Source organism: Achromobacter xylosoxidans, from assembly GCF_001457475.1.
Taxonomy (GTDB): domain Bacteria; phylum Pseudomonadota; class Gammaproteobacteria; order Burkholderiales; family Burkholderiaceae_B; genus Achromobacter; species Achromobacter xylosoxidans.
This window is the reverse complement of the sequence record NZ_LN831029.1, coordinates 3,127,295-3,350,678: the sequence shown is the minus strand read 5'-3', so window position 1 is coordinate 3,350,678 and position 223,384 is coordinate 3,127,295. Positions and strand designations below refer to the sequence as shown.

At 69.2% G+C, this 223,384-nt stretch carries 213 protein-coding genes and 1 pseudogene (2 of these 214 cut by a window edge); 124 read left to right on the top strand and 90 right to left on the bottom strand.

From position 1 onward, the window contains the following. The 5 genes from AT699_RS15135 to ubiT all read left to right on the top strand — a co-directional run. Positions 1–1,428, top strand: the 3' portion of a protein-coding gene (locus AT699_RS15135; protein ID WP_024068970.1) for a type IV pili methyl-accepting chemotaxis transducer N-terminal domain-containing protein. 510 nt of this gene lie to the left of the window's left edge; the window shows 1,428 of its 1,938 coding nt (coding positions 511–1,938); the start codon falls outside the window, past its left edge; the stop codon is at positions 1,426–1,428. 13 nt (positions 1,429–1,441) lie between these two features. Further along, a complete protein-coding gene (locus AT699_RS15130; protein WP_006386087.1) occupies positions 1,442–2,113 on the top strand; it encodes a response regulator in 672 nt (223 codons plus the stop codon). Positions 2,114–2,196: 83 nt separating this feature from the next. Next, on the top strand, positions 2,197–3,213 hold the full coding sequence (gene ubiU, locus AT699_RS15125) for a ubiquinone anaerobic biosynthesis protein UbiU (RefSeq protein WP_024068969.1): 1,017 nt from the start codon (positions 2,197–2,199) through the stop codon (positions 3,211–3,213). After that, positions 3,210–4,100 carry a U32 family peptidase gene (locus AT699_RS15120; RefSeq protein ID WP_045953553.1) on the top strand — a complete coding sequence of 297 codons (891 nt, stop codon included), beginning with the start codon at positions 3,210–3,212 and terminating at the stop codon, positions 4,098–4,100. The genes ubiU and AT699_RS15120 overlap by 4 nt, the downstream gene beginning before the upstream one ends. Continuing rightward, a complete protein-coding gene (ubiT, locus tag AT699_RS15115; protein WP_024068968.1) occupies positions 4,097–4,531 on the top strand; it encodes a ubiquinone anaerobic biosynthesis accessory factor UbiT in 435 nt (144 codons plus the stop codon). Before AT699_RS15120 ends, ubiT begins: the two co-directional genes overlap by 4 nt. Positions 4,532–4,572: 41 nt before the next feature. On the opposite strand, the gene AT699_RS15110 is transcribed toward ubiT, so the two are convergent. Together AT699_RS15110 and AT699_RS15105 are read right to left on the bottom strand one after the other, a co-directional pair. Beyond that, positions 4,573–6,726 (bottom strand): ABC transporter permease subunit, encoded by a 2,154-nt coding sequence (locus AT699_RS15110; protein ID WP_024068967.1) that lies wholly within the window; start codon positions 6,724–6,726, stop codon positions 4,573–4,575. 95 nt (positions 6,727–6,821) lie between these two features. After that, positions 6,822–7,847: an amino acid ABC transporter substrate-binding protein gene (locus AT699_RS15105; RefSeq protein ID WP_024068966.1), complete on the bottom strand. Its 1,026-nt coding sequence runs from the start codon at positions 7,845–7,847 to the stop codon at positions 6,822–6,824. Positions 7,848–8,016: 169 nt separating this feature from the next. On the opposite strand from AT699_RS15105, the gene AT699_RS15100 reads away from it, so the two are divergent. From AT699_RS15100 to AT699_RS15090, 3 genes are read left to right on the top strand one after another with little or no spacing between them, the layout of a single operon-like run. Then, positions 8,017–9,156: an aminotransferase class V-fold PLP-dependent enzyme gene (locus tag AT699_RS15100; RefSeq protein WP_054438020.1), complete on the top strand. Its 1,140-nt coding sequence runs from the start codon at positions 8,017–8,019 to the stop codon at positions 9,154–9,156. A gap of 35 nt (positions 9,157–9,191) precedes the next feature. After that, a complete protein-coding gene (locus tag AT699_RS15095) occupies positions 9,192–10,487 on the top strand; it encodes an O-acetylhomoserine aminocarboxypropyltransferase/cysteine synthase family protein (RefSeq protein ID WP_024068964.1) in 1,296 nt (431 codons plus the stop codon). Positions 10,488–10,492: 5 nt separating this feature from the next. Continuing rightward, on the top strand, positions 10,493–11,311 hold the full coding sequence (locus AT699_RS15090; RefSeq protein WP_024068963.1) for an alpha/beta fold hydrolase: 819 nt from the start codon (positions 10,493–10,495) through the stop codon (positions 11,309–11,311). Positions 11,312–11,338: 27 nt separating this feature from the next. Here the strand turns inward: AT699_RS15090 and AT699_RS15085 are convergent, their stop codons facing one another. After that, the gene (locus AT699_RS15085) at positions 11,339–12,262 is read right to left on the bottom strand and encodes an AraC family transcriptional regulator (protein WP_024068962.1); all 924 of its coding nucleotides are present in this window, start codon (positions 12,260–12,262) and stop codon (positions 11,339–11,341) included. 203 nt (positions 12,263–12,465) lie between these two features. Between AT699_RS15085 and AT699_RS15080 the strand changes: the two genes are divergently transcribed. Genes AT699_RS15080 through AT699_RS15060 form a run of 5 tightly spaced genes read left to right on the top strand, consistent with a single transcriptional unit; the run spans position 12,466 to position 16,942 of the window. Then, positions 12,466–13,023 carry a carboxymuconolactone decarboxylase family protein gene (locus tag AT699_RS15080; protein WP_006395222.1) on the top strand — a complete coding sequence of 186 codons (558 nt, stop codon included), beginning with the start codon at positions 12,466–12,468 and terminating at the stop codon, positions 13,021–13,023. Continuing rightward, positions 13,020–14,132, top strand: a complete 1,113-nt coding sequence (locus AT699_RS15075; RefSeq protein WP_020927829.1) for an acyl-CoA dehydrogenase family protein — start codon at positions 13,020–13,022, stop codon at positions 14,130–14,132. The genes AT699_RS15080 and AT699_RS15075 overlap by 4 nt, the downstream gene beginning before the upstream one ends. Continuing rightward, positions 14,129–14,941: an ABC transporter ATP-binding protein gene (locus AT699_RS15070; RefSeq protein ID WP_024068961.1), complete on the top strand. Its 813-nt coding sequence runs from the start codon at positions 14,129–14,131 to the stop codon at positions 14,939–14,941. The genes AT699_RS15075 and AT699_RS15070 overlap by 4 nt, the downstream gene beginning before the upstream one ends. After that, entirely contained in the window at positions 14,931–16,121 is a 1,191-nt protein-coding gene (locus AT699_RS15065; RefSeq protein WP_020927827.1) for an ABC transporter substrate-binding protein, read from the top strand. The genes AT699_RS15070 and AT699_RS15065 overlap by 11 nt, the downstream gene beginning before the upstream one ends. Beyond that, positions 16,118–16,942, top strand: coding sequence for an ABC transporter permease (locus AT699_RS15060; RefSeq protein WP_024068960.1), 825 nt, complete (start codon positions 16,118–16,120; stop codon positions 16,940–16,942). The genes AT699_RS15065 and AT699_RS15060 overlap by 4 nt, the downstream gene beginning before the upstream one ends. 77 nt (positions 16,943–17,019) lie before the next feature. On the opposite strand, the gene AT699_RS15055 is transcribed toward AT699_RS15060, so the two are convergent. Then, positions 17,020–17,607 carry a surface-adhesin E family protein gene (locus tag AT699_RS15055; protein ID WP_024068959.1) on the bottom strand — a complete coding sequence of 196 codons (588 nt, stop codon included), beginning with the start codon at positions 17,605–17,607 and terminating at the stop codon, positions 17,020–17,022. Positions 17,608–17,775: 168 nt separating this feature from the next. Between AT699_RS15055 and AT699_RS15050 the strand changes: the two genes are divergently transcribed. Continuing rightward, positions 17,776–19,149: a hypothetical protein gene (locus AT699_RS15050; protein WP_024068958.1), complete on the top strand. Its 1,374-nt coding sequence runs from the start codon at positions 17,776–17,778 to the stop codon at positions 19,147–19,149. On the opposite strand, the gene AT699_RS15045 is transcribed toward AT699_RS15050, so the two are convergent. Further along, on the bottom strand, positions 19,134–19,835 hold the full coding sequence (locus AT699_RS15045) for a GntR family transcriptional regulator (protein WP_006385337.1): 702 nt from the start codon (positions 19,833–19,835) through the stop codon (positions 19,134–19,136). The two genes, AT699_RS15050 and AT699_RS15045, sit on opposite strands and share 16 nt — an antisense overlap. 194 nt (positions 19,836–20,029) lie before the next feature. Between AT699_RS15045 and araD the strand changes: the two genes are divergently transcribed. The 3 genes from araD (at position 20,030) to AT699_RS15030 (ending at position 23,572) form a co-directional block, all read left to right on the top strand. Then, on the top strand, positions 20,030–21,760 hold the full coding sequence (gene araD, locus AT699_RS15040; RefSeq protein ID WP_006385339.1) for an L-arabinonate dehydratase: 1,731 nt from the start codon (positions 20,030–20,032) through the stop codon (positions 21,758–21,760). Between the two features lie 47 nt (positions 21,761–21,807). Then, on the top strand, positions 21,808–22,518 hold the full coding sequence (locus AT699_RS15035; RefSeq protein WP_054443338.1) for a ribonuclease activity regulator RraA: 711 nt from the start codon (positions 21,808–21,810) through the stop codon (positions 22,516–22,518). A 64-nt stretch (positions 22,519–22,582) separates the two neighbouring features. Then, on the top strand, positions 22,583–23,572 hold the full coding sequence (locus AT699_RS15030) for a Bug family tripartite tricarboxylate transporter substrate binding protein (protein ID WP_024068956.1): 990 nt from the start codon (positions 22,583–22,585) through the stop codon (positions 23,570–23,572). Positions 23,573–24,006: 434 nt separating this feature from the next. Here the strand turns inward: AT699_RS15030 and AT699_RS15020 are convergent, their stop codons facing one another. Together AT699_RS15020 and AT699_RS15015 are read right to left on the bottom strand one after the other, a co-directional pair. Beyond that, entirely contained in the window at positions 24,007–24,981 is a 975-nt protein-coding gene (locus tag AT699_RS15020; protein WP_024068955.1) for a tripartite tricarboxylate transporter substrate binding protein, read from the bottom strand. A 13-nt stretch (positions 24,982–24,994) separates the two neighbouring features. Continuing rightward, positions 24,995–25,897 carry a dihydrodipicolinate synthase family protein gene (locus AT699_RS15015; protein WP_006385344.1) on the bottom strand — a complete coding sequence of 301 codons (903 nt, stop codon included), beginning with the start codon at positions 25,895–25,897 and terminating at the stop codon, positions 24,995–24,997. Positions 25,898–26,174: 277 nt separating this feature from the next. Between AT699_RS15015 and AT699_RS15010 the strand changes: the two genes are divergently transcribed. Then, entirely contained in the window at positions 26,175–26,897 is a 723-nt protein-coding gene (locus AT699_RS15010) for a GntR family transcriptional regulator (RefSeq protein WP_020927817.1), read from the top strand. 93 nt (positions 26,898–26,990) lie between these two features. Here the strand turns inward: AT699_RS15010 and AT699_RS15005 are convergent, their stop codons facing one another. Then, a complete protein-coding gene (locus AT699_RS15005) occupies positions 26,991–27,977 on the bottom strand; it encodes a Bug family tripartite tricarboxylate transporter substrate binding protein (protein WP_024068954.1) in 987 nt (328 codons plus the stop codon). A gap of 82 nt (positions 27,978–28,059) precedes the next feature. Continuing rightward, positions 28,060–29,184, bottom strand: a complete 1,125-nt coding sequence (locus AT699_RS15000) for a muconate/chloromuconate family cycloisomerase (protein ID WP_006385347.1) — start codon at positions 29,182–29,184, stop codon at positions 28,060–28,062. A gap of 106 nt (positions 29,185–29,290) precedes the next feature. Here AT699_RS15000 and AT699_RS14995 point away from each other — a divergent pair, with 106 nt between their 5' ends. Together AT699_RS14995 and AT699_RS14990 are read left to right on the top strand one after the other, a co-directional pair. Further along, positions 29,291–30,175 (top strand): LysR family transcriptional regulator, encoded by an 885-nt coding sequence (locus tag AT699_RS14995; protein WP_024068953.1) that lies wholly within the window; start codon positions 29,291–29,293, stop codon positions 30,173–30,175. 99 nt (positions 30,176–30,274) lie between these two features. Next, entirely contained in the window at positions 30,275–30,772 is a 498-nt protein-coding gene (locus AT699_RS14990) for a hypothetical protein (RefSeq protein ID WP_006385349.1), read from the top strand. Between the two features lie 19 nt (positions 30,773–30,791). Here the strand turns inward: AT699_RS14990 and AT699_RS14985 are convergent, their stop codons facing one another. Then, the gene (locus tag AT699_RS14985; protein ID WP_006385350.1) at positions 30,792–31,460 is read right to left on the bottom strand and encodes a class I SAM-dependent methyltransferase; all 669 of its coding nucleotides are present in this window, start codon (positions 31,458–31,460) and stop codon (positions 30,792–30,794) included. A gap of 101 nt (positions 31,461–31,561) precedes the next feature. Next, the gene (locus tag AT699_RS14980; protein ID WP_024068952.1) at positions 31,562–32,719 is read right to left on the bottom strand and encodes a putative lipoprotein; all 1,158 of its coding nucleotides are present in this window, start codon (positions 32,717–32,719) and stop codon (positions 31,562–31,564) included. Between the two features lie 303 nt (positions 32,720–33,022). Between AT699_RS14980 and AT699_RS14975 the strand changes: the two genes are divergently transcribed. Next, positions 33,023–33,631 carry a class I SAM-dependent DNA methyltransferase gene (locus AT699_RS14975; protein WP_024068951.1) on the top strand — a complete coding sequence of 203 codons (609 nt, stop codon included), beginning with the start codon at positions 33,023–33,025 and terminating at the stop codon, positions 33,629–33,631. 26 nt (positions 33,632–33,657) lie between these two features. Here the strand turns inward: AT699_RS14975 and AT699_RS14970 are convergent, their stop codons facing one another. Then, complete coding sequence (locus AT699_RS14970) at positions 33,658–34,233, bottom strand: hypothetical protein (RefSeq protein ID WP_024068950.1); 576 nt, start codon at positions 34,231–34,233, stop codon at positions 33,658–33,660. Positions 34,234–34,551: 318 nt separating this feature from the next. Beyond that, a complete protein-coding gene (locus AT699_RS14965) occupies positions 34,552–35,490 on the bottom strand; it encodes a LysR family transcriptional regulator (RefSeq protein WP_024068949.1) in 939 nt (312 codons plus the stop codon). A 139-nt stretch (positions 35,491–35,629) separates the two neighbouring features. On the opposite strand from AT699_RS14965, the gene AT699_RS14960 reads away from it, so the two are divergent. Then, positions 35,630–36,028 carry a RidA family protein gene (locus tag AT699_RS14960; RefSeq protein WP_024068948.1) on the top strand — a complete coding sequence of 133 codons (399 nt, stop codon included), beginning with the start codon at positions 35,630–35,632 and terminating at the stop codon, positions 36,026–36,028. 81 nt (positions 36,029–36,109) lie between these two features. Here AT699_RS14960 and AT699_RS14955 read toward each other — a convergent pair whose 3' ends face one another. Continuing rightward, positions 36,110–37,651 carry a hypothetical protein gene (locus AT699_RS14955; protein ID WP_024068947.1) on the bottom strand — a complete coding sequence of 514 codons (1,542 nt, stop codon included), beginning with the start codon at positions 37,649–37,651 and terminating at the stop codon, positions 36,110–36,112. A gap of 250 nt (positions 37,652–37,901) precedes the next feature. Beyond that, entirely contained in the window at positions 37,902–38,468 is a 567-nt protein-coding gene (locus AT699_RS14950) for a hypothetical protein (RefSeq protein WP_006385357.1), read from the bottom strand. A 304-nt stretch (positions 38,469–38,772) separates the two neighbouring features. Between AT699_RS14950 and AT699_RS14945 the strand changes: the two genes are divergently transcribed. After that, the gene (locus AT699_RS14945; protein WP_006385358.1) at positions 38,773–39,606 is read left to right on the top strand and encodes a DUF4189 domain-containing protein; all 834 of its coding nucleotides are present in this window, start codon (positions 38,773–38,775) and stop codon (positions 39,604–39,606) included. An 83-nt stretch (positions 39,607–39,689) separates the two neighbouring features. On the opposite strand, the gene AT699_RS14940 is transcribed toward AT699_RS14945, so the two are convergent. Further along, positions 39,690–40,616 carry a LysR family transcriptional regulator gene (locus AT699_RS14940; protein ID WP_024068946.1) on the bottom strand — a complete coding sequence of 309 codons (927 nt, stop codon included), beginning with the start codon at positions 40,614–40,616 and terminating at the stop codon, positions 39,690–39,692. Between the two features lie 93 nt (positions 40,617–40,709). On the opposite strand from AT699_RS14940, the gene pcp reads away from it, so the two are divergent. The 14 genes from pcp to AT699_RS14870 all read left to right on the top strand — a co-directional run bounded on the left by pcp (position 40,710) and on the right by AT699_RS14870 (position 54,608). Next, the gene (gene pcp, locus AT699_RS14935) at positions 40,710–41,357 is read left to right on the top strand and encodes a pyroglutamyl-peptidase I (protein WP_024068945.1); all 648 of its coding nucleotides are present in this window, start codon (positions 40,710–40,712) and stop codon (positions 41,355–41,357) included. Positions 41,358–41,370: 13 nt separating this feature from the next. Then, entirely contained in the window at positions 41,371–42,258 is an 888-nt protein-coding gene (locus tag AT699_RS14930) for an alpha/beta fold hydrolase (RefSeq protein ID WP_024068944.1), read from the top strand. A 150-nt stretch (positions 42,259–42,408) separates the two neighbouring features. After that, positions 42,409–43,434 carry a Bug family tripartite tricarboxylate transporter substrate binding protein gene (locus AT699_RS14925; protein ID WP_024068943.1) on the top strand — a complete coding sequence of 342 codons (1,026 nt, stop codon included), beginning with the start codon at positions 42,409–42,411 and terminating at the stop codon, positions 43,432–43,434. A gap of 105 nt (positions 43,435–43,539) precedes the next feature. Then, a complete protein-coding gene (locus tag AT699_RS14920; RefSeq protein ID WP_024068942.1) occupies positions 43,540–44,379 on the top strand; it encodes a transporter substrate-binding domain-containing protein in 840 nt (279 codons plus the stop codon). A 31-nt stretch (positions 44,380–44,410) separates the two neighbouring features. Next, on the top strand, positions 44,411–45,271 hold the full coding sequence (locus tag AT699_RS14915) for a transporter substrate-binding domain-containing protein (RefSeq protein ID WP_006385364.1): 861 nt from the start codon (positions 44,411–44,413) through the stop codon (positions 45,269–45,271). 61 nt (positions 45,272–45,332) lie between these two features. Then, entirely contained in the window at positions 45,333–46,577 is a 1,245-nt protein-coding gene (locus AT699_RS14910) for an aminotransferase class I/II-fold pyridoxal phosphate-dependent enzyme (RefSeq protein WP_024068941.1), read from the top strand. Next, the gene (locus AT699_RS14905) at positions 46,574–47,311 is read left to right on the top strand and encodes an amino acid ABC transporter permease (protein WP_024068940.1); all 738 of its coding nucleotides are present in this window, start codon (positions 46,574–46,576) and stop codon (positions 47,309–47,311) included. The genes AT699_RS14910 and AT699_RS14905 overlap by 4 nt, the downstream gene beginning before the upstream one ends. Beyond that, positions 47,301–48,119 (top strand): amino acid ABC transporter permease, encoded by an 819-nt coding sequence (locus tag AT699_RS14900; protein WP_024068939.1) that lies wholly within the window; start codon positions 47,301–47,303, stop codon positions 48,117–48,119. The genes AT699_RS14905 and AT699_RS14900 overlap by 11 nt, the downstream gene beginning before the upstream one ends. Further along, positions 48,106–48,954, top strand: coding sequence for an amino acid ABC transporter ATP-binding protein (locus tag AT699_RS14895; protein WP_024068938.1), 849 nt, complete (start codon positions 48,106–48,108; stop codon positions 48,952–48,954). The genes AT699_RS14900 and AT699_RS14895 overlap by 14 nt, the downstream gene beginning before the upstream one ends. 26 nt (positions 48,955–48,980) lie before the next feature. Beyond that, positions 48,981–49,607, top strand: a complete 627-nt coding sequence (locus AT699_RS14890; RefSeq protein WP_024068937.1) for a cysteine dioxygenase family protein — start codon at positions 48,981–48,983, stop codon at positions 49,605–49,607. Beyond that, a complete protein-coding gene (gene metC, locus AT699_RS14885) occupies positions 49,604–50,809 on the top strand; it encodes a cystathionine beta-lyase (RefSeq protein WP_024068936.1) in 1,206 nt (401 codons plus the stop codon). The genes AT699_RS14890 and metC (AT699_RS14885) overlap by 4 nt, the downstream gene beginning before the upstream one ends. 122 nt (positions 50,810–50,931) lie before the next feature. Beyond that, entirely contained in the window at positions 50,932–51,279 is a 348-nt protein-coding gene (locus AT699_RS14880; RefSeq protein ID WP_006385371.1) for a VOC family protein, read from the top strand. Positions 51,280–51,292: 13 nt separating this feature from the next. Further along, complete coding sequence (locus tag AT699_RS14875; RefSeq protein ID WP_006385372.1) at positions 51,293–52,222, top strand: CysB family HTH-type transcriptional regulator; 930 nt, start codon at positions 51,293–51,295, stop codon at positions 52,220–52,222. Positions 52,223–52,400: 178 nt separating this feature from the next. Continuing rightward, positions 52,401–54,608, top strand: coding sequence for a rhodanese-like domain-containing protein (locus tag AT699_RS14870; RefSeq protein WP_024068935.1), 2,208 nt, complete (start codon positions 52,401–52,403; stop codon positions 54,606–54,608). Between the two features lie 256 nt (positions 54,609–54,864). On the opposite strand, the gene AT699_RS14865 is transcribed toward AT699_RS14870, so the two are convergent. Next, positions 54,865–56,055, bottom strand: a complete 1,191-nt coding sequence (locus AT699_RS14865) for a TolB-like translocation protein (protein WP_232254229.1) — start codon at positions 56,053–56,055, stop codon at positions 54,865–54,867. 179 nt (positions 56,056–56,234) lie between these two features. Here AT699_RS14865 and AT699_RS14860 point away from each other — a divergent pair, with 179 nt between their 5' ends. Then, positions 56,235–57,515 carry a TolB-like translocation protein gene (locus AT699_RS14860; protein WP_233639494.1) on the top strand — a complete coding sequence of 427 codons (1,281 nt, stop codon included), beginning with the start codon at positions 56,235–56,237 and terminating at the stop codon, positions 57,513–57,515. Between the two features lie 150 nt (positions 57,516–57,665). Continuing rightward, positions 57,666–59,009 (top strand): hypothetical protein, encoded by a 1,344-nt coding sequence (locus AT699_RS14855; RefSeq protein ID WP_155523067.1) that lies wholly within the window; start codon positions 57,666–57,668, stop codon positions 59,007–59,009. A gap of 19 nt (positions 59,010–59,028) precedes the next feature. On the opposite strand, the gene AT699_RS14850 is transcribed toward AT699_RS14855, so the two are convergent. From AT699_RS14850 to AT699_RS14830, 5 genes are all read right to left on the bottom strand, one after another. Beyond that, positions 59,029–59,517 (bottom strand): GlcG/HbpS family heme-binding protein, encoded by a 489-nt coding sequence (locus tag AT699_RS14850; RefSeq protein ID WP_006385378.1) that lies wholly within the window; start codon positions 59,515–59,517, stop codon positions 59,029–59,031. A gap of 122 nt (positions 59,518–59,639) precedes the next feature. Then, entirely contained in the window at positions 59,640–60,254 is a 615-nt protein-coding gene (locus AT699_RS14845) for a response regulator transcription factor (protein ID WP_020927790.1), read from the bottom strand. Further along, the gene (locus AT699_RS14840; protein WP_058207319.1) at positions 60,251–61,690 is read right to left on the bottom strand and encodes a sensor histidine kinase; all 1,440 of its coding nucleotides are present in this window, start codon (positions 61,688–61,690) and stop codon (positions 60,251–60,253) included. Before AT699_RS14840 ends, AT699_RS14845 begins: the two co-directional genes overlap by 4 nt. Positions 61,691–61,758: 68 nt before the next feature. Then, positions 61,759–62,925, bottom strand: coding sequence for an HPP family protein (locus AT699_RS14835; RefSeq protein ID WP_024068932.1), 1,167 nt, complete (start codon positions 62,923–62,925; stop codon positions 61,759–61,761). A gap of 106 nt (positions 62,926–63,031) precedes the next feature. Then, a complete protein-coding gene (locus tag AT699_RS14830) occupies positions 63,032–63,484 on the bottom strand; it encodes a MarR family winged helix-turn-helix transcriptional regulator (protein WP_024068931.1) in 453 nt (150 codons plus the stop codon). Positions 63,485–63,581: 97 nt separating this feature from the next. Between AT699_RS14830 and AT699_RS14825 the strand changes: the two genes are divergently transcribed. Next, on the top strand, positions 63,582–65,366 hold the full coding sequence (locus AT699_RS14825) for a chloride channel protein (RefSeq protein ID WP_020927787.1): 1,785 nt from the start codon (positions 63,582–63,584) through the stop codon (positions 65,364–65,366). Positions 65,367–65,439: 73 nt separating this feature from the next. Here AT699_RS14825 and AT699_RS14820 read toward each other — a convergent pair whose 3' ends face one another. Continuing rightward, complete coding sequence (locus AT699_RS14820) at positions 65,440–66,336, bottom strand: LysR family transcriptional regulator (RefSeq protein ID WP_006384459.1); 897 nt, start codon at positions 66,334–66,336, stop codon at positions 65,440–65,442. Positions 66,337–66,469: 133 nt separating this feature from the next. On the opposite strand from AT699_RS14820, the gene argC reads away from it, so the two are divergent. Beyond that, entirely contained in the window at positions 66,470–67,414 is a 945-nt protein-coding gene (gene argC / locus AT699_RS14815; protein ID WP_058207596.1) for an N-acetyl-gamma-glutamyl-phosphate reductase, read from the top strand. 75 nt (positions 67,415–67,489) lie between these two features. Here argC and AT699_RS14810 read toward each other — a convergent pair whose 3' ends face one another. Both AT699_RS14810 and AT699_RS14805 read right to left on the bottom strand, forming a co-directional pair. Next, positions 67,490–68,371 (bottom strand): MBL fold metallo-hydrolase, encoded by an 882-nt coding sequence (locus AT699_RS14810; RefSeq protein ID WP_006384461.1) that lies wholly within the window; start codon positions 68,369–68,371, stop codon positions 67,490–67,492. A 96-nt stretch (positions 68,372–68,467) separates the two neighbouring features. After that, positions 68,468–69,391: a LysR family transcriptional regulator gene (locus AT699_RS14805; RefSeq protein WP_024068929.1), complete on the bottom strand. Its 924-nt coding sequence runs from the start codon at positions 69,389–69,391 to the stop codon at positions 68,468–68,470. 138 nt (positions 69,392–69,529) lie between these two features. On the opposite strand from AT699_RS14805, the gene AT699_RS14800 reads away from it, so the two are divergent. Genes AT699_RS14800 through AT699_RS14785 form a run of 4 tightly spaced genes read left to right on the top strand, consistent with a single transcriptional unit; the run spans position 69,530 to position 73,937 of the window. After that, the gene (locus AT699_RS14800) at positions 69,530–71,113 is read left to right on the top strand and encodes an ATP-dependent acyl-CoA ligase (RefSeq protein WP_024068928.1); all 1,584 of its coding nucleotides are present in this window, start codon (positions 69,530–69,532) and stop codon (positions 71,111–71,113) included. Between the two features lie 33 nt (positions 71,114–71,146). Next, positions 71,147–72,460 carry an MFS transporter gene (locus AT699_RS14795; protein ID WP_006384464.1) on the top strand — a complete coding sequence of 438 codons (1,314 nt, stop codon included), beginning with the start codon at positions 71,147–71,149 and terminating at the stop codon, positions 72,458–72,460. After that, positions 72,457–73,599 (top strand): thiolase family protein, encoded by a 1,143-nt coding sequence (locus tag AT699_RS14790; RefSeq protein WP_024068927.1) that lies wholly within the window; start codon positions 72,457–72,459, stop codon positions 73,597–73,599. The genes AT699_RS14795 and AT699_RS14790 overlap by 4 nt, the downstream gene beginning before the upstream one ends. Further along, complete coding sequence (locus AT699_RS14785) at positions 73,596–73,937, top strand: PhlB family protein (RefSeq protein ID WP_020927779.1); 342 nt, start codon at positions 73,596–73,598, stop codon at positions 73,935–73,937. Before AT699_RS14790 ends, AT699_RS14785 begins: the two co-directional genes overlap by 4 nt. 51 nt (positions 73,938–73,988) lie before the next feature. Here AT699_RS14785 and AT699_RS14780 read toward each other — a convergent pair whose 3' ends face one another. Next, the gene (locus tag AT699_RS14780) at positions 73,989–74,813 is read right to left on the bottom strand and encodes a TlpA family protein disulfide reductase (protein WP_024068925.1); all 825 of its coding nucleotides are present in this window, start codon (positions 74,811–74,813) and stop codon (positions 73,989–73,991) included. A 142-nt stretch (positions 74,814–74,955) separates the two neighbouring features. Here AT699_RS14780 and AT699_RS14775 point away from each other — a divergent pair, with 142 nt between their 5' ends. The 4 genes from AT699_RS14775 to AT699_RS14760 all read left to right on the top strand — a co-directional run bounded on the left by AT699_RS14775 (position 74,956) and on the right by AT699_RS14760 (position 78,751). Continuing rightward, positions 74,956–76,029, top strand: coding sequence for an NAD(P)H-dependent flavin oxidoreductase (locus AT699_RS14775; protein WP_024068924.1), 1,074 nt, complete (start codon positions 74,956–74,958; stop codon positions 76,027–76,029). Positions 76,030–76,411: 382 nt separating this feature from the next. Next, complete coding sequence (locus AT699_RS14770; protein ID WP_006384525.1) at positions 76,412–77,203, top strand: amino acid ABC transporter substrate-binding protein; 792 nt, start codon at positions 76,412–76,414, stop codon at positions 77,201–77,203. 116 nt (positions 77,204–77,319) lie between these two features. After that, positions 77,320–77,973: an amino acid ABC transporter permease gene (locus tag AT699_RS14765; protein ID WP_006395143.1), complete on the top strand. Its 654-nt coding sequence runs from the start codon at positions 77,320–77,322 to the stop codon at positions 77,971–77,973. Positions 77,974–77,998: 25 nt separating this feature from the next. Continuing rightward, on the top strand, positions 77,999–78,751 hold the full coding sequence (locus tag AT699_RS14760; RefSeq protein WP_020927775.1) for an amino acid ABC transporter ATP-binding protein: 753 nt from the start codon (positions 77,999–78,001) through the stop codon (positions 78,749–78,751). A gap of 73 nt (positions 78,752–78,824) precedes the next feature. Here the strand turns inward: AT699_RS14760 and AT699_RS14755 are convergent, their stop codons facing one another. The 12 genes from AT699_RS14755 to AT699_RS14700 form a co-directional block, all read right to left on the bottom strand. Continuing rightward, complete coding sequence (locus tag AT699_RS14755; protein WP_024068922.1) at positions 78,825–79,649, bottom strand: ABC transporter ATP-binding protein; 825 nt, start codon at positions 79,647–79,649, stop codon at positions 78,825–78,827. Then, positions 79,628–80,683, bottom strand: a complete 1,056-nt coding sequence (locus tag AT699_RS14750) for a FecCD family ABC transporter permease (RefSeq protein WP_024068921.1) — start codon at positions 80,681–80,683, stop codon at positions 79,628–79,630. Before AT699_RS14750 ends, AT699_RS14755 begins: the two co-directional genes overlap by 22 nt. After that, positions 80,680–81,720: a FecCD family ABC transporter permease gene (locus tag AT699_RS14745; protein ID WP_024068920.1), complete on the bottom strand. Its 1,041-nt coding sequence runs from the start codon at positions 81,718–81,720 to the stop codon at positions 80,680–80,682. Before AT699_RS14745 ends, AT699_RS14750 begins: the two co-directional genes overlap by 4 nt. Continuing rightward, positions 81,720–82,844 carry an ABC transporter substrate-binding protein gene (locus AT699_RS14740; protein ID WP_024068919.1) on the bottom strand — a complete coding sequence of 375 codons (1,125 nt, stop codon included), beginning with the start codon at positions 82,842–82,844 and terminating at the stop codon, positions 81,720–81,722. The genes AT699_RS14745 and AT699_RS14740 overlap by 1 nt, the downstream gene beginning before the upstream one ends. A gap of 43 nt (positions 82,845–82,887) precedes the next feature. Continuing rightward, on the bottom strand, positions 82,888–85,092 hold the full coding sequence (gene fauA, locus AT699_RS14735) for a TonB-dependent alcaligin siderophore receptor FauA (RefSeq protein ID WP_053498112.1): 2,205 nt from the start codon (positions 85,090–85,092) through the stop codon (positions 82,888–82,890). Positions 85,093–85,259: 167 nt separating this feature from the next. Next, complete coding sequence (locus AT699_RS14730) at positions 85,260–86,489, bottom strand: multidrug effflux MFS transporter (RefSeq protein WP_054445010.1); 1,230 nt, start codon at positions 86,487–86,489, stop codon at positions 85,260–85,262. A 130-nt stretch (positions 86,490–86,619) separates the two neighbouring features. Next, positions 86,620–87,534 (bottom strand): helix-turn-helix transcriptional regulator, encoded by a 915-nt coding sequence (locus AT699_RS14725; protein WP_020927768.1) that lies wholly within the window; start codon positions 87,532–87,534, stop codon positions 86,620–86,622. Between the two features lie 203 nt (positions 87,535–87,737). Continuing rightward, entirely contained in the window at positions 87,738–88,904 is a 1,167-nt protein-coding gene (locus tag AT699_RS14720) for an aromatic ring-hydroxylating oxygenase subunit alpha (protein ID WP_024068915.1), read from the bottom strand. A 39-nt stretch (positions 88,905–88,943) separates the two neighbouring features. Next, positions 88,944–89,693, bottom strand: coding sequence for a siderophore ferric iron reductase (locus AT699_RS14715; RefSeq protein WP_020927767.1), 750 nt, complete (start codon positions 89,691–89,693; stop codon positions 88,944–88,946). Beyond that, on the bottom strand, positions 89,690–91,537 hold the full coding sequence (locus AT699_RS14710; RefSeq protein WP_024068914.1) for an IucA/IucC family protein: 1,848 nt from the start codon (positions 91,535–91,537) through the stop codon (positions 89,690–89,692). Before AT699_RS14710 ends, AT699_RS14715 begins: the two co-directional genes overlap by 4 nt. Further along, complete coding sequence (locus tag AT699_RS14705; protein ID WP_024068913.1) at positions 91,534–92,139, bottom strand: GNAT family N-acetyltransferase; 606 nt, start codon at positions 92,137–92,139, stop codon at positions 91,534–91,536. Before AT699_RS14705 ends, AT699_RS14710 begins: the two co-directional genes overlap by 4 nt. Positions 92,140–92,156: 17 nt before the next feature. Further along, the gene (locus AT699_RS14700) at positions 92,157–93,554 is read right to left on the bottom strand and encodes a lysine N(6)-hydroxylase/L-ornithine N(5)-oxygenase family protein (protein WP_024068912.1); all 1,398 of its coding nucleotides are present in this window, start codon (positions 93,552–93,554) and stop codon (positions 92,157–92,159) included. 392 nt (positions 93,555–93,946) lie between these two features. Between AT699_RS14700 and AT699_RS14695 the strand changes: the two genes are divergently transcribed. From AT699_RS14695 to AT699_RS14685, 3 genes are all read left to right on the top strand, one after another. After that, positions 93,947–94,561: an ABC transporter ATP-binding protein gene (locus tag AT699_RS14695; protein ID WP_223821407.1), complete on the top strand. Its 615-nt coding sequence runs from the start codon at positions 93,947–93,949 to the stop codon at positions 94,559–94,561. After that, a complete protein-coding gene (locus AT699_RS14690; RefSeq protein WP_006384182.1) occupies positions 94,552–95,352 on the top strand; it encodes an ABC transporter permease in 801 nt (266 codons plus the stop codon). Before AT699_RS14695 ends, AT699_RS14690 begins: the two co-directional genes overlap by 10 nt. A 133-nt stretch (positions 95,353–95,485) precedes the next feature. After that, positions 95,486–96,127 (top strand): VTT domain-containing protein, encoded by a 642-nt coding sequence (locus AT699_RS14685; RefSeq protein WP_058207318.1) that lies wholly within the window; start codon positions 95,486–95,488, stop codon positions 96,125–96,127. Between the two features lie 152 nt (positions 96,128–96,279). On the opposite strand, the gene AT699_RS14680 is transcribed toward AT699_RS14685, so the two are convergent. Continuing rightward, positions 96,280–98,508: an NADP-dependent isocitrate dehydrogenase gene (locus AT699_RS14680; RefSeq protein WP_020927763.1), complete on the bottom strand. Its 2,229-nt coding sequence runs from the start codon at positions 98,506–98,508 to the stop codon at positions 96,280–96,282. A 445-nt stretch (positions 98,509–98,953) separates the two neighbouring features. Between AT699_RS14680 and AT699_RS14675 the strand changes: the two genes are divergently transcribed. Together AT699_RS14675 and ilvA are read left to right on the top strand one after the other, a co-directional pair. Continuing rightward, on the top strand, positions 98,954–100,495 hold the full coding sequence (locus AT699_RS14675; RefSeq protein WP_024068909.1) for a winged helix-turn-helix domain-containing protein: 1,542 nt from the start codon (positions 98,954–98,956) through the stop codon (positions 100,493–100,495). A 195-nt stretch (positions 100,496–100,690) separates the two neighbouring features. After that, positions 100,691–102,268 carry a threonine ammonia-lyase, biosynthetic gene (ilvA, locus tag AT699_RS14670; protein ID WP_020927761.1) on the top strand — a complete coding sequence of 526 codons (1,578 nt, stop codon included), beginning with the start codon at positions 100,691–100,693 and terminating at the stop codon, positions 102,266–102,268. Here ilvA and AT699_RS14665 read toward each other — a convergent pair. Genes AT699_RS14665 through AT699_RS14650 form a run of 4 tightly spaced genes read right to left on the bottom strand, consistent with a single transcriptional unit; the run spans position 102,265 to position 105,794 of the window. Further along, positions 102,265–103,092 carry an ABC transporter ATP-binding protein gene (locus AT699_RS14665; protein WP_024068908.1) on the bottom strand — a complete coding sequence of 276 codons (828 nt, stop codon included), beginning with the start codon at positions 103,090–103,092 and terminating at the stop codon, positions 102,265–102,267. The two genes, ilvA and AT699_RS14665, sit on opposite strands and share 4 nt — an antisense overlap. Positions 103,093–103,096: 4 nt before the next feature. Next, positions 103,097–103,555 carry an azurin gene (azu, locus tag AT699_RS14660; protein WP_006384188.1) on the bottom strand — a complete coding sequence of 153 codons (459 nt, stop codon included), beginning with the start codon at positions 103,553–103,555 and terminating at the stop codon, positions 103,097–103,099. A 28-nt stretch (positions 103,556–103,583) separates the two neighbouring features. After that, on the bottom strand, positions 103,584–104,660 hold the full coding sequence (locus tag AT699_RS14655) for a FecCD family ABC transporter permease (protein WP_024068907.1): 1,077 nt from the start codon (positions 104,658–104,660) through the stop codon (positions 103,584–103,586). A 12-nt stretch (positions 104,661–104,672) separates the two neighbouring features. Then, positions 104,673–105,794 carry an ABC transporter substrate-binding protein gene (locus AT699_RS14650; protein WP_024068906.1) on the bottom strand — a complete coding sequence of 374 codons (1,122 nt, stop codon included), beginning with the start codon at positions 105,792–105,794 and terminating at the stop codon, positions 104,673–104,675. 193 nt (positions 105,795–105,987) lie between these two features. Between AT699_RS14650 and AT699_RS14645 the strand changes: the two genes are divergently transcribed. Next, positions 105,988–106,671, top strand: coding sequence for a response regulator transcription factor (locus AT699_RS14645; RefSeq protein ID WP_024068905.1), 684 nt, complete (start codon positions 105,988–105,990; stop codon positions 106,669–106,671). Further along, a complete protein-coding gene (locus AT699_RS14640; RefSeq protein ID WP_024068904.1) occupies positions 106,664–108,034 on the top strand; it encodes a sensor histidine kinase in 1,371 nt (456 codons plus the stop codon). The genes AT699_RS14645 and AT699_RS14640 overlap by 8 nt, the downstream gene beginning before the upstream one ends. A 64-nt stretch (positions 108,035–108,098) precedes the next feature. Here the strand turns inward: AT699_RS14640 and AT699_RS14635 are convergent, their stop codons facing one another. Both AT699_RS14635 and kdgD read right to left on the bottom strand, forming a co-directional pair. Then, on the bottom strand, positions 108,099–109,679 hold the full coding sequence (locus tag AT699_RS14635) for an aldehyde dehydrogenase (NADP(+)) (RefSeq protein WP_024068903.1): 1,581 nt from the start codon (positions 109,677–109,679) through the stop codon (positions 108,099–108,101). 59 nt (positions 109,680–109,738) lie between these two features. Next, complete coding sequence (kdgD, locus tag AT699_RS14630; RefSeq protein WP_024068902.1) at positions 109,739–110,653, bottom strand: 5-dehydro-4-deoxyglucarate dehydratase; 915 nt, start codon at positions 110,651–110,653, stop codon at positions 109,739–109,741. A 250-nt stretch (positions 110,654–110,903) separates the two neighbouring features. Here kdgD and garD point away from each other — a divergent pair, with 250 nt between their 5' ends. The 3 genes from garD to AT699_RS14615 are packed head-to-tail and all read left to right on the top strand — an operon-like array spanning position 110,904 to position 114,585. Further along, positions 110,904–112,478, top strand: a complete 1,575-nt coding sequence (gene garD / locus AT699_RS14625) for a galactarate dehydratase (RefSeq protein ID WP_024068901.1) — start codon at positions 110,904–110,906, stop codon at positions 112,476–112,478. A 58-nt stretch (positions 112,479–112,536) separates the two neighbouring features. Then, positions 112,537–113,583 carry an SMP-30/gluconolactonase/LRE family protein gene (locus tag AT699_RS14620; RefSeq protein ID WP_024068900.1) on the top strand — a complete coding sequence of 349 codons (1,047 nt, stop codon included), beginning with the start codon at positions 112,537–112,539 and terminating at the stop codon, positions 113,581–113,583. Between the two features lie 24 nt (positions 113,584–113,607). Then, positions 113,608–114,585: a Bug family tripartite tricarboxylate transporter substrate binding protein gene (locus AT699_RS14615; protein WP_024068899.1), complete on the top strand. Its 978-nt coding sequence runs from the start codon at positions 113,608–113,610 to the stop codon at positions 114,583–114,585. A gap of 90 nt (positions 114,586–114,675) precedes the next feature. Here the strand turns inward: AT699_RS14615 and AT699_RS14610 are convergent, their stop codons facing one another. Beyond that, positions 114,676–115,377, bottom strand: coding sequence for a ProQ/FinO family protein (locus AT699_RS14610; RefSeq protein WP_035199870.1), 702 nt, complete (start codon positions 115,375–115,377; stop codon positions 114,676–114,678). A gap of 109 nt (positions 115,378–115,486) precedes the next feature. Between AT699_RS14610 and AT699_RS14605 the strand changes: the two genes are divergently transcribed. The 3 genes from AT699_RS14605 (at position 115,487) to copD (ending at position 117,357) form a co-directional block, all read left to right on the top strand. Beyond that, entirely contained in the window at positions 115,487–115,945 is a 459-nt protein-coding gene (locus AT699_RS14605) for a DUF2946 family protein (RefSeq protein ID WP_024068897.1), read from the top strand. A gap of 166 nt (positions 115,946–116,111) precedes the next feature. Beyond that, positions 116,112–116,468, top strand: a complete 357-nt coding sequence (gene copC, locus AT699_RS14600) for a copper homeostasis periplasmic binding protein CopC (protein WP_024068896.1) — start codon at positions 116,112–116,114, stop codon at positions 116,466–116,468. 1 nt (position 116,469) lies between these two features. After that, positions 116,470–117,357, top strand: a complete 888-nt coding sequence (copD, locus tag AT699_RS14595; RefSeq protein ID WP_024068895.1) for a copper homeostasis membrane protein CopD — start codon at positions 116,470–116,472, stop codon at positions 117,355–117,357. Between the two features lie 57 nt (positions 117,358–117,414). Here the strand turns inward: copD and AT699_RS14590 are convergent, their stop codons facing one another. The 11 genes from AT699_RS14590 to AT699_RS14540 form a co-directional block, all read right to left on the bottom strand. Then, the gene (locus AT699_RS14590; protein ID WP_024068894.1) at positions 117,415–118,890 is read right to left on the bottom strand and encodes a hypothetical protein; all 1,476 of its coding nucleotides are present in this window, start codon (positions 118,888–118,890) and stop codon (positions 117,415–117,417) included. A 68-nt stretch (positions 118,891–118,958) separates the two neighbouring features. Continuing rightward, positions 118,959–119,642: a glutamine amidotransferase gene (locus AT699_RS14585; protein WP_024068893.1), complete on the bottom strand. Its 684-nt coding sequence runs from the start codon at positions 119,640–119,642 to the stop codon at positions 118,959–118,961. Positions 119,643–119,857: 215 nt separating this feature from the next. Further along, the gene (locus AT699_RS14580) at positions 119,858–121,234 is read right to left on the bottom strand and encodes an LLM class flavin-dependent oxidoreductase (RefSeq protein WP_024068892.1); all 1,377 of its coding nucleotides are present in this window, start codon (positions 121,232–121,234) and stop codon (positions 119,858–119,860) included. Positions 121,235–121,292: 58 nt separating this feature from the next. Continuing rightward, entirely contained in the window at positions 121,293–122,159 is an 867-nt protein-coding gene (locus AT699_RS14575) for an ABC transporter ATP-binding protein (protein ID WP_020927742.1), read from the bottom strand. 18 nt (positions 122,160–122,177) lie between these two features. Next, positions 122,178–123,002 carry an ABC transporter permease gene (locus AT699_RS14570; RefSeq protein WP_006384349.1) on the bottom strand — a complete coding sequence of 275 codons (825 nt, stop codon included), beginning with the start codon at positions 123,000–123,002 and terminating at the stop codon, positions 122,178–122,180. Further along, positions 122,999–123,829: an ABC transporter permease gene (locus tag AT699_RS14565; RefSeq protein ID WP_024068891.1), complete on the bottom strand. Its 831-nt coding sequence runs from the start codon at positions 123,827–123,829 to the stop codon at positions 122,999–123,001. Before AT699_RS14565 ends, AT699_RS14570 begins: the two co-directional genes overlap by 4 nt. Positions 123,830–123,842: 13 nt before the next feature. Continuing rightward, positions 123,843–124,937 carry an ABC transporter substrate-binding protein gene (locus AT699_RS14560; protein ID WP_024068890.1) on the bottom strand — a complete coding sequence of 365 codons (1,095 nt, stop codon included), beginning with the start codon at positions 124,935–124,937 and terminating at the stop codon, positions 123,843–123,845. 81 nt (positions 124,938–125,018) lie between these two features. Further along, positions 125,019–126,539: an amidohydrolase family protein gene (locus AT699_RS14555; protein ID WP_024068889.1), complete on the bottom strand. Its 1,521-nt coding sequence runs from the start codon at positions 126,537–126,539 to the stop codon at positions 125,019–125,021. Positions 126,540–126,681: 142 nt separating this feature from the next. Then, positions 126,682–128,823, bottom strand: coding sequence for a LamG-like jellyroll fold domain-containing protein (locus AT699_RS14550; protein ID WP_024068888.1), 2,142 nt, complete (start codon positions 128,821–128,823; stop codon positions 126,682–126,684). Positions 128,824–128,943: 120 nt separating this feature from the next. Further along, on the bottom strand, positions 128,944–129,624 hold the full coding sequence (locus AT699_RS14545; protein ID WP_006384344.1) for a hydrolase: 681 nt from the start codon (positions 129,622–129,624) through the stop codon (positions 128,944–128,946). Positions 129,625–129,753: 129 nt separating this feature from the next. After that, complete coding sequence (locus AT699_RS14540) at positions 129,754–130,698, bottom strand: LysR family transcriptional regulator (protein WP_020927735.1); 945 nt, start codon at positions 130,696–130,698, stop codon at positions 129,754–129,756. 181 nt (positions 130,699–130,879) lie between these two features. On the opposite strand from AT699_RS14540, the gene AT699_RS14535 reads away from it, so the two are divergent. From AT699_RS14535 to AT699_RS14500, 8 genes are all read left to right on the top strand, one after another. Next, positions 130,880–132,085, top strand: coding sequence for an aminotransferase class V-fold PLP-dependent enzyme (locus AT699_RS14535; protein WP_006384342.1), 1,206 nt, complete (start codon positions 130,880–130,882; stop codon positions 132,083–132,085). 44 nt (positions 132,086–132,129) lie between these two features. After that, the gene (locus AT699_RS14530; RefSeq protein WP_049050828.1) at positions 132,130–133,683 is read left to right on the top strand and encodes an ABC transporter substrate-binding protein; all 1,554 of its coding nucleotides are present in this window, start codon (positions 132,130–132,132) and stop codon (positions 133,681–133,683) included. 10 nt (positions 133,684–133,693) lie between these two features. Further along, complete coding sequence (locus AT699_RS14525; RefSeq protein WP_020927733.1) at positions 133,694–134,650, top strand: ABC transporter permease; 957 nt, start codon at positions 133,694–133,696, stop codon at positions 134,648–134,650. Further along, positions 134,647–135,477, top strand: coding sequence for an ABC transporter permease (locus tag AT699_RS14520; RefSeq protein ID WP_006384146.1), 831 nt, complete (start codon positions 134,647–134,649; stop codon positions 135,475–135,477). The genes AT699_RS14525 and AT699_RS14520 overlap by 4 nt, the downstream gene beginning before the upstream one ends. Beyond that, positions 135,474–136,340, top strand: coding sequence for an ABC transporter ATP-binding protein (locus AT699_RS14515; protein ID WP_024068886.1), 867 nt, complete (start codon positions 135,474–135,476; stop codon positions 136,338–136,340). Before AT699_RS14520 ends, AT699_RS14515 begins: the two co-directional genes overlap by 4 nt. Beyond that, positions 136,337–137,176, top strand: coding sequence for an ABC transporter ATP-binding protein (locus AT699_RS14510; protein ID WP_020927730.1), 840 nt, complete (start codon positions 136,337–136,339; stop codon positions 137,174–137,176). Before AT699_RS14515 ends, AT699_RS14510 begins: the two co-directional genes overlap by 4 nt. Before the next feature lie 122 nt (positions 137,177–137,298). After that, positions 137,299–137,697, top strand: coding sequence for a DUF2946 family protein (locus AT699_RS14505; RefSeq protein ID WP_024068885.1), 399 nt, complete (start codon positions 137,299–137,301; stop codon positions 137,695–137,697). Positions 137,698–137,784: 87 nt separating this feature from the next. Beyond that, positions 137,785–139,854 carry a TonB-dependent copper receptor gene (locus tag AT699_RS14500; protein WP_006384142.1) on the top strand — a complete coding sequence of 690 codons (2,070 nt, stop codon included), beginning with the start codon at positions 137,785–137,787 and terminating at the stop codon, positions 139,852–139,854. On the opposite strand, the gene AT699_RS14495 is transcribed toward AT699_RS14500, so the two are convergent. Beyond that, entirely contained in the window at positions 139,844–140,758 is a 915-nt protein-coding gene (locus AT699_RS14495; protein ID WP_006384141.1) for a LysR substrate-binding domain-containing protein, read from the bottom strand. The two genes, AT699_RS14500 and AT699_RS14495, sit on opposite strands and share 11 nt — an antisense overlap. Positions 140,759–140,866: 108 nt before the next feature. Here AT699_RS14495 and metC (AT699_RS14490) point away from each other — a divergent pair, with 108 nt between their 5' ends. The 15 genes from metC (AT699_RS14490) (at position 140,867) to arsH (ending at position 157,264) form a co-directional block, all read left to right on the top strand. After that, the gene (metC, locus tag AT699_RS14490) at positions 140,867–142,015 is read left to right on the top strand and encodes a cystathionine beta-lyase (RefSeq protein ID WP_024068884.1); all 1,149 of its coding nucleotides are present in this window, start codon (positions 140,867–140,869) and stop codon (positions 142,013–142,015) included. 133 nt (positions 142,016–142,148) lie between these two features. After that, the gene (locus AT699_RS14485) at positions 142,149–143,270 is read left to right on the top strand and encodes an amino acid ABC transporter substrate-binding protein (RefSeq protein ID WP_020927727.1); all 1,122 of its coding nucleotides are present in this window, start codon (positions 142,149–142,151) and stop codon (positions 143,268–143,270) included. Between the two features lie 19 nt (positions 143,271–143,289). Further along, positions 143,290–144,438: an amino acid ABC transporter permease gene (locus AT699_RS14480; protein ID WP_024068883.1), complete on the top strand. Its 1,149-nt coding sequence runs from the start codon at positions 143,290–143,292 to the stop codon at positions 144,436–144,438. After that, positions 144,435–145,532 (top strand): amino acid ABC transporter permease, encoded by a 1,098-nt coding sequence (locus AT699_RS14475; RefSeq protein ID WP_024068882.1) that lies wholly within the window; start codon positions 144,435–144,437, stop codon positions 145,530–145,532. The genes AT699_RS14480 and AT699_RS14475 overlap by 4 nt, the downstream gene beginning before the upstream one ends. Next, positions 145,529–146,284, top strand: coding sequence for an amino acid ABC transporter ATP-binding protein (locus AT699_RS14470; protein WP_024068881.1), 756 nt, complete (start codon positions 145,529–145,531; stop codon positions 146,282–146,284). Before AT699_RS14475 ends, AT699_RS14470 begins: the two co-directional genes overlap by 4 nt. A gap of 88 nt (positions 146,285–146,372) precedes the next feature. After that, on the top strand, positions 146,373–146,876 hold the full coding sequence (locus AT699_RS14465) for a sigma-70 family RNA polymerase sigma factor (RefSeq protein ID WP_020927720.1): 504 nt from the start codon (positions 146,373–146,375) through the stop codon (positions 146,874–146,876). Next, complete coding sequence (locus tag AT699_RS14460) at positions 146,863–147,861, top strand: FecR family protein (RefSeq protein ID WP_024068880.1); 999 nt, start codon at positions 146,863–146,865, stop codon at positions 147,859–147,861. The genes AT699_RS14465 and AT699_RS14460 overlap by 14 nt, the downstream gene beginning before the upstream one ends. A 162-nt stretch (positions 147,862–148,023) precedes the next feature. Next, on the top strand, positions 148,024–150,405 hold the full coding sequence (locus tag AT699_RS14455) for a TonB-dependent receptor (protein WP_110134462.1): 2,382 nt from the start codon (positions 148,024–148,026) through the stop codon (positions 150,403–150,405). 89 nt (positions 150,406–150,494) lie between these two features. Then, positions 150,495–152,168, top strand: a complete 1,674-nt coding sequence (locus AT699_RS14450) for an NAD(P)/FAD-dependent oxidoreductase (RefSeq protein ID WP_006384126.1) — start codon at positions 150,495–150,497, stop codon at positions 152,166–152,168. A gap of 295 nt (positions 152,169–152,463) precedes the next feature. Continuing rightward, entirely contained in the window at positions 152,464–153,054 is a 591-nt protein-coding gene (locus AT699_RS14445; protein ID WP_024068878.1) for a YceI family protein, read from the top strand. Between the two features lie 253 nt (positions 153,055–153,307). Further along, a complete protein-coding gene (locus AT699_RS14440) occupies positions 153,308–153,634 on the top strand; it encodes an ArsR/SmtB family transcription factor (protein ID WP_035181149.1) in 327 nt (108 codons plus the stop codon). A gap of 44 nt (positions 153,635–153,678) precedes the next feature. Beyond that, a complete protein-coding gene (locus AT699_RS14435) occupies positions 153,679–154,179 on the top strand; it encodes an arsenate reductase ArsC (RefSeq protein ID WP_006384123.1) in 501 nt (166 codons plus the stop codon). A 3-nt stretch (positions 154,180–154,182) separates the two neighbouring features. Then, positions 154,183–155,265 (top strand): ACR3 family arsenite efflux transporter, encoded by a 1,083-nt coding sequence (gene arsB / locus AT699_RS14430; protein WP_006384122.1) that lies wholly within the window; start codon positions 154,183–154,185, stop codon positions 155,263–155,265. Between the two features lie 3 nt (positions 155,266–155,268). Further along, positions 155,269–156,468, top strand: a complete 1,200-nt coding sequence (locus AT699_RS14425) for an MFS transporter (RefSeq protein ID WP_024068876.1) — start codon at positions 155,269–155,271, stop codon at positions 156,466–156,468. A gap of 31 nt (positions 156,469–156,499) precedes the next feature. Next, positions 156,500–157,264: an arsenical resistance protein ArsH gene (gene arsH, locus AT699_RS14420; protein WP_024068875.1), complete on the top strand. Its 765-nt coding sequence runs from the start codon at positions 156,500–156,502 to the stop codon at positions 157,262–157,264. Positions 157,265–157,294: 30 nt separating this feature from the next. Here arsH and AT699_RS14415 read toward each other — a convergent pair whose 3' ends face one another. The 4 genes from AT699_RS14415 to AT699_RS14400 form a co-directional block, all read right to left on the bottom strand. Continuing rightward, a complete protein-coding gene (locus AT699_RS14415; protein ID WP_020927687.1) occupies positions 157,295–157,600 on the bottom strand; it encodes a hypothetical protein in 306 nt (101 codons plus the stop codon). Between the two features lie 68 nt (positions 157,601–157,668). Then, positions 157,669–158,895 (bottom strand): hypothetical protein, encoded by a 1,227-nt coding sequence (locus tag AT699_RS14410; protein ID WP_024068873.1) that lies wholly within the window; start codon positions 158,893–158,895, stop codon positions 157,669–157,671. Between the two features lie 106 nt (positions 158,896–159,001). Next, on the bottom strand, positions 159,002–159,631 hold the full coding sequence (locus tag AT699_RS14405; RefSeq protein WP_024068872.1) for a glutathione S-transferase family protein: 630 nt from the start codon (positions 159,629–159,631) through the stop codon (positions 159,002–159,004). A gap of 52 nt (positions 159,632–159,683) precedes the next feature. Continuing rightward, the gene (locus AT699_RS14400) at positions 159,684–160,301 is read right to left on the bottom strand and encodes a TetR/AcrR family transcriptional regulator (RefSeq protein ID WP_020927684.1); all 618 of its coding nucleotides are present in this window, start codon (positions 160,299–160,301) and stop codon (positions 159,684–159,686) included. A gap of 136 nt (positions 160,302–160,437) precedes the next feature. Here AT699_RS14400 and AT699_RS14395 point away from each other — a divergent pair, with 136 nt between their 5' ends. From AT699_RS14395 to AT699_RS14365, 7 genes are all read left to right on the top strand, one after another. After that, a complete protein-coding gene (locus tag AT699_RS14395; RefSeq protein WP_024068871.1) occupies positions 160,438–161,532 on the top strand; it encodes an MBL fold metallo-hydrolase in 1,095 nt (364 codons plus the stop codon). 449 nt (positions 161,533–161,981) lie between these two features. Then, the gene (gene mqo / locus AT699_RS14390) at positions 161,982–163,682 is read left to right on the top strand and encodes a malate dehydrogenase (quinone) (protein ID WP_024068870.1); all 1,701 of its coding nucleotides are present in this window, start codon (positions 161,982–161,984) and stop codon (positions 163,680–163,682) included. A 160-nt stretch (positions 163,683–163,842) separates the two neighbouring features. Next, positions 163,843–164,808, top strand: a complete 966-nt coding sequence (locus tag AT699_RS14385; protein WP_054470235.1) for a hypothetical protein — start codon at positions 163,843–163,845, stop codon at positions 164,806–164,808. A gap of 249 nt (positions 164,809–165,057) precedes the next feature. Next, a complete protein-coding gene (locus AT699_RS14380) occupies positions 165,058–166,383 on the top strand; it encodes an MFS transporter (protein ID WP_035181302.1) in 1,326 nt (441 codons plus the stop codon). Further along, on the top strand, positions 166,380–167,399 hold the full coding sequence (locus AT699_RS14375; RefSeq protein ID WP_024068868.1) for a histone deacetylase family protein: 1,020 nt from the start codon (positions 166,380–166,382) through the stop codon (positions 167,397–167,399). Before AT699_RS14380 ends, AT699_RS14375 begins: the two co-directional genes overlap by 4 nt. Positions 167,400–167,463: 64 nt before the next feature. Next, positions 167,464–168,435: a LysR family transcriptional regulator gene (locus tag AT699_RS14370; RefSeq protein WP_058207314.1), complete on the top strand. Its 972-nt coding sequence runs from the start codon at positions 167,464–167,466 to the stop codon at positions 168,433–168,435. Positions 168,436–168,610: 175 nt separating this feature from the next. Beyond that, positions 168,611–169,237, top strand: coding sequence for a glutathione S-transferase family protein (locus AT699_RS14365; protein ID WP_006384363.1), 627 nt, complete (start codon positions 168,611–168,613; stop codon positions 169,235–169,237). A 95-nt stretch (positions 169,238–169,332) separates the two neighbouring features. Here AT699_RS14365 and AT699_RS14360 read toward each other — a convergent pair whose 3' ends face one another. Next, positions 169,333–169,800 (bottom strand): DUF6389 family protein, encoded by a 468-nt coding sequence (locus AT699_RS14360; RefSeq protein WP_024068866.1) that lies wholly within the window; start codon positions 169,798–169,800, stop codon positions 169,333–169,335. Positions 169,801–169,878: 78 nt separating this feature from the next. Here AT699_RS14360 and AT699_RS14355 point away from each other — a divergent pair, with 78 nt between their 5' ends. From AT699_RS14355 to AT699_RS14345, 3 genes are all read left to right on the top strand, one after another. Beyond that, positions 169,879–170,409 (top strand): GbsR/MarR family transcriptional regulator, encoded by a 531-nt coding sequence (locus AT699_RS14355; protein WP_006384361.1) that lies wholly within the window; start codon positions 169,879–169,881, stop codon positions 170,407–170,409. 111 nt (positions 170,410–170,520) lie between these two features. Next, a complete protein-coding gene (locus AT699_RS14350; RefSeq protein ID WP_024068865.1) occupies positions 170,521–171,777 on the top strand; it encodes an SDR family oxidoreductase in 1,257 nt (418 codons plus the stop codon). After that, positions 171,774–172,247, top strand: coding sequence for a DUF2269 family protein (locus AT699_RS14345; RefSeq protein ID WP_006384359.1), 474 nt, complete (start codon positions 171,774–171,776; stop codon positions 172,245–172,247). Before AT699_RS14350 ends, AT699_RS14345 begins: the two co-directional genes overlap by 4 nt. 71 nt (positions 172,248–172,318) lie before the next feature. Here the strand turns inward: AT699_RS14345 and AT699_RS14340 are convergent, their stop codons facing one another. From AT699_RS14340 to AT699_RS14295, 10 genes are all read right to left on the bottom strand, one after another. Beyond that, a complete protein-coding gene (locus AT699_RS14340) occupies positions 172,319–173,299 on the bottom strand; it encodes a Bug family tripartite tricarboxylate transporter substrate binding protein (protein ID WP_006384358.1) in 981 nt (326 codons plus the stop codon). A 101-nt stretch (positions 173,300–173,400) separates the two neighbouring features. Beyond that, positions 173,401–174,201, bottom strand: a complete 801-nt coding sequence (gene hpaH, locus AT699_RS14335; RefSeq protein WP_006384357.1) for a 2-oxo-hept-4-ene-1,7-dioate hydratase — start codon at positions 174,199–174,201, stop codon at positions 173,401–173,403. Between the two features lie 49 nt (positions 174,202–174,250). Further along, entirely contained in the window at positions 174,251–174,658 is a 408-nt protein-coding gene (locus AT699_RS14330) for a nuclear transport factor 2 family protein (protein WP_024068864.1), read from the bottom strand. 18 nt (positions 174,659–174,676) lie between these two features. Continuing rightward, positions 174,677–175,903 carry an NAD(P)/FAD-dependent oxidoreductase gene (locus tag AT699_RS14325; protein ID WP_024068863.1) on the bottom strand — a complete coding sequence of 409 codons (1,227 nt, stop codon included), beginning with the start codon at positions 175,901–175,903 and terminating at the stop codon, positions 174,677–174,679. Beyond that, positions 175,900–176,220 (bottom strand): non-heme iron oxygenase ferredoxin subunit, encoded by a 321-nt coding sequence (locus AT699_RS14320; RefSeq protein WP_053501412.1) that lies wholly within the window; start codon positions 176,218–176,220, stop codon positions 175,900–175,902. Before AT699_RS14320 ends, AT699_RS14325 begins: the two co-directional genes overlap by 4 nt. 2 nt (positions 176,221–176,222) lie before the next feature. Next, positions 176,223–177,491: an aromatic ring-hydroxylating dioxygenase subunit alpha gene (locus AT699_RS14315; RefSeq protein WP_024068861.1), complete on the bottom strand. Its 1,269-nt coding sequence runs from the start codon at positions 177,489–177,491 to the stop codon at positions 176,223–176,225. 22 nt (positions 177,492–177,513) lie between these two features. Beyond that, a complete protein-coding gene (locus tag AT699_RS14310; RefSeq protein WP_006384216.1) occupies positions 177,514–178,005 on the bottom strand; it encodes an aromatic-ring-hydroxylating dioxygenase subunit beta in 492 nt (163 codons plus the stop codon). Between the two features lie 28 nt (positions 178,006–178,033). Continuing rightward, positions 178,034–179,134, bottom strand: coding sequence for a cupin domain-containing protein (locus AT699_RS14305; RefSeq protein ID WP_024068860.1), 1,101 nt, complete (start codon positions 179,132–179,134; stop codon positions 178,034–178,036). Between the two features lie 67 nt (positions 179,135–179,201). After that, positions 179,202–180,200 carry an ornithine cyclodeaminase family protein gene (locus AT699_RS14300; RefSeq protein WP_024068859.1) on the bottom strand — a complete coding sequence of 333 codons (999 nt, stop codon included), beginning with the start codon at positions 180,198–180,200 and terminating at the stop codon, positions 179,202–179,204. A 16-nt stretch (positions 180,201–180,216) separates the two neighbouring features. Further along, complete coding sequence (locus AT699_RS14295) at positions 180,217–181,068, bottom strand: fumarylacetoacetate hydrolase family protein (RefSeq protein ID WP_024068858.1); 852 nt, start codon at positions 181,066–181,068, stop codon at positions 180,217–180,219. Positions 181,069–181,286: 218 nt separating this feature from the next. Between AT699_RS14295 and AT699_RS14290 the strand changes: the two genes are divergently transcribed. Next, positions 181,287–182,021 carry a GntR family transcriptional regulator gene (locus tag AT699_RS14290; protein ID WP_006384220.1) on the top strand — a complete coding sequence of 245 codons (735 nt, stop codon included), beginning with the start codon at positions 181,287–181,289 and terminating at the stop codon, positions 182,019–182,021. A gap of 113 nt (positions 182,022–182,134) precedes the next feature. Here AT699_RS14290 and AT699_RS14285 read toward each other — a convergent pair whose 3' ends face one another. Continuing rightward, complete coding sequence (locus AT699_RS14285; protein WP_006384221.1) at positions 182,135–182,482, bottom strand: hypothetical protein; 348 nt, start codon at positions 182,480–182,482, stop codon at positions 182,135–182,137. 119 nt (positions 182,483–182,601) lie between these two features. Here AT699_RS14285 and AT699_RS14280 point away from each other — a divergent pair, with 119 nt between their 5' ends. The 12 genes from AT699_RS14280 (at position 182,602) to AT699_RS14225 (ending at position 196,022) form a co-directional block, all read left to right on the top strand. Then, positions 182,602–183,747 (top strand): NAD(P)/FAD-dependent oxidoreductase, encoded by a 1,146-nt coding sequence (locus tag AT699_RS14280; RefSeq protein ID WP_006384222.1) that lies wholly within the window; start codon positions 182,602–182,604, stop codon positions 183,745–183,747. A gap of 11 nt (positions 183,748–183,758) precedes the next feature. After that, the gene (locus AT699_RS14275) at positions 183,759–184,136 is read left to right on the top strand and encodes a RidA family protein (RefSeq protein ID WP_006384223.1); all 378 of its coding nucleotides are present in this window, start codon (positions 183,759–183,761) and stop codon (positions 184,134–184,136) included. A 28-nt stretch (positions 184,137–184,164) separates the two neighbouring features. Continuing rightward, the gene (locus AT699_RS14270; protein WP_024068855.1) at positions 184,165–185,610 is read left to right on the top strand and encodes a M81 family metallopeptidase; all 1,446 of its coding nucleotides are present in this window, start codon (positions 184,165–184,167) and stop codon (positions 185,608–185,610) included. A 50-nt stretch (positions 185,611–185,660) separates the two neighbouring features. Further along, positions 185,661–187,238, top strand: a complete 1,578-nt coding sequence (locus AT699_RS14265) for an ABC transporter substrate-binding protein (protein ID WP_165601176.1) — start codon at positions 185,661–185,663, stop codon at positions 187,236–187,238. 106 nt (positions 187,239–187,344) lie between these two features. Continuing rightward, entirely contained in the window at positions 187,345–188,280 is a 936-nt protein-coding gene (locus AT699_RS14260; RefSeq protein ID WP_024068853.1) for an ABC transporter permease, read from the top strand. Between the two features lie 13 nt (positions 188,281–188,293). After that, entirely contained in the window at positions 188,294–189,169 is an 876-nt protein-coding gene (locus AT699_RS14255) for an ABC transporter permease (protein ID WP_024068852.1), read from the top strand. 10 nt (positions 189,170–189,179) lie between these two features. Beyond that, entirely contained in the window at positions 189,180–190,193 is a 1,014-nt protein-coding gene (locus AT699_RS14250; protein WP_024068851.1) for an ABC transporter ATP-binding protein, read from the top strand. Beyond that, a complete protein-coding gene (locus AT699_RS14245; RefSeq protein ID WP_006384229.1) occupies positions 190,190–191,182 on the top strand; it encodes an ABC transporter ATP-binding protein in 993 nt (330 codons plus the stop codon). The genes AT699_RS14250 and AT699_RS14245 overlap by 4 nt, the downstream gene beginning before the upstream one ends. A 31-nt stretch (positions 191,183–191,213) precedes the next feature. After that, positions 191,214–192,668, top strand: coding sequence for an N-acyl-D-amino-acid deacylase family protein (locus AT699_RS14240; protein WP_020927667.1), 1,455 nt, complete (start codon positions 191,214–191,216; stop codon positions 192,666–192,668). A 78-nt stretch (positions 192,669–192,746) separates the two neighbouring features. Then, positions 192,747–193,397 carry a helix-turn-helix domain-containing protein gene (locus tag AT699_RS14235; protein ID WP_035181226.1) on the top strand — a complete coding sequence of 217 codons (651 nt, stop codon included), beginning with the start codon at positions 192,747–192,749 and terminating at the stop codon, positions 193,395–193,397. Positions 193,398–193,809: 412 nt separating this feature from the next. Beyond that, on the top strand, positions 193,810–195,111 hold the full coding sequence (locus AT699_RS14230) for an APC family permease (protein ID WP_058207593.1): 1,302 nt from the start codon (positions 193,810–193,812) through the stop codon (positions 195,109–195,111). A 56-nt stretch (positions 195,112–195,167) separates the two neighbouring features. After that, a complete protein-coding gene (locus AT699_RS14225) occupies positions 195,168–196,022 on the top strand; it encodes an SAM-dependent methyltransferase (protein WP_006384233.1) in 855 nt (284 codons plus the stop codon). 29 nt (positions 196,023–196,051) lie between these two features. Here AT699_RS14225 and AT699_RS14220 read toward each other — a convergent pair whose 3' ends face one another. The 5 genes from AT699_RS14220 to AT699_RS14200 form a co-directional block, all read right to left on the bottom strand. After that, the gene (locus tag AT699_RS14220) at positions 196,052–197,200 is read right to left on the bottom strand and encodes a zinc-binding metallopeptidase family protein (protein WP_024068848.1); all 1,149 of its coding nucleotides are present in this window, start codon (positions 197,198–197,200) and stop codon (positions 196,052–196,054) included. A gap of 29 nt (positions 197,201–197,229) precedes the next feature. Continuing rightward, positions 197,230–198,168: a S66 peptidase family protein gene (locus tag AT699_RS14215; RefSeq protein WP_058207592.1), complete on the bottom strand. Its 939-nt coding sequence runs from the start codon at positions 198,166–198,168 to the stop codon at positions 197,230–197,232. A 409-nt stretch (positions 198,169–198,577) separates the two neighbouring features. Next, positions 198,578–199,303 carry an RNA pseudouridine synthase gene (locus tag AT699_RS14210; protein ID WP_024068846.1) on the bottom strand — a complete coding sequence of 242 codons (726 nt, stop codon included), beginning with the start codon at positions 199,301–199,303 and terminating at the stop codon, positions 198,578–198,580. A gap of 193 nt (positions 199,304–199,496) precedes the next feature. Next, positions 199,497–200,603 (bottom strand): AI-2E family transporter YdiK, encoded by a 1,107-nt coding sequence (gene ydiK, locus AT699_RS14205; protein WP_020927659.1) that lies wholly within the window; start codon positions 200,601–200,603, stop codon positions 199,497–199,499. A 72-nt stretch (positions 200,604–200,675) separates the two neighbouring features. Next, positions 200,676–201,746 (bottom strand): DNA-binding protein, encoded by a 1,071-nt coding sequence (locus tag AT699_RS14200; RefSeq protein ID WP_020927658.1) that lies wholly within the window; start codon positions 201,744–201,746, stop codon positions 200,676–200,678. Between the two features lie 380 nt (positions 201,747–202,126). On the opposite strand from AT699_RS14200, the gene AT699_RS14195 reads away from it, so the two are divergent. The 5 genes from AT699_RS14195 (at position 202,127) to AT699_RS14175 (ending at position 206,683) form a co-directional block, all read left to right on the top strand. Continuing rightward, positions 202,127–202,495 (top strand): Rap1a/Tai family immunity protein, encoded by a 369-nt coding sequence (locus AT699_RS14195; RefSeq protein WP_024068845.1) that lies wholly within the window; start codon positions 202,127–202,129, stop codon positions 202,493–202,495. Then, on the top strand, positions 202,492–202,980 hold the full coding sequence (locus AT699_RS14190; RefSeq protein ID WP_006384911.1) for a hypothetical protein: 489 nt from the start codon (positions 202,492–202,494) through the stop codon (positions 202,978–202,980). Before AT699_RS14195 ends, AT699_RS14190 begins: the two co-directional genes overlap by 4 nt. 70 nt (positions 202,981–203,050) lie before the next feature. Then, on the top strand, positions 203,051–204,451 hold the full coding sequence (locus tag AT699_RS14185; protein WP_024068844.1) for a S41 family peptidase: 1,401 nt from the start codon (positions 203,051–203,053) through the stop codon (positions 204,449–204,451). 39 nt (positions 204,452–204,490) lie between these two features. Further along, entirely contained in the window at positions 204,491–205,117 is a 627-nt protein-coding gene (locus tag AT699_RS14180; RefSeq protein WP_024068843.1) for a DUF6985 domain-containing protein, read from the top strand. A 192-nt stretch (positions 205,118–205,309) separates the two neighbouring features. Further along, complete coding sequence (locus AT699_RS14175) at positions 205,310–206,683, top strand: SEL1-like repeat protein (protein WP_024068842.1); 1,374 nt, start codon at positions 205,310–205,312, stop codon at positions 206,681–206,683. Here AT699_RS14175 and AT699_RS32375 read toward each other — a convergent pair. From AT699_RS32375 to AT699_RS14170, 3 genes and pseudogenes are all read right to left on the bottom strand, one after another. Next, positions 206,678–206,806, bottom strand: a complete 129-nt coding sequence (locus AT699_RS32375) for a hypothetical protein (protein WP_020927652.1) — start codon at positions 206,804–206,806, stop codon at positions 206,678–206,680. The genes AT699_RS14175 and AT699_RS32375 overlap by 6 nt on opposite strands. Positions 206,807–206,870: 64 nt before the next feature. Continuing rightward, positions 206,871–207,023, bottom strand: a pseudogene (locus tag AT699_RS31535) (tripartite tricarboxylate transporter substrate binding protein); the annotation flags it as partial. After that, on the bottom strand, positions 207,005–208,021 hold the full coding sequence (locus AT699_RS14170; RefSeq protein WP_049054106.1) for a threo-3-hydroxy-L-aspartate ammonia-lyase: 1,017 nt from the start codon (positions 208,019–208,021) through the stop codon (positions 207,005–207,007). The pseudogene AT699_RS31535 and the gene AT699_RS14170, both read right to left, overlap by 19 nt. Positions 208,022–208,238: 217 nt before the next feature. On the opposite strand from AT699_RS14170, the gene AT699_RS14165 reads away from it, so the two are divergent. The 4 genes from AT699_RS14165 (at position 208,239) to AT699_RS14150 (ending at position 212,321) form a co-directional block, all read left to right on the top strand. After that, positions 208,239–209,252 carry an ABC transporter substrate-binding protein gene (locus AT699_RS14165; protein ID WP_024068839.1) on the top strand — a complete coding sequence of 338 codons (1,014 nt, stop codon included), beginning with the start codon at positions 208,239–208,241 and terminating at the stop codon, positions 209,250–209,252. A 5-nt stretch (positions 209,253–209,257) separates the two neighbouring features. Then, entirely contained in the window at positions 209,258–210,031 is a 774-nt protein-coding gene (locus AT699_RS14160; RefSeq protein ID WP_020927649.1) for an ABC transporter permease, read from the top strand. Further along, a complete protein-coding gene (locus AT699_RS14155; RefSeq protein WP_024068838.1) occupies positions 210,028–210,837 on the top strand; it encodes an ABC transporter ATP-binding protein in 810 nt (269 codons plus the stop codon). The genes AT699_RS14160 and AT699_RS14155 overlap by 4 nt, the downstream gene beginning before the upstream one ends. Before the next feature lie 74 nt (positions 210,838–210,911). Beyond that, a complete protein-coding gene (locus AT699_RS14150) occupies positions 210,912–212,321 on the top strand; it encodes a serine/threonine-protein kinase (RefSeq protein WP_024068837.1) in 1,410 nt (469 codons plus the stop codon). Positions 212,322–212,366: 45 nt separating this feature from the next. Here the strand turns inward: AT699_RS14150 and AT699_RS14145 are convergent, their stop codons facing one another. From AT699_RS14145 to AT699_RS14135, 3 genes are all read right to left on the bottom strand, one after another. After that, positions 212,367–212,825 (bottom strand): DoxX family membrane protein, encoded by a 459-nt coding sequence (locus AT699_RS14145; protein ID WP_020927646.1) that lies wholly within the window; start codon positions 212,823–212,825, stop codon positions 212,367–212,369. Positions 212,826–213,002: 177 nt separating this feature from the next. Next, positions 213,003–213,314 carry a hypothetical protein gene (locus AT699_RS14140; RefSeq protein ID WP_020927645.1) on the bottom strand — a complete coding sequence of 104 codons (312 nt, stop codon included), beginning with the start codon at positions 213,312–213,314 and terminating at the stop codon, positions 213,003–213,005. Then, a complete protein-coding gene (locus AT699_RS14135; RefSeq protein ID WP_006384458.1) occupies positions 213,311–214,105 on the bottom strand; it encodes a DUF899 domain-containing protein in 795 nt (264 codons plus the stop codon). The genes AT699_RS14140 and AT699_RS14135 overlap by 4 nt, the downstream gene beginning before the upstream one ends. Before the next feature lie 297 nt (positions 214,106–214,402). On the opposite strand from AT699_RS14135, the gene AT699_RS14130 reads away from it, so the two are divergent. Continuing rightward, positions 214,403–215,422 (top strand): tyrosine-type recombinase/integrase, encoded by a 1,020-nt coding sequence (locus tag AT699_RS14130; protein ID WP_054443552.1) that lies wholly within the window; start codon positions 214,403–214,405, stop codon positions 215,420–215,422. A 90-nt stretch (positions 215,423–215,512) separates the two neighbouring features. Continuing rightward, positions 215,513–217,066, top strand: coding sequence for a sensor domain-containing diguanylate cyclase (locus tag AT699_RS14125; protein ID WP_024068835.1), 1,554 nt, complete (start codon positions 215,513–215,515; stop codon positions 217,064–217,066). Here AT699_RS14125 and AT699_RS14120 read toward each other — a convergent pair. Next, entirely contained in the window at positions 217,063–217,470 is a 408-nt protein-coding gene (locus AT699_RS14120; RefSeq protein ID WP_006384455.1) for a DoxX family protein, read from the bottom strand. The genes AT699_RS14125 and AT699_RS14120 overlap by 4 nt on opposite strands. 127 nt (positions 217,471–217,597) lie before the next feature. On the opposite strand from AT699_RS14120, the gene soxR reads away from it, so the two are divergent. Both soxR and AT699_RS14110 read left to right on the top strand, forming a co-directional pair. Beyond that, the gene (soxR, locus tag AT699_RS14115) at positions 217,598–218,062 is read left to right on the top strand and encodes a redox-sensitive transcriptional activator SoxR (protein ID WP_006384454.1); all 465 of its coding nucleotides are present in this window, start codon (positions 217,598–217,600) and stop codon (positions 218,060–218,062) included. A 186-nt stretch (positions 218,063–218,248) separates the two neighbouring features. Continuing rightward, positions 218,249–220,012 (top strand): GGDEF domain-containing protein, encoded by a 1,764-nt coding sequence (locus AT699_RS14110; RefSeq protein WP_006384453.1) that lies wholly within the window; start codon positions 218,249–218,251, stop codon positions 220,010–220,012. A 96-nt stretch (positions 220,013–220,108) separates the two neighbouring features. Here AT699_RS14110 and AT699_RS31975 read toward each other — a convergent pair whose 3' ends face one another. Next, positions 220,109–220,258 carry a hypothetical protein gene (locus tag AT699_RS31975; RefSeq protein ID WP_020927639.1) on the bottom strand — a complete coding sequence of 50 codons (150 nt, stop codon included), beginning with the start codon at positions 220,256–220,258 and terminating at the stop codon, positions 220,109–220,111. 387 nt (positions 220,259–220,645) lie between these two features. Here AT699_RS31975 and AT699_RS31530 point away from each other — a divergent pair, with 387 nt between their 5' ends. Beyond that, positions 220,646–220,822, top strand: a complete 177-nt coding sequence (locus AT699_RS31530) for a hypothetical protein (RefSeq protein WP_024068834.1) — start codon at positions 220,646–220,648, stop codon at positions 220,820–220,822. Here AT699_RS31530 and AT699_RS14105 read toward each other — a convergent pair whose 3' ends face one another. Continuing rightward, on the bottom strand, positions 220,823–221,080 hold the full coding sequence (locus AT699_RS14105; RefSeq protein ID WP_024068833.1) for a DUF1488 family protein: 258 nt from the start codon (positions 221,078–221,080) through the stop codon (positions 220,823–220,825). Positions 221,081–221,227: 147 nt separating this feature from the next. On the opposite strand from AT699_RS14105, the gene AT699_RS14100 reads away from it, so the two are divergent. Next, the gene (locus AT699_RS14100; RefSeq protein ID WP_024068832.1) at positions 221,228–221,806 is read left to right on the top strand and encodes a TetR/AcrR family transcriptional regulator; all 579 of its coding nucleotides are present in this window, start codon (positions 221,228–221,230) and stop codon (positions 221,804–221,806) included. Positions 221,807–221,882: 76 nt separating this feature from the next. Beyond that, positions 221,883–222,362, top strand: a complete 480-nt coding sequence (locus tag AT699_RS14095; protein ID WP_006384449.1) for a nuclear transport factor 2 family protein — start codon at positions 221,883–221,885, stop codon at positions 222,360–222,362. A 20-nt stretch (positions 222,363–222,382) separates the two neighbouring features. Here AT699_RS14095 and AT699_RS14090 read toward each other — a convergent pair whose 3' ends face one another. Together AT699_RS14090 and AT699_RS14085 are read right to left on the bottom strand one after the other, a co-directional pair. After that, on the bottom strand, positions 222,383–222,823 hold the full coding sequence (locus AT699_RS14090; RefSeq protein ID WP_024068831.1) for a type II secretion system protein N: 441 nt from the start codon (positions 222,821–222,823) through the stop codon (positions 222,383–222,385). Positions 222,824–222,978: 155 nt separating this feature from the next. Further along, positions 222,979–223,384: the 3' portion of a PulJ/GspJ family protein gene (locus tag AT699_RS14085; RefSeq protein ID WP_020927635.1), read on the bottom strand. The gene runs 257 nt beyond the window's last position; 406 of the gene's 663 nt are visible here — the last part of the coding sequence; its start codon lies off the right edge, out of view — the gene reads right to left on this strand; it ends in the stop codon at positions 222,979–222,981.

The following is a 223,384-nucleotide window of genomic DNA, read 5'->3' as shown; positions in this document are numbered from 1 at the left end:
AAGACCACCTCGCTGCGGCTGTCGCAGGGCGTGCTGGCGGCCATCGCCAGCGCCGGCACCCTGGCCATGATCTACCTGCTGTACCTGTGGATCATCGCGCCCGTGCTGCGCCTGCGCGACGGCCTGCAGCGCATGGCGGCGCGCGAGTTCAGCACCCGCCTGCCGGTCGAGAGCCAGGATGAATTCGGCGTGCTGGCGCGCGGCTTCAACCGCATGGCCGACGAATTGCAGAGCCTGTACACCGGCCTGGAACAGCGGGTGGGCGAAAAGACCGCCCAGCTCGCGGCGCAGAACCGCGACATCGGCGCGCTGTACGACATGGCGGCGTTCCTGAACCAGCCCAACGAGATCGAGGCAATGTGCCAGGGCTTCCTGCGCCGCGTCATGCTGCAGTTCGACGCCGAGGGCGGCAGCATCCGCGCGCTCGACCCGAACAACGAAAAGCTCAACCTGGTGGTGTCGGTGGGCCTGTCCGAGGAACTGGTCGAATCCGAGCACTGCATGCGGGTCGACGACTGCTATTGCGGCGTGGCCACGCGCCAGGCCGGCGTCGTCGTGATCCAGGATTTTCGCCAGGCGCCACCGCAGATGGACCTGAACTGCCAGCGCGACGGCTTCGCCAGCGTGGCGGTGTTCCGCATCGTCACGCGCGACGAGGTGCTGGGCTCGTACTCGCTGCATTTCCGCAGCCAGCGCAAGCTGGCGCCGTCCGACTCGCAACTGCTCGAAACCCTGGGGCAGCACCTGGGCGTGGCGCTGGACAACCGCCGCCTGGGCGCCCAGGCGCGCCAGCTGGCGGTGGTGCAGGAGCGCGGCCTGGTGGCGCAGGGGCTGCACGACAGCCTGGCGCAGGGCTTGAACTTCCTGAACCTGCAATTGCAGCTGCTGGACGCGGCCGTCAAGCGCGGCGACCAGGCCGAGGTCGAGGAAATCCTGCCGCTGCTGCGCACCGGCGTGGACGAAAGCTACAAGGACGTGCGCGAGCTGCTCACCAACTTCCGCGACAAGCTGGGCCAGGGCGACCTGAAGGCCGCCATCCAGGACACAGTCGAACGTTTCCGCCGCCAGACCGGCATGGCCACCGAGCTGGCCTTCAGCCAGGGCGTCGGCGCGCCGCTGGCCCCGGAGCAGCAATTGCAGGTGCTGTTCATCCTGCAGGAAGCGCTGTCGAATGTGCGCAAGCATTCCGAGGCCGACCGGGTCGACGTGGTGGTGCGCAACGACCGCGATTTCAACCTGCTGATCGCCGACAACGGCCAGGGCTACGATCCGGACGAAGTGGCGCAGCGCGGCGAGGCCCACGTCGGCCTGCACATCATGCGCGAACGCGCCGCCCGGATGCATGCCTTGATTACAATGAAATCCCGGCCCGGCGGCGGCACGCGCATTGCCTTGACGTTGCCCGACGCCGAACGCCAGGCCGCCTGACCCTTTCAAGACCATGCCCATCCGTATCCTGCTCGTCGATGACCACACCCTGTTCCGTTCGGGCATGCGCCTGCTGTTGCAGCGCCAGCCCGATTTCGAGATCGTGGCCGAGGCCGGCGATGGCGTCGAAGGCCTGAAGCGTGCCAAGGAACTCAAGCCCGACGTGGTGCTGCTGGACCTGAACATGCCGGGCCTGTCGGGGCTGGAGACGCTGCAACTGCTGACGCAGGATCTGCCTTCCTGTGCGGTGATCATCCTCACTGTGTCGGAAGAAGCCGACGAACTGGGCCAGGCGCTGCGCGACGGCGCCCGCGGCTATCTGCTCAAGAACATCGACGCCGAGGCCCTGACGTCGGCCATCCGCCGCGCCGCGGCCGGCGAACCCGTCATCGCCGAGAGCATGACGGCCAAGCTGGTCGAACAATTCCGCGGCCAGGCCAGCCTGGCCGCGCAGGCGCCGGCCGGCCAGGCCGAACGCCATCGCCTGACGGCGCGTGAACGCCAGATCGTGCAGTGCCTGGCGCGCGGCGCCAGCAACAAGGTCATCGCGCGCGAACTCGACGTCAGCGAAAGCACGGTCAAGATCCACGTGCAGAACGTGTTGAAGAAGCTGAACCTCACCAGCCGCGTGCAGGTCGCGGTCTACGCCGTCGAGCACGGCCTGCACGGCGACGATCCGGCCTGAAATCGCGCGGCGTGGCGCGCCGCCGCGGGACGGTTTGATCTGCGACAAGGCCACCCGCCGCGCCGGCCCCTAGACTGGCCGGCATGCAAACCCGAACCTCCCCCCTGGAACTCGTTGCGCCGGCCGGCAGCCTGGCCGCGCTGAAGGCGGCGATCGAGGCAGGCGCAGACACCGTCTACCTGGGCCTGAAGAACGCCACCAACGCCCGCAACTTCGCCGGGCTCAATTTCACCGAAAGCGACATCCGCGCCGGCGTCGAACTGGCGCACAGCCGGCAACGCAAGGTGCTGTTCGCCATCAACACCTTCGTGCAGGCCGGCCGCGGCCATGAATGGCGCGAGGCGGTCGATGCCGCGCACGGGCTGGGCGCGGATGCGGTCATCATGGCCGATGCCGGCCTGCTGGCGTACGCCCGCGACCGCTATCCCGACCTGCGCCTGCACCTGTCGGTGCAGGGCTCGGCCACCCACACCGACGCCATCGAACTCATGAAGGAGCAATTCGGCATCCACCGGGTGGTGCTGCCGCGCGTGCTGACGCTGGCCGAGATCGCCCGCATCTGCGCCAACGTCAGCGTCGAGGTCGAGGTGTTCGGCTTCGGCAGCCTGTGCGTCATGGCCGAAGGGCGCTGCCTGTTGTCGTCGTACGCCACGGGCGATTCGCCCAACAACAAGGGCGTCTGTTCGCCCGCCAGCGCGGTGCGCTGGGTCGAGCAGGACGGCCGCCTGGATGCGCGCCTGAACGGTATCCTGATCGACCGCTATGGGCCTGGCGAGGCCGCCGCCTATCCGACGCTGTGCAAGGGGCGCTTCGAGGTCGACGGCCATGCCGACCATGCGCTGGAGGAACCGACCAGCCTGAACGCCATCGGCCTCTTGCCCAAACTGGCCGAGATGGGCGTGGCGGCGATCAAGATAGAAGGGCGCCAGCGCAGCCCGGCCTACGTCACGCAGGTGGTGTCCACGCTGCGCGCCGCGCTCGACAGCGCGCACGCCGATCCCAACCGCTACTCCCCACGTCCCGAATGGAACGCCATGCTGGCGCGCCATGCCGAGGGATCCCAAGTCACGCAAGGCGCATTCGAACGTCCATGGAAATGAAACCCAAGGCTTTCCGCATCTCGGTCGGACCGTTGCTGTACTACTGGCCGCGCCAGCGCACGCTGGAGTTCTACGCGGCGCTGGCCGACAGCCCGGCCGACATCCTCTACATCGGCGAAACCGTCTGTAGCCGGCGCCATGAACTGCGCGCCGACGACTGGCTCGACCTGGCGCGCGACCTCGCCGCGACCGGCAAGGAAGTGGTGTTGTCCGGCCGCACCCTGATCGAGACCGGCGCCGAGGCCTCGGCGCTGAGACGCCTGTGCGAGCAGCAGGATTTCATGGTCGAGGCCGGCGAGGCCGGCGCCATGCGCCACCTGGGCGGCCGCCCGTTCGTGGCAGGTCCGCACATGAATGCCTACCACGGCGGCACGCTGGAATGGCTGGCCGCGCGCGGCGCGACCCGCTTCGTGGCGCCGCTGGAAATGCACGTCAATGCGCTGGCGCGGCTGCTGGCCGAGCGGCCGGCCGGGTTGCAGGCCGAGATCATGGTGTGGGGCCGCATGGCGCTGGCGTTCTCGGCGCGCTGCTTCACCGCGCGCCACTTCCGGTTGAAGAAGGACGAGTGCGGCTTCCGCTGCATCGAGCATCCCGATGGGCTGGACATGCGCACGCGTGAATCGCGCGAGTTCCTGGCGATCAACGGCATCCAGGTGCAGTCGGCCGCCTGTCTCGACCTGCTGGACCAGGCCGCGTACCTGGCCGACATGGGCGCCGACGTGCTGCGCGTCAGCCCGCAGTCGGCCGGCACGCTCGAAGCCATCGCGGCGCTGGACGCCGCGCGCGGCGGCCGCGCGCCGGAAACGGTGCAGCCGCCGGCCGGCATCGGCCGCTGCAATGGCTATTTCCATGGCCAGTCGGGGATCGCCTGGCAGGAGGGGCTATGAGCGACAGCCGATTCGCCGTGCCGGGCCTGGTCGCGCGCCTGGGGCGGCGGTTGCCCGCGCCGCTGGTGTCGCTGCACTTCGTCGCCGGGCTGGAGTTGGCGCGGCGCCTGAACTGGCTCAGCCCGCCACCGGAACTGGAGGGCCGCAGCTTCGCCATCACCATCGAGGACCTGGGCCTGTGCAGCCGCTTCACCGTGCGCGGCGGCGCCTTTCGCCCGATGTGGAACCGCGAGCCTTGCGAACTGGAACTGGGCGCGGGCGTTGGGGAACTGCTGGCGTTGATGCGCGGCGAGACTGATGCGGACACTTTGTTCTTCCAGCGTCGGCTGCGTATCTCCGGCGACACCGAACTGGGGTTGATCGTCAAGAACTGGCTGGATGCGGCGCCGCGTCCGGCGTGGCTGGAACGGCTGGGCGCAGGGGGCCAATAGGCTTGGCCGCGAAGGCGGCACCGCGCGCGTCGGCGAGGATATCAGGAAACCGCTCCTTCCATGCGCCGCGCCACGCGCGCCAACGCCAGGCTGGCGCTGAAGTACAGCAGCGCCACCGCCAGGTAGACCTCGACATGGTAGGCACGCCAGTCAGTGCCGGCGACCACCGCCTTGGCCGCGCCCAGCACGTCGAACACGCCGATGATGCTGACCAGCGAGGTGTCCTTGACCGCGCCGACGAACACGCCCAGCGCGGCCGGCGCCGCGATGCGGCGCGCCTGCGGCCAGATCACCGTCCAGTAGGCGACGGCGGGGCGCATGCCGAGCGCGCGCGCCGCCATCATTTGGCCAGGCGGAATTGCCTGCAGCGCGCCGCGCAGCACTTCGGCCAGCAGGCAGGCGGTGTGCAGCGTCAGCGCGGCCAGGGCCATGCCGAACTTGGACACGCCGCCGCCCAGCAGCAGCGGCAGCACGAACGACGCGAACAGCAATTGCGTCACCAGCGGCACGCCGCGCACGGCCTCGATCAGCGCTGCGGCGGCGAGCGACCCGCCGGGGCTGGCGGAACGGCGCAACAGCGCCAGGCCGAAGGCCAGCGGCAGCGCGGCCAGTAGCGCGGAGATCGCCAGGATCAGCGTCACCAACAGGCCGCTCCAGCGCGACGGGCCGATGGCGCCGCCACCCCAGGGCCAACCGGCCAGCGCGGCCAGCGTGACGGCAATCATCAGCGCGATCCACGCCAGGCGTGGCCGCGCCGCGAGCCGACCCACCCCCAGCGCGACCGCCACGCCGGCGAGCAGGGCGGCGCAGGCGACCAGCGCCTGCGCGCGGTCGGCGGGCGCCATGGCGCCGAACAGCAGCAATGGCAGGTTCTCGCCCACGGCGGCCCAGCAGGCGCCCGCGGCGGCGCAGGCGGCGGGGCTGCCGCTCCAGACGGCGCGCAGCAGCGCCCAATCGAGCAAGGCCCAGCCGGCGGCGCCCAGCAGCAATGCCATCAGCGCCGATCCGAACCAGCCGCCGATGCCGCGCTTGTCGTCGTCCAGCAGGCGCAACGCGGGGCGCTCGCCCAGGCGGGCGCCGTGGCTGTCGCCGGGGCCGTGGCGGGCATGGCGCGCGTTCCAGGCGGACAGCGCGCCGCCCAGCGCCAACGCCAGCCCCAGGTAGACGGCCACGGCCAGGGTGATGCCTTCCAGCGCCAGCCCGGTCTGGGTGATGGCGGTATTGATGACGGCCATCAGCTCCTGGTAGCCGATGGCGATGGCCAGGGTGCTGTTCTTGACCAGTGCCAGGCACTGGTTGGCATACGGCGGCAGCGCCACGCGCGCGGCGTAGGGCGCGACGACGTGGCGCAGCACGCCCCAGGGGGTCAATGCCATGGCCTGGCCGGCTTCCACCAGGCCCACCGGCACCGCCCGCACGGCGGCGCGCACGATGTCGGCGATGTAGGCCGCATGGAACACCACCAGCCCGATCACCAGCGCGGCGAATTCGATGCTGGGCTGCCAGCCGCCTTGCAGGCCCAAGCCGCGCTTGACGGGCAGATCAATGGTGACGCCGGGCAACAACGCCCAGGCCAGCGCCGTGGCCGCCAGCGCGGCCCAGGGCGCGGCGCGGCCGAGGCGATGACGCAGGCGCCAGCCGAGCAGCAGGGCGCCCGCCGCCGCCACCGCATAGGGCAGCCAGCCGTGCAGCGCCGGCAATGCCAACCCGCGGTTCGACAGCAGCACGGACGGCAGCGGAGACCACGCCTGGCGCGCGTCCGGCAGGCGCAGCAAAAGGCCGTACCAGACGAACAATTGCAGCAGTACCGGGGTATTGCGCAAGGGCGCGATGACGAGCGCGGCGGCGCGCGATGCCAGCGGCCGCGACGACAGCCGCAGCAGGCCCAGGCCGATACCCAGCAGGGTGGCGAGCGGAATTGCCACCAGCGCGACCGTCAGCGTGTTCACCAGCCCGGCGGCGAGCGACATCCAGTAGGGATCGTCGGGCGTCACCGGCAGCAGGCTTTCCGAAATGCGGAAGCCCGCCGGCTGGAACAGGAAGCCGAAGCCGCCGCGGATGCCGCGGGCCGCCTGCGTGGCTTCGATGTGCAGCAGCAGTAGCGCCGCCAGGGCGGCAAGCCCCAGGGTCCAGGCGGCGGCTGGCCACCAGCGCCGCAGCGCGGCGTTCCAGGGCGAGGAGTGAAGGGCGATCATGTCTGTCCTGGCCTGCGCCGGAAGGGGTCGGCGGCTTCTCAAAAAGCGCGCAGGCGGGCCGTCGGCCCGCCTGCCGGCAGCGCGTGCGTGAAGGTTTATTGGAACGGCGGCGAATACAGCAGGCCGCCCTGGTTCCATTGCCGGTTCAGGCCGCGATCGAGCTTGAGCGGCGTGGCCACGCCCAGGTTGCGGTCCCACACCTCGCCATAGTTGCCGACGGCCCTGATCACGTTGCGGGCCCAGCCTTCGTCCAGCCCGAAGCCCTTGCCGATGCCGGGGTCCAGACCCAATAGGCGGCGCACCTGGGCGTCGCTGCTTTGCGCCTGGCTGTCCACGTTCCTGGAGGTGATGCCCAGTTCCTCGGCGGCCACCAGCGCGTTGACGGTCCAGCGCACGATGGCGGTCCAGTTGGGATCGTCCTGGCGCACGAAGGGGCCGAGCGGCGACTTGTTGATGCGTTCGGGCAGGATGACGAAGTCGTCCGGATTGGCGGCGCGCGCGGCGCGGCTGGCGGCCAGCGTCGAGGCATCCGACAGGTAGACGTCGCAGCGCCCGGCGTAGAAGGCTTGTTCCAGCTCGACCAGGTTCTCGATCACCACCGGCCGATAGTTGAGCTTGTGCTTCTTGAAGTAATCGACCAGGTTCTGTTCGTTGACGGTGCCGGGCTGCACGCAGACCTGCGCGCCGTCCAGTTCGGTGGCGCTTTTCACGCCCAGCTTCTTCGGCACCAGGAAGCCCTGGCCGTCGTAGAACACGATGCCGGCCGAGACGATGCCCAGGCCCGCGTCGCGGCTGGAGGTGATGGTGGTGTTGCGGTTGAGCACGTCGATCTCGCCGCCTTGCAGGGCGGGAAAGCGCTGCTGCGAACTGAGCGGCACGAAGCGCGTCTTCTCGGGATCGCCCAGCACGGCGGCCGCCAGCGCGCGGCACAGGTCGGCGTCCAGGCCGGTCCAGCGGCCCTGTTTGTCGGCGATCGACAGCCCGGCCGAGCCCTGGCTCACGCCGCACACCAATTCGCCGCGCTTCTTGATGGCGTCGACCGTGACGCCCGCCATGGACGCGCCAGCGCAAGCCAGCGCCGCCGCCGCCCCGGCGGCCTTGAGTAGAGAGATCAACCGCATGCCGTTCCCGTATTCGATGTATGCAAGAAAGGCATGAATTCTATGGTCGCGCGTCGCAATCGTGAGCGACTGTATCGTCATATGGTTATGAGAACTTAGCCTTATCCAAATTCGCGTCATATACCTAGAATCCGTCCATACCAAGTTGCATGATTGAAGAAGGTTGCGCATGAGCTGGCAGGACGAATTCCGGGAATGGTTTCCCATCACTCGCGACAAGGCATACGCCAACATCGCTTACACCAGCCCGCTGGCGCCCAAGGTGGCCGATGGCGTGGCCGCCTTCTTCGACGGCATCACCCATGCCCGCAGCGACAAGCCGCAATGGCTGCGCGATGCCGGCGCGCTGCGCGCGCGGCTGGCCCGGCTGATCGGCGGCGACGCGCGCCGGCTGGCCTTCACCAAGAACACCACCGAGGGCCTGAACACCGTGGCGCAGGGCCTGGCCTGGCAGGAAGGCGACAACCTGGTGGTCGACGACCAGGAACATCCCACCAACGCCTTGCCCTGGCTCAACCTGCGCCGTCGCGGCGTGCAGGTGCGGGTGCCGTCGGCACGCGCGCACCGCTATACGGTCGATGACCTGTGGCAGCACGTCGACGCGCGCACGCGGCTGATCGCGGTGTCGTGGGTGCAATACGGCACGGGCCTGCGCACCGACATCGCCGAGCTGGGCCGGCGCTGCGCCGAGCGCGGCATCTGGCTGGTGGTCGATGGCATCCAGGGCGCGGGCCTGTTGCGCGCCGAGGTCGATGCGTGGGGCGTGGACGCTTTCGCCAGCGGCGCCCACAAGGGCATGCTGGGGCCGCTGGGCGTGGGCCTGCTGCACGTGTCGCCGCGCCTGCTCGACGCGCTGGATCCGCTGTACGTCGGCCCGTCGGAAATCACCACGCTCGACAAGACCGGCCTGCAATGGCAGGTGGGGGTGTCCGACGCGGGCGACGCCCGCCGCCTGGAAACCGGCAACCTGAACTATCCCGGCATCGCCGGCTGGGCCGCGGCGCTGGACCTGATCGAATGGGCGCGGCCCGAACGCATCGAGCCATGGGTACTGGAGCTATCCGCTGCATTGAGCGACGGTTTGCGCGCCCAGGGCCTGCAGGTGGTATCGCCGGCCGACGCGGCGCTGCGCAGCACCACCACCGCATTGCGCGTGGCCGATCCGGCCGCGGCGCTGGCGCACCTGGCCCGCGAAGGCGTGGTGGCCAGCATCGTGGAGTATGGTTACGTGCGCCTGTCCGTCGGCGCCTATAACAATCATGGGGACGTCGACCGCATCCTGCGCGCCGCGCGCGGGTTCGCCGCCTGATCCTATTACCGATAACGCATTTCGAGGAGCACCACATGACCGAACCGAAGAAGCCCGAGTGGCGCCTGGAAACCATTGCCGTGCATGGCGGCTACAAGCCCGACCCGACCACGCGCGCCGTGGCCGTGCCGATCTACCAGACCGTGGCCTACGCCTTTGACGACACCCAGCACGGCGCCGACCTGTTCGACCTGAAAGTGGCGGGCAACATCTACACCCGCATCATGAACCCGACCACCGACGTGCTGGAACAGCGCGTGGCGGCGCTGGAAGGCGGCATCGCCGCGCTGGCGCTGGCTTCGGGCCAGGCCGCGGTGACCTACGCCATCCTGACGATTGCCGAGGCGGGCGACAACATCGTCTCGTCCAGCACGCTGTACGGCGGCACCTACAATCTGTTCGCCCACACGCTGCCGCAATACGGTATCACCACGCGCTTCGCCAACCCGAGCGACCTGGCCGCCTTCGAGGCGCAGATCGACGAGCGCACCAAGGCCATCTTCGCCGAGTCGGTCGGCAACCCGCTGGGCAACATCACCGACATCGCCGCGCTGGCCGAGCTGGCCCACCGCCACGGCCTGCCGCTGATCGTCGACAACACCGTGCCCTCGCCGTACCTGCTGCGTCCGATCGAGCACGGCGCCGACATCGTGGTGCAGTCGCTGACCAAGTACCTGGGCGGCCACGGCACCAGCCTGGGCGGCGCCATCATCGACTCGGGCAAGTTTCCCTGGGCCGAGCACAAGGCCCGCTTCAAGCGCCTGAACGAACCCGACGTCAGCTACCACGGCGTGGTCTACACCGAAGCCTTCGGCCCGGCCGCCTACATCGGCCGCGCCCGGGTGGTGCCGCTGCGCAACACCGGCGCGGCGATCTCGCCGTTCAATGCGTTCCAGATCCTGCAGGGCATCGAGACGCTGGCGCTGCGGGTGGACCGCATCGTCGAGAACGCGGTCAAGGTGGCCGGCTACCTGCGCGAGCACCCCAAGGTCGAGTGGGTCAATTACGCGGGCCTGCCGGATCACCCCGACCACGCGCTGGTGCGCAAGTACCTGGGCGGCAAGGCGCCGGGCCTGTTCACCTTTGGCGTCAAGGGCGGCCGCGAAGCCGGCGCGCGCTTCCAGGACGCGCTGCAACTGTTCACGCGCCTGGTCAACATCGGCGATGCCAAGTCGCTGGCCACGCATCCGGCGTCCACCACCCATCGCCAGCTCAATCCCGAAGAGCTGCAGAAGGCGGGCGTGCGCGAGGAAACGGTGCGCCTGTCGATCGGCATCGAGCATATCGACGATCTGCTGGCCGACCTGGACCAGGCCCTGGCACAGGTGTAAGCGGCATGAGCATGATTTCCCGCAGGACCTTGTTGCAACTGGCGGCGGGGCTGCCCGCCCTGGCGGCTGCGCCGGCCATCGCGGCCAAGCCGGCCGCCGGCCGCGCCAAGACCTACGTGCTGGCGCACGGCTCCTGGCACGGCGGCTGGTGCTGGCGGCCGGTGGCCGACCGGCTGCAGGCCGCCGGCCATCGCGTCTACGCGCCCAGCTTCACTGGCATGGGCGACCGCGCCCACCTGCTGCACAAGGGCATCACCATCGACACCTTCGTCGAGGACCTGGTCCAGGTGATCCAGAGTGAAGAGCTGAACGACGTGATCCTGGTGGGCCACAGCTTCGGCGGCATTCCGATCTCGGGCGTGGCCGACCGCATTCCGGAGCGGCTGGCGCACCTGGTGTACTTCGATTCCATCGTGCTGCAGAACGGCCAGGATGCGTTCTCGGTGTACCCCAAGGCCGACGCCGACGCGCGCATCGCGGCCGCGTCCAAGGCCACCAACGGCCTGGCCGTGCCGATCCCCGAGCCGTTGCCGGCGGCCTGGGGCTTCAAGCCGGGCAGCGCCGACGAGGCCTGGGTCAAGCGCCGCCTGACGCCGCACCCGCTGGCCAGCTACACCACGCCGCTGACGCTCAAGCACCCGATCGGCAACGGTCGCCCGCGCACGTACATCCATTGCACCCAGCCCGAACTGCCGGTGCTGGAGCAGTCGCGTCAGCTGGTGAAATCGCAGCCGGGCTGGAACTGGGTCGACATCGCCGCCCCGCACGAAGCCCACATCACCCATCCGCAGTTGCTGGCGGAGTTGTTGCTGGGCCTGTCCTGAGGCGCGGCCTGCCTGGGCGCGATCCGCTCAGGCGCCGCCGCGCCGCCAGGCCGAGGGCGCCACGCCCTCGATGCGCTGGAACACCCGGCTGAAGGCCGCCTGCGAGCGATAGCCGACCCGTTCGGCGGCGTCCGCGATGGCGGCGCCCTGCGCCAGCAGGCGCCGCGCCACACGCATGCGCAGCAATTGCAGCAACTGCGCCGGCGTGGTGCCGCTTTGCAGCGTGAAGCGGCGGTGGAAGGTGGCCTTGGACATGTGCACGTGGCGCGCCATGTCGTCCATGCTCCAGGGGTCCGCCGGCCGCGCCAGGATCGCCTGCAGCAAGCCCGCCATGGCCGGGTCGCGCGCCAGCACGAACAGGCCGTGGGCCTGGCGGTCGTGGATCGCCAGGTGGCGCAGCATGAAAAAGACCAGCATGTCGGTGAGCCGTTCCAGCACTACCGTCGAGGCGCCGCCGTCGCGCCGGGTTTCGCCCAGTATCAGGTCGAACACGCCGCGCGCGCTGGCGTAGCGGGCATCGTCGGCGCGCAGCACCAGCACGTCGGGCAGCGTATCGGCCAGCAGATCGGCCAGGCCGGGGCGGAACTGGAAGAAGCCGCAGGCCAGCCCGGTGCCGTCGGGCTGGCGCGGCGTGAGCGGCCGCATCTCGCGACACACCGGCGCCGCCGATCCGAGCGGATCCAGCGGCGTCAGCGCGTGCGGCAGGTCGCGCAGGAAGAACACGCCGTCGCCGGCCGCCAGCGTCAGCGGCGCCTGGCCCGGCCCCAGGTCGACGCGGCAACGGCCGTGCAGGATCAGGTGGAAACTGGCGCGGGCCCGGCCGCTGGTGCTGGCCGACCAATTGCCGCAGTACTGCCCCAGGTGATACAAGCTGGACTGCACCTCCAGGCTCGACAACAGCAGGGCGTCGACGGCGGCTTGATCGGCGTTCGGGGCGGGCGAGGGCGGCATGGCAAGGGCAGGCGAGTGGCGGCCGCGCTGGTATGGCGGAACGACCGGATCAGTTTGGCGCGATGATGGCGATCGCGCCTGGTTATAAGCGCATAGCTGAAAGTCGATAGGATCGAGCATCAGCTTGCGACCCCCGTGCATTGTCGCCCGGGGCGGGGCGCCCGCACAATCGAGTTTTCGTTGACAGTCTTCTGGAGACCTTCATGGCCCGTCTGCCCGTCCATACCGCGCAAAGCGCCCCCGAACCCACCCGCGCCGCGCTGGCCGCCGCCGAACAGGGCGCGGGCTACCTGTCCAACCTGCTGGGCGTGCTGGCCAACGCGCCGGTGGCGCTGGAAGCGTACCAGACGCTGTCGCAGATCAACGCGCGCGCCGGGCTGACGCTGCAGGAACGCGAGGTGGTGCAACTGGTGGCCGGCACCCGCCACGGCTGCACCTTCTGCGTGGCCGGCCACACCGCGCTGGCGCGCAACAAGGCCAAGCTCTCGCCCGAAGTGGTGGATGCGCTGCGCGCGCAAGGCACGCTGCCCGACGCCCGCCTGCAGGCGCTGGCCGCGTTCACCGAAGCCGTGATCCGTACCCGCGGCCGCGTCAGCGACGCCGAGCTGCAGGCCTTGCGCGAGGCCGGCTACAGCGACGGCAACGCGCTCGAAGTGATCGTCGGCGTGGGGTTGGCGACCATCTGCAATTTCGGCAACAACCTGGCGCAGACGCCGCTGAACGAGCAGTTGGGCGCCTACGCCTGGAGCGGCGCGCAATGACGGCGCGGCAACCGGACCCGCGCCTGTCGCCCGGGCTGGCCGCCTGGCTCGACGCCCATGCCGGCGCGCTGGACGACGGCAGCCATGACGCCGCCGAGGTCCTGCCGCGATTGGCCGAGGCGGGCGTGTTCCGCCTGGGCGTGCCGGCTGAGCAGGGCGGCGCGCCGGGCACCGACATCGGCGACGCCATCGAGGCGGTGTCGCAGGTGGCCGAGCATTCCGTGGCCGCGGCCTTCGTGGCCTGGGGCCAGCGCGTTTTCATCGAATACCTGCTGCGCAGCCCCAACGCGGCCTTGTCGCGGGCGTGGCTGGCGCCCTTGCTGGCGGGCGAAACGGCCGGCGCCACGGCGCTGTCGAACGCCATGAAGTTCCTCAGCGGCATCGAATCGCTGCAGATCGGCGCGCGCCAGGACGGCACGGATTGGCGGCTGGACGGCCGCATGCCGTGGGTGACCAACCTGCGCAAGCAGGGCTTCCTGGTGGCCGCGGCCGTCTCGTCGCCGGACGGCACGCCGGCGGTGGTGGCCTTGCCGCACGACATCGACGGACTGACGCGCAGCGCCGACCTGAACCTGCTGGCGCTGCAGTCCAGCAACACGGCGGCGCTGGACGTGCGCGATGTACGCATCGGGCCCGAATGGCTGATCCATCCGGACGCGCGCCAGTATCTGCCGCGAGCGCGGCCGGCCTTCGCCGGGCTGCAGTGCGGCCTGTCCATCGGCCTGGCGCGGCGCGCCTTGCGCGCGGCTGGCGAGGCCGGGCAGGGCCAGGCCTCGCGCGGCATCCTCGCCGAACCCCTGCAGGCGCTGGCGCGGCAGCTCGACGAAGTGACCGCGCGCCTGGTAGCCGGCGTGCGCAGCGAACGCTTCGTGGCCGAACCGTGGCTGCTGTTCGAGAGCCGCATCGCCCTGGCCGAGATCGCCAGCCAGGCAGTGCAGCTGGAACTGCAGGCCAGCGGCGGCGCGGCCTACCTGAGACCGGCTGGCGACGGTTTTGCGCGCCGCTGGCGCGAGGCGGCCTTCCTGCCCATCGTCACCCCCAGCCTGGTGCAGCTCAAGACCGAGCTGGCCAAGCGCCAGGCCCGGCTCGCGGCCGAGGGCGCCGCATGAGCGCGCCGCCGCGCCCCGTGTTGCAGGCCAGCGCGCTGGCGCTGCGCTACCCCGGCGCGTCCATGGACGTGTTCCGGGACGTGGACCTGGCGCTGGATCGGTGCGAGGTGGTGGCGGTGCTGGGCGCCAGCGGCGCCGGCAAGTCCAGCCTGTTGCGGGTGCTGGCGGGGTTGCAGCCGGCCAGCGCCGGCACGCTGTTGATGGAGGGCGCGCCGTTGACCGGCGTGCATCCGCGCGTGGCGGTGGCGTTCCAGGATCCCAGCCTGTTGCCGTGGCTGTCGCTGGAGCGCAATGTCGCGTTCGGCCTGGATTTCGTCCACCAGCCCGTGCTGGACGCGGCCGAACGGCGCCTGCGGATCGACCAGGCCATCGACGAGGTCGGCCTGTCGCATGCGCGCCACCTGCGGCCGACGCAACTGTCCGGTGGCATGGCGCAGCGCACCGCGCTGGCGCGCTGCCTGGCGCGCCAGCCGGCGGTGCTGCTGCTGGACGAACCCTTCGGCGCGCTCGACGAGGTCACGCGCGGCGACATGCAGGCGCTGCTGCGCAAGGTGGTGGCCGACTTCCATACCGCCGCCGTCCTCATCACCCACGATATCGACGAAGCGCTGCTGCTGGCCGACCGCATCGTGCTGCTGGGCGGCGCGCCCGGACGCATCCTGGGCGTGTGGTCGGTGGACCTGCCGCAGCCGCGCGCCGATCTCTTGCCTGAAATGGGCGCGCTGCGCCTGGAAATCCTGACCCGCCTGCGCGATGCGCTGCGGGTCGCACGCGGCCAAGCCGCCAAGGAGTCTATCGATGTGCCTTGAACACATGTCGCGTCGCGACTGGTTGAAACTCTCGGCCCTGCTGACGGTGGGCGGCGCCGCGCCGCTGCTGTCGGCGTTCAACGCGCGGGCGCAGAGCGAGCCCGACGCCCCGGTGCGCATCGGCTACCTGCCGATCACCGACGCGGCGCCATTGCTGGTAGCGCATAACAACGGCCTGTTCGACAAGGCCGGGGTGAAGGCCGAAAAGCCGACGCTGCTGCGCAGTTGGGCGCAGGTGATCGAGGCGTTCATTTCGGGGCAGGTCAACGTGGTGCACCTGCTGTCGCCGATGACGGTGTGGGCGCGCTTCGGCAGCCAGGTGCCGGCCAAGGTGGTGGCCTGGAACCACGTCGGCGGCTCGGGCCTGACGGTGGCGCCGGCCATCAACGACGTCAAGCAGCTGGGCGGCAAGACCGTGGCGATCCCGTTCTGGTATTCCATCCACAACGTGGTGCTGCAATACCTGCTGCGCGAGAACGGCCTGGAGCCCGTGTCGCGCAAGGACGGCGCGCCGGCCGCCAACGAAGTCAACCTGGTGGTGATGGCGCCGGCCGACATGCCGCCGGCGCTGGCGCAAAACCGCATCGCAGGCTACATCGTGGCCGAACCCTTCAATGCCGTGGCCGAGACGCTGGGCGTGGGCAAGGTGCTGCGCTTTACCGGCGACGTCTGGCGCAACCACGCCTGCTGCGTGGTGTTCATGCACGAGCGCGACCTGCAGCAGCGCCCCGAGTGGTCGCAGAAGGTGGTCGACGCCATCGTCCAGGCGCAGCTGTGGATCCGCGACAACCGCGAAGAGACCGCCAGGCTGCTGTCCAAGGAAGGCATCAACCGCTACACCCCGCACGGCCTGCCGGCCTTGAGCAAGGTGCTGGCGCCGCCGCCGTCCGACCGCGAGCAATACCTGGCCAGCGGCGCGATCCGCCACGCCGACTGGGATGAGCGCCGCATCGACTTCCAGCCATACCCGTTCCCCAGCTATACCGAGGAACTGGTGCGGCGCCTGCGCGACACCGTGATCGAGGCCGATCGCGGCTTTCTGGCGAACCTGGATCCGGCGCGGGCGGCCGCCGAGCTGGTCGACGACCGCTACGTCAGGCGCGCCATCGAGGCGGCGGGCGGATTGGGACGCTTCGGCTTTCCCGAGTCGTACAGCCGGGCCGAGATGGTGCGGGCGTGACGGCGCGTCAGTCGCTGGCCGCGGGCGGCGCGCAGCCCGTCGCCGTGCCTGCGCGCACCCGCGCGCGGCGCGACGGCCCGGCCGCGCGCGCCGTGCTTGGGCTGGCCGGCCTGGCGGCGCTGCTGGCGCTGTGGTGGCTGGGTACCGAGGTACTGGCGCCCGCCGGCGGCATGGCGCGGCGCTTTGCGCCCGCCGCCACCTTCGCCAGCCTGTGGCAACTGCTGACCGGCTCGGATCTGCCGCTGCACGTGCTGGTGAGCCTGCGGCGCGTGGCCGTGGGCCTGGGGCTGGCGCTGGCCATCGGCGTGCCGCTCGGGCTGGCCATCGGCAGCTACCGGCGCCTGGAGGCGGCGTTGTCGCCGGCCATGCAGTTCCTGCGCATGATCTCGCCGCTGTCGTGGATGCCGATAGCGGTGATGGTGTTCGGCGTGGGCGACGACCCGGTGTATTTCCTGCTGGCCTTTGCCGCGGTGTGGCCCATCGTGCTGAATACGGCCGCAGGCGTGCAGCAGCTGGACGCGCGCTGGCTGCAGCTGGCGCAAAGCATGGCCGCGACCCGCTGGGAAACCCTGCGCCACGTGATCCTGCCTGGCGTCCTGGGCCACATCCTGACCGGGGCGCGGCTGGCCATCGGCATTCTCTGGATCGTGCTGGTGCCGTGCGAAATGCTGGGCGTATCGGCGGGGATGGGCTATTTCATCCTGGACACGCGCGACCGGCTGGCCTATTCGGAACTGATGGCCATGGTGCTGCTGATCGGGGCGCTCGGCTTCGCGCTGGACGCCGCGGCGCGCGCGCTCTACCGCTATTGGCGCGGCTAGGCCCTGTCCATGCAACAGGCGCCTCGCATGGACATCCGGACGCGTGACCAGGACGCGCGGCGCGGTCGCGGCAGGCCCTAGTCCTTGCCCGCCGCCGTGCCCTGGGGCGGCGCGCGGCGGCCGTCGGCCGGGCAGATCACGGTGCGCAGCGAGCGTTGCACCGGGTCGCGCACCACCGGCGCGCTCGACATGCCTGCCACGGGCAGCGATTCCACCAGGCTGCCGGTGGCGTTGGGGCCGGCGTAATGCTGGGTCTCGGTGACGGTGTAGGTATTGTTGCTGCAGTTCATGATCACGGCCTGCGTCACCGACCCATAGGGCTGGCCATTGGTTTCGGAGACCCGTGGCTGGGCGTAGAACCAGGCCACCGTGGCCAGCATCACCACCGGCCGTTCGGACAGCTGCGTGATGGAGGCGCCGTCATAGAACACCCCCGGCATGCTTTGCGGGGCCAGCGGCTGCCAGTCCGAGCCAGGGCTTGGCGCCAGACCGGTATTGTCCGCCTCGCGCGGCACGCTGGCGCCCGCGCAGGCGTCGGCCTGCGCTGCTTTGCCGCCACGCTGCGCCGCGGCGCAGGCGTCCGCCGCCGTGGCGGCCGGCTCGGCCCAGGCCGATCCCGCCAGCATGGCCAGGATCAGTATGTGTAGCGCTTGCCTTGCTGTCATGAGGGCGTTTCCCGAGCGGCGTCCGTGTGAGTGGCCCCAGTATAGAGAAAGATCCGGTCACAGCCGGAGCGCGGCGCGGTGTGCGGCGCGGAGGTATAGTCTCGTCCGTCCGGATGGCGCCCATGGCGACGTCTGGCGCTGTCCCGCATCGCAGGAGTGACAAGCACGATGAATATCAGGGGGTTCGCGGGTGTGGCCGCGATTGCCGCGACCGGCCTGCTGGCCTATGGCCTGCACCAGCTGGTGCCGGAAGGCCAGCCGTTGACGCGCAGCGAGGTCATCGGCGAACTCGACGGCCCGCCGCTGGCCGGCTATTCGCGCACGCGCCTGTACCGCTATGGCGATCACCAGTACCTGACCGGTCAATTGATCTCGGGCGAGCGCGACCTGGCCGGGTTGGGCCGCGCGCCGGTGCTGGACGCGCTGCTGCCCGCCGTGGCCGAGCGCCATGAACCCCGGCGCGCGTCGGCGCAGGGGACCGCGCCGGCATTGGCCGCCGGTCAGGCCGACCTGGCGCTGGATCTGTTGCGCGCTGGCGCGGCCTCGCGCGAGGTCCGCAACCTGGTCTATGGCGGCCGCGACAACGGCCGCTACGCGCTGCTGGGTTCGATTGGCGGCGACACCGGCGTGACGCTCATCGGCACGCCGGGCCAGACTCTGTATCTGGTGACCAGCACCTTGCGCCGTCCGGGCGACGGCGACCAACCGGCCGCGCGGGACGTCCTGCGTTCCGACGACCAGGGCGCCACGTGGCGCTACGATCCGGAGGTCGCGCTGGGCGCGCCGCAACGGCACACCATGTTCCTGAGCGAGGCGCGCGCCGTGGCGCTGGAGGACGGCGCGGACGGCGAGCGCCTTTTGGTGAGCGAAGACGGCGCCCGGCGCTGGTCGGCGCTGCGGTTGCGCGAACAGGTCTGGCCCGATGCCGGCAGCTACGCCAAGGCCTTTCATGAGCAGGCGGGCGCGGGCGAGCAACTGGCCTACGGCTGGTCGCTGTACCCGGCGGCGGCCGACCGCGCGGTGGGCTGGAGCTGGCGCGAAGGCGTCACCGCCGATGGCGGCGCGCGGCGCATCGAGACGCGGCGCTTCGAGGTGCGGTTCCAGAGCGGCGCGTCGCCGGCATTCCGCATCACCCATGACGTGGCGCCGGTGCCGGCGCAGGACCCGCTATCGCGCCCGGTGCTGGGCCAGCCGGTGTATGCCACCCATGGCAACCGCATCTTTCGCCTGGAGCCGGACCAGGGCAACTGGCACGAACTGGCCGCCACACCCGACGTGCGGGGCCGGCCCACCTGGATCGGGCAGGCCTGGTTCGGCCGCAACGGCTGGGTGATCCAGACCTACGCCGACCACCTGTTTTCGTTTGGCGAATACACCCGCACGTATTTCCACACCCGCGACCAGGGGCGCAGTTGGCGGCCGTTCCAGCTGTCGCCCGACCAGGAGCGCGGGCTGCTCGGGCTGGACGCGGCGGGCGAGGGCCTGCTGGTGCATGCCGATCGCGACGGCAGGACCCTCATCGTGCGTTATGCGTTGGAGTAGGGCGCCAGCACGTAGTCCGGATAGCGCTTGCAGATCTCGGCCACCTGGCTGAGGGTGCCCGACAGGTGCTCGCGCAGCGCCTGCTGCGCCCGCGGCGCATCGCCGGCGGCGATGGCGTCCAGCACCCGCTGGTGGTCGTCCATGATGCGTTCGGCCTTGCCGGCTTCCGGCAGGTGCAGGCGGCGCAGGCGGTCGACGTGGCCGCTGTAGCGCTGCTCCATGTCCCACAGCGCCGTGACGCCGGCGGCCGTGTGCATGTCGCGATGGAAGGCCTGGTCGGCTTCCATGAACTGCTGGTATTGGCCGGCGGCGTGGCAGACGCGCTGGCGGTCGATGCTGGCCTGCAGACGCTGGACCAGCAGGGGATCGGGTTTCTGCGCCAAAAGGTGCACGATTTCCAGTTCGATCGAACGCCGCAGGAAATGCGCCTGGCGCGCCGCGGCGATGTCGATGCGGCTGACCACGGTGGTGTGCTGCGGATAGATCTCGACCAGCGCTTCCTCTGCCAGCTTCATGAGCGCGTCGCGGATCGGCGTCTGGCTCAGGCCGTAGGCCTCGGCCAGCTCCACGCGCGACAGCGGCGCGCCCGGCGCCAGCGCCAGCGACATGATCTGTTCGCGCAGATGTTCGAAGACCTGGGGCGCGGCATGCCGCGAGCGGTCCAGTCTGAGCTTGGGGCTGGGCATCGGAGCGGAATCCGGGAAATTCTCGGTAGGTCGGTCGGAAGCGTCGGTCGTCAAGGTCGATCGCAAGGGGCAGTCGTGGAAGCGGAGTGTAGCGGGTTTTCACCTAGCTGACGCACTAATGTATTAGTGTTTAAATGGTCCGGTCAACGATTTCTTCTCTTTCTCTTTTCGCATCCCTGGACCCGCACCCGCCTATGAAACGCACCTACGAAAGCCTGCGCAGCGCCGCCTGGATGGCCAAGGACGACCTGCGCTCGTTCGGCCATCGTTCCCGCATGATGCAGATGGGCTATGGCCCCGACGACTGGGCCGGTCGCCCGATCATCGCCATCATCAACACCTGGTCCGACCTGAACCCCTGCCACAGCCACTTCAAGCAGCGCGTCGAGGACGTCAAGCGCGGCGTGTTCCAGGCCGGCGGCTTCCCGGTGGAACTGCCGGCCATCTCGGTGTCCGAATCGTTCGTCAAGCCCACCACCATGCTGTACCGGAACATGCTGGCGATGGAGGCCGAGGAACTGCTGCGCAGCCACCCGGTGGACGGCGCGGTGCTGCTGGGCGGCTGCGACAAGACCACGCCGGGCCTCTTGATGGGCGCCATCAGCGCCGGGCTGCCCTGTGTCTACGTGCCCGCCGGCCCGATGCTGCGCGGCAACTGGAAGGGCAAGATCCTGGGCTCCGGCTCGGATGCCTGGAAGCTGTGGGACGAGCGCCGCGCCGGCAAGATCACGCAGGAACAATGGACCGAGGTCGAAGGCGGCATCGCCCGCAGCTACGGCACCTGCATGACGATGGGCACGGCCAGCACCATGACCGCCATCGCCGAGGCCATCGGCATGACGCTGCCGGGGGCCTCGTCGATCCCGGCGGCCGACGTCAACCACATGCGCATGTCGGCCGAATGCGGCCGCCGCGTGGTCGAGATGGTGTGGGACGACCTGACGCCGCAGCGCATCCTGACGCTGGCCTCGTTCAAGAACGCCATCAACGTGGCCATGGCCATGGGCTGCTCCACCAACGCCATCATCCACCTGGTGGCCATGTCGCGTCGCGCCGGCCATCCTGTGGGCCTGGACGACTTCGACGCCGCCAGCCGCAAGGTGCCGGTCATCGCCAATATCCGGCCCAGCGGCGACAAGTACCTGATGGAAGACTTCTTCTACGCCGGCGGCCTGCCGGCGCTGATGTCGCGCCTGGAAGGCCACCTGGACCTGTCCGCCATGACCGTCACCGGCAAGACGCTGGGCGAGAACATCGCCGGCGCCGAGGTCTACAACGACGACGTCATCCGCAAGCTCGACACCGCCATCTACGACGAGGGCGCGCTGGCGGTCCTGCGCGGCAACATCGCGCCGGACGGCTGCGTCATCAAGCCCAGCGCCTGCGCCCCGCAGTACCTGCGACACACCGGCCCGGCGCTGGTGTTCGACGACTATCCCAGCATGAAAGCCGCGGTCGACGACGAGAACCTGGACGTCACCGCCGACCACATCATGATCCTGCGCAACGCCGGCCCGCAGGGCGGACCCGGCATGCCGGAGTGGGGCATGCTGCCGATCCCCACCAAGCTGGTCAAGCAGGGCGTGCGCGACATGCTGCGCCTGTCCGACGCGCGCATGAGCGGCACCAGCTACGGCGCCTGCATCCTGCACGCGGCGCCCGAAGCCTACATCGGCGGCCCGCTGGCGCTGGTCAAGACCGGCGACCTGATCACCGTCGACGTGCCGGCCCGCAGCATCCACCTGAACGTCAGCGACGAGGAACTGGCCGCGCGCCGCGCCGCCTGGACGCCGCCGCCCAAGCGCTACGAGCGCGGCTACGGCTGGATGTACTCGCAACACATCCTGCAGGCCGACGAGGGCTGCGACTTCGACTTCCTCGAGACCAGCTTCGGCGCGCCCGTGCCGGAACCGGAAATCTTCTGAACCCGCCATCCCCTGAATCGCTTTCCCTGGAGTTTTCCGTGTCAGACATGAATCCCGCCACCCGCGCCAAGCTGGCCGGCATCAGCACCGCCACGCTGTGCACCGCCTTGTTCAAGCGCGGCCTGCGCAACCAGTTCATCCAGGACGTGCGGCCGCTGAACGCGACGCTGCCCAACATGGTCGGCCCGGCCTTCACGCTGCGCTACATCCCGGCGCGCGAGGACCTGAACACCATCAAGGTGTTCGAGGACCGCGCCCATCCGCAGCGCGCCGCGGTCGAGACCTGCCCGCCCGGCGCGGTGCTGGTGATGGACAGCCGCAAGGACCCGCGCGCCGCCTCGGCCGGCTCGATCCTGGTGACCCGCCTGATGAAGCGCGGCGTGGCCGGCGTGGTCACCGACGGCGGTTTTCGCGACTCGCCCGAGATCGCCGAACTCGGCTTTCCCGCGTACCACAACCGGCCGTCCGCGCCGACCAACCTGACGCTGCACCAGGCGCTGGATATCAATGCGCCCATCGGCTGCGGCGACGTGGCCGTGTTTCCCGGCGACATCGTCGTGGGCGACCGCGAGGGCGTGGTGGTGATCCCCGCGCACCTGGCCGACGAGATCGCGGACGAAGCGGTGGAGATGACCGCGTTCGAGGACTTCGTCACCAGCCAGGTGCAGGCCGGCGCCTCGATCCTGGGCCTGTATCCGCCCACCGACCCGGCCACCAAGGACAAGTTCGCCGCCTGGCGCAAAGAACTGGGCCGTTGAGCCCTGGCGCCGGCCGTCCGGCCGGCGACCCATGCCTATAAAACACAGAGGGCAGGAGACAAGCATGAACAAGCAACGTCGCAGCGCGCTGGCCGCGCTGCTGGCAGGACCGCTGCTGGGCGCGTGGGCGCTGCCGGCCACGGCCGCCGAGTGGCCGGCGCAGAAGCCGATTTCCTACGTGGTGCCGTTCACCGTGGGCGGCTCCACCGACGTGGTCGGCCGCGTGCTGGCGCAGAAGCTGGGCGACCGGCTGCACCAGAACGTCATCGTCGAGAACAAGCCCGGCGCCGCCGGCGGCATCGGCGCCACCTACGTGGCCAAGGCCGCGCCCGACGGCTACACGCTGTTCGGCGGCACCATCAGCACTCACGCCATCAACGCCAGCCTCTACAAGAACCTGAAGTACGACCCGGTCAAGGACTTCGAGCCGGTCTCGCTGATCGCCTATCTGCCGAACGTGCTGCTGGTCGACCCGAACCTGGGCGTGAACTCGGTGGCCGACCTGATCGCGCTGCTCAAGAAGGATCCGTCCAAGCGCACCTTCGCGTCGTCCGGCGCCGGCACCTCCACCCACCTGGCCGGCGAACTGTTCTCCGGCATGATCGGCGTGCCGCTCACGCACGTGCCCTACAAGGGCACGCCGCCCGCCATGGTCGATGTGTCCTCGGGCGCGGTCACCTTCATGTTCGACCAGATGACCGCCGCCTTGCCGCTCTTGCAGACCGGCAAGCTCAAGCTGCTGGCCGTCACCACCAAGGACCGCATCTCGCTGGCCCCGGACGTGCCGACCATGCAGGAGGCCGGCGTGCCCGGCTTCCAGATGGCGTCGTGGCAGGCGGTGTATGCGCCCAAGGGCACGCCCAAGCCCATCCTCGACAAGCTCGCCGCCGAGATCGCCGTGATCCTGAAGGAACCCGACGTGCAGGAAAAGCTCGGCAAGACCATGGGCATGGAGCTGGTCGGCAGCACGCCCGATGAACTGCGCGCCCTGATGGCCACGGAGATCCCGCGCTGGGCGGAGGTGGTGAAGAAATCGGGGGCGACGGTGGAGTAGCGTCGTCGCAATGGTTGGCCACTCCCCGGGGAACGTTGGATGCGAGTCCCCGGGATGGTTTCAGTGGGGCAGAATCAGGAACCGCCGCCGTCGGCGCCCCGAACGCATGATCGCAGGCAGCGTGACATTTTCGCGGGCGGATCGGTCCACCAGCGTTGCCAGTTTGTCCAGCGAATGGATCGGATGCGTATGCGCCTGTTGCTGATGAGCGTATCAATCAGAATGGGCCGGTACGGCAGCGTGTGGGGCATGTCGCAGAAGCGCGCAAAAGACGGACCGATCGTCCTTTGACCGCGCGGATTCCAAGAGTCTAGAATAGCGACTAGGTTGGTGATGGCTGCCAATGGGCGCAAGCCTACGCCCCATCATGTAAGACCTGATTCCCACCCCGGCCTGGAGCCGGGGTTTTGTTTTCCACGTCCGGATTCGCCGCGTCAGGGTTTCAGGTTCAGCTTCGGCACCAGCGCGTTGAAGGCCTGTTCCTGCCGCGCCACGTCGGCCGCGAATTGCGGTTGGTCGGCGTATGACGGCGTCAGGTTCTGCTTGCGCATCAGCGCCTGGAAGTCCTGCGACTGCGCCACCTGGCGCGCGGCGTTGCGCCATTTCTCGATGGCGTCGGCCGGGGCCGACTTCGGCAGGCCGATGCCGCGCCAGACGCTGAACTGCAGGTCGGCGCCGCGTTCCTTCATGGTCGGCACGTCCGGCAGGTTGTCGAGCCGTTTCGGCGCCATCACGGCCAGGGTGCGCAGCTTGCCGGTGTCCACGTGCTGCTGCAGTTCGGCATAGGCCACCGTGGTGGCCTGCACGTCGCCCGCCAGCAGGCCCATGATGGCCGGCGCCGATCCCTGGTAGGGCACGTGCACGAACTTCACGCCGGTCTGCTCGCCCAGCGCCGCGGCCGCCATGTGCGGCACGGTGCCGATGCCGGCGTTGGACACCGCCACCCGCTCGGGATTCTTTCGGGCGTAGTCCAGGAATTCCTCCACCGTCTTCCACGGCGCGTCGGCCCGCACCGTGACCGACGACGGATCATCGGTGAAGCGGGCAATCGGCTGGAAGTCCTTGACCGTGGTCTTGCCGATGCCCATCAGCGGCACCACCAGCATCTCGGGCGTCATCAGCACCAGCCTGTAGCCGTCGGGCTGCGCGTTGGCCACATACGACCAGCCGATCGAACCGCTGGCGCCGGGCTTGTTGATCACCACGGTGGGCTGCGCCAGCAGCGGCGGGCGCACCGCTTCGGCGATGGCGCGGGCGGTGTTGTCGCTGCCGCCGCCGGGCTGGTAGGCGACCACCAGTTCCATCGAGCGGCTGGGATAGTCGGCCGCCATCGCGGCGGGAGCGGCGGTGGCGCAGGCCAGGAAGGACAGGGCGCTGAAGGCCAGCGCGGGCAGGCGGGTGCGGGTCATGGTGGCTCCGGTATCAGTAGCCCAGGGCTGAAAGATCCGCCAATGTCTGGCGGGTGATGGCAAGGGTGCGTTCGCGTTCGGCGCCGGCCAGGTCCAGGCGCGGCGGCTTGACGGTTTCGGCGCTGCCGGTGATCAGGTGCTCGGCCAGCTTGATGTGCTGCACCAGCTTGACCACGGTGTCCAGGTGGAACAGCGGCGTGAGCGCCGCGTACAGCGTGCGGGCGCGCTTGAAGTCGCCTTCGACCGCCAGCCGCAGCAGGTCCACCGACGCTTTCGGCACGGCGTTGGCCATGCCCGAGACCCAGGCGGTCACGCCCAGCGCGGCGCTTTCCAGCACCAGGTCGTCGACGCCGCAGACCACCGCTAGGCGGTCGCCGAAGCGCGTGATCAGGTCGGTCACGCGGGTGGTGTCGTAGGATTCCTCCTTGATGGCGACGATGGTCGGTTCCTCCAGCAACTGCGCCACCAGGTCCGGCGTCAGGTCGACGCCGTAGCCGCGCGGGTTGTTGTACAGCAGGATGGGCAGGGGACTGGCCTGCGCCACGCCGCGGTAGAACGCCACCGTTTCGCGCTCGTCCGACTTGTACGTCAGGCCGGGAAACACCATCAGCCCATCGACGCCGATCTGCGCCGCCTGGCGCGCGAATGCCGCCGCGCGCGCGGTGCCGGTCTCGGCCACGCCCGACACCACCGGCACGCGGCCGCGCACGGTCTCGACCGCGATGCGCAGCACCTCCAGCTTTTCCTCGGGCGCGAGCTGGGCGTTTTCGCCCACCATGCCCATCATCACCACGCCGCCCACGCCATTGGCGATCAGGCGCTCCAGGCCCTGGCGGATGGCGTCCGCGTCCAGCGAGAAATCGGGCTTCAGTTTGGTGGTGACCGCGGGAAATACGCCTTGCCATTGAATGCTCATGCTGCCGCTCCTGTTGCGTGATCCGCCCGGCTTGTACTGTCGGGCTATTGATTGGATATTGGATCCAAAATAAAAGTGCCAGAAAAACGAGGCGCGCGGCCTCGAACCATCGCCCCGGCAAGGGCGTCGATTTTTGTTGGATCATGGATCCAATATACTCACATTAAACGGGTTCCAGACACCGGCTGTCTCTCGGGGTTTTCCTGGGCGTGGGGCAGGTGGAACGGATCCGCTGCCGTCCGGCGTCCGCCGGGCGGAATCTTCCACCGGATGTGACGTGTCCCAGAATTCCTCTCCCGCCAGCGCCACCCAACCCCGCGTCGCCGCCGGATCCACCGGTCGCCTGGTGCGCAAGACCGCCGTCGACCTGGTGGTCGACGAACTGCGCGACCGCATCCTGTCTGGCGCGATCGCGCCGGGCTCCGCCCTGCGCCAGGAACTGCTGGCCGAGGAACTGGGGGTGAGCCGGCTGCCGGTGCGCGAGGCGATCCGCCAGCTCAGCGCCGAAGGGTTGGTGGACATGATCGCGCACCGCGGCGCCTACGTCTCGATGCTGTCGCGCGCCGAAGTGCAGGAATTCTTCGACATCCGCCTGCGGCTCGAACCCTGGCTGCTGCGCCTGGCGGTGTCGCAGCACACGCCCGAGGAACTGGACGAGGCGGCGCGCATCGTGGCGCGGATGGACAGCGCCGAACCGCAGCAGTGGGGCCGGCTCAATTGGCAGTTGCACGAACTGCTGTACCGCGCCGCGCAGCGGCCAGCGGCGCTGGCCATGGTGCGCGCGCTGCATGAAAAATCCGAACGCTATTTCCGCTTCCAGATCGTCAACGCGCCGATCCGCCAGCAGGCCCACGACGAGCACAGCGCGCTGATCGCGTTCTGTCGCCAGGGCCGCGCCGGCGAGGCCGAGGCGGCCCTGGAACACCACATTGCCGAGGCCGCCGAGCAGATCCTGGCGATTGTCGATCACCTGCTCGATACGACCGCGGCGCCGGCGTAGCGGCACAGCCGACGCAAAAACGCCGGCCGGGGAAACTCCCTCGGCCGGCGCGCAGCGGGCGCGTGTCGCGCCCGCGCCGAGTCCGCGCGTGACTCAGTTGATCTTGATGTTGCGTTCCTTCACCAGCACCTTCCACTGCGCGGTTTCCTTGGCCAGGTAGTCGCGCAGTTCGTCGGGCGTGCCGCCTATGGATTCGGCGCCGATCGAATCCAGCGTCGCCTTGACCTTGGGCTCGTTCAGGGCCTGGCGCATGGCCGCGTTCAGTTTGGCCACGACCTCGGGCGGCGTGCCGGCCGGCGCGAAGGCGGCGAACCACGGCATCAGTTCGTAGCCGGGCAGGCCGCTTTCGGCCACGGTGGGCACGTTGGGCAGCGCCGCCGAGCGCTTGGCGGTGGTCACCGCCAATGCGCGCAGTTTGCCGGCCTCGATGTGCGGCTTGGCCGACGTTACGCTGTCGAACATGTAGTCCACCTGGCCGCCCAGCAGGTCGGCGATGGCCGGGCCGCTGCCCTTGTAGGGCACGTGCAGCATGTCGATCTTGGCCATGGAGACGAACAGCTCGCCCGCCAGGTGGATCGAGGTGCCGACGCCGGCCGAGGCGTAGGTGTAGTGGTTGGGCTGCGCCTTGGCCTTGGCTATCACTTCGTCCACGCTCTTCACATCGTTGCGCGCGGGGTTGGTGACCAGCACGTTCGGCACCACCGCCAGCAGCGAGATCGGCGCGAAGTCCTTGATCGGGTCGTAGTTCAGGTCGGCGTACAGCGCCGGGTTCACGGCCATGCCGTTGGCCACGATCAGGATGGTGTAGCCGTCCGGCTTGGAACGCGCCACGCTGGCCGCGCCGATGTTGCCGCCGGCGCCGGCGCGGTTCTCGACGATGAACGAGGTGTTCAGTTGCTTGCCCATCGACTCGCCCAGGGTGCGGGCGATGCTGTCCATGGCGCCGCCCGGCGGGAACGGCACGATCCACTTGACCGGCCGGTCGGGGTAGCCGTCGGCCATCGCGCCGCTGGCGGCGCCGAGCAGGGCCAGGCCCATGCAGGCCCGGGCGAGGTGTTTGAATGCGTGGCGCAAAACCATGTCGTGTCTCCGTGTGCTTGAATTATTTTTCCGCGCGCCGATGCGTGGCCGGCGCGCGGGAACAACCGTGGGGCAGGGCGCGTCAGCGGTCCCTGCGGTAGAAAGCCAGTTTGTCTTCGTCCAGTTCCAGGCCCAGGCCCGGGCCGGTGGGGATCTCCATCTCGAAATCGGCGTAGCGCGGCGGGTTGGCGACGATGTCGTCCTTGAGCAGCAGCGGGCCGAACAGTTCGGTGCCCCACGACAGCCGCGGCAGGCAGGCGAAGCCGTGCGCCGAGGCGATCGAGCCGACCGAGCCTTCCAGCATGGTGCCGCCGTACAGCGACATGCCGGCGGCGTCGCCGACCGCGGCGGTGCGCAGCATTTCGTGGATGCCGCCCGACTTGGCGATCTTCAGCGCCAGCACGTCGGCCGCGCCCAGGCGGGCGATGGCCAGCGCGTCCTCGGGGCCATTGATGGCTTCGTCGGCCATGATGGGCACCACGAAGCGCGCCGCCAGCCGCGCCATGCCGGCCAGGTTGGCGCGCGGGATGGGTTGTTCGATCAGGTCGACGCCGGCCGCTTCCAGGCGCGCGATGGCGCCGGCCGCGTCGGCCTCGTTCCAGGCCTGGTTGACGTCCACGGTGACGCGGGCGCGCTCGCCCAGCGCCTGCTTGATGCGCGACACGTGGGCCACGTCGTCGGCCACGGCGCGGCGGCCGACCTTGAGCTTGAAGGTGTTGTGGCGGCGGCTGGCGAGCAGCGACTCGGCTTCCTCGATGTCGCGCGCGGTATCGCCGCTGGCCAGGGTCCACAGCACCGGCAGGCTGGCGCGCACGGCGCCGCCCAGCAGGGTCGAGACCGACACGCCCAGGCGCTTGCCCTGGGCATCGAGCAGCGCGCTTTCCAGCGCCGACTTGGCGAAGCGGTTGCCGCGCGCCACGGTTTCCAGGCGCCGCATGGCGGCGTGGATGTTGGCCGCGTCCAGGCCGGCCAGCGCTGGCGCCAGGTAGGTGTCGATGGCCAGCTTGATGCCTTCCGGGCTTTCCTCGCCATACGACAGGCCGCCGATGGTGGTGGCTTCGCCGATGCCCTCGATGCCGTCGCTGCAGCGCAGGCGCACGATCACCAGCGTCTGGCGCTGCATCACGGCCATGGCCAGCTGGTGGGCGCGGATGGTCGGCAGATCCACCAGGATCGCCTCGACCGAGTTTATCGTTACCGGATTCATACTTTCCAAAGCAAGTTCTTCAGGGCAAGCGCAGTATCGCTTGCGTTACACGGCCAAGTCCAAGACTATATGGGTCTCCATTTATACCTATAGGGTTTGGATAGCCATGGAACTCAGGCACCTGCGGTATTTCCAGGCGGTGGCGCGCGAGGGCAGCTTCACCCGCGCCGCCGAAGCGCTGCACATGGCGCAGCCGCCGCTCAGCCGCCAGATCCGCCAGATGGAAGAGGAACTGGGCGTGGCGCTGTTCGAGCGCACCACCCGCGCGCTGCGCCTGACCGAGGCCGGGCGGTTCCTGCTGGAGCAGTCGCGCCTGCTGACCACAAGGCTGGACGAAGTGCTGGAGGGCACGCGCCGGCTGGGCCAGGCGCGGCGCCGCTGGTTCGGCATCGGCTTCGTGCCGTCGACGCTGTATGGCTTCGTGCCCGAGCTGATCCGGCAATTGCGCGGCGCCGACGCGCAGGTCGAGGTCGGCTTGCTGGAGATGACCACGCTGCCGCAACTGGAGGCGCTCAAGGCCGGCCGCATCGACCTGGGCATCGGCCGCATCCTGCTGGACGATCCGGCGATCGAGCGCCGCGTGCTGATGACCGAGCCGCTGATGGCCGCCGTGCCGCTGCGGCATCCGCTGGCCGGCTGCGACAGCGTGTCGGTCGACCGGCTGGCGCAGGAGCCGTTCCTGCTGTATCCGGCCCGGCCGCGGCCCAACTTCGCCGACCACGTGCTGGACCTGTTCCGCGCCGCCGGCCATGCGCCTCAGGTGGCGCAGGAGGCCAACGAATTGCAGACCGCCATCGGCCTGGTGGCGGCCGGACTGGGCGTGACGGTGGTGCCGGCCTCGGTGCAGCGCCTGCAACGGCGCGACGTGGCCCACGTGCGCATCGACGCCGAGGCCTTCGTGTCGCCGGTGATCGCCAGTTATCGCAAGGACGACGCCTCGCCGTTCCTGGCGCAGGCGCTGGCCCTGGCGCAGCAATTGGCCAAGGGGTAACAAAGCGTAGGCGCGGCGGTTGCGGCGGGTCGGCTTGCGGCACACTACGCGCTTGCCAATCCCGTGCTTCCAATAACAACCGTCATAGGGACCCTAGCAATGCTGATCGTCAACATCCAGAACAAGGCCAAATGGCTGTTTTCCCAACTGGGACAACTGGTCATCGCCGTGGGCCTGCTGTCGCTGGTCTTCAACTACGCCTACCGCTACACCGTCGATCGTGATATCAACTCGCCGGGCTTCTACCTGGCCACCGTGGCGCTGGCGCTGGTCGTGTTCCTGGCGGTCCGCAAGGACTACGTGCTCGTGAACCGCTATGCCTTCAGCGAAACCGAGATCGTGGTCAGCACGTTGCTGGGTGTGAAAAAGACCTACCCCACGTCGCAATATGAATTCGTGCCGTCGCTGCACAAGGCGGTGAACGTGCCCGAGCAGAAGGCCTCGCTGTCTTTCTACGTGCGCGATGCGCAGAGCAAGAAGCACATCCGCAACTACTCCTGGGCCGGCTTCTCGCCCGAGGATTTCCAGGCGGTTTCACGCCTGTATGGCTATCGCGGCGATACCGATTTCAAGCAGAAGGATTTCGGCCGCGGCTGATCCGGCGCCGCGCGTGCCGTCAGGCCTTGCGGCAGACCCAGCCCTTGAACGTCAGCGCGGCGTAGAACAGCTCGATATCGGTAAAGCCGGCGTCGCGCAGGATGGCCTCGTCTGCCTGCGGATCCAGCACGGGCAGCTTGTCGCGCATCGCTTGCATGCCGTCGCGCGCCTGCGCGGCCGGCACGCCGGCGGCGGTGATGAAGGCGGCATTGCGTGCCAGCCACGCATCGCGCCGTTGCAGCGGAAAACTGTGGTGGGCGACGATGAACGGGGCGCCGGGGCGCAGGCGGCGGCTCAATTCACGCACCGTGCGCAGGCGTTCCTGGGGCGCCAGGAAGTGCAGCGTCAGCAGGCAGGTCGCGCCGTCGTAGGGGCCTTCGGGGGCATCGTCGATATAGCCTTGGCGCAAAGTGGCGCGCGGCGCCAGCTCGCCCAGCGTGGCGCGGGCCTGGCGCAGCATGTCCGCGGAGGGATCGACGCCGTCCAGGCGCCAGCGCGGGCCGCTTTCGGCCAGTGCTTTCAGTTCCAGGCCGCCGCCGGCGCCCAGCACCAGGAGATGGCCGTCGGCGGGCGTCTGCTCGGCCATCAGCACGCCGATCATGCGGTGCAGGTCGCGCAGGCCCGGCACATGGCGGGCGACGCGGTCGGCATAGTCGTCCGAGGCGCCGGGGGTTTGGGCAAAGGTCATGCGCGGCTCCGCGAGAACACTCGGAACAGGGTGTGTTTCATGAAACATATGATGTTTCATGAAACGCCGCGCGTCAAGCGATGCGCCGGCGTGATGCGGGGTCAGGCCGCGAAGGACCGTGACACCGCGGGGCGGGGAAAGTCAGGCAGCACGATATCGCTGTGGCCAGGACGCACCCAGCGCACCCGTTCGCGGGTGGCGTCGATGCAGCCGCCCTCGGCGTAGACGCCCTGCGGATCGCGGATCCGCATCATGCGCGCCAGGACGGCAGCGGTGGCCTCGGGGTCGGCCAGCGTCCGGTGCACATGTTCCTTGACGATGGCTTCGTCGATGAAGGGCTTGCCGGCCGCGTCGGCGCGCAGGCCATGGCGCCAGTGGAAGATCTCGACGCACTTGGAGGCCAGCGTGTAGGGCGCGCCGCGTTCCCAGAAATTGTTGAACAGGCCCCCGCCCAGGTAGAACACCCAGGAGCCTTCGTAGCCCTCGACGTCGGAGGACGCGGCGTCGGGATTGCGGAACCAGAGCCGGTCGCCCGGCACGTAGAAGCGCTGCGGCAGCGGCGCGTCCAGCGCGCCGTATTCCTGCAGGAAGGTCTCGTGAAAGCTGCCGGACATGACCGCGCGCGTTTCCCACTGGCGTTGCAGGCGCTGGCCCAATTCGGGATTGGCATCGCGCAGTTCCTGCGCGATGCCGAGCACGGTGACGTATTCGGTGGCGCGATAGCACGAGAAGGCGTACAGCTGGCCCGAAGCCTCGGGTTGCGTGGCCTTGCGCAGGCCGTCGATCAGCGAGCGGCCCGGCAGCACCGTGAAGCCGCGCGCCTCGTCGTAGGTCCAGTAGTCTTCGGGCCGCTCGGCGTGTTCGGTGTCGAAGGCCAGCGCCGTTTTGGCGGCGGCGCGCACGATGTAGCGGCGGATGCGCACGGCCGATTCCAGTTCCGCGACCGTGGGAAAGGCGAAGGCGACCGGGCTGGCCAGCATCGCCAGCACGATCTCGCGATCGAGGTCGGCGTCGTTGGCGTCGGTGCGCAGGCTCAGTGCCCGCGCCACGCCCGTAGTGTCGTGCCCGGGCAGGTAGCTGGCGGCGAAACCCGGGGTGAGCGCGGCATGCGCGCCGGCGGCGCCGGGTTGCGCCTGGCAGTGGGCGGCGGCGAGCAGGCCCAGGTCGGACAGGAAATGTTGCGTCATCGCCAGCGCGCCGCTGGCGTGAATGACGATTCCGCCCGGATCGGGAAGGTGCTGCTGCGGGGTAGACGGCATGGGATACGAACCGGAAGGCAACGGAGAGGATATGGATAGGCGCAAGCGGGGCCGGGTTCCCGCCGGGCGGCAAAGGCGCGTGAACATCTGTTTCAGGCCGTGCACTCGCGTGGGGGGCAGGCCCCTCGGTCTGAATCGATTGTAGGGGCGATGCCTTAATATCAGCTGTATGAATGCCGCACGCCGGGGGCATGATCGTCATGCCGTTGTCATGCGCGGGCGGGAGCCTCCGGCGCGTGGCATGATGGGCAAGGGCCGGCAGGTGCTGGTGCCAGACCTGATCGACGCCAGGAGACGACGCACATGGCCCATCCCTTGTCCGCCGGTGTGATGGCCTTGTACCAGGCGCATGCGGCGGCGTTCGAGCGCGACCGCGGCAACACACTGATCGAGCGCGCGTGGCTGGCGGATTTCCTGGCGGCGCTGCCGGCGGCCGCTCGGCGAGTGCTGGACATCGGTTGCGGCACCGGCATGCCGATCGCCGGCCACCTGATCGACAACGGCTGCCAGCTCACCGGCGTGGACAGCGCGCCCGCGCTGCTGGCGCGGGCCGCCGCGCGCTTTCCGCGACACACCTGGATCGCCGCCGACATGCGCCGCCTGCCCTGCGCCGGACCGTTCGACGGCCTGATCGCCTGGCACAGCTTCTTTCACCTTGCCCCCGAAGACCAGCGGCCCATGTTCGCCCAGTTCCGACGCCTGGCGGCGCCGGGCGCGGCGCTGATGTTCACCAGCGGCACGACGCTGGGCGAGGCCATCGGCCAGCTCGACGGCCAGCCGCTTTATCACGGCAGCCTGGACAGCGCCGAATACCGCGAGCTGCTCGCGGCCAACGGCTTCGAGGTATTGCGCCACGTCGAATGGGACGCCGCTTGCGGCAACGCGACAGTGTGGCTGGCCAGGCGGACCTGAGCCAGGCGGGGCGACGGGCCGTCAGGTCATAGATGCGGATCGCGCAGGATCGCCCGGATCCTGAGGAAGGCGTAGGCGGCGCAGCCCAGTGCGATCAGCACCACGAGCCAGGCATACGCCTTCTTGCGCTGCTTGTTGGACCAGGCGCTATCGTAGGTGGCCACCGGATCCCACAACACCTTGCCGTCCATCTGGCGCACCCCATGAACCCTGATGGGCACGTGCACGCTGAACATCTGGCCCTCGTAGACGTTCTTCAGGTCGTTCGGCTCGCGGTCGGTCAGCAGTTCCAAGGTCCGTGGCAGGACGAGGCCGGTCACAACGGCGCCCGCCTCGAACGCCACGTCGGGATAGTCGTTCGAGAAATAGCAAAGGGGCCTGTAGCCGCTGTTCTGCCGGGAACTGGCGGTCCGCGAGTAGGGGCATACGGCCAACCTGTCCACGCGCACGGCGATGGCGTGCAGCGTGGCGGGATCGGGCGGCAGGTACGCCTTGGCCGCGGCGTCGAAGAGATCGCGGGACAAAATCAGCAGCATCAGGCAGAGGAACAGCGCATTCAGCGGGCGCTTGAAGCGCGCCTTGATCTCGCTCCATTCGCTCATTGGCGTGGCCTCGCGGCGCGCGGCGCCAGCGCCGCCGGGGCGGGGCGGGACTTGGCGCGGCTGCGCATGCGGATGGCGTGTGTGTCCAGGTTCATGGCCCCTCGGTTCCCGGTATTGTTGCTGGCGGGTGAATGCTAGCGAATTTCCGAGGGCGCGGCGCGGCAACGTTAAACATAACGTTGGTCGATGTTTCAAATTGCCTGGCGGCGGGCTACGATTTGCGGCCGCGAAACCGCGGCTGGCAAGCCCCGCACGCAGGGGCCATGGCCAACAGGGCCAACGCATAAGGTCCTGCCTGGATTGCGGCCGGAACCCGTATCAGCCTGCAGTGTCCGCTCGGCTCGCGCCGCTCACCGGCGCATGCTCCGCCATCAGTTCCGCCACCCAGTCAATGAACACCCGCAGCTTGGCGCTGACGTGCCGGTTGGGCGGGAAGGCGATGTACAGCGGCATCGAATCAAGCCGCCAGTCCTCGAACACCGGCACCAGTTCGCCGCGCGCCGCGTGGCCGCGGGCCATGTAGTCCGGCAGCCACAGAATGCCCATGCCGGCCAGCCCCGCCGCCAGGTAGGCGTTGCCGTCGTCCACCGCGACCACATAGCGTCCGTGCGCGTGGATGCTTTCGTCGCCGCGATGCATGGCGTAGGGCAGGGGCTTGCCGCTGCGCGACCAGAGGAAGCCGACGATGCGGTGGTGGCTGTCCTCGAGATCGCGCGGATGGCCGGGCGCGCCGGCCCGTTGCAGGTAGGCGGGCGCGGCATAGACGCGCAATTGCAGATCGCCGACGCGCCGCGCCATCAGGGATTGGTCGGTCAGCTCGCCGCCGCGCACCACGCAGTCGACGTTCTCGCCGATCACGTCGACGATGCGGTCGCTCACGCCCATATCGAGCTGGATGTCCGGGTAGCGCGCATGGAAGGCGGGCAGGGCGGGCACCAGGATCATGCGCGCCAGCGGACTGGGCACGTCGACCCGCAGCCGGCCGCGCGGCACGGACGCGGCGACGGAGAGGCTGGTCTCGGCGTCGTCCATGTCGGCCAGCAGGCGCAGCACGCGTTCGTAGTAGACCGCGCCGTCGGCGGTGACGTTGACCTTGCGCGTGGTGCGATTGAGCAGTCGCACACGCAGGCGGGCCTCGAGCTGCTGCACCAGCTGGGTGACGCTGGTCTTGCTCATGTGCAGGGTGTCGGCCGCCTTGGTGAAGCTGCCGGTTTCCACCACGCGGGCGAAGGCCTGCATTGCGTCGAAACGGTCCATCGCCACTCCAGGGGATCAGGGAATTGTTTGCATTTTACAAACAGTGATGGACACGCTTGCCCGTTTATCGGCGGCCGCGCCGTCCGTACAGTGCCTGCATCATCAATACGGGCTTAAGGCCCGGGACAGGAGAATGAGTATGGCAACGCGTGATGTGGTTTTTCCGGCAGGGCGCCAGGCGCTGTATGAACGCAACCGCTATTCGCCGGCGGTGCGGTCGAATGGCTTTCTGTTCGTGTCGGGCCAGGTGGGCAGCCGCGAGGACGGTTCGCCCGAACCCGACCTGCAGGCGCAGGTGCGGCAGGCGTTCGACAACCTGAACGCGATCCTGAAGGCGGCGGGCGCCAGCTTCGAGGACGTGATCGACGTGACGGTGTTCATGGTGGATCCGGCGTCCCGCTTCGAGGCCATCTGGCAGGTGGTGCCCGAATACTGGGGCCCGGCGCCGCATCCGACGCTGACGGCGGTGGGCGTGACCTGGCTGTACGGTTTCGATTTCGAGATCAAGGTGATCGCGAAGCTGCCGCGTGAGGCCTAGCCGCCGGGGGCGGCGGGGCAAAAGCGACGGGGCAGGCCGGCGCAATCGCCGGGCCTGCCCCGTTTCGGGTGCGTCGCCGTATCAGCCGCGCAGACGCGCCACGGCTTGCGCCAGGTCTTCCTGCTTGCGGATCAGGGCGGCCTCGACCTGGTCGCGCGGGGTGCGGGTGTCGTCGCGGTGGCTGGTCAGATCGGCCGCGCGCAGCAGACCCATCAGGTCCTGGGTGCGGGTCTGGGTGGTGGGCGTGATGCGGCTCTGGTCGACCAGCTTGCCCTTGACGAACTTGCTCACCAGGGTCGACATCGTGCTGGACTCGGTGAACGAGGCCTTGGCCAGTTCGCCGTCTTCGTAGGCGATGTCGGTGCGGTTGCTGTAATCGTCGCGGATCTGGTGGAACGCGTAGTTCTGCGACTCGGGGTCCTTGGTCAGGTTCAGCTTCTGATCGGGCGAGAGCGCGCGGTGGAAGCTGGCGTTCAGCGACGATTGCTGCTGTTGCGTGATCGCCAGGTCGAGCTGGGGCCGGCCGCTGGAGGTGGTGTTCTGCGAGGTCTCGTAGGAGAAGGTGTCGAATTCGCGCGGCTGCAGCGGATTGGACGCGACCGGCGCCTGGTTGATCGAGGCGGAGAAGTCGGCCAGGCCGGACAGCATGGTGCGATGCACTTCGGCCGGCATGCCCAGGCGCGTCGTGGCGGTGCCTTGCGGCGCCCAGTCGCCGTAGCTCTTGTGCAGGTCCGCGAAACCCGACTTGAACAGGGCCATCAGCGTGGCATCGCCTTCGCCGCGCTTCTGGGCGCTGTCGAACTTGCTCAGGTAGTTGTTGATGGCGGTCGTCTGCTGCTGGGCGCTGCCGTACTGGCTGGGCTGGCTGGCGTCGACGTTGATCTGGGCCGAGCCGGCCACGGTCTTGACCGTCAGCGAGCGTTGACCCGCATCGGCCTGGAAATTTAAGCTGACGCGGTCGGGGCCCTCGGCGCCGACCGTGGCTTCCAGCGACACCGACGACAGCACGCTGGTGTTGAACTTGGCCAGCGCGCCCAGCGCCAGCTTGGGCGGCACCGAGGCCAGGCCGTCGATGGCGTCCTGGAACGACTTGGACAGGCCGGCGATGGCGCTGCGTTCTTCTTCGGTGAGCTTGGCGTCGCCCACGTCGATCTGCACGCCCAGGCCCTTTTCATTGCTTTCCAGGGTCACCGTGACCTTGGCGCCGCTGGCGGTGGTGATGCGTAGCGCGACCGAGTTGTCGGCCACGGCCGCGCCCTGGGGCGCGGCGATGCCGTCCACCGGCGCTGCGGCGCGGGCCGAGGGAATCGTCAGCGTGTAGTTGCCGCCATCGTTCTGCATGCGGCCCAGCAGGGCCGCGGCCAGGCCCTTGAACTGGCCGGTCAGCGAGGCGGCGCGGACGTTGTCGGACATCAGCGAGGAGAGCGCGTCGGGTTCCTGCACCTGCCCGGCGGCGACCGACTCGGGAGAATAGGTCAGCACGTTGGCCGGCTGGCCCAGCGTCACCGAGGTGGACGCGGGGATGTCGGGGCTGCGGTTGACGGTGGTGACACGGGACACCCCGGTCGCCGGCGCCTGCGGGGCGATGACGAGCGGCGGGGTGTAGCTGGAGATCGTGGTCATGTCAGTGGTAGTCCTGGCGGGCAACAACTGCCCAATGAGGCTTGCCGGGGAGTATCAACATGACTAACGGCGGGCGCGGCGGAAAATTAATCTGCCGGTGATATTTATTTTTGCTTTCTTGAAGGCATTTATATTCAGTTAAGTGACAGCTTTGGGGGGGATTCCCAAAATAATGTCGACAAAACAAATGCCGCGCATTGCGAGATAATCGATTCCCACGGGCGACGGCTGTCATGCGCCGCCGCGGGCCTTATTTCACGACATAATTCTTCGCTTCATTTTCACCGGCCCATTTACGCAGCGCGGCGATGAATTCCGGGCAGACATTGCCGTCGACGGTGGAATCGACAATCACGCTGTCCTTCATGCGCATCAGCACCTTGCATTCATAAATGCGGGTGCGGCCCTGGTAATAGCCGCTGCTGCTTTGCTGGAATACCGGCGTCGCGGCGGTCGTGTTGGTGGCCGGGATCATGCCGACGACCTGCTGGCTGGTGCCGGTCGTCACCCATTCCTGGTAAGGCGCGGCCTGGTAGTCGGACCACTCCAGTTCCATGGTGTTGCCGACGGCGCGTTTCCGGGACGGCTCGCCCAGCGCCGCGATGGCGTCGTTGATCGAGCGGCCCTGCATGTTGCGGGCGACGTTGACGCTGGGAGAGAACGACAGGCCTTCCGAGAAGACCCGGCTGAGCGAGGGCAACGAGGAACTGCCGCCGGAGGGCATCGGGGCGCATCCGGCCAGGCTGGCGGCGGCGATCAGGCTGGCGGCCAGGCGCAGCGTCGGACGGCGGGCTGAAAGGGGCAGGGGGAAAATCATGGCTTGCGGTCGGCGCTCCGTGTCGGTCGGCGCGGCGGCTGCGATTGCGAACCTGGCGCCAGACGTTTTGTTTCTCTTCGTGACAGGCCGGGGCGGCCAGCCCTGCGACGGGAGAATGATTGCAGACTGACAGCCTGCTTACGAAATGTCCGCCATTTTTACCGATAAACGGGGCCAGCTTCCTTGCGCCAATGGTGAAATTTGTTACTCAATATGCCCGCGTCGTATCGGCAAAGGGGACGGACCGACCGATCCGCTTTGCTAAGATCGTGGCCGCTGAATCCACCCGATCCGGACACCGACCATGCTATTTGCCCGATTTTCCCCGACTATCCGCGCGGCGCTCGGCGCGCTGGCGTTGATGGCCGGCCTGTTCGCGCCGCAGGCGCATGCCGACAAACTGTATGGCGGCATTGCGACGGATGGCAAGCACGCCAAGATCTATTGGGCGCTGCCGGAGGACTCGGAGAAGGCGGCCGAAGCGGCGGCGTTGGCGGCCTGCCGCAAGGGCGGCGGCAAGGACTGCAAATCGCTGAGCTGGTTTTCGGACAGTTGCATGACTTATGCCCGCAATACCTCGAACGACCTGTTCCCCGGCAACAGCGTGTCGCCGGAAATGGCGGCAAAGAAGGCGATCCGACGCTGCACCGCAGGCAGCCCCAACGGCAAATGCTGGTTGACCACGATGCCGCTGTGCGTCGGGCCGGGCTACAGCGCGCAGGACATGGAGGCGGCCAGAAGGGCCACGCCCGCTGAGTTGGAAGCCCTGTCCGCCAAGCTCAACGACCGCGAATACTGGGGCGCCGTCGCCGAGAAAGACTCGGGCGACCTGACCTACTCGGACGGCTACCCCAATGAGAAGGACGCCATCAACCAACTGCTGGAGTGGGATGAATGCACCGGCTGCACCAAGGTGCTGACCTACCGCGACACCTGCGTCGGCATGGCCTGGGCCAAGGGCGTGAAGGGGCGCGGCACCAGCTACACCGCGCTCGATCCGGATCCGAAGACGGCGCGCGATGCGGCGCGCAACACCTGCAGCGCCAAGAGCGGCCTGCCCAATTGCGTGGCGATGGTGCGCTGCTCGGGCCGCCCTTACATCAGCGGCTATGCCGGCGAGGACGAAAAAGCCAATTGAGATCGCCATGAGGCGGCAGCGCGCCGCCCGGCACGCCAAGCCGGCGCCCGTGGACGGGGCCGGCTTTTTTCATGGCCGCACGGTCAATCCGCCAGGCGCGCGGCGGCGTCGCGGACCACCTGTTGCAGCCACGCCAGCGCCGCGTCGCCGGGCGCGCGCCGGCTGCACACCATGTCGATATCGAAAGGGCCGGGGTCGACCTCGGGCGGCAGCGGCCGCAGGGTCAGGCCGGGGCCGGCCAGCCGCAAGGCGGCGCGCCGCGCCAGCGTGGCCACCAGGTCGGTGCCTTGCACCGCGTGCGGCAGCGCGACGATATGGGCGAAGGTGCAGGCCACCCGGCGCCGCTGGCCCAGCCGCGCCAGGCTGGCGTCCACCACCCCGCGCGCCGAGCCGTCGTCGCTGGGCGTGAACAGCGCGTGCGGCAGCGCCACGTAGCGCGCCAGGTCCAGCTTGCGGCCGCGCAGCGCCGGATGCTGCCTGTCGGCGATGCAGACGAAGTGTTCCTGGTATAGCCGTTCGCGCAGCATGCGCTTGGGCGGCGCCAGGTGGCCGCCGATGGCCAGGTCGACGCTGCCGTTGTCCAGTTGCTCGTAGAGGGCGGCGCGGTCGAGCCGCGCGATGCGCAGGTCGATGCCGGGCGCGTCGCGCCGCAGCGCCGCGACGAGGTGCGGCACGATCACCACGTCGGCGTAGTCGCTGGCCGCCACGGTGAAGCGGCGGCCGGCAGCGGCCTGGGGATCGAAGCCGGCGCCTTGCGTCAGCGCCTGGCGGATCTGGTCCAGCGCCGCGCTCACGGCCGGCATCAGCGCGACGGCCTTGGGCGTGGGCTGCATGCCGTCGGCGGTGCGCAGGAACAGCTCGTCCTGGAACAGCAGACGCAGGCGCCCCAGCGCGCTGCTGACCGAGGGCTGCGCGCGGTTGATGCGCTGGCCGGCCAGGGTCACGTTGCGGGTGTCGTAGAGCGCCTCGAAGGCGACCAGCAGGTTCAGGTCGACGGCGGAAAGATTCATTACATCAATAGTACGAATAGCGATTATGGATTTCAACAATTCCAGGGCGCGGTCCTACCATGGCGGACAGCAATTGAATCGAAGGACTGCGCCATGACGACCGTACTGATTACCGGCATCGAACCGTTCGATGGCGAAACCCTGAATCCCTCCTGGGAAGCCGCGCGGCGGCTCGATGGCGCGCAAGTGGCCGGCGCCACCCTGGTGGCGCGCCAACTGCCGTGCGTGATCGGCAAAGTGGTGGGCGTGCTGCGCCAGGCCATCGAGGACACGCAACCGGACCTGGTGATCTGCCTGGGCCAGGCGGGCGGCCGCAGCGACGTGTCGATCGAGCGCGTCGCGATCAACGTGGTGGACGCGCGCATCCCCGACAACGAAGGCCGCCAGCCGATCGACGAACCGGTGGTGGCGGGCGGCCCGGCGGCCTATTTCTCGACCTTGCCGATCAAGGCCATCGTGCGCGACCTGCGGCGCGCGGGCGTGCCGGCGTCGGTGTCGTCGACGGCGGGCACCTACAACTGCAACACCATCTTCTACGGCCTGTCGCACTACATCGCCACCGAGCGTCCGGCGTTGCGCGGCGGCTTCGTGCACGTGCCGTACCTGCCGGAGATGGCGGCCCATCATCCCGGCCAGCCCAGCCTGGCGCTGGAGACGCTGATCGAAGGCGTGAAGGTGATGGTGGCGACTTCGCTGGCCGTCACGGCGGACGTCAAGGAAGGCGGCGGCGCGCTGCATTGAACGGAGACGGACGATGGATACCTTCAAGGACGCCGACGCCTTCGCGCTGGACAACGTGCCGTTTCGCCACCGCCGGGTGCGCGTGGACGGCCTGGGCTATCACGTGGTGGAGGGCGGCGCCGGGCCGGCGCTGATCCTGCTGGCCGGCTTTCCGCAGAGCTGGTACGCCTGGCGCCGGGTGATGCCGCTGCTGGCGCCGCATTTTCGCCTGTACGCGATCGACCTGCCGGGCCAGGGCGATTCGGACAAGCCGCTCGATGGCTATGACACCCGCAGCGCCGGCGAACGCCTGCGGGCGCTGTTCCACACGCTGGGCCTGACGCGCTATGCGCTGGCCGGGCACGGCATCGGCGCCTGGATCGCCTATCCCTACGCGGCGCGCCACGCCGACGAGGTCGAGCGCCTGGTGCTGCTGGACGCCAACATCCCCGGCGTGACGCTGCCCGCCAGCTTCGAGCTGGGACCGGACAACTGGAAGCGCTGGCATTTCCTATTCAACACCGTGCCCGACCTGCCCGAAGCGCTGCTGCAGGGACGCGAGCGGGTGCTGATCGAGTGGTTCTTCAGCCGCAAGACCGCCAACAAGCCGGGCGTGTTCAGCGGCGCCGACCTGGATGAGTACGAGCGCGTCTACCGGACGCTGGGCGGCTTGCGCGGCATGCTGGGCTATTACCGTGCCGCGCACCAGTCGGCCGAGCAGAACCGGGCGCTGCGCGAGACGCCGTTGACGCTGCCGGTGCTGGCGCTGGGCGGCGAGCATGGCAGCGCGCCCGATCTGTACGAGGCGCTGGGGCCGCTGGCGCGCGACCTGCGCGGCGGGGTGCTGGCCGATTGCGGCCACTATCTGCCGGAGGAGCAGCCGCGCGAACTGGCGCGGCGCATGCTGGCGTTCCTGGCGTAGCCGGGCGCGAGCGCCGGGGCATGCCGCTGCCCCGGCAAAGGGCCGTCCCGGCAAAGGGCCGCCCCGGCATTTCCACATTGCGCATCGGTATTTGTCCGGCGCGCGGCGCGCTCCTATCCTGGCCTGCTCGGAATTTCCGCAGGGAGCAGGATGATGGGCAATCGACGCAGATCCGTACTGAAGGCCGCGCTCGGCCTGGCCGGCGGCGTGGTGGTGGGCGCGGGCTTGTTGAGCAACATGACCGGCGCCGCGCCGGCCGCCACCGACGACGCCACGCGCTATCCGAGCCGGCCGGTCAAACTGATCGTGCCGATCGCGGCCGGCGGCAGCGCCGACAAGCTGGCGCGCACCGTGGCGCAGAAGCTGAGCGAGAAGTGGGGGCAGAGCGTGGTGGTGGAGAACCAGCCCGGCGCCAGCAGCGCTATCGGCAATGCCGCGGTGGCGCATGCGCGCGGCGACGGCTACACGCTGCTGCTGGGCGGCGACGCCTTGTCGCTGAACGCGCTGCAACCCGGCAAGCCGCTGTACGACCCGTTGCGCGATCTGCGCGGCGTGACCAAGGCGGTGGTCAATCCGCAGTTGCTGGTCGTGCGCCCGGGCCTGGGCGTGAAGACCTTCCAGGAATTCGTGGCGCTGGTGCGCAACCGGCCCGGCGAGATCTCGCTGGCGCTGCCCGGCGGCAACGGCAGCCTGCAGCACCTGGCGGTGGAACTGCTCAACGAACGCATCGGCGCCAAGACCAACCAGATTCCCTATCCGGGCGGCGGGCCGGCCACGCTGGATGTGCTGGGCGGCCACGTGGACGCCATGCTGATCACGCTGGCCGCCGCCACCGAGAACGTGCGCTCGGGCAAGCTGGTGGCGTTGGCGGTGACCACGCCATACCGCTCCAAGGCGCTGCCCGAGGTGCCGACCATGCAGGAGGCGGGGCTGGCCGACTACGCGGTCGAGAGCTGGCAGGGCTTCGTGGTGCCGGCCTCGACCCCGGCGGCGTTGGTCGAGCGCATCCATCGCGACGTGGTGGCCGTGCTGCGCGAACCGGAGACCGCCACGCTGCTGGAGAACCTGGGCTTCGCCATCGCCGCCAGCACGCCGGAAGCCGTGGACCAGACCGTGCGCGACGACATCGCCACCTACCGGCGCGTGATCGCCACGGCCGACGTCAAGCTCCAGTAGGCGCGCCGCAACAGCGGTTTCATATTCATATCTGAAAGTCTTCTTTGTGTTGTGCGGCGCCGGACCGCAGCATAGAACTTCGTTCAATGCCTACGACACAACAACATGAAGACTCGCAATATCTCCGGCCGTATCCTGCAGGCGGCCGTCGCGCTGGCCCTGGCGGCCGGCGCCACCGGCGCCCATGCCGACGCCACGCTGGACAAGATCAAGGAACGCGGCACCGTCACCATCGGCGTATTGGCCAACGGCGGCGTGTTCGGCTCGATCGATCCCGCCACCCAGCAACTGGTGGGATGGAACCCGGAACTGGCGCGCGAACTGGCCAAGGGCCTGGGCGTGAAGGCCGAACTGGTGCAGGTGCAGACGGCCACCCGCACGCAGTTCCTGATCTCGGGCAAGGTCGACCTGCTGATCGCATCGATGGAGCTGAACCCCGAACGCGCCGAGATCCTCGGCTACGCGCCGACGCCGTTCTTCCGCGTGGGCGGCGCCGCCGCCACGCGCAAGGACAGCGGCATCGCCAAGTGGGAAGACTTGCGCGGCAAGCCGGTCTGCGTGTCGCAGGGCAGCAGTTTTGCGCGTCCCCTGCAGGCCGACTACGGCGCCGTGGTCAAGGGTTACAAGAGTTCTTCGGACTCGCTGCTGGCGCTGCGCGGCGGCCAGTGCGTGGCGGCGGTGCACGATTCGACCCTGATCCATCCGCTGCTGCGCACCAATCCCGAATGGGCCGACTACCACGCGCCCATCGCCACGGAAGTGCTGCCGGCCAATTCGGTGGTCTGGACCCGCAAGGGCGAGGCCGACACCATCGCCGCCGTCGACAAGGTGATCCAGGGCTGGCACCGCAGCGGCTGGCTGATCGCCACCGAGAAGCGCCTGGGCATCCAGCCGGCGCAGCCGCTGCTGCAGGAACTGCACGACAAGTACAAGCAGGGCAGCTGAGCCTCGCGCCCGCCCGTGTTGGAAAAGACCGATGAATAGACAAGCAATCAAGTGGGCCGCCGCGCTGGCGCTGGCGTCCCTGGCGACGGCGGCGCACGCCGACGCCACCCTGGACCGCGTCAAGCAACGCGGCAAGCTGGTGGTGGGCGTGGACGGCGCCAGTCCGCCGTTCGGCCTGCTCGATCCGGCCACTGGCAAGGTCGGCGGCTTCCAGACCGAGCTGGGCCGCGATATCGCCACCCGGCTCGGCGTCACGCTGGAGACGGTGCCGGTGACGGCCGCGACCCGGGTGCAGTTCCTGCAGGCGGGCAAGGTCGATCTGCTGATCGCCAACATCCAGTGGACCCAGGAACGCAGCGAGATCCTGAGCTATGCGCCGACCCCGTACAACCTCGTGGGCGGGGCGGCCATGGTGTCCAAGCGCAGCGGCATCAAGCGCTGGGAAGACCTGAAGGGCAAGGTGGCCTGCGTGTCGCAAGGCAGCAATTTCGCCAAGCCGCTGCAGGAAACCTATGGGGCGGTGGTCAAAGGCCTGCGCAACATCCCTGAATCGCTGCTGGCGCTCAAGGGCGGCAGCTGCGATGCGTCGGTGCACATCCAGCCGGCGCTGTACGAGACGCTGCACGGTCCCAACGGCAAGGAGTGGGATGGCTTCGAGCTGGCCACGCCGGACCAGCTGATCCCGTCGCCCACCGTGATCTGGACCCGCCGCAACGAGGCCGACACGCGCGCCTTCGTCGATGGCGTGATCCGCGACTGGCACAAGTCCGGCCTGCTGGTGAAAGAGGCCGACAGGTTCGGCGTGCCGGCCGATTACCTCAAGCAGGCCAACGCCGACGCGCAGGCCGGCAAGTTCGACAGCGCTCCCCCCGAGGCCCAGGCCAAGCCATGACGACGGCCGCCAGGGACACGCTCGATCCCCTGAACCTGATGAATCCCGGAAAGGTCCCGTCATGACTGAATCCCTGTTTCCCGGCGTGTTCGCGCGCCGCGTCCGCGGCGTGGAGCTGTCGCCGATTGCCGCGGCCGGCGCGCGCGCCGCGCGGCTGGCGGCCGAGGGCCGCTCGATCGTGGTGCTGACCTCGGGCGAGCCCGACTTCGACACGCCCCAGGCCATCAAGGACGCCGCCGCGCTGGCGCTGGCGCAAGGCCAGACCAAGTACACGCCGACGGCCGGCACCGCCGCGTTGCGGCGCGCCGTGGCCGATGGCTACCGCCAGCGTCACGGCCTGCCGACCGAGTCGGCCAACGTCATCATTTCCAACGGCGGCAAGCAGGTGATCTACCTGGCCCTGGCCGCCACGCTCGACGAGGGCGACGAGGTGATCGTGCCGACGCCGTACTGGCCCACCTTCCTGGATTCGGTGCGGGTCAACGGCGGCACGCCGGTGCTGGCGCCGACGGCCCAGGCCGATGGCTTCAAGCTCACGCCGCAGGGCCTGCGCCAGGCGCTGACGCCGCGCACCAAGTGGCTGATCCTGAATTCCCCCGGCAATCCGTCAGGCGCGGTCTACAGCGAAGCCGAGCTGGCGGCCTTGGCCGCGGTGCTGCGCGAACATCCGTCGGTGCTGGTGCTGTGGGACGAGATGTACGAACAGATCTGGTTCGACGAGGCGCCCACGCACCTGCTGCGCGCCGCGCCGGACCTGGCGGGGCGCACGCTGGCGGTCAACGGTGTGTCCAAGGCCTACGCCATGACCGGCTGGCGCATCGGCTGGGGCGTGGGGCCGGCGGCGCTGATCGGCGTGCTGGAGGCGGTGCAGTCGCAGGTGTCGTCGGGCCCCAGTTCGCTGGGCCAGGCCGCCGCGCTGGTGGCGTTGCAGGGCGTGGCCGATGACTTCGTCGAGAACGCGCGCCTGGCCTATACGCGCCGGGCGCGCGTGATCGTCGACGGCCTGGGCACGGTGCCGGGCCTGAGCGTGGCGGCGCCGCGCGGCTCGTTCTTCGCCTGGATCGGGGTGGCCGGACTGATCGGCCAGGTCAGGCCCGATGGCGCCGTCATCGCCAACGATGGCGACGTGGCCGACTGGCTGCTGGAGGCCGAGGGCGTGGCGGTGGTGCGGGGCGCGGCCTATGGCTTGTCGCCGTACCTGCGGCTGTCGTTCGCCGCCTCGGACGCCAAGGTGGCGGAGGCCGTCGCGCGCATCGCCCGCGCGGTCGCGACGCTGCGGCCGGCGGCGCTGGAGGCGGCCGCATGATCGAACAGGCATTGCAGGCCTGGGTGCATTTCTTCAAGCCCCTGGGCCTGAACTACGGCTTCGTGCTGGATCCGGGCGAGCTGTCCGCCTTCGGCCACGGCCTGCTGGTGACGCTGCAATTGTGCGCCTGGACCATTCCCGTCAGCCTGCTGTTCGGCGTGCTGATCGCGGCCGGGCTCACCAGCGGCCGGCCCTGGCTGGCGCGGCCGCTGCAGGCCTTCGTCGAATTGACCCGCAATACGCCGACGCTGGTGCAGCTGTATTGCGCCTTCCTGGTGCTGAACATGCTGATCACGCAGAAGCTGGGCGGCGGCAGCCCGATCACGCCGTTCATGTGGGTGGTGATCGTGGTGGCGCTGCACAAGGGCGTGTTCCATGCCGAGGCGCTGCGCGCCGGCATCGAGGCGGTGCCGTCGGTGACGCTGGAGGCGGCGCGCTCGCTGGCCTTCTCGCGCCGCCAGATCCTGGCGCAGGTGCAGCTGCCGCTGGCGCTGCGCTTCGCGCTGCCGGCGCTGGTCAACAATCTGGTGGACCTGGTGAAGATGACCGCGATCGCCTCGGCCATTGCGGTGGGCGACGTGACCTACGAGTCCATCATGATCTGGTCGCACCGCGACAACGTGCTGGAACTGCTGCTGCTGATCCTGCTGTATTTCGGCCTGCTGACCTGGCTGGTGAGTGTCGCCGGACGCTGGCTCGAAGCGCGCCTGAGGATGCCTGGCTATGGCCAATGAACTGGTATTGAATGCGGCCGCGGCGCGCCGGGCGGGTGGCGGATGGCTGGCATGGCTGCGCGATCCGTGGGTGGTGCTGCTGCTGGTCCTGGTGATCCTGGGCGTCGCCTGGGCGCTGACCGATACCGCCCCGGCCGCGGTGCGGCACCTGTGGCACTGGTCGCCGGCGCTGCTGCGTGGGCTGGGCATGAACGTGCAGATCAGCGTGCTGGCGATGGCGCTGGGCACGGCGCTGGGGTTGGTGGTGGGCGCGCTGTCGCTGTCGCCGTCCAGGCCGCTGCGGCGCCTGACGCGCGCCTATGTGTTGGCGTTCCGCAACGCGCCGATCCTGGTGCTGGTGTATTTCACCACCTACGTGTTCCCGTTCGAGCTGAGCCTGGGCGGCTGGAACCTGCCGTTTCCGGACTGGATCAAGGTGGTGATCGGGCTGGGCCTGCCGGCCAGCGCCAATGTCGCCGAGATCTTCCGCGGCGCCATCCAGTCGATCCCCGAAGCCCAGTGGGAGGCGGCGCAATCGCTGGCGTTCCGGCGCGCGCAGATCTTCCGCATGATCGTGCTGCCGCAGTGCGTGCGGCGCATGCTGCCGTCGTGGATGAACCTGTACGCCAGCATCACCATGAGCACCTCGCTGGCCTCGCTGGTCGGCGTGCACGACCTGGTCGACACGGCCACGGTGGCCAGCAACACGGTGGCGCGCAGCGACTTCACCGTGCTGGTCTATTTCACGCTATTGGCGCTGTTCTTCGCCTATTGCTATCCCATCGCGCGCTGGACGCGCCATCTGGAACGACGCTATGCGCATCATTGACAACGGCGCCCGCGCCGCCGAGCTCCCGCTGGTCAGCCTGCGGGACGTGCACCTGGCCTTCGGGCAGACCGAGGTGCTCAAGGGGATCGACGTCGAGGTCCGTCCGGGCCAGGCTGTCTCCATCATCGGCCCGTCGGGCTCGGGCAAGTCCACCATCCTGCGCTGCATCACCGGCCTGCTGCGGCCGCAGCGCGGCGCGATCGAGGTCGGCGGCGTGCGCGTCGATGCGCTCAAGACCGAGTCCGAGCTGATCGCCCTGCGCAAGCGCGTGGGCTTCGTGTTCCAGCAATACAACCTGTTCCCGCACCTGAGCGTGCTGGAGAACCTGGTGATCTCGCCCATCAAGGTCAACGGCCAGCCGCGTGCCCAGGCCCAGGCGCTGGCGCGCGAGCTGCTGGCCAAGGTGCGCATGGACCACAAGGAAAACGCCTATCCGGGCGAACTGTCGGGCGGCCAGCAGCAGCGCGTGGCCATTGCCCGCGCGCTGGCCCTGCGGCCCGAACTGATCCTGTTCGACGAAGTGACCTCGGCGCTGGACCCGGAAATGGTGGGCGAAGTGCTGACCGTGATCCGCGACCTGGTGCAGGACGGCCTGACCTGCGTGCTGGTGACGCACGAAATGCGCTTCGCCCAGGAGGTGAGCGACGCGGTGTACTTCACCGAGGCCGGCCGCATCGTCGAGCACGGGCCGCCGGCCCGCATTTTCGGCCGGCCCGACAGCGAGCGCACCCGCGCCTTCCTGCAACGCGCCTCGGCCGAGCCGCCGGTGCGGCGCGCCCAGGCCGATCCGATCGACGCCTACCTGACCTTTGACCCGCTGCGTCTTGCAGTGTGACGCTTTTCCGAACCTCCGGAGCCGATATGACAGCCGCTAATTCCGTTACCCTTGAACGCCGCCAGCGCGTGCAGGACACCCTGGCCGACATTCGCGGCCTGCTGGCCGCCGCGCCGCTGACCCGCGACCTGCTGGCACAGATCACCGGCCGCCTCGAACAGCTGGCGCAGCAGCGCGCGCTGTTTCCCGCCGCCGAGTTCCCGCCGCCGGCGCCGGGGCAGGGCGTGGGCGCCTCGACCCGCTACCGCCTCAATCCCGACGCCGCCGCGGGCGAACCGGCGCTTTACCTGAACTCGATCAACCCCGGCAAGACCACCTTGCCGCACAATCACACCACCTGGGCGGTGATCGTGGCGCTGTCCGGCCAGGAACTGAACCGCGTCTACCGTCGCAGCGACGATGGTTCGCAGCCCGGCCGCGCGACCCTGGAACAGGTGCGCGAGGTGGTGGTGCAGCCGGGGCAACCGGTGTCGTTCCTGCCGGACGACATCCACAGCATCCATGTCACGGGCGACGAGCCGACGCTGCATTTCCACCTTTACGGCCAGCCGCTGGAAACGTTATCGGGCCGCATCGGCATCGACCTGGCCACCGGCGAGATCGTCAACTACAACGCCACCCAGATGAAGCCCGGCCAGGAGCAGCGCGCATGAGCCTCGACCACGCCCGTGTCCAGACCCGGCTGGTGCATGCCGGCAGCCCCGACCTGAAGCAGGGCGCCGGCCCGGTCAACGTGCCGGTGGTGCGCACCAGCACCGTGCGCTTTGCCGACACCGCCACCCATGCCGCGCTGAACGCGCAGCGCGCCGCCGGCGAGCGCGTCGCCACCTATGGCCGCCATGGACTGGACACGCACCAGGCGCTGGAAGCGGCGGTCGCGTCGCTGGAAGGCGGCCACCGCAGCATCCTGGCGCCGTCCGGCCTGTCGGCCATCGTGCTGGTGCTGCTGGCCACCCTGGCGCCGGGCGAGCATGCGCTGGTGTCCGACAGCGTCTATTCACCGGTGCGGCGCGTCGACAAGGCGCTGCTGCAGCGCTACGGCATCGAGGTCGAGTACTTCTCGCCCGGCCGCGACGATCTGGCTGAACGCTTCCGCCCCAACACGCGGCTGCTGTACATGGAGTCGCCCAGCTCGCTGCTGTTCGAGGTGCTGGACCTGCCGGCGCTGGCCGCCCAGGCGCGCAGCCGCGGCGTGCTGGTGGCCACCGACAACACCTGGAGCGGCGGCCTTTACTACCAGCCGCTGGCGCTGGGCGCCAACATCTCGATCCAGGCCGCCACCAAGTACCTGGCCGGCCATTCCGACGTGATGATGGGCGTGGTCTCGGTCGACAGCCCCGAGCTGGCGCGGCAGGTCGGCGCCACCTACGACGCGCTCGGCCTGGCGGTGGGCGCGGACGATGCCTACCTGACGCTGCGCGGCCTGCGCACGCTGGACGTGCGGCTGGCGCGCCACCACCAGAACGCGCTGAGCGTGGCCGAATACCTGTCGCGCCATGGCGATGTGGAACGGGTCTTTTACCCGGCGTTGCCGCAGGATCCAGGCCACGCGCTGTGGCGGCGCGATTTCAGCGGCGCCAGCGGCCTGGTGTCGTTCGCATTGCGGGCCGAGCAGCCGGGCGCGGCGGCGCGCTTCATCGACGCGCTGCGCCATTTCTCCATCGGCGCGTCCTGGGGCGGCTACGAAAGCCTGGCGCTGGAAGCGGCGCCGGAAAGGCTGGCCGAGCACAGCGTGTGGCAGGGCGGCCATGAAGTGGTGCGGCTGCACATCGGCCTGGAGCATCCGCTGGACCTGGTCGAGGACCTCGACCGGGCCTTCGGCGCGGTCCGCGACGGCCTGCGCCGCAGCGCCTGACGCATATGCAAATGACCACATTTCCTTAGGGATTCTGATTATGTAGAAGCAATTACAACGTCTTTTTCCGGTTGGACCTTCGGGGTCTAGAATTTGCCTTGTTCCAAGGTTGGCGGCAGGGCATGTCCTCTATTTCTTCGATCGGATCGGTACAGCTTTCCTTCGCGGCGCGGCAGCTGGATGCCGTGCGCGAGTTCTACCGCGGCACCCTCGGGCTGGATGAAATGCCGGTCCCGGAGGGGCGCCTGCTGTTCGCGCTGGGCGACGCGACCCTGTCGCTGTCGCCGGTGGCCGAGGTCAGCCGCGAGCTCAGGGCCGACTACCTGGCCATCCGCACCCGCGCCTACGACGATATCCTGCTGCGGCTGCGCGACGCCGGCTTTCACCCGGTCTGTTCGCTGCCCGACGCCTCGCCGCGCGTCATGTACGTCAAGGACCCCAGCGGCAATCAACTGGCATTTCTCGGCTAGGCGGCGGCATCCCATGAACTTCCAGCAACTGCGTTCCGTGCGCGAGGCCGTGCGCCGCGATTTCAACCTGACCGATGTGTCCGAAAGCCTGCATACCTCGCAGCCCGGCGTCAGCCGCCAGATCCGCGAGCTGGAGGAGGAGGTCGGCGTCGACATCTTCGTGCGCTCGGGCAAGCGCCTGATCGGCCTGACGCCGCCGGGCGAGCAGATCCTGCCGCTGGTCGAGCAGATCCTGCAATGCGCCGACAACATCCGTCATGCCGGCGCTGAGTACGCCGACAGCCGCAAGGGCGTGCTGTCGATCGCGGCCACGCATTCGCAGGCGCGCTACGCCTTGCCGCCGGTGATCAAGGAATTCCGCCAGCGCTATCCCGAGGTGGTGCTGCACCTGCACCAGGGCTCGCCCAAGCAGGTCTCCGAGATGTTGCTGGAAGGCGAGGCCGATATCGGCGTGGCGACCGAGGCGGTGGCCGACTATCCCGGCCTGCTGAACCTGCCGTGCTACCGCTGGAGCCACAGCATCATCGTGCCCAAGGGCCATCCGCTCGCCGCGATGGACGGCGGCATCAGCCTGTCGCAGCTGTCGCGCTATCCCATCATCACCTACGGGCGCGGCTACACCGGCCGCGCCCACATCGACGAGGCCTTCGCCCGCGCCGGCATCACGCCCGACATCGTCATGACCGCGATGGACGCCGACGTCATCAAGACCTACGTCGAGCTGGAACTGGGCGTGGGCATCGTGGCCGCGGTGGCCTGGGACGCCGAGCGCGATACGCGGCTGTGCGCCATCGACGCGCGCCACCTGTTCGAGATCAACCTGACGCGCCTGGCGATCCGCCGCGGGGCGTGGCTGCGCGGGTATGCCTTCCACTTCATCGAGATGTTCGTGCCGACATTGACGCGCGCGGTGGTGGACCAGGCGCTCAAGGGCGAAGCCTGAGACCAGGCGCGGGCGCGCGGCTGCGTGGCCTGCGCGCCTGGCGCGATGCCGCGCCGTGCCGGCCGGCGGGCATGCGCGCATCGCCGTCCGCATAACCATAGACGCATTTCTACGTTGTCCGCGCCCGGTCGCGGACGTAGGCTGATCCGGTTCTTCAACCCCAGGAATGCCGGATCCCATGAGCACCCATCCCGATGCGGCCGCCGCCGCTTTCCGCCACGATACCGAACGCGCCCGCGCCGTGCGCGACTTCATCGCGCAGGTCAAGGCGCTGGTGCCGGACCCCGCGCGCGCCACGCCCGAACAACTGGCGCCGGTGGCCCGCCTGCTCGAAGCGCTCGGACGCCGCGCGGAATTGTTTCCCGCCGAGGCCTTTGCCGTCGTGCCCGGACGGCCCACCTCGATCTACCGCCTGGCCGAGGACGCCGACGGCGGCTACGCGTTGTACCTGTCGCTGGGCGAGCCCGGCAAGGCGCAGCCGCCGCACGACCACACCACCTGGGCCATCATCGCCGGCGTGGCGGGCAACGAGCGCAACGAGGTCTATGCGCGCAGCGCCGGCAATGAGCCGGGGCGCGACGTGCTGACCCACGTGCGACGAGTGGACGTGGCGGCGGGCAATTCCATCGTGCTGGGACCGGCCGACGTGCACACCATCGAACTGGTGGGCGACGCGCCCGGCGCGCACCTGCATTTCTACGGCCTGGCGCTCGACCGCCTGCACGGCCGCGTGGTGTTCGAGAGCACCGCCGGCGGCGCCTATCGCACCTTTTCGCCGCCCGCCGCGATCTACCATGCGCGCCTGTCGCCCGCCGGGTTGCAGGAGGCTTTGCGCGGCGAGGCCGAGATCGCCGTGCTGGACGTGCGCGAAGCAGGCCGCTACGCCCGCCGCCATCTGCTGTACGCGGTGCCGGCGCCGCTGTGGCGCCTGGAGGTGCTGGCCGACCGCCTGGTGCCGCGCCGCGACACCCGCATCGTGCTGGTGGACGACGACGAGACCCTGGCGCACCAGGCCGCCGCCAAGCTGACGCGCCTGGGCTGGACCGACATCTCGGTGCTGGCCGGCGGCACCGACGGCTGGGAGCGGGAAGGGCGCGAACTGTTCTCTGGCACCAACGTGCCCAGCAAGGCGTTCGGCGAAGTCATCGAACACGAAAAGCACACGCCGTGGATCGACGTCGACGACCTGCACGAGCGGGTCGCGCGCGGCGACGACATCGTGGTGGTCGACAGCCGCACGCCCGAGGAATTCCACAACTTCACGCTGCCGTTCTCGCACAGCCTGCCGGGCGCCGAGTTGGTCTACCGCATCCGCGAGCTGGCGCCGGATCCCAAGACCTTCGTGGTGGTGAACTGCGCCGGCCGCACGCGCAGCATTGTCGGCGCGCAGACGCTGATCGACGCCGGCATCCCGAACCGCGTCGCGTCGCTGCGCAACGGCACCATGGAATGGCTGCTGTCCGGCCGCGAGCTGGCCTATGGCCGCCAGGCGGCGCTGCCCGAACCGTCGGCCGACAGCGCCGCCGCCGCGCGCGAGCAGGCGCGCGGCGTGGCGCAGCGTGCCGGCATCGGCCATATCGACGCGGCCACGTTGCGCGCCTTCGAGGCCGAGCAGGGCACGCGCACGCTGTACAAGTTCGACGTGCGCACCCGCGAGGAATACGAGACCGGCCACCTGCCGGGCTGGCGCTGGGCCCCTGGCGGCCAGCTGGTGCAGGCCACCGACGAGTACCTGGCCACCCGCCGCGCGCGCGTGGTGCTGGCCGACTGGGACGGCGTGCGCGCCCAGACCACCGGCGCCTGGCTGGCGCAACTGGGCGCGGTCGAGGTCTACCTGTACCAGCCGCCGGCGCTGGTGCCGTTGGAACGCGGCGCCGAACCGCGGCGGGTGCTGCGGCACCGGCCCGACGTGCCGGCGCTGCGGCCGCAGGCCTTGCAGGCGGCTATCGACGCGGGTTCGGCGGAGGTCTTCGACATCGAATCGCGCTTGGCCTACGAGCGCGGCCACGTGCCGGGCGCGCGCTACGCCGCGCCGGATCGCCTGCATGAGTTCCTGCCGGCCGACACGCAGCGCACGATCGTGCTGACCTCGCCCGACGGCGTGCTTGCCGCCGTGGCGGCGGCCGAACTGGCCTGGCGCACCGGCCGCCCGGTGCGCTACCTGCTGGGCGGCACCCGCGCCTGGCAGGCGCAGGGCCTGCCGCTGGCGCAAGGCGCCGATGGCGTGCTGACGGGCGACGACGACCAGAGCATCAGTCCGTACCTGTTCGACGATCTCTCGGCGCGCGACAAGGGCTTTCGCGACTACCTCGATTGGGAATTGGGGTTGGTGGCGCAGCTGGAGCGGGATGGCAGCGAGGATATCCGGCTGATTGCGGCGGCTTGAAGCCGACTCGACCACCTGTTTTCACGCTATCACGAGATATACGCGGGCAGCGAAATCTATCGGATACCTCGGAGGAGTGAAGTGGCGCCGACGCCGAAAGTGTTCAACGGAATAAGCATGCCCGGACGCCATATCAGGTTGCGGAAAGCCAATCGCTTAGATAGGAACAAGACTGGCCAGCTCATCCCAATGCGGGTTGAGCAGCCTGATGTCGCCGTATTCGGAAGCCATCTTCGTTCACTCCAATCGTCAAGAACTACGGTTTCACTTCGCTATTGCCCAATGCAGATGAAGCTGCTACGGGGATGATCTCCGCATCTGCCCACGGGGGCAGGCGGATGGCGGACCATGTTGTGGTAGCGATATCCAGCAGAGCCATTCCTCCGAGCCTGTTGCCCCGCGTGGAGGGCTGATCCATGTAGATCGCCGCGATATAGTCGCCGCCGGGCGCGCATAGCAATTCGCGAGGCTCAAATACCGACCCTGAATTCCCAGGCATTAACTGCCACCCTTGCCGCACGCCTTGCGAGGACAGGCGGATCACACTCAATCCATGGCGACGCGTTTGTCCCTGGATGCAAAGATGGCCAGCCCGGTCCTGGGACGGCAGTTCGGCATGCAAGATTCCATCAAAGGCACATGGGACCGGCACCCTGTCGTCTCCACGTCTCATTCGATAAATCTCGCTACGCCCATAGCGATCGTGGTAATCGGTGAAGAGCCCGGACGGGCCGTAGGACTGGAAGAGAATTTCGTCGTCCGAAACGTATTGCGCCTGTCCCCCTTCGACAAACTTGAACAAACCCGAGAAAGGGCGTTCCGTGCCGCGCGAGAGGTCAAACTCCCACAGATCGAACTCCAGAAGGCGCACGCGCCGACCTGGTGGCAACAGGCGCGCACTGCGCCAGAATGCGATCCTCGTCTCGTCCAGAGACATGAAAGGGGATAACTTGTTTCCTCGCGCCGCCGGAATGATCGCCAGCACACCGCCTTCGCTGGGCATCAGCGCAATTTCAGATTCATCCAGCGAGCGGCGCTCTTCGTCTTCGGAGTCACCGGGAATCTTCCGACGAGACATTACGATGTAGCGTCCTTGCGGCGAATAGTGCGCGTACGTGTAGCGAAAGCCTTCAGGCAATCCGTAGCGATACAAACGGCCTGTCTTCAACTGGTAACGCATCACGTCACAGCGCTGATGAATCCGCTCAACGCACTCGACGAACAACCAGTCGCTGCCATTCGGATGAATGCTCAGCGAACGGATCTCACGGCCGCCATTGGGCGGCGAGAAGCGCGTCTGCGCGGTGGGCGTCGCCACCTCGGCCGCGGCCCTCGCTTTCACTTCGGTAGTCGAGGGTGGTGAGGCGAGGAAAGACCACCACAATGGCAAGACGCAAGCCGCCGTCAAAGCCGCGGCGAAGGTCCATCCTCGATTTCGTTTCATCATTGCGTCCGCTTGCCTTCAGACGCCCGCAGGACAGCGGGACGATGCCCAACAACGTATATCGATCGTCAAGGTGACGAAAGCGCCGATTCGGCTAAAGCGGACCAACCTCCGTCAAGCCGCCGTTGTCGTCGACGGGCGCCCGAACTCACGCGAGGCGCTATTAATAGGAATTGTTCCTATTGTGGCCGTTCGAGTCTGGAGTTGTAGCGGGCATCGAGATACGTTGCCGAGGATTGTTCCGCCGCTTTGGCGGGCTTCTGACCTGTGCGAAGGCGACGATGAAGCGAAATCGAGCGTGGATTTTCGCGGCAGGCGCGACGGTGGTCTGCGTGCTGCCCCTGTGGTGGTCGCTCTGGACTTCGGCTTCCCTGGGCGCGCACGAGAAAAAAGCACCCACCGCTGTGGTGGAAACGCCGACCACGCGGACACCGTTCTCGCCACCCAATGCTGGCAGGGATATCCGCTCCCTGAGTGTGCATCCGAACGGCGTGGATTGGCTGTTTGTCGAATGCGCCCAAAGCGGCGACAACCGTTGCGACGTCATGCGTTACCAACTCGATTCCGGCCGGCTGTATCGCTACGCGCTGCCGCCCGCTTATTCCTATACCTATGCGCGCTATTCGCCCAAAGGCAATTTCATTGTGATGTCGCGCATGCCCGTCTATGGAGATACCGAAGTCGAGCTGCGCCGTTCGCTTCATGACCTGCAAATCGTACTGATGCGCGCGGACGGCAGCGCCTTCGAGGTTGTGCCGGTTGCGCCGGGCAATAAGTTGTCGCCGTTCATGTCTCCCGACGAGTCGCGGATCGCATTCTGGCGCAGCGAGCGCCTGGTTCCTCCGGGCCGGCGAGTGCGGCTGCTGGAGTTCGATATCTGGGAGTTCGACCGGCGCGGCATGCATGAACAGCCGTTCGCGGGCATCTTCAAATTTGTGGAAGGTGGCCAGGCGCAGTACATCTCGGACGATGAAATCCTGCTCGAATCCTTTGGTCCGTCCGGCCTGTTTTCACGCTATCACGAGATATACGCGGGCAGCGCAATCTATCGGATGCGTCGGGGGAATGAGGTGGTGCCGATCCCCGTTGTGTTCGACGGAATAGAGCATGCCCAGATGCCATCCATGGACCGCGCGGGATATCTCTGCCTCTGGGGGCAGACGCCGCGCTATGGACTCACCATCATTCGAATTTCCGTGGACGGGCGGCGCCAAGCCTGGCAGGAGGTGCCATTGTCGTCGGAGCCATGGTTCGAGCCGAGGGAGCTCGTTTGCGATTCGAGCGGGAGGTATATCGCATCTATATATCGAGATCACCCGGTACGTTTTGGCGGCGGTACGGGCGGGCTCGCCATGCTCGATATCGCTACCGACACATGGTCCACGGTTCCACTTCCCCCACCGTGGAAGGCAGAAGAAATCCCAGTCGCAGTCTCGCACGAAGAGGCGCGCGTCAGGCCTTAGTGCTTTAACACAGAGGAAACCGAAATGGCATCCGAGGACGGCAGCATCAGAATTCAAGATCCGAGCTCGAACCCTTCCAGTTGGCTACCGGTATATGGCAGGTGGTGCGGGCCGGATTGGTCCGCCGGGGAGCGGGGGACGACGAAGAGCATGGCCGAACTTGTTCGAGAACGCGTTTTTCAACGTATCGGTCCCGCCGGCGGATCCAAGGTCGAGAGCCCGTTGGATCTGCTCTGCAAGGAGCATGACTTGGCCTACTTTGAGGCAGAAAGTCACCCTGGCAGTGAAGCAACGCAGAAATTTGAAGCGGATATGGATCTGCTGAGAAAAGTTGCCGCACTCGACGAAACTCTGCTCACGAAAAGCGAGAAAACCTACAGCAAACTGATGGCGCTCGCTTTCGCCGAGAAGATCTTCAACGTCGATGTCCCCGCTCTTGGATACGAGGTGGTCGTGACGGCGATGAAGGATCTGCTGCTATCGCTCCATGGCCTCTTCGAAAAAATTGAGGGTCTGTCCTATATGGATCAGTTCGGCGCCATGATGTGGGGAGCGGTCGATGAAGGAGACCTCCACGGCGGGTTCGGTGATCAGGAATTCTGGGATATCCCGTTCACACGGTTCACGCTGACCGCGACCGATACGGCGGGGCGCAGTGCGCTAATTTCGTATTACGCGGATCCGTATCGGCAAGCTCACGGTATCGCTGCTGTTGTCGCTGGCGAAATAGTCGAAGGATCGGCCCGAACGATAACAATCTATGACGATGGCTTTGTCACTGCGCAATCCGGTGTGCAGGACCCTGTCGTGCTGGCGGAGCCATTGACCATGGCCTGGCCTGGGCTGTATCTCGACGATTTTCAGGTCTTCCCTGACGTGATCCCTGTCAGATCGCCCGCGGCGACATCGGAGCCTCCCGTAAGCGATCCGGATGTGGCGAGTATGCCGATACCTTCGATCATCGACGTCGGGCCGATAACCTTATATCCATTGCCGTCGGTCCCTTTACCTTCGTTACCCGAACCAACCGCTCCTCCTGAGGGGCAATCGGCGCCGCCCGACAGAACTGATGGCGGTCCGTTTTACGCGGTGTTGGTAGACCCCCCGTTTCCTGACGACGGAACGGGTTTGAAGGGGCCGCCACCGCCACCCATTGTGGTCTACGGCAGCCCCAGCAATGACTGGTTCAACGCGACTTGGGACCTGTTCCAATGCGATAGCCCCGACTTTTTCACGAAGAGTTTCTGCGATGGCCTGCTGCGTGACGCTAATCCCTTGGCGACTGATCGGGCCGCCGACCTTCGGATAGGGCAGGACCTCGATCAGCTCGTTGCAGCCGATGCGCACCGGATGGAGATACAGGCGCAGCAAGACAAGCAATCCAGCGCGCCGCAATCCGATACGGACAATGCGTGGCCGTTCGACGGAAGCTGGGCGCTCGCGGACGCGAGTTGCGCCGTGGTGGGCAATAACGTCGATGATGTCGGCTGGTGATCCGGCGCGCGCGCACCGCTTACTTGAACAACGCCGCGTTCTCTTCCAGCACCGTATCCGCGCATTGCGCGTCCAGGTTGCCGCCCGGCGCGCCGGCCACGCCGATGGCGCCGATGACGTTGTTGCCGGCCTTGATGGGCACGCCGCCGCCCAGCAGCAGGTAGCCGGGGATGTCGGTCAGGTTGGCGGCGCCGGGGTTCTTCTGCGCGTTTTCCATGATGGCCAGGGTCGGCGCCTTGGCGGAGGCCGAGGTGAAGGCCTTGGCGCGGCTGGCTTCGATGGTGTGCGGGCCGGCGTTGTCGGCGCGCACGAAGGCCTTGAGCAGGCCGGCGCGGTCGACCACCGAGGCGCTGACGTTGTAGCCCTTGGCCTGGCAGGCGGCGACGGCGGCGCTGGCCAGCTTCTGGGCGTCGGCGGTCGAGATATTGCTTTCGGTGAGCACGGCGGCTTGGGCGGCGCCGCTGACGGCGAGCGTGGCAACCAGGGCGGCGAGCGGGTGGCGGGTCATGGTCTGCGTCCTTTTTTCGTGTGGGGATCAGGAGCAGTCAGTGTGGCCAAAAGGGCGGCGGCGCGGTATACGCCCGATTACCCACGCGCCTCCGTAGCGCTACGGAGGCGGCGGGCCGGGCTTCAGTCCAGCAGCGTGGCGTACTGGCGGATCAGCTGCGCCAGCGAGTCGGCTTCGAGCTTGGCGAAGACGTTGGCGCGATAGGTTTCGACGGTCCGCGGCGACAGGTCGAACTCGCGCGCGATTTCCTTGTTGCTCATGCCCTGCACGATGCGCTCGAGCACTGCGTGCTCGCGCGTCGACAGGCGCGCCAGGCGGTCGGCGGCGGCCTGCGTCACGGCCAGCCGCTCGCGGCGGGCGATGTGGCCGCGCACGGCGGCCTGCACGGCGTCCAGGAACACGTCGTCGTCCACCGGCTTTTGCAGGAATTCCATGGCGCCACCCTTGAAGGCGCGGCGGCACAGGTCGACATTGGCGTGGCCGGTCAGCATCACCACCGGCAGGTCGGACGTATCGGCCAGCCGCGCCAGCACGTCGAGCCCGCTGATGCCGGGCATGCGGATGTCCAGCACCACGCAGCCGATGGCCTGCGGCGCCAGCTGCGCCAGGAATTGCTGCGGGTCGGCATGGCTTTCGCTGCGCAGGCCGACGGTGCGCAGCAGCAGCGCCAGCGCGTCGCGCACGGCGTCGTCGTCATCGACCAGGTAGACCAGCGGCGATTGGGCGGACAGGTTCATGCGGCGTCTCCGGCCAGCGGCAGCGCCAGGGTGAAGCAGGCTCCCGCGGGTTGCAGGTTGCGCGCCGCGATGCGGCCGTCCATGGCGCCGGCCAGCGTTTCGCAAAGCGCCAGGCCCAGTCCCATGCCCTGGGCGCGGGTGGTGTAGAACGGCGTGAACAGCCGGGGCAAGGCGTCGGCGGCGATGCCGGGGCCGTTGTCGCTGACGCTGAAGACGTAGGTGGCGCCGTCGGCGCGGCCTTCGAGCGCGATGTGGCGGGCGCCGGAGGCGCCGGCCAGCGCGTCGGCGGCATTCTGCACCAGGTTGTGCAGGATCTGTTCCAGCGCCACCCGGTCGGCCAGCGGCCGGGCCTGGGGGCTGGCGTTGCGCCAGCTCAGCTGGATGCCCTGGCGCGCCAGCTCGGGTTCACGCAGGAAACGCAGCGAGGCCACCAGCGCGTCCGGGTCCAGCGCTTCGCGCCGGCCCGGCGCGCTGGGCTGCACCAGGGCGCGCATGCGAGTGATGATGTCGGCGGCGCGCTTGGCCTGTTCGGCGCTGGCCAGCAAGGCGCGGCGCACCGTGGGGCGTTCCTCGTCGTCGTCCAGCAGGCGTTGCGCGGCGCGCGTCTGCGCCAGGATCGCGGTCAGCGGCTGGTTCAGCTCGTGGGCGATGCCGGCCGCCATTTCGCCCAGGGTGCTCAGGCGCGCCATCGCGGCGACGCGCGCCTGTTCCTGCTGGCGCCTGGCCTCGGCGCGCGAGCGTCGGCCGGCCGACACGCCCGCCACCAGCAGCGCGCTGGTCAGGGCCCACAGCAGCCACGGCAGCCAGGGCCAGGTGGCCGGCGTCAGCGTGCGCGCGCTGTGCAGCATGAAAGGCTGGCTGGCCGCGCCCAGCGGTTTGGCCAGCGCCAGCGGCCAGCCGGACGGGGCGGGTTCGGGCTGGCGTTGCAGCAGCGCCAGCGGCTGCGGGCCGATGGCAAGCGTCAGGTTGGCCAGGCCGGCGGGAAAGTCGGCCGCGGCGAGCAGGTCGCGCGCGTCCACCAGCAGGCTCCAGCTGGATGGCGACACCAGCCAGTAGCGGGCGGCGTCCAGCGGCAGCGTGACGGGGCGGCCCAGGCCGCGGGCCTGCGCCACGGCGGCGCGCAGGCCGGGCGGCTCCGGGGCGCTGCCGGCCCAGGCGCCGTCCGGCAGGTAGCCGAGCGCGCGCAATTGCGGCATGGCCGGACGCAGGCTGGGAAACAGCCGTTCGGGCGCGGGCGGATGCGACAGCGCGGCCAGCGTGGCCAGCACGGCTTCGTGCTGCACGGTCTTCTGGCTCAGCATGCGTTGCGCCACGCTGGTGTCCTGGAAAAAACGGTCGTACTGGTCGACGTAGTGCTGGCGGCCGATCCAGAGGGCGCCAAGGCAGAACAGGACCAGCCAGTAGAGGAGGGCGCGGTGGCGCAAGGGGGGCTTCACGCTGGAATTATGCCCTGCGGGCCGCCCGCCCCGGAATCCGTAGGGCTACGGAGGCGGGCGCCGCCGCTTCAAGCGGCCAGGCGGTCGCTGTCGTCGGTGTCGGGCGCGGTCTGGGAAGCGGCCGACAGCGCCATCTGGTGCAGCGCGGCCACCAGGTCGGATTGGGTCACCAGGCCGACCAGCACGCGGTCCTCGCCCAGCACCGGCACGCAGTGCAGGCTGTCGGACATGGGGCGGGCCAGTTCGATCGCGGGCAGGTCGGGGTGGGCGAACGGCACTTCCGAGCGCATGCAGTCGGCCACCAGCAGGTCGGCGGGCGCGCCGCCGGCCGCGGCCACCTGGGCCGGCCGGCTCTTGCGCGCCAGCACGTCGCCCTGGGCCAGCATGCCGGCGTAGTGGCCGGCGGAATCAAGCACCGGCAGCCATTGCAGCCGGTGCTTGTCGAACAGGCGCACGGCGTAGTCCAGCGGATCCTGCTGCTGCACCGAGACCACGTCGCGCGACATGATGTCGGCGCAGCGCACGTCGCCAAAGCGGCGGCGGCTGGCGCGCAACTCGGCCGCCAGCACGATTTCCTCGAGGTCTTCCTTGCTGATGTCGAGCAGCTCGCCGCGCTGCGCCAGGGCCTGGTCGAGATCGGCGCGCGAGAAACCGAGCCGCGCGCTGGGCGCCGGATCGCGGGTCTGGTGATTGGTGGCCGGTTCGGCGTGGCGGCGCGGGTAGTTGCGCTTGAGCAGGCCGTTGAAGACCACGGCGATGCTGAGCAGGATGGCGGAATTCAAGGCCACCGGCCACAACGCGAAGCCATAGCCCAGCGCCGCCACCTGCGGTCCGCCCAGCACCGCGGTCAGGGCCACGGCGCCGCTGGGCGGGTGCAGGCAGCGCAGCCAGAACATGGTGGCGATCGCCAACGCGACGGCGGTAGCCGCGGCCACGCCGGGGTCGGCGATCGATTGGGCGCAGAACACGCCGATCAGGGCCGAGACGAAATTGCCCGCCATGATCGACCAGGGCTGGGCCAGCGGGCTGGCGGGCGCGGCGAACAGCAGCACGGCGGAAGCGCCCATGGGTGCGATGAACCACGGATTGGCGCTGCCCAGCGCATGGTGTCCGACCCATTCGGTGCAGAACAGCCCGACCAGCGCGCCTACCGCGCCATAGAGCTTCTCGCGTGTATTGACGCCGACCGGCGCTGGCGCGAACGCACCCAGCCAGCGCTTGATTGCCACACCCAAAACCTTCTCCTCGCCGTTCCAGATATATCGGGGGACGACAATTTATCACGCGGCGCGCCGGGCGGCGGCATGAGCTTATGCCTGCAAGTGATAAGAAACGCGGGAATCAGCGGTCGGCGGGATCGTCGCCGATGCGCGCCAGCAGCCGTGTCAGCAGCGGGCGCATGGCGCGCAATTCTTCCAGGTGGGAAGCCGACAGGCTGGCCAGGATGCGCTCGGCCTTGTCGGTCAGCACCACTTCGACGCGGCGGCCATCGGCGGCATCGGGTTCGCGGCTGACCAGGTCGAGCCGCTCCAGCCGGTTGACCAGTTCGGCGGCGGTGTGCGGTCGCACCAGCAGGCGTTCGGCGATCTCGCCCACGTACAGGCCGCGTCGGCCAGGCGCGCCGGGGCGGCTGCCCTTGATGGCCAGCAGCGCCTGGTGCTGCTGCGGCATCAGTTCAAGGCCGGCGGCGGCGTTTTCGCTGAAGGCGGCGAACTTGCGCAGCGCGTAGCGGAAATCGGCCAGCAGTACGTAGTCCGAGGCGGAGGGCAGGGCGGGGGGCTTGGAACGTTTCACGGGCCGATTCTAATATATGTCGTGATACGATGTATTTGATCTTTCGCAAATCTCCCTCCCGCCCGGCTTGCCGTTTTCTTCCCTTTCCCCTCGAATCATGCCTCCCGTTTCTTCTTCCGCCCGCGCCTTGCGGCTGGGCGACTTCACCACCGACAAACGTGTCGTGCTGCTGATGGCGCTGGCCGTGCCGACCGGCCTGGCCAGCGTGGCCGCCGCCTGGGCCCTGCTGCGCCTGATCGCGCTGTGCACCAACCTGGCCTACCACGGCCTGTTTTCGTTCGCCGACCTGCCCATCACCACCGGCCGGCTCGGGCCGGCGTCGGTGCTGATTCCCGTCGTCGGCTGCCTCATCATCGGCCTGATGGCCCGCTATGGATCCGAGAAGATCCGCGGCCACGGCATTCCCGAGGCGATGGAAGCCATCCTGATAGGCAAGAGCCGCATCGCGCCCAAGGTCGCGGTGCTCAAGCCGGTGTCGTCGGCCATTTCCATCGGCACCGGCGGCCCGTTCGGCGCCGAGGGGCCCATCATCATGACCGGCGGCGCCATCGGCTCGCTGCTGGCGCAGACCATCCACTTGAATGATGGCGAGCGCAAGACGCTGCTGGTGGCGGGCGCGGCCGCGGGCATGACGGCGATCTTCGCCACGCCGCTGGCCGCGGTGCTGCTGGCGGTGGAGCTGCTGCTGTTCGAATGGAAGCCGCGCAGCTTCCTGCCCGTGGCCACCGCCGCGCTGGTGGCCGCCGCCGCGCGCGCCTTCGTGCTGGATGCCGGGCCGGTCTTCAGCTACGCCGGCGCCATGTCGTTCACGCCGTGGCACTTGCTGGCGTGCGCCGCCGTGGGGGTGTTGGCGGGGCTGGGCTCGGGCGTGCTGACGTCGCTGGTGTACGCGGCCGAGGACCTGTTCGAGAAACTGCCGCTGCACTGGATGTGGTGGCCGGCCCTGGGCGGCCTGGCCATCGGCATCGGCGGCCTGATCGACCCGGCCGCGCTGGGCGTGGGCTATGACAACATCCGCCACCTGCTGGCCGGCGACCTGGCGCTGCAGGCGGTGTTGCTGCTGCTGGTGGTGAAAGTGGCGATCTGGTCGATCGCGCTGGGTTCGGGCACCTCGGGCGGGGTGCTGGCGCCCTTGCTGATCTTCGGCGGCGCCCTGGGCGCGTTGGCCACGCCGTGGCTGCCGCAGGCGGCGCCGGGCTTCTGGGCGCTGGTGGGCATGGCAGCGATGATGGGCGGCACCATGCGCGCGCCGCTGACGGCCACGCTGTTCGCGGTCGAGCTGACCGGCAACCTGGGCGCGTTGCTGCCGGTGCTGGCCGCCTGCGTGTTCGCCTACGGCGTCACGGTATTGCTGCTGCGCCGTTCCATCCTGACCGAGAAAATCGCGCGCCGCGGCCACCACATCAGCCGCGAATACCGGGTCGATCCATTCGACCTGCTGCGCGCCAGCCAGGTCATGACCACGCCGGTGCAGACCCTGCCGGACGCCTTGACGGTGGCGCAGGCGATCGCGCATTTCACGACCGCGCAGCCGGTGCACACGAGCTATCCCGTCATCGATGCCGAGGGCGTGGCGGTGGGCGAGGTGACCCGCGCCGACAGCCTGGCCTGGGCGCTGGAGCCGGCGCGGCAAGAGCAGACCCTGGCGCAGGCGCTGCAAGGGCGCGAACTGGTCTACGGTTATCCCGAGGAACTGGCCAGCCAGATCGCCGACCGCATGGCGCTGTCCGGCGCCGGCCGCGTGCCGATCCTGGAGCGCGGCACCGGCCGGGTGCTGGGCATCGTCGGCCGCAAGGACCTGTTCCGCAGCCGCGCCCGGCGCCTGCGCGAGGAAAGCGAGCGCGCGGCATTCCTGCGGCGGGCGCCATCTTCCGGAGCCTGATGCGCCTGGCTCGCCAGCGGCCACTGCGCGAATCGCGAAGGCCGGTGCGCGCCGCCGCCCCCGACTGGCTGGATCAGTGGTGCCCGCCGGCCGCGCGCAACAGCCACAACGCATCGAGCACGTGCTGCGTGGCGCGCTCGACCTGGCCATCGCGATGCGCGATGCCCAGCGGCCGCCACAGTGCCGGACGCAAGGGCCGCATGACGATGCGCGGATCGGGTTGCGGCGCGGTGGCTTCGTGCGGCAGCAGGGTCGCGCCGTATCCGGCCGCCACCAGGCTCTTGATGGCGTCGTTGTAGTTCAGCTGGATGCGCGGGCGCGGGTTCAGGCCGGCGCCGGCGAACCATTCGCCGGTCTGGCGCGACAGCCGGGTGCTGGCGTCGTTCAGGATCAGCGGCCGTTCGCCGAGCCACGCGGGCGTGACGCGCGCCGGCGCGTCCCAGGCGGCGGGCAGGAAGGCCATGATGGGATCGCGCCGCCACGGGCGCAGCACCAGGCCGGGCACGGGCGGTTGCGGCAGCGCCACCAGGCCCACGTCGAGCGTGCCGTCGCGCAATTGCTGCAGCGTTTCCTGCGAGGTCAGGACCGCCACCTGCACGTCGATGCCGGGATGTTCGCGCCCCAGGGTTTCCAGCGCGCGCGGCAGCAGATGGGCGATGGCGCCGGTGGACGCGCCCAGCCGCACCCGGCCGCCCAGGCCCTGCACCTGCCGCTGCACGTCGTCGAGCGCCTGGTCGGCGTCGGCCAGCAGGCGGCGGGCGCGTTCCAGCAGGGTGTCGCCGATGGGCGTGGGCCGTACCTGGCCGCGGGTGCGCGTGAGCAGCGGCGCGCCGATGCGGGCTTCCAGGTCGGCCACGTGCAGGCTGACGGTGGGCGGCGCCAGGTGCAGCGCGCGCGCGGCCTCGGCGAACGAGCCCAGGTCGGCGATGGCGACCAGGGTGCGCAGGCGGTCAAGGTTGATTTCACGCATGGCGGTCTCGTTCAGGAAATCTGAATTCAATCGTCATGATATTCGACTTTTCCTATGCCTGGCATTGCGCAATGATGGCATCCATCCCCGCAATCCTCCGGCAGCGCGCCGGTTCTTCCGCAAAGGCACGCACATGACGCATCCTCTTGTATTCATCGATGGCGACCAGGGCACCACCGGCCTGCAGATCCACGAACGGCTGCGCGGCCGCGCCGACCTGCGCCTGCTGACCTTGCCCGAGGCCGACCGCAAGGATGCGCGGCGCCGCGCCGAGGCCATCAATGCCGCCGACATCGCCATCCTGTGCCTGCCCGACGAACCGGCGCGCCAGGCGGTGGCGTCCATCGCCAACCCCGAGGTGCGGGTGATCGACGCCAGCTCGGCGCATCGCACCACGCCCGGCTGGGTCTATGGCTTCCCCGAAATGGAGTCGGCGCAGGCGCGGCGCATCGCCGAAGCCAAACGGGTCAGCAACCCGGGCTGCTATCCCACCGGCGCCATCGCCTTGCTGCGGCCGCTGGTGCGGGTCGGCCTGGTGCCGGCCGACTATCCGCTGGCGATCCACGCCGTGTCCGGCTATTCGGGCGGCGGGCGCGCCAGCGTCGACGCCTACGAGGCGCCGGGCGCCACGGGCGGGCTGGCCTTCCAGGTCTACGGATTGGGCCTGGCGCACAAGCACACGCCCGAAATCGAGCGCCACGCCGGTCTGTCGCAACGGCCGGTGTTCGTGCCGTCGTACGGCGCGTTCCGGCAGGGCATCGTGCTGACCGTGCCCTTGCAACTGCGCCTGCTGCCGGCCGGCGTCACGGCCGCGCAATTGCACCAATGCCTGGCCCGGCACTATGACGGCAGCCGCCACGTGCAGGTGGCGGCGCCGCAGGAGGCCGCCGCGCAGACCCATCTGGATCCGCAGGCGCTCAATGGCACCAACGACCTGCGGCTGGCGGTGCATGGCAATGAAGCGCATGGCCAGGTGCTGCTGAGCGCCGTGTTCGACAACCTGGGCAAGGGCGCGTCGGGCGCGGCGGTGCAGAACCTGGACCTGATGCTGGAGGCGCTGGCGCCGGCCGAGGCCTGAACGCAATTGGGGCGCGCCATCGGACGCGCCTCTTGGCCGGCCAGCACGGCCGGCGCCGTTTCCCCTTTCAGTGCTTCACCACTTCATTTCGCCCTTGGCCACCTTGGCGCTGATCTCCAGCGAAGCGGCGGCGCCGGCTTGCGGGTAGCGCGCGCGCATCGCCTGGATCAGCGCGGCGCCGTCCTTGGCCTGGGCCGCTTCGGCCTCGAAGGCGCGCAGGTAGCCCTGGGTGTAATGCACCGAATCCAGCGTCAACGGCGCGCCGGGAGCGTAATGGCCCGGCACCACGGTGGTGGGCTTGAGGCCCTCGATGCGGGCCAGCGTTGCCAGCCAATCGGCGCGCGATTGCGGCGTCTGCGTGTCGGCGGTCCACACGTGCAGGTTGCCGAACACCACGACGCCGCCCACCACCGCCTTGCGCGACGGGATCCAGACGAAGCTGCGGTCGGGCTGCGGGCCGTCCAGCCCGGTGATCCGCAGCGTTTCGCCTTCCAGCGTCAGGGTGTCGCCTTCCAACACTTGCGGAATGACCGCCTTGCGCGGCGCGTCGGCGCCCAGCTTCGGGCCCCAGAACGCCAGCTTGGCGTCCACGGTGTCGCGGATATGGCGCACGGTGGGGGCGGTGGCCACGACCTTGGCCCGCGGAAACGCCGCCAGGACGGTGTCGAGCCCGAAGTAGAAGTCCGGGTCGCCGTGGCTGATGTAGATGGTGGTCAGCGTCTTGCCGCTGGCGCGCACCAGCGCCACCAACTGTTCGGCCTGCGACTTGCCGAACTGGGCATCGATCAGGATTGCCTCGCGTTGGCCGCTGACGAGCACGGACGAAACCTGGAAGATGGCGTCGTTGCCGGGGTTGTAGGGCGTGAGGGTCAGTTCGGTGGCGGCGGCCAGGCCGGGAGTGGACAGGGCCAGCGCCAGGGCGGGCAGCAGGCGGCGCAGGGTGGGCAGGGGAGACATGGCGGTTTCCTGGAAAGAGAGGGAATGACGGCAGTCTAGTTGCGCCATTCGGTCAGATAAACCGTGATGCCTGCGCGAGTCTGTTGCGTTGATCGGTCAAATAGTGGCAGGCGGGGCGTCGCCGGCCGGATCCGCCAGGGTCTGCACCACCAGAGTGCGCAGCCAGCGCGTGCCGGGGTCGCTTTCGAAGCGCGCGTGCCAGTGCACGGTGACGCTCAGGGGCGGCAGCGCCAGCGGCAGCGGCCGGATCTCGAAGGCGCCGTCGCGGTTGAACCATACCGCCGCGCGATGCGGCAGCGTGACCGTCAGGTCGGTGCGCCGCACGATTTCGGCGGCGGCCGAGAAATGCGGCAGTGTCAGGTAGGGCTGGCGGTGCAGCCCGGCCTCCCCGAGCACGTCGTCCAGCAGGCGATGGGCGCTGGCGCGCGAGGCCACCAGGATGTGGTCCAGGCGCTTGAACTGGCCGCGGGTCAGGCCGGCCGCCAGCACGGGATGGCCGCGACGGCCCATGCAGGCGTAGCGCTCGCTGAACAGGTCGGCATGGCGCGTGTGGCGGCCCAGGCCGGCAAGGTTGCCGATGGCCAGGTCGATTTCGCCGTCCTTGAGCGCCTGCGGCAGTTGTTCCAGCGGCACCTCCACCACCTCGACCTGCAGGCGCGGCGCCAGGGCGTGCACGCGCTCCATCAGACTGGGCAGGAACACCATTTCGCCGATGTCCGACATCGACAGACGAAAGCGCCGCGTGCTGCTGCCAGGCTCGAAATGCTGCCGCAGGCTGATGGCCTCGGCAAAGCTGTGCATGCCGCGTTCGATCGGATCTGCCAGGGCGAAGGCCACCGGCGTGGGCCGCATGCCGGCGGGCGTGCGCACGAACAGCGGATCGTCGAATTTCTCGCGCAGCCGCGCCAGGGCATAACTGACCGCGGGCTGCGTCAGCTGCAGGCGCTGGGCCGCGCGCGTGACGCTGCGTTCGTGCATCACGGTCAGGAAAACCCGCATGAGATTCAAGTCGAAGTCCATGCCCGCCCTTGTTATCAGTCAACCTTATGCAATGAATAATACCCATAAATTTGACACATAAATAGTTGATTCCTAGACTAATTTTCACGAGCCGCGGCACCGACCGCCGGCCGCCGACAACAAGGGGAAAAGCACGCCATGCAAGCGTTGACATTGCCGTCGCTGTTGCGCGACCAGGCCGCCCGCCAGGGCCGGCGTCCATGGGTCCAGGCGCCGGGTGGGGCGTTGAGCTATGCCGAGGCGCCGCAGCACGCCGCGCGCTGGGCAGCGCTGCTGGCCGCGGCCGGAGTGGCGCGCGGCGACCGCGTCGGGCTGATGGCGGGCAACCGCATCGAGTTCCTGTCGGTGGTGCTGGGCTGCGGCTGGCTGGGCGCGGTGGTCGTGCCCATCAACACCGCGTCGCGCGGCATGCAGTTGCAGCACATCCTGGCCAACAGCGGCTGTGTGCTGCTGGTGGCAGACACGGCCTCCTGTCCGGCGCTGGCCGGGCTGGACGCGGCGGGCCTGGCGTTGCGGCGCATCTGGCTGCTGGACGACGTCCCGCCCAGAGAAGCCGGCGCCGACGCCGGCCTGCCGGCGCCCGCCACCCCCGTGCCGCCGTTGCCCGACGCGCCCATCCCGGCGGCCGAACTGGGGCCAGGCGACACGCTGGCGATCCTCTACACGTCCGGCACGTCGGGCCTGTCCAAAGGCGTGTGCTGCCCGCATGCCCAGTTCCATTGGTGGGGCGTCATCGCCGCCCGTAACCTCGGGATCGACGTCGACGACGTGCTCTACACCAGCCTGCCGCTGTTCCACACCAACGCGCTCAACGCCTGCTTCCAGGCGCTGGCGACGGGCGCCGCCATCGTCTGCGACGAGCGCTTCTCGGTCAGCCGTTATTTCGAGCGGCTGGCGGCCACCGGCGCGACCGTGACCTATCTGCTGGGCGCCATGGTGCCGATGCTGCTGGCACGCGAACCGTCCGCCGCCGAAAGCGGCCACCGCGCCCGCATCGCGCTGGCGCCAGGCGTGCCGGAACGCTTCCATGCCACCTTCACGGGCCGCACCGGCATCGCGCTGCTGGAAGGCTATGGCTCCACCGAGACCAATTTCGCGCTGGGCGGCACGCTGGCCGAGCAGCGTCCCGGCACCATGGGGCGCGTGGCGCCCGAGTTCGAGGCCATCGTGGCCGATGAGCACGACGCGCCGCTGCCCGATGGCCAGGCCGGCGAACTGCTGCTGCGCGCGCGTCCGCCGTTCGCCATCGCCACCGGCTATTTCGGCATGGCCGACAAGACGGTCGAGGCCTGGCGCAACCTGTGGTTCCACACCGGCGACCGCGTGGTGCGCGACGCCGATGGTTATTTCCGTTTCCTGGACCGCATGAAGGACGCGATCCGCCGGCGCGGCGAGAACATCTCGTCGTACGAGGTCGAGCAGGTGCTGCTGGCGCATCCGTCGGTGGCGGTGGCGGCGGTCTACGCGGTGCGCTCGGAACTGGCCGAGGACGAGGTCATGGCGGCGCTGGTGTGCAAGCCGGGCTGCGCGCTCACGCCCGCAGCATTGCTGGACTTCTGCCAGCCGCGCATGCCGTATTTCGCCGTGCCGCGCTATCTGCGCGTGCTGGACGACCTGCCGCGCACCGAGAACGGCAAGGTCCGCAAGTTCCGGTTGCGCGATGAGGGCGTGACGGATGACACCTGGGACCGCGACGCCGCCGGCTACCGCGTGGCGCGCTGAATCCCGTCCATATATAGAACAAGGGGCAAGAGCATGACGTTGGCATACCAGGGCGCGGCGCAGAGCGCCGACGAGCAGGCCCGCAGGAAGCGCACGCGGCGGGTGGTGATGGCGTCCGTCGCCGGCAACGCGATGGAGTGGTACGACTTTTTCATCTATGGCACCGCGGCGGCGCTGGTGTTCGGCGAGCTGTTCTTTCCCAAGGGCACCGACCCGCTGCTGGGCACCATGGGCGCCTTCGCCGGCTTTGCCGTGGGCTTCCTGGCGCGGCCGCTGGGCGGCGTGGTGTTCGGCCACATCGGCGACCGCTACGGCCGCAAGCTGGCGCTGGAATGGACGCTGGGCATCATGGGCGCGGCCACTTTCCTGATCGGGCTGTTGCCCACCTACGAACAGGTCGGCATCTGGGCGCCGGTGGCGATGGTGGTGCTGCGCGTGTTGCAGGGCGCGGCGGCCGGCGGCGAATGGGGCGGCGGCGTGCTGCTCATCAGCGAGGCGGTGGGCGGCAAGCGCCGCGGCTATTTCTCGTCGTTCAGCCAGTTGGGCGTGGCCGGCGGCTTCGTGCTGTCATCGGGCGTCTTCATGCTGGCGCAGCAGCTGCCGCAGGACGCCTTCATGAGCTGGGGCTGGCGCCTGCCGTTCCTGTTGAGCGTGCTGATCTTCGGCATCGGCCTCTACATCCGCAAGCACATCCCGGAAAGCGACGAGTTCGTGCAGGCCAAGAAGACCGCCAAGCGCGGCATGCCGGCGGTGGAAGTGTTCCGCCGCTATCCGCGCCAGGTGTTCACCGCCATGGGGCTGCGGGTGGCGGAGAACGGCGGCTCATACATCTTCCTGGCGTTCGCGCTGGCCTACGGCAAGTTCCTGGGGATTCCCAACGACGTGATGCTGGGCGGGGTGCTGGCGTCCATGTTCATCGAACTGGGCACGCTGGTGTGGTTCGGCCACCTGTCGGACCGGATCGGCCGGCGCACCGTCTACCTGATCGGCTCGGCCGGGCTGATGCTGGCGGCGTTTCCGTTCTTCTGGCTGGTGCAGACCAGGGAGCCGGTGTGGATCTTCCTGGCGTTCTTCCTGGGCAACACGGTCTGCCACGCCGCCATGATCGGCACCCAGCCGGCGTACTTCGCCGAGTTGTTCCCGCCCGAGGTGCGCTACACCGGCCTGGCGCTGGGCCACGAACTGGCCTCGGTGTTCGCCGGCGGCCTGTCGCCGCTGATCGCCATGGCGCTGCTGCGCAAGTATGAATCGGCCACGCCGGTGGCGTGGTTCCTGGTGGGCATGGCGGCAATCACGGTCATCACGCTGTTGCTGACGCGCGAGCCCGCGCGGCAGGAATCGGCATGAACGCCGGCCCGGGCATCGTCGGCGTGGGCGAGACGCCCGCGCTGCGCAATCCCGAGCCCGGCTGCGACACGGCCACGCTGATCGCGCAGGCGCTGCGCCTGGCGCTGGACGATGCCGGGCTGCGCCCGGCCGACGTCGACGGCCTGGGGCTGGCCTCGTTCACGCTGCGCCCCGATCGCGCTATCGACATGGCGTGGCGGCTGGGCCTGACGCTGAACTGGTGCATGCAGGACGAGATGGGCGGCGCCAGCGCCATCAACATGCTGCGGCATGCCTGGCTGGCGCTGCGGGCCGGGCAGGCGCGCACCATCGTGCTGGTGGCTGGCGACCATTTCAGCGGCGCGGATTTCGCCGAACTGGTGGGGCGCTACAACCGCAGCGCGCAGGATTACCTGAGCCCGCTGGGCTGCGCCGGGCCGAATCCCTTGTTCGCCATGCTGACGCAGCGGCAGATGGCGCAAACCGGCCTGCGGCGCGAGGACTATGGCGCGCTGTGCGTGGCGCAGCGCGCCTGGGCGGCGGGCAATCCCAACGCCGCCTATCGCCAGCCGCTGACGCTGGCGCAGTACCTGGAGGCGCCGATGGTGGCCGAGCCGCTGGGCCGGCTCGATTGCGTGCCGGTGGTCAGTGGCGCCTGCGCGCTGGTGCTGCAAGCGCGGCCGCAGGGCGTGCGCGTCACGCTGCGGGCCAGCGGCGCGCGCTACAACGCCGACCAGCAGGAGGGCGACGGCCTGGTGACGGGCATTGCCGGGTTCGCGCCCGCGCTGTGGGCCGAGGCCGGCCTGGGGCCGGACGAGATGGACGTGATCGGCGTGTACGACGATTATCCGGCGATGGCCGTGGCCCAGCTGTGCGACCTGGGCCTGGCGCCGGCGGATGACCTGCCGGGCTTCATCGCGCGCCGCATCGCCACGCGGGACCTGCCCGTGAACACCGCGGGCGGGCAGCTGTCGGCGGGGCAGGCGGGCACGGCCGGGGGCATGCATGGGTTGGCGGAAGTGGCGCGCCAGCTGTTGGGCCGGGCCGGCGCGCGCCAGGTGGCGGGCGCGCGCCATGGCGTGGCGACCGGCTACGGCATGGTGCAGTTGCGCTACGGCATGTGCGCCAACGCGGCGGTGCTGGCCAGGGAGGACGCATGAGTTTCAGCGTGATGGAATGCGGGCAATGCGGGCACCGGGTCTACCCGGCGCGGCTATGGTGCCCGGCCTGCGGGCACGAGCGGGCCCGCGAGGTGGCGGTGGAGCAAGCCGAGCTGCTGGCGTGGACGCGCGTGTCCGGCAAGGCGGGCGAGGGCGGCAGCGTCTTCGCCACCGTCAATGCGCTGCCGCGCGGGCCGCTGCTGGTGGTGCGCCTGCCGCAGGCGCCGCGGCACGGCGCGGGCCAACGCCTGCGCCTCTTTGGGCGAACCGAGCAGGGAGTGGCGCTGCCCTGGGCACAGGCGTTGCCCGGGATCGAAGCCGCCCCGGGCAAGGACTGACGTCCCGGGATGCTGCTGGCGGGGCCGGCTGGAACCTGCCGGCCCCGCGGCTCACTGGCCGGGGTCGGCCGCCCGGATCGCTTCCAGCCGCTGCGCCAGCGTGGCGCTCGACAGTTCGCCGACGCGCAGGTCCATCAGCCGGCCCTGGGCGTCGAGGAACAGCGTCGCGGGCAAGCCGCGGTTGCTCATCTGGCGCGAGGCGTCGCCGGCCGGGTCGAGCAGGGCGTTGGCCAGGGACGGCGCGTGTTCGTCCAGGTACTGGCGCACGGTGCTTGCCGCTTCGCCCTGATTCAGAAAGACGAAATGGATGTCGGGGTTGGCCGCCTGGGCCTGCTCGAAGGCCGGCATCTCGCGGCGGCATGGCGGGCACCAGCTGGCCCACAGGTTCACGACCGTGGGCTTGCCCTGGAAGGCGGCCAGCGTAGCGGGCTTGCCGTCGAGCTGTTGCAGCGACAGGGCCGCCAGTTGGGGCTGCGGCTGCGCCGACGGCGCCAGCAGGCGGCCGCCGCCCAGCCAGACGGCCGTGCCCAGCGCCATCGCGGCCAGCACGGCGCGGCGCGGGGCGCGGTCGCGCAGCACGGCGTAGGCGCCGTAGAGCAGCGCCGCGGCCAGGCCGGCCGGCCCGGACCAGCCGCCATCGCGCAGGTCCAGCATTTTGAGCGGATCCTGCAGGAAGTGATCGCGGTATTGCCAGACGAAGGCCAGCCGGGCCACCAGCAGGCCCAGCAGCAGGCAGCGCCACAATGCGCGGCCGGCGTCCTCGGCGCGCGCGCCGGCCAGCAGGCGGCCGGCGACCAGGCCGACGACGACGGCGGCCGCCAGCAGCGCCAGTTCGATGGGAAATACCAGGGGGCCAAGACGGAGGGCGGGACTCATGCGGCGCGCTCCCGGCGCGCGGCCAGGGCGGGGCGGCCGTTGCTGCGAAATTCCATGGCGTGATGCGAGTAGGGGGAAGGCCCAAGCCTAGCATGTCGTTGCGATATGCTCTGACGTTCTCCATTGCCGTCGTGTGCCCCAGATGAAACCGCTGCCTTCGCTGTTGCCCCTGATCCAAGCGCCGATGGTCGGCTCCTTCAGCCCGCTGGCGATTGCCGCCTGCCGCGCCGGCGCGCTCGGGTCGCTGGCCTGTGCCGCGCTCGGTCCGGACGCGCTGCGCGAGCAGATCGCCGCCATCCGCGCCGAGACCGACGCGCCGTTCAACCTGAATTTCTTCAGCCACACCCCGCCGGCCACCGACGAGGCGGCCCAGGCCCGCTGGCGCGAGACGCTGGCGCCGTACTACCGCGAGGCCGGGCTGGAGCTGTCGGCCGCCGGCAGCGGCCCGGGCCGCGCGCCGTTCGACGAGGCCATGTGCCAGGTGGTCGAGGAACTGCGGCCAGCGGTGGTCAGCTTCCATTTCGGCTTGCCGGACGAGGCGCTGCTCGAGCGGGTGCGGCGCGCCGGGGCCATGGTGCTGTCGTCCGCCACCACGGTCGAAGAGGCGCGCTGGCTCGACGCCCGTGGCGTGGATGCCATCATCGCCCAGGGCGTGGAGGCCGGCGGCCATCGCGGCATGTTCCTGACCGACGACATCGGCGCCCAGCCGGGCCTGTACGCCTTGCTGCCCCAGGTGGTGGACGCTGTCGGCGTGCCGGTGATCGCGGCCGGCGGCATCGCCGATGGGCGCGGGATCGCCGCGTCCTTCGCGCTCGGCGCGGCGGCGGCGCAGCTGGGCACCGCCTATCTGCTGACGCCGCAGGCGGGCCGCTCGGCCATCCACCGCCAGGCGGTGCGCGCGGCGCGCGACGACGCCACGCGCCTGACCAATCTGTACACCGGCCGCCCGGCGCGCGGGCTGTTGACGCGCTTCATGCGCGAACAGGGGCCGATGAGCGCGGTGGCGCCCGCGTTTCCACTGGCGACCGGGGCGGTCGATCCGCTGCGGGCGGCGGTGGAAAAGCGCGGCAGCGGCGATTTCTCGCTGCTCTGGTCGGGCGAAGCCGCCGCGCTGGCGCGCGAGACCGACGCCGAGGCCCTGACCCGCCAGTTGTGGGACGACGCGCTCGACTGCGCCGCCGGCCTGCGCGCGGGCATGGCGGCGCGGGCGGGCTAGTGTGCTGTCCCGTAGATGCGTCCGCATGACGAAATTCATCCCTTGGCGTCAGGGCTAGGCGCAAACCGCAGTGCTACCCGTAGGTATCGCGAGGATTTGCAACGACGCCATGGCGTCAAGGGGTGGATTTCGCGCGGGCGTATCTGCGGGACAGCACACCGGGTCGTCAAGGCGTAGCCCGGACGCCGGCCCCGGGCGGGGGCCGCGCCGGCGTCGGCGGGCCGGTCGCGCCGCCTTTCGCCCGGCTCTTCGACCCTGGCGCTTGGCCCTATATATGGCCGAGATGAAACACATATTTCCAGGAACGCTAAAATAACCGGCTCGCGGCTTTCGTCGAGCCCTCCGGCCTTCTTCATTCCTGCGCCTCGCGCCCTCGATAAACATGAAAAAACTGACTGCTGTTCTTCTCGTGTCCGCCACCACGATGCTGACCGCTTGCGGCCCGTCCGACAACGCGCCGGCCGCCAGCGCGCAGGCCCCGGCCGCCGCCCGCAAGGTCGTCGTCGGCCTGGACGACAACTTCCCGCCCATGGGTTTCCGCGACGCCAACAACCAGATCGTCGGCTTTGACGTGGACATGGCCAAGGAAGCCAGCAAGCGCCTGGGCCTGGAAGTCGAATTCAAGCCGATCGACTGGAGCGCCAAGGAAGCCGAACTGAACGGCAAGCGCGTCGACGTGCTCTGGAACGGCCTGACCATCACCGAAGAGCGCAAGAAGAACATCAGCTTCACCGCGCCCTACATGGCCAACCACCAGATCATCATCGTCGGCAACGCCTCGCCGGTGAAGGCCAAGGCCGATCTGGCCGGCAAGGTGGTCGGCGCCCAGGACGGCAGCAGCGCCACCGACGCCATCGCCAAGGACCCGGTCGCCGGCAGCATCAAGGAAGTCAAGAAGTTCGGCGACAACGTCACCGCGCTGATGGACCTGGCCGCCGGCCGCCTCGACGCCATCGTGGTCGACGAAGTCGTGGGCCGTTACCTGATCAGCAAGCGCGCCGGCGAATACCGTGTGCTGGACGACAACTTCGGCACCGAAGACTACGGCGTCGGCGTGCGCAAGGACGACACCGAACTGCTGGGCAAGCTCGACAAGACCCTGGATTCGATGAAGCAGGACGGCACCGCCGGCCGCATCGCGACCCAATGGTTCGGCGCCAACATCGTCAAGTAATCTCCCGGGAAACGCCCGGACCGCGCCGCGGTCCGGGCGTTTTTCAGTCCGGCGTTTCCCCACGCCGCCTCTCCCGCTCCTGATTCCTCCCGCCGGCAAGGCGCCCACCCATCCGCATGGACTACGTACTCTCCCTCCTGGGACCCCTGGCGCAAGGCGCGAAAGTGACCTTGACGCTGTTCTTCATCACGCTGGCGCTGGCCGTGCCGCTGGGCCTGGTGCTGGCGCTGCTGCGGATCTCCAAGTGGGGCTTCGTCAGCCAGCTGGTCAACGGCTACATCTGGCTGATGCGCGGCACGCCGCTGATGCTGCAGATGCTGTTCATCTACTTCGCGCTGCCGTTCGTGCCGGTGGTTGGGATCCGCCTGCCCGACTTCCCGGCGGCGGTGGTGGCGTTCGCGCTGAACTACGCGGCGTATTTCGCCGAGATCTTCCGCGCCGGCATCCAGTCGGTCGATCGCGGCCAGTACGAAGGCAGCAAGGTGCTGGGCATGACCTACCTGCAGACGCTGCGCCGCATCGTGCTGCCGCAGATGGTGCAGCGGGTGCTGCCGCCCATGAGCAACGAGACCATCACGCTGGTCAAGGACACCTCCCTGATCTACGTGCTGGCGCTCAACGACATCCTGCGCACCGCGCGCGGCATCGTGCAGCGCGACTTCACGACCACGCCGTTCCTGGTCGCGGCCGCCTTCTATCTCATCATGACGCTGGTGTTGACGTGGTTCTTCCAGCGTATGGAAAAGCGCTATGCCAAATACGACCAGTAATCCGTCCGCCGGCGGTCGCGGCGCCATGATCTCGGCGCGCGGCATCGTCAAGTCGTTCGGCGCCAACCGCGTGCTGGACCAGGTTTCGCTGGAACTGGGCAAGGGCGAGGTGGTGGCGGTGATCGGCCCGTCGGGCTCGGGCAAGAGCACCTTCCTGCGCTGCCTGAACCACCTGGAGACCATCGACGACGGCACCATCGAGATCGAGGGCGAAGCCCTGGCCACGGCGGTGCCGGGCGGCCACAGCCGCTACGCCAGCGACGGGGACGTGCGCCGCATCTGCCGCAAGATGGGCATGGTGTTCCAGTCGTTCAACCTGTTCCCGCACATGACCGTGCTGCAGAACATCATCGAAGCGCCCATGATCGTCAAGGGCATGGCGCGCGCCGCCATCGTGCCCAAGGCCGAGGAACTGCTGCGCAAGGTCGGCCTGCTGAACAAGCGCGACAACTATCCGACGCGCCTGTCCGGCGGCCAGAAGCAGCGCGTGGCCATCGCCCGCGCGCTGGCGATGGAGCCGGACATCATGCTGTTCGACGAACCGACCTCGGCGCTCGACCCCGAGCTGACGGGCGAAGTGCTGCGCACCATGCGCCAGCTGGCCGACGAGCACATGACCATGCTGGTGGTGACCCACGAAATGGGCTTCGCCCGCGAAGTGGCGCACCGCGTCATCTTCATGGACGAAGGCCGCATCGTCGAAGAGGCGCCCTCGGCCGACTTCTTCCGCGCGCCGCAGCATCCGCGCAGCCGCGAGTTCCTGGCGCACATGCTGTAAGGGCGGTACCGGCTTCGTTCCCCCGGCCATCCCGCCGCCAGCGCACCGGCCTTGAGGTGGCGCGCAGCCGGATTCAGCGCTGGCCGCCGCGCCGCGGCACGATCATCGGGCTGCCGGTCTCCGGATCCGGCAGCACCCGGCAATCCAGGTCGAACACCCGCCGCATGGCGTCCTCCGTCACCACCTGGCGCACCTCGCCCTGCGCCGCGATGGCGCCGGCCCGCATCATGACGACGCGATCGGCGTAGCGGAACGCCAGGTTCAGGTCGTGCAACACCACCACCAGCGTGCGCCCGGCCCGGTGCAGGCGCGCGCACAGCTCCAGCAGGTCGATCTGGTGGCGGATGTCGAGGAAGGTGGTGGGCTCGTCCAGCAGCATGATGCCGGCGTCCTGCGCCAGCACCAGCGCCAGCCAGGCACGCTGCCGCTGGCCGCCGGACAGCGTGTGCACGGGATGGTCGGCCAGCTCGGCCAGGTCGGTGTCGGCCAGCGCCGCGTCAACCGCCCGGGCGTCGTCCGCCGACCACTGCCGTAGCAGGGTCTGGTGCGGATAGCGGCCGCGCGCCACCAGGTCGCGCACGGTGATCATTTCAGGGGCCACCGGGTTCTGCGGCAGGTAGGCCAGGCGCCGCGCCACCGCCTTGCGCCGCAGGCTGGCCAGATTGGCGCCGTCCAGGAACGCCTGGCCCTGGGTGGGCGCCAACGCGCCGCCCAGCACGCGCAACAGCGTGGACTTGCCGCAGCCGTTGGGGCCGACCACCGCCGTGAAGGCGCCGGGGGCCACCGCCAGCGACAGGTCCCGCAGCACAGGGGTATCGCCATAGGATAGGCCGACCTGCCGCAGTTGCAGGGCGGACATGCCGCTGGCCGGATCGTTCAGGTGGAGGTCTTGCGCCATTCGAGTACCAGCAGAGATGCGAGATAGACGCCGCCGATGCCGGCGGTCAGGACGCCCACCGGCAGGCCATTGGCGCCAGCCGCGCGGGTCAGCAGGTCGGCAGCGGCCAGCAGCACGGCGCCGGTCAGGGCCGCCAGCAGGGGCTGCGGGCCGCTGGCGCGCACGCAGCGGCGCGCGATCTGCGGCGCCGCCAGGGCGATGAAGGCGACGGGGCCGGCCACGGTGACCGCGGCGGCCGCGGCCAGCACCGCCACCAGCGTGGCGGCGAGGCGACTGCGCGACGCGGTGGCGCCAAGCGCCTGGGCCAGGTCGTCGCCCATTTCAAGCAGCCGCAGGCGGGCGCACAGCGCCAGCGCCAGCGGCAGCAACACGGCGCAGGCCCCCGCGATCAGAGAGACATCGGTCCACGTTCTGCCGGCCAGGCTGCCATTGAGCCAGGCGGCCGCCAGATAGGCCTGTTCACGCCGCAGGTTGGAGAGGCCATACTGCACGAAGGCGAAGGCGATCGCGCCGACCGCGATGCCGGCGATCACCATGCGCTGGGGCGCGGCGAAGCCGGCGCCGGAACCGAACCAGACGCCGGCCGTGGCCAGCAGCGCGCCGGCCGCCGCGCCCCAGGCCACCGGCATCAGCCCGGGCCAGACCATCGCCACGGCCACGGCGCCGGCCGAGGCGCCGGCGGTCAGGCCGATCACGTCCGGGCTGCCCAGCGGATTGCGGGTCAGGCTCTGGAACAGCGCGCCCGACAGGCCCAGCGCGGCGCCCGCGCCCAGTGCGGTCAGGACGCGCGGCAGGCGCACGGTATGCACCAGCCACCGATCCACGGCGCCCCCGGCGCCCAGCAGCGTCTGCCCCAGCGCCTGCCAGGACAGCGTCGGCTCGCCGGTCAGCAGGGCGGTGACCAGCAGAGCGCAGGCCAGGACCAGCAGCAGCGCTGCCCAGGCCAGTGCGCGGGGCGCGACGGGCCAGGCCAGCCAGGCGCCTGCGCGCAACACGCGCGCCGACGAGATGACGGAATGCGCGCGATGCTTCATGCCAGGCTCCGCGCGCGCTTGCGCAAGGCGGCCAGCAGGAATGGCGCGCCGATGAAAGCCACCACCACGCCCGTCAGCAGTTCCGCTGGCGCCCGCAACAGCCGCGCCAGGATGTCGGCGACCAGCATCAGCAACGGGCCGAGCACCACGCAATAGGCGAGCAGCCAGCGCAGGTCGGGACCGGCGTAGCGGCGGGCGATGTGCGGCACGGCCAGGCCGACGAAGGCGATCGGGCCCGCGGCCGCGGTGGCGGCCGCCGCCAGTATCGCCACGCATAGCAGGCCCAGCAGCCGGTACAGGCTGGTGCGCAGTCCCAGCGCCTGGGCCAGCGCCTGGCCCAGGGCCAGCAGATTGAGCGGCCGCGCCAGCATCGCGGCCAGCAGCAGGCCGGTGCCGATGTATGGCGCCGCGCGCAAGGCGACGTCCAGCGATTGCCCCGCCAGCGCGCCCACGGCCCAGAACCGGTAGGCGTCGAAGATATCGTCGCGCAGCAGCGCCACGGCCTGCACGTAGGCAAACAGCACCGCGTTGACGGCGGCGCCGGCGAGGATCAGCCGTACCGGCTGCAGGCCCCGGCCGCCCGCGCCGATCAGGTAGACCGCCGCCGCCGCGCCCAGCGCGCCGGGCAAGGCAGCCCAGAACGGATGGGCGGGCAGGCCGCCCAGCAGCAATGCCGCCGTCACGATGGAGGCGGCCGCGCCGGCGTTCACGCCGAGCAGGCCGGGGTCGGCCAGCGGGTTGCGGGTCAGCGCCTGGATCAGCGCCCCGGCCACGGCCAGGGCGGCGCCGGTCAGCAACGCCAACAGGGTGCGGGGGATGCGGGAGGCGACGACCAGCGCGGCATGGCTGTCGTCCGGTTGCAGCAATACGCGCCACACGGTGGCCGCCGACAGGCCGCGCGAGCCGAGCCAAAGACTGGCCAGCGCGGCGCCAGCCAGCAGCGTACAGGCCGCCAGCAACAGGGGCGCCCGTAGCCGGCGCGCGCCTTGGAGCGGCTGGTCGTTGCGCGCGGCGGGCGGCGGGAAAGGCGGCGGCATCAGGGGCCGGCTCCGTTACCTCCGGCGTGGCGCGCGGCCTCGGCCAGGCGGGGCGCCAGCCGGTCCAGCATCCACGCCACCGCCAGCGGCGTGCCGGAGGACGAGGCCATCACCAGCGCCGGGTCGCTCAATGCCACGTAGGCGCCGCGGCGCACCGCCGGGATCGATGCATACAGCGGCATGGCCGCGGCGCGGTCGCGTTCCTGTGGCGTGTAGAACCAGGACACCAGGATGTCGGCATCGCCCAGCGCGTCGGCATGCTCGAAGCCCAGGTAATGGGCGAAGTGGCCGGCGCTGGCGCGCAGGCCGCGCACCGATGGCGCCAGCGTCAGGCCCATGGCGCTGAGCGTGTCGACGCGCGGGTCGCCGGCGACGTAGGCGGCGAAGTTGCCCGAGCCGAGATCGGCGCGCACGTAGGCGAAGGTCTTGCCGGACAGTTCGGGATAGCGGCGCGCGGCTTGCGCCAGCGCATCGTGGATGCGGGCCTTGAGGGGCGCGGCGGCCTCGCGCGTGCCCAGGGCGGCGGCAATGAGGTCGATCTGCGTGTCAACCGGGGTCAGGAAAGGCTGCTCCGGATAGCCCACGACCGGCACCAGCCGCGACAGTTGCGCGTAGGCCTCGGGACTGACGCCGGAGAAGGGGGCCAGCACCACGTCAGGCCGCAGCGCGATGATCTTCTCGATATCCAGTTCGGGATAGACGGTGATGCGCTCGGGCAGTGGCTGCCCCCGCGCCTCGATCGCGGCGCGGACCCAGGGCCAGTAATGGTCCGAGTCGCCGCCCCAGTCGGCGCGGCCCACGCCCACCGGCACCACGCCCAGCGACAGCACCAGGTCGTCCGCCCCCAGGCCGAGCGCGACGACGCGCTTGGGCGGGGCGGGGATCACCGCAGGGCCCAGGGCGGTCTCCAGCGTGACGGGAAAGCCCGCGACGGTGCTGGCCGTCACGGGTGGGGCGGCGGCCGGCTTGCCTGCCGCGGAGGGCGCAGGGGCGGTGCCTGCCGCAGGCTCGGGAATGGCAGGCGCGCGGTCGCATGCGGCCAGGGTGGCGGCCAGGGCCAGCGCCGCCAGGCCGGCCAGTGCGCGGCGGCCTGCCCGCGCCGCGATCGCCAGATTCAAATGCATTGTGCCGCTGTCCTCCTTGGCTTGCAGCCGTGCGATGCCATCTTCAATACTGCGCGCGCATGGTCAGCATGACGTTGCGCGGCGCGCCATACCAGCCCTGGCTGTAGAAGCCAATCTGGTCGTAATACTTGCGGTCGAAGACGTTGTTCAGGTTGAGGGTGGCCGAGACCTGCTTGCTGAAGTCGAAGCGGGCCATCAGGTTGACCAGGGCGTAGCTGCCTTGTTCCACGTCCACGTTGCCGCGGGGGCTGGCCGCGGACCGATAGATGCGGCTTTGCCAGTCGATGCCGCCGCCCACGGTCAGGCGGTGCAGGTCGCCCGGCAGGCGGTAGGTGGTGTACACCTTGAACAGGCTGCGCGGATGGCTGGTGTTGATCGGCTTGCCGTCGGCGTCCTTGGCGGTGAAGTGGGTGTAGCTGGCGCCGAGGTTCCAGCCGGGCATGAGCTGGCCGCTGGTCTCCAGTTCGAAGCCTTCGACCTTGGCGCCGGAGACGGCGCGGTACGCCTGGGTGCCGGGCATGCCGATGACCGACTCGCCCGGGATCGCCTGTGCCAGGTTGTTCTGGCGGGTCTGGTACAGCGACGCGGAGGCATTCAGCAAGCCGTCCAGGTAGGCGGCCTTCAGGCCGACCTCGTAGCTCTTGCCGTCGATCGGCGGCAGGATCGAGCCGCTGGGCGAGCGGGCGTTCTGCGGCTGGAAGATTTCCGTATAGCTGGCGTATGCGGTGTAGGTGCTGTTGATGTCGTACAGCAGGCCGGCGTAGGGCGTGAACTGATCGTTGATCTTGTACTGGCGCTTGCTGCCGAAGTAGGTCTGGTTGGTTTCCCAGTTACTCCAGCGTCCGCCCAGGATCAGGTGCAACGGATCGGCCAGCGAGAAGCGGCCTACCGCGTAGGCGCCGGTCTGCTTGACGCGAAGGTCGTCAGCGGGCGTCTTGTTGGCGGCCCAGGTGGGTTCGGCGACGTGATCCTGGCGCCAGTCGAAGAAGCTGCCCAGGGCTGGCTTGGCGCCGGTCTGCAGGTACTGGCCGATATTGCTGTGGTCGTTGACGCTCATCCAGCCCAGCGCCAGTTCGTGCTTGCGCCCGAACAACTGGAACGGGCCCGACACCGTCAGGTGGATGTCATCGCGCGAGCGGTCGCCATCATAGTTGTTGTACGCGCTGGTCATGCCCGCGCCCGTGACGCGGTCGGGGTAGCCGCCGCGGAACAGCTGCTTCATGCGATAGTCGCCATCGTTGTGGCTGTAGGCGGCACGCACCTTCCAGTCGTTGGCGAAACGGTGCGTCAGGTCGACGAAGGTGGTGGTGGACTCGGTGTCGATGCGAGCCCAGCGGGTATTGTTGGCCACGGAACGGTTGAAGTCGGTGCGCGAGCCGTCGCTGTAGAACAGCGGAAAGCCGCTACCGAAGCCGTTGCTCTGGTTGCGGGAATACTCGATGCCGGCGGTGAGCACCGTGTCCGGCGTGAGGTCGGCGCTGATGACCCCATAGAAGGTGCGCTTGCGCGAATCCAGGAAGGTCACGTAGCTGTCGCCCTGGTCGTAGGCGGCGACGAAGCGCGAGCGGATGCGGCCGCCTTCGGTGACGGGCACCGACAGGTCCAGGTTGCCGCCGACCTGATCCCAACTGCCGGCGCTGGCGCTGCCGGACAGGGCGAATTCGCGCAGCGGCTTCTTGCGGATGAAGTTGACGGCGGCCGACGGATTGCCCGAACCGGTCATCAGGCCGGTGGCGCCGCGCACGATCTCGACGCGGTCGTAGATGGCCGAGTCGATGTCGGTGGCGCCGTAGTTCCACAGGCTGAGGATGGGCGAGTTCAGGCCGTCGAACTGGAAGTTGTCGATATCGAAGCCGCGCGACGAGAACGCAAAGCGGTTGCTATCGCTACGCGTGACCGAAATGCCCGGCGCGCTCGCCAGGATCGAACCGGTGTCGCGCAGGCCCTGGTCCTCGATCTGCTGGCGCGTGACCACGCTGACGGACTGCGGCGTCTCGCGCGGCGACAGCGTCAATCCCGTGGCCGTGTTCATGGCGTCGGTGGTATAGGAGCGGGTGCCTTCCGTGGTGCCGGGGATGCCCGCGCCGCTGACGGTGACGGCGGGCAATTGCGCCACCTCGCCGGCTTCGGCGCCGGCGGCGTCCTGGGCGAAGGCCTGCTGGTGGGTCAGGGCAGAGCAGAACAGGGCCGTCTGGATCGCGTAGACAAGAGGGCGCACCCGGCGCGATTGCGCGGCGGGCGGGGGCAGGACGGACGGCATGAGGACAAGCTCCAACGGAAAAATTTGGTAATGAGAATTATTGATTTTTACCGTTGAGCTGATGTATGCCGGACGACGCAATGCATATGGAAAACGCCGCCGGGCTGCTGCGCTGGCGCGCGCATGTGCCCGCACCAAACCCATGGGGTGGCACGCTACCCCAGCCCGGCCTCGGTCTTGGCCACGGGCGCGGCGCAGCGATGCAGCCAGGCCCAACCGGCGGCGCTGGCCGCCACGCAGGCCAGCATGGCCACGGCCAGCCGCAGTGGCTGGCCGTAGACCAGCGGCACGCCCCAGCCGCTGGCCACGGAGAACGTCAGCATCTGCATGAAGCCGAGCACGGACGCGGCGGTGCCCGACAGGTCCGGCACGTGCCCCAGGATGCGCAGCGTCATGGCCGGCACGCCCATGGCCAGTCCGCAGGTGAACAGGCCCGGCAGCAGCACCGCCCAGGGCAGGCGCGGCGGCTCGGCGGCGGCCATGTACAGCACGTAGGCCAGGCAACTGCCTCCCATCAGCAGGTAGGCCAGCAACGTGATGCGCCCGTCCGACCAGCGGCCGGCCTTGCGCGCCGCCAGCAGCGCGCCGGCCATGGCGCCCACCACCAGCGGCACGAACAGGTAGGCGAAATCGGTTTCCGGCAACCCCAGCACATTGGTGATGAAGTCGGGCGCGGCCCCGATCAGGAACCCCTGCGCGGCGAACAGCAGGCTGAACGCCAGGCCCAGCGCGGCGTAGCGCCGGTTGCCCAGCACGCGCGCGTAGTTGCCGCCCAGTGTGCGCCAGGCCAGCGGCTGGCGTCGATCGGGCGGCAGCGTTTCGGGCAGGCGCCGCGCGCACAGCAGCCAGGCCGCGGCGGCCAGCGCGGTCAGTAGCAGGAATATGGACCGCCAGCCCTGGTGCGCGGCCAGGTAGCCGCCCAGGATCGGCGCCAGCGCCGGCGACAGATTGAACACCAGGATCAGGTATGACATGGCGCGACGCGCCACGGCGCCGTCGTAGCAATCGCGGATGATGGCCTGGCCGACCACGATGCCGGCGCCCGCCGACAGGCCTTGCACCGCGCGTCCGGCCAGCAGCCAGCCGAAGCCGGGCGCCAGCGCCGCCATCAGCGCGCCGCACACGTACACCCCCAGCGCAGCCAGCACCACGCGACGCCGCCCCAGCGAGTCGGACAGCGTGCCATGCAGCAGCAGCATGGAGGCATAGCAGGCCATGTAGACGCCCAGCGTCAGCTGCACGGTTTCCTGCGGCACGGCGAATTCCCGGCCCAGCGCGCCGAAGGCGGGCAGGTAGGCGTCGATGGTGGCGGGGGCGACACAGGACAGCAGGCCCAGCATCAGCACCATCATGGGAAAGGAAGGCAGGGGTTCGCGGCGTGACACGACGGCATCCATGGCGGGGGCCTCCCGGGCTGGGAAGCGCAACCGCATGGTCGCCTGTCATCGTGGGTTGCAGGAATGGTGAACGCCGCAAGAGCAATGGGCGCCGCCGTAAGCCGTGCACGGCCGGCGCTCAGTTCAGTTCGCTGGGAGCGATGCCGTAGCGCTCGCGGAACGCCGTGGCGAAGTTGGTGGCGTGGCGGTAACCGACGAAATGCGCCGCCTGTTGCACGCTGCACCCTTGGGCCAGTTGTTCGCGCGCCACTTCCAGCCGCCGTTCGCGCAGCCAGCTGAAGACCGAGCGCTGGTAGGTCGCCTGGAATTTGGCGCGCAGCGTGCTCGGGCTCATGCAGGCCAGCCGCGCCAGCTCGTCCAGCGTGTGTTCCTCGCCCGGCGCGCTGTACAGGCGTTCGCGCACCCGTTCCAGCAACTGGCGATCGCGTTCCGAAACCGTGCTGTCGGCCGGCGCGCGCTGTTCCAGTGTCGCCAACGCATGCGCCAGCAACTGCGTCCCCACGCCTTCGCGCAGCATGGCCTGCAGCGGGCCGTCCCAACCGCAGTCGAGCAGGTGCTCGATGGCCTGCAGCAGATGGCCCTGGACCTGCCAGCGGCGCAGCCGCAGCGACGGCGAACGCAGCGCCTTCCAGATCATCTCGCTGGTCTGGTCGTCGCCGGCGCCGTCGGGGTCGGACAGCGACAGGTTGATGCTGCGCAGGCGTTGGCCCGGCGCGTGGATGCCGGTCATGGCGACGGTGTCGCCGTAAAGCGCGCTGACGCCGCTGTGCGCGGCCAGCCTGACGTCGTCGTGGCGATCGATGCGGGTCTGGGCGTGGCCCTGCAGCATGACGATGGCGGAAAAGCGCGGCGACATCATCGAGGTGGCCTCGTAATGCTGGTGCACGCGCACGTCGGACAGCACCAGGGTCAGGCCCGGTCGGATCGCGTGGGTCTCGACGCGGCCTTCGGCAATGCAGAGGGTCTCGGGGTCGCCGCGCAACGCGCCGTTCAATTGCGGCAGGCGGTAGCGGAAACCGCTCTGGCTGCCCATGCGGTTGAAGTCGGCGACGGTGAATTGGGCGGGGGAGGGTGCTGGGTTCAAGATCGTCACTCGCGATACGGGTTGAGCCCCTGTAGCGGTGTTCGGCACACCGTCAAATGTGAGAATGAGAATAGCATATGTTCGCATTGTTGCAGCTATTCTCACCGCTCCGGCACCGTTTTAATTACGGCGTGCCCGGCCCCTGCGTCCCCCTACGGCGCGGCGCAGTCACCCAGTTCCTCGCCCATGATGTCGCGATACCACTCGTGGAAATGCTGCATGCCATCCTCCATCGGCGACTGGTATGGGCCGCTTTCGGAGGTGCCGCGGCGCAGCAGCGCCAGCCGGCCGGCGTCCATGCGCTCGCCGATCTCGTCGTCCTCGACCGCGGTTTCCATGTAGGCCGCGCGCTGCGCCTCGACGAATTCGCGCTCGAACAGCGCGATTTCCTCGGGGTAGTAGAACTCGGCGATGTTGATGGTTTCCTGCGGGCTCTTGGGGTAGAGCGTGGAGAGCACCAGCACGTGCGGGTACAGCTCGATCATGTGGGTGGGGAAGTAGGTCACCCAGATCGCGCCGAAGTCGGGCGCCGAGCCGCCGCGATAGCGCATCAGCGTGTCGTGCCAGTCGCGGTAGACGTCGGAACCGGGCTTTTCCAGCGAGTCATGCACGCCCACGCGTTGCAGGCTGTGGTGGCGGCCGAACTCCCAGCTCAGGTCCTCGCAGGTGACGAACCGGCCCAGGCCGGGGTGGAAGGGCCCCACGTGGTAGTCCTCCAGATAGACTTCGATGAAGGTCTTCCAGTTGTAGTTGCATTGGTGCACCTCGACGTGGTCGAGCACGTAGTCGGAGAAGTCGAACTCGGGCCGCTCGAACAGATGGCCCAGGTCGGCGCGCGGATCGCGCGGGCCCTCGAACAGCAGGCCATGGCAATTCTTCAGCGGAAAACGCGGCAGGTTCAGGCAGGGCGTGCTGGGGAACTGCGGCGCGCCCAGGATCTGGCCGCGGTTGTCGTAGGTCCAGCGGTGCAGCGGGCAGACGATGTTGCCGCCGCTGGCCGACAGGTTGCCGGCGGGGTTGCCGGGTCCGGTCACCGCGCCCGTCTCGCCGCCCAGGATCAGCGCCTGCCGGTGGCGGCAGACGTTGGAGACGAGCTCGACGCCATGGGCGGTGCGCACCAGCACCCGGCCGCCGTCCTCGTGCGGCAGGCGGCGCCAGTCGCCTGGTTCGGGCACGACTTTCTCGTGGCCCACGTAGATGGGCGATTGCTTGAATATCCGTTCCTGTTCGCGGGCGAACAGGGCTTGGTCGAAATAGGCCCGAACGTGCAGCGGGCTCAAGGCCTCGCGCACGTGCTCGAGGCGGCCAATGTCCGTCATTTCCGACTCCTTGTGCCGTCTCGCAAGGCCCGGCCGCCTTCAGGCGGGCACGGCGCTCTCGGCGTCGATCCGGGTCATGCGTTCGGCAAGATCCAATTTGGGGCAGGTGCTGCAGTAGTCGCCGTCGCGCCTGCGGAAGTAGTGGCAGCAGACCTGCCGATCGACGGCGATGACCGGCAGGTCCGCGCGCCGCCAGGTCAGGTAGCCGCTGCGCCCGCGCAGGCCGAGCAGGTCCATCCATTCGATGGCCTGCCGCTGGGCCCAGTCGTTGGCGGCGGCGCCGTCGTCGTGACGCGCGGCCAGCAGGGCATACAGCACGCAATCGGCCTGCATGCTCTCGGCGGCGCGCGGACTCACCCGCAGCGCCTGGGTCAGTTCGCGGTAGAAGGTGGCGCAGATATTGCGCAGTTGTGCGGCGGCGGCCTGCATGCGGTGGCGCAGGCCGCCGCGCAAGGGTTCATGGCGCTCCAGGGTGTAGCCGATGATGAAACCGTCGTCCGGCACCGGCTGGATCATGCCCGACAGGTCGGGCACGATCGCGCTGCGATGCGCGGCGATCACGCTCAGGTAGACGGGCTGCCAGATCAGCAACCCCCAGCAGCGCAAAGCCAGGTAGTGTGGCCCGGCCTCCGGATAGCGCTGCCCCCAGACATCGCGCAGCCGCGCGATGGCCTGGGCGTTGTCGGCGCCCGGGCGGATGCCCGGCCCGGGCGCCGCCGCGACCTGGCCCGACAGCCCGGGCACCAGGCGGCCGGTCAGCGCCAGCAGATCGTCCAGGTCGCGGTTCACGCAAGCGCCTGCGCGGTGTCGGCCTGGCCCAGCCACTGGGGCCGGTGGCGGGCAATCGGGTTGGCCAGGTTGGGCGCCATCTGGAAGCTGCCGATGGGGTCGGCCAGGTTGACCATCTGCAGGTTGTTGGCCAGCTGCAGGCGGTTCAGGCACGAATGGATCATCTCCGGCGCGAACAGGTCGTACTGGCGGTACTTCTCCAGGCGTTCGGGATGGGCTTCCTGATAGGCGATGATGCGGCCGGCCACCAGTTCCCAGAAGGCGTCCTCGTCCATCACGCCGTTGTCGACCAGCACCTGGGACAGATGGCGGAAGTAGCCTTCGAACACGTCCACGAAGATGGTCAGCAGCTTGTATTCCTCGGGCACGTCGGCGGCCAGGCGGCGGGCGTTCTCGGGCAGGGCGGCGTTCGGGTTGAGGATCGACGATTCCTCGGCGATGTCCTTCATGAAGGCGCGCACCGGCACGTGGTCCTGGACCACCAGGATGACGTTCTCGCCGTGCGGCATGAACACCAGGTCGTGGGCATAGAAGCAATGCACCAGCGGCGTAAGGTAGGCGTCGACGTAGCGCTCCAGCCATGCGGCGGCATCCAGCCCCGAGGCGCGGATCAGTTCCGGCAGCAGCGCGCGGCCCTGCGGATCGACGTGCAGCAGCGCGGCCATGGTCATCAGGCGCTGGTTGGCGCCGATCAGCGCGGTGGGGTTCTCGCGCCACAGCGCCGAGAACATCTTCTTGTAGGGCGTGTCGACCGAGATGGCCGCTTCGTAGTAGTAGTTGCGGAACCCCAGCGAGGCCGCTTCGCGCAAGATGGTGAAGCCGTTCTCCCGCAGCCACGGATCGGCGTTGATCAGGCCGTGGATGTACTCGTTGATCGCCGGCGTGCCGGACATGTAGTAAGGCGACAGTCCGCGCATGAAGCCCATGTTCAGGATCGACAGCGAGGTCTTCACGTAGTGCTTGCCCGGCTGGCTGATGTTGTAGAAGGTGCGGATCGACTGCTGCGCCAGGTAGTCATCGTCGCCGTAGCCCAGGCACACGATCTTGCGCGAGGCCACGTAGGGCGCGAACGCCAGCGACAATTTGTTGAACCACTGCCACGGGTGCGACGGCATGAGGAAGTAGTCGGCCGGGTCCAGGCCCTGATCGCGCAGCGTCTGCGTGTGGCGGGCGACGGTGTCGGCGCCCAGTTCGTCGCGCAGCAGGCTGTCGTAGTCCATGGTCGACAGGCAGGCGAAGTGGGCGTTGTCCTTGTGCACCGCGAGCCACATCACGCGGATCGGGCTGGCGCACTCCGGGGCGTAGACGTGGTAGTCTTCGGCGTCGAAGCCCAGGCGGCCGTTGTTGGCCACGAAGCTGGGGTGGCCCTCGATCATCGAGGTCTCGATGGTCTGGTAATCGGCCAGCGCCAATTCGGCGGCCGCGGGCGCGGCGCGGGTGTGCTTGTAGGCGCTGCCGTGCAGCGTGCTGGTGATCTCGTCCAGGTAGATCGGCAGGCGGTCCTCGGGCATGCCGAGCTTGTCGCGGATCTCGATGACGAACTGCAGCGCGTCCAGCGGCGCGGGCGTGCCGGCCATGGTCTTGCTGATGGACTCGGCCGGGATGCGCCAGTGGCGCATGGCCATCAGCTGCGCGTCGAACTGGTATTCGGCATGGCCGTCGGCCAGCACCAGGCGGTAGCGGTCAAAGCCGGGCGCCTCGGCGGGGCCGAGCCGTTCGGGCTCCAGCAGCCATTCGTGGGCATATTCCGAGATGGCCTTCTTCACCAGCAGGCGGTTCACTTTGTCCCAGACCTCGGGAGCGAGGTGGCTGGCGATCTGGGCGGGATGGGGCTGGGTGCTCATAGGGAAGACTCCTGGAGTTGGGCCTGTTCAAATTGCTGCCGGGTGCAGAAGGCGATGCTGGCGGTCTTCTCGCGAAAACGCGCCTGGCCGGCGTAGACAAAACCCATGGCCAGGTTGAGCGCATGGATCTTGCTGTTGTTGCTGTCGGGTTCCACCACCACGCGCCGGGCCTGGAGGCGGTCGAACATGAAGCGCATCACGAAGGCCAGCACGTTGCGGCTGAAATTCGGGATGCGCACGCGCGGCGGGCCGATGAAGATGTGCATGCCGAGGTCGCCGGGGCGCACCGGGTAGTGCTCGCCGACCTGGTCGTGGGCGGGGTCGTAGCACTCGACCAGGAAAGCGGGGCGGCCGTCGTGGCTGCCGAGCCAGGCGCCGGCGTGGCCGCTGTCGGTCAGCGCTTCGTAGAACTCGCGCACCTGCGCTTCGGTGAAGGTCTGCATCGACCAGAAACGGGCGTAGTCCATCGCGAACCACTGGCGCAGCAGCGCGGCATCGGCGGCGGGATCGAGCGGCCGCAGCGCCAGGCCCGCGCCCTCGTCATAGTGGCTGCGCGCCTGGCGGTCGATCTCGCCCAGGAAGGCGGCGGTCATGGTGATCATGGCGGGCTCCCGGGGTATCAGACCGTGGCGGCGCGATGGCCGTCCAGCAGGGGCATCAGTTCCGGCGCCACGCCGCCGCGGCACGCCGGCGCCGCTTGCGCCGCGCGATGCGCCAGCACGCCGCCGGCCGGCGGACGGAAATCCTGCAAGGCGGTGCGCGGTTCGATGGCGTAATGCTCGTGGCCGGTCAGTTCGCGCAGGATCTGCGAGTTGCGGTAGCAGCAGAAGCCCAGGTCCGGATTGGTGACGCCATGGCTGAGCAGGCCGCTGTTCTGCACGAAGATCTCGTTGCCGCCATGGTCGATGGTGTAGTTGCGCGCGATGCGGTAGCCGCCATCGTCGGCCCAGGCGATGCGGTCGTGGATGGGATTGACGCAGCTGGGGATGCTGCGCGCATAGCCGGTGGCCAGCACCAGGCCATCGGTCGAATGCGAGAACGGCTGGCCGGTATCGACGTGGCGGAATTCCAGCTGGTAGCGGCCGGTGCCGCGGTCATGGCGGCTGCCGCGCAATTCGGCATTGGTCAGCAGCGTGTAGCGGTTGTCGCCGTTGTGGATCCTTTCATCGAGCAGGTCGTAGATCTGGTTGATCAGCGACGCGTTGATGCCCTTGTACAGGCTGCTCTGCTCGGCCAGGATCTGGCGGCGGCGAGCCTCGGGCAGGTCGTAGAAATAATTGGTGTAGTCGGGGGAAATCAGTTCCAGCGTGAGCTTGGTGTTCTCCATCTGGAAAAAGCGCGGCGAACGGGTGATCCAGGCCAGGCTGTAGTCGTGTTCGTCGCTGTCGCGCAGCAGGTCGTGGAACACCTCGGCCGCGCTCTGGCCGCTACCCACGATGGTGATCGACGTCCGTCGTTGCAGCTGTTCCTTGTGCCGCAGATAGTCGGCGCTGTGGATGTAGGGCGCTTCGCGCCGGTCGCAGCAGGGCGGCAGCACCGGCTGCGACCCCAGGCCCAGCACCAGCTTGCGGCAGCGGACCATGAAGCGTTCGCCATTGACGCTGTGCTGGCCGGTGACCAGGTAGGTGTCGGTCTCGGGGTCATGCAGCACGCTCTGCACGTCGCTGTTGAAGCGCAGGTTCGGCAGGCGCGCGGCCACCCATTTGCAATAGCGGTTGTACTCAGCGCGCGTCAGGTAGTGGTTCTCGCGCATGTAGTACGAGTAGATGCGGCCGGTCTGCTTGCAGTAGTTCAGGTAGCTGTATTCGCTGCGCGGATCGGCCAGGCTGACCAGGTCCGCCAGGAACGGGTTCTGCAGCGTGGAGGCCTCGATCAGCATGCCCGGATGCCAGTCGAAGCCGGGTTTCTTGTCGAGGAACAGGGCGCGCACGCCGGGCAAGGGCGCCGACAGGCAGGCCAGGCTGAGGTTGAAAGGGCCTAGGCCGATCGCGACGAAGTCATAGATTTCACGGTTCATGATGGTTACGCCTTTTGCGGAGTCTCTCGTTGCACGGACGATGCCCGGGGCAGGGCATACTCGGAACAGGGCCGGCTAGTCAGGCGGAACGGGACGCGAGCGGCTCGTCGGTCCGTCGGTCCACTGCAACAACAAAGAATTTCCATCGCCGGTATTGCATGAATTGAACATCTGTGTAGGTATGATTTTCATTTGCAATACAGACACTCTAGCAAATGGTTTTTTGCGGCGAAGCATTGCCACAGCCACCGAGGCGGCGCCCATATGCAGGGTGGCAAAGCGCATAGGGACATGGCCGAAACGCATAAGCTCATGCATGGACCCGAGAGGGCATCGAGGGCGCGCCGCGGCGCCGCGCATATGCCTGGCGCGCGCGGGTTATGCTTGCCGCCATGTCACAGAAACCTCCCGTGCTCAGGCTGCGCGGCGTCTACAGCGAACGCCTGGCGCCCGTCAGCCTGGATCTGGCGGCGGGCGAATGCGCCGCCATCACCGGCCCTTCGGGGTCGGGCAAGTCGCTGCTGTTGCGCCAGGTCGCCGATCTCGATCCGGGCCATGGCGAAGTCGAATTGGACGGCGCGCCGCGTTCCGGCATGCGCGGTTGGCAATGGCGCCGCCAGGTGACCTATTGCCAGGCCGAGGCCGGCTGGTGGGACGACCGCGTCGCGCGGCATTTCGCCGACCGGACCCTGGCCACCGAACTGTTGCAGCGCCTGGGCCTGGCGCCGGAAAAAATGGACGCCCTGGTGCAGGAGCTGTCCACCGGCGAACGCCAGCGCGCCGCCCTGGCGCGGGCCTTGGCGCAGGCGCCGCGGGCTTTGCTGCTGGACGAGCCCACGGCGGCGCTGGATCCCGAGGCCACGGCGCGCGTCGAGGCCGAACTGCGCCGCTATCTGGAGGGTGGCGCGGCCATCCTCATGGTCACCCACAATCCCGAGCAGGCGCGCCGCATGGGAAGGCGCGGCTGGCGCATGGAGCAGGGCAAGCTGGAGCCGCAATGGACGTGATCAAGCTGGAGACGCTGGACCTGGTCATCGCCTCGCTGCTGGTGCTGCTGTCGGCCGGCATTTCGTTCGCGTTGCGCTTGAACCTGCAGCGCCAGGTGCTGTGGGCGGCGCTGCGCACCGTGGTCCAGCTGCTGCTGGTCGGCCATATCCTGCGTATCGTGTTCGCGCACGCGGCGCCCTGGCTGACCGCGCTGGTGGTGGCGGTGATGATGGCGCTGGCGGCGCGCGAGGTCGCGGCCCGGCCCAAGGGGCGGCTGGCCGGCCACGGCAACGGGCACGTGGGCACGATGGCGGTGGTGGCCACCACGGTGGTCACCGCGCTGTTCATCCTCAGTACCGCGCTGCGCCCGGAACCCTGGTACGACCCGCGCTATACCATTGCGCTGGTCGGCATCGTGCTGGGCAGCGTGCTCAATGCCGCCAGCCTGGCGCTGGACGGGGTGCTGTCGGGCGTGCGCCGCGACAAGCTGGCGATCGAGGCGCGCCTGTCGCTGGGCGCGACCGCGCACCAGGCCTTCGCGGCGTTGCTGCGCGAGTCGGTGCGGCGCGGCATCGTGCCCAGCATCAACCAGATGTCGGCGGCCGGCATCATCACGCTGCCTGGCATCATGACCGGCCAGATCATCGCCGGCATGGACCCGATCGATGCGGCCAAGTACCAGATCCTGCTGATGTTCCTGCTGTGCGGCGCCAGCGGCATGGCGGCCATGGGCGCGGCCTATGGCGCCATGCGGCGGCTGACGGACGAGCGCGGCCGGCTGCGGCTCGATCGGTTGATGGCCGAGCGCTGAGCGGCGCCCGCGGCTGTCTCGTCGGCGGCGCCCGGATTTGATGAAATATCGACGCGGCCCGCTGCATACTGCGACCCTTCATCCATGACGCGGCCGGCGCCACCGGCCATGAAAAAAGAAGGGCGGGATCCGTATGAGCATTACCGAGATGTTTGCGTGGTTGACCAGCGAGCAGGGCCTGATGGCGCTGCTGGCGCAGAACTGGGTGCTGGGCACCTGCATCATCGCCGCCATCGTGTTTATCGAGACCGGCTTGGTGGTGATGCCGTTCCTGCCGGGCGATTCGCTGCTGTTCGCGGCCGGCGCGTTCCTGGGGCTGGCGGGCATCGACCCGCTGGCGTCGTTGGCGGCCATCACGGCGGCCGCCATTGCCGGCGACGCGCTCAACTATGCCATTGCCTCGTCGCGCTGGGGCCAGAAGCTGGCGCATAGCCGCTGGGTCAAGCCGGATCACCTGAAACGGGCGCGCGATTATTTCGCCCGCTACGGCGCCATGACCATCACGGTGGCGCGCTTCGTGCCCATCGTGCGCACCCTGGCGCCATTCGTGGCGGGGCTGTCGCAGATGCCGCGCCGCACTTTCTTCATCTACAACGTGGTCGGCGCCATTGCCTGGTGCGGCTTGATGCTGCTGGCGGGCTACTGGCTCGGCTCCATCACCTGGGTGCGCGCCAACCTGCATTGGGTGTCGGTCATCATCATCGGGCTGTCGCTGGTTCCCGTGGCGCTGCAGTGGCTGCAGATGCGACGGATGCGCAGGGTGTCGCAGACCTGAGCAGCGCGCGGCGGGGCACGGGTCGAGAGCGGGATGCCGGGACGGGCCCCGCCTGCGGCCCGGCATCCCGGAACAAAGAAAAAGCCGACGGCTCCTTGCGGAACCGCCGGCTTTTTTTGCGCCACCGGGCCAGGCGGCCCGGGGCGGGGGGCTTAGCCGATGTTGGCCAGCACCTGGTTCAGCGTGGCGCTGGGGCGCATGGCGCGGCTGGCCTTGTCTTCGTTCGGCTGGTAGTAGCCGCCGATGTCGACCGGCTTGCCCTGGGCGGCCTTGAGCTCTTCCAGGATCTTGGCTTCGCCTTGCGCGAACGCGGCGGCGGCCGGGGCGAACAGCGCGGCCAGCGCGCGGTCGTCGGTCTGCTCGGCCAGGGCCTGGGCCCAGTACATCGCCAGGTAGAAGTGGCTGCCGCGGTTGTCCAGGCCGCCGACCTTGCGGTCGGGCGACTTGTTCTCGTCCAGGAACTTGGCGGTGGCCAGGTCCAGCGTCTTGGCCAGCACTTGCGCGCGGGCGTTGTCGTAGGCGCGGCCCAGGTGATCCAGCGAAGCGGCCAGGGCCATGAACTCACCCAGCGAGTCCCAGCGCAGGAAGCCTTCTTCCAGGAACTGCTGCACGTGCTTGGGCGCCGAACCGCCGGCGCCGGTTTCGAACAGGCCGCCGCCGGCGACCAGCGGCACGATCGACAGCATCTTGGCGCTGGTACCCAGCTCCATGATGGGGAACAGGTCGGTCAGGTAGTCGCGCAGTACGTTGCCGGTGACGGAGATGGTGTCCAGGCCTTCGCGGATGCGCTTGAGCGAGAACTTGGTGGCCTCGACCGGCGCCAGGATGCGCAGATCCAGGCCGTTGGTGTCGTGGTCGTTCAGGTACTGCTTGACCTTGGCGATGACCTGGGCGTCGTGGGCGCGCTTTTCGTCCAGCCAGAACACGGCCGGCGTCTGGCTGACGCGGGCGCGGGTGACGGCCAGCTTGACCCAGTCCTGGATGGCGGCGTCCTTGGTCTGGCACATGCGCCAGAGGTCGCCGGCCTCGACGGCCTGCTCCAGCAGCACCTTGCCCGAGGCGTCGGTGACGCGCACGGTGCCGGCGGCGGGGATGACGAAGGTCTTGTTGTGCGAGCCGTATTCCTCGGCGGCCTGGGCCATCAGGCCGACGTTGGGCACGCTGCCCATCGTGACCGGATTGAAGGCGCCGTGCTGCTTGCAGTCGTCGATGACGGCCTGGTAGACGCCGGCGTAGCAACGGTCGGGGATGACGGCCTTGGCGTCCTGCAGCTTGCCTTCGGCGTTCCACATCTTGCCCGAGTCGCGGATCATGGCAGGCATGGAGGCGTCGACGATGACGTCGCTGGGCACGTGCAGGTTGGTGATGCCCTTGTCGGAGTTCACCATGGCCAGCTGCGGCAGCGTCTTGTAGGCGGCGTCGATGTCGGCGGTGATCGCGGCCTGCTGGTCGGCGGGCAGCGATTGGATCTTGGCGTACAGGTCGCCGATGCCGTTGTTGGGATCGAAGCCGGCCTGCTTGAGGACGGCGGCGTGCTTGGCCAGCACGTCCTTGTAGAACACGGACACCACGTGGCCGAAGATGACGGGGTCGGAGACCTTCATCATGGTGGCCTTCAGGTGCACCGAGAACAGCACGCCCTGGGCGCGCGCGTCGTCGATCTGGGCCTGCAGGAAGGTCTTGAGCTTGGCGGTCGACAGCACGGCGGCGTCAATGATCTCGCCGGCCTTGACCGGGGTCTTTTCCTTCAGCACGGTCTTGGTGCCGTCGGCGGCGGTCAGCTCGATCTTGACGTCGCCGGCTTCGGCGATCAGGGCCGACTTTTCGGTGCCGTAGAAGTCGCCGCTGTCCATGTGCGCGACGTGCGACTTGGAGTCAGCCGTCCAGGCACCCATCTTGTGCGGGTGCTTGCGGGCGTAGTTCTTGACCGACAGCGGCGCGCGGCGGTCGGAGTTGCCTTCGCGCAGCACGGGGTTGACGGCGCTGCCCTTGACCTTGTCGTAGCGCGCCTTGACGTCGCGCTCGGTGTCGTTGGCCGGGGCGTCCGGGTAGTCGGGCAGCTTGTAGCCCTGGTCCTGCAGTTCCTTGATGGCGGCCTTGAGCTGCGGCATCGAGGCGCTGATGTTGGGCAGCTTGATGATGTTGGCTTCGGGCTGGACCGCCAGGGCGCCCAGTTCGGACAGGGCATCGCCCAGCTTCTGGCTGTCGTCGAGGTAGTCGGGGAACAGGGCGATGATGCGGCCCGCCAGGGAGATGTCGCGGGTTTCGACCGTAATGCCAGCGGACTTCGCGAAGGTCTGGACGATCGGCAGCAGGGAACGGGTTGCAAGCGCCGGAGCTTCGTCGGTGAGGGTGTAGATAATCTTCGGAGTAAGAGACATGATCCTTGAATCTGTTCGGCGGTGGCGCTAGGCGCAAACCCGAACATGCTATGCGGCGTCAGCCGGTAGATGTTGTCGAGAGTGGGTTCGTTTGAACCGACACAGGCGGGCCCGGGTCGGCTCAACATGGCGCCGCCCGCCCTTTATTTGCTGGTCCAAAAGCCCGACCGCCTGGAAGGTGCGACTGCCACGAATCGAACATTGTAATACCGTGACCCGCGCGGCGTGCGCGGAAATGGGCGCCAATCGTCCGCCGGGCGTGCGCCAGTGGCCGGATGGACGGTTTTTTGCGTCCAGGAATGGCGCCAAAGATTGACAACCTCTGGTAACGGCGTGCAAGTATTGGCTAATATGCCGCAACTGTCGCGCCAAAGCGCGCGGGCGGGTGAGAGCGGGGCGCCGGATGACGATGGGCGTTGTGAGAGGCCCGGCGCGGAGAGAGGCAATGCGGTTTGGCAATCTGTTGTTCGATCCGAAGTTCCGCTATGCCAGCGGTACCGATGGCAGGACGGTGCACTTCACGCCCGTCGAAAGTGCCGCGCTGGCCTTGTTGACCGGACACGTGGGCCAGATCCTGCCGCGCCAGCGCCTGCTGGACGTGACCCAGCGCGGTGACAGCGACGCCCTCGAGCGCAGCGTCGACCTGTTGATCAATCGCCTGCGCGCCAAGCTCGGCGATTCCGCGCGCGCGCCCCGTTTCATCGCCACCAGCTACGGCGAAGGCTACAGCTGGATCGCCGCGGCCGAGCCGGGGCCGGGCGGCGACGTCTATGTCGCCATCGGGCCGGCGGCCGGCCCCGAGGCCTTGCGCGCCGAGCCGCGGGTGCGAGCCTTCCTGACGGACCTGGCCGCGGCATTGCGGGCGCGCCTGCCGAGCGAGCGGGGCGTCAGCCTGTTGTCGCTGGCGGCCGCCGCCGAAGCGCGCGCGCCATTCCGGGTGGAGGTTGGTTTGCGCCAGGACGAGGCCGGCGTGCATTGCGCGGTGGTTTTGCGCGAAGCGGCCAGCGGGGCGGCGTTGCGCGCCGAGCGCTGGACCATCGCGCCCGGGGACGGTCCCGACGTCGGCCGGACCGCCGCCGCGACTTTCGCGGCTTGCCTGAAAAGCGAAATCTGGCGCAGCCTGGCACGGGCTCGCGGCGACGTGGCCGGCCCCTCCGACGAGCCGATCGAGTTGCGCTTGCACAGTGCCGCGGTGCTGCTGTCGCGCACCCCGCAAAGCTGGCTGGAGTCGGAGGCCGAACTGGAGAAACTGCGCGCCGAGCATCCCGACGATCCGCAGACCGCGCTGATGTGGGCCTCGCACCTGTACGCGCGGCTGGTGCTGGACCTGTCCAGTGTCCCGGCCGAGCTCGAGCCGCAGATCGAGGCGCTGGTGTTCCAGGCGCTGCCGCACGTGCGGGCCAATCCGATGCTGGCGCTGGCGGCGGCCAAGCTGCTGTGCTTCGTCAGCCACGGCCACCTGGCGCTGGCCGAGGCGTTGGCCGAAGAGGCCTTCGCGCGCAGCACCGCGTTCGCGTCCGCTTTTGCGGTGCTGGGCCAGTTGCGATTGAACCGCGGCCGCCTGTGGGAAGCCATCGAGCATTTCGACCAGGGCATCGGCCTGGCCGAACCCGGTTCCGAATTCCAGGTGTTCCTGATGGTCTTGAAATGCACCACCTTGCTGGCCCTGGATGATCGCCAGGCATGCCTGGCGGCCAGCGAGGCCCTGTACCGCGCCAAGCCCTTGACGCGCATGCAGATGGGCCTGTTCCTGTGCTCGCCCGACGAGGTGCTGCCCGACGACCTGCGCCAGATCCTGCTGGCGCTGGACGCCGACATGCTGCGCCGCTTGCTGGCGCATTTCGAATACCTGTTCGTGCGGCGGGTGCCCGACGCCGCGGGCAGGAGGAACATGTTCCGCGGCGTGCTGGCGCAGTTGGCGCGGCACCGGCCGCTGGACGAGCTGCCGGCGCCCGTGCGGCCCTATGCCCAAGGCGGGCCGATTTGACAAACCGCCGCGCTTGCGGGAAGCTACGCCCCATGACTTCCCGCGCCGTCCGCATTTCGCTGATTATTACCATCATTCCTGGAATGGTGGGTTAACGCGCGACCGCAGTCAGTCAAACAAACCCGCCCCACGAGGCGGGTTTTTTGTTGCCGCCTCTGCCGGGCCCAGCCCCCGAAAAAGCCGCAGAGAGTTCCCATGCAACAACCGCAAGCCACCCCCACCGACACCGATGCATTCACCGCGGGCCGCGCCGCGCCCATGGAATACCTGCGCCAGATCCTGACCGCGCGCGTCTACGACATCGCCCGCGAAACCGAACTGGACCCGGCCCACGGCCTGTCGCGCCGGCTGGGCAACCGCGTGCATCTCAAGCGCGAGGACAACCAGCCGGTGTTCTCGTTCAAGGTGCGCGGCGCCTACAACAAGATGCGCAACACGCCGCAGGCGGCGCTGGAGCGCGGCGTGATCACCGCGTCGGCCGGCAACCACGCCCAGGGCGTGGCGATCTCCGCCGCCCGGCTCGGCGTGCGCGCCACCATCGTGGTGCCGCAGACCGCGCCGCAGGTGAAGGTAGACGCGGTGCGCGCCTTCGGCGGGCCGACGGTGCAGGTGGTGCTGGCGGGCGACTCCTACAGCGATGCCTACGCCTACGCGCAGACGCTGGCGCGCGATCAGGATCTGACTTTCATTCCGGCGTTCGACGACCCCTACGTGATCGCCGGGCAGGGCACGGTCGGCATGGAGATCCTGCGCCAGCATCCGGGGCGGCTGGACGCGGTGTTCGTGCCGATCGGCGGCGGCAGCCTGGCGGCGGGCGTGTCGGTGTACATGAAGGCGGTGGATCCGTCCGTCAAGGTGATCGGGGTGCAGACGGTCGATTCCAGCGCCATGGCGCAGTCGATCCAGGTGGGCGAGCGCGTCAGCCTGGCCGAGGTGGGGCTGTTCTCGGATGGCACCGCGGTCAAGCTGGTGGGCGAAGAGACCTTCCGCCTGTGCCGCCAGTTCCTCGACGAAGTGATCCTGGTGGACACCGACGCGGTCTGCGCGGCGATCAAGGACGTTTTCCTGGACACGCGCAGCGTGCTGGAGCCGGCGGGCGCGCTGGCGCTGGCCGGACTCAAGCAATACGTGGAGCGCGAGGGCGTGAGTGGCCAGTCGCTGGTGGCGATCACCTCGGGCGCCAACATGAACTTCGATCGCATGCGCTTCGTTGCCGACCGCGCCGAGGTGGGCGAGGCGCGCGAGGCGGTGTTCGCCGTCACCTTGCCCGAGGAGCGCGGCAGCTTCCGCCGCTTCTGCGCGGTGATGGGCCAGCGCAGCGTGACCGAATTCAACTACCGCATCGCCGACGCCCGCACCGCCCGCATCTTCGTCAGCGTGCAGATCGCGCGGCGCGGCGAGGGCGCGGACATCATGCGCGGCTTGCAGGAGCAGGGCTTCGCGGTCAGCGACCTGACGCACAACGAGGTATCCAAGCAGCACATCCGCTACATGGTCGGCGGGCGTTCGCCGCTGGCGGGCGGCGAACGCCTGTTCCGCTTCGAATTTCCGGAACGTCCGGGCGCGCTGATGAAGTTCCTGACCGCCATGGCGCCGAACTGGAACATCAGCCTGTTCCACTACCGCAACCAGGGCGCCGACTTCAGTTCGGTGCTGGTGGGCATCCAGGCGCCGGTGGCCGACGACGCGGCGCTCGACCGCTTCCTGGCGCAGCTGGGCTACGCCCATTCGGAAGAGACGGCGAACGAGGCCTACCGGCAGTTCCTGATCTAGGCGATATGGGCCAATCCGATATGGGCCAATCCGTCCACATGCACTTGCGGTTGGCCCTGCGGACACCGTTCGACCCGGGCCAGCACGCCATAGGCGCGGCGCAGCGTATCGCGCGTGACCACCTCGCGCGGCGGGCCTTCGGCCAGCAGCGCGCCGCCGTGCAGCAGCAGGGCATGGTCGGCGTGGCGCAGGGCGATGTTCAGGTCGTGCAGCACCACCAGCGTGATGAGGCGATGGCTTGCGGTCTGCCGGCGCAGCACGTCCATGACGTGGAACTGGTAATTCAGGTCCAGCGCCGACAGCGGCTCGTCCAGCAATAGCAGGCGCGGCCGCCGCACCAGGGCCTGGGCCAGCGAGGCCAACTGCTTCTGGCCGCCGGACAGCTCGTCCAGGCAACGGCTGGCGAGGGCGTTGATGCCCAGTTCGGACAGCACCCGCATGGCCTCGCCCATGAGCACGTCGCCGGGCTGGCGCGCGCGGCCGGAGCGGGCCGCCACCAGCACCGATTCCAGCACCGTCATGTGCACGCCCCTGGGCAGGGCCTGCGGCATGTACATGGCATGTTGCGCGCGCCGCGCCGGCGGCAGCCGGCCGAAATCGGCGCCGTCCAGCCGCAGTTCGCCGGCCTGCATGGGGTTCAGGCCGGCCAGGGTCTTGAGCAGCGTCGATTTGCCGCTGCCGTTCGGACCCAATAGCGCGGTCAGCGTGCCTTCGCGCAGCGGGCCCGCCCGCAGGCCCCGCAGCACCGGGCGCGCGCCATAGCCGGCATCGAGCGCGCGGATCTCCAGCGCGGCCGGGGTGTCGGGGCTCTGCCGCGAGGCCATGGCGTCAGGGCCGCTGCAGGGCCAGCGTGCCGCGCATGTGCTGGGCGTGCGCCGGGAACGAGCAATAGAAGGTGTACGACTGCCCGGCCGCCAGGCGGCTGACGGGGAAGGTGACGCTGGCGGTCTCGCCGCCGCCCAGCATCGGCGTGCGGGCCAGGATGCGGCCATCGCCCGGGGCCAGGAAATCATGCGCCGCGCCCGCCTTCATGCCGTCGACCATCACCGCGTCGATGTCTTCGGTCCGGGTCAGCACCCAGTTGTGGCCGGCCTTTTCCTTGCTGTTCTTGCCGGTATGGATCAGGCGCACCGTGAAGTCCTGGCAGGTGGCGGGCACCACGATGTGGGCGGGCGCGAACTTCTTGCCGGGCTGGCCTTCGACGTCGATGCTGCAGGCGGGCGCGGCGGCGTGGACGGCGCCGGCGGCCAGCAGGGCGGCGAGGGCGAACGGGTAGCGGGTGTGCATGGGAAGGCGTCTCCGGTGAAGGTAGGAGTCAGCTGCGCTTGAGGGCGCGGATGACGATGGTGAGAAAGAAGGGAATGCCGACCAGCGAGGTCACGATGCCGACCGGCACCAGCGCGCCGGGCAGCACGGTCTTGGAGGCGACGGAGGCCAGCGACAGGATCAGCGCGCCGGCCAGCGCGCTGCCGGGCAGGTAGTGGCGATGGTCCTCGCCCAGCAGCAGCCGGGCGATGTGAGGCGCCACCAGGCCGACGAAACCGATGGTGCCGACGAACGACACCGCCAAGGCAGCCAGCGCGCTGACGCGCAGCAGGCTCACCAGCCGCAGGCGCTTGACGTCGATGCCGAAACTGGCGGCGCGTTCCTCGCCCAGCCGCACCGCCGTCAGCTTCCAGGCGTCGCGCAGGGAATAGGGAAGCGCCAGGGCCAGCGCCACGGCCATCGCGCCGACGCTGGTCCAGTTGGCGCGCGCCAGGCTGCCCATGGTCCAGAAGACGATGCCTTGCAGCGCTTCCTCGCTGGCGATGAATTGCAGCAGCATCACCAGGGCCTGGAAGGCATACACCAGGGCAATGCCGAACAGCACCACGCCCAGCGTCGACCCGCCGCGCCAGCGCGCCACGCGTTCCAGCACCAGCACCGACACCAGCGTGCTGGCGAAGGCGGACAACGACACCACCATGCCCGGCGGCAAAGCCGGCAGGTGCCAGTCCAGCGTGATCGCCAGCGAGGCGCCGAACGCGGCGGCGGCCGACACGCCAAGCGTGTAGGGACTGGCCAGCGGGTTGTCGAGCATGGTCTGCATCTCGGCGCCGCCCAGCCCCAGCGCCACGCCCACCAGCAATGCCATCAGCGCGTAGGGCAGGCGGAACTGCCAGACGATGACGCGGGTGCCGGCGTCGGCGCCGTCGGGATGCAGCAGTGTGCGCAGCAGATCGGCCGACGCCAGGCCGGCCGGGCCGGTGGCGAGGTCGGCCAGCAGGCTGGCGACGATGAGCACGGCCAGCGCCAGCGCCAGCAGCAGGCGCCGCCTGCGGGTGCGGCGATAGTGGGCGACGGGATCGTCCGGCATGCCGTCGGCGGCCAGGATGGTGGCGGGGGTCTGCATGGGAAGAGCCGGTCAACGGGCGGCGGGCGCGGTCCAGTAGGTGCCGGCGCCGTCCAGGTCGAGGAAGTCGCGGTACAGCGTGTCGAGCGTGGCGCGCGGATCGAGCGCGGCGGCGCGTTCCGGATACAGCCACTTGGCCATGGCTTCCACCGCCGCCACGTTGTAGGGCGAGTTGTAGAACGCGTGCCAGATGCCGAAGGCGCGGCCGCGCTTGACCGCCTCCAGGTCGCGGATGCCGTCGCGTTGCAGCAAGGCGTGCAGGCTGGCGGCGGAGACATCGGCGGCGGCGCCCGGTCCGACCAGCAGGCCCGGGCGGCCGGGTTCGGAGCGGCTGCCGGTGGCGATGTAGACCCGCGGCTGTGACTGCAGCAGGAATTCCATGCTGACGTCGCCGATCGCGCCCGGCAGCACCGGCGCCGCCACGTTCACGCCGCCGGCGGCCTGCAGCAGGTCGCCGAAGCTGCCGTTGCCGGTGGTGTGGCAGCACGCCGGCCAGACGCCGGCCAGCATTTCCACGAACACGCGCGGCCGCTCGGCCTGCGGCACGGGTTGCACCAGGTCGCGCACCTTGGCCATGTGCGATTCATAGAATGCAATGTAGCGCTCGGCCTGGTCCTGGCGGTCGAGCGCCTGGCCCAGGAGGCGCAGGCTGGGAACGGTGTTTTGCACCGGATGCTGGCGGAAGTCGATGAAGACGATGGGAATGCCGGCCTGCTGCAACGACGCGATCATGGGATTGTTGCGGCCCGGGCCGTGGCCGCTCAGGCTGAATACCGCCACGTCGGGCCTGAGCGCGACGATTTTTTCGGGACTGACGCTGGCTTCCGAGGTGGTGCCGATCAGCGGCACCTGGGCAGCCTTCGGGAAGCGCTTGACCAGCTGTTGCCAGGAGTAGGGGTCCTGCTGCTTGAGTTCGCCCTGCCAGCCGACCACGCGGGCCACCGGATCGGCGCGGTCCAGCAAGGCCATGGCGAAGACGAAGCGGCCTTCGCCCAGCAGCACCCGTCGCGGATGGTCGGGCACGGTCACGACGCGCCCGGCCAGGTCGGTCACCTGGCGGGCCTGGGCGCCGGCGACGGCGCAGAGCAGGGCGGCGCCAGCCAGCGCCGCGCGGAACACGAATTTCAAACGCATGGAGAATCCCGATCCAGTGACCCTGGACGCGCCCGCGGGCTTGCGGGTAACGCGAACCATTCACATCGGCGGACAGTCTCCGCCATCGAGGTTCAAGATTTCGTTAAGACGCGGCGGCCCGTGGCCGCGGCCGCTGCCGGGCGCCGGCCGCGCTTACAATCTGAGATTGATTTCCATTCCCGCCCGATCCGACATGCGCGTTCTTGTCATCGAAGACGATCCCGATATCCTGGCCAACATCACGCATCACCTGACGCGCCGCGGCTATATCGTCGATTGCGCGGAGGACGGGCTGCGCGGCTATGCGATGGCCGCTGAAGGCGGCTTCGACCTGATCGTGCTCGACCTGATGCTGCCGCGGCTGGACGGCTACGACCTGTGCCGCCAACTGCGCGCCGAAGCCGGCTGCGGAACGCCGATCATCATGGTCACCGCGCGCGACACGCTCGACAACCGCTTGGCCGGCTTCGACGCGGGCGCCGACGACTACCTGGTCAAGCCCTTCGCGCTGGCCGAACTGGCGGCGCGCGTCAAGGCGCTGCTGCACCGCGCCAGCGGCGCCGGCGCGGCGCGCGTGTTGCGGGTGGGCGACCTGACGCTGGATACCGGCACCCTGGCGCTGGCGCGCGCCGGGCAGGCGCTGCGCCTGCCGCCGTCGCCACTGCAGCTGTTGATGCTGTTGATGCGCGCCAGCCCCGTGGTGGTCCATCGTGGCCGGCTCGAAGAGGCCCTGTGGCGCGATTCCCCGCCCGATAGCGACAGCCTGCGCACCCATATCCACCAGATCCGCCAGGTGGTCGACAAGCCGTTCGACGCGCCGCTGCTGCACACGGTGCACGGCATCGGCTACCAATTGCGGGCGGCCGGCGATGCGTAGCGCGCGGCGCGGCCTGGCGCGCTACCTGGTGCGCACCTACCTGTTGCTGGCGCTGCTGGTCGGCGGCGTGCTGACCTGGGTGTCGATCTGGAGCGTGAACACGCTCGAAGTCCACTTGCAGCGCATCGACATGGGCATGGCGGTGGAACGGGTGCGCGGCGACTTCCTGGCGGGCATCGACCCGGGCCGGCCGCATCGGTTCTTCCATGGCGAACCGGGCGGATCGGCGTTCCCGCAATGGCTGCGGGGCCTGGCGCCGGGCTTCCACAAGATCGAGCGCGAGGGCCGAATCTGGCACGTCATGGTGGACGACAAGGACGGCCAGCGCTACATGCTGCTGCGCGACTACACCGAGTACGAACACAACCAGTCCGCGTCGCACTGGACCGTGGTCAGCGGCCTGGCCGGCGGGCTGGCGCTGGCCTTCGTGCTGGGCACCCTGGCCACGCGGCGCATGCTGCGGCCCTTGGCCAGGCTGGCGGCGCAGGTCACGGCGCGCGGCGCGCAGCCGCCGCAGACCCGCCTGGCCGAGGACTACCCCCCTGACGAGATCGGCCGGTTGGCGGCCGCCTTCGACGCCACCTACAACCAGCTCGAGCAGGCGCTGCGGCGCGAACAGCTGTTCACCGCCGACGTTGGCCACGAATTGCGCACGCCGCTGATGGTGATTTCCAGTTCCTGCGAACTGCTGTTGGAAGAGCCGGGACTGGATGCCGACGGCAATGCGTGCTTGCGGCGCATCGCGGCGGCCGCGGCCGACATGGGGGAACGGCTCGATACCTACCTGATGCTGGCGCGCGGGCGCGACGACGCGGGCCAGTTCGCGCGCGCCAGCGCCGATGAGGCCGCGCGCGAGCAACTCGCGGCCTGGAGCGCGGTGGCGCGGCGGCGCGGCATGTCGCTGACGCTGCAGGCCGCGGCGGGGCCGAGCCCGTCGAACGCGGCGGCCGGCGCGCCCGCCGATGTCTTCGACAGGGGCGCCGCCCCGGGCCCGAGCGGCGCCGACGGGATGACGCCGGCAATGGACCCGCCGCGCTTTCCGGCGCCGTTGCTGCGCGCGTTGCTGTCCAACCTGATCCGCAATTCGCTGCAATACGCCGGACCCGGCGCGCGCGTCACGATCAGCGCCGGCGCCCAATACCTGCAGGTGGCCGACGACGGTCCGGGCATTCCGGCGGAGCGGCAGCAGGCGGTCTTCAGCCCCTTTGTGCGCGGCACGCAGCCTGCCGCCGGCAACCTCGGGCTGGGCCTGTCCCTGGTGCAACGCATCTGCGAACACCAGGGTTGGCGGGTCTCGCTGCAATCGGCGCCGGGGCGGGGCAGCGTGTTCCGCGTCGACCTTGGCACCACGGCTCGCTCCTGAAGATCACGGCGCGGCCCGCGGCCGGACGGCGTGGCAATGTGCGACCGTCCGGGCAGGGGTGGCGTCAGGCGCCGAGCACGCCATCGGTCATGCGCGGCAGCCCTAGCGGGTTGCCGCGCTTGAGACCATCGGGCAGCAGTGCGTCCGGCAGGTCCTGGTAGCAGACCGGACGCAGGAAGCGGCGGATGGCGGTGGCGCCGACCGAGGTCGAGGCGGGGCGCGAGGTGGCCGGGAAGGGGCCGCCGTGCACCATCGCGTGGCTGACCTCGACGCCGGTGGGATAGCCGTTGGCCAGGATTCGGCCGGCCTTGCGTTCCAGCACCGGCAGCAGGGCGCGCGCGGCTTCGGTGTCGGCCTCGTCCACGAACAGGGTCGCGGTCAACTGGCCTTCCAGGTGTTCGGCCACCTGGCGCATCTGCGCGGCGTCGCGGCACGCCACCACCAGCGAGGCCGGGCCGAAGACTTCGGCCTCGAGTTCGGGCGAGGCCAGAAAGCGCGCGGCATCGGTGCCGAACACGGCGGGGCCGGCGGCATTGGCGGCCGGCCGCGAGGCTTCGCCGCGTCCCAGCGTGGCGACGCTGGCGTGGCCGGCCAGCGCCTGCTCGCCCTGCGAATAGGCGGCGAAGATGCCGGGGGTAAGCATGGTGGCGGCGCCCTTGGCCTGCACCGCCTGGCCGGCGGCCTGGCGGAAGCGTTGCAGCGCCGGGCCTTCGATGCCGACCACCAGGCCGGGATTGGTGCAGAACTGGCCCACGCCCAGCACCAGCGATTCGACGAAGCCCTTGGCGATGGTCTCGGCGCGGGCCTCCAGGGCGGCGGGCAGCAGGAACACCGGATTGATGCTGGACATCTCGGCATACACCGGGATCGGCACCGGCCGCGCGTTGGCGGCGGCCACCAGCGCCAGGCCGCCCCGGCGCGAACCGGTGAAGCCGATCGCGGTGATGGCGGGGTGGGTCGCCAGCGCCGTGCCGATCTCGTTGCCGGCGCCGAACAGCAGCGAGAACACGCCTTCGGGCAGGCCGTGCCTGGCCACCGCCTGCTGGATCACGCGGCCCACCATTTCGGCGGTGCCGGGGTGGGCGTTGTGGGCCTTGACGATGACCGGGCAGCCCGCCGCCAGCGCCGAGGCGGTATCGCCGCCCGCCACCGAGAACGCCAGCGGGAAGTTGCTGGCGCCGAATACGGCCACCGGCCCCAGCGGCACCTGGGCCAGGCGCAGGTCGGCGCGCGGCAGCGGCTGGCGCTCGGGCTGGGCGGGGTCGATGGTGGCGTCCAGGAAGTAGCCGTCGCGCACCACCCGCGCGAACAGGCGCAATTGGCCCACGGTGCGGCCGCGCTCGCCTTGCAGGCGGGCCAGCGGCAGGCCGGTTTCGAGATGGGTGCGCTCGATCAGCGCGTCGCCCAGCGCCAGGATGCCTTCGGCGATGCTCTCCAGGAATTGCGCGCGGGTTTCGAGCGGCGCGGCGCGGTAGGGGTCGAACGCGGCGGCGGCCAGTTCGGCGGCGCGCGCCACGTCCTCGGCGTCGCCGGCGTGGAACGCCGGTTGCAGCGGTTCGCCGCGGGCCGGGTCGATGGCGTGCAGCGGCGCGCCCGCGCCTTTTACGGCCTGGGCGCCGATCAACATGTTGCCGGTCAAAGTCATGCAGTGTCTCCGAATGAAAACGCCCCCAGCGGGGGCGGGCAGGCGGCGCCGCGCCTGGTCTATTGGGGGCCCAGCTTGCGGATCAGCGCGTCGAGCATGGCCATTTCGTCGGGATGCAGGTCGGTCAGCGGCGCGCGCACCGGGCCCGCATCGTGGCCGACCAGCCTGGCGCCGGCCTTGACGATGCTGACCGCATAGCCGGCGCAGCGGTTGCGGATCTCGAGATACGGCAGGAAGAACTCGTCCAGCAGGCGGTTGGTGGTGTCGTGGTCGTGCGCGGCGACGGCGCGGTAGAACTGCATCGCGGTCCTGGGCACGAAGTTGAAGACGGCCGACGAGTAGACCGGCACGCCCAGCGCCTTGTAGGCCGCGGCGTAGACCTCGGCGGTGGGCAGTCCGCCCAGGTACGAGAAGCGGTCGCCGAGCTTGCGGCGGATGCGCACCATGGCCTCGATATCGCCGACGCCGTCCTTGAAACCGACCAGGTTGGGGCAGCGCTCGGCCAGTTGGGCCAGGCTGTCGGCCGACAGGCGCGATTGGGCGCGGTTGTAGACGATGACGCCGATCTTGACGGCCTTGCAGACCTGCTCGACGTGGTCGGCGATGCCCTGTTGCGAGGCCTCGGTCAGGTAGTGGGGCAGCAGCAGCACGCCCTTGGCGCCGAGGCGCTCGGCCTCGCGGGCATAGGCGATGGCGACGCGGGTGGGGCCGCCTGCGCCGGCCAGGATCGGCACCTTGCCGGCGCAGGTGTCCACGGCGGTGCGGATGACATCCGAGTATTCGTCCGGCGCCAGCGAGAAGAACTCGCCGGTGCCGCCGGCGGCGAACAGGGCGGTGGCGCCGTAGGGCGCGAGCCATTCCAGCCGCCCGGCATAAGAGCGGGCGTTGAAATTGCCTTGCGCGTCGAAGTCGGTCACGGGGAAGGAGAGCAGGCCTTCCGAAACGATGGCCTTGAGTTCCTGCGGCGTGGTCATGGGCGGTATCCGTTGGTGGCGGACGCGCGGCAGAGGGGCTGCCGGGCTGTCATGTGTTGAATAGGTACGTCATCGTACAACATGATTTTCTCCGGCTCAAGCAAGATAAGACGGAATCGCTGAGGGCAGTGGTGGTTCATACCTGGGGAAATCCGCAATGCGTGCCGTCCTCAGTCCATGGATAATCTTTCTAGTTGTACGATAACGTATAGGATGCCGCAGCCCGCGGCATCGTTTTCGAGGATGCTCCATGTCGTTCGCGCCCGCCCCAGCGCCCGTGCTGATCAGGATTCACCCGCAGGACAACGTCGCCATCGTCGCCAACGACGGCGGGCTGCCGGCGGGCACGGCGCTGCCGGACGGCTTGGTGCTGGCCGAAGCCGTGCCGCAGGGCCACAAGGTGGCGCTGCGCGACCTGGCGCCTGGCGAGCCGGTGCGCCGCTATGACGTCGTGGTCGGCTACGCGGCCCGGCACCTGCCGCGCGGCAGCTGGGTCAACGAACGGGTGACCACCATGCCCGCGGCCCGCGCGCTCGACGACCTGCCGGTGGGCACGCGCAGGATCGCGCCGCCGGCGCCGCTCGAGGGCTACACCTTCGAGGGCTACCGCAACGCCGACGGCACGGTGGGCACGCGCAACATCCTGACCATCAGCACCACCGTGCAATGCGTGCAGGGCGTGGTGGAACACGCGGTCGAGCGCATCCGCCGCGAGCTGCTGCCGCGTTATCCCAATGTCGACGGGGTGGTGGGTATCGAGCACACCTACGGCTGCGGCGTCGCCATCGACGCGCCGGGCGCGGCGGTGCCGGTGCGCACGCTGCACAACATTGCCCGCAATCCCAATTTCGGCGGCACCGCCATGGTGGTCAGCCTGGGCTGCGAGAAGCTGCAGCCCGAGCGCCTGTTGGCGCCGGGCGCGATCCCGATCCGCGCCGGGCGGGGGATGGCTGGCGGCGAAGGCGTCGACACCATCGTGCTGCAGGACGACGAACACGTCGGCTTCGAGTCCATGATCGCCAACATCATGCGCACCGCCGAGCGCCACCTGGAAAAGTTGGACCGCCGCCGCCGCGAGACCTGTCCCGTCTCCGATCTGGTGGTGGGCGTGCAGTGCGGCGGCAGCGACGCTTTCTCGGGCGTCACGGCCAATCCCGCGGTGGGCTTTGCGGCGGACCTGCTGGTGCGTGCCGGAGGCACCGTCATGTTCTCGGAAAACACCGAAGTGCGCGATGGCATCGACCAGTTGACCGCGCGCGCCGCCACCCCCGAAGTGGCCGAGGCGCTGGTGCGCGAGATGGCCTGGTACGACGATTACCTGCGGCGCGGCGGCGCCGACCGCAGCGCCAACACCAGCCCCGGCAACAAGAAGGGCGGCCTGTCCAACATCGTCGAAAAGGCCATGGGCTCGATCGTCAAGTCCGGCACCTGCAACATCGACGGCGTGCTGGCGCCGGGCGAGCGGTTGACCCGCAAGGGGCTGATCTTCGCGGCGACGCCGGCCAGCGACTTCATCTGCGGCACGCTGCAACTGGCGGCCGGCATGAACCTGCACATCTTCACCACCGGCCGCGGCACGCCCTACGGGCTGGCGCAGGTGCCGGTGATCAAGGTCGCCACCCGCAGCGACCTGGCGCGGCGCTGGCACGACCTGATGGACGTGGACGCCGGCCGCATCGCCACCGGCCAGGCCAGCATCGAAGAGGTGGGCTGGGAACTGTTCCGGCTGATGCTCGACGTGGCCAGCGGACGGCGCCAGAGCTGCGCGGAAAAACTCAAGCTGCACAACGCATTGACGCTGTTCAATCCCGGTCCCGTGACCTGATTGCCGTCGCCGCTTTCAACGCAAGGCCATCGCCGAACATACCAAGAGGAGACCATCGATGGACCACAGCCCCCTGATGCAGGCCGGCCGGCGCCGGCTGCTGGGCGCCCTGGCGCTGGCGCCCGCCGGCCTGGCGCAGGCGCAATCCTTCGCCTTCACGCCGCAGCAACGCTACCCCGACCCGTCGGTGCGCATCCTGGACCCGGAGTTCTCGAAGTACCGCATCTACAGCAGCAGCGTGGAGCAGCTGGCCACCGGCTTTCGCTGGCTGGAGGGACCGGTGTGGGTGGGGGACGGGCGCTATCTGCTGTGTTCGGACATCCCCAATGACCGCATCATCCGCTGGGACGAGACCACCGGCGCCACCAGCGTGTTCCGCCAGCCCGCCAATTTCAGCAACGGGCTGGCGCGCGATCGCCAGGGGCGCCTGCTGGCCTGCGAGCACCTGACGCGCCGCGTCACGCGCACCGAGTACGACGGCGGCATCACGGTGCTGGCGGACCGCTACGCGGGCAAGCGCTTCAATTCGCCCAACGACATCGTGTGCCAGCGCAATGGCGCCATCTGGTTCACCGATCCGCCCTTCGGCATCGGCGGCCACTGGGAGGGCGACAAGGCCGAGCCCGAACTGCCGCATTCGGTGTATCGCATCGACGCGGGCAGAGGCCGCGTCGAGCTGGCGCTGGACGACCTGGCCGGGCCCAACGGCCTGTGCTTTTCGCCGGACGAGCGCGTGCTCTACATCGTCGAATCGCGCCACCAGCCGGCGCGCGTGGTGTGGGCGTATGACGTCGGCGCGGACGGCAAACTGTCGGGCAAGCGCAAGTTCATCGACGCGCAAGGTCCCGGCGCCATCGACGGCATCAAGTGCGACGAGCACGGCAACCTGTGGTGCGGCTGGGGCAGCAATGGCGCCGCCGACACCAAGCCGGAGGAACTCGATGGCGTGATGGTCTTCAACCCGGGCGGCAAGCCGATCGGCCACATCCGCCTGCCCGAGCGCTGCGCCAACCTGTGCTTCGGCGGCGCCAAGCGCAACCGGCTGTTCATGGCGAGCAGCCATTCGCTCTACGCGCTCTACGTCGAGACGCGCGGGGCCCTCTGACACAAATACCACAACGGAGACAACATGGATTCGAACCGAAGGCAGTTATTGCTGGGCGCGGCGGCGCTGGGCGCGTCGCACTGGGCGCCGGCCTGGGCCCAGGCCGACGCATGGCCGACCCGGCCCGTGCGCATCGTGGTGCCATACCCGCCGGGCGGCTCGTCGGACATCATCGCGCGTGTGATTGCGCCGCGCCTGGCCGAGGCGCTCAGGCAGACGGTGGTGGTCGAGAACAAGCCGGGCGCCAACGGCAACCTGGGCGCGGGCATCGTGGTGCAATCGGCTCAGGAAGGCCATACGGTGCTGTTGTGCGACGTAGGCGCGCTGGCGATCAGCCCGTCGGTCTACACCAAGCTGTCGTTCGATCCGTCCAAGGACCTGCGCGCGGTCGGCATGCTGGCGTATTCGCCGCACGTGCTGGCGGTGCATCCCGACGTGCCCGCCAGGACCGTGCCGGAGCTGGTGGCGCTGTCGAAGAAACAGCGCCTGAATTTCGCCGTCACCGCGATCGGCAGCGCGCCGCACCTGGCGGCCGTGGCGGTGCAGCAGGCCACCGGCGCGCAATGGGAGTACGTGCCCTACAAGGGCGGTTCGCAGGCGGTCACCGACACCATAGGCGGCCAGACCCAGGTCATCATGAACGGGCTGCTGGCGACGCTGCCGCACATCAAGGGCGGCAAGCTGCGCGCGATCGCGATCTCCAAGAAGGAACGCATGCAGCTGGTGGCCGACATTCCGACCATCTCCGAGCAAGGCGTGGCCGGCTTCGAATCCGGAACCTGGCAGGGCGTGATGGCCCCCGCCGCCACGACCGACAAGACGGCCAACCTGCTGGCGACGCTGATGGGCCAGATCGTCAATCAGCCCGATGTGAAGTCACAGCTGAACGAGCAGGGCGCCGAGATCGTGGTGCGCGATCCGGCGCAACTGGCGCAGTTCTTCAACAGCGAGCGGGCGCGCTGGGCCAAGGTGGTGCAGAGCGCCGACATCCGGCTGGATTGATCCGGGCGGCCGGCGTGGCTGGCCCCCAAAAGACCGCGGACCGTGCGGCGCCAGGCGCCGCACGGTCCGTTTTTTTTCCTGGCGGGAAGTTCAGTCGGCGCTCTGGGTGTCCGACGGCGCCTGGGCCGGCGTGTCCACCGACGTATCGACTGAGGTGTCCACCGGCGTGTCCACGGCCGCATCGGCGGGCGCGGCAGCCTCGGCCTGCGCCGGCTTGGCGCCTTCGGCGGCCGGCTTGCCCTTGGCGGCATTGCCCTTGCCGCCACGGCCACCGCCCGCCTTGGCGTGACGGCGCGAGGCCATGCGCTTGGCGTGCTGCGCTTCGTTGGCGGTCACGGCGCCGTTGGGTTCGCCATTCAGGTCGACCCGCGCGGCGGATTCGACCATGCAATCCCAGTAGCGGCGGCCGTCACACCAGGTCTTGACGGCCTGCTTGATCTCGTCGGCGCTGAGCTGCAGGGTCTGGGCGTGTTGCACCAGGTCCTCCAGCACCCCCAGCTTGAGCGGCACCTTGGGCGCCGGCTTCTTGGGAAAGGCCTTGGGAAATTGCCGCTGCAGTCGCGAAATGGCGATCAGCACCGGATCGACCGCCGGCGCTTCGCGTCGTTCGCCGGCCGGCGCGCGCGCGGGCTTTTTCCGGGCGGCAGCCGCATCGCCGGCCGGACGCGCGGAGGGCTTGCGCGACCCCGCTTCGTTGGCGGCCGGACGGGCGGGTTTCTTCTTGGAAGCCGCCTCTTCGGGAGCCTGCTTCAACAGCAGTTCTCGGATTGCGGCGAGCTGTTCTAGACCCATGGTGTGCTGCGAATTCAAATGTTGAAACCGTGGAGCATAACAGTTGTGGCGTGTCGGATTGAAGTTGCGGGCGTCCGGCGGCCGTCGTAAGCTCGTCGGCACCATGGGGATGCACACGCCGGTTACGTTTACGCGCAGGTCTGCCGCCACCCGCCGCGCGCTGGTGTGGCTGGCGGCGGGGCTGCTGGTTTTCCAGTCGCTGGTGGCCGCCACGGCGCTCGGCGCGGCCCTGCCGGCGGCAGCCGGGCAGGGGGCCTCGTCTGTCATCCTCTGCACCGCCAGCGGCCCACGGGTGGTGGCGCTGGACGACGTGGACGCCGTAGCGGCCACGCCGGTCCAGGCCGCCGGCCACGTCTCCAACCACGCCGCCGGCGGCACCTTGCCGCACTGCTGCGCCGCCAGTTGCGCCATGCTTGCCGGCGCCGGTCCGCCCGCGCTCGCGGGGCTGGCCTGGCGCCTGCCGCTGGAGCCGCCGGCCCTGCCGCGCGCCGCGCAAGCCGGGCCGTGCCCGCGGGGCGCCACGGCCTGGCTGCCGCAGCAATCGCGCGCGCCGCCGCGCGCGGCCTGAACCTTTGCGCCGGTCCCCGCGCACGCCCATTCCTGTGGCGGGCGACGCGGGCGCGCACCGGTCGTCGATACCCAAACCGTTCGTTTCGCGCGCGTCCGATCCGCTTTCGGCGCCCGCGCCATTCTTTTCGCGCGGCCGCGCGCCGCCGTCACTTTGGAGTCCGATCATGTTCAAACCCGCATTCATCGCCGCCACGCTCGTGCTCGCCCCGCAATGGGCCTGGGCCCACGCCCACCTGCAACGCGCCACGCCGGCCGACAAGGCCGAGGTGGCCGCGCCGTCTTCGGTGACGGCCACTTTCTCCGAAGGGTTGGAGCCCGCCTTTTCGTCGCTGACCGTGCTGGACACGGCCGGCAAGCAGGCCGTCGCGGCCAAGGCCGCGCCGGCGCCGGGTGATGACAAGACGCTGGTGTTGCCCGTGGCCACACCCTTGCCGGCGGGCGCCTACACCGTGAAATGGCAGGCCTTGTCCAAGGACGGCCACAAAACCAACGGTGCCTGGACGTTCACGGTCAAGCCCTGAAATGGACGCCTTGTGGGTCGTGTTCGCGCTGTGCCGGGCCGTCAGCGCCGGCGCGGCGGCGGTGCTGTTCGGCGCCAGCGCGATGCTGGCGCTGGGCGGCTCGCCGCGCCTGGGGGTGGCCGCCGAGACCGCGCTGCGGCCGGCCCTGCTGCGCATCGGCGCGGCGGGACTGGTGGCCACACTGTGCCTGTTGCCGTTGCAGGCCGCCAGCATCGCCGGCGACTGGCGGGCGATGCTGGACGGCGAGATGCTGGACACGGTCACCCTGCAGACCGGCTACGGCCAGGCCTGGGTGGCGCGCGCCCTGTGCGCGGCCGCCGTGCTGGGCGTGGCGCTGGGGCTGCGGCCGGGCCGGCCATCTTGGCTGGCGGGGCCGGCGGCCGTGGCATTGGCGCCGCTGGCATTCAGCGGCCACGCCGCGATGCACGAAGGCGGCTGGGGCCTGGCGCACACGGCCAGCGACTATCTGCACCTGTTGGCGGCCGCGTTCTGGCTGGGATCGCTGCCGGTGTTCCTGTCATGGCTGGCGGCCTGGCAACGTCCGCGGGATCGCGCCGAGGCCGCCCGCGCGCTGCTGCGCTTTTCCGCCTGGGGGCATGTCGCCGTGGCGGTCTTGCTGCTCAGCGGCGTGGCCAATGCGGCGCTGATCCTGGGGCCGGCATTGCCGGATGCGGGGTGGGACTATGTGCGCGTGCTGTTGCTCAAGATCGCGCTGGCGCTGGCGATGACCGGGCTGGCGCTGGCCAATCGCTATCGCTGGATCGCGCGCATCCGGGCCGAGCCGGCCCTGGCCCTGCATGCCATCCGGCGCAATACGATCTGCGAAATGCTGCTGGGCGCCGCGGTGCTGGTCATCGTGGGCGGGTTGGGGTTGATGTCGCCGTCGTAGAGGGTGTCGTGAAAGGCGTCTTGAAGGCGTCTTGAAGGCCGTTCGCGCTGGCCGCCGTCATCCCGCCAGCACCAGCAACAGCGCCAGCGCCAGCAGCAGGGCGAAGGCGGCCAGCGCGAACGGCAGCAGCTGCACGTACACGGGCCGCTCCTGGCCATGGCCGCGTGCCAGGCCGGCGGCGATGGACATGCGCACCGGCGAGAAGAACCCCATCGACGTGCCGGACACGTGCAGCAGCGCCGCCGCCGCGGGCAGGCTCAGGCCGGCGTGCAGCGCCAGCGACAGCTGCGATGGCATGAAGAGGCTGTTGGGCGCGTTGCCGCTGTTGGCCAGGATGCCGAACGCGCCGGCCATGAGCGGCGTGATCAGCAGGGTCCAGTCGCCCAGGGCGCGGAACAGGCCGTCGGCGTAGGCCTGCGAAATGCCGGCGCCCGCCAGCACTTCGGCCATCATCGCGAACAGGAATACCGAAAGCACCGCATGCCTGCCGGTGCGCCAGGCATGGCGCGCGTTGGCGGCGAGCAGGCCCGGCCGGCGGCGCATGGCCGCCATCAGCAGCGCGCCGCCGATCAGCCAACTGCCGGCATGCAGGAACGGCGCCCAGGCGGGCAGGTCGGCGTAGGGACTGAAACGCGCCAGCGAGGCCAGGCCCTGGTTCAGCGCCGGCACCAGGCGCGTGGCGACCAGGCAGGCTATCAGCACGATATACGGCAGCGCGCCGCGGGCGGCGGCCCGCAATTGCGCGCGGCCGGGCCGCCGGTCCAGCGCGAAGCGCAGCACGATCAGGGGGCCATAGGCGGCCAGCAAGGCGGTCTCAGGGCCCAGCAGCGCGGTGGCGGCCGTCAGCAGGGCCAGGCTGGCCAGCATCCAGGCCGTCTCGCGCCCGCGTTCGGCCATCGTCGCCGGCAGGCCGGCGCGCCGCGCCGTGGTCCAGAACAGCGCCAGCCACACGCTCATCAGCAGGGCCACGGGCACCATGCCGTACAGGGCCAGCTGGGCCGGCGGCACGCGCGCATAGGCGGAGGCCAGCAGTGTGCCGCTGCCCATCGCGCCCCAGGGAATCAGGGTCTGGCTCAGCAGCGCGAAGACCATCAGTTCGCGCGGCTTGAAACCGAGCGGACGGATCAGCAGCACGGTGCCCAGCATGCCGACGCCGAAGCCGGTGGCCGATTCGGCGAACGGCCCCACCAGAAAACAGGCAAAGAACAGCAGGCGGCGGCGGGCCAGGGGATCGGCCGGCGCGCCGGCCGCGTCGGTGCCGGATGCGGCGCCAGCGGGCGTGGCGTCCCGCGCCGCCATCTGCCAGAACAGCAGGCCGCCCAGGATGTAGGGGGTGATGACCCCGCCGATCCAGAGGCCGCGCGACAGGGCCTGGCCCAGCGCGCCCGCGCCGAAGGCGCCGGGGGCCGCGAACAGCGCCACCGCAATGGCCGCCAGCAGCCCCAGCACGGCGGCCAGGGTGGTGTTGAGGCGGCCGCTGGCGATGGCGCCAATGACCATCAGCGCAGGCAGGGACCACAGCAGGTACATCATGGCGCGCGGCCCGCCTGGTCGGATGCGCGGCGGGCGCGGCGCGAGCCGGTTGCGTTGCGCGCCACGGCTCAGCAGGCCGCCGCGAAAGCGCGCAGGATGCCCAGCGCGTGCGGCGTGGGCGCCAGGGCGGCGCGCAGCGCGGTCACGTCATGGCCTTCGGCCGCCAGGAAGTCCTGGCGCCGCGCCAGGCACGCGTCCATCAGCCCGGCGGTGAATTCCGGATGGAACTGCACCGACAGCGCGCGCGGGCCGTAGCGCAGGATCTGGTGCGGATCGTGGGCGGTGCCGGCGAGCACGGTGGCGCCGGCCGGCGGCCGCAGCACGCTCTGCTCGTGCGTGAGATGGGCGGGAAAGCGCTCGGGCAATCCCGCCAGCAGGGGATCGGCCGCGGCGGCGGGCAGGCGCGCAACGGCGTGCAGCCCGATCTCGCGGCCGCGCGGGTGGTAATCGACCTCGCCGCCGAAAGCGTGAGCCATGAGCTGGTGGCCGTAACAGATGCCCAGCAGCGGCAACTGCGCCGCCATGGCATCGCGCAGCCATTGCGCGGTGCGCTCGCTCCAGGGCTCGCGGTCGGTGACCATGGCCCACGAGCCCGTCAGCACCGCGCCGCGCAGCGTGACCGGATCGGGCAGGGCCTCGCCGGCGGCCGGATGGATGACCGCCAGCGGCGTGCCGACGCCCGCCAGGGCCGCCGTGATCCAGTCGGCCTGTTCGCCATGGATGGCGCGCAGGTCTTCGGGCGGTCGGCCCATTTGCAGGATGGCTAGCGGTCGGTGAGGCATGGCGGTGGCGGAATCGGCGGCGCCCGAGTGGGGCCCCGCGCAATGATGAGGCCGCCGCGCCCATTCATCAATAGCCCGGGCCGGCTATCTGCTATGAGCGGGAATGATATCGGCCCGGGGCCGGCTGCCCGACGCCGGGCCATGGACGCGGCCGTGGCCCTGTCCCGCATGGCCGGCCCGTCGTCTCACAGCGTGGCCGCCTCGCGCTCGCGGCGGGATGCGGACGCCGCCGCCACGGCGCGATGCGACGGCCGCGCCAGGCCCAGATGCTGGCGCAGCGTGGCGCCGCTGTATTCGGTGCGGAACAGACCGCGGCGGCGCAGTTCCGGCAGCGCCAGCTCGATGAAGTCGTCCAGCCCGCCGGGCAGCCACGGCGACATGATGTTGAAGCCGTCCGCGCCGTCTTCCTCGAACCATTGCTGCAACTGATCGGCCACGCTTTGCGGCGTGCCGACCACCTGCTGGTGGCCGCGCGCCCCGGCGATGCGCAGGTAGAGCTGGCGGATCGTCAGGTTGTCGCGCCGCGCCAGGTCGATCAGCAATTGCTGGCGGCTCTTGCCGCCGTTGGTCTCCGGAATGTCGGGCAGGGGGCCGTCTACCGGGTAGCCCGACAGGTCGAAGCCGCCGATCATGTTGGACAGCAACTGCACCCCGACGACCGGATGGATCAGGTCCTGCAGGCGCGCGAACTTGTCCTCGGCTTCGGCCTGGCTGCGGCCGATCACGGGGAAGATGCCGGGCATGATCTTGATGTCGTCGGGATCGCGGCCGTATTCGACGGCGCGGCCCTTGATGTCGCGGTAGAAGGCGCGGGCCTCGTCGAAGGTCTGGTGCGCCACGAAGATGACCTCGGCGGTGCGCGCCGCCAGGTCGCGCCCGGCGGGCGAGGCGCCAGCCTGCACCACCACCGGGCGGCCCTGCGGCGAACGCGACACGTTCAACGGCCCGCGCACCGAGAAATGCTCGCCGCGATGGCGCAGCGGATGCAGCTTGGCCGGGTCGAAATACTGGCCGCTGTGCTTGTCGCGCAGGAAGGCGTCGTCCTCCCAGCTGTCCCACAGGCCCAGCACCACGTCGTGGAACTCGGCGGCGCGGGCATAGCGGCGGGCGTGCTCGACGTGCTCGTCCAGGTTGAAGTTCTGCGCCTCGCCCTGGCCGCTGGAAGTGACCAGGTTCCAGCCCGAGCGGCCGCCGCTGATGTGGTCGAGCGAGGCGAACTTGCGCGCCACGTGGTACGGCTCGTTGTAGGTGGTCGAAACCGTGGCGATCAGGCCGATTTTCTCGGTCACGGCGGCCAGCGCCGACAGCAGCGTCAGCGGCTCGAAGTGGTCGCTGCGTGCGGTGCGCGACAGCGACGCCAGGTCGGTGTTGCGCACGCCGACCGAGTCGGCCAGGAAGATGGCGTCGAACTTGGCGGCCTCGGCGCGACGCGCCAGCTCGGCGTAGTGGCGGAAATTGACCGGCGCGTCGGCCTGGGCGTCGGGATGGCGCCAGGCGGCGATGTGATGGCCGGTCTGCATCAGGAAGGCGCCAAGCTTGATCTGGCGCGGGGAACGGGTCATGGGGATGACTCCAGCAATGGGGTGGACGGTAACGTAGCCGGGAAGCGGAACGGGGATCTCACCAGGCCATGCGCAGCGAGGCCAGCGACGGCAGCGCGGGCACGCCGGCGGCCGCGTCGGCGCCCAGCGGCGGGCTGTCGTCGGCCGGTGCGCCGTCCGGCTCCAGGAAGTCGGACAGCACGTCGTCGCGCAGGCGGATGAAGCGCGGGTCGCTGCGGTTGCGGGCATGCGGCAGCGGCACGTCGACGACGCGGCGGATGCGCCCCGGGCGCGGCTGCATGATGACCACCCGGTCTCCCAGGTAGACCGCTTCCTCGACGTCGTGCGTCACCAGGATCATGGTGATGCGCTCTTTCTGCCAGATGCGCTGCAACTCGGTCTGCAGCCGGGCGCGGGTCAGCGCGTCGAGCGCGCCAAAGGGTTCGTCCAGCAGCAGCACGCGCGGCCGGTTGACCAGGCCGCGGGCGATCGCCACGCGCTGCGCCATGCCGCCGGAAATCTGGTGCGGGTACGACTGCTCGAAGCCCTCCAGTCCCACCAGGGCAACGTGCTCGGCCACGCGGTCGCGCTTTTCGCTGGTGGAGATGGCGGCGTTGCGCAGCCCCACGGCGATGTTCTGCGCCACCGTCAGCCACGGGAACAGGCGGTGGTCCTGGAACACGATGCCGCGTTCCGGGCCGGTGCCGCGCACCGGTTCGCCGCCCAGGGTGATGGCGCCCTCATAGGTGTCGTCCAGCCCCAGGATCAGGCGCAGCAGGGTGGACTTGCCGCAGCCGCTGGCGCCGACGATGGAAACGAACTGGCCGGCGGGGATCTCCAGGTCCACGCCCGTGAGCACCTGCAGCACGCCGCCTTCGGCCTGGGCGCTGGGATAGCGCTTGCCGACCGCCTGTAGCGACAGGTCCAGCGAAGTATGTTGAGTCATGCCTGAGTCTTCCTGCGGTTATTGGTCCTGCCCGCGCAAGCGCGCGAGCCGGCGTTCGGCCACGCGGGCCAGGGCGTTCATGAGCCAGCCGATCACCCCGACCACGAACATGCCGAAGATCACCAGGTCCATCTGGAAATGTTCGCTGCCCTCGATCAGCAGGTTGCCGATGCCGACGCCCGCCACCAGCAGGTATTCGGCGCCGATGGTGGCCAGCCAGGAGTAGATCAGCGCCAGGTAGACGCCGGTGAAGATGGCGGGCGCGGCGGCCGGCAGCACCACCTGGGCGAAGGTCTGCCAGCGGCTGTAGCCGTACACCCGCGCCACCTCCAGCAGCTTGGGTGGGGTGTTGCGCACGCCGTCGCAGGTATTGACCACCACCGGCACCAGCGCCGCCAGCGACAGGAACACCACCTTGGCGGTGTCGCCCAGCCCGAACCACACCGAGATCAGCGGGATCCAGGCGAACAGCGAGATCTGCTTGAAGGTGTTGAAGCTGGGGCCGACCAGCCGGTTGAAGGCGGGCGACAGGCCCAGCAGCACGCCCAGCAGCAGGCCCGCGACCGTGCCGATGGCAAAGCCGGTCAGCTCGCGGCCCAGGCTGGCGCCGAGCGCGCGCCACAGCTTGCCGCCCAGGATCTGGTCGGCGGCGGTGGCCAGCACTTTTTCGGGCGACACCAGCAGGGCCGAATTCACCAGGTCGATGCGCGCCAGCAACCACCACAACGCGATGGCGGCCAGCGGCAGCACCAGGCCGCGCCAGCGGCCGCCGGCGCGCACGGCCAGCGGTTGCGACAGCGCCAGCTCGGCGGCATCGCGGGAGGCGGAAGTGGCGGCGTTCATGGGCGTGCCTGCGCGGTGAGGGTGGGGCGGCCCTGGATCAGGCGCGTCTCGGCCCAGTCCAGCAGCCGGTCGATGGCATAGCCGATGGCGCCCACCACGATCACCGCGGCCATCACCAGGTCCAGCTGGAACAACTGCCGGCCATAGACGATCAGGTAGCCCAGGCCTTCGCTGGACGCCACCAGCTCCACCACCACCAGCGACAGCCAGGCCTTGGTGAAGCCCAGCCGCAGCCCGGTGAAGAGCGTCGGCAGCGCCAGCGGCACGACCACCTCCAGCACCTCCTGGCGCCGGCTATAGCCATAAACCCGCGCCACTTCGCGCAGCGCCGGGCTGGCCTGGCGAAAGCCCTGCAAGGTATTGAGCGTGACCGGCACCAGCGCCGCCTTGGCGATCAGGATGTACTTGAGCGGTTCGCCGATGCCGACGATCAGCAGCACGAACGGCAGCCAGGCCAGCACCGGGATCTGCACCAGCGCGTTGAAGGTCGGCAGCACGTAGGCCTCGAGCCGGCGAGACAAGCCCATCGCCGTGCCCAGCAGCAGCCCCAGCAGGCTGCCCAGGGCAAAGCCGACCAGCACCCGTTGCAGGCTGGCGCGGGTGTTCAGCCACAGGTCGCCGCTGGTCGCCAGGTCGCGCAGGGTGTCCCAGACGAAGGCGGGCGGCGGCAGCACCTGCGGCGAGATCCAGCCCTGGCTGGCGCCGGTCTGCCACAGCGTCAGCAGCGCCAGCGGCAGCAGCCAGGGCGCGGCGGTCCAGGCCGCCTGGCGCGCCCAGGCCGGCGCCGGGGCCGGGCGCGCCAGGGCAATAGGGGAAAGCGAGGACATGGCGGCGCTCCGGTCAGCGCGCCGCGGCCTGCGCCGGGCCGGACACCGCCTTGCCGGCGGCGTCGAACGCGGTCCAGTAGCGCTCCAGCCCCTGGGCCTTGAGCGCATTCTGCAGGTAGCGCGGATCGAACCAGCCGTCCAGCGAAACCTCGCGGCGGATCAGCTTGAGCTTGGCGGCGTCGGCCACCACCGCCTTGTAGCGGGCGATGATGAAGTCGTCGATCAGCGGCGAGTTGCGCGAGGCCAGGTCCTGCTTGTCGAACTCGGCCTGCCACGAGGCGTAGGGCACGCCGCTCTTTTCCCAGATCTTGAAGAGGGCGTCGCGGTTCTTCTCGTCGGACGACCACTGCGCGGCGCGCACGAACACGTCCACCACCTTCTGCACCTGGGCGGGATTCTCGCGCTCGAAGTCCTCGCGCACCAGCAGCGAGGCCTGGCGGGTGTAGGCCGGGTCCTGGCCCTGGGTGCTGTAGATGACCTTGGCCAGGCCCTGGTCGCGCACCTTGAACCATTCGTAGCCGCCAAAGGCCGCGTCCACGCCGTTGGACACCAGCGCCGCCTGGGCGCTGCCGGCATCCAGGTTGACGCCCTTGATGTCGCGCTCGGCCAGGCCATGCGCGGCCAGCACGTTGATTGCCACCAGGTGGCCGTTGGTGCCGCGGAAGATCGACACCTTGCGGTCCTTCAGGTCCTCGATGGACTTGAGCGGGGAATTCGGCGGCGCCACCAGGTACAGGTTGTTGCGCGCGCCGCTGACCAGCAGCAGCTTGGTCTTCAGGCCGTTCGCGCGGCCCACCACCTGCGGCAGGTCGCCCTGGTAGGCGAAGTCGATCTGCTTGTTGGACAGCGCTTCGTTGACGGCCGGGCCGGCGCCCTTGAAGAACAGCCATTCGACCTTGACGCCGTCGGCGGCGAAGGCCTGTTCCAGCCATTGGTTGACGCGCACCACGCCGCCGGGCGAACCGCCCCAGGTGATCGGATCGCCGCCGCCGGCGGTGGCCACGCCGACGCGGATCACGTCGGCGGCCCGGGCGCTGCCGCCCCACGCCGCCAGGGCCACCAGGCCCAGCGCGGCAATGCGTTTACTCAGGATCATCAATGACTTCATGGAATGACTCGTTCAGGAAAGGATCGGGCAGCCGGCCGGCATCACGCCGTCCGGCGGTCAGGCAGACAACGGCGGGCGGGGTCAGGCGGCCGCGCGCGCCGGCGCGGCCAGCTTGCGCTCGATGGCGGTGCCCTGGAAGAAAGCCGGATTGGCCTCGGTATAGAAGCGGTAGGGGTTGCCGAACACCAGCGCCTTGAAGTCCTGCGCGCTGATCACGCCCTGTTCGACCAGGTCCCAGCTTTCGGCCAGCGGCGCGGTCAGGTCGGGCACGTCCCAGTGGCCGATGTCCGAAGACCAGATGGCGTTGATCTTCACGCCGAGCGGGTTGACCTTGTCGTTGAAGGCCGCCGCCACGGTGCGGTCGTCGGACTCCGAGCCGAAGTAGAAGCTGTCGACCCAGCGCTTGCGGATGTCCTCGACCGACTCGATACCGGCGGCGGCGAAGTCGTCCAGCTCGTCCGGGTGCGGGTCGCGGCTGTGCGGCAGGGCCGAGATGCCCAGGCTGTCGCGCAGCAGCTGCCGCGGGTCGATATCGCGGCCGCGGATGAAGTCGGCGCCGTAGCGCTGGAACAATTCGTGCAGCAGCGCCACGTCGGCGTTGGCCGGGTTGTAGTTCTGCACCGCGGCGCGGTTGCGCTTTTCCCAGCGGTCCACCAGGTGCGTGTAGACGTGCGAGCCCCAGTCGGCGCCGCCTTCCAGCAGCGCCACGCGCAGGTTCGGGAAGCGTCGCGTGACGCCGCCGAAGAACAGCGCCTTGGCGAAGGCCTGCGAGCCATCGGCGAAGTGCCCGATGTGGTTGAACATGTAGTTGCTGATGGAATGGCGCCCGGTCCAGCCCTGGCTGCCGTAGTGCGTGGTGACCGGCACGCCCAGCTCGACCACCTTGGCCCAGAACGGGTCGTAGTCGTACTCGCTGTCGATGCCGTAGAAGTCGATGTAACTGGCGTGCCGGGCGATCTCGGGATGGTCGGCGGCGGGATACTTGCGCGCGATCGCCTTGATCGGCCGCTTGACGCCGCCGGCGATGTTGATGACCTTCAGCCCCAGCGTCTTGACCGCGAATTCCAGTTCCTCGATGCCTTCCTGCGGCGTGTTCAGCGGAATGCCGGCCACCGGCGTCAGGCGGTCGCTGTACTTGCGGTACTGGTCGGCATGGAAGTGGTTGATGGCGCGGTGCAGCGGCTGGCGGAACGCATCGCCGGCACCCAGCGGCGCCAGCACGTCGTTGGGAAACAGCACGGAATAGTCCGCGCCTTGCTCGGCCAGGCGTTCGTTGAGCAGCTCCGGCAGGGTGTAGGTGGCCAGGTCCAGCGTGTTGCGCGTGACCCGCGCCCACCAGGGCGAGCGCAGGGTGCGGTTGTCCTGGCGCTCGGCCGGGCTCTGCTGGTACCAGTCCTTGCCGCCGCTCCTGGTGGCAAAGCGCGAACCGAGGGCCTTGCGCAAGGCATCCACCAGCTTGCCGCCGCCGTAGTGCTGGACGTAGTCCTCCAGGACCGGCGCGTAGTCGTTGACGTGCACGTCGGTGTCGATCACCGGGTAGTCCAGCGTCGCCTTGACGGCGGCGGATCGTGACGCTTGGCTCGGGTGCAAAGGCTGGTTCATGCTGGCGCTCTCCGTAGTTCATGTCGCGAGACGCAGGGGAATTCCCTGCTTGCCTGGCAAACATTACGGGAGCGCCGCGCGGCGCCCAACGAAGGATTGGTTGTTTAGTTGTGCGTCATGACTAAATAACCAGGCCGCCCGATCAGCCGCCGCGGCGCGCCGTCAGCCACTGCGCGGGCTTGAGCGCCTGGTTGACGATGCGGATTTCGCCGATGCTGCCGAAGAAGCCGTCGGCGCGCGCGCCGTCCCACGACCCGGCGCCGATGATCCACGGCATGTTGGCGGCCAGCGTCGCCAGGCCCGGGGCGTCGGCCACGTTGCGCAGCACCGGGGCGCCTTCGACGTACAGGATGGTCTCGTGCGTGGCGCCGTCGTTGACGATGGCCACGTGCATCCATTTGTCGGCGATGATCTCGCCGGACCAGTTGGCCTTGGCTTCGCGCGCGCCGCTGCGCTCGGGCACCACCTCCCATTGCACTTCGCGCAGGCTGGAGATGGCGAACAACAGGGGCGGCGATTCCGGGTCGCCGCCGCTGTAGCCGGGCAGGTCGCCGCGCTTGCCGTCGCGCGTCATGATGTTCATCCAGGCATTTTTCTGCGAGGTCCAATCGCGGTCGATCTTGATGAAGGCTTCCACCGTGTAGCCGTTGAGCACGGTCTCGGCGTTCAGCACCGCCGAGGTGGCGGTGCTGAAATAGCTCATGCGGCCGGTGTTCTTGTCGGTGTTGAGAAAGCGCACCGAGCCGGGCGCCGCCGACAGGTAGTGATGGTCGCTGGACCACAGCAGGTCGCCCAGCTGGGCGCCGGCCACGCCGTCGATGTTGAGCGCGGCGCGGCTGATGGGATTGAGGCCGGCCCTGTCCTGGATCACCTGGCCCACCGGCACCGGCTGGCCATCGGCGCCGCCGAAGAAGCGCCAGTGCGCCAGCGTGCCCGGCACCTGCGGGTAGTCGTCGCTGTCGACCGCGGGCTTCTGCGCGTTGGCGGCGGGGTCGGTGTAGTTGGCCAGGATCAGCGCGCGGGCCTGGTCCACCAGCGAGGTGTGCGTCGGCGCGGCGGCCTGGAACGTCTTGTTGAAGCCGCCAAAGCGCTTGGCGAAATCCATCTTGATGGTGAATTGCTCATTGGCGCCCGTCAGCACCGCCTGGTCGAAGGCGTTGAGCGTGTCCTTGGGCTTCTGCGGCACCCAGGGCGAGAACGACAGCACCCGGATCTCGTTGTTGCTCAGGTCGAATTCATACAGCCGCATCAGGCCGTTGCCACCCTGGTAGGCCATCTGGTAGTCCACCACCATTTCCTCGACCGCGTTGCCGAAGGCATTCATCTTGGTCAGGCGCGCGGCGCCATGGTAGTGGCCGTTCAGGGTCATGAAGATCTGGTCGTTGTCGCGGATCAGCTTGTCCCACAGCATCAGGCCATACGGCACTTCGAGCGGGCTGACGCCGTCCTTGTCGATGTTGAGCAGTTGGTGGTTGACGAGGATCACCGGCAGCGTCGGATTGGCGCGGATGACCTGGTTGGCCCAGGCCAGGGCGCCATCGGAAATGCGCCATGACAGCGACAACACCATGAACTTCTGGCCCTCGGCCTCGAACACGTGGTACTCATGAAAGCCGCTGGGATCGCGGCCGCCGAAGGTGGCCTGCTTGCGGGCGCGGTCGGTGCCGAAGGTCTTCAGGTAGGGCTCGTTGGCCAGCGTGCGCTGCGCATCGGTGGCGCTGGCCTGGCTGCTGGGGTCCACGTAGTCGCGATCCAGGATCACATCATGATTGCCCGCCAGGATCGAATACGGCACCTTGGCGTCTTCCAGGATCTTCATGGCCGAGCTGGCCACGGTCCACTGGTCCGGCTTGCCCTGCTGGTCGACCACGTCGCCCAGGTGGATCAGGAAGGGGATGCCCAGCGACCTGGCATGGTCCGCGACCCACTGCGTCTGGGCCTTGTACGGCTCGCTGCCGTACTTGCGCATGAACTGCTGGTTCTCGGCGTCGGTGGCGTAGCGCGAGTAGAACTGCGTGTCCGGCAGCACGGCCACGGCGAAGCTGGAGATGTTCTTCGGTTGCGGCGCGGGCGTGGCGGTCGACGGGCTGTCCTCATCGTCGTCGTCATCGCTGGAGCAGGCCGAAAGCAGCAGCGAGCCGCCCACCGGCAGCAGCGTGGCGCCAAAGCCGGCTTTCAGCAGGCTGCGCCGGCGCGGATCGGCCGCCGTCGGCAGGTTGTTGGAAATCGTGGCAATGCCGTGCTTGCTGTCTTGCGTGTCGTGCGCCATCTGTGTGCTGCCCATTCAGAAAAAGTGGGAAGCTTAGGAACGCCGAATGACGAACGTGTTAAGCGCGCATGAATATTGTGCGCGGCACGCCGACGGCGGGCGCGGGCACGGCGCCCGGGCCCGCGCCGTTGCGCATCAGGCGCGTTGCGAGTCCAGCGCTTCCTGGTTGCGTTCGACGTCCTGCGCCTTGGCGTAGCTTTCGGCCAGCAACTGGTACGACGGGAAAATGCCGCCGTAGATTTCCGCCCATTGCGCCGCGTCGTCGCGGTGCCAGGTGCGTTGCAGTTCCGACGCCACCGCGGCGGTGTCCATCGGCACCACGCCGGCCTGGACCACGCGCGCCAGCGTGATTTCCTGCGCCATCTTCGAATAGGTGCCCGAGGCGTCGATCACGGCGAACACCTGGTAGCCGTCGGCCACCGCGGCAATGCTGGGAAAGGCCATGCAGACGCTGGTGATGGTGCCGGCGATGATCAGCTGCTTGCGGCCCGTGGCCTTGACCGCGGCAACGAAGTCGGGATTGTCCCAGGCGTTGATCTCGCCACGGCGCGCGACGTACTTGGCATGCGGCGCGTTCTGGTGGATTTCGGGGATCAGCGGACCATTGGGACCTTGCGGCACCGAGGCGGTGGTGATCACCGGCATCTTGGTCAGCGTGGCCATCCTGGCCAGCGCCGAGGCGTGGGCGCGCACGGTGGTGAAGGGCAGGTCGCCGATGGTCTGGAACAGGCCGCTCTGATGGTCGATCAGCAGCATCGCGGCCTGGTCCGGAACGATGACCGGACGGGCGCCATTGAAGTTCGCGGGTTGGCTCATGACGGGACTCCTCGGGGGTGGGTAAGCAGAGTCGTCACGATAATTTGCGGACGATGACGGCACTAGTAGGCAAAATTTGCCATCAGCGTTCCAAAAACAGGACGATAGCGCGGTCCGCGCGACGGCGCGCTAGGGAAAGGCCATCAACCCGTCCGCCTCGCCCGCGCCCGGATCGACCAGGTCGACCCGGTCCGGCGCCATCTCGCGCACCAGCCGCGTCAGCACGCGCGCGAACTCGCGCGCCTGTTCCGATGGCGCATAGGAACTGGGCAGCAGGAAGCCATACGGCATGGTCAGGCGTGGCTCGAAGTCGCGCAGCACGATGCCGGGCACGTTGGCCGCCAGGATCGGATCGGCCAGCGCGATGCCCATGCCCAGCGCCGCCAGTTGGCAGGCGGACTGGCCCGACGAGGTTTCCATCACCAGCCGCAGGCGCAGGCCGCGTTTTTCCATCAGGTCGTCGATGTGCTGGCGCAGCAGGGTGAAGGGACGCAGGGCGATGAAGGGTTCGTCCTCGATGTCGTCGGCCGTGACGACGCGCCGGGCCGCCAGCCGGTGGCCTTCCGGCATGGCGATCACCAGGCGCACCTGGGCAAAGGTGCGCGAACGGATGCCGGGAAAGTCGATCGGCAGCGCGGCCACGCCCAGGTCGAACTGCTGCCCCGACATCCACAGGCCGACGTCCACCCGCGAGCGCACTTCCAGCGACACCCTGACCTTGGGATGGCTGCGCGCGAAATCGGCGATGGCGCGCGGCGTGACGCTGTAGGCGAAGTAGGGCTGGGTCAGGATGCGCAGCCAGGCGTCCTGCTGGGTGCGGATCGAGTCGGCGATGCGCGAGACTTCTTCGAAACCGGCCAGGATGTGGCGCGTGCCTTCGTAGAAGCGCAGGCATTCCTGGGTCGGGATCAGGCCGCGCCCCTGGCGCAGGAACAGCGGAAAGCCGACTTCATCCTCCAGCGCCGAGATCAGGCGGCTGATCTGCGGCTGCGTGCGGTGGATGCGGTGCGAGGCTTCGGTGACGCTGCCGGTCTCGAGCACGGCGCGCAGCGCCTGCAGGCGGTTCAGGCGCATAGGGACAAACCCCGACAGGCGGCGCGAGGCGGGCGGGCACGGACCGGCGCCTGCCCCAGGGCAGGGCGGCCTGGCGGCGGCAACACATTACAAAAGCGCATGAATCAATACTCCAAACGAAATTGACGCATGAATTCACGCAATCTTAGGATCATCCCACCTTCAACGAAAGAGGCGCGGCGTGAATATCCTGGACAGACCGGTTTCCGTGGGCGGACCCGCGGCACTTTTTCCCGATGACCGCAATGGCATCGAGCAGCTCGACTGGAGCAATGTCGGCGACGCGTTCCCGATCAAGCAACGGCGGGCCTACCTGAACAACGCGTCGATCGGCGCGCTGAGCCTGCCGGTGGTGGCGGCCGTGAACCGCTTCATGGAGGACGTGCGCGACAACGGCCGCAACGCCTATCCCGAGTGGTGCCGCTACGCCGAGGAGACCATCAAGGCCCGCATCGGCCGTCTGATCGGCGCGCACCGCGACGAGATCGCCTACGTCAAGAACACCACCGAAGGCCTGGTGCACGTGGCCAACGGTTTTCCCTGGCGCGATGGCGACAACCTGATCCTGGCCGACATCGAATACCCGTCCAACGTGTATTGCTGGATGAAGCTGGCCGCGCGCGGGGTTACCATCCGCTGGGTGAAGAACCGCAACGGCCGCATCCTGGTGGACGATATCCGCAAGCTGATGGACGACCGCACCCGCCTGGTGTCGCTGAGCGCGGTGCAGTTCTCCAATGGCTTTCGCCAGGACCTGGAAGCCACCTCCAACCTGTGCCACGAACGCGGCGTGTACCTGAACCTGGACGCGATCCAGTGGGCCGGCGCGCTGGAGCTGGACGTGGAGCGGCTGGGCATCCACTTCCTGTCTGTGGGCGGCCACAAGTGGATGCTGGCGCCGATCGGCACCGGCTATTTCTATTGCCGCAAGAGCGTGCTGGGGCTGCTGGACCCGCCCAGCGTGGGCTATCACAGCGTCGACAGCACCGAAGACCACATGCATTACCTGCTGGAGTACCGGCCCAATGCCGGTCGCTTCGAAGAGGCGCTGGCCAACTTCACCGGCATCTGGGGGCTGGATGCCGCGGTGCGGGTGCAATTGGCGTTGACGCCGGCCCGCATCGAAACCCACATCCTGGAGTTGACCGACCATGCCGGCGCCGCCTTGCAGCGCAAGGGCTACCAGATCGTCAGTTCGCGGGCGCCGGGCGAGGCGTCGGGCAACCTGTCGTTCAAGCATCCGGGCCATGACGCGCAGGAACTGGCGCAGCGCCTGCGCGACGCCGGCGTCGACCTGGCGGTGCGCGGCGGCAACCTGCGCATTTCGCCGAGCTACTACAACGATTCCAGTGAAATCGACCGACTGGTCGAGGCGCTGCCGTCCTGACGGCGCGCCCGGCACGGACCGGCATTGTGTACAAGGGGTAAAACATGACGATGATGCATACCTGGCGCCGCCTGGCGCACCTGTTGAGCGCCTGCGCCCTGGCGGCTGGCGCCGCGGCCGCGCAGGCCGCCGAGACGCCCAAGCAGGGCGGCACGCTGCGCTATGGCACGGTGTCCGAGATCGTGTCGCTCGATCCGCACGTCTATGGCGGCAGCGCCTGGAAGGTGCTGATCGAGGCGCTCTACAGCCCGCTGGCGGGCTATGACAAGAGCGGCGCGATCGTGCCGCGGCTGGCGCAAAGCTGGGAACAGCCCGACGCCCGCACCATCGTGTTCCACCTGCGGCCCGACGTGGCCTTCCAGGACGGCTCGCCGGTGACCGCCGACGACGTCAAATTCTCGCTCGACCGCATCCTGGACCCGGCCACCGGGGCCACGCTGCGCTCGAACCTGCAGGGCGCCGTCGTCACCGTGGTCGATGCGGCCACCGTCAAGGTGGAAAAGCCCTCGGCCGACGCCACCATGCTGAGCGTGCTGGCCTTGCCCGAGGCCGCCATCGTCTCGCGCAAGTGGGTCGAGGGCGGCGCCAACCTGAAGCTGTCGGCCAACGGCACCGGCCCGTTCCAGCTAAAGAGCTACGAACCGGCCGTGCGCGCCAGCCTGACGCGCAACCCGCGCTACTTCGTCAGTGGCCAACCGTATCTGGACGGCGTCGACTTCCGCATGATCAAGAGCGACGACGCGCGCGTCAACGCCTTGCGCAGCCAGTCGCTGGACATGATCGACTTCGTGCCGTGGAAGGACATCGACGTGCTGCGCCGCAATGCCGGCACCCGAATCGACACCGCCGGCGGCGCTTTCATGAGCGTCTGGTTCAACACCGGCAAGAAGCCGTTCGACGACGCCCGCGTGCGCCGCGCGGTGTCCTACGCCATCGACCGCGAGGCCGTGTCCAAGGCCGCCTTCTTCGGCTACGGCAAGCCGATCTACGGCGCGCCCACGCCCGAGGATTCGCCGTACTACGACAAGTCGCTGGACGGCACCTACAAGCGCGACACCGCCAAGGCCCGCGCCCTGCTGGCCGAGGCCGGCTACGGCAACGGCGTGGACGCGTCCATGGTGGTGTTCCAGGGCCTGGGCATCTACACCACGATGGCACAGGTGGTGCAGGCCAACCTGAAGGAAGTCGGCATCAACCTGAAGCTGGAACCCGTCGAATGGGCCACGCTGGTCGAGCGCAAGAACCGCGGCGACTACGAGTCGATGATCTACGGCGTGTCGGTCAAGCTGCCCGACCCGGACGCCTACGCCTATTACCTGGGCGGCGACTCCAGCTACTGGGCCAAGCCGATAGGCTACCGCGATCCCGAGCTGGAAAAGCTGCTGGCCCAGGGCCGCGCGCTGACCGATCCCAAGGCGCGCCAGCCGATCTACCAGCAGGCGGAAAAGCGCATCCTGGAGACCAGCCCGTGGGTCTTCGTGAGCTGGCGCGAGCAGGCCCAGGGCTACCTGCGCAAGGTGCAGGGCTACACCCAGCTGGGCGGGGCGCTGAGCGAAAGCAGCCCGGGCATCTCGCTGCCCACCATGTGGCTCAAGTGAGCGCGCCGGCATGCTGCCCTTTCTGCTGAGGCGCCTGGGGTCTGCCGCGATCACGCTGGCGCTGGCCACGGGCGTGGTGTTCATCGCCATCCACCTGCTGCCCGGCGATCCGGTCGCCATCATGCTGGGCGACCAGGCCGGCAGCGATCCGGTGGCCGTGGCGCGGGTGCGGGCGCAACTCGGCCTGGACCTGCCGCTGGGCACGCAGTTCACGCACTGGGCCGGCGCGCTGGCGCGCGGCGACCTGGGGGTTTCGCTGCGCACCGGCGAACCGGTGGCCGACGAACTGGCGCGGCGCATTCCGCGCAGCCTGGAGCTGATCGGCGCCGGGCTGTTGATCGCCGTGCTGCTCGGCGTGCCGCTGGGCGTGGTCGCGGCGCGCTCGCGCGGCCGGCTGGCGGGCGCCCTGGCCGCGGTGATCGCGGTGGCGGGATTCTCGGCGCCGGTGTTCGTGCTGGGCATCCTGCTGGTGCTGCTGTTCAGCCTGGCGCTGGGCTGGCTGCCGTCGTCGGGCTTCGTGCCGTTCTCGGACGACCCGCTGCAGCACTGCCTGGCGCTGATCCTGCCGTCGCTCACCATCGGCCTGAACTTCATGGGCGTGGTGGCGCGCATGACGCGCGCCAGCCTGGCGGACGTGATGGGCCGCGACTACGTCAAGCTGGCCCGCGCCAAGGGCATGCCGCGCGGCCGGGCGATCCTGCGGCACGCGCTGCCGAACGCGCTGGTGCCGGTCATCGCCATCGTCGGCGTGCGCGCCGGCAACCTGCTGGGCGGCACCGTCATCATCGAGGCGCTGTTCGATTGGCCGGGCCTGAGTTCGCTGCTGGTGAGCGCGGCATTCTCGCGCGACTACCCCGTGATCCAGGGTTCGCTCCTGGCCATCTTCGCCTTGTTCATCCTGATCAGCCTGGTCATCGACCTGGCGCAGGGCTTCGTCGACCCCCGTATCCGCAGGCCTTCCGCATGATCGCATCGCTTCGTATCCCCAAGACCGGCGTGGCGGTCCGGCTGGCGCTCGGCTTCCTGGCCGTGGTGGTACTGGCCGCCATCCTGGGCCCGACGCTGGGCCTGGCCGATCCGTACCGCATCGACGCCGCCAACCTGCTGTCCTCGCCGTCCTGGCGGCACTGGCTGGGCACCGACGAACTGGGCCGCGACCTGCTGGCGCGGGCGGTCCACGGCGCCCGGGTGTCGCTGTCGGTGGCCGCGGCGGCGGTGATCCTGGCGGGCGTGCTGGGCGTGGCGCTCGGCGTCGGCGTGGCCTTCCTGGGCCGGCGCGCCGAGGCCGCCGCGATCCGCGTGGTCGACGTCTTCGTGTCGCTGCCGGAGATCTTCGTGGCGCTGGTGGTGCTGGCCTTCATCGGCGGCAATCTGCCGACGCTGGTGGGCACCATCGGCATCCTGTACGCGCCCCAGTTCGCCCGCGTTGCCTGGGGCGTGGCGCGCGGCATCCGGGCGCGTGAACACGTGCTGGCGGCCAGTTCGCTGGGCGCGGGCAGCGGCTGGATCATCTGGCACGAGGTGCTGCCCAATATGCGCTCGATCATCGCGGTGCAGGCTTCGTTCACGTTCTCGTTCGCCATGCTGCTGGAGGCCGGCCTGAGCTTTCTCGGCCTGGGCGTGCGGCCGCCGGTGCCTTCCTGGGGGCAGATGGTGGGATCGCTCAAGGATTACCTGTTCACCAATCCGTGGCCGGTGCTGGTGCCGGCGCTGGCGCTGTTCTTCACCGTGCTGGCCGTCAACGTGCTGGGCGACTGGCTGCAGGACGCGCTCAATCCGGAGTTGCAACGATGAGCCACGACGCCGACGTGCTGCTGGCGGTCAGGAACCTGACCGTCGATTTCGACACCCCGCAAGGGCCGTTCGCCGCGGTCAAGGGCGTGGACCTGACGCTGCGGCGCGGCGAGGTGGTGTGCCTGGTGGGCGAATCCGGCTCCGGCAAATCGGTCACGGGCTTTTCCCTGATGGGCCTGGTGGACCCGCCGGGGCGGGTGGCGGCCGATTCGCTGCGCTTCGACGGCCGCGACCTGCTGCGCGCGACCGAGAGCGAGCGGGATGCCCTGCGCGGCAAGGAGATGGCGATGGTGTTCCAGGAACCGATGACCGCGCTCAATCCCGGCCGCACCGTGGGCAGCCAGATCGCCGAGGTCATCCGCCTGCACGGCCAGGCGGGCCGCAAGGCGGCCTGGGAGCGCGCCGTGGCGCTGCTGGAGCGGGTCGGCATCCGCGAGCCGGCGCAACGCGCCAAGGCCTATCCGCATGAGCTTTCGGGCGGAATGCGGCAGCGGGTCATGATCGCGATCGCCTGCGCGCTGTCGCCCAAGCTCATCATCGCCGACGAGCCGACCACCGCGCTGGATGTGACGGTGCAGGCCCAGGTGCTGGAACTGCTGTTCTCGATCCAGGCCGAAACCGGCGCCGCCGTGCTGTTCATCACCCATGACCTGGGCGTGGTGGCCGAGATCGCCGATCGGGTGGTGGTGTTGCGGGCGGGCGAAGTGGTGGAGGAGGGCATGGTGCAGCAGATCTTCGCGCGCCCGGCGCATCCCTACACCCAGGCGCTGCTGGCCGCCGTGCCGGACGTGGACGCGCCGCGCGACCGCGCCCGCCGCCTGGCGCCACCGGCGCGGGCCGCCGTCCGGGGAGCCACGCCATGACCGATTTCATCTTGCGCGCCGAAGGCGTCACCAAGGACTATGTCGCCGCCCGCGGCCTGCTGGGCCGGCCGACCCGCGTGGTGCACGCGGTCAAGGGCGTCAGCCTGGCGATGGCCGCCGGCACCACGCTGGCCCTGGTGGGCGAGTCCGGCTCGGGCAAGAGCACGCTGGGCCGCTGCATCGCCGGCCTGCTGCGGCCCAGCGCGGGCCGCATCCATCTGGCCGGCCATGACGTCGGCCAACTGGCCGGTCCCGCGCTGCGCGCCTTCCGGCGCCAGGTGCAGACCATCTTCCAGGACCCGTACTCCAGCCTGAATCCGCGCCGCACGGCAGGGGACGCCATCATGGACGGCATGGTGATCCATCGGCTGCACACGCCCGACGAACGCCGCGCGCGCATGCTCGCGCTGCTGCAACGGGTGGGGCTGCGGCCCGAACACGCGCAGCGTTTTCCGCACCAGTTCTCGGGCGGCCAGCGCCAGCGCATCGCGATCGCCCGGGCGCTGGCGCTGGAACCGCGCTTCATCATCGCCGATGAGGCGGTGTCGGCGCTGGACGTGTCGGTCAAGGCGCAGGTGCTGGACCTGCTGGCCGACCTGCAGGCCGAGCATGGACTGACCTACCTGTTCATCTCGCACGACCTGGGCGTGGTGCGGCACTTCGCCGACCGCGTGGCCATCATGGCCGCAGGCGAGCTGGTGGAAGAGGGCGAGTGCGACCGCATCTTCGAGGCGCCGGCGCACGACTACACCCGCAGGCTGATCGCCGCGGTGCCGCGGCCCGATCCGACGCGCAGGCGCCTGCGTCCGCCGGCGGGGCAGGGCCGGCCGGCTTGATCCACGTCAAGGCAAGGGGCTGATCGCCGCGCGATTGGCCTTTCCGTGCGTCCTACAGCTGCCCGCGAGGCCTTTTTCACGGCGCCCTGCGTGCTACCATCCGCGACTTCAAGAGGATGCGAATGCACACAGGCGCCGTTGCCCGAAGACGCTGCACCGCGCTGGTCGCGGTGTTCCTGTTCGTCTTCCAGGCGCTGATCGCTTCCGCCGCATTGGCCGGGCCCAGCACCGCGCCCGGCGCCACCACCATCATCTGCACCGCCAGCGGACCGCGTGTGGTCACGCTGGACGCTGGCGGCGGCCTCGCGCAGGACGTGCAGCAGCATAGCGGCGCATTGCCGCATTGCTGTTTCGCCGGGTGCGCCATGCTGGGCGGCGCGGCGCTGCCCGGGCTGGCGTTGCTGGCCTGGCTGTTGCCCAGCACGCCGCTGGCGCTGCCGGCGCCCACCATCGATATCCATTTCTCCAGCGCGCAGGCGCGGTTGCCACGGCAGCCGCGCGCGCCCCCTCTGTTGGCCTGAACCCCGTCCTTTCCATTTTTTGCTGGCGCGCACCGATGCGGCCCGCGTGGTCGCGCGCGTCCAGCCTGTTCAGATCCAGAGAATCCCATGCGCAAGAAAAAGGAAATCCTGCGGGCCAGCTGCCTGGTCACCGCGTTGGCGGCGGCATTGCCCGCCTGGTCGAACACCGTCGACAGCGACGGCATCACGATGACCGACCCGGTGGTCATCACCGGCGTGGCGCCAAGCGCCCCGCTGACCGTCACCACCGATCCAAAGATCCCGCGCCAGCCGCTGCCGGCCAGCGACGGCACCGACTATCTCAAGACCATCCCGGGCTTCTCGGCCGTGCGCAACGGCGGGACCAACGGCGATCCGGTGCTGCGCGGCATGTTCGGTTCGCGCCTGAACATCCTGACCGATGGCACCTCGATGCCGGGCGCCTGCCCGGCGCGCATGGATGCGCCCAGTTCGTACATTTCGCCCGAGAACTTCGACAAGCTCACCGTCATCAAGGGTCCGCAGACGGTGCTGTGGGGGCCGGGCGCCTCGGCCGGCACCATCAAGTTCGACCGCGACACGCCACGCTTCACCGAAGCCGACGCGCGCTTCGATGGCAGCCTGCAGGGCGGATCAAACGGCCGCAACGACCAGGCCGCCGACCTGACGGTGGGCAACGACAAGGTCTACACCCGCTTCACGGCCAATCACTCGCATTCGCAGGACTACAAGGATGGCGACGGCAACACCGTGCCGTCGCGCTGGGACAAATGGAATGCCGACGTGGCGCTGGGCTTCACGCCCGACGCCGATACGGTCTATGAATTGACGGCGGGCACCGGCGACGGCCAGGCGCGCTATGCCGGCCGCGGCATGGACGGCTCGCAGTTCAAGCGCGAGAGCTTCGGGCTGCGCGCCGAGAAGCGCAACCTGGGCGGCATGCTGGACAAGCTGGAGGCGCAGCTCTACTACAACTACGCCGACCACGTGATGGACAACTACACCCTGCGCAAGCCGGACCCGCACGGCATGATGCCAATGGCGATGGCCTCCAACGTGGACCGCGCCACCTGGGGCGGCCGCATCGCCGGCACCTGGAACCTGGCGCCCGACCTGAGCCTGGTGACGGGCCTGGACTTCCAGCAAAGCCGCCATCGCTCGCGCAAGGGCAACGCCATGGTTTCGTACCGCGCCAACAGCTGGATCAAGGACGCGAGCTTCGCCAACACCGGGGTATTCGGTGAACTGACCTGGCATGCCGCCGACGACAGCCGCGTCATCGGCGGCGCGCGCGTGGACTGGGCCTCGGCCAAGGACTTCCGCCGCGAGACCGGCTCCAGGATGATGCTCAGGCCCAACCCCACGGCCGGCGAGCGCCGCAACGACACGCTGCCCAGCGGCTTCCTGCGCTATGAACGCGATCTGGCCGCGCTGCCGGCCACCGTCTACATCGGCCTGGGCCACGCGGAGCGCTTCCCCGACTACTGGGAGCTGTTCTCGCCGACCAAGGGGCCGGACGGTTCGGTCAACGCGTTCCGCGGCGTCAAACCGGAAAAGACCACGCAACTGGACCTGGGCGCGCAATACAAGACCGATACGCTCGACGCCTGGGTGTCGGGCTATGCGGGCTACGTCGACGACTTCATCCTGTTCGACTATGGCAAGGGCGGCATGGGAGGCATGGGCGCGACCGCCCAGGCGCGCAATGTCGATGCGCGCATTGCCGGCGGCGAACTGGGGGTGTCGTACCAGGTCGCGCCGCGCTGGAAACTGGGCGGCACCTTGGCGTATGCGTGGGGCCAGAACCGCAGCGACGGCCGCCCCATGCCGCAGATGCCGCCGCTCGAAGCCCGGCTCAGCGCCGCCTACGACGATGGCACCTGGTCGGCGGGCGCCCTGTGGCGCGTGGTGGCCGCGCAGCGCCGCTACGCCCTCGAGCAGGGCAACGTCGTCAGCAAGGACTTCGGCCCGAGCGCCGGCTTCGGCGTGTTTTCGCTCAACGGCGGCTACGCGTTCAGCAAGCAGGTGCAGCTGTCGCTGGGCGTGGACAACCTGTTCGACAAGACCTATGCCGAGCACCTGAACCTGGCGGGCGACGCCGGTTTCGGCTTTGCCGCCAACACGGCCTTCAACGAACCCGGGCGCACCTTCTGGGCGCGCCTGAGCTTCAAGTACTGAGCGCCGTCCGGATCCGCTTGAGATCCCGGTCCAGCTCGATGCGCATCGCTTTCAGCAACGCCCGCGCGTTCTCTGAAAGCGGTGTGCCGGGCCGGAACACCAGCAGGCAGGCAAAGCCGATGTCCAGTTCCAGCGGCTTGATGGTCAGGCCGCGCGCCAGGTAGTCCAGCGCCATGACCGGATGCACCAGGCCGATGCCGACGCCGTGCAGCGCGAACTCGCAGACGGAATTGGAATAGGGCGTCTCCAGCACCGGCCGCAGCGCCAGGCCCTGGTCGTGCAGCGCCGTTTCCAGGCGCCGGCGGCTGGCGTCCTCGGGATTGAGCGCGATGAAGGGATGCTCGGTCAGGTCGCGCAGCGTGATGCGCGGCCGCGCCGCCAGCGGATGGCGGCTGTGCATGGCGATCACGCCCGGCACCCGCAGGAATTCCGAATGCTCCAGGCCGGCCACCGACAGTTCGTCGGCCATCAGGCCGAAATCGAGTTGCCCGGCCGTGACCTGTTGCAGCACCTCGCGCGAACTCATGATCTGGAACGACATCTGGATGCGGCGGTCCTGCAGGCCGAACGCGGCGATCGCGCGCGGCATGAAGCCGGTGCCCAGCGCCGGCAGCGACCCCACCGCCAGGCGCCCGACGCCGAACGATTTGAGGCTGCGGATGCGGTGCTCGATCAGCTCGAAGCCGGCGAAACAGCGATCCACTTCCTCCATCAGCGCGCCGGCCTCTTGGGTCGGCACCAGCCGGCCGCGCACGCGCTCGAACAGCCGCAATTCCGACGAGGTTTCCAGCTTGCGGATGGCCTGGCTCACCGCCGGCTGCGAAATGCCCAGCAGGGTGGCGGCCTTGCTGGTGGTGCCGGCCTGCATCACGGCCCGGAAGACCTGGATCTCGCGCATGTCCATCTATAAGTCCCGCTTATTGACTAAGTTTCTTCGATTGTTGAGGCAATGGTAGGAAAGGCAGACACTGGCGCTGTTCCCGATCACTCCTAAGCCCAGCAAATAGATTAGATGAAAGCTATCAATCAGACTAATAGAGATTTCGCCAGCCTGTCGCCCGCCGTGCAGCGCGCCTCGACCGTGGTGTTCGACTCGCTCGACGCCTTCGTCAACCGCAAACACCGCCAGCCCGACGGCTTCAGCTACGGCGTCACCGGCACGCCCACGGCGCGCCTGCTGGAAGATCGCATCGCCGCGCTCGAAGGCGGCCGCCACTGCGTCATCACGCCGTCCGGCGCGGCGGCACTGATGACGGTGGTGATGGGCTTCGTGCGCGGCGGCGACCACCTGCTGCTGTCGGCCGCCTGCTATGGCGCGCTCAAGACCTTCGGCGAGAAGTGGCTGGCGCACATGGGCGTGGACGTGGAACTGTACGACCCGTCGATCGGCGCCGGCATCGAGGCGCTGATCCGCCCGGCCACCCGCATGATCTGCATCGAGGCGCCCGGCACCGTCACCATGGAAATGGCCGACGTGCCCGCCATCGCCGCCGCCGCGCGGCGCCACGGCGTGCTGACCATGATGGACAACACCTGGGCCAGCCCGCTGGGCTTCCAGCCGCTGGCGCACGGCGTCGACTTCAGCGTTGAGGCCGCCACCAAGTTCTTCGGCGGCCATTCCGACGTGCTGATGGGCAGCATCAGCATGAACGACGCCGACCACTACGCCGTGCTGCGGGAGACCCAGAGCATCCTCGGCCAGCAGGTCAGCCCGGACGACTGCTTCCTGGTGCTGCGCGGCCTGGAGACGCTGGCGCTGCGGCTGCGCGCGCAGAGCGACGCGACCCTGCGCGTGGCCGAGTGGCTGCAGGCGCAGCCGCAGGTCGAGCGCCTGTTGTATCCGCCGCTGCCCTCCGACCCGGGCCATGGCCTGTGGCAGCGCGACTTCCGCACCAACGGCTGCCTGTTCTCGATGATGCTGGCGCCGGCGCCCGAGGCGGCCTTCAACGGTTTCTTCGACTCACTGCGGCATTTCGCCATCGGCGCCAGCTGGGGCGGGGTGCACAGCCTGGCCGCCTATTACCCGGCGGGGCTGCAGGCCGGCCGCGCCTTCCCGGCGACCGACCGGCCCATCGTGCGCCTGTCGATCGGCCTGGAGGAGGTCGACACGCTCAAGGACGACCTGCGCGGCGCGCTGGCGGCCTACCAGGCGCAACGCTGAACGCGCGGCGGGCGCCGTCGCTCGCCCGCGCGGCCGGAGCCTTCCGGCGCACCTGTTCAACACCGGCCGGCCACGCATGGCCGACCGGCTCGAAGCGCCTCGAGGCGCTCACCACATAGCAAGGGGAATTGCCATGTTCAGCTTCAAGCAGACTTACCGTTGTCTCGCCCTGGCCATCGCGGCCTGCGCCCCGGCCGCCGTGCCGCTCCCGGCACAGGCCCAGGCCGCCGCCCAACCCGCGGCGCAACCCACGGCGCCCGCGACCGGCGCCTCGCCGGTGGCGGCCGCGGTCACGCAGACCAACAGTCCCACGGTGGACCAGATCCGCGCCCGCGGCTACGTCATCTGCGGTTCCGGCCATGGCACCACCGGCTTCTCGGCGCCCGACAAGGACGGCAACTGGAAGGGCCTGGACGTCGACACCTGCCGCGCCATCGCGATCGCGGTGCTGGGCGACGCCAGCAAGACGCGCTTCGTGCCGCTGACGGGCCAGCAACGCCTGACCGCCTTGCAGACCGGCCAGATCGACGTCCTGCCGCGCACCACCTCGTGGACCCTGCGGCGCGATGCCAACGGCATCAACTTCACCTACCCGAATTACTACGAGTACGACGCCTTCATGGTGCGCAAGGACCTGGGCATCACCCAGACCAAGGACATGAACGGCGCCACCATCTGCGTGCAGACCGGCTCGACCAACGAGGTCACGGTGGCCGACCTGTCGCGCAAGTTCAAGCTGGGCCTGAAGACCGTGCTGTTCGACAACGTCGCGGCCTCGCGCCAGGCGTTCTTCTCCGGGCGCTGCGACGGCCTGATCACCGACGCCTCGGCGCTGGCGGCGGTGCGCGCGACCCAGGCGCAGAACCCGGACGACTACGTGATCTTCCCGGCCAGCGGCCACAGCGAGGCGCTGACGCCGTCGGTGCGCCATGGCGACGACCGCTGGTTCGACATCGTCAAATGGGTCATCCAGGTGCCGATCGCCGCCGAGGACATGGGCATCACCCAGGCCAACGTCGACGACATGCTCAAGTCCGACGATCCGCGCATCGCCCGCTTCCTGGGCAAGGAGCCCGGCAACGGCAAGGCGCTGGGGCTGGATGAGCGCTGGGCCTACAACATCGTCAAGCAGCTGGGCAACTATGGCGAGATCTTCGAGCGCAACGTCGGCAAGAACAGCCCGATGAAGCTCGAGCGCGGCATGAACCGCCTGTATCGCGACGGCGGCCTGATGTACCCGTACGTCTTCAACTGATCGGCGGCCGAGTCTCATCATGTTCAAGCGACTCTGGTTCGACGGCCGCGCCCGGTCCGTCCTGGCGCAGCTGCTGATCGCCGGCGCCTTCGTCGGCGGCGTGGGCTGGCTGGCCTGGAACGCCCACGCCAACCTGACCCAGCGCGGCATCGCCATGGGGTTCGACTACCTTGGCGAGGCGGCCCGTTTTCCTATCGCCGAAAGCCTGCTGGCGTACCAGCCGACCGACAGCTACGGCCGCGCCTTCCTGGTGGGGCTGGCCAACACGCTGTACATCTCGGCGCTGGTGATCGCGGCCTCGACGCTGCTGGGCTTCGGCCTGGCGCTGGCGCGCCGCAGCCGCCATCCGCTGGTGACGGGCGTGGCCACGGTCTACCTGGAAGCCGTGCGCAACACGCCGCTGGTGGTGCAACTGCTGTTCTGGTACAGCCTGGTGACGATCAACCTGCCGCCGGCGCGGCAGGCGCTGCAACCGCTGCCGGGCGTGTTCCTGTCGGTGCGCGGGCTGTTCTTTCCCAGCCTGTCGCTGCAGGGCGACACGCAGCCGCTGTGGTGGGCGCTGGGCGCCGCGGCGCTGCTGCTGTGGGGCGCGTGGCGCCTGGCGCGACGGTCCGTGGGCGGACGCGTGCCGTGGCGCGGCCTGGGCCTGCTCGCGGCGGTCGCGCTGGTGGCGGCCGCGGCGGGGTGGGGCGGCGCCTCGCTGCACGCCGACGTGCCGGCGCTACGCGGCCTGAACTTCGCCGGCGGCAGCGCCTTCACGCCGGAGTTCACCGCCTTGCTGGTGGGGCTGACGATCTACTCGGCCGCGTTTTCCGGCGAGATCATCCGCGGCGGCATCGACGCGGTGCCCGCCGGGCAATGGGAAGCGGCCCATTCGCTGGGACTGAAGCCCGGCGCCGCGCTGCGCTGGATCGTGGTGCCGCAGGCGCTGCGCGTGATCATCCCGCCGATGACCAGCCAGTACCTGTCCATCATCAAGAACACCACGCTGGCGCTGGCGGTGGGCTACCCGGACCTGTCCTTCGTCATCACCACCACCATCAACCAGACCGGCCAGGCCATCGAGGGCGTGGCGGTGCTGATGGCGGTGTACCTGAGCATCAGCCTGAGCGTGTCGCTGTTCATGAACCTGTACAACCGCCGCATCCTGAGGACGCAACGCGCATGAGCCTGTCCCATCCTTCCTCCCTGCCGCCGCAGGCCCTGCGGCCGCCGCGCGAGCGCCGCGACAGCGCCTGGCACCGCCTGTTCGGCAGCGCCGCCAGCGCGCTCGCCACGGTGGCCACGCTGGCGCTGGTGCTGGCCGCTGCCGGCAAATTGCTGAACTGGGCGGTGCTCGATGCCGTCTGGCCAGGCGCCACGGGCGATGTCTGCCGTCAGGCCAGCGGCGCCTGCTGGGCCTTCCTGGGCGAAAAAATGCGCCAGATCCTGTTCGGCATCTATCCGCCCGGCGAGCAATGGCGGCCCACCGTGGTCTGCCTGTTCATCCTGGCGATGACGGTGTTCTCGCTCAGCCCGCGCCAATGGCGCGCGCGCACGGCGGTCCTCTGGATCGCGGGGCTGCTGGCGGGCCTGGCGCTGATGCAGGGCGGCATGTTGGGCTTGGCGCGGGTGCCGACCTCGTCGTGGGGCGGCCTGCCGATCACGCTGCTGCTGGCGGTGTGCGCCTTGGGCGCCGGACTGCCGCTGGGCGTGCTGCTGGCGCTGGGACGCCGCGGCAGCCTGCCGACGGCGCGCTTCATCAGCATCGGCGTGATCGAGCTGATCCGGGGCCTGCCGCTGGTCAGCCTGCTGTTCATGGCGTCTATCGTGCTGCCCATCATGCTGCCGGCCGGCATGACCATCGACAGCCTGCTGCGCGCCGGCATCGCGCTGACGGTGTTCTCGGCCGCGTATCTGGCCGAGGTGATCCGCGGCGGCCTGCAGGCCATTCCGCCCGGGCAGGCCGAGGCCTCGCGCGCGTTGGGGCTGTCGTGGTGGCAGATGACGCGGCTGGTGGTGCTGCCGCAGGCCCTGCGCAAGGTGATCGCGCCGCTCACCAATACCGCCATCGTGATGATCAAGAACACCAGCCTGGTGCTGATCGTGGGCCTGTTCGACCTGCTCAGCTCGGGGCGCGCGGCGCTGACCGACCCGGCCTGGCCCACGCCCTACGTCGAGACCTATCTCTTCATTGCATCGATCTATTTCTGCATCTGCTTCGGCCTGTCGCGCTATTCGATGTGGCTGGAGCATCGCTATAAAAAAGGGGAACTCCGATGACCACGCCTTCCGCCGCCACGCCGCCCGCCATCGCCATCGCCGGCATGCACAAGTGGTATGGCGAATTCCATGTGCTGCAGGACATCAACCTGCAGGTCCGGGCAGGCGAGCGCCTGGTGATCTGCGGGCCGTCCGGTTCCGGCAAGTCAACCATGATCCGCTGCATCAACCGGCTCGAACGCCATCAGCAGGGCTCCATCGTGGTCAACGGCGTCGAGCTGACCGACGACCTGCGCGCCGTGGACGGCGTGCGCACCGATGCCGGCATGGTGTTCCAGCACTTCAACCTGTTCCCGCACCTGACGGTGCTGGAAAACTGCATCCTGGCGCCGACCCAGGTGCGGCGCATGGCGCGCGCCCAGGCGGTGGATCTGGCCATGCGCTACCTGGAGCGGGTGCGCATTCCCGACCAGGCCGGCAAGTATCCCGGCCAGCTGTCGGGCGGGCAGCAGCAGCGCGTGGCCATCGCCCGTTCGCTCTGCATGCAGCCGCGCATCATGCTGTTCGACGAGCCGACCTCGGCGCTGGACCCCGAGATGGTCAAGGAGGTGTTGGACACCATGACCTCCCTGGCCGAGGACGGCATGACCATGCTGTGCGTGACCCACGAGATGGGTTTTGCCCGCAACGTCGCCGACCGGGTGGTGTTCATGGACGGCGGCCGCATCATCGAGATGGGCGAGCCGGGCGATTTCTTCGACAACCCGAAGCACGAGCGCACGCGGGCGTTCCTGGAGCGCATCCTGCATTGAGGGCAGGGCGGCGGACGCGGTCGGAGCGCGGGGGTTTGTTTATGAAAATGGAAACCATTATCATGCATGCCTCTGTTGATTGCGCGCCATGTCCTTGCGTCCGTCCCGTCCATCCGGCTTTCTGGCCTATTACGAAGAACTGCTCGCGGTCTGGACCCGCAAGCTGGGCTGCCGTGACGCCGCGCGCGACCTGGCCCACGACGCGCTGGTGAAGTGCCTGGAAACCGATCCGGCGCAGGTGGCGCAACCGCGCGCCTACCTGCACCAGGCCGCGCGCAACATGGCCGTGGACCAATTCCGCCGCGATGCCGGGCAGGAATGGGTGCCGCTTGATACCATTGCCCACCACACCAGCCCGCTGGGCGACCCGATGGCCCAGGCGCGCACCGGCCAGTTGGGCCAGGCGCTGGAAGCGGCGCTGGCGGAATTGCCGCTCAAGTGCCGCCAGGTGTTCGTCTGGCAGCGGCTGGAAGGCCTGACGCAGGCCGAGATCGCCGAGCGCATGGGATTGAGCAAGAACATGGTCGAGAAATACATGATCCGTACCGCCCTGCATCTGCGCGAACGGCTGGGGGCGTATGCGCCCAACTGACGCCGCATCGCCCGCAAACGCCGGCCGCGACGCCGGCCGCGACGCCGGTTCCGACGCCATCCGCGCCGAAGCGGCGCGCTGGTTCGCGCGCGCCCATTCCGGCGAATGGGACGCGGCGCGGGAACAGGCGCGCGCCGACTGGCTGGCCGCCGATCCGCGCCATGCCTACGAATACCGCCTGCTGGAATCGATCTGGCAGGCGGCCGGCGCCGTCGCGCCCGAACGCCTGCGCGCCCTGGCCGAAGCGCCGCGCCGGACGGCCAGTTCCGGACGGCGAGCCGCGCTGGCCTTGAGCCTGGGCGCCGCGATCATCGCCGTGGGCGGCTGGGCGCTGTGGCCGCGCGGCGCGGGCTGGACCGAATACCGGACACAGGTTGGCGAACTGCGCAGCGTGGCGCTGCCGGACGGCTCGCGCGCCGAATTGAACAGCCGCAGCCACATCCGCGTGCGCTTCGGCGAGGCCGAGCGGCGCGTCGAGCTGGTGGCGGGGGAGGCGCTGTTCTCGGTCGAAAAGAACACCGGCCGCCCCTTCGTGGTGGACGCCGGCCTGGGCACCGCGGTGGTGACCGGCACGCGCTTCGACGTGCGCCGTGACGCCGAACAGGTACGGGTGCTGGTGGAGTCCGGCTCGGTCAAGGTGGCCGGCGCGCGCGATGCCGCGGCCGTGCCCGTGGGGCCGGGCCAGGGCATCCGCATCGACGCGGCGGGCCAGGCCGACCGGCCCGCGCCCGCCGACCTGGCCGCGACGCTGGCCTGGCGCGGCGGTCAGATCCGCTTCAGCGATACCGACCTGGCCAGCGCGGCGCGGGAAGTGTCGCGCTATCGGCAGCATCCGATCGTGCTGGCGCCGGGGGTGGAGCACCTGACCGTGACCAGCGTGTTCCAGACCCGCGACACCGACGCCTTCCTGACCGCCTTGCCGCACATCCTGCCGGTGCGGGTGCGCCAGCTGCCCGACGGCCGCAGCGAAATCGTGGCGCGCTGACGCTGTTACAAAATAGTTCGGCGACGCATTCAGGTTTTTCGGCCGTATTGCGTCTTCTTCTTGATTCCGTGGGGCATGGGGCCCATCGAGCACGGAGCAGGAGCAGAAGCTGTGGTTCACAAGAAAACAGGACAAGGCGCGCCGGTGGGTGCGCGCCTGACGATGGCCGCGATCGCGGTATTGCTGGCATGCGGCGCGGGGGCCGCCCACGCGCAGGCGACGGCGCCGGTCGCCATCGACATGCCGGCGCAATCGCTGGACCAGGCCCTCAAGCGCCTGGCCGAGACGCATGGCCTGCAGATCTTCTACGCGCCGCAAACCGTGGCCGGCATGCAGGCGCCGGCGCTGTCCGGGGCGATGACGCCGCAACAGGCGCTGGCGGCGCTGCTGCAGGGCAAGCCGCTGCGGCTGCGGCAGGAGGGTTCGGCCACCATCATCGAACCCGAGGCGGCCAGCGGCGGCGCCACCGTGATGGCGCCGATCGAGGTCAGCGCATCGCGCACGTCCAGCAACCTGGTCAGCCCGGTGCAGCAGACCATCGTGCTGGAACGCGATGCCTTGCAGGAATTGCGGACCGGTTCGGACAGCCTGGCCACGGTGCTGGCCAAGACGGTGCCGGGCATGGCCGATTCCAGCCGCACCATGACTAACTACGGCCAGACGCTGCGCGGACGCGGCGTGCTGGTGCTGGTCGATGGCATTCCGTTGAACACCAACCGCGATTCCTCGCGCAATCTGGCCAACATCGATCCAGCCATGATCGAGCGCGTCGAGGTGCTGCGCGGCAGCAGCTCGATCTATGGCGCCGGAGCCACCGGCGGCATCGTCTCGATCACCACCCGGCCCGCCGGCGGCGAACCGGTGGCCGAAACCACCTTGACCGCCGTCAGCCCGCTGAGCCGGCTGAATTCGGACGGGCTCGGCGGCCAGTTGCAGCAGTACTTCGCCGGCAGCCAGGGCATGCTCGACTACGCGCTGGACCTGGGCGCGCGTCACAATGGCGCGTCCTATGACGCCCGCGGCCGCCGTATCGCGCCCGAACCAGCACAGGGCGATCTGTTCGACTCCAATATCTACAGCCTGGGCGGCAAGCTGGGCCTGCGGTTGGACGACAAGCAGCGCCTGCAATTGTCGGCCAGCTACTACAACGCCAACCAGAGTTCCGATTACACCTCCGATCCGTCGGTGGGCAGGCTGCCTCCCGGCGCGGCGCGCGCGCTGCCGATGAGCGGCCTGGACCTCGCAGACCAGAACCAGATCCGCAATACCCTGGTGAACCTGGAATACCAGCATCTGGACCTGCTGGGCAGCAAGGTCACTGCGCAGATGTACTACCGCGATTACTACACCCGCTTTACGCCGTTCGATGCGCGCGCGGTGGTGACTCGCGGCAACAACATCGACCAGGTCATGCAGAACAGCAAGGTGTTCGGCAGCCGCCTGACCGTCGATACGCCGCTGGGCGCGCAATCGAAGCTGCTGTGGGGCATGGACTACAACCAGGAACGCAGCGACATGCCGATCGACGTGTTCGACGCGGCCGCCTACGACGCCAGCGGCGGCCGGGTGTTCCGCAAGACCGGCCGCCTGACCTACATGCCCGAGCTGACCACGCGCAGCACCGGAATCTTTGGCCAGATTGAGCATCGCTTCAACGAGCGATGGTCAGTGCAGGGCGGAGCGCGCTACGAGTACGCCACGGCCAGGTTCGGCGATTTTGTGCCGTTGTCGCAGTCAAGATTGGCGTCGCCAGCATGGGTGCGCGGCGGCTCCGTCAGCTACGATGCCTTCCTGTTCAATGCCGGCCTGACCTACGCCCCGATCCGGGGCCAGGAGCTGTACGCAAACTTCAGCCAGGGCTTCCAACTACCGGACATCGGCGTGCAGATGCGCAATGCGCGGCCGGGCTTCGACATCGGCTCGTCGGACCTGGAACCAGTCAAGACCAACAACTATGAGCTTGGCTGGCGCGGCGGCGTGGGCAACACGACGGCGTCGCTGGCGCTGTTCTACACCACCTCAAAGCTGGGCGACGTGCAGAGCTTCAACAATGGCCTGATCCTGACGCGCACCGAAGAGCGCATCCACGGCATCGAGGCGACGGTGGACTACCTGACCGACAACGAGAAATGGGGCACCGGCGGCACCTTCACCTGGATGAAGGGACGCGAGCGTCCGGCTGGCGGCGCCTGGCGCGACTTGAACGGCTACCGCATTCCGCCGATAAAGCTCACTGCCTATCTGCAATACAGGCCGAACGAGCGCTGGAACAACCGCATCCAGGCCAACTACTTCGGCGCGCGGGACTACCGGCTGGATGGCGTCCAGGGATTCGGCCGCCGCGACGTGAGCGGATATTTCACGGTGGACCTGATGAGCCGCTATCAGTTCACTCCCAAGGACACGCTGGTGGTCGGGGTCGAGAACCTGTTCAACCGCGACTACTACCCGCTCTATAGCCAGCTGATGCGCAGCGACACCAACACCAGCCGCCTGCCGGCGCCAGGTACGGTGCTGACGCTGACTTATCAGCATCGCTGGTAGGGACCGGGAAGGGGCAGGGCCAGGGGCCGCGCGCGTGTTCTAATACGCGTTTTACGAGCCCTTGAACCCTGACACGGTTCCGCTGCCTCATGTTGCGTCTGACCGAAATCATCCTGCCCCTGTCGACCTCCCAAGCGGATATCGACGACACCCTGCGCGCCGCGGCCTGTAGCCGCCTGGGAATCGCCCCCGATGCCCTGCGCGCGCTGACCATCTTCCGGCGCAGCTACGACGCGCGCAAACGCAGCGCGATCACGCTGACCTATTCCGTGGACGTCGAGGTGGCCGACGAGGCCGCCGTGCTCAAGCGCGTCGCCGGCCTGCGCACGGTAATGCCGACGCCGCCCATGGAATACCAGTACGTCGGCCAGGCGCCGGCCGATCTGCCCGAGGGCAGTCGCCCGGTCGTGATCGGCTTCGGTCCCTGCGGCCTGTTCGCGGCGCTGATCCTGGCCCAGATGGGGTTCCGGCCCATCATCCTGGAACGCGGCCGGGTGGTGCGCGAGCGCACCAAGGACACCTGGGGGCTGTGGCGCAAGAACACGCTGCAGCCCGAGTCGAACGTGCAGTTCGGCGAGGGCGGGGCGGGCACGTTCTCGGACGGCAAGCTGTCGACCCAGGTCAAGGATCCCAAGCACTACGGCCGCAAGGTGCTGCAGGAGTTCGTCGCCGCCGATGCGCCGCCGGAAATCCTGTACGTCAGCAAGCCGCACATCGGCACCTTCCGCCTGGTCAAGATGATCGAGCAGATGCGCGCGCAGATCGCGACGCTGGGCGGCGAGTTCCGTTTCGAAAGCCGTGTCGACGACATCGAGATCGAAGACGGCCGGGTGCGCGGCGTGCGCCTGGCGGGCGGGGAGTTCATCGCCGCCAGCCACGTGGTGCTGGCCGTGGGCCACAGCGCGCGCGACACCTTCCGCATGCTGCACAAGCGCGGCGTGTTCATCGAACCCAAGCCGTTCTCGCTGGGCTTTCGCATCGAGCATCCGCAGTCCGTGATCGACCGGGCCCGCTTCGGCCCGAGCGCCGGCCACCCGGTGCTGGGCGCGGCCGACTACAAGCTGGTGCACCATGCCGGCAACGGCCGCGCGGTCTACAGCTTCTGCATGTGCCCGGGCGGCACGGTGGTGGCCGCCGCGTCGGAACCCGGCGGGGTCGTGACCAACGGCATGAGCCAGTATTCGCGCAACGAGCGCAACGCCAACGCGGGCATCGTGGTGGGCATCGAACCCAAGGACTTCCCGGGCATCGAAAACTCGCCGCTGGCGGGCATCGACTTCCAGCGCCATTGGGAAGCGCGCGCCTACGAGCTGGGCGGCGGCGACTACAGCGCGCCGGCGCAGCTGGTGGGCGACTTCCTTGCCGGCCGGCCGTCGACCGCGCTGGGCAGCGTGACGCCGTCGTACAAGCCCGGCGTCAAATTGACCGATCTGTCGGCCAGCCTGCCGGACTACGTCATCGCCGCCATCCGCGAAGCCTTGCCCGCGTTCGAGCGGCAGATCAAGGGTTTTTCCATGCACGATGCCGTCCTCACCGGCGTCGAGACGCGCACCTCGTCACCGCTGCGCATCACGCGCCGCGACGATTTCCAGAGCATGAACACGCTGGGCCTGTTTCCGGCGGGCGAGGGCGCAGGCTACGCGGGCGGCATCATGTCGGCCGCCATCGACGGCATGAAGGTCGCCGAGGCCGTGGCGCTGCACTTGCTGGGCCGCGACGACATCACCGGCGGCAACCGCCGCGGCGCCAGCGACGACTATTGACCGGCTTCGGCGCGGCGGCGCGCCCCGCGCGCCATGCCAGCCGGCTCAGGCCGCTTCCATCGCGGCTGTCTGCCGCGCCGCATCGCTGCCCGCCACCAGGGTCTTGCGGAAGATCTCGATGGCGCTGGCCAAGGCGCGCACCGGGCGCGCGGATCAGGCGCGGGCGTCGCTCGCGCCTTCCAGGAACAGCTTCTGGCCATCGCCAGCGCCTGCCTGTCCGGAGCGAAGGGGGAGGAGGGGAGAGATAATTCCATTCGTAGGACACTGATCAGCCTTTCCGTCAAACAGGAACCCCATGAAAATCCATCTGAATCGACTCCTGCTCGCGGCCGCGCTGGCCGGCGGCGCCATCCCCGTCCATGCCGCCGGCGTGGACTACCGCATCGACCCCGAACACACGCAGGTGGTGGTGACCTGGAACCACCTGGGCTTCTCGAAGCCTTCGGCGCACGCCGGCGACATCCAGGGCGTGATCCGCTACGACGCGGCCAACGTTTCCGCCTCGTCGGTCAAGCTGGACGTGCCGCTGGCGAGCTTCACCTCGCATGTGCCGAAGCTGGACGAGATGCTGCGCGGCCCCGAATTCTTCGCCGCCGGCAAATATCCCGCCATCGGCTTCGAAAGCACCTCCGTCGAGGACAAGGGCAACGGACGGCTGCTGATCCACGGCAAGCTGCGCATCAAGGACCACGAGAAAGCCATCGTGCTGGAAGCCAGGCAGAACAAGGCCGGCGTGCATCCGATGGCGCAGCGGCCGGCAATCGGCTTCGACGCGGCCACGGTCCTCAAGCGCAGCGATTTCGGCGTCCAGGCGTACGCGCCCGACGTCAGCGACGAGGTCACGTTGCGCATCACGGTCGAAGCGTTGGCCGACGCGGCGCGCTGAGCATAGCGGTGACGAACGGCTCGTCTAAGCCTGGCGAGCCGTTGTTGTCGGCGCACGGTTATCGGTGGGCCGGCAACAGGCAACGTGTCGGGAAGATGCGGACAGTCGAGCCACGGCGGGACGCGCGCCTGGACCGGCATAAAATACGCATAATGTATATTATGTAAAGTCACGAATGAATCCGGGCCCACGGATTGCTGGGATCGGCACGGCCATCTATTCAATTATTCTCGAATCATTGTATTATCCCGCCATGAATGAAGATCAAACCGTTCTCGCCCTTGGCGCCCTGGCCCACACCCAGCGGCTTCGCGTTTTTCGCGCGCTCGTGGTGGCTGGCCTCGGCGGCCTCACGCCCAGCGTGCTGGCCGACCAGCTGGACGTCGCCCGCAATACCTTGTCCTTCCATCTGAAAGAGCTGTCCCATGCCGGCCTGGTCACCATCGAGCAGCAAGGCCGCAATCTGATCTACCGGGCCGACTTCTCGCGGATGAACGGGCTGCTCGGCTATCTCACCGAACACTGCTGCCAAGGGGCTCCCTGCGAGATCTCCGACTCCAGCGGTTGCACAACCTGCTGATCCCCGAATATCCGATCCTCCACTCGTTGCCGCCAGGAATTTGCATGTCACGTTCTCCTTTCAAGGTACTGTTTCTCTGCACGGGCAATTCCGCGCGCTCCATCCTGGCCGAAGGCCTGCTCAACGGGCTGGGTGGCGACCGCTTCCAGGCCTATTCCGCTGGCAGTACGCCCAAGGGCGAAGTTCACCCGCTGGCGCTCTCCACGCTGAGCTCCTTTTCGCTGCCGACCGACGGCTATCGCAGCAAGAGTTGGGACGAGTTCGCGGCGCCCGAGGCGCCACGGATGGACTTCATCATCACTGTCTGCGACAACGCCGCCGGCGAGGTCTGCCCGATCTGGCCAGGTCAGCCCATGACGGCGCATTGGGGCGTTCCCGACCCCGCGGCCCACGAAGGAACCGAGCAAGCGCGCCGCAAGGCGTTCCAGGATGCCGCGCGCGTACTCAAGCGCCGCATCGAGCTGTTCCTTTCCCTGCCCATGGAACGCCTGGACGCGATGTCGCTCCAGGCCGAATTGCGTGGTATCGGCAAGGCCCGGGAGTAAGTCATGTCATCCAATGCACAGGCAGCCGCGAGCGCCCCGCGGACGCGGGGCGGGATGAGCCTCTTCGAGCGTTACCTGACGCTCTGGGTGTTTCTCTGTATCGTCCTGGGCGTGGTCCTTGGCCAGCTCATGCCGGCCTTGTTCCAGGCGATCGGGCATCTCGAAGTCGCGCAGGTCAATCTTCCCGTCGGCCTGCTGATCTGGGTAATGATCATCCCGATGCTGCTCAAGGTCGATTTCGGCGCGCTGGGCCAGGTCCGGCAGCATTGGCGCGGCATCGGCGTGACGCTGTTCATCAATTGGGCGGTCAAGCCGTTCTCGATGGCATTCCTGGGATGGCTGTTCATCCGCCAGGTCTTTTCCCCCTGGCTGCCCGCCGACCAGCTGGATAGCTACATCGCGGGCCTGATCCTGCTCGCCGCCGCGCCGTGTACCGCGATGGTGTTCGTCTGGAGCCGACTGACGGGCGGCGATCCGGTATTCACGCTATCGCAGGTCGCGCTGAACGACACGATCATGGTGTTCGCATTCGCGCCCATCGTGGGATTGCTGCTCGGCCTGTCGGCCATCTCCGTACCCTGGGACACCCTGCTTGTGTCAGTCGGGCTGTACATCGTCATCCCGGTCATCATCGCCCAGCTCTGGCGCCGCGCGTTGCTGCGTCGCGGGCAGCAGGCGTTCGAGGCGGCCCTGGCCCGGATCGGGCCGTTCTCGATGGCCGCCCTGCTCCTGACGCTGGTGCTGCTGTTTGCGTTCCAGGGCGAAGCGATCATCGGGCAGCCGCTGGTGATCGCCATGCTGGCGGTGCCGATCCTGATCCAGGTGCTGTTCAATTCGGGGCTGGCGTACTGGCTCAATCGTCGCCTGGGCGAAAAGCACGACATTGCCTGCCCGTCGGCGCTGATCGGAGCCTCCAACTTCTTCGAGCTCGCCGTCGCCGCCGCGATCAGCCTGTTCGGATTCCAGTCCGGCGCCGCGCTGGCGACCGTGGTGGGCGTGCTGATCGAGGTGCCGTTGATGTTGCTGGTCGTACGTGTGGTGAACCGGTCCAGGGACTGGTATGACGCGGGCGCCAAGCGGAGCTGACCGGTGACGGGCGCCCCCGTCCGGGTCGTCGGCGCCCTGGGCACCGCCCAGACGCTGGCCTGGGCCTCATCCTACTATCTGCCCGCCATGCTGGCGGCGCCGATGGCGGCTGATCTGGGCGTTGCGACGCCTACCGTCTTCGCGGCCTTTTCCGGCGCGATGGTGGTGTCGGCCCTGGTCGGCCCGTGGGCGGGGCTGGCGATCGACCGCCACGGTGGCCGCGTGGTGCTGGCCGGCACCAGCCTGGTATTCGCGCTCGGATTGGGCATGCTGGGTTTTGCCCAGGGTCTTTGGACGATGGTCATCGCCTGGCTCGTCATTGGCGCAGCGATGGGCGCCGGCCTGTACGAAGCGGCGTTCTCCAGCCTGGTTCGCCTGTATGGACAGCACGCCCGCGGCGCGATCACGGGCATTACGCTGCTCGCGGGATTTGCCAGCACCGTCGGCTGGCCGCTGTCGGCCTGGATGGAAACTCGGTTCGGGTGGCGCAACGCGTGCCTCGGGTGGGCCGGCATACATTTGCTGATCGGCTTGCCGCTGAACGCCTGGCTGCCCACGCTGCCGTCCCCGGCGCAGCCCGAACGGACTGCCGCCGCGGACCCCGCGCAGGCGATTGCGTCGGCATCCCCTCCTCCCGTTGCCGCGGCCGGGGGGGTCGGATACGCGACCGCCCTGCTCGCCTTCGTGTTCGCCGCAACCTGGTTCATCAGCACCGCGATGGCCACGCATTTGCCGCGGATGCTGGAGGCTGCCGGCGCCACGCTCGCCGCCGCGGTCGCCGTGGGCGCCCTCGTCGGTCCCGCGCAGGTGGCCGGCCGCGTGCTGGAGTTCGGGTTCCTGCGGCGCGTCCACCCGTTGCTGTCGGCGCGCCTGGCCGCGCTGGCACACCCCGCCGGCGTGACCGTGCTGTTGATGGCGGGGCCGGTGGCGGCCCCCCTTTTCGCGATCCTGCATGGGGCGGGCAACGGCATCCTCACCATCGCGAAGGGCACCTTGCCGCTGGCGCTGTTTGGCGCCCAGGGCTATGGCGCGCGCCAGGGCTGGCTGATGCTGCCGGCCCGCATCGCCCAGGCCCTTGCCCCGCTGCTTTTCGGGCTGGCGCTGGACGCCTGGGGGGCCAACGCTTTGTGGCTGTCCGGCGCCATCGGCCTGGCAGCCTGTGGCGCGCTGATGCTGCTGCGCGGCCCGCCCCACACACATTGAAATTCCCGTCTTGCGTCAAGAGAGGCATTGCATGAGTTCCACTCCCATTCATCACAACCATATGGAAGGCATTACGCCGGCAGCGTTCGCCGACCTGCCCAACATCGATCCATCCCGGTTCAACCGGCCGTCCCCCGGGGAATTGTTCTCTCCCCGGCGCGCCACGCACGCGCCGCGCTTCCTGCTGCTGTATGGCTCGTTGCGCGAGCGTTCCTACAGCCGCCTGGTCGCCGAGGAATCCGCGCGGCTGCTTCAAGCGCTGGGAGGCGAAACCCGCATTTTCAACCCGTCCGGGCTGCCGCTGGTCGACGACGCCAGCGATGATCACCCCAAAGTCCGCGAGCTTCACGAGCTGGTCCAGTGGTCGGAAGGCATGGTGTGGAGTTCGCCGGAGCGCCACGGCGCCATGACCGGCCTGATGAAGACGCAGATCGACTGGATTCCGCTGTCGGTGGGCGCGGTGCGCCCGACCCAGGGCAAGACACTGGCCGTCATGCAGGTGTCCGGCGGCTCGCAGTCGTTCAATGCCGTGAACCAGATGCGGGTGCTGGGCCGCTGGATGCGGATGCTGACGATACCCAACCAATCCTCGGTCGCCAAGGCCTACCAGGAGTTCGACGATGCCGGGCGGATGAAGCCCTCGCCCTACTATGACCGCATCGTTGACGTCGTCGAGGAACTGATGAAATTCACCTTGCTCACGCGTGACGTCGCGCCCTACCTCGTGGACCGCTACCGCGAACGCAAGGAAACCGCCGCGGCGCTGTCGCACCGGATGCGGCAAGCCTCCATCTAGACGACCCCTGGCGTCCCCCCTTCGCGGCATTCAGCCCGGGTGGAACTTGTACAGCGCATACGCCAGAAAACCCGCTCCCAGCGCCAGGTGGATGGCAATCCCCTGCCGCCCTTGCAGGATCGATGCCGGTTGCCTCGCGCGCACCAGGCAGGCGAGCAAGCCGGAATGCGCCAGCAGCAGCCCGACCGGCCACAGCGACAGGTAAAGCAGCACCCCGAGCGGATCGGGACCGTAGCCGTCGCCGTGGCGCGGCGCTTCGTAGACGGCGACGGTGATTGCCCAGACCGCCAGCGCCAGCAGGCTCGCCACGAAACTGATCCGGTAGTACAGAAACAAGGAACCCCCTTTGCTTTTCCCGGGGCGCCATCGGCCCCGGTTGTGGCATTCATGCAAACGTTCCCGGCTCAATTTCCCAGCAGCCGCACCGTCTGCGGGTTGTAGCCGGAATAGGCGCCGGCGCCGCAGGCCACGACCGCTCGCGCCTGCGGCGGCACGCCCGTGGCGCGCACGGCCAGGTCCCCCCCGCGCAGGCGCATTTCGCGGAACCGTTCCGCAGCCACCGACCCGTCGGGCAGGAAATACAGCCGCACGCGTGGCAGGCCCTTGTCGGGATCGGCCTGGCTCGCGGCGCTGAAGGCGGGCACCACCACCCTCGCCTCCTGCCAGCGCGACGGATCCTGCAGCGTCTGCCAGCGCACGCGCAGCGGCTGTTCCAGGTCCAGCATCGCGGGGCTGCCGCCGCGCGCCGGATCGCAAGGCTGGCCAGCCTGGCTGCGCGCGGGATCGCCGCCCAGATCCAGCGTCTGGCCGTTGATCTCCAGGCGGGCGATGGCGTGCGGGCTGTGGTTGTCCAGGCTGACGATGGCCAGCCCGGCAACGCGGGCCGCGGTCATGGCGTCCTCGGTGCTGGCGGCAAAGCGGCCGAGGCTGGGCGCCACCTCGACGCGATCGGGGTAATGGAAGTATTGATAGACCAGCAGCGCCGCTTCGCCGTAGGCGAATGCCGGCAGCAGCTTGCCCAGGTCGGGCGCGGGCAGGCGTCGCAGCGGCAGGGAATCGCCGGCCTGGCCGTCCTGCGAGGAATACGCATAGCGCTCGACGCCCGGCTTCAGGTGTGCGCCAGCGTACGGAAACGTGCCGGCGGCAACCAGGTCCGGACCGGGATAGCGGCGAAAACGCGAGAAGCGGTCGTTTGTCGCCGAAGCGGGTTCCATATAGGGCTGGCCGCCGCCGTCGGTCGAGGATCCGGCGCGATAGTCCAGCCAGAGCGTGCGTCCGCTGAAGTTGACGTGGTTCTCGGTGATCGCCGGGTTGGCGCCGCGGAAGCGGTCGGCGCCGGCCCGCCGGATCTGGTCGTCGATCGGCACGATCATCAACGCCACCAAAGATGGCAGGAACAACAGTCCGTGCACCCTAGCGGGCACCTGGCCGCGATCCCGCACCAGGTACACGATCCAGGTCAGCACCAGCACGATGGCCAGCGGTCCGCCGAACAGGACGCCATATGACAACAGCGCCGCCATGCCCCAGCCGAGGTTGTCGCTGGAGACGGCCACCAGCCCCAGGAATGCCAGGAGCGTTGCCAGCAGCAGCGACACGATGATGCCAAACAGATAGTTCTTGGTCTTCAAATCGATAAGGCCTCGTCGGATGCCCGATGCGGGCGGCGGGGTCTTGCGCGGCGGACACGGCGGTCCGGCCGCGCCCACGATAACAGAGACGAGGGTCCAGGCGCGATCAGGCGGGGTCGGCGCGTCCGTCCGGCCAGGGATCGGCCCACGCCGGCAGGCGCATCAGGCCGTCGAGCCAGGCCACGATGCGCGGATACGGCGCCATCGGCATGCCGGCGGCCTTCCAGTACGCCGCCATCGACGCCAGCTGGAAGTCGGCGATGGTCAGCCGGCCACAGGCGACCTGTTCGCGGTCGCGCAGATGGGTATCGAGGACCGCGGCATAGCGGTCGAAGGCTTTTTCCTTGCCGGCCAGTTCGCCGGCGTCCGGCGGGCCGATGCCAAAGGTCGATTTGACGATGTGCTCGAAATAATACGGAGCGACCGCCGGGGCCCAATGACAGTCGTTCCATGACAGCCAGCGCAGCACCTCGATCTGTTCCCGCGTATCGGCGGGCCACATGTCCGAGCCGGCCTTGACGCACAGGTACGCCATGATCGCGGACGACTCCCACAGATGGTAATCGCCGTCGACCAGGGTGGGCACCTTCATGTTGGGATTGATGGCGGCGTACTCCGGCCGCTGCAGCGCGCCCGCCATCAGGTCCATTTCGATGAATTCGGCCTCGATGCCCAGGTGCTTGACGAGAGCGAGGACGCGCCGCGGCGCCTGCGCCTGGATCCAGTAGATCTGCATGGGTTGCTCCTGCGGGGTGTCGATATGGTTGCCACTTGCGGAACACGATACTTCACTCGCCGCGGCCGTAGCACCCCAGGAACATCGCCACCGCCGAATCCACCACGCGGTCGCGCTCGGCCGGTCCCAGGGGTGGCTGTCCCAGCGTGACCTGCGGCCAGAAGGCGAAACTCTTGACCAGCCCCTGCAACTGATGGCCGGCGAACTCCGGGTCGACCTTGGCCAGTCGGCCGTCGGCGATGGCGGCACGGATCCAGGCGATCTCGCCGCCCTCCTTCGCGCCCATGCGGCAGACGATGGCCTGGGCCCGTTCCGGCGTGTGGATGATCTCCGCCATGGCGACGCGCGCCAGATCGATGAAATTCGGATCGCCCAACAGTTCCAGCTTCTGCATCAGCAACTGGCGCAACTGCGCGGCCAGCGGCTGGTCGGCGCGATACACGACGGTGGCGTTGGCAATGCTGCGGTTCCACAGCTGTTCCAGCATCAGCCCGAACAGTTCGTCCTTGCTGGGGAAATGGTTGTAGACCGTGCGTTTGGACACGCCGGCCGCGGCGGCGATGCGGTCCATGCTGGTGGCCTCGTAGCCCGCCGTGCGGAACTCCTCCACCGCGGCGCGGAGGATGGCTTCGCGCTTTCTGTCGGTGAGCCGCTGCGGTACTTCTGCCATGGGAAATGTCCTGATAGAGGGATAGCGAAAATTTTACACTCAGCGGTGTACTTTCATAAAAAAGGAAATTACACTGCTCGGTATACTTTTTTGGCCATACCGGCCGTCCTTCCCCCTCTTTCCCTGGAATCGTGCCGTGACCGCTCCGACGCCCGCCTCCCCCGCCTCCCCCGCCCCGCCCGCCGCTCCCGCCGTCCCGCCGCATCACCGCGACGGCCGCTTCCACAATGCCCGCCCGCGCCCCTCCATGGGCTTTTGGCAGGGGCTGAAACTGACCTGGGCCTTCCTGTTTGGCAAGCCGGCGGGCACCGTGCCCGGCCAGCCGATCCCGGTGCGGCCGCTTACCCCCGCCGCGCTCGGCGCCGCGCCCGACCGCAGCCTGTTCCGGCTGGGCCATTCGACCATCCTGCTGAAGCTGCGCGGCCGCTACTGGCTGAGCGATCCGGTGTTCTCCGAGCGGGCGTCGCCGGTGCAGTGGGCCGGCCCGGCGCGTTTCCACGCGCCGCCCATCGCCCTGGACGACCTGCCGCCGATCGCCGGCGTGATCCTGTCGCACAACCACTATGACCACCTCGACCGCGCCGCCGTGACCCGGCTGGCGGCCCGCACCGGCCGCTTCATCGCGCCGCTGGGCGTGGGCGACCAGTTGATCGCCTGGGGCGTCGATCCGGCCAAGGTCGAGCAATTGGACTGGTGGCAGTCGACCGAGGTCGAAGGCCTGCGCCTGACGGCCACCCCGGCCCAGCATTTCTCCGGCCGCGGCCTGACCGACGGCGACCGCAGCCTGTGGGCCTCCTGGGTCATCGACGACGCCGGGATGCGGATCTTCTTCAGCGGCGACAGCGGCTATTTCGATGGCTTCAAGGCCATCGGCGACGCCTTCGGTCCGTTCGACCTGACGCTGATGGAAACCGGCGCCTATGACAAGCGCTGGGCTTTCGTCCACATGCAGCCCGAGGAAACGCTGCAGGCCCACCTGGACCTGCGCGGCCGCTGGCTGCTGCCGATCCACAACGGCACCTTCGACCTGGCCATGCACGCCTGGCAGGAACCGTTCGAACGCATCGCCGCGCTTGCCGCGGAGCGGGGGGTGGCGCTGGCCACGCCGGAGATGGGCGAACGGCTGGACCTGGCCGCGCCACATCCGGGATCGCCGTGGTGGCGCGAGGTTGCGGCGCGCCAGCCGGCATCCGGCGCGTGCCGCCTGCTGGCGCCTTGCCGGGCCAGGTGAGCCGGCAGGGCCGGTCCGCGCGGCCGGTCCGGTATCAGTCGAAACGCCCGAAGATGTGGTGAGGATGGCGAGGCGCCGTCCCAGCCCGTTGCCCGCCGGCCTCGCAACCGCAATTTGTTTACAATCGCAACGCAACGCGTATTGCGCCCAAGCCAATGCCCGCGACCCGGGTATTGCGGCTTGATGAGCCCGCTTCGGCTAGGCTTTGGCCTGCGCGCATGACCTGACCCCCGCGCGCCCGTCGGCAGACGCGTCGCCCCGGCCGCGTGCCGGACCGGTCAGGCTCCCATTCCATGATGTTCCCCGCAATCGCCCCGTCCCGGCCTGACGCCCTGGACGGCCGGGAAACCGTTTGCGTATTTTTTCCGCCCGGAGGTGCCTACGTCCTTTTCCCTGAAGTGCCGATAACTACAACAACATAATCCTTTGAACCGTAAGGTCTAATACCCATGAGAAAGTTTCTCAAGATCCTGGGCAGCCTGGTGGTGACGGTGGTGATCGCGGTCGCCCTGTTCCTGTACTGGCCGCTGCACCAACGTTCGGTCCCGGCGCCGGACAATGACAAGCCCCTGGACGCCGTGCTCGTCGGCGGCGGCATCATGAGCGTGACGCTCGCCACCTACCTGCAGGAATTGCAGCCGGACTGGCGCGTCGAGCTCTTCGAACGCCTGGACGGCGTGGCGCTCGAAAGCTCCAATGGCTGGAACAATGCGGGGACCGGCCACTCGGGCTTCGCCGAGCTGAACTACACCCCCGAGATGCCCGACGGTTCGGTCGACATCAAGCGGGCCATCAACATCGCCGAACAGTTCGAGATATCGCGCCAGTTCTGGGCGCACCAGGTCAAGACCGGCCGCCTCGGCCAGCCGTCGGACTTCATCAATCCGACCGGCCACATGAGCTTCGTCTGGGGCGATGACCGCATCGAGTACCTGCGCAAGCGCCGCGATGCCCTGGTCAAGAGCCCGCTGTTCTACGGCATGGAGTATTCCACCGACCCGGCGCGGATCCGCCAGTGGGCGCCGCTGCTGATGGAAGGCCGCGACGCCAGCCAGAAGGTCGCCGCCACCTACATGCCGCTGGGCACCGACGTGAACTTCGGCGTCATCACCAACCAGTTGACCCAGGGCCTGCAGCGCACCCCCAACTTCAAGCTGCGACTGCAGCATGAGGTCACGGCGTTGCGCCAGAACGGCGACAAGACCTGGAACGTCACGGTCAAGGATCTCAAGACCAACCAGGAGCGCACGGTGAAGTCGCGCTTCGTCTTCATCGGCGCGGGCGGCGCCTCGCTCAAGGTGCTGCAGTTGTCCGGCATTCCCGAGTCGAAGAACTACGCCGGCTTCCCGGTGGGCGGGCAGTTCCTGGCCTTCGACGCGCCGGCCATCGCCGGCCGCCACGAGGTCAAGGCCTACGGCATGGCCGATACCGATTCGCCGCCGATGTCGGTGCCGCACCTGGACGCGCGCAAGCTCGACGGCAAGCCGGTGGTGCTGTTCGGCCCGTTCGCGCTGGCCACCACCAAGTTCCTCAAGCAGGGCTCGGCCTTCGACCTGTTCTCGTCCGTGAACCACAACAACGTCGCCAGCATGGTGGACGTGGGCCTGGAGAACCTGGACCTGGTCAAGTACCTGGTGGACCAGGCGCAACTGACCGACGCGGACCGCCACGCCCAACTGCTCAAGTACTTCCCGCAGGCCAAGCGCGAAGACTGGCGCCTGGTGACGGCCGGTGAACGGGTGCAGGTCATCAAGCGCGATCCGGAGAAAGGCGCGATCCTGCAATTCGGCACCGAAGTCGTGACCGACAAGGACAACACCATCGCCGCGCTGCTGGGCGCCTCGCCCGGCGCCTCGACCTCGCCGCCCATCATGCTGAATCTGCTGGCCAAGGCCTTCCCGCAGCAGATGGAAGCGGGCTGGAAGGCGCGCCTGAAGGAGATCATTCCGTCGTATGGCCAGAAGCTCAACGACAGTCCGGCGCTGACCAACCAGATCCGCGCCATGACGAGCCAGGTGCTGCACCTGCCGTACGTGGAAGTGCCGGTGCCGGGCGCGGCGCCCGCCGCTGCGCCCACGGCCCCGGCCACCAACGCGCCGGCCCAGCCGGCGCCGGGGCGCAATGCCAACGCCGAGATGCAGGCGCTGTAGTGGCCTGCCCCGCCCTCCCTTTCCGGGAGGGCTTTTTTTTGTACGGCGGCCGGCGGCATTCGCGCCGGCGGCCGCCTTGCCCCGCTTTTGCCTCTTCGCGTCGGCCGCCCCGGTCACTGTGCTAAGGTGCCCCATCGGCTATCGGATGATGACAAGAGACATGCACAATCCCCTGGCTTGCCTGCGGCCGCCCATGGCCGCCGCCGTGATGTCGCTGGCCCTGGCCGCGCTGGCCGGCCCGCTGCAGGCCCGCACCCTCTACAACGACAAGGGGCTGCGGGTCGAAGAGACCGACATCGGCTTCCAGGACTACCAGGAAGGCAGGCGGCGCAACGCTAGCCAATACACCCTGGCCTACCAGCGCCAGCCGCTCTGCGGCAAGGGCGTCAAGCTGGGCGAGCGTTTCCTGCCGGCGGGCGACCCGCGCCGCGCGCGCGACTACTTCTGCGGCCCCGCCAAGCCGATCAACCCGCACGGGGTGCTGGCCTTCGTCACCCGCACCTCCGGCCACGGCAACCTGCTGTACCTGGATGTCGGCGGCGGCGATCTGCGCATCACCGACATCCCGGTGCAGAAGGAAGGCGACGGCGACAGCATCGGCGGCCAGGTGTTCCTGGACGCCGGCGAACCCGGCTGGACGCGCTACGAAAACGGCTGGTACGAGACCACGCTGATCCGCCACGAACCATTCCAGGCCGTGAGGCTGGGACCCGGCCGCCTGCTGGATATCGACAATGGCGTGGCCTTCCTGCTGGTGCCGCGCGGCCAAGAGGTGCAGACCGTCAAGCCGGCCAGCGTGGGCCAGACGGCCGACGGCACGCCGGTGGTGATAGCCGCCGAGCTGCGCCAGCGGCCGACGCCCGTGCGCTTTCGCGCGGTGGACCTGGCCACTGGCCGCGAGCTGGCCAGCGTGGCCGCGGGCGATGCCTGCCTGGATGCGCCGAGCATGGATTTCTGGGGTACCGGCAGCGCTTCGTCGGCCCAGGTGCCGTATGCCGAGCTGGCCGTGTGGCGGTCGCGCAATCTGGTCTACGTGGCCGGGGCCAAGCCGTCCTTGCGCCTGGCGGCGGCCAACGAACTGCGCCCGCTGGCCAATTGCCGGCGCGACTGGCAGCCGGCGCGCTGAGGCGCGTCCATGCCTGCCGCCCGCTTTACCGGGCGTACGGGGCGCTCCACGATCCCGCTGAACCGCTGCGCCAATCTCGGAGCGCGAGACGGACGCGGGCGGTTCTGCGCGCATCGTCGCTCAATACTAGGGTTTTCACTCATAAATTCGCTGAATTTCGCGGATAAGAATTCAGAATTTTTCTTATGGCGAGGGCACGCGTATAACGGTCTACGCAGTAAACCTCGACCTACCTACAGAGAGAAAACCATGAGGGGAAATTCCAGGACGGGCCACCAGCCGGTGCGCGCGTCGACCGCCGCATTCATCGGCACGATGATCGAGTGGTACGACTTCTACATCTACGCCACCGCCGCCGCGCTGGTGTTCGGCAAACTGTTCTTTCCATCGGCCACGGGCTTCTACGGCACGCTGGCGGCTTTTGGCACCTTTGCCGTGGGCTTTTTCGCGCGGCCGTTGGGCGGCGCGCTGTTCGGCCATATCGGCGACCGCATCGGCCGCAAGAAATCGCTGGTCATCACGCTGTTGATGATGGGCAGCGTGACAGTCCTGATCGGCCTGTTGCCGACCTACGCCTCGATCGGCGTCTGGGCGCCGGTGCTGCTGGTGCTGCTGCGCATCGTGCAGGGCGTGGCGGTTGGCGGCGAATGGGGCGGCGCGGTGCTGATGGCGGGCGAACACTCGCCCGACAAGAGCAAGCGCACCTTCTTTGCCTCGTTCGCGCAGCTGGGCAGCCCGGCCGGCCTGATCCTGTCGATGCTGATGTTCAAGCTGGTGACCGGCCTGGACGACGCCGCTTTCCTGACCTGGGGCTGGCGCGTGCCGTTCCTGTTCTCGGCGGTGTTGCTGGTCGTGGGTTTCGTGATCCGCCTGAGCGTCAATGAATCGCCCGACTTCCTGGAAGAAAAGCAGGCCCAGGCGCAGCGCGCCAAGCCGGCCCGCGCGCCGCTGGCGCAAGTGCTGACGGGCGCGCCCGGGCTACTGGCGCTGGCCGTGGGCGCCAACGTGCTGGGCATCGCCGGGTTCTACTTCACCAGCACCTTCATGATCGCCTACACCACGCAGTACGTCGGCCTGAACCGCGCGGTGATCCTGGACTGCCTGCTGGTGGTGTCGATCATGCAGTTCTTCATCACGCCGCTGGCGGCCTATATCGCCAGCCGCGTCGGCAACCTGCGCTTTCTGGCGACGATGGCGCTGGTGTCGGTGTTCACGCCATACGCCATGTTCAACCTGGTGGACCTGGGCTCGCTGTCCGCTATCACGCTGGGCATCGGCGTGGCGGTGCTGTTCATGGGCGCCTATTATGCGGTGATCGCCGGCTTCGTCAGCGACAGCTTTCCCACCGCGATCCGCTACACCGGGATTTCCATGGCCTACCAGTTGTCGGGCGCCATCTTCGGCGGCCTGACGCCGATGCTGGGCACGGTGCTGGCCGAGAACTTCAAGGGCCAGTGGTGGCCGCTGGCCGTGCTGTTCTCGGTGATTTCGCTGCTTTCCCTGGTATCCGTGCTGGCGCTGGGCGCCCATGGCCGGCGCCATGTCCAATTCCAACCCGAGGGCCATCGAGCATGAAGGCGTATTTCCACGACGATCAGAAATTGCACCATCCGCAGACCTATTTCTCGCGTGGCAAGATGCGCACGCCGCAGGAAGTGCCATCGCGCCTGGACGCGTTGGCGCAGGCGGCGCGCAACCTGGGCTTCGACGTGCAGGCGCCGCCCGACCACGGCCAGGCCCCGCTCGAAGCGGTGCACACGCCGGCCTATCTGCGCTTCTTGCGCGAGGCGCACGCCGAATGGAAGAAGCTGCCCGATGACTGGGGCGACGAGGTGGTCTCCAATGTCTTCGTGCGCAAGCCCAACGCCTTGCGCGGCGTGCTGGCGCAGGCCGCGCGCTACCTGGCCGACGGCAGCTGCCCGGTGGGCCCGAACACCTGGCAATCGGCGTACTGGTCGGCGCAGTGCGCCATCGCCGGCGCCGACCGCATCGCGGCCGGCGACCGCCATGCCTATGCCCTGTGCCGTCCGCCCGGCCACCATGCGCGCCGCGACGCGGCCGGCGGCTTCTGTTACCTGAACAACGCCGCCATCGCCGCGCAGCGCCTGCGCGGCACCTATGGGCGCGTCGCCATCCTGGACACGGACATGCACCATGGCCAGGGCATCCAGGACATCTTCTACGAGCGCAGCGACGTGCTGTACGTGTCGATCCACGGCGATCCCGAGAACTTCTATCCGGTGGTCGCCGGCTTCGAGGACGAGCGCGGCGCGGGCGAAGGCGAAGGCTACAACCTCAACCTGCCGATGCCGCACGGCTCGCCCGAGTCGGTGTTCTTCGACCGCCTGCGCGAAGCGCGCGCCGCGATCGAGCGGTTCCAGCCGGACGCGCTGGTGCTGTCCCTGGGCTTCGACATCTTCGAGAAGGATCCGCAGGCCATGGTGGCGGTGTCGGAAGACGGCTTCGAACGGCTCGGGCGCGAAGTCGCCGGGCTCAAGCTGCCGACCTTGATCGTGCAGGAAGGCGGCTACTATATCGAGGGCTTGGAGTCGAACGCCGCGCGCTTCTTCGCGGGGCTGGCCGGAACCTGATCACGGGGCCGGCGCGGCGGACGGATACCGGCCCTGTCCTTTCGCCGGAATCCGCCACGCCGCCATGTGCCCTGCCCCCGTCCGCCCCGCCCACGCCCTGTCGCTCGCGCCCGAGCGCATGGACTGGAACCTGCTGCGCACCTTCATGTTCGTGGTGCAGGCGCGCGGCGTGGGCCGGGCGGCGCAGGCGCTGCACCTGAGCCAGCCGGCGGTCAGCCAGGCCTTGAAACGGCTGGAGGATGCGGTCGGCGGCATGCTGCTGCACCGGCGCAATGGCGAATTCCGCCTGACCGGGCTGGGCGAAGAAATCTACGCCATCGCCCGCGACATGTACGGCGCCATGGCGCGCATCGAGACCGCCGCGCTGCAGGACCGGCACGAGGTCGCCGGCACGCTGCGGCTGCTGGTCATGAGCCGCATCCAGAGCGTGGCCTACGACGACTTCCTGGCCGACTTCCACCAGCGCCATCCCCGCATCGAATTCCACATCGAGGTGCTGCCCAGCGCCGACATCCTCGACGCCCTTTCCAAGCGGGTGCCCGCGCTGGGCCTGTGCCTGTGCCGCAAGCCGGTCGAGGCGCTGGAGCGCCGGCTGTTCCTGCGCCACCATTACGCGGTGGTCTGTGGCCGGCGCCATCCGCTGTTCTCGCGGCCGCGGGTGGGCATCGAAGACCTGATGGACCAGAACTTCGTCTGTTTCGCCAGCGACCAGATCGGCGACACGCTGTCGCCGCTGACCATCTTCCGCGACCAGCAGGGCTTCACCGGCCGCATCGTCGGCACCTCGCCGCACATCGAGGAAGTGCGGCGCATGGTGGTGGCGGGCATCGGCCTGAGCTTCCTGCCGGAACACCTGATCGTGCCCGACGTGGTCAACGGCGAATTGCGCCGCCTGCCGCCCAACGAGAGCGTGGCCGAGATCGACGTGTACCTGGCCTGGCACCGGCAGCGCAAGCTGAGCGCGGCCGAGACCGCCTACCTGGAGGCGTTCGAGCGCTTCCTGGCGCGCACGCCGCTGGCGGCGCGGGCGCGCTGACGGCGCTGACCGCGCCCTGAATCGGCGGCCGCATTTGACCCGGGATCGGGCAATCCGTCCGACCTTGCCGCCCGCGCACGGCACGAACCGTAGGCGGCGGCGGGGGTTCTGGCGATAATGGCCGCCTGGCTGTGCGCTTCACCCTTCCTTCACCTCCCTTCACCAAGAGGACGCCATGTCTCGTTGGACCTTCTATACCGCGCCGGGCACCTGCGCCCTGGCCACCCACATCGCCTTGCAGGAAGCCGGCGCCGAATTCGACGTCGTCAAGCTGGATTTCGGCGCGGGCCAGCAGCAGAGCCCGGAATTCCTGCGCGTCAATCCCAAGGGGCGGGTGCCGGCGCTGGCCACCGAGCATGGCGTGCTGACCGAGACCCCGGCGCTGCTGGCGTTCGTCGCGCAGCGCTTCCCGGCGGCCGGGCTGGCGCCGCTGGACGATCCGTTCGCGTTCGCGCGCCTGCAGGAACTGAACAGCTACCTGGCGTCCACCGCCCACGTGGCGCATGCGCACAAGCGGCGCGGCGCGCGCTGGGCCGACGACCCGGCGGCGCACGAGGCGATGCGCGCCAAAGTGCCGGAAACCATGACGGCCGTGGCCGCCTACCTGGAATCGCAGATCGCCGGGCCGTGGGCGCTGGGCGAACGCTTCAGCGTGGCCGACGCCTATCTCTACACCATCGGCAGCTGGCTGGAGGGCGACGGCGTGGATCTGGCGCGCTTCCCGGCGCTGACCGCCTACCTGGCGCGGGTCGCGGCGCGCCCGGCGGTGCAGCGCGCGCTGGCGCAAGCCAAGGCCGAATAAGGCAGGTCCGCACAAGGCGTCTGAACAGGTCGCGTCCCGACAAGGCACGTCCCAACAAGGCGCGTCCCAACAAGGCGCGCGGCGCGCCGGCCGGCTCAGCGCAAGGCCGGCGCCGCGTCCGCCGACAGGCGGCGCGGCGTGGTCGTGCCGTAGTCCTCGTCCGCATAGATGCAGGCCGGCAGCGGCGACACCGCGCGGCCGCCCCGCTCCCACAAGGCCTCGATCCAGTCGGCCGCGGTGTCGGCGATGGCGTCCTGCACGCAGAAGCCGGGGTCGCGCGCGAACATCGGCACCGGCGGCGTCAGGCCGGTTTCGCCGTGCACCACGTCGAACAGGTGCCGATGGCCTTCGATGGCCTTGTTCAGCACGTACAGGTCGGGCCCGTCCAGGCCGATGACGACGGAAAACGTGCCCTCGCCGTCCTGGTCGGGGAAGATGCCGAACTGGATCTCGCGCGCTTTTTCGGGCAGGCGCGGGAACAGGCCGGCCAGCACGCGCAGCGCGGCGTCGGTGTGGGCATCGAGTTCACGCCGCAAGGCGGATTGATAGTCGCGTGGGTTCATGCCGCGAGCTTAGCGGATCGCGCCTATTTCTGTTATTTCTGTCTTGACAGAAATAACAGAAATACCTACAGTGGCCGCATGAAACTGACTCCGATCGCCGAACGCTTCATCCTCCACTGGGGCGAAATGGGCTCGCGCTGGGGCGTGAACCGCACCGTGGCGCAGATCCACGCCCTGCTCTACCTGCTGGGCCGGCCCGCGCCCGCCGAGGAAATCGCCGAAACGCTGGGCGTGGCGCGCTCGAACGTCAGCAACAGCCTCAAGGAACTGCAGGCGTGGCGGCTGGCCAAGGTGGTGCATGTCATGGACGACCGCCGCGACCATTTCGAGACCTCCACCGACATCTGGGAATTGTTCAAGCTGATCGTCGAAGGCCGGCGCCAGCGCGAGATCGACCCCACCCTGTCGATGCTGCGCGACACCCTCGCCAGCCCCGAGATGGCCGACGAAACCCCGCTGACCGCGCAGCGCGTGCGCGAGACGCTGGCGTTCCTGGAAATCCTCACCACCTGGTCCGATGAAATGCTGCGCATGAAGCCCGAGACGCTGATGAAGACGCTGGGCATGGGGGCCAAGATCAGCAAGACCATGCGCCGCACCAAGGCGTGAGGGCGTGGCGGGACCGCGTGTCCCGCCATTTTTTTGGCCTGTTATTTCTGTCTATACAGAAATAACAGAAATAAAAGAACCAAGCGGTCGATGCGGCCGGAGGCGGATCACATGAACATTCTGGTATGCGGTGCCAATGGCTTTATTGGCCACGCGTTGTGCCAGGCGCTGGCGCGCGACGGGCATCGGGTCCTCAAGGGCGTGCGGCGGGCGCGGCATGCCGACGAGATCGCAGTGGACTATCGCGTCGATACGACGCCGGCCGCCTGGGTCGACCGCCTGCGCGGCATCCACGTTGTCATCAACGCGGTCGGCATCCTGCGCGAAGGCGACCGCGGCGATTTCGACCGGCTTCATCACCTTGCCCCGGTGGCGCTGTTCGAGGCGGCCGCGCAGGCCGGCGTCAGGCAGGTGCTGCAAGTGTCGGCGCTGGGCGCCGAGGGCGGCGACACCGCTTACTTCCGCAGCAAGCGCGCCGCCGACGACCATCTGCGCACGCTGCCCATTGCCCACCACATCCTGAGGCCGGCGCTGGTGTACGGCGCCCAAGGCGAGTCGGCGCGCTTTTTTCGCGCATTGGCGTCGCTGCCGCTGCATGCCCTGCCCGCCGGCGGCTGCCAGCCGCTGCGTCCGATCCACATCGACGACCTGGCCGAGATCGTGGTCCGCCTGGTCAACGGCGCGGTCGACGCGCCTGCGGTGCTCGATCTGGTGGGCGACACCGAGGTCACCTTCAAGCGCATGCTGGCGGTCTATCGCACATCAATGGGCTTTGCGCCAGCGTGGACGCTGACCGTGCCGGGTGCGCTGGTAGCCGGGACCGCGGCGCTGTGCGACCGTCTGCCCGGCTCGATCCTGACGCGCGATACCTGGCGCATGCTGCGCGCCGGCAACAGCGGCGATCCGGCGGCCACGGCGCGGGCGCTGGGACGCCCGCCCGCCGGCATCGACGCCTTCATCGGCCCGGACGAAGCGTCCGCCCTGCGCCAGCAGGCCCTGGCGGCCTGGCGCCCCGCCCTGCTGCGCGGCGCGCTGGCGCTGATCTGGCTGTGGACCGCGCTGTGCAGCGCCTTTATCTACCCGACCGGCGACAGCCTGGCGCTGCTGGCGCGGGTCGGCCTGCACGGCCCGGTGGCCGTGGCGGCGCTGTACCTGGCCGCCACGCTGGACGCCGTGTTCGGCGTCGCCACGCTCTGGCGACCCGGCCGGCGGCTGTGGGCCGCTCAGCTTGCCCTGGTGCTGGGCTATTCCGCGGTGATCGCGGTGGCTTTGCCGGAATTCCTGTGGCATCCGTTCGGCCCGCTCCTGAAGAACGTCGCCGTCGTCGCGCTCCTATTCATCCTGTTCAGCGAGGAAACCCAATCATGAACGCCTATCTCACGATCAAGACCCTGCACATCCTGTCGTCGGTGTTGCTGGTCGGCACCGGTTTTGGCACCGCGTTCTACCTGTTCTTCGCCAACCGCAGCGGCTCGGTGCCGGCGATCGCGGCGGTCTCGCGCCTGGTGGTGCGGGCCGACCTGTGGTTCACCACGCCCGCCGTGGTGGCGCAGCCGCTGACCGGCCTGTGGCTGGCGCACGCGGCGGGCTGGAGCTGGACCACGCCGTGGATCGCCGTGTCGATCGGGCTGTACCTGCTGGCCGGCGCCTGCTGGCTGCCGGTGGTGTGGTTGCAGTACGAAATGGCGAAGATGGCCGCCCGCGCCCACACGGCCGGCGCCACGGCGCTGCCGGCGCGCTACTGGCGCTTTGCGCGCTGTTGGGAATGGCTGGGCTACCCGGCGTTCCTGGCGATGGTGGCGGTGTATTTCCTGATGGTGGTCAAGCCGGCGTTGTGAGGACGGGGCCGCCCTGCCCCCTTTTCGGCATGGGAATCCGCGCCCTGCCGGCGCGGATTCCCGGCGGCGCGTCAGTCGATGGCGGCGCCGGCCGTTTTCACGACCTTGCCGAGCCGCGTGTATTCCTCGGCGCCGAATTCGGCCAGCGACTGGCGCGAGGTCGGCGACGGGATCGCGCCGCGCGATTCCAGCGCCTGCTTCACCTCGGGGCGTTGCAGCGCGCGGTTCACGGCGGCGTTCAGCTTGTCGAGAATGGCGGCGGGCGTGCCCTTGGGCGCATACAGCCCGTCCCAGGCGAAGAACTCGTAGCCCTTGACGCCGGCCTCGCTCAAGGTCGGGATGTCGGGATTCGACGCAACGCGCTGCGGCGTGGTCACGCCCAGCGCGCGCAGCTTGCCCGCGGCGATCTGCCCCGACACGTTCGGCATGACGTCGATCAGCAGCGAAATGCGCCCGCCCAGCAGGTCGGTCATGGCGGCGCTGCCGCCCTTGTACGGGATGTGCATGATCTTGACCCCGGCCATCTGGTTCAGCAGTTCACAGGCCAGGTGCGACGAGGTGCCGTTGCCGGCCGAGCCACAGGTCAGTTCGCCCGGGTGCGACTTGGCGTAGGCCAGCAGCTGCGCCAGCGACTTGAAGCGCTCGTCGGTGGCGTTGACCACCAGCGCGGCCGCGATGACGGTGAAGCGCGAGACCGGCTCGAAGTCGCCCGGCGCGTATCCCGGCGACTTGTAGAGCCAGTGGTTGGTGGCCTGGGTGCCGTTGGTGCCGTAGGACAGCGTATAGCCGTCCGGGTTGGCGCGCGCCGCGATGGCGGTGCCGATGTTGCCGCCGGCGCCCGGGCGGTTCTCGACGATGATGGACTGTCCGAGTTCGCGCGACAGCGGCTCGGCCACCAGCCGCGCCAGGGTATCGCCGCCGCCGCCGGCGGCGAACGGCACCACCAGGGTGATGGCATGGGTGGGCCAGTCGGCGGCCTGCGCCGGCGCGGGGCCGGCCGCCAGCGCCATGCAGGCGGCGGCGATGCCGATGGAGGTCTTGAGGGGGATCATGGTTTGTCTCCTTGGGGGTGCGGGGCGCGCGGCCGCTGGTTTTGATGTATCGGACGCGCGTGGAACGAAAAAAGGAATGGCGCGACGGGCTCCCGGCGGCGTCACACGAAGCGGCAGCTGACCGCGCCGAGCACGCCGTAGTCCACGTGGAAGGTGTCGCCGCGCTGGGCGAACACCGGCCGCGTGAACGAGCCGCTCAGGATGATCTGGCCGGGTTCCAGCGCGACGTCGTAGCCGGCCAGCTTGTTGGCCAGCCACACCACGCCGTTGGCGGGATGGTTCAGCACGCCCGCCGCCAGGCCGGTTTCCTCGATCACGGCATTGCGCGACATCATGGCGCCGACCCAGCGCAGATCCACCTCACCGACCCGCACCGGCCGGCCGCCCATCACCACGCCGGCGTTGGCGGCGTTGTCGGCGATGGTGTCGAAGACCTTGCGCGGCCGCTTGCTGTCGGGGTCGATCTGGTGCGAACGCGCGTCGATGATTTCCAGCGCCGGGATCACGTAGCGCACCGCGTCCAGCACGTCGAACAGCGTCACGCCCGGGCCTTGCAGGCGGCGCTCCAGGATGAAGGCCAGCTCGACCTCGACCCGCGGCACGATGAAGCGGTCGTGCGGGATCTCGGCGCCGTCCTCGAACAGCATGTCGTCCAGCAAGGCGCCGTAGTCGGGCTCGTCGATCTGCGAGGACAGCTGCATGGCGCGCGAGGTCAGGCCGATCTTGTGGCCGACCAGCCGGCGGCCGCCGGCGATCTTGGCCGCCACCCATTCGCGCTGGATGGCGTAGGCGTCGGCGATGGTGATGTCGGGATGTTCCAGCGACAGCTGGCGCACCTGGGTACGGCTGCGTTCGGCCTGGTCCAGTCGCTGGGCCAGCGCCTTGATGGTCGCGGCGTCCATGGAGGTTCCTTGGGGTGTCATGGGATTTTCGGGCACGGTTTGAGGGATGTCATTCGGGCGGCAGATGGCGCCGGCTGCGTTTTTCCGCCAGCAGCCAGTCCTGGCCATGGACGGCCAGGCGGTCCTGGCAGTCGCGGATGGCGACCAGCCGCGGCGCCCCGCCCTGCACTTGCGGATCGCTGTCGTAGGCGGTGAGGAAATAGCCCATCATCGCCCGCGACCCGTCGTATTCGAGCAGGCGCAGGTTGGTGATGACATGGCAAGTGGTGCGCTGCGGCGGCCGTGCCTCCAGGGCCGCCAGCACTTCGCGCGGTCCCGTCAATAGCTGGCCCTGGCGCAGCCAGGTGCCATCCGGCGCGATGAGCGCGGCGGCGGCCTCGTGGCGCCGGGTATCCAGCGCGTGGAAAAAGGCCAGGACGACCGCCTCGCAGGTGGCCTTGGCGTGTTCGGTCTGCATTCGGTTCTCCATCGTGGGTCAGCCGATCCGGGCGCTGGACAGCGGCGCGTCGGCGCGCGCCAGTTGCGCGGGATCCACCTGGGTGCCCTGGGCGATCCACTGGCGCAGCTGGCGCAGTTCGCGCGCCGCGTTCACCGCCACGGCGCCAACCACGCGTCCGCCCTCGTCCAGCGCCACCGACAGCAGCGCCCGCGCGTCCGCCAGGGGCCGCAGGACTTCGCGCCCGCCCCGCGCCGGAAAGCCGGCGATCTGCACCATGGCGTCGTACTGTTCCGACCAGACCGCGCCGCTGGGCAGGTAGGGCTGGCCCGCATCCAGCGCCGACAAGGCCGCCGCCGCGCCCTGGTCCTGCGCGTTCTGCCAGGATTCGAGGCGGATGGGTCCGCCGCCGGCGGGCGTGGCTACCGCCACGTCGCCCGCGGCCAGCACATCGGGCGCCGACGTGCGGCAGTATTCGTCGACCAGCACGCCGCGTTCGCAGGCGATGCCGGCCTCGCGCGCCAGGGCGTCGTTGGCCTGCATGCCGACGCCCAGCACCACGGCGTCCGCCTCCAGGCGGCTGCCGTCCGCCAGTTCGGCCACGCAGCCGCCCTCGGGCCGCGCATGCACCGCGCGCAGGCTGGCATTCAAGCGCAACGAAACGCCCTGCGCGGCGTGCAACGCCGCCAGGTGGGCCGAGACGCCGGGCGGCACGCTGCGGGCGCACAGGCGCGGCGCCTGTTCCAGCACCGTGGTGGCGCAGCCCGCCAGGCGCGCGGTGGCGGCCACTTCCAGGCCGATCCAGCCGCCGCCGGCGATGACGATGCGGCGGCCGGGGCCCAGGCGGGCCCGCAGGCGCAAGGCATCGTCGCGGGTGCGCAGCACATGGACGGCGGGGCCGTCGGCGCCGGGCAAGGCCGGCACGATGGGACGGCCGCCGGAGCACAGGATCAGTTTGTCGTAGCTGAGCATGGCGCCGTCGGACGTCTCGACCTGATGGCGCTCGGGCCACAGCCGCGTCGCCGCGACGCCGGGCCGGAACGTGATATCCAGTTCCGCCAGGCGTTCTAGGGAAAACAGCTCGGTGCTCTCGGGCGCGGCCTGACCGCCCAGCACCGCCTTGCTCAGGGGCGGCCGCTCGTACGGCGGGTGCGGCTCATCGCCCAGCAGCACGATGCGGCCGCGGTAGCCACGGCCACGCAGCGTGGCCGCGGCCCAGCCGCCGGCCTGCCCCGCGCCGACGATGACGATGGCGCCGGCGCTCACGCGGCCTCCGGGCTCAGGTAGATGGTGCCGGCCTCGACCCGCACCGCGTAGCGCCGCAGGTCGGCGGTGACGGGCGGACATTGCGGTTTGCCGCTGCGGACGTCGAACACGCCCTGGTGCAAGGGGCATTCGATGGTGCCGTTCTCCAGGTAGCCGTCGGCCAGGCTGGCATTGCCGTGCGGGCAGCGGTCCTGGGTGGCGCAGATCTCGCCCTGCAGGTCGTACACGCACACGGCCTCGCCCTCCAGCGCGACGCGCAGCGTGCCGGTGTCGGGGGAAATGTCGCCCACCTGGGCGACCGGAGTCCAGGTCGTCATGGTCACAGCCCCATCGCGTTGCGGTAGTAGTCGTAGAACGAGCGGATCAGCACTTCGGTCACCATGTAGTCGGCCGGCTCGGTGTCGCGCCCGCCCATCTCGACGATGCCGCGCGCCTCGGGGTAGCCGGTGACGCCGATCTGCACCTGGTTCAGCATCTCGCTGTCGTCCATCGAGACGAAGCCGGCCGGGCCCAGCAGGTTGGCGTGCTTCAGGCGCAGGCGGGTCATTTCCTCGTCATCGTCCTCGTAGCCGTAGTAGGTGAAGACGAGTTCGTGCTCGGTCGGGCTGCGCGGAATCACGTGGCGGGTCTTGAGCGAATTGGCCTGGATGCCGAACTGCGCGGCGGGAAAGACCCAGGCGCCGCCGACCCGGCCGCGGTTGAATTCGGCGCGCGGGGTCACGGTTTCCAGGTCGAGCAGCTCCAGGTCGTCGCGAAAGCGGCTCATTTCGCTGGTGGCCTCGGTCTTCTTCTTGCCCTCGTTGTGCGACACCATCACGCTGTGCGCGCCGCCGCCGGTGGGAATGCATTCGGACTTGGAGTCCGCGCGCCACAGGCCGAAGGTGATGTAGAAGGTGTGCAGCAAGGTGGCGTGGTATGGGTCCTTCAGGTTCTCCAGGTACATCTTCCAGTTGCTGGGAATGAGCTGGCGGCTGTAGCCCAGCAGCTTGAGCTTCTTGCCCGGCAGCATGTGGTCGATCTCGGCCAGCACCTCGGGGCCGCAGTAGTCCTCGAAACTGGGCGCATCGTCGGCGAACGTCGCCCAGATCGAGCCGCCGCGGTTGACGCTGCGCAGCTTGCGGATGCCGTTCTGCTTGGGATCGAAATCGCGCGGCATGCCGCCCTTGCCCATGGCGCCGCGGCGGAACGGCACGCCCTGCAGGTTGCCATCCAGGTCGTAGTTCCACTGGTGATACGGGCAGGTGAAGTCGCTCACCTGCCCGGTGTTCTTCCAGCAGATCTGCGCGCCGCGGTGGGCGCAGCGGTTCTCCAGCACGTTGATCTCGCCGCTCTCGGTGCGCACCATGATGACCGGGCGGTTGCCGATCCAGTTGCGCTTGTAGCAGCCGGTCTCGGGCACCTCGCACTCCAGGCCGACGTAGTTCCAGGTGCGGCCACCGAAGAAGACGTCCATCTCCTTTTGGAAAATGGCCGGGTCGGTGTAGACCCAGTTGGGAATGCGCGTGTAGCCCTCCTTGGGCCAGCGGCGCTCGATATGGATGGGGGCCGCGGCGGGAGTTTCCAGCACGGCGGAATCGGAACAGGTCATGGCGGGTTTCCTGGCAGCGGGATCAGAGGGGAACGATGAGCGAGGTGCGCACGCGGTAGTTGTCGTAGACGCAGTCGCGGCGGGTCAGCAATGGGCCCTGCGGCGTCAGGCGCAGCTCGTCCAGGTAGCGGCCCACCATGTTCAGCGTGGGTTCGCGGTCGGACAGCGACTCCATCACGGCGAAGTTGGCCTGGGCCACGATGCGCTCGCCCTGCGCCTGGATGACGCGCACGCCGCTGATGAAGTGGCGCAGCGAGCGCGGCTCGAACATGGTGGTCTCGCGCAGCGCGGTGACGCGGTCGCGCAGCATGTTCTTGTTCATGCAATAGATCAGGCCGAGCGGCAGGCCGGCGTCATGGTTCTCGCGCGACAGCACGCGGTAATGGCAGTCCTCGGTGAAGAAGTCCGGCCACTCCTCCAGCCGGTCTTCGTCCAGGCAGTAGGCGTAGTCGTCGTAGAAGTCGCGCAGGCGGGCGCGCAGCGAGGTGTCGTCGGGCAGTTGGATCTGGGTCATGGGAATTTCCGGGATGCGGCGGGCGCGTTCAGGACGCGGCGGCCAGTTGCGCCAGGTTGCTTTCGAAGCCGCTCTGGCTGCCGAGCGCCAGGATCGGTTCCTGCATGCGCTCCTGCCAGATCAGCGATTCCATGGCGATCTGCAAGGGATGGTCCTGCACCGTCAGGGCCGAGGTGGTCTCGGTGCCCGAGTGGTGCGAATGCATGGCCCAGCCGGGCGCCGACAGGATCAGGTCGCCGGCCTTCCAGTCCAGCCGCACGCCGTTGACCTTGCTGTAGCCGTTGCCGCGCAGGTAGTAGTTGATGGCCGACGAGCTGTGGCGGTGCGGCACGTGGTGGTTGTCCGGCGGCGACGACGAGATGGTGGCGAAGAAGCTGTGGGTGGTGCCGATGCGGCGCTCGGTGGCCGGGTTGTACAGCACGAACAGGCGCCGGCCGTTGTAGCCGCGCGCCATGTCCTCGACGCTGGGCAGGTGGCGCGAGACCGCCGCCCAGGGCCAGTGCAGCGCCTTCGATTCGAGCACGTCGATGTCGATCAGCCACTCGTAGCCCATCAGCCAGGCGCCTTCCGGCGTGATCTGTTCGCGCAGCGCCAGGTCACGCGCGCGGACCGACTCGGGCGAGCGCGCGGGCGCCGGGCGGGTGTTGGCGTCGGCCGGCGGCACGTCGCCCTCGAATTCCTCGACGTAGTGGATCTCCAGCTTTTCCAGCAGCGGCGCGTTCGAGTACGACAGCCGCACCCAGGGAGTATTGCCTTCGTTGCGGTACGAATGCACCTGCATCGCAGGCGTGTTCCACACGTCCCAGCGGCTCACCGCGATGTCGCGGCCGGCCACCGTGGCCACGCCTGCGCCGCTGATACAGATCTCCAGCATGTTGGAGTTCTTGCGCAGGTTGAAGGTGCGTTCGCCGGGATTGACGACGTTGATGGTGACATCCGTGCCGGGAGCCAGGCCCAGGCCGGGCGCCGTTGCCTGCGGATGCACGATGAGGGACGCACGGCGGCCGTTGTCGGGGCGCGGCGCGTCGATCAGGCGGGCGATCTCCAGGTCGATCGCTTCCTTGGGGATCACGATCGATGGCCATTTGTTCTGTTCGCGGGGCGCGGCCCCGCTGACGTCGACGAACATGTCTGTCTCCTGTGGCCGGCGGGCGGTGCGCGCCGGCGTCATGATGCTTTGAAGGGGGTAATCGAAATCAGGGCTGCGCCAGCAGCAGGTTGTCGCGGGTCTGCGGCGGCAAGGCAACGCCCAGGCCACGGTCGCGAGCGTGTTCGTACGCCACCTGCGCCATCGCCAGGTCCGACAGGCCCATGCCCATGCCCTTGAACAGCGTCAGCCGCGCATCCGGCGCGCGGGTCTCGCCGCGTGCCAGCAGGTCGCCCAACACCGCCACGCCGTCCCAGGGCGCGCCGTCCGCGCCATAGCGTTCGCGCAACTCGCGCGAACCGCGCCGGGCGTTTTCCAGGTCGTCCACCACCACGCGGTCGGCGCGCTCGAACACGTCCTGGGCGAACTCGGCCTTGGCCGGCAGGATCGCGCCCACCGCGTTCAGGTGGCGGCAGTCGGCCAGTTGGGCCGCGTCGACGAACGGCTCGACGGCACGCGTGATCAGCGTGACGATCTCGGCGCCGGCCAGCGCGTGTTCCAGCGTGGGCGATTCCTCGATCGTGAAGGCGTACTTGCCGGACACGGCATCGACGAAGGCGCGGCGCTTTGCCGGCGTCGGGCTGTAAACCCGCACGCGCCGCAGCTTGCGCACCGCGGCCAATGCGGCCAGTTGCGTCACTGCCTGCGGGCCGGTGCCGATCAGGGCGGCCTGCGTAGCGCTCGCGGGCGCCAGGGCGCGGGTGGCCACGCCGCTGATGGCGGCGGTGCGCAACATGCCCAGCGCGCGCGCTTCGATCACCGCCCGCAACAGGCCGGTGTCGGCATCGAACAGGCTGAACAGCGACCCGCCGCCCGCCTTGGTGTGGACCCAGGTCTTGAAGCCGGCATAACCGCCGGGGCCGGGCTGCACCGAGCCCAATGCATGCATCGAGCTGCCGTCGCCCCAGGTGGCCAGCGCCTTGGGCACGTTGCGCGCCCCGTCGCGCGCCTGCGCCACCAGCATGCGCTGCAGCGCCTCGATGGCGCGCGGGATGGTCAGCGCCGCCACCACGTCTTTTTCGGTGAGATACCGCAGTGCTTCGGTCATGCCTGTGTCCTTCGTTTCATTGAGGGTGGACGGGTTCGTCCGCCACCGTGTTGCGCAGCGTGCCGACGCCCGGCACCTCGATCTCCAGCGTGTCGCCGGCCGCCAAAAAGCGCGGCGGCTGGCGGCTGGCGCCGACGCCTTCGGGCGTGCCGGTGGCGATCACGTCGCCGGGGGCCAGCGGGGTGAACGCGCTGATGTAGGCGATCAGTTCTGGAATGGGGAAGATCAGGTCGGCCAGCTCGCCCTGCTGCACGGGCTCGCCGTTCAGGCGCGTCTCGATCCGCAGGCGCGCGGGGTCGCCGATCTCGTCGGCGGTGACCAGCCAGGGGCCGATCGCGCCGCTGCGCTCGAAGTTCTTGCCGGGCGTGACCTGGGCGTTGTGCTTCTGGAAGTCGCGCACCGAGTTTTCGGCCATGCAGGTGTAGCCGGCCACGTGGGCCAGGGCGTCGCGCGCCGCGATGTGGCGCCCTGCCCGCCCGATCACCACCGCCAGTTCGCCCTCGTAGTCAAAGCGCTCGGAGGCGCGCGGCTTCCAGACCGGCGCGCCGTGGCCGACGAAGCTGTCGGGATAGCGGGCGAACAGCGAGGGATGGCGCGGCAGCTCGCGCCCGGCCTCGGCCACGTGGCGGCCGTAGTTCAGGCCGACGCAGAGGATCTTGCGCGGCGCCGGCACCGGCGGCAGCCATTGCAGGTCCGCCAGCGCGATGCCGGGGCCTTCGTGCCGCGCGGCCGCTTGCGCGATCTGCGCCACCCCCGCCGCCAGGGCCGTGGCCAGGTCGGGCCAGTACCGCGTCAACGGCACGACCTCGGCGTCGCGCAGCATGCCCCAGGCCGGCTGGCCCGCGTGCTCGAAGCTGATCAGCTTCATCTTGTCTCCTGTCCTGTGGGCGGTGCTCCTGGCATGCAATTGAGTGACGCATTGCATGCATTCAGTGGCTTTTAAGTGCCATGACCGCTGTTTTTTCGAATTATTGCATGCAATTTTGATAAATCGCAAGGTCGTATTGTTTTTTTGATGTGCAATTGCATGCAATTTTGTAGGTACACTGGAGGCCCCTTCAGATACGTTTCAGCCGACGATCCGCTATGGCCGCTCAGATCGACAAAGTGATTTCCGAACTCCGGGACATGGTGCTTTCCGGCGCCCTGCAACCCGGCGAACGCGTGGTGGAACTGCAGTTCTCGGCGCGCCTGGGCGTGTCACGCACGCCGCTGCGCATCGCCCTGACCGAGCTGGAAAAGGAAGGCCTGCTGGAGCGCCTGCCCTCGCGCGGCTTTCGCGTGCGGGCCTTCACCGTCGACGAAATCGGCGACGCGGTCGAAGTGCGTGGGGTGCTGGAAGGCATGGCGGCGCGGCTGCTGGCCGAGCGCGGCGCCAGCGCCGAGGTGCTGGAACAGTTGTCGCAGGCGGTGGAGGAAGGCCGCGCCCTGCTGGCGCCGGCGCGGCGCGACCCCAAGGCCACGGTGGATGCGCGCGCCTGGGGCCAGATCAACCGCCGCTTCCACGAGATCCTGTGCGAAGCGGCCGGCAACCGCGCCCTGCTGTCGGCGCTGGAACACAACAACAAGACGCCGCTGGCCGGCCCCGCCGCACTGACGCTGCCGTCCACCCCTTCCCTGCTGGAGACGCCCTTCGTGCTGCGGGCGCAATCGGACCACGAGGACCTGCTGCGGGCGATTACGCGGCGCGAAGCCGCGCGCGCCGAGAACCTGATGCGCGAACACGCCTACCGCAGCCGCGAGAACAAGCGCGTGCTGCTGGAATCGCTGCGCGGTGGGGTGTCGGGGCCGGCGCTGCCGGCCGACAGCGCGGCGGCCTAGGGCCGCGCCGCCGGTTTGAGCGCGAGGCCTGGGGGCTGCCCGCCGGCCTGATGCGGGCCGGGGCGACGCATCCAAACGGCGGCCCGATGCGGCCGCCACAGGCAAGACTGCGTTCAGAACAGTCGGCGCACGCGCTCGCGGATGGCGCCGGCGTAGGCCCAGCACCATACCGCCAGCGCCAGCATCGCCACCGTGAAGTAGGCGCGCGCCCCCAGCGGCACGGGATTCAGGCGCGACAGCGTGGGAAACGGCTCGTAGCCGATGAAGTCGCTGGCGGCCAGCGCGCTGAACAGCAGCGCCAGCACCGGACCGGTGAAATGCGGGCGTTCGCCGCGGGCCTGCGGATCGGCCCGGAAACGCCAGTGGAACAAGCGCAGCAGCTGGATCACGACGGCGACCAGCGGAACGACCAGGGCAAGCTGCAGCACGAGCAGCGCAACGATGACTTGAGTGGGAAGCATGGCCGCGATTTTACGCGGCCCGGGGACCGGCCCTCGGGACAACCCCTATTACCCGCCCCATGCCAAACAACTATCGTATTCGAGAATTATCAAATAAGAGAATTCTCGCTTCCGACAAAATGGCCGCAGACCCCCTATACGATTACGCCGTCATCGGCGCCGGCATCGCCGGCGCATCCGTGGCCTACCGCCTGAGCGCGTCCGCCTCCGTCGTGGTGCTGGAGCGCGAAGCCCAGCCCGGCTACCACTCCACCGGCCGCTCGGCCGCCATGTTCATGGAGACCTACGGCACCGCCCAGATCAAGGCGCTGACCCGCGCCAGCCGCGATTTCTACGAACATCCGCCGCAAGGCTTCTGCGAGCATCCCCTGCTGAGCCCGCGCGGCGTGCTGTACATCGCCGCGCCGGGCCAGCAGGACCTGCTGCGCGAGGTCTATGACGATTTCCGCAGCCAGTCGCCCAACGTCACGCTGATCGACGCCGAACAGGCGCTGGCGCGGGTGCCCTGCCTGCGGCCCGACCAACTTTGCGGCGCGATCGAGGAGCCGGATGCGCGCGACATCGACGTGCATGCGCTGCACCAGGGCTTCCTACGCGGCATGACGCGCCAGGGCGCGGCGCTGCGCAACAACGCCGAACTCGTTACCGCCACGTTCGAGGACGGCGCCTGGACCCTGACGCTGGCCGGCGGCGAGTCGCTGCGGGCGCGCGTGCTGGTGAACGCCGCCGGCGCCTGGGCCGACCACACCGCCGAACTGTGCGGCGTGCGGCCCGTGGGCCTGCAACCGTGCCGCCGCACCGCCTTCACCTTCACCGGGCCGGACGACGTCGATTTCGCGCACTGGCCCGCCGTGGTGGGCGTGGACGAGAGCTTCTATTTCAAACCCGACGCAGGCCAACTGCTCGGCTCGCCCGCCAATGCCGACCCGGTCCCGGCGCATGACGTGGTGCCCGAGGAACTGGACGTGGCCACCGGCATCTACCGCATCGAAGCGGCCACCTCGCTGACCATCCGCCGTCCGCGCCACACCTGGGCTGGATTGCGCTCGTTCGTGGCCGATGGCGATTTCGTGATCGGCTGGGACAGCGCCAGCCCCGCCTTCTTCTGGCTGGCGGCGCAGGGCGGCTACGGCATCCAGTCCGCCGCCGGCGTTTCGCAGCTGGCGGCCGACCTGTTGCTCGACCTGCCGTTGAGCGCCAGCCTGACCGCGCAGGGCGTCGACCCCGCGCGCCTGTCGCCGGCCCGTTTCTCCCCTTCCCGATAGGAGCCCGTTCCATGAGCCAAGCCATCCAGCGCCTGCCCAGCAGCCTGCCGTTCCCGTTTTCGCGGGCCGTGAAGGCCGGCGGCTTCCTGTTCCTTTCGGGCCAGGTGCCGATGAGCGCCGCCGGCGAGGTGGTGCGCGGCGACATCCAGACCCAGACCCGCGCGGCCTGCGAGCGCATCGTCGAAAGCCTGGCGGCCGGCGGCGCGCGCCTGGACCAGGTGGTCAAGGCCACGGTGTGGCTGTCGGACATGGGCCACTTCGCGGGTTTCAACGAGGTCTACAAGGAGTTCTTCGGCGCGGCGCTGCCGGTGCGTTCGACGGTGGCGTCGGCCCTGGCCCTGAACGTCGACGTGGAGATCGAAGTGCAGGCGTATATCGGAAACGACTGAAGGCAACCATCCAGAACGGAGCGAGCGCATGAAGATTTTTTCCGGGTCCCTGGCGACCGAGACCAATACCTTTTCCCCCATCCCGACCGGCCTGTCGGCCTATCGGGCGCGCGGCTACTACCCGGCCGGCCAGCACCCGGACCGCATGCAGATGTTCTCCGGCCCGCTGTGGGCCGCGCGCCAGCGCGCCCAGGGCAAGGACTGGACGCTGATCGAGGGCATGACGGCGGGCGCGACGCCGGCCGGCCTGACCACGCGCCACGCCTACGAGACCTTGCGAGACGAATTGCTCGACGACCTGCGGCGCGCCGGCAAGGTCGACATCGCGCTGTTCGGCCTGCACGGCGCCATGGTGGCTGACGGCTATGACGACTGCGAAGGCGACCTGCTGCGGCGGGCGCGCGAGATCGTCGGCCCCGACACGGTGATCGGCGCCGAACTGGATCCGCACTGCCACCTGACCGACGCCATGGTGAACAGCGCCGACTTCCTGGTGTGCTTCAAGGAATATCCGCACACCGACATCCTGGACCGCGCCTACGACCTGGTCGACCTGTGCGTGGCGCGCGCCGCGGGCCGCATCAAGCCGACGCGCGCGGTCTTCGACTGCGAGATGATCTCCATCATGCACACCAGCCGCGAGCCGATGCGCGGCTTCGTCGACCGCCTGCTGGCGATGGAAGGCAAGGAAGGCGTGCTGTCGGTATCGATCGCCCACGGCTTCCCGTGGGGCGACACGCCCGACATGGGTTCCAAGGTGCTGGTCTACACCGATGGCGACGCCGGCCAGGCCGAACGGCTGGCGCGCGCGCTGGGCGAAGAGATCATCGGCTTTCGCGACCAGCTGGCGCCGCCCTATCCCGGCGCCGACGAAGCCCTGGACCAGGCGCTGGCGCTGGCCGACTTCCCGGTGGTGCTGGCCGACTCGGCCGACAACGCCGGCGGCGGCGCGCCCAGCGATGCCACCTTCATCCTGGAGCGCGTGCTGGCGCGCGGCATCCAGGACGTGGCGACCGGCCCGTTCTGGGATCCGGTGGCGGTGCAGCTCTGTTTCGAGGCCGGCGAAGGCGCGCAGATCAAGCTGCGCATCGGCGGCAAGGTGGCGCCGGTGTCGGGCCAGCCGCTGGACCTGGCCTGTGAGATCGTCGCGCTCAAGCGCGACGCCGTCATGACCGGCCTGGCCGGCACGCCCGCGCTGCTGGGCGATGTGGCCGTGGTGCGCAGCCAGGGGGTGACCATCGTCATGACCACCAACCGCACCCAGGCCATGGATACCGACCTGTTCACGCAGTTCGGCGTGGACCTGGGCGCGATGAAGCTGGTCATTCCGAAGTCGTCGCAGCATTTCTACGCCTCGTACTCGAAGCTCGGCCGCAACGTCATCTATGTCGAGACGCCCGGGGCGATCACGCAAGACTACAACGCGCTGCCTTTCACCAAGCGCAAGCTGCCGAAATGGCCCTTCAAGGGCTGATATCCAACCCATTGCCCACGCAGGCAACCGGAGAAAACAAGGGGATGACCATGATGAAACGATTCAGCCTGCTGGGCGCCGCCACGCTGCTGGCCCTCGGCCTGGCCGCGGGCCAGCCGGCCCAGGCGCAAGGCAAGACGCTGCGGATGGTGCCGCACGCCGACCTGAAGACGCTGGACCCGCTGTTCAACACCGCCTACATCACGCGCAACCACGGCTACATGGTGTTCGACACCCTGTTCGCGCAGGACAGCCACGGCCAGCCCAAGCCGCAGATGGTCGAAAGCTGGACCGCCTCGCCCGACGGCAAGGCCTGGACCTTCAAGCTGCGTCCGGGGCTGAAATTCAACGACGGCACGCCGGTCACGGCCGAGGACTGCATTGCGTCGCTGCAACGCTGGGCCAAGAAGGACACGCTGGGCCAGGCCCTGATGGCGGCGGGCGCGGAACTGGCCGCGACCGGTCCCGACAGCTTTTCGCTGACGCTCAAGCAGCCCTTCGGCCTGGTGCTGGACGCGCTGGCCAAGCCGTCCGGCATGCCTCCCTTCATCATGCCCAAGCGGCTGGCGCAGACCGACGCCAACACGCCCGTGACGGAAATGGTCGGCTCCGGTCCGTTCCTGTTCAAGCGCGATGAATGGGTGCCCGGCAACAAGGTCGTGTACGTGAAGAACCCGGCGTACGTGCCGCGCAACGAACCGGCCGACGGCCTGGCCGGCGGCAAGGTCGCCAAGGTCGACCGGGTCGAGTGGATCTACATTCCCGACGGCAACACCGCCACGGCGGCGCTGATGAACGGCGAAGTCGACATGATCGAGCAGACCACGCCGGACTTCCTGCCGGTGCTGGAAAGCAACCCGGACATCAAGCTGAGCACCTCGGTGGCCACGCAGGGCATGGCCATCGTCAACGCGCTGCATCCGCCGTTCGACAAGCCGCAGGCGCGCCAGGCGCTGTACTACCTGGTGAACCAGAAGGAAATGCTGTCGGCCATCGGCTACCCCGAGAAGTACCGGGTCGACTATTGCGCCACGCTGTACATCTGTGGCTCGCCGCTGGCCAGCGACGCGGGCGCGGCGCCCTACGCCAAGCCCGACCTGGCGCGCGCCAGGCAGCTGTTGCAGGAGGCCGGCTACAAAGGCGAGAAGATCGTGGTGCTCTACCCCACCGACCACATCAGCGCGCCCGCCGTCATGGTGCTGACCCAGAACATGAAGAAGGCCGGCCTCAAGGTCGACCTGCAGACCATGGACTGGGCCTCGCTGGCGGCGCGCCGCCTGAAGAAGGACCCGCCCGACCAGGGGGGCTGGAACCTGTTCCTGACCTGGGGCGGGTACTACGATGCCAGCACGCCGGTCACCAATCCATGGCTGTCGGCCGCCTGCGGCAACAGCCTGCCCGGCTGGCCCTGCGACAAGGAACTGGACGCGCTGCGCACGCAGTGGATCCAGGAGTCCGATGCGGCCAAGCGCAAGGAGATCGCCGCGAAGCTGCAGGCGCGCGCCTACGAGTCGGTGCCATACGTGATGTGGGGCGAATTCAAGCCGGTGTCGGCCATCCGCGGGCTGACGCACACCGAGCTGATGAAGACCGGCATTCCGGTCATGTGGAACGTCGAAAAACCATGATGCGGCGCGGGGCCGCGCGTGATATGCAAGCGCGCCCCGCTCCCGGACAATCAGGCCGCCGCCAAGCGCTCCGCGCGCGCCGCGCCAGGCCGGGGGGAAACCCAGCGTGAAAACCATCCTGCGCCGCATCGCGGCCGTCATACCCGTCATGGCCGTGGTCGCGGTCGTGGTGTTCCTGCTGATCCACCTGTCGCCGGGCGATCCGGCGGCGGTGATCGCGGGCGACAACGCCACCACCGAGGACGTGGAAAAGATCCGCCAGAACCTGGGCCTGGACAAGCCGCTGCTGACGCAGTTCGGCATCTGGGTCGGGCACCTGGCCACCGGCGACCTGGGCACATCCATCGCCACCCAGATGCCCGTGGCGCAACTGATCGGCCAGCGCATGGGGCCGACCCTGTCGATCGCCGCCTTCACCATGCTGTTCGCCGTGCTGGCGGCGATACCCCTGGGCGTGCTGGCGGCCTGGAACGCCGGCAAATGGCTGGACCGGCTGGTGATGATCGGCGCGGTCTGCGCGTTCTCGGTGCCGGTGTTCCTGATCGGCTACAGCCTGGTCTACGGCTTTTCCATCAAGCTGGGCTGGCTGCCGGTGCAGGGCTACAAGCCGCTGGCGGACGGGCTGGTGCCTTATCTGCGACACCTGGTGCTGCCCTGTCTGTCGCTGGGCCTGGTGTACATGGCCCTGCTGACCCGCATGACCCGCGCCACCATGCTGGAGGCGCTGTCGGAAGACTACATCCGCACCGCCCGAGCCAAGGGCCTGGCGGCCGGGCCGATCGTCTGGCACGCGCTCAAGAACGCCGCCAATCCCATCGTCACCACCATCGGCGTGGGCGTGGCGCTGCTGATCGGCGGCGTGGTGGTCACCGAAACCGTGTTCGCCATTCCCGGCCTGGGGCGGCTGACCATCGACGCCGTGCTGCGCCACGACTACCCCGTGATCCAGGGTGTGCTGCTGGTGGCCTCGGGCATCTACGTGCTGATCAACCTGCTGGTCGACCTGAGCTACCGCCTGTTCGACCCGCGTATCCGCTATTGAAAAGGGGCGATCCATGACCACTACCACCCTGCCCCTGGCCGCGGCGCGCCCGCGCTGGCGGCGCGCCGTCCGTTCGCTGCGGCGCCATCCCATGCTGTACGTCGGCGCCGCGATCCTGCTGGCCCTGGCCGTGATCGCCGTGGCCGCGCCCTGGCTGACCTCGATCGATCCGCAAGACATCAACCCGCTGGCGCGCATGAAGCCACCGTCTGCCGAACACTTCTTCGGCACCGACGCGCTGGGCCGCGACGTGTACGCGCGCACCCTGTGGGGCGCGCAGGTGTCGCTGCTGGTCGGCGTCGTGGTCGCGCTGGTGTCGACCGCGGGCGGCGTGCTGCTGGGCATGCTGGCCGGCTATTTCCGGCGCCTGGACGCCGTGATCATGCGCATCATGGACGGCCTGATGGCGATCCCCGGCGTGCTGCTGGCGATTGCGCTGATGGCCACGCTCAAGGGCGGCCTGGCCACCGTGATCGTGGCCATCGTGGTGCCGGAAGTGCCGCGCGTGGTGCGGCTGGTGCGGGCCCTGGTGCTGACCATCCGCGAACAGCCTTACATCGAGGCCGCCGTGGCCGCCGGCACCCGCGTGCCGGCCATCCTGCTGCGCCACATCCTGCCCAACCTGTTCGCGCCGCTGATGGTGCAGGCCACCTTCATCGCCGCCTCGGCCATCCTGACCGAGGCCGTGCTGAGCTTCCTGGGCGTGGGTATCCCGCCGCAGATTCCCAGCTGGGGCAACATCATGGCCGAAGGCCGCAACTTCGTCGCGGTGGCGTTCCACATCATCCTCTACCCGGGCCTGTTCCTGGGCGTGGCCGTGCTGGCCGTCAACCTGGTGGGCGACGGGCTGCGCGACATGCTCGATCCGCGCCTGGCGAAAAAGCTGTAGGAGCGCGCGCATGCCATCCCAACCTGTCCTGCAAGTGAATGACCTGACCACCTGTTTCGAGGGCGATGACACCACGGTGCTGGCCGTGGACGGCCTGTCGTTCGACCTGATGCCGGGCGAGACGCTTGGCCTGGTGGGCGAATCCGGCTGCGGCAAGAGCGTTACGTCGCTGTCCATCATGCGGTTGCTGCGCGCGCCCGGGCGCGTGGCGCGCGGCCGCGTCGAATTCGACGGCCGCGACCTGCTGGCCCTGCCCGAGAAAACCATGCGGGCGGTGCGCGGCAACCAGCTGTCGATGATCTTCCAGGAGCCCATGACCTCGCTCAATCCGGTCTTCACGATCGGCCGCCAGATCAGCGAGCCGCTGATGCTGCACCAGGGCCTGTCGCGGCGCGAGGCCATGAAGCAGGCCGAGGCGCTCTTGGAACTGGTGCAGATCTCCGACCCGGCGCGGCGCGTGCACGAATACCCCTACCAGTTGTCCGGCGGCATGCGCCAGCGCGCCATGATCGCCATGGCCCTGGCCTGCCAGCCCAAGGTGCTGATCGCCGACGAGCCGACCACCGCGCTGGACGTGACCATCCAGGCGCAGATCCTGCACCTGCTGCGCGACATCCAGGCGCGGCTGGGCACGGCGATCGTGCTGATCACCCACGACCTGGGCGTGGTGGCGCAGATGTGCCAGCGCGTCATCGTCATGTACGCGGGCCGCAAGGTCGAGGAAGGCAGCGTCGACGACGTGCTGGACCGTGCCGCCCATCCTTATACCCAGGCGCTGATCCGCTCGCTGCCCGACTTCGTCGATGGCCAGGACCACGGCGCCCGCCTGGCCGAGCTGCCCGGCATTGTGCCGGTGGTGACGCCCGAATCGCGCGGCTGCGCCTTCGCGGCGCGCTGTCCCGAGGCCCTGCCGCGCTGCGCCGAGGAGGCGCCGCCGGAAGTCGCCAGCGGCGACCGCCACCGTGTCTGGTGCTGGGCGCGCCAGCCCGCGCCGGCCGCCAAGATGGAGCAAGACCCGCGATGAACCTGCACGACGCCCCCTTCCCATCCGCCGTCGCGGCGGCCTCCGCCGCGCCCATGCTGCAGGTGACCGACCTGAAGAAGCACTTCCCGCTGGAGGGCGGCAAGGTGCTGCGCGCCGTGGACGGCGTGTCCCTTTCGGTGGCGCGCGGCCAGACCCTGAGCCTGGTGGGCGAGTCCGGTTGCGGCAAGTCCACGACCGGCAAGTGCCTGATCCGCCTGACCGATCCCACCGCGGGCCGCATCCTGCTCGAAGGCGCCGACCTGGCCGCGATGAACAGCGGCCAGTTGCGCGCCATGCGGCGGCGCATGCAATTCATCTTCCAGGATCCGTTCTCGTCGATGAACCCGCGCATGCGGGTGCGCGACATCATCGGCGAGCCGCTGCGCAACTTCGGCTACGGCCGCGAGGCCATCCGCGAACGGGTGGCGCAGTTGCTGGCCCGCGTCAGCCTGCGCCCGGACGCCGCCGACCGCTACCCGCACGAGTTCTCCGGCGGCCAGCGCCAGCGCATCGTCATCGCCCGCGCCCTGGCGCCGGAACCGGGCCTGATCGTCTGCGACGAGCCGGTGTCGGCGCTGGACGTGTCGGTGCAGGCGCAGGTCATCAACCTGCTGATGGACCTGCAGCGCGACCTCGGGCTGACTTACGTGTTCATCTCGCATGACCTGAGCGTGGTGCGGCACATCAGCCACCAGGTGGCGGTGATGTACCTGGGGCGGATCGTCGAGAGCGGCAGCCGCGATGCGGTGTTCAACCGTCCGTCGCATCCGTATACCCGCGCCCTGCTGGCCGCGGTGCCCTCGGCCCGCCGGGGCGAACGCGCCCCCGTGGCGGTGCTCAAGGGCGAGATTCCCAGTCCGCTGGCGCCGCCGTCCGGCTGTGCCTTCCGCACCCGTTGTCCGCTGGCCCAGGCGCGCTGCGCCCAGGAAACCCCCATCGCCCGCCCGGTCGGCTCCGGCCAGCTGGTCGCCTGCCATTTCGCCACTTGATCGCCACTTGATCGCCCCGCCGGAGATTTCCATGTCCCAATCCGATTCCCAGCCCTTCGACCTGCTGCTCGTGGGCGGCACCCTCATCGACGGCAGCAACACCCCGGGACGGCGCGCCGACCTGGGCGTGCGCGGCGACCGCATCGCCGCCATCGGCGATCTGTCGGACGCCGCCGCGCACACCCGGGTCGACGTGTCGGGCCTGGTGGTCGCGCCCGGCTTCATCGACTCGCACACCCACGACGACAACTACCTGCTCAGGCGCCGCGACATGACGCCCAAGATCTCGCAGGGTGTCACCACGGTGGTCACGGGCAATTGCGGCATCAGCCTGGCGCCGCTGGCGCACGCCAACCCGCCCGCCCCCCTGGACCTGCTGGACGAAGGCGGCTCGTACCGTTTCGAGCGCTTCGCCGACTACCTGGACGCGTTGCGGGCCACGCCGGCGGCCGTCAACGCCGCCTGCATGGTGGGCCATTCAACGCTGCGCGCCGCGGTCATGCCGGACTTGCAGCGCGCCGCCACCGACGAGGAAATCGCGGCCATGCGGGACCTGGCCGAGGAAGCCATGGCCAGCGGCGCCATCGGCATTTCGACCGGCGCCTTCTACCCGCCCGCCGCCCGCGCCACCACCGAAGAGATCATCGAGGTGTGCCGGCCGCTGAGCGCGCATGGCGGCATCTACGCCACCCACATGCGCGACGAAGGCGAGCACATCGTGGCCGCGCTGGAGGAAACCTTCCGCATCGGCCGCGAGCTGGACGTGCCGGTGGTGATCTCGCACCACAAGGTCATGGGCCAGCCCAATTTCGGCCGCTCGCGCGAGACGCTGCCGCTGATCGAGGCCGCCATGGCGCGCCAGGACGTCTCGCTGGACGCGTATCCCTACGTAGCCGGCTCCACCATGCTCAAGCAGGACCGCGTGCTGCTGGCCGGACGCACCATCATCACCTGGTGCAAGCCCTTCCCCGAACTGAGCGGGCGCGACCTGGATGAAGTCGCGGCCGAGCGCGGCAAATCCAAGTACGACGTGGTGCCCGAGCTGCAGCCGGCCGGCGCCATCTACTTCATGATGGACGAACCCGACGTGCAGCGCATCCTGGCGTTCGGCCCGACCATGATCGGCTCCGACGGCCTGCCGCACGACGAGCGCCCGCATCCGCGCCTGTGGGGCACCTTCCCGCGGGTGCTGGGGCACTATGCGCGCGACCTGGGCCTGTTCCCGCTGGAGACGGCGGTATGGAAGATGACGGGCCTGACCGCCGCGCGCTTCGGCCTGGCCGGGCGCGGCCAGCTGCAGGCCGGGTACTTCGCCGACCTGGTGGTGTTCGACCCGGCCACGGTGGCCGATACCGCCACCTTCGAACGCCCCACCGAGCGCGCCGCCGGCATCCATTCCGTGTACGTCAACGGCGCGCCGGTCTGGCAAGAGCAGGCGTTCACCGGCCAGCATGCCGGCCGCGTGCTCGCACGCACGGCCGCCTGAGCCCGGCGCCAGCCCTTACAATCCGGCGTGAACGGGGCGGCGTGCCGCCCCCTCCCAACCCTGGACGCAAACCGCTACATGGCCCCTCCCTCCGCTCGCAATACGGCCCCACCCGACATCGTGGGCAAGGAAGTGATGGGCGCGCGCCTGCGCGCCGAGCGCAAGGCCCGGAAAATGACCCTGCAAGACCTGTCGCAGGCCAGCGGCATCGCGGTCTCGACCCTGTCCAAGGCCGAGCTGGGCCAGATCGCCCTGAGCTACGAGAAGTTCGCCGCGCTGGCGCGGGCGCTGGGCATCGACATGACGCGCATGTTCATGCTGGGCGACGCGGCCCAGGCCGAGGTGGCTCCCACCTACGTCAAGAACAAGCTCAGCGACGCGCGCGACTACGCCACCGAGAACTATCACTACCGGCTGCTGATGGGCGAATACCCGGGCAAGAAGATGATGCCCATGCTGGCCCTGATCGACGCGCGCGAGGTCGTCGAGTTCGAGGACTACATCCGCCATCCCGGGCAGGAGTTCGCGCTGGTGCTGTCGGGCAAGGTGCGCATCCAGTTCGAGAACGGCGACAGCGTGGTGCTGAACCGGCTGGAATCCGCCTATTTCGACAGCGGCATCGGCCATGTCTACCTGTCGCTGAGCAAGAAACCGGCCGAGGTGCTGGCCGTGTGCAGCGACCTGGACGAAGTGCCCTCGCGCCTCAAGCCCGCGCCGCGCAAGCCCTGAGGCCGCCCGCCTCCTTCCTGCCGCGGGCAGCGCCCGCCTGGCGCCTTGTGCGCGTGCCGCCGGCCCGCCGCGGCCGGAGGCACGCGCATCGCCATTCACCGCTACGGGAAATCCCGTAGAAACTTTCTTTCCCCGCCCGGGGTCACTCATTATTCAGCTACTTGTCAGGACGGCGGGCCTGGAAACAGGCCGTGCCGCCCCGCCAGGCCGGATGACGCCCTGGCCAACGGGCCGTATCGCCTGACGCCCTCCAGCCGTGAGTCCGAGCCCCCGCGCATCGTGCGCGGCGGCAACCTGCCGGGAGAATGCCATGCCGTCTTTGCCGCGCCGTCCGTTGCGCGCCCACCCCGGTGCCGCCGGCGAGCGAGGCGGCGCGGCCACCGCCGCGTCCGGCCCGCCGGGCCTGTCGGTGATGGACGCCACGGTGGTGCTGGTCGGCGTGGTGATCGGCATCGGCATCTTCGGCTTTCCGCCCCTGGTGGCGCAGCACGCGGCGTCCGAGGCGATGTACCTGGCGTACTGGTGCGCCGGCGGCCTGGTGATGCTGGTGGGCGCGCTGTGCTACGCCGAGCTGGGCGCGGCCTATCCCGGTGCCGGCGGCGAATACCTTTATCTGTCGCGCGCCTGGGGGCCGCGCGTGGGCCTGCTGTTCGCCTGGGCCCGCTGCACCGTGATCCAGACCGGCGCGATCGCGGTGGTGGCCTTCATCTACGGGGACTATGCGCAGCAACTGCTGCCGCTGGGCGAACACGGCGCCACCACGCACGCGGCGCTGTCGGTGATCGGCCTGACCGCGCTGAACGTGGCCGGCACGCGCCACTCGAAGCGGCTGCAATGGCTGTTCACGATCCTGACATTGGCGGCGCTGGCGGCGGTGCTGACCGCCGCCCTGTTCACCTCGACGCCGCTGGCGCCGGCGCCAACGGCGCTGGAAGGCAATGTGGCCGGCCTGATGGGCATGGGCATTGTGTTCGTGTTGCTGACCTACGGCGGCTGGAACGAGGCCGCCTATCTCAGCGGCGAACTGCGCAACCCCGGACGCAACATGGCGCGGGTGCTGCTGATCGGCACCGCGGTGGTCACCGGCGCCTACCTGCTGACCAACCTGGCGCTGCTGGAACTGTTCGGGCTGCAGGGCCTGCGCGACACGCCGGCGCTGGGCGCGGCCGTGATGCAGCTGGCGGCCGGCCCCTACGCCGCCGCCCTGCTCAGCCTGGTGATCTGCGCCACCGCGCTGAGCACCATCAACGGCACCATCATCACCGGCGCGCGCGTCTACTACGCGCTGGGGCGCGACCTGCCGCGCCTGCGGGCACTGGCCGGGTGGAGCGCGCGCAACGAGGCGCCGGTCAGCGCCTTGCTGGCCCAGGGCGCGATCACGCTGGCCTTGCTGGGGGTGGGCGCCTTCAGCCACAACGGCGTGCAGGCCATGGTCGCCTACACCGCGCCGGTGTTCTGGCTGTTCATGCTGCTGGTGGCGGCCTCCGTGTGGCGCCTGCGCCAGCTCGATCCGGCGCGTCCGCGGCCGTTCCGGGTGCCGCTGTATCCCCTGACCCCGGCGTTGCTGGCGCTGGCCTGCGCCGGGCTGGTCTATTCCAGCGCCGTCTATGCCGGCGCCGGCGCCCTGATCGGGCTGGCGGTGCTGGCGGTCGGCGTCCCGGTGCTGCGCCTGCTCAAGCCCGCCGGGGCGTCGCCGGCCGAGCCGCCAGGTTGACCGCCGGGGCCCTTGCCGCCACGCCCTTTTTTCCGTCCGCCCAAGGAGTCTTCATCATGCAAGCTGCCCTATCGTCCGTTCCGTTCGCCCGCCGCTGGGCCGCCCTGGGGTCGGCGCTGGCCCTGGCCTTCTCCATTTCGCTGCTGGCCGAGGCGCGCGCCGCCAGCGCAACCGCGGAGCCCCCCGCCAAGACCGACGCCTACGTGCCCGACGTGGGCCAGGACGGCAAGGACGTCATCTGGGTGCCGACCCCGCAGGCCCTGGTCGACAAGATGCTCGACATGGCCCGGGTCACGCCGCGGGACCGGTTGATGGACCTGGGCTCGGGCGATGGCCGCACCGTCATCACCGCCGCCCAACGCGGCCTGCGGGCCAAGGGCATCGAATACAACCCCGACCTGGTGACCCTGTCGCGCAGCAACGCGGCCAAGGCGGGCGTGGCCGACCGCGCCACCTTCGAGGTGGCGGACCTGTTCGAGACCGACCTGTCGCAGGCGGACGTGATCACCATGTTCCTGCTGTCGACCATCAATGAAAAACTGCGGCCGCGGCTGCTGGAACTGGCGCCCGGCACCCGCATCGTGTCCAACACCTTCCGCATGGGCGATTGGGAGCCGGACGCCTCCGAAACGGTTACCGAGGCCTGCCAGACCTACTGCAACGCGCTGCTGTGGATCGTGCCGGCCAAGGTCGGCGGCCAGTGGGACCTGGACGGCCGCCGGTTGCTGCTGGAGCAGCGCTACCAGATGCTGACGGGCAAACTGGGCGGCAGCGAGATCACGGATGCGCGCATGGACGGGCGCAGGATATCGTTCTCCGTCGATGGCGTGCGCTACACCGGCGAAGTGGACGGCAACGCCATCAGCGGCAACGCCGCGGGCAAGGGGCAATGGTCGGCGCGGCGGATCTAGCGCCGCGGCGGCGCCGGGCTCCGCGGGCGCTAGCGCGCCGCGGCCCGGATCACCCGGTGCACGAATTGCAGCTTGCCGACCACCGCGGCCGGCAGCACGAACGGATAGAAATCACGCTGCCCCATGCTGCGCGACAGCTCGTTGAGCGCCCCGGTCAGCGCCACCCAGGCGTTGACCAGGTCGAGAAAGCCCTGCCCTTCGGGATCGTCCGGATCGTACAGCGATACCCGGGTGAAAGGCTCAACGGCCTGTTGCACGGCCACGCGGGTGACGCCGAAGCTGATGGCGGTGTCCAGCGTGTCCATCATGTGCAGATAGTGGGCCCAGGTCTCGGCCCAGTCTTCCCACGGGTGGCAGGACGCATAGGTACTGATGAAACGCCCCGCCCAGTCGGCCGGCGGACCTTGCTCGTAATTGCGCCGCAGCGCCTGCGCATAGTCGGCGCGCTCATCGCCGAACACGGCGCGAAACGGCGCCAGCCAGGGGCCGCCGGCCACCAGCTGGTCCCAGTAGAAATGGCCGATCTCGTGGCGGAAGTGCCCCAGCAGCGTGCGGTAAGGCTCATGCATCGCCTCGCGCACCCGGTCACGGTAGGCATCGTCGGCCTCGCGGATGTTCAGCGTGATCAGCCCGCGGTTGTGCCCGGTCAGCAGCGGCGCGCCGTCCGCCGCCGGGGCCAGCAGATCGAACGCCAGGCCGCCGTCGCCCGCCGCCTGCGAGCGCCGGATAGGCAGGCCCAGCGTCAGGAGCTGGGCGACCAGCTGGCGCTTGGCGGCTTCCACCTTGCCCCATAACGGACCGTTTTCCGCGACGGATAAATCGGGAATGGTGCGGTTCAGGCCACAGGCCAGGCAGAGCGACCCGCTGGCCGCGGCCGGCAGCAGCCAGTTGCAGGCCGCGGCCGAGGCGTAATTGGCGCAGCGCCTGAAGGTCCGGCCGCGCGCGCGCCCGGCTTCGATCCATAGGCCCCCGGCCTTGCCGGGGTCCAGCGCCAGGACGTGGCCGCGCTTTGGGTCGAAGCCGAGTTGCCGGTGGCAGTTCAGGCATTCGCTGTTGTTGAAAAAGACCTGCTGGCCGCAGACGCAGCGGAATGCCTTGGCGCGGGCATGGCGCTCGCTGGCGCGCGAGCGATGCGGGGATTTCAATTGGCGGCCCAGGGCCTGGAAAAAATCATTCATGCGTGGGGCTCCGGCACGGGGCGGCGCGCTTACCGCGCCACCGCCTGATCGAGCCGCAGTCCGCGGCGCTGGGTGTCCAGCGTCACCTTCGCGCCAAGCGGCAGCGTCAGGTTGGGATCGCCGTGGCCGCTGGGCCAGGCCGCCAGCACCGGTATGCCGCGCCCGCCGAACTGTTCCAGCAGCAGCGGAAACAACTGGCTTTGGCCCGGCGCGTCGCCCATCGGCAGGCCCAGCCGGGTGAAATTGCCCGCCAGCACGCCCTTGATATGGTCGAACTTGCCCGCCGAACGCAACTGCCACAGCAGGCGGTCGATGCGGGGCAGCGCCTCGTTGACGTCCTCGATGAACAGGATGGCGTCGCGCGTGGCGATCTCATGGCGCGAGCCGATCATGGCGGCGATCAGCGCCAGGTTGCCGCCCACCAGCCGGCCGCTGGCCACGCCCGGCGCCAGGACCACCGGATTGGATGCGGGCGGCGCGTCGATCCAGGCGCCCTGCCCGATCTGCCCGCCCACCATGGCCAGCACGTGGCTGGCGGTGGGTTCCTCCTTGCCGGCCAGCAGGTCCTGCGCCAGCATCGGACCGTGGAAAGTGACGAAGCCGGCGTGGCGCTGCATTGCCAGATGCAGCGCCGTGATGTCGCTGTATCCGATGAAGGGCTTGGGATGCCGACGCAGCAGGTCGAAGTCGAGCCTGTCGGCCAGCCGCCATGAGCCGAAGCCGCCCTGCAGGCACCAGATCGCGTCGATCGCGGGATCGGCGAACGCCGAGTGCAGGTCGTTCAGGCGCGCATTGTCATCGCCGGCCAGGTAGTCGTATGGCGCATCGCTGCGCGTGAGCGCGGCGGGCATGATGCGGGGCTCGTAGCCGCGCGCCTGCAGCCATTCGGCTGCGTCCAGGGCCGCCCCGTCGGCCGCCGACGCGGGCGCCACGATCGCCACCCGGCCGCCCGGCCGCAAGGCGGACACGGCCGTGTCGCGGCCGGGCGCGGCACCGCTTGCCGCCGTGTCACGCGTGGTCGCGGCCGGGCCGGCTCCCGAAGGCGTCACCCGACTCGCGCAACCCGCCAGCGCCAGGCTGGACAATCCCAGGGCGCCCGCGACCCTTAGCAGGCCGCGTCGCGCGGGATCGATCGGGACTTGAGACTCGCGAGGCCGTATCGCCATATTGGATCCTTGTTCGTTTTATATTGTTTTATTTATCAATTACTTATTGGAATTGTCTATAATTTACATGAGAAAAAGCCTGGACCTTGCGGCCACCTGCAACTCGCTGGCTCAGGCGTCCCGACGCTGAATCCGCAGCGCCTCATCCTAGAATTCACTTTAAGTTATTCGAGAAAACACTTTAAGTTATTCCAGAAATCACTTTAAGTTGTCAGAAGCGCTCGTATTCCAGCCGATAACGCCATTGCCCCACCGCCAGCCCGGCCATCGGCAGTCGACCGATGCGGATACGGCGCAGGGCCTGCAGTTCCAGCCCCGCCATGTCGCAGGCGTATTCAATGAAACCCAGGGCTGGCGTCTTGAGCGCGAAGCGCAGGTGGGTTTCGTTCTGCCAGCTGACCTTCATCGGCGTGGCCGGGCGGCCCTCATAGGCCAGGCCGCGCTGCAGTCGCGCCAGCCCGGCCGCATCCAGCGTGCCGCGCACCTGCGCAATGTATTCCTGCTCGACGTGGCGCCCCTCTTCCACCAGCTTGCGCGCGACCGCGTATTCCTGCGTGTACACCACCAGCCCGCTGGCCGCGCGCTCCAGCGGCGTGACCAGCTTGAGGCCGTTGAACATGCGCTTGAGATAGCGCTGGCCCGAACGGTCGCCCGGCATCAGGTTTTCGGGCACGACCAGGCCCAGCGCCGAATGCGCCGGGTCCGACGCCGACAGGCCCGCCGGCTTGTGCACCAGTATGCTCACCGGCCGCATCTCTTCCAGCCGCGCGCCCGGCAGCAGGACGACAACCTGGCCAGGGCTGACGCGGAAACCGGGTTCCTCGACGACCTTGCCGTCCACGGCGACCCAGCCGCCCTCGATGTAGCGTTCGGCGTCGCCACGGGAACAGGATTGCTCGGCGGCCAGCCGCTTGGCCAGGCGGACGCTGTCGCTCATGGCCGGCCCGCGCAAGAAAGGAGGACCGGGAAATGGATGGATCGGGAAATCGGCGGAAATATCGTCATCTCGAATACAGCGTGAAAGGCGGGAACAGACCGGCCCCGCGCGGCGCTCTCGGCGCAGGCATGGGGCCTGGCGCGGATGTTACGCGGTTTTCCCACGGCGGCCCGTGCGGGACAGTTTGCGCGGCTCAGGGCTCGACGGACGGGCGAGCCGCCAGCGACGCGTCGGCGGCCGGCGGCGGCACTTCGTCGACCCAGGCCTTGAGCAGTGTGGAGGTCACCGCCAGGATCACCGGGCCGATGAACAGGCCGACAATGCCGAAGGCGAACATGCCGCCCAGCACCCCGGCCAGGATCAGCAGCATCGACAGGTTCACGCCGCGCTTGATCAGCAGCGGCCGCAGCAGGTTGTCGAGCATGGTGACCAGCACCGCCCATACCAGCAGCAGGACCGCCGCCACTTTCATGTCGTTCTGGAACAGCCAGATCACGCCGCCAAGCAGGGGCAGGAAAGGCCCCAGTTGCGCCAGGCACAGCATCAGCATCAAGGCCGTGATGATGCCTGCCGCCGGCACGCCGGCGATCCACAGGCCCAGGCCGCCCAGCGCCGACTGCACCACGGCCGTCACCACGATGCCCAGCGCCACCGCGCGGATCGACAGGCCCGCCAGGCGGATCGCCGCCACGCCACGGTGCCCTGCCAGCCGGTTGGCGAAGCGCTGCATGAAATCCGCCGCCACGTCGCCCTGGCTGTAGAGAATGCCGGCAATGACGATGGTGATCAGCATGTGCATCACGAACACGCCGACGATGGCCGCATTGCTCAGCAGCCACTTGGCCGCCATGGTGATGTACGGCTCCAGCCGCGCCAGCAGGCCGCCGGCGCCGGCGTCGGCCAGCGCCTGCCATTCATGCGCGATGCGCTCGCCGCCCAGCGGAATGCCGCGCACCCAGCCCGGTGGCGCCATCAGCGCATAGTCAGGCAGGCCCTTGATCGCGGTCATGATGGCCCCGCCATGCAGGGCCAGCGTCGAGATGGCCTGGTACAGCGGCAGCACGATCACCACCAGCAGCACGATCAGCATGGCCACGGTGGCAAGCCAGCGGCGGCCGCCGCAGCGCCGTTGCACCGCCAGCATCACCGGCCAGGTCGCCACCACGATGGTGGTGGCCCAGATCAAGCCGAACAGGAACGGCTTGAGCACATACAGGCTGCCGATCATCAGCGCCGAGAGGATGACGACGACGAGCAGGTTGCGGGCAAGATCCGCGGACGGACGTGGGTTCGGGTTCAAGCTGGACTCCAGGCGGCGGATTGGCCGTGTATGAATTTATCCGAACTTCGGCGGGCGCGGCGCGGCGCGGCCTCAGGCGGCGCCGCCGCCAGACGCTGGCGGCGGCGCGGCGGGGGCGGAAATCAGGTGGCGCGTGAGTTCCAGCAGCTGCGCGTCGCGGGCTTTCTGTTGCGCCATCAATTCGGCCTGCTGCGCTTCGGCGGCCGCCAGGCGTTGGGCCAGCTCCTGCTCGCGGCGGCGCGATGCCTGCAGCGCTTCCCGCACCGTGGCCAGCTCGGCCAGCCGCCGGCCCTGCTCCGCCTGGGCCTCGGCCTGCGCCGCGCGCAGTTGCGCGGCGGCCTCGGATTCGGCCACACGCAGGCGCTCGGCGGCCTCGGCCTCGGCCGCATGCAGGCGCTCGGCCGCTTGCGCCAGGGCCTGGCGCGACTGCTCGGCCTGCTGTTGGCGGGCCGCCAGCAGGTCTTCCAGGCGCGCCTGCAGGCGCTTGGCATTGCCGCGCTCGGCGTCCAGATCGTTGAGCCAGCGGCGTTCATGCGCCGTGTGGCGCGCATGGGCGGCCGCCAGCGCCTCGGCCTGCTCCTGGCGGCCGCGTTCGGCATCGGCTACCTGGGCCAGCAAGGCGGCGCGCGCATCGGCAAGCTGCTGCTGGCCGTGGGCCAGCGCCTCGTCACGCTGGCGCAGCTGGCTTTCGGCCGTGCGCAGGCGCGCTTCCGTTGCCGCCAACTGCCCGGTCGCGACTTTCAGGGCTTCTTCCAGGTCGCGCTCGCGGCTGGCCAGCAACGCCTCGCGCCGGGCCAATTGCGCGGCCAGGTCGGCCAGGCGCTGGTCTTCCGCCCGTTGCGCGTCTTCGCGTTCGCGATTGGCGCCGGCAAGGTCGGCCCTGGCCGCCGACAGGGCGGCCTCCCAGAAGTGCGCGGCGGCTTGGGCGATGGGCTGCGGCACCGGCGTCGGCGCGGCGAAAGCGCCCGGGTCCTGGATCCGGGCGCCCAATGCGCGGAACCAGGTTTCCAGGTGCGGGCTGACCGTATTGGGCGAGCCGCGGCCGATCTTCTGGCGCACGCGCTCGATGGTGGGGCGCGCCCCTTCCAGCAGCAAGGCATCGGCGGCGCGCCAGACGTCCTGTTCGGTGATTCCGGTGGCCATGGCGGGTTTCCTGGGCAGATATCGATGATTTACTCACGATAATGGAATCTTATCGTGAGTAATTTTCCTTATTCGTTATATATCATACAACATATGTATGAAATATAACTAAACGCCAGCGCCCCCCTTGATCTGAGGGTATCAAGCGCGAAAATCGCCGGAATTTCCGCTCGCGAGGCGAGCTTGAGGCGGATATCCGGCATGCCGGCCGCAAGCATCCGGACGCCGGAGATGGCGGCCGCGCTCTACATCCACCCTGTCTGTGTGCCGAGAGCCGGTATGGCCTGCCCGGCCACGGGTGCTAAGATCCCACGCATCCATCGACAACCGAATGCACACGATCTCAGGGCCGCCAGTCGGGCCGAAGGGTGAAGCTGCCAATGAAACGCCTGGCGTTGATCATCATGTTGTCCGCCTCCGCCTTCGCCACCTGCCAGGCGCAGGCAACCCGGACCTGGCACTTCACCGGCGCCGAGCTGGTCGCGGCCCTGGAAGGCCGGATGCCCTCCGAGATTCGCGACGCATCGCTTGGCCGCCAGTTCTCTTCCTCCTATGCGCAAGCCTATGTGCTCGGGATCGCCGACCTGACGCAAGGCACGGCCTGGTGCACCCGCGGCGGCGTCCTGCCGCATGAACTGAAGGACAGGGTGTACAGCTACCTGTCCACACTGCCCGCCAGCCGTCTCGGCGGAAATGCCGGTCCGCTCGTGAGCGAGGCGCTGCGGCAGTCGTTTGCCTGCCCAGGATGACGAGACTTCTCTTTGCCTTTCTGGCCGGGCCGTTCTGGACCGCCCTGTTCCTGGGCCTGCAAGCGCGGCTCTTCTGGCGCGAGCCCGGCTTCATCGGCGCCGGCGGGCAGCCGGACTGGACCCTCATGGCCACGCTGCTGGGCCTGCTGGCCGGCGCCATCGCCATGGCCGTGCTGGGCCTGCCGGCGCATCGCGTGCTGCGGCGGCGCGGCCGCGTCACGCTGGCGCCCTACGTGCTGGCCTTCACCGCCATCGGCCTGGCCGGCTGGTGCGCCGCGCTTCTCATCGCCTCGCTGTTCGGCCCTGGCGACCTGCGCTTGGCCCTGTACATGCTGGCCGACACCGTCGTGTCGCGCCCCGGGGTGCCCTTGTCCGCCGCCGTCCTGGGCGCCCTGGTGGGCGCCAGCTTCTGGTGCATCGCCCGGCCCGACAGGACTGCGCCCTCCCTTCGGTCATCCCCGTCGTCGCCAGGAGACCGGGCTTGATCCGTCCTCGCCCGCCCCGGCCGCTGCCATCCCGCCGTGCGCGGCGGGGTCCGCGACAAGGCGGTGAACGTTGAACGGGCGCAGCTTCCCGCTGAGGCGGTCACTGCGCGCCCTGCTGCTGGCGGGCGCCGTCGCGCAAGCTACGCCCGCCGCGGCCCTCGAACGCCAGGAGATCGAAACCACGCTCGCGGCCGCCATGACCCAGGTGGTGAACCAGTATGTCGATCCGCTCGATTCGGGCGCCCTGACCGTGCGCGGCCTGCGCGCGCTCGGCGCGCTGCCCGAGACGGCCGCTCCGTCACGCCAGGCCGGGATTGAACAGGCCATCCTGGCCGGCAGGCAGGCCGAGGGCATTACCCCCCAGACCCGCATCCTGGCCGGCGAGATCCTGCGCTTTGGCGACGGCGCGCCGCGCGAGGCGGCCCTGGATGCGGCCCTGCGCGGCATGATGACCGGCCTTGACCCCTATAGCCGCGTCGCCTCCCGCGCCGAACTGGCGCCGCCGCCTGCATCGGTGGGCCTCGAACTGTCGATCCGGGACGGCGCCCTGACCGTCGTGCGGCCCCTGCCTGGCGGCCCCGGTGAACAAGCCGGCATCCAGGCCGGCGATATCCTGACCCGCGTGGACGGCCGCGCCACCGCGGGCCTGCCGCTGCCCGCAGCCGTTGCCCTGCTGCGCGGCGCGCCCGGCACCCGTCCCATGCTCACGCTGCGGCGGCCGGGCACGGCTGGCGCGATCATGGCGCAACCCGTGCGCGGGCCGGTGCAGGCGCCGCCCACGGTGCGTTGGGAACTGGACGGCGCGGTCGCGGTGATCCGCAACTCCGCCTTCGACAGCAGAACCGGCGGCCAGCTGCGGGATGCCGTCGACGCGGCGGCCACGCGCGCCGCCGCGCCGCTGGCGGGCCTGGTGCTGGACCTGCGCGGCAACGCCGGCGGGCTGCTCGACGCGGCCGAGCAGGTCGCCGGCCTGGCGCTGCCCGAAGGGTCCGTGATCGGCAGCCTGCGCGGCCGCGCCCCGGACAACGTTCGCGCGCTGCGCGCCCGCGATCCTCTCGTGCCGCGTGGCGTGCCAATGGTGGTGCTTGTCGATCGCCGCACCGCCGCCGGCGCGGAAATCGTGGCAGCCGCCCTGCAGGACCACGGCCGCGCCTTGCTGATCGGCGCGAAGACCTTGGGCGCGGGCACGATCCAGACCGTCCTGCCGCTGCCCGCCGGCCAGGGCGCGCTGATCGTCACCACCCACCGTGTCCACCGCGCCAACGGCGCCCGGCTGGACGGGACAGGGGTGGCGCCGGACATGCGGCTCGACGAGGCCAAGCGGCGCATCACGGTGCGCGACGATATCGCGGCCGATTTCAACGGCGCCCTGGCGCAACGGGTGCGCGACGCGGTGGCGGGCGCGCCCGCCGGCGCCGACGTGGCCCTGCTGGCGGCGCGGGCCGCCCTGGCCCACGCAACCGCCGATTGAGGCGGGCCCATGCCCGACCCGGAACGAAGGAGCAAACCGATGCATACCGACCAGATTCCACCGGACTACGTGCCGCTATCGGTGCCCGGCCTGCCGACGCTCTATGGGCCGAACAGCGCCTGGCGCGTCTGGCTGGCGGCGTTGCCGCTGCCCGCGACGTCGCGATTGCGCGGCGCCAGCGCCCTTGCCGCATCGAAAGGCCACGCCCGCCACGACCGGCTCGCGCAGGACGGTGAAGTCATCGCCTTTTTCGAGAACGATGATGGCGCCGGCGAGCAGCCGGCGCCGATGATGATCGCGGCGGCCCGATGGTTGCTGGACCATGACGCCGCATTCCACCGCGCGGTGGTGGATGCCATGCTGGCGGACCTGCCGCGCCTGCGCGCCGAGCAGGATGGCATCGTGCTGGACGATGATGCCTTCCGCCTGCCGCCGCACTGGGACGAGCAGACCTTGCTCACCTTGATCCGCCTGAACAGCATCACGTTCCACCCCGTCGACGGCGGGCCCTACATCGGCCTGGACTTGCGCTGCGCCTGGGATGATGAGCACGGCTACGGATTGATGATGGCCGGCACCGACGTCATCGAGACCGGCGGCGCCGACGTCGGGTCATTGTCATGGATCGCGGCGCGGCACGCGACGTCCCTGGGCACGGGCCAATAGCGCCCGGCCTGTCGTCCACCTTGCGGATGCGGCGGAAAGCGTGGAACCCCTTCCGCGTTTGCGGCGATCCGCGCGATTCAGGAGCAAGACGTGGTTTTGATTTCCTCGGTTCGTTCACCCCCCGGCGGGAGCAGCCAACGCATCCGGCGGCGCCAGCCGGGCCGCCCGGCGCGATGGCCCGCGGCGCTCCTGTTGCTGGCCTTGTGCTGCGGGCCGCTGGCGGCCGGCGCGCAAGACGGCCTGGGCCTGATGTACGCGAATGCGCAAGGCGGCGAGAAGGACGATGCGCAAGCGGTGGCATGGTTGCGCCGCGCCGCCGACCAGGGGGAAGCCGGCGCGCAGTTCAATCTGGCGGTGATGTATGCGAACGGTCGCGGCGTGCCGCAAGACTACGCGCTTGCCGCGCAATGGTGCGAGAAAGCCGCCGTCCAGGGCAACACCGAAGCGCAGACCATGCTCGGCCGGATGTACGCCCAGGGCCAGGGGGTGGCGCGCCAGGAAGACCTGGCCGTGCAATGGTGGCGCCGCGCCGCCGACCAGGGCCACGCCGAGGCCCGGTATCAGTTGGGCGACCACTTCTTCGACGCCCCTGCCCCGCGGCGGGACGATGCCCAGGCCAGGCGCTGGTTCGCCCTGGCGGCGGCCCAGGGCCACGCCGAGGCCCAGAACAACCTCGGCGTCATGTACGCGGACGGACTGGGCGGGCCGCGCGACGTCGGCAAGGCGGTCGAGTGGTTCCGCAAGGCCGCCGAACAGGGGCTGCCCAAAGCGCAGAACAATCTCGGCGCCATGTACTTCACCGGCAGTGGCGTGCCCGCCGACGATAAGCTCGCCGTGCAGTGGTGGCGCCGCGCCGCCGACCAGGGGAATGCCGCCGCGCAGGACCGCCTGGGCGGCGCTTATCTGTCCGGCCGGGGCGTGCCCCAGGACGATTTGCACGCCTCGCAATGGTTGCGCAAAGCCGCCGAGCAGGACCATGCACCGGCCCAGGACACGCTGGGCACGCTGTATGAGCAGGGACGAGGCGTGCCGAAGGACGAATCGCAGGCTGTGCGGTGGTACCGTCGGGCCGCCGAGCAAGGGCTGGATACGGCACAGTACAACCTGGCGCGGCAATACGACTTCGGACGCGGCGTGCCGCGCGACCTCGCGTCGGCCCGGGCGTGGTACGGGAAAGCAGCCGACCAGGGCTATCCGCGAGCGCAGTTCAACCTTGCCGTGATGTATGCCAACGGCGATGGCGTCGCGCAGGATGATGCGCAGGCCGTGCGTCTGATGCGCAAGGCGGCCACGCAAGGCCACCGCCAGGCGACGTTCGGCCTGGGAGTGATGTACGCCGAAGGACGCGGCGTGCCGCGCAACCTGGAAGCCGCCTTCGCATTGATCAGCGCCATTGCCTCGCCGGACGAGGAGATGACGCAGTATCGCGACATGCTCCTGACCCACATGCCGCCCGGCCAGCGCGAACGGGCCGAGCGGCTCGCCGACGAGCTGCGCGCAACCGGCGTCAGCGAAGCCACGATGCGACGCCTGGCTCCCGAAAGCGACGGCCAGCCCGCGTCATGACGCGTCCAGGCGGGCCAGCGCCGCCGCCAGGTCGTCGCGCGCCTGGCCGGGCGCGGCGCGGTCCAGCGCCTGCCGTATCGGCGCGACGGCGGCCGGCCCCGATCGGACCGGCAGCGCCTGCAATTCCCCACAAGCGCGGCGGCCCCGCGATGGCCGGGGGCGCCACGACGCCGAACGACACTTAGACGTCATAACCTGGCACGTCGGCCGCGGCCAGCGTCGGCACGTCCGGCAGCACGGGCGAGCGCTTGGCGCTGGTTGCCAGGGTGCGCAGGCCGCCAGCCTGCGCCTGCGGCGAGGAACCCGGCAGATGGTCGAACGTCAACTGGATCTGGTTGCCAGTAGGTCCGCGTCCACGCCATCCGAGTCCGCCGCGCCCAGCAGCGCCAGGTAGCGCGGCAGGTCCACATTGCCGCCGGTTACCACCACGCCGACCCGCTTGCCTCGCAGCGGCAGGCCGCCATGGCGCGCGGCCGCAAGGCCCAGGCAAGCGGTGGGCTCGACCACCAGCTTCATGGCCTGCGCGAACATGCGCATGGCCTCGATCAGCGCGCGGTCCGGCACGGCCACGATGCCGGCCGCGCCGTCGCGGATCAACGCAAAGGTGAGCGCGCCCAGGTGCTGGGCGCGGGCGCCGTCGGCAATGGTTTCCGGCGGCGCGATGTGGACCACGGCGCCGCGCCGCAGCGACTGGCGGCCGTGATCGCCGGCCTCCGGCTCGCTGCCGTAGACCTGGCACTGGGGCGCGAGCCGCCCAGCGGCGAGGATCGCGCCCGCCAGCAGGCCGCCACCGCCCTGCGGCAACAACAGCGCGTCCAGCGGACCCGTCTCCTGGAGCAATTCGAGCGTGGCCGTGCCTTGTCCGGCAATGACGTCCGCGTGGTCATAAGGAGGAACCAGGGTCAGCCCGTCGCTTTCCGACAGCCGCCGCGCAATGGCTTCCCGATCGTCGGCGCGGCGGTCGTACAGGACGATGCGGGCGCCGCAGGCCCGGGTTGCCTCCATTTTGGAGGCAGCCGCATCGCGCGGCATCACCACGGTGACCGGGATGTCGAGCATCCGCCCCGCCAGCGCAATGCCCTGGGCGTGGTTGCCGCCCGAAAACGCGACGGCGCCGCGGCGGCGCTGGCCGGCGTCCAAGCGCGCCAGCGCATTGAACGCGCCGCGGAACTTGAAGGCGCCGGTACGCTGCAGGTTCTCGCACTTGAAGTGCAATTCGGCACCGACCCATGCATCCATCGCCGCCGAGCGCAGCACCGGCGTGCGCAGGGCGTGGCCGGCCAGGCGGTCGGCGGCAGCGACCACGTCCTCGAAATCGGGCAGCAAGGGGGGACTCATGAAGGTGGCGGGCGGCGGCGCAATGGAAAACGGGCGGACCGGACAGCATAGCAAGCGCGGCGCGGGGCGTGAACGACATTCTTTTCATATCGGCATGGCATGCCATGGCCCGCGCTCGCGTCTCGCGCGCAACTCTATGTTTATGAAAATTCGGTAGTTTCCCCGAGCGGAAAGACATCCCACAATCTGCGGCTTTTCTGATTGCAGGAAGCCATCCATGAAATCCCTGACGACCAAACTCCTGTTCGGCCTGGCGGCCGCGACCCTCGCGGCAACCGCCAGCGCCGACACCACGGCCGCGCCGGCGGAAGTGCGCTTCGCCTGGGCCGGCGCGCCGCGCGTATGGGTATTGGGCAAGGCGGACAAATCGTTCGACCAGGCGCTCGGCGTGCCCGTGAAATGGGTGCAGTTCAATACCGGCGCGGACGTGCTCGCGCTGTTCGCCAGCAAGCAGATCGACATTGCCCGCTTCGGCTCCAATCCGGCGGTGTCCGGGTACGCGCAGGGCCTGCCGATCGAACTCATCTCGGTGCCCGAAATCATCACCACGGCCGAACAACTGGTGGTGCGGGCGGACATCAAAGACGTCAAGGGCATCGAAGGCAGGACCATCGCCTACCCGCCCAATTCGACCGCCCAGTACGCGCTGGAAGCCCTGCTCGACCGCGGCCACGCCGACCGCGCCAAGGTCAAGCTCGTGCCGCTCAAGCCGGCGGAGATCGTGGCGGCCTGGAAGCGCGGCGACATCGACGGCGCCTACGCCTGGGATCCGGCCAAGGCCCAGTTGGTCGCGGACGGCGCCCACGTGGTGTTTTCCACCGGCGACCTGCGCAAGGACGGCGTGCTCATCTACAACAATTTCGTCGTCAGCAAGGATTTCGCCGCCAAGTACCCGCAACTGGTCGCCGCGTTCCTGAAGAACTACCAGAAAAAGGTCGAGGAATACCGGCAGGACCCCGAGCGGGCCGCCGCCACCATCGCCGCCACGCTCGACCAGCCCGTGGACTCGGTGCGCACCGCGCTGCGCGGGATGGAGTATCCGACCATCGCGGAACTGCTCTCCGCCGAATACCTGGGCGCGAGCGCCGACGGCGCGCCCTCCGGCATTGCCCGCGCCCAGGCCGAGACCGCCGCGTTCCTGGTCAAGGCCGGGCAGCTGCAGTCGACCCGCGTGCCGGCCAGTTTCGTGCCGTTCAACAATGCGTCATTCCTGCGGCAGGCGGGGAACTGAGCGGCATGAAACAGGCATATCGTTACGCGATCAGCGCGGCCTCGGTGGCCCTCGCGCTGATCGCATGGCAGTTGTCGGCCCGATTCGGGTGGACGGACCCGCTGCTGCTGCCTCCCCCGTCCGAGGTCCTGCGCACCGCCGTGGACGTCGCCATGCACGGCTATCAGCAGACCTCCTTGTGGGAACACACGGCCACCAGCGTGGCCCGCGCGGGCGTCGCATTCGCGGCCGCCATCGTGATCGGCGTGCCGCTGGGCCTGCTGATGGGCATGTCGCCGGCCCTCTCGGCGGTGCTTGATCCTTTCGTGCAGTTCCTGCGGCCGCTGCCCAAGATCGCGCTGATTCCGCTTACGGTGGTCTGGTTCGGGATCGGCGAAGGTTCCAAGTTCTTCCTGATCTTCATCGCCAGCTTCCTCAGCATCCTGGTTGGCGCCGCCGCCGCGGTCGGCGGCGTCAGCGCCGCGCGCCTGCGCGCGGCCCAGGTGCTGGGCGCGAGCCGCGCGCAGGTGTTCCGCCACGTCGTGCTGCCGCATACCCTGCCGGAACTGTTCACCAGCGTGCGGCTGTCGCTGGGCATCGGCTGGACCGCGCTGATTGCGGCGGAACTGGTCGCCGCCAATACCGGCCTGGGCTGGATGGTCCTGAATGCCGGCAACTACCTGCGCACCGACGTCGTCATCCTGGGAATCGTGCTGCTGGGCCTGATCGGCTATCTGCTGGACGTCCTGCTGCTGGCGGCGCAGAAGCGCTTCGCCCCCTGGACGGGAAAAGACGCATGAGCATCCCGCAGAACGTGATCGAGTTGCGCGGCGCGGGCAAGGACTTCGGACTGTCCGGCAGGCGCGGCGAGGCGCGCACACGAGCCCTGGAAGACGTATCGCTGGCGATTCCGCAAGGCCAGTTCGTCTGCCTGCTGGGGCCTTCGGGTTGCGGCAAGTCGACCATCCTGAACCTGGTCGCCGGCTTCGAGCCGCCCACCCGCGGGGCGGTGCTGGCGCATGGACGCGAAGTGCGCGGCCCCAGCCCCGGGCGAGGCGTGGTGTTCCAGAAGCCGGCCCTGTTCCCCTGGCTGTCGGTGTTGGACAACATTACCTTCGGCCCACGCATGGCGGGCGCGAGTCCGCAAGACTACCTGCCAGAGGCGCGCGAGTACCTGCGCCGGGTGGGCTTGAAGGGATTCGAGCGTCATGCGCCCTGGCAGTTGTCCGGGGGCATGCAGCAGCGGGCGGCGCTGGCGCGGGCCTGGATCCTGAATCCGGGCATCCTGCTGATGGACGAACCCTTCGGCGCGCTCGATGCGCAGACCCGCATGATGATGCAGGAACTGCTGGGCGACATCTGGGCCGCGACCCGCCCCACCGTGCTGTTCGTGACGCACGACGTCGACGAAGCCTTGTTCCTGGCCGACCGGATCCTGGTCATGTCGGCCCGGCCCGGGCGCATCGTCGAGGACCTGGCGGTGCCCGCCGGACGCCCGCGCGACATCGAGGCGCTGGCGCTCGACCGGCAGGTCGGCGAGATGCGCCGGCACATCCTGCACCGGGTCCGCGAAGAAGCGCACCAGACGATCGAAACGCCGTTCTGACGCGGCGGCCGCCGGTCCCCATGGTCGGGCCGCGATGGCGGTAAAGTTGGGGATTGCCCGCTCCGCCGCCGTCCATGCCACCTGCCTCGCCGCTTTCCGCCCTGCTGCACACCGTGGCGCGGCGCTATCGCATCCCCCGCCCGCGGGCCGCCGCCCTGGCGACCGACTGCGGGCCGGGCGCCGCGCTGGCGCGGGCGATCGAGCAGTTGCAGGCGGCGCGGGCCGCGGGCCAACCGCCAGACCCCGCCTTGCGCGAGGCCTTCATCGCCGCGCTCGCGAGCCTGGTGCGCGCGGCCCTGCGGCCGGAAGATGGCGATCCCGCATTCCAGGCGATGGTGCTGGAACACCGCTATTCCCAGGTGCGCGAATTCCTGGCCCTGCGCCGCCAGGAGGCCTGCGACCGACGCCAGCTGCGCACGGCGGTCGACGCCCTGGCACACCCGCGCAAGCCATCGCGCGTGGCCACGGATGCGGCGCGCGCCCTGCTGGCCGACCTGCATGCCGCCGCCACGGCGGCGGCATGGCCGCGCATGAGCCGCATCGCGCTGGCGCTTGAAGCCTTGCCCGAGGTCAAGCACGCCGAAGGCCTGGCGCCCGCGCTGCGGGCGCTGCTTCAGTCCCCAGCCCTGGCCCGCCTGGAGCGCATCGATGCGCTGAGCCAGGATCCCCGCGTGCGGCAGTACACATCGATCCGCGAAAAGCAAGGTCCCCGCGCCGGCAGTGACGAGGCCAGCGCCCAGGGCCAGCTCGCCCGGCAACGGGGTGTCGCGGTGGAAGTGCTGGCGACGCGCGCGCTGGAAGCCGTGGCCAGATATCTCGACCAGACGCGGGCGCAGGCAGACCCGGACGGGCCGGGGAACGCCGCGGCCCCCCGCTATCGTGTCGTAACGTCGCTGCGGGTGCCGGCCGAACTCGCCGCCGACGCCGACCGGGCCAAAACGGAGTGGGATGCGGTCCTGTTGCGCCGCGCCGAAGGACCCGCTTCTTGCCCGCCGGTGTGGGACATCTGCCTGGTGGTCGAGGCCAAGGCTTCCGTCGAGGCGGCCACGACCGACCTGCCTCGCCTGCTGCGCGGCCTGCGCCTGCTCGCCCGCGCCCAATCCGGCGCGGTCTATGCGTTTGCCACGCAGCAGGGCCGGGTGCAGGTGCGCGGCGCCTCGTTGGCGACGCTGCCCACGCGGGAGGCGGCGCTGGCCGACGCGGTGCTGTACTGCTGCGACGCGCCGGCCGACGGCCCGTTCGCGCCGCTCAACGCCGCCAGCCGCATGCAACTCCTGTCGGCGCCGGCCAGCCTGGCCTACGCAACCGCCCTGGCCGAGGGCGGACCGCTCGATGCGGACATGCTGGAGCCACTCTGGCTCGACCTGCAACGCGCGGCGCGCTGGCAACCCCTGTTGGGGCTGGCAGCCATGCGCGAACGGGCACGGTCGCTGATGGTGCATCCGGATGATCTGCTGGCGGCGGTGGTCCCCGCTCCGGCCTGATGACGCCGTCGCGCGGCAAGACACAAGGCGCCCGCCGGCTGCGAGTCACCGCCCGGCTTGCCGCGGCGGCACGCCGGCATAGAGCTCCAGCGCCGTGCGCAGCCGCTGCCTGAGCCGGTCCGCAATCGCCGCCGCCATCAACCCGCCGATCAGGGCTGCGTCCTTCAACGCCCAGTGCATGGGGAATTCGGCCAGGGGTTGGGGGGACTGCCAGAACGGATGGAACACGAAAAGGGTCGCCAGCAGCAACGCCGCCAACGCCGCCGCGCCGAGCCACAACCGCTGCCCCAGCATGATCAGTACGGCGCCGCAGACCTGGACGGCGATCGTGACGATATGGAGCAGCCGCCCCGATCCGGACGCGCCAGCGCCCGCGAGCGACTGGCCGCCCTGGGCGTCAAAGACCCCGGCCAGGCCGGAACAAAGAAACACCAGCCCCAGCAGAATGCGAGCGCAGATCCAAAGCCAGTGACCGTCCAAGACCTGCCCGATGCGTTGATGCATGCACGAAACTCCAAAAGACAACAGGGATCCCCGTTCCCATGGTGCGGATGGGCAAAGGGGCACAAAGCCCGAAGCGATCCCGGGCTTGCCGAACAAAGGGTTCGGCACTGTAAAACCTGAAGTTAGGTTGAGGTCAACAAAAAAAGCCGCTGGGCGCGGCTTTGGTTCCGGAATGCGTCATCGACCCGCGCCGGAAGGCGGATGCCGCATGCCGCGAGGCGGCCGCGCGAGGCGCCGCAGCCAGGGCGCGGCGTGGAAGACGCTCATCAAGGCATACATCCACGCCATGCCATCGAACGGCCAGGCGCCGGCGCCGCACAGCGCCGCCATGGCGCCGGCCTCGCGCATGGCCGCCAGCAACGCCATCAGTGCGAAGACCGGCGTGGCAGCCAGGGCGAGCCGGTCCGCGAAGGCGCCGGCGATCCCCGCCGCCCGGCTGCCGCCATGCAGGCCGGCGCCGCTATCCGTGCCGTGCCCGCCGCCGTTCATGTGCCAGCGCTCCCGGCCGGCCCGGGGCCGCCATACTCATCGCGCCGGCGCAGCCACAACCCGTCCTCGTTGCGGCCCTTGGGCGCGCGGTCGAGCCAGGCGTACATGCCCCAGATGGCATCGGTGCCGCGCGAATAGGTGGAATAGGTGTGGTGGATCTCTCCGTCCTGCAGCGCGAACGCGCTCATGCCCTCGCGTTCCCGCATATAGGTGGGCAGGTCGGTGCCGGTGGTGCCCGCCCAGGTCACGAACTCCGCCGGGGGCTGCGCGGCAGTGGCCAGTTGCATGACCGGGTCGTCGCGGCGGAAGTTGTACTCCACGCCCGCCTGCTGCTGGGCCGGGGTGAACGAGGCGTTGAAATCGAAATTGAAGTCGCTCCCGGCGGACGAGGCCCAGGGAAACGTCCAGCCCATCCTGTGCTTGTAGGCCTGCAGCTTCTCCAGCGGGGCCCGCGACACGGCCCACAGCATGACGTCGTGGTGGGCCAGGTGCGTGACGATGCCGTTGAAACCGTCGGCGATCGACGAACACGAGGGGCAACCGGCCTTGTAGTCGGGTCCGAACATGAAGTGATACACGAGCAACTGCGACCGCCCCTGGAACAGGTCGGCGAGGGTCGCGGCGCCGCTGTCCGTATCGAAACGGTACGACTTGTCCAGGCGCACCCATGGCAGCGCCTGCCGCTGCCGCGCCACCTCGTCGCTGGCGCGCGTCAGGCGCTTTTCGGCGTCCAGCAGCGCCAGCCGCGCCGCCAGCCATTCCTGGCGCGTCCCTATCCTGTGTGAAGTCATCGTCCTCTCCTTGGTTTCCGTCTGCGCATGCTGTCGGCGGCATGCCCGCGCCTTCTGACTGACATGGTGCCGCGGGAGCCCGCCAGGCGGGGAGTAACAATGCTGGCGCGATTGCCGCCGGCCGCGCGGGCGGATCGGGCACAATTGCGGTTCAGCCATTCGGCCGTGAAGCCGCGCCATCGCATGCCCCCCCTCCTGCCGCCCTCGCCGCTCCCGCTGCCCGCCGCGCCGTCGCCGGCGGCCGCGCCCCTGGATCCGTCCGCCCTCGACCCGGCCACGGAGGCCGCGGTCCGCGCCTTGTTGCGCGAGGGCAGTTCGGCCAATACCGAATCGGCCTACCGGGCCGCCATGCGTTATTGGGCGGCCTGGTTCGCCTTGCGCTTCGGCCAGCCCCTGGCGTTGCCGGTGGCGGCGCCCGCCGTGGTGCGGTTCGTGGTCGATCACCTGCAAGTCCAGGGAACCGACGGATTGCGGCACGGCCTGCCGGACGACATCGACCGGCGCCTGATGGCGCAAGGCGTCAAGGCGCGTCCGGGACCGCTTTCACTGAATACGGTGCTGCACCGCATCGCGGTGCTGTCGAAAGCGCACGCTCTGCAGGATCTGGTCAACCCCTGCCGCAACGAACAGGTGGCCACGCTGTTGGCGCGCGCCCGGCGCGCCTACGCCCGGCGCGGCGCCCTGCCCGTGCGCAAGCCGGCCCTGACCAAGGCGCCGCTGCAGGCGCTGCTGGACACTTGCGACGATTCGCTCGAGGGCTTGCGGGACCGTGCATTGCTGCTGTTTGCCTGGGCCAGCGGCGGCCGGCGCCGTTCCGAAGTGGTGCGCGCCACCACCGCCAATACGCTGCGCACGCCGCAGGGCTACCTGTACGCGCTGGCGCATTCCAAGACCAACCAGGGTGGCGCCGCCCGCGCCGACAACATCAAACCCATCGTTGGCGCCGCCGCGCTCGCGCTGGATGCCTGGCTGGCCGCGGCCCGCATCACCGAGGGGCCGCTGTTTCGCCGGGTGCGGCGCGGAGGCGTGATCGGCGAGCCGCTGGCGGCCGCGGCGGTCCGTGACGTCGTGGTCAAGCGCAGCCGGCTGGCGGGACTGGACGAGCCCTTTTCCGCGCACAGCCTGAGGTCGGGATTCGTCACCGAGGCCGGGCGCCAGAACGTGCCGCTGGCGGAAACCATGGCCATGACGGGCCACGCCAGCGTGGCGACGGTGATGGGCTACCACCGCGCCGGCGCCGCGACGCAATCGCGCGCGGCGCGCCTGCTCGACGCCGAGGACGGGCCCGCCCCGCCGCCCCGGCCCGCCGACGCCTGAGCCGCCCGGCGCGCACTTGAATACAATTGCGGCTGCCGACGCCCGGGGGGGCGCTGCGCGTGCCCGAGGTCCAAGCCTGCTGTGTCTTCCATGCGAATCAATCTCCGCGGGCTGGTGCTCGCGCTCACGGTGTTCAGCGCCATCGCCGCCACCGCCAACGCCCTGTATGCGAGTTACCGCCTGCAGCGCGAACAACTCATCGCCAATACCCTGGAATCGAACCGGGTCTACGCCGCCAAGCTGGCGGAAAGCGCCGGCGGCTTTCTCAAGGCGGCGCAGCGCCAGCTGGGCTACAGCGCGCGCCATATCGCCGCGCACATGGACTCGCCCGGGCTGCTGGCGGCCGAAGTGCTGCGGGTGCAGGAACAGAGCGAGAACTTCAATTCGGTGGGCGTGGTTGGCGCCGACGGGCTGATCCTGGCGACGACGCAGAACTTCCGCAGTTTCCTTGGCACCCGGGTAGACAGCCCCGGCAGCCGCGCCGCGTTGCAGGCGCGCCACCCGGCCATCAGCAAGCCCTACGTATCGATCGCCGGCAATCTGCTGATCAACCTGTCGTACCCGATCTTCTCGACGGATGGCCGCTATCTGGGCTATGTCGCCGGCACCCTGCACCTGCGCAAGGAAAGCGCGCTGGAGGACCTGCTGGGGCGCCACCATTACACCGACGGCTCCTATCTCTACGTGGTGGACGGCGACGGCCGCCTGATCTATCACACGGACCCGGCGCGGGTCGGTGAGGTGGTGACGGGCAATCCGGTGATCGAGGCGGTGATCGAGGGCCAGGCCGGCGCCAGGCGGGTGACCAATTCGCGCGGCGTGGACATGCTGGCCGGCTACGCGCCGGTGCCTGCCAGCGGCTGGGGCGTGGTGGCGCAGCGGCCCACCGCGGTGACGCTGGAGCCGATCCGCGACCTGCTGTGGGCGCTGCTGGGATACGCCGCGCCGCTGGCGGTGGTGTTCCTGCTGGCCATCTGGTGGTGCGCCCGGCAGATATCCCTGCCGCTGTCGCAACTGGCCACCAATGTCGAGCATCACGACGTGGCCGTGGCGATGCAGCGCGTGAAATCCGTCAGGGCCTGGTATTTCGAGGCCGAACGCCTCAAGCGCGCGGTGATCTGGAGCTTCACCAGCCTGCAGGAGAAGATCGGCAAGCTGAACCTGGCCAGCATCACCGATCCACTGACCGGCCTGCGCAACCGGCGCGGCACGCAGGACGCGGTGGACCACCTGCAGGCGGCCGGCACGCCCTTTGCCGTGGTGGCGCTGGACATCGATCACTTCAAGCGCGTCAACGACACGTATGGCCACACGGTGGGCGACAAGGTGATCCAGGACGTGGCGCAACTGATGCGCGATTGCTCGCGTCCCAGCGACATCCTCTGTCGCAACGGCGGCGAGGAATTCCTCATTCTGCTGCCGGGCGTGGCGCCGACCGAGGCGGTGATCGTGGCCGAGCGGCTGCGCCAACGCACCGCCGAACGCGAAATCGACCTGGTCGGCGGCATCACGGTGTCAGCCGGGGTGGCCCAATGGCCGACCAGTGGACCGGAGGTGCTGCAGGCTTTCCACGCCGCCGATGCCGCGCTGTATGCCGCCAAACAGCAGGGCCGCAACCGGGTGGTGCTGCACGGCACGCCCTAGCTCCGGGCGTGGCTGGCGATGGCGGCGCAAAGCAGGCCGCCGATCACCGATACGTGCTCCAGCGCGAAAAACAAGGCCAGCTTGGCTTGCGCCTCCGGCAGGCGCCAGAATGCGTGCACGATCACGATGGTCAGGGCCAGGAACACGCTGAGCGCGGCGGCCGCCAGCCACACGGCGCGATCCGCCAGAATCAGCGCCGACCCCGCCAGCATCAGCACGGCCACAGCGATATTGAAGAACCGCGCCGGCTCCAGACCGGCGGCGCGCATTTCGGCCACGCCGCCCTCGAAATCGATCAATTTGGCGGCGCCCGAGGCGATGAACACCACCGCCAGGCAGAGCCGGGCGATGAACCAGAGCCAATTGCTCTGAAGCAGGGAATCGAGGTGCTGCGGGAGCTGCATGGGTGCTTTCCTGGTGGCGGATACGCCCGGCGCGGCGCGCCGGCAAAGGGGCCGCGCGCACCGGACCGGGTTGCCAAATCTGGCGCGAGCGACTATAAGACCTCAACCTAACTTGAGGTCAACACCCATGAGTGGCGACAAGCCGATCGATATCACGCGCGTCATGACAGTGGGCGAAGTCGCCCGGCGCAGCGGCGTGCCGGTGTCCACCATCCACTTCTACGAATCCAAGGGGCTGATCCACAGCTCGCGCAGCGATGGCAACCAGCGCCGCTTTCCCGGCATCGTGCTGCGCTACATCGCCATCATCAAGGTCGCGCAACGCACCGGCATTCCGCTGGAGGAAATCCGCGAAGCGATGGCGCGCTTTCCGCAGGACAGCAACAAGCTCACCCCGGCCCAATGGAAGCAGTTGTCCTCGCAATGGCGCGCGAACCTGGACGAGCGCATCCGCAAGCTGACCCGGCTGCGCGATGAGCTGGATACCTGCATCGGCTGCGGCTGCCTGTCGCTCAAGGACTGTCCGCTACGCAATCCCGACGACGTGCTGGGCCGCGAGGGCCCGGGGCCGCGAATACTGGAACGGCCGTGATTGGCGTGGGCGCGCGGCAATGAAACGAATTGATTTCATATCTTTGCGCAACCGCCTGTATTCGATTGACATACTGTTGCGTTGCCGCCAAAGATAATCGCGCATGCCGCCCGCGCCGGGCCTGAGGGCCGCGCAATTACAGTATCCTGCGCGCACAGTCACATCGCATCAGGCCGGCTTACCCGTATGTTGCGCAGTAGATTTTCGATCAAGTCGCTGGAACGCTATTTCCTGATATTGGCGGCCGGCGTGGTGCTGCCGATGTCGGTCCTGACCGGAATCCTGCTGATCCAGAGCCGCACCGCCTATCTTGCCAGCACCGATGCCATGCGGGCGTTCGGCGTGGTGCGCGCCACGGTCGCCGCGATGGAAATGGTGTCGGCCGAGCGCGGCCCCATGAACGCCGCGCTCGGCGCCGATTACCCGGTCGCCCAACCGATGCTGGACGCGTTGCGGCAGGCGCGCGATCGCAGCGACACCAGCATCGCCGAGCTGCTGGCGCTGTACCGGGCGCCGCTCAGCCCCAACAGCGCCAGGGAATTCACCAACGTGCAGCGTATCCGCCACGCCTTGCTCAAGGCGCGCGAACAGGCCGATATCGTCATCGCCACGCGACGCGCCGACGTGTCGGGCCTGCGCGTGCAGGCCGTGGTCGACGGCATGGTGGCGCTGGTGCCCGAATTGCAGGCCGCCATGGCCGCCAGCGTCGGCGTGGTGATGCAGAACGAGGCCGATGCGCCCAACCTGCTGACACTGGCCCTGCTGGCCAGCGAACTGCGGGAACAGGCCGGCTTGCTGGGGTCGGCCTTTACGCCGGCGCTGGCCAAGCACCGCCAACTGACCGAAGCGGATGAATATCGGATCGAACGGGTGCTGGGACGCATCGATCAATTGCGCGACCTGCTGGAGACGCGCATGGCCACGCGGCCGGACCTGCGCGCCTCGCTGGCGTACAACGACATGCGGCATTTCTATTTCGACGAGGGCATGCGCTACCTGGAAGAGGTGCGCGACATGGCCGCGCTGCAACCGGGCGGCGCCAGGCTCACCACCCGCGAACTGGCCGCGGCCTATGTGCCGCTGATGCACGCCATCGGCCAGTTTCGCGACCTGATGCTGGACCAGATGGAACAGAGCATGCGCGCGCACCGCGCCCAGGCGATGCGCCTGCTGCTCATCACGCTGGTGGCGGCCACCGCGCTGGCGGCGGCGCTGATGCTGTCGCTGCGGCAGTTCCGGCGGCGCGTGATCCGTCCGTTCGTGCAGGCGACCCGCATCATCGGCGCGATCGCCGACGGCACGCCAGCCGCCACCATCCCGGTCGGCAAATATCGCGGCGAAGTCAACGGCATGTTCGAGGCGCTGAGCGTGCTCAAGGACAACGCGGCGGCCCGCAGGCAGGCCGAGCTGGAGCGCGACCGGCTGATCGTGGACCTGGCGGTCATGGCCGAGACGGACTTCCTGACCGGCCTGTTGAACCGGCGCGCCTTCGAAAGCCGTCTCGAACAGGCATTGGCGCAATGGCGCGGCACCGATGCGGTGCTGGCCTTCATCCTGTTCGATATCGACGATTTCAAGGGCATCAACGACACCCATGGCCACGCCAGCGGTGACGAGGCCTTGAAGACCGTGGCCGGGCTGTGCCGCCAGACCTGGCGCCAGGCCGACGTGGTGGCGCGGGTGGGCGGCGAGGAATTCGCCGTGCTCTGCCATGTCGGCGCGGCCGATCATGCGGTGCAGGCGGCCGAGCGCATGCGGCGGCGCATCGCGCAGGCGCGGGTCACGGCGCAGGACGGCGCGGTATTCACGCTGACCGCCAGCTTTGGCGTGGCCTACGCATCCTGGCGCAACGCCGAGGCGGCCGACGCCCTTTTCCGCCGCGCCGACGAATTGCTCTATCGCGCCAAGATGGACGGCAAGAACCGGGTCGTGCCGGGCGAAGTCGGCTGACCGGGCGCCACGACGGCGCGGCTGCGCCGCATCATCCCGGGGCCGCGCAAAAAAAACCGCGTCGGCAAGCGACGCGGCGATGGGAATGCCGGGGGGTCAGGCGGGAACGCGGGCGGCGTTCTTGTCCTGGGCGGCCTCGGTGTTTTCCGGGCGGGATTGGGTTTCAGGATCCGGACGGGTGTCGGGCGCCTTCCAGTTCAGCGGCGGAACTTCGAAGCGCGATTTCTTGCTCATCGGTTGGGACATGTGCGTACTCCTGTGGCGATGTCGGCCTGCCCCGCGCAGGCGCACGACTCGGGTATCCAGCGCGCCCGGGATGCTGGCGGAAATGCGAGGGAGGCATCAGGAACGGGCGCCAGGGCGTGGCCCTGGGGACGTCGGCGCGGATGTGATAACCCGCCGGGGCGGCGGATTGTTTTTCGCATCGATTTTTTGAGCGACGATGATGCAATTTTAGTATTAATTGACAGATATTGCAAGCAAATTGATAGCAAGCGAGCGCTCGGGCCGGGCGTCAGGGCGGCGGCATGCGGCTTGCTGGCCGGTGGATCCCCCTCACTTTTGGCGGCTGAACCGCCCCCAAGGGCCAGCCCCGGGCGGCCGGGCCCGCCACCACTGCGACGAGGATCTCCCATGATCATCGAAGTCTTTCAGCATGCCGACCGCGAATGGACATTTCGCCGTATCGACCTGATGGGCGTCCAGGAGCACGACGGCCGCTACGCGACCCAGGAAGAAGCGGTGGCGGCCGCTGCCGCAACGTATCCCGGCATTGCCGCGACGGTCATCACCGGCGAAGCCGGGACGTGATCAGTCGAAATCGCCCGCGCCCAGCGGGATGACGCCCTCGGTGGGAATCGAACGCGCCTGGCTGGCCGCATCGCGCACCGCGTCCGCGCCGTTCTCGAACGCATGCAGCAACGCGGCCGCGCTGCCGTCGCGGGCGCCGAAGCGGCGCCGCAGCACATCGCCCGAGATTTCGAACTGGCGGGTGACGCCGTTGACGTCCAGGCTGAAAACGATGGCATCGCCCTGGGCTTTGGCGCCCGTGGATTTGGTGAACTTCATGGCGGGGGCTCCCATATGGCCGGTGGATCGAACCCGCCATGCCGCGCGGCGGGTGTCCTGTCGGCCAGCAAGCCCTGTTCCAGCGCTTGACGGCGGGAGAACGGTCGTTCTAACATGGCGCAACCTTGAAGAGAACGATCATTCTCCATGCCTTCGGATACCGCCCTTCCTTCCCCGGACACCCGCCAGCGCCTGTTGCAGGCGACCGAAAGACTCGTCTACGCCGGCGGCATCCATGCCACCGGCATGGACCTGATCGTCAGGACTTCGGGCGTGGCGCGCAAGCAGGTGTACCGGCTCTATTCGAACAAGGACGCCCTGGTGGCGGCGGCGCTGCGCGCGCGCGACGAGCGGTGGATGCAATGGTTCGTCGCGGCCAGCTCGCGGGCGCAGGCCCCTCGCGCCCGGCTGCTGGCGATGTTCGACGCCTTGCGGGAATGGTTCGGCACCGACGATTTTCGTGGCTGCGCTTTCCTGAACGCGGCCGGAGAGATCGGTGACGAGGCCAGCCCGATCCTGGCGGTGGCGCGCGAGCACAAGGCCCGCCTGCTGGAGTACGTGCGGACGCTGACCCGCGCCGCCGCATTGCCGGACCCCGACGAGGCCGCCGCGCAGTTGCTGGTGCTCATCGATGGCGCGATCGCGGTGGCGCTGGTCACGCGCGATCCCGCCATCGCCGACAGCGCCGGCCGGGCCGCGGCCGCTTTGCTCGGCCAATCCGGCTGACCGTGGCGCCCCGCTTGCCCTTTCCGTCCCGGTTCGCCGCGACGCCTTTCCGTGCCCCTGCCGTGAGGTATCCCCGATGACATCCCCCGCCGCTTCCCGCCCTCCTCTTCCTCCCTTCACCCACGCCAGCGCGGTGCAGAAGGTCCGCCTGGCCGAAGACGGCTGGAACAGCCGCGACCCCGACAAGGTGGCGCTGGCCTACAGCCTGGACACGCGCTGGCGCAACCGCGCCGAATTCGTCCGCAATCGCGATGAGGCGCGCGCCTTCCTGGCGCGCAAATGGGCCAGGGAACTTGAGTACCGGCTGATCAAGGAACTATGGGCCTTTGGCGGCAACCGCATCGCGGTGCGCTATGCCTACGAGTGGCGCGACGACTCCGGCAACTGGTTCCGCTCATATGGCAACGAGAACTGGGAATTCGGCGAAGACGGCCTGATGATCCAGCGGCATGCCAGCATCAACGACCTGCCGATCCAGGAAGCCGATCGCAAGTTCCGCTGGCCGCTGGGCCGTCGGCCAGACGACCACCCGGGCCTGTCCGAACTGGGCCTGTAGCCCGCGCCCGCGGCGCGGCGTCAGGGCATCGGCACGCGCTTGATGCCTTCGCCGTCGTCGCCGGCCAGCACCGGCAACGGCAGGCGCACTTCGCGCCCGCCATGCTCGACCACCAACCCCTGCGCATCGATGCCCACCAGGCGCGCCGACCGGGTCAACCGGTCGCCGATGGCGTAGGCCTGCGCCGGCCTGCCATTGACCGACAGCACGGCCGCGCCACGGCCTGCGCCGGCCAGCGCGCCGGCCACCCGCACATCCAGCCGCGCCGGGCCGGGCGCCATCCAGGCCGCGACCTCGGCGGCGCCGTCTTCCGTCACCGCGACGGCCGGCGCCGCGACGACGGGCGCGGACGTGACGGGTTGGCTCAGGCGCCAGCCCCACCAGGCCAGCCCGGCGACCAGGGCGGCCGCGCCCGCCAGGCTGGCCACTTGGGAAGGGACGACACGCAAGTTCAAGGCCATGGCGGCAAGCTCCTGGTTGGAGGACCCGTGAATCCGGGCAGTCGCGCGGCAGGCCGCCGCGCCGGCGTGTTGAACGCATCGAACGCATCGAACGCATCGAACATATCGACCCGATCGATGCTACGCGGCCTGTGCGTCAGTTGCGCGACGGCGCTTCAATGCAGCAACAGCACGCGCCGGTAGCGCAGCGGCGTCTGGCCTAGCACGCCGCGCGAGATCACCAGTTCCAGCGCCTGCGCGGGCTGCTCGCCCTGCGCCGGCAACGCCACCCAGCCGCGTCCCGGGGCCCAGGCCCGCACGCTGAAATCCAGCAATTGGTCCAGCACGACGGTGGCCGCATCGGCCGCTGGCGCGGGCAGCGGCGTCAGGGCGGTCGGCGTGCCCGCCGCGCGGATCAGGTTGCCGCCGCGGCGTTCCCACACCACCCGCTGGCGCGCGTCCGGCCGGCCGGGCGCGCCGCGGATGATGTCGATGCGTGGCGCCGGCGTCTTCATCCCGCTCACGCGGATCGCCTCGGGCAGCAACTGCGGCAGCACGGGCTGCGGCTCGGCCTCCTGCGCA

What these genes read in the sequence shown, in the direction of transcription:
- AT699_RS14445 (WP_024068878.1), top strand. Translation starts at nt 152,464, where the DNA reads ATGAAAATCCATCTGAATCGACTCCTGCTCGCGGCCGCGCTGGCCGGC.
- AT699_RS15080 (WP_006395222.1), top strand. Translation starts at nt 12,466, where the DNA reads ATGGCCCGTCTGCCCGTCCATACCGCGCAAAGCGCCCCCGAACCCACC.
- AT699_RS14180 (WP_024068843.1), top strand. Translation starts at nt 204,491, where the DNA reads ATGCATACCGACCAGATTCCACCGGACTACGTGCCGCTATCGGTGCCC.
- AT699_RS14470 (WP_024068881.1), top strand. Translation starts at nt 145,529, where the DNA reads ATGACCACGCCTTCCGCCGCCACGCCGCCCGCCATCGCCATCGCCGGC.
- AT699_RS14750 (WP_024068921.1), bottom strand. Translation starts at nt 80,683, where the DNA reads ATGAAGCATCGCGCGCATTCCGTCATCTCGTCGGCGCGCGTGTTGCGC.
- arsB (WP_006384122.1), top strand. Translation starts at nt 154,183, where the DNA reads ATGTCATCCAATGCACAGGCAGCCGCGAGCGCCCCGCGGACGCGGGGC.
- AT699_RS14890 (WP_024068937.1), top strand. Translation starts at nt 48,981, where the DNA reads ATGACAGCCGCTAATTCCGTTACCCTTGAACGCCGCCAGCGCGTGCAG.
- AT699_RS15100 (WP_054438020.1), top strand. Translation starts at nt 8,017, where the DNA reads ATGAGCTGGCAGGACGAATTCCGGGAATGGTTTCCCATCACTCGCGAC.
- AT699_RS14380 (WP_035181302.1), top strand. Translation starts at nt 165,058, where the DNA reads ATGAGGGGAAATTCCAGGACGGGCCACCAGCCGGTGCGCGCGTCGACC.
- AT699_RS15075 (WP_020927829.1), top strand. Translation starts at nt 13,020, where the DNA reads ATGACGGCGCGGCAACCGGACCCGCGCCTGTCGCCCGGGCTGGCCGCC.
- AT699_RS14780 (WP_024068925.1), bottom strand. Translation starts at nt 74,813, where the DNA reads ATGAGTCCCGCCCTCCGTCTTGGCCCCCTGGTATTTCCCATCGAACTG.
- AT699_RS14465 (WP_020927720.1), top strand. Translation starts at nt 146,373, where the DNA reads ATGTCCTTGCGTCCGTCCCGTCCATCCGGCTTTCTGGCCTATTACGAA.
- AT699_RS14870 (WP_024068935.1), top strand. Translation starts at nt 52,401, where the DNA reads ATGAGCACCCATCCCGATGCGGCCGCCGCCGCTTTCCGCCACGATACC.
- AT699_RS14310 (WP_006384216.1), bottom strand. Translation starts at nt 178,005, where the DNA reads ATGACCCAGATCCAACTGCCCGACGACACCTCGCTGCGCGCCCGCCTG.
- AT699_RS14790 (WP_024068927.1), top strand. Translation starts at nt 72,457, where the DNA reads ATGAACGCCGGCCCGGGCATCGTCGGCGTGGGCGAGACGCCCGCGCTG.
- AT699_RS14350 (WP_024068865.1), top strand. Translation starts at nt 170,521, where the DNA reads ATGAACATTCTGGTATGCGGTGCCAATGGCTTTATTGGCCACGCGTTG.
- AT699_RS14775 (WP_024068924.1), top strand. Translation starts at nt 74,956, where the DNA reads ATGAAACCGCTGCCTTCGCTGTTGCCCCTGATCCAAGCGCCGATGGTC.
- AT699_RS14265 (WP_165601176.1), top strand. Translation starts at nt 185,661, where the DNA reads ATGATGAAACGATTCAGCCTGCTGGGCGCCGCCACGCTGCTGGCCCTC.
- AT699_RS14370 (WP_058207314.1), top strand. Translation starts at nt 167,464, where the DNA reads ATGTGCCCTGCCCCCGTCCGCCCCGCCCACGCCCTGTCGCTCGCGCCC.
- AT699_RS14360 (WP_024068866.1), bottom strand. Translation starts at nt 169,800, where the DNA reads ATGAACCCACGCGACTATCAATCCGCCTTGCGGCGTGAACTCGATGCC.
- AT699_RS14695 (WP_223821407.1), top strand. Translation starts at nt 93,947, where the DNA reads ATGTCACAGAAACCTCCCGTGCTCAGGCTGCGCGGCGTCTACAGCGAA.
- AT699_RS15050 (WP_024068958.1), top strand. Translation starts at nt 17,776, where the DNA reads ATGAATATCAGGGGGTTCGCGGGTGTGGCCGCGATTGCCGCGACCGGC.
- AT699_RS14545 (WP_006384344.1), bottom strand. Translation starts at nt 129,624, where the DNA reads ATGAGCCAACCCGCGAACTTCAATGGCGCCCGTCCGGTCATCGTTCCG.
- AT699_RS14920 (WP_024068942.1), top strand. Translation starts at nt 43,540, where the DNA reads ATGAAGACTCGCAATATCTCCGGCCGTATCCTGCAGGCGGCCGTCGCG.
- AT699_RS14755 (WP_024068922.1), bottom strand. Translation starts at nt 79,649, where the DNA reads ATGGCGCAAGACCTCCACCTGAACGATCCGGCCAGCGGCATGTCCGCC.
- AT699_RS14850 (WP_006385378.1), bottom strand. Translation starts at nt 59,517, where the DNA reads ATGACCCGCCACCCGCTCGCCGCCCTGGTTGCCACGCTCGCCGTCAGC.
- AT699_RS15035 (WP_054443338.1), top strand. Translation starts at nt 21,808, where the DNA reads ATGAATCCCGCCACCCGCGCCAAGCTGGCCGGCATCAGCACCGCCACG.
- AT699_RS14965 (WP_024068949.1), bottom strand. Translation starts at nt 35,490, where the DNA reads ATGGACCGTTTCGACGCAATGCAGGCCTTCGCCCGCGTGGTGGAAACC.
- AT699_RS14300 (WP_024068859.1), bottom strand. Translation starts at nt 180,200, where the DNA reads ATGACCGAAGCACTGCGGTATCTCACCGAAAAAGACGTGGTGGCGGCG.
- soxR (WP_006384454.1), top strand. Translation starts at nt 217,598, where the DNA reads ATGAGTGGCGACAAGCCGATCGATATCACGCGCGTCATGACAGTGGGC.
- AT699_RS14345 (WP_006384359.1), top strand. Translation starts at nt 171,774, where the DNA reads ATGAACGCCTATCTCACGATCAAGACCCTGCACATCCTGTCGTCGGTG.
- AT699_RS14510 (WP_020927730.1), top strand. Translation starts at nt 136,337, where the DNA reads ATGACCGATTTCATCTTGCGCGCCGAAGGCGTCACCAAGGACTATGTC.
- AT699_RS14315 (WP_024068861.1), bottom strand. Translation starts at nt 177,491, where the DNA reads ATGACCTGTTCCGATTCCGCCGTGCTGGAAACTCCCGCCGCGGCCCCC.
- AT699_RS14680 (WP_020927763.1), bottom strand. Translation starts at nt 98,508, where the DNA reads ATGTCTCTTACTCCGAAGATTATCTACACCCTCACCGACGAAGCTCCG.
- AT699_RS14575 (WP_020927742.1), bottom strand. Translation starts at nt 122,159, where the DNA reads ATGACTCAACATACTTCGCTGGACCTGTCGCTACAGGCGGTCGGCAAG.
- AT699_RS14765 (WP_006395143.1), top strand. Translation starts at nt 77,320, where the DNA reads ATGGACTACGTACTCTCCCTCCTGGGACCCCTGGCGCAAGGCGCGAAA.
- AT699_RS14745 (WP_024068920.1), bottom strand. Translation starts at nt 81,720, where the DNA reads ATGCCGCCGCCTTTCCCGCCGCCCGCCGCGCGCAACGACCAGCCGCTC.
- copC (WP_024068896.1), top strand. Translation starts at nt 116,112, where the DNA reads ATGTTCAAACCCGCATTCATCGCCGCCACGCTCGTGCTCGCCCCGCAA.
- AT699_RS14875 (WP_006385372.1), top strand. Translation starts at nt 51,293, where the DNA reads ATGAACTTCCAGCAACTGCGTTCCGTGCGCGAGGCCGTGCGCCGCGAT.
- AT699_RS14440 (WP_035181149.1), top strand. Translation starts at nt 153,308, where the DNA reads ATGAATGAAGATCAAACCGTTCTCGCCCTTGGCGCCCTGGCCCACACC.
- AT699_RS14140 (WP_020927645.1), bottom strand. Translation starts at nt 213,314, where the DNA reads ATGAACGGCGGCGGGCACGGCACGGATAGCGGCGCCGGCCTGCATGGC.
- AT699_RS14145 (WP_020927646.1), bottom strand. Translation starts at nt 212,825, where the DNA reads ATGCATCAACGCATCGGGCAGGTCTTGGACGGTCACTGGCTTTGGATC.
- AT699_RS14590 (WP_024068894.1), bottom strand. Translation starts at nt 118,890, where the DNA reads ATGATGTACCTGCTGTGGTCCCTGCCTGCGCTGATGGTCATTGGCGCC.
- AT699_RS14895 (WP_024068938.1), top strand. Translation starts at nt 48,106, where the DNA reads ATGCGCATCATTGACAACGGCGCCCGCGCCGCCGAGCTCCCGCTGGTC.
- AT699_RS14100 (WP_024068832.1), top strand. Translation starts at nt 221,228, where the DNA reads ATGCCTTCGGATACCGCCCTTCCTTCCCCGGACACCCGCCAGCGCCTG.
- AT699_RS14785 (WP_020927779.1), top strand. Translation starts at nt 73,596, where the DNA reads ATGAGTTTCAGCGTGATGGAATGCGGGCAATGCGGGCACCGGGTCTAC.
- AT699_RS14665 (WP_024068908.1), bottom strand. Translation starts at nt 103,092, where the DNA reads ATGGCCTCGCGGCAGAGCCCCGACACCCCGGCCGCGCTGGAGATCCGC.
- AT699_RS14120 (WP_006384455.1), bottom strand. Translation starts at nt 217,470, where the DNA reads ATGCAGCTCCCGCAGCACCTCGATTCCCTGCTTCAGAGCAATTGGCTC.
- copD (WP_024068895.1), top strand. Translation starts at nt 116,470, where the DNA reads ATGGACGCCTTGTGGGTCGTGTTCGCGCTGTGCCGGGCCGTCAGCGCC.
- AT699_RS14975 (WP_024068951.1), top strand. Translation starts at nt 33,023, where the DNA reads ATGGCCCATCCCTTGTCCGCCGGTGTGATGGCCTTGTACCAGGCGCAT.
- AT699_RS14880 (WP_006385371.1), top strand. Translation starts at nt 50,932, where the DNA reads ATGTCCTCTATTTCTTCGATCGGATCGGTACAGCTTTCCTTCGCGGCG.
- AT699_RS14690 (WP_006384182.1), top strand. Translation starts at nt 94,552, where the DNA reads ATGGACGTGATCAAGCTGGAGACGCTGGACCTGGTCATCGCCTCGCTG.
- AT699_RS14905 (WP_024068940.1), top strand. Translation starts at nt 46,574, where the DNA reads ATGATCGAACAGGCATTGCAGGCCTGGGTGCATTTCTTCAAGCCCCTG.
- AT699_RS14295 (WP_024068858.1), bottom strand. Translation starts at nt 181,068, where the DNA reads ATGAAGCTGATCAGCTTCGAGCACGCGGGCCAGCCGGCCTGGGGCATG.
- AT699_RS14305 (WP_024068860.1), bottom strand. Translation starts at nt 179,134, where the DNA reads ATGTTCGTCGACGTCAGCGGGGCCGCGCCCCGCGAACAGAACAAATGG.
- azu (WP_006384188.1), bottom strand. Translation starts at nt 103,555, where the DNA reads ATGCACACCCGCTACCCGTTCGCCCTCGCCGCCCTGCTGGCCGCCGGC.
- AT699_RS14285 (WP_006384221.1), bottom strand. Translation starts at nt 182,482, where the DNA reads ATGCTTCCCACTCAAGTCATCGTTGCGCTGCTCGTGCTGCAGCTTGCC.
- AT699_RS15030 (WP_024068956.1), top strand. Translation starts at nt 22,583, where the DNA reads ATGAACAAGCAACGTCGCAGCGCGCTGGCCGCGCTGCTGGCAGGACCG.
- AT699_RS14650 (WP_024068906.1), bottom strand. Translation starts at nt 105,794, where the DNA reads ATGCGTTTGAAATTCGTGTTCCGCGCGGCGCTGGCTGGCGCCGCCCTG.
- ubiT (WP_024068968.1), top strand. Translation starts at nt 4,097, where the DNA reads ATGAGCGACAGCCGATTCGCCGTGCCGGGCCTGGTCGCGCGCCTGGGG.
- AT699_RS14495 (WP_006384141.1), bottom strand. Translation starts at nt 140,758, where the DNA reads ATGGACATGCGCGAGATCCAGGTCTTCCGGGCCGTGATGCAGGCCGGC.
- AT699_RS14655 (WP_024068907.1), bottom strand. Translation starts at nt 104,660, where the DNA reads ATGCAGACCCCCGCCACCATCCTGGCCGCCGACGGCATGCCGGACGAT.
- AT699_RS15120 (WP_045953553.1), top strand. Translation starts at nt 3,210, where the DNA reads ATGAAACCCAAGGCTTTCCGCATCTCGGTCGGACCGTTGCTGTACTAC.
- pcp (WP_024068945.1), top strand. Translation starts at nt 40,710, where the DNA reads ATGACGACCGTACTGATTACCGGCATCGAACCGTTCGATGGCGAAACC.
- arsH (WP_024068875.1), top strand. Translation starts at nt 156,500, where the DNA reads ATGAGTTCCACTCCCATTCATCACAACCATATGGAAGGCATTACGCCG.
- AT699_RS14340 (WP_006384358.1), bottom strand. Translation starts at nt 173,299, where the DNA reads ATGATCCCCCTCAAGACCTCCATCGGCATCGCCGCCGCCTGCATGGCG.
- AT699_RS14435 (WP_006384123.1), top strand. Translation starts at nt 153,679, where the DNA reads ATGTCACGTTCTCCTTTCAAGGTACTGTTTCTCTGCACGGGCAATTCC.
- AT699_RS14580 (WP_024068892.1), bottom strand. Translation starts at nt 121,234, where the DNA reads ATGACCCGTTCCCCGCGCCAGATCAAGCTTGGCGCCTTCCTGATGCAG.
- AT699_RS14820 (WP_006384459.1), bottom strand. Translation starts at nt 66,336, where the DNA reads ATGCGTGAAATCAACCTTGACCGCCTGCGCACCCTGGTCGCCATCGCC.
- AT699_RS14155 (WP_024068838.1), top strand. Translation starts at nt 210,028, where the DNA reads ATGAGCATCCCGCAGAACGTGATCGAGTTGCGCGGCGCGGGCAAGGAC.
- AT699_RS14210 (WP_024068846.1), bottom strand. Translation starts at nt 199,303, where the DNA reads ATGAGCGACAGCGTCCGCCTGGCCAAGCGGCTGGCCGCCGAGCAATCC.
- AT699_RS31530 (WP_024068834.1), top strand. Translation starts at nt 220,646, where the DNA reads ATGATCATCGAAGTCTTTCAGCATGCCGACCGCGAATGGACATTTCGC.
- AT699_RS15110 (WP_024068967.1), bottom strand. Translation starts at nt 6,726, where the DNA reads ATGATCGCCCTTCACTCCTCGCCCTGGAACGCCGCGCTGCGGCGCTGG.
- AT699_RS14945 (WP_006385358.1), top strand. Translation starts at nt 38,773, where the DNA reads ATGCTATTTGCCCGATTTTCCCCGACTATCCGCGCGGCGCTCGGCGCG.
- AT699_RS14710 (WP_024068914.1), bottom strand. Translation starts at nt 91,537, where the DNA reads ATGAGCACCCAGCCCCATCCCGCCCAGATCGCCAGCCACCTCGCTCCC.
- AT699_RS14220 (WP_024068848.1), bottom strand. Translation starts at nt 197,200, where the DNA reads ATGAATGATTTTTTCCAGGCCCTGGGCCGCCAATTGAAATCCCCGCAT.
- garD (WP_024068901.1), top strand. Translation starts at nt 110,904, where the DNA reads ATGTCGTTCGCGCCCGCCCCAGCGCCCGTGCTGATCAGGATTCACCCG.
- AT699_RS14610 (WP_035199870.1), bottom strand. Translation starts at nt 115,377, where the DNA reads ATGGGTCTAGAACAGCTCGCCGCAATCCGAGAACTGCTGTTGAAGCAG.
- AT699_RS14725 (WP_020927768.1), bottom strand. Translation starts at nt 87,534, where the DNA reads ATGGGCAGCCAGAGCGGTTTCCGCTACCGCCTGCCGCAATTGAACGGC.
- AT699_RS14900 (WP_024068939.1), top strand. Translation starts at nt 47,301, where the DNA reads ATGGCCAATGAACTGGTATTGAATGCGGCCGCGGCGCGCCGGGCGGGT.
- AT699_RS15085 (WP_024068962.1), bottom strand. Translation starts at nt 12,262, where the DNA reads ATGCCGCCCTCGCCCGCCCCGAACGCCGATCAAGCCGCCGTCGACGCC.
- AT699_RS15130 (WP_006386087.1), top strand. Translation starts at nt 1,442, where the DNA reads ATGCCCATCCGTATCCTGCTCGTCGATGACCACACCCTGTTCCGTTCG.
- AT699_RS15045 (WP_006385337.1), bottom strand. Translation starts at nt 19,835, where the DNA reads ATGCCCAGCCCCAAGCTCAGACTGGACCGCTCGCGGCATGCCGCGCCC.
- AT699_RS14105 (WP_024068833.1), bottom strand. Translation starts at nt 221,080, where the DNA reads ATGAAGTTCACCAAATCCACGGGCGCCAAAGCCCAGGGCGATGCCATC.
- metC (WP_024068936.1), top strand. Translation starts at nt 49,604, where the DNA reads ATGAGCCTCGACCACGCCCGTGTCCAGACCCGGCTGGTGCATGCCGGC.
- AT699_RS14405 (WP_024068872.1), bottom strand. Translation starts at nt 159,631, where the DNA reads ATGCAGATCTACTGGATCCAGGCGCAGGCGCCGCGGCGCGTCCTCGCT.
- AT699_RS14275 (WP_006384223.1), top strand. Translation starts at nt 183,759, where the DNA reads ATGAGCCAAGCCATCCAGCGCCTGCCCAGCAGCCTGCCGTTCCCGTTT.
- AT699_RS14165 (WP_024068839.1), top strand. Translation starts at nt 208,239, where the DNA reads ATGAAATCCCTGACGACCAAACTCCTGTTCGGCCTGGCGGCCGCGACC.
- AT699_RS14550 (WP_024068888.1), bottom strand. Translation starts at nt 128,823, where the DNA reads ATGGGCAGCACACAGATGGCGCACGACACGCAAGACAGCAAGCACGGC.
- hpaH (WP_006384357.1), bottom strand. Translation starts at nt 174,201, where the DNA reads ATGGACGCCGCGACCATCAAGGCGCTGGCCCAGCGACTGGACCAGGCC.
- AT699_RS14585 (WP_024068893.1), bottom strand. Translation starts at nt 119,642, where the DNA reads ATGGGCCGACCGCCCGAAGACCTGCGCGCCATCCATGGCGAACAGGCC.
- AT699_RS14460 (WP_024068880.1), top strand. Translation starts at nt 146,863, where the DNA reads ATGCGCCCAACTGACGCCGCATCGCCCGCAAACGCCGGCCGCGACGCC.
- AT699_RS14455 (WP_110134462.1), top strand. Translation starts at nt 148,024, where the DNA reads ATGGCCGCGATCGCGGTATTGCTGGCATGCGGCGCGGGGGCCGCCCAC.
- AT699_RS14675 (WP_024068909.1), top strand. Translation starts at nt 98,954, where the DNA reads ATGCGGTTTGGCAATCTGTTGTTCGATCCGAAGTTCCGCTATGCCAGC.
- AT699_RS14150 (WP_024068837.1), top strand. Translation starts at nt 210,912, where the DNA reads ATGCCACCTGCCTCGCCGCTTTCCGCCCTGCTGCACACCGTGGCGCGG.
- AT699_RS14320 (WP_053501412.1), bottom strand. Translation starts at nt 176,220, where the DNA reads ATGACGACCTGGACTCCGGTCGCCCAGGTGGGCGACATTTCCCCCGAC.
- metC (WP_024068884.1), top strand. Translation starts at nt 140,867, where the DNA reads ATGAAAGCTATCAATCAGACTAATAGAGATTTCGCCAGCCTGTCGCCC.
- AT699_RS14570 (WP_006384349.1), bottom strand. Translation starts at nt 123,002, where the DNA reads ATGAACGCCGCCACTTCCGCCTCCCGCGATGCCGCCGAGCTGGCGCTG.
- AT699_RS14855 (WP_155523067.1), top strand. Translation starts at nt 57,666, where the DNA reads ATGGCCGAACTTGTTCGAGAACGCGTTTTTCAACGTATCGGTCCCGCC.
- AT699_RS14800 (WP_024068928.1), top strand. Translation starts at nt 69,530, where the DNA reads ATGCAAGCGTTGACATTGCCGTCGCTGTTGCGCGACCAGGCCGCCCGC.
- AT699_RS15090 (WP_024068963.1), top strand. Translation starts at nt 10,493, where the DNA reads ATGAGCATGATTTCCCGCAGGACCTTGTTGCAACTGGCGGCGGGGCTG.
- AT699_RS31975 (WP_020927639.1), bottom strand. Translation starts at nt 220,258, where the DNA reads ATGTCCCAACCGATGAGCAAGAAATCGCGCTTCGAAGTTCCGCCGCTG.
- AT699_RS14230 (WP_058207593.1), top strand. Translation starts at nt 193,810, where the DNA reads ATGGACGCCACGGTGGTGCTGGTCGGCGTGGTGATCGGCATCGGCATC.
- AT699_RS14980 (WP_024068952.1), bottom strand. Translation starts at nt 32,719, where the DNA reads ATGCCGTCTACCCCGCAGCAGCACCTTCCCGATCCGGGCGGAATCGTC.
- AT699_RS14485 (WP_020927727.1), top strand. Translation starts at nt 142,149, where the DNA reads ATGTTCAGCTTCAAGCAGACTTACCGTTGTCTCGCCCTGGCCATCGCG.
- AT699_RS14950 (WP_006385357.1), bottom strand. Translation starts at nt 38,468, where the DNA reads ATGATTTTCCCCCTGCCCCTTTCAGCCCGCCGTCCGACGCTGCGCCTG.
- AT699_RS14770 (WP_006384525.1), top strand. Translation starts at nt 76,412, where the DNA reads ATGAAAAAACTGACTGCTGTTCTTCTCGTGTCCGCCACCACGATGCTG.
- AT699_RS14940 (WP_024068946.1), bottom strand. Translation starts at nt 40,616, where the DNA reads ATGAATCTTTCCGCCGTCGACCTGAACCTGCTGGTCGCCTTCGAGGCG.
- AT699_RS14995 (WP_024068953.1), top strand. Translation starts at nt 29,291, where the DNA reads ATGGAACTCAGGCACCTGCGGTATTTCCAGGCGGTGGCGCGCGAGGGC.
- AT699_RS14620 (WP_024068900.1), top strand. Translation starts at nt 112,537, where the DNA reads ATGGACCACAGCCCCCTGATGCAGGCCGGCCGGCGCCGGCTGCTGGGC.
- AT699_RS14740 (WP_024068919.1), bottom strand. Translation starts at nt 82,844, where the DNA reads ATGCATTTGAATCTGGCGATCGCGGCGCGGGCAGGCCGCCGCGCACTG.
- AT699_RS15065 (WP_020927827.1), top strand. Translation starts at nt 14,931, where the DNA reads ATGTGCCTTGAACACATGTCGCGTCGCGACTGGTTGAAACTCTCGGCC.
- AT699_RS14560 (WP_024068890.1), bottom strand. Translation starts at nt 124,937, where the DNA reads ATGAAGTCATTGATGATCCTGAGTAAACGCATTGCCGCGCTGGGCCTG.
- AT699_RS15105 (WP_024068966.1), bottom strand. Translation starts at nt 7,847, where the DNA reads ATGCGGTTGATCTCTCTACTCAAGGCCGCCGGGGCGGCGGCGGCGCTG.
- AT699_RS14685 (WP_058207318.1), top strand. Translation starts at nt 95,486, where the DNA reads ATGAGCATTACCGAGATGTTTGCGTGGTTGACCAGCGAGCAGGGCCTG.
- AT699_RS14240 (WP_020927667.1), top strand. Translation starts at nt 191,214, where the DNA reads ATGTCCCAATCCGATTCCCAGCCCTTCGACCTGCTGCTCGTGGGCGGC.
- AT699_RS14810 (WP_006384461.1), bottom strand. Translation starts at nt 68,371, where the DNA reads ATGTCTCCCCTGCCCACCCTGCGCCGCCTGCTGCCCGCCCTGGCGCTG.
- AT699_RS14990 (WP_006385349.1), top strand. Translation starts at nt 30,275, where the DNA reads ATGCTGATCGTCAACATCCAGAACAAGGCCAAATGGCTGTTTTCCCAA.
- AT699_RS14615 (WP_024068899.1), top strand. Translation starts at nt 113,608, where the DNA reads ATGGATTCGAACCGAAGGCAGTTATTGCTGGGCGCGGCGGCGCTGGGC.
- AT699_RS14160 (WP_020927649.1), top strand. Translation starts at nt 209,258, where the DNA reads ATGAAACAGGCATATCGTTACGCGATCAGCGCGGCCTCGGTGGCCCTC.
- AT699_RS14280 (WP_006384222.1), top strand. Translation starts at nt 182,602, where the DNA reads ATGGCCGCAGACCCCCTATACGATTACGCCGTCATCGGCGCCGGCATC.
- AT699_RS14330 (WP_024068864.1), bottom strand. Translation starts at nt 174,658, where the DNA reads ATGCAGACCGAACACGCCAAGGCCACCTGCGAGGCGGTCGTCCTGGCC.
- AT699_RS14195 (WP_024068845.1), top strand. Translation starts at nt 202,127, where the DNA reads ATGAAACGCCTGGCGTTGATCATCATGTTGTCCGCCTCCGCCTTCGCC.
- AT699_RS14760 (WP_020927775.1), top strand. Translation starts at nt 77,999, where the DNA reads ATGATCTCGGCGCGCGGCATCGTCAAGTCGTTCGGCGCCAACCGCGTG.
- AT699_RS14270 (WP_024068855.1), top strand. Translation starts at nt 184,165, where the DNA reads ATGAAGATTTTTTCCGGGTCCCTGGCGACCGAGACCAATACCTTTTCC.
- AT699_RS14480 (WP_024068883.1), top strand. Translation starts at nt 143,290, where the DNA reads ATGTTCAAGCGACTCTGGTTCGACGGCCGCGCCCGGTCCGTCCTGGCG.
- AT699_RS14970 (WP_024068950.1), bottom strand. Translation starts at nt 34,233, where the DNA reads ATGAGCGAATGGAGCGAGATCAAGGCGCGCTTCAAGCGCCCGCTGAAT.
- AT699_RS14910 (WP_024068941.1), top strand. Translation starts at nt 45,333, where the DNA reads ATGACTGAATCCCTGTTTCCCGGCGTGTTCGCGCGCCGCGTCCGCGGC.
- AT699_RS14365 (WP_006384363.1), top strand. Translation starts at nt 168,611, where the DNA reads ATGTCTCGTTGGACCTTCTATACCGCGCCGGGCACCTGCGCCCTGGCC.
- AT699_RS14500 (WP_006384142.1), top strand. Translation starts at nt 137,785, where the DNA reads ATGCGCAAGAAAAAGGAAATCCTGCGGGCCAGCTGCCTGGTCACCGCG.
- AT699_RS14525 (WP_020927733.1), top strand. Translation starts at nt 133,694, where the DNA reads ATGCTGCCCTTTCTGCTGAGGCGCCTGGGGTCTGCCGCGATCACGCTG.
- AT699_RS14930 (WP_024068944.1), top strand. Translation starts at nt 41,371, where the DNA reads ATGGATACCTTCAAGGACGCCGACGCCTTCGCGCTGGACAACGTGCCG.
- AT699_RS15000 (WP_006385347.1), bottom strand. Translation starts at nt 29,184, where the DNA reads ATGAATCCGGTAACGATAAACTCGGTCGAGGCGATCCTGGTGGATCTG.
- AT699_RS14865 (WP_232254229.1), bottom strand. Translation starts at nt 56,055, where the DNA reads ATGATGAAACGAAATCGAGGATGGACCTTCGCCGCGGCTTTGACGGCG.
- AT699_RS14200 (WP_020927658.1), bottom strand. Translation starts at nt 201,746, where the DNA reads ATGGCCACCGGAATCACCGAACAGGACGTCTGGCGCGCCGCCGATGCC.
- AT699_RS14450 (WP_006384126.1), top strand. Translation starts at nt 150,495, where the DNA reads ATGTTGCGTCTGACCGAAATCATCCTGCCCCTGTCGACCTCCCAAGCG.
- AT699_RS14090 (WP_024068831.1), bottom strand. Translation starts at nt 222,823, where the DNA reads ATGGCCTTGAACTTGCGTGTCGTCCCTTCCCAAGTGGCCAGCCTGGCG.
- AT699_RS14955 (WP_024068947.1), bottom strand. Translation starts at nt 37,651, where the DNA reads ATGACCACGATCTCCAGCTACACCCCGCCGCTCGTCATCGCCCCGCAG.
- AT699_RS14255 (WP_024068852.1), top strand. Translation starts at nt 188,294, where the DNA reads ATGACCACTACCACCCTGCCCCTGGCCGCGGCGCGCCCGCGCTGGCGG.
- kdgD (WP_024068902.1), bottom strand. Translation starts at nt 110,653, where the DNA reads ATGACCACGCCGCAGGAACTCAAGGCCATCGTTTCGGAAGGCCTGCTC.
- AT699_RS14225 (WP_006384233.1), top strand. Translation starts at nt 195,168, where the DNA reads ATGCAAGCTGCCCTATCGTCCGTTCCGTTCGCCCGCCGCTGGGCCGCC.
- AT699_RS14250 (WP_024068851.1), top strand. Translation starts at nt 189,180, where the DNA reads ATGCCATCCCAACCTGTCCTGCAAGTGAATGACCTGACCACCTGTTTC.
- AT699_RS15095 (WP_024068964.1), top strand. Translation starts at nt 9,192, where the DNA reads ATGACCGAACCGAAGAAGCCCGAGTGGCGCCTGGAAACCATTGCCGTG.
- AT699_RS14640 (WP_024068904.1), top strand. Translation starts at nt 106,664, where the DNA reads ATGCGTAGCGCGCGGCGCGGCCTGGCGCGCTACCTGGTGCGCACCTAC.
- ilvA (WP_020927761.1), top strand. Translation starts at nt 100,691, where the DNA reads ATGCAACAACCGCAAGCCACCCCCACCGACACCGATGCATTCACCGCG.
- AT699_RS14475 (WP_024068882.1), top strand. Translation starts at nt 144,435, where the DNA reads ATGAGCCTGTCCCATCCTTCCTCCCTGCCGCCGCAGGCCCTGCGGCCG.
- AT699_RS14720 (WP_024068915.1), bottom strand. Translation starts at nt 88,904, where the DNA reads ATGACGGACATTGGCCGCCTCGAGCACGTGCGCGAGGCCTTGAGCCCG.
- mqo (WP_024068870.1), top strand. Translation starts at nt 161,982, where the DNA reads ATGAGAAAGTTTCTCAAGATCCTGGGCAGCCTGGTGGTGACGGTGGTG.
- AT699_RS14635 (WP_024068903.1), bottom strand. Translation starts at nt 109,679, where the DNA reads ATGACTTTGACCGGCAACATGTTGATCGGCGCCCAGGCCGTAAAAGGC.
- AT699_RS15070 (WP_024068961.1), top strand. Translation starts at nt 14,129, where the DNA reads ATGAGCGCGCCGCCGCGCCCCGTGTTGCAGGCCAGCGCGCTGGCGCTG.
- AT699_RS14960 (WP_024068948.1), top strand. Translation starts at nt 35,630, where the DNA reads ATGGCAACGCGTGATGTGGTTTTTCCGGCAGGGCGCCAGGCGCTGTAT.
- AT699_RS14565 (WP_024068891.1), bottom strand. Translation starts at nt 123,829, where the DNA reads ATGTCCTCGCTTTCCCCTATTGCCCTGGCGCGCCCGGCCCCGGCGCCG.
- AT699_RS14915 (WP_006385364.1), top strand. Translation starts at nt 44,411, where the DNA reads ATGAATAGACAAGCAATCAAGTGGGCCGCCGCGCTGGCGCTGGCGTCC.
- AT699_RS14135 (WP_006384458.1), bottom strand. Translation starts at nt 214,105, where the DNA reads ATGACTTCACACAGGATAGGGACGCGCCAGGAATGGCTGGCGGCGCGG.
- AT699_RS14125 (WP_024068835.1), top strand. Translation starts at nt 215,513, where the DNA reads ATGCGAATCAATCTCCGCGGGCTGGTGCTCGCGCTCACGGTGTTCAGC.
- AT699_RS14245 (WP_006384229.1), top strand. Translation starts at nt 190,190, where the DNA reads ATGAACCTGCACGACGCCCCCTTCCCATCCGCCGTCGCGGCGGCCTCC.
- AT699_RS14805 (WP_024068929.1), bottom strand. Translation starts at nt 69,391, where the DNA reads ATGGACTTCGACTTGAATCTCATGCGGGTTTTCCTGACCGTGATGCAC.
- AT699_RS14235 (WP_035181226.1), top strand. Translation starts at nt 192,747, where the DNA reads ATGGCCCCTCCCTCCGCTCGCAATACGGCCCCACCCGACATCGTGGGC.
- AT699_RS14355 (WP_006384361.1), top strand. Translation starts at nt 169,879, where the DNA reads ATGAAACTGACTCCGATCGCCGAACGCTTCATCCTCCACTGGGGCGAA.
- AT699_RS14400 (WP_020927684.1), bottom strand. Translation starts at nt 160,301, where the DNA reads ATGGCAGAAGTACCGCAGCGGCTCACCGACAGAAAGCGCGAAGCCATC.
- AT699_RS15055 (WP_024068959.1), bottom strand. Translation starts at nt 17,607, where the DNA reads ATGACAGCAAGGCAAGCGCTACACATACTGATCCTGGCCATGCTGGCG.
- AT699_RS15005 (WP_024068954.1), bottom strand. Translation starts at nt 27,977, where the DNA reads ATGGTTTTGCGCCACGCATTCAAACACCTCGCCCGGGCCTGCATGGGC.
- AT699_RS14555 (WP_024068889.1), bottom strand. Translation starts at nt 126,539, where the DNA reads ATGAACCAGCCTTTGCACCCGAGCCAAGCGTCACGATCCGCCGCCGTC.
- AT699_RS14110 (WP_006384453.1), top strand. Translation starts at nt 218,249, where the DNA reads ATGTTGCGCAGTAGATTTTCGATCAAGTCGCTGGAACGCTATTTCCTG.
- AT699_RS14515 (WP_024068886.1), top strand. Translation starts at nt 135,474, where the DNA reads ATGAGCCACGACGCCGACGTGCTGCTGGCGGTCAGGAACCTGACCGTC.
- AT699_RS15020 (WP_024068955.1), bottom strand. Translation starts at nt 24,981, where the DNA reads ATGACCCGCACCCGCCTGCCCGCGCTGGCCTTCAGCGCCCTGTCCTTC.
- AT699_RS14645 (WP_024068905.1), top strand. Translation starts at nt 105,988, where the DNA reads ATGCGCGTTCTTGTCATCGAAGACGATCCCGATATCCTGGCCAACATC.
- AT699_RS14825 (WP_020927787.1), top strand. Translation starts at nt 63,582, where the DNA reads ATGCCTCCCGTTTCTTCTTCCGCCCGCGCCTTGCGGCTGGGCGACTTC.
- AT699_RS14190 (WP_006384911.1), top strand. Translation starts at nt 202,492, where the DNA reads ATGACGAGACTTCTCTTTGCCTTTCTGGCCGGGCCGTTCTGGACCGCC.
- AT699_RS14795 (WP_006384464.1), top strand. Translation starts at nt 71,147, where the DNA reads ATGACGTTGGCATACCAGGGCGCGGCGCAGAGCGCCGACGAGCAGGCC.
- AT699_RS14705 (WP_024068913.1), bottom strand. Translation starts at nt 92,139, where the DNA reads ATGATCACCATGACCGCCGCCTTCCTGGGCGAGATCGACCGCCAGGCG.
- AT699_RS14605 (WP_024068897.1), top strand. Translation starts at nt 115,487, where the DNA reads ATGCACACGCCGGTTACGTTTACGCGCAGGTCTGCCGCCACCCGCCGC.
- AT699_RS14530 (WP_049050828.1), top strand. Translation starts at nt 132,130, where the DNA reads ATGACGATGATGCATACCTGGCGCCGCCTGGCGCACCTGTTGAGCGCC.
- araD (WP_006385339.1), top strand. Translation starts at nt 20,030, where the DNA reads ATGAAACGCACCTACGAAAGCCTGCGCAGCGCCGCCTGGATGGCCAAG.
- AT699_RS14925 (WP_024068943.1), top strand. Translation starts at nt 42,409, where the DNA reads ATGATGGGCAATCGACGCAGATCCGTACTGAAGGCCGCGCTCGGCCTG.
- ubiU (WP_024068969.1), top strand. Translation starts at nt 2,197, where the DNA reads ATGCAAACCCGAACCTCCCCCCTGGAACTCGTTGCGCCGGCCGGCAGC.
- AT699_RS14290 (WP_006384220.1), top strand. Translation starts at nt 181,287, where the DNA reads ATGGCCGCTCAGATCGACAAAGTGATTTCCGAACTCCGGGACATGGTG.
- AT699_RS14375 (WP_024068868.1), top strand. Translation starts at nt 166,380, where the DNA reads ATGAAGGCGTATTTCCACGACGATCAGAAATTGCACCATCCGCAGACC.
- AT699_RS14700 (WP_024068912.1), bottom strand. Translation starts at nt 93,554, where the DNA reads ATGAACCGTGAAATCTATGACTTCGTCGCGATCGGCCTAGGCCCTTTC.
- AT699_RS14505 (WP_024068885.1), top strand. Translation starts at nt 137,299, where the DNA reads ATGCACACAGGCGCCGTTGCCCGAAGACGCTGCACCGCGCTGGTCGCG.
- AT699_RS14985 (WP_006385350.1), bottom strand. Translation starts at nt 31,460, where the DNA reads ATGACCTTTGCCCAAACCCCCGGCGCCTCGGACGACTATGCCGACCGC.
- AT699_RS15015 (WP_006385344.1), bottom strand. Translation starts at nt 25,897, where the DNA reads ATGAGCATTCAATGGCAAGGCGTATTTCCCGCGGTCACCACCAAACTG.
- AT699_RS14540 (WP_020927735.1), bottom strand. Translation starts at nt 130,698, where the DNA reads ATGCGCCTGAACCGCCTGCAGGCGCTGCGCGCCGTGCTCGAGACCGGC.
- argC (WP_058207596.1), top strand. Translation starts at nt 66,470, where the DNA reads ATGACGCATCCTCTTGTATTCATCGATGGCGACCAGGGCACCACCGGC.
- AT699_RS14845 (WP_020927790.1), bottom strand. Translation starts at nt 60,254, where the DNA reads ATGAACCTGTCCGCCCAATCGCCGCTGGTCTACCTGGTCGATGACGAC.
- AT699_RS14520 (WP_006384146.1), top strand. Translation starts at nt 134,647, where the DNA reads ATGATCGCATCGCTTCGTATCCCCAAGACCGGCGTGGCGGTCCGGCTG.
- AT699_RS14170 (WP_049054106.1), bottom strand. Translation starts at nt 208,021, where the DNA reads ATGAGTCCCCCCTTGCTGCCCGATTTCGAGGACGTGGTCGCTGCCGCC.
- AT699_RS14095 (WP_006384449.1), top strand. Translation starts at nt 221,883, where the DNA reads ATGACATCCCCCGCCGCTTCCCGCCCTCCTCTTCCTCCCTTCACCCAC.
- AT699_RS14385 (WP_054470235.1), top strand. Translation starts at nt 163,843, where the DNA reads ATGCACAATCCCCTGGCTTGCCTGCGGCCGCCCATGGCCGCCGCCGTG.